This window comes from Flavobacterium pallidum (assembly GCF_003097535.1).
In the GTDB taxonomy this organism is placed as follows: Bacteria; Bacteroidota; Bacteroidia; order Flavobacteriales; family Flavobacteriaceae; genus Flavobacterium; species Flavobacterium pallidum.
The window spans coordinates 2191515-2422200 of sequence record NZ_CP029187.1; the positions used below are offsets into that span (position 1 = coordinate 2191515).

The 230686-nt window shown below is 44.0% G+C and carries 211 protein-coding genes and 1 riboswitch (2 of these 212 only partly in view); of the genes, 81 read left to right on the forward strand and 130 right to left on the reverse strand.

Going from position 1 to position 230686, the window contains the following annotated elements:
• The 4 genes in view from HYN49_RS08895 to HYN49_RS08910 are tightly spaced (at most 30 nt apart) and all read right to left on the reverse strand, a layout consistent with a single transcriptional unit that may run on beyond the window.
• On the reverse strand, positions 1–1453 hold the 5' portion of the coding sequence (locus HYN49_RS08895; RefSeq protein ID WP_108903784.1) for a RagB/SusD family nutrient uptake outer membrane protein. 56 nt of this gene lie to the left of the window's left edge; the window shows 1453 of its 1509 coding nt (coding positions 1–1453); it begins with the start codon at positions 1451–1453; its stop codon lies beyond the left edge, outside the window.
• Between the two features lie 15 nt (positions 1454–1468).
• Entirely contained in the window at positions 1469–4396 is a 2928-nt protein-coding gene (locus HYN49_RS08900) for a SusC/RagA family TonB-linked outer membrane protein (RefSeq protein WP_108903785.1), read from the reverse strand.
• Positions 4397–4426: 30 nt separating this feature from the next.
• Positions 4427–5503: a hypothetical protein gene (locus HYN49_RS08905; protein ID WP_108903786.1), complete on the reverse strand. Its 1077-nt coding sequence runs from the start codon at positions 5501–5503 to the stop codon at positions 4427–4429.
• A gap of 2 nt (positions 5504–5505) precedes the next feature.
• Positions 5506–6021 (reverse strand): DUF5004 domain-containing protein, encoded by a 516-nt coding sequence (locus HYN49_RS08910; RefSeq protein ID WP_108903787.1) that lies wholly within the window; start codon positions 6019–6021, stop codon positions 5506–5508.
• 379 nt (positions 6022–6400) lie between these two features.
• On the opposite strand from HYN49_RS08910, the gene HYN49_RS08915 reads away from it, so the two are divergent.
• Together HYN49_RS08915 and trxB are read left to right on the forward strand one after the other, a co-directional pair.
• Complete coding sequence (locus tag HYN49_RS08915) at positions 6401–7987, forward strand: DUF6377 domain-containing protein (RefSeq protein WP_245892152.1); 1587 nt, start codon at positions 6401–6403, stop codon at positions 7985–7987.
• A 107-nt stretch (positions 7988–8094) separates the two neighbouring features.
• A complete protein-coding gene (trxB, locus tag HYN49_RS08920) occupies positions 8095–9042 on the forward strand; it encodes a thioredoxin-disulfide reductase (RefSeq protein WP_108903789.1) in 948 nt (315 codons plus the stop codon).
• 126 nt (positions 9043–9168) lie between these two features.
• On the opposite strand, the gene HYN49_RS08925 is transcribed toward trxB, so the two are convergent.
• From HYN49_RS08925 to HYN49_RS08955, 7 genes are all read right to left on the reverse strand, one after another.
• Positions 9169–10005, reverse strand: coding sequence for a GIN domain-containing protein (locus tag HYN49_RS08925; RefSeq protein WP_108903790.1), 837 nt, complete (start codon positions 10003–10005; stop codon positions 9169–9171).
• 149 nt (positions 10006–10154) lie between these two features.
• A complete protein-coding gene (locus tag HYN49_RS08930) occupies positions 10155–10529 on the reverse strand; it encodes a nuclear transport factor 2 family protein (RefSeq protein WP_108903791.1) in 375 nt (124 codons plus the stop codon).
• 223 nt (positions 10530–10752) lie between these two features.
• The gene (locus HYN49_RS08935) at positions 10753–11493 is read right to left on the reverse strand and encodes a head GIN domain-containing protein (RefSeq protein ID WP_108903792.1); all 741 of its coding nucleotides are present in this window, start codon (positions 11491–11493) and stop codon (positions 10753–10755) included.
• Positions 11494–11497: 4 nt separating this feature from the next.
• Positions 11498–13291 carry a PspC domain-containing protein gene (locus HYN49_RS08940; RefSeq protein ID WP_108903793.1) on the reverse strand — a complete coding sequence of 598 codons (1794 nt, stop codon included), beginning with the start codon at positions 13289–13291 and terminating at the stop codon, positions 11498–11500.
• Between the two features lie 2 nt (positions 13292–13293).
• On the reverse strand, positions 13294–13629 hold the full coding sequence (locus HYN49_RS08945; RefSeq protein ID WP_108370697.1) for a PadR family transcriptional regulator: 336 nt from the start codon (positions 13627–13629) through the stop codon (positions 13294–13296).
• A 40-nt stretch (positions 13630–13669) separates the two neighbouring features.
• On the reverse strand, positions 13670–14431 hold the full coding sequence (locus HYN49_RS08950) for a GIN domain-containing protein (RefSeq protein ID WP_108903794.1): 762 nt from the start codon (positions 14429–14431) through the stop codon (positions 13670–13672).
• Positions 14432–14504: 73 nt separating this feature from the next.
• Positions 14505–14960: a DUF4870 domain-containing protein gene (locus HYN49_RS08955; protein ID WP_108903795.1), complete on the reverse strand. Its 456-nt coding sequence runs from the start codon at positions 14958–14960 to the stop codon at positions 14505–14507.
• A 198-nt stretch (positions 14961–15158) separates the two neighbouring features.
• On the opposite strand from HYN49_RS08955, the gene HYN49_RS08960 reads away from it, so the two are divergent.
• The 9 genes from HYN49_RS08960 (at position 15159) to HYN49_RS09000 (ending at position 22198) form a co-directional block, all read left to right on the forward strand.
• Positions 15159–15614 (forward strand): DUF4442 domain-containing protein, encoded by a 456-nt coding sequence (locus HYN49_RS08960; protein WP_108903796.1) that lies wholly within the window; start codon positions 15159–15161, stop codon positions 15612–15614.
• Positions 15615–15687: 73 nt separating this feature from the next.
• A complete protein-coding gene (locus HYN49_RS08965; RefSeq protein ID WP_108905010.1) occupies positions 15688–16599 on the forward strand; it encodes a TIGR01777 family oxidoreductase in 912 nt (303 codons plus the stop codon).
• Between the two features lie 174 nt (positions 16600–16773).
• The gene (locus HYN49_RS08970; protein ID WP_108905011.1) at positions 16774–17316 is read left to right on the forward strand and encodes a nucleotide exchange factor GrpE; all 543 of its coding nucleotides are present in this window, start codon (positions 16774–16776) and stop codon (positions 17314–17316) included.
• 24 nt (positions 17317–17340) lie between these two features.
• Positions 17341–18453, forward strand: coding sequence for a molecular chaperone DnaJ (dnaJ, locus tag HYN49_RS08975; RefSeq protein WP_108903797.1), 1113 nt, complete (start codon positions 17341–17343; stop codon positions 18451–18453).
• A 159-nt stretch (positions 18454–18612) separates the two neighbouring features.
• Complete coding sequence (locus tag HYN49_RS08980) at positions 18613–19536, forward strand: ABC transporter ATP-binding protein (protein WP_108903798.1); 924 nt, start codon at positions 18613–18615, stop codon at positions 19534–19536.
• A gap of 7 nt (positions 19537–19543) precedes the next feature.
• Complete coding sequence (locus HYN49_RS08985) at positions 19544–20824, forward strand: ABC transporter permease (RefSeq protein WP_108903799.1); 1281 nt, start codon at positions 19544–19546, stop codon at positions 20822–20824.
• Complete coding sequence (locus tag HYN49_RS08990) at positions 20824–21444, forward strand: DEAD/DEAH box helicase (protein ID WP_108903800.1); 621 nt, start codon at positions 20824–20826, stop codon at positions 21442–21444. Before HYN49_RS08985 ends, HYN49_RS08990 begins: the two co-directional genes overlap by 1 nt.
• Entirely contained in the window at positions 21444–21668 is a 225-nt protein-coding gene (locus tag HYN49_RS08995; protein ID WP_108903801.1) for a putative signal transducing protein, read from the forward strand. Before HYN49_RS08990 ends, HYN49_RS08995 begins: the two co-directional genes overlap by 1 nt.
• Positions 21665–22198, forward strand: a complete 534-nt coding sequence (locus HYN49_RS09000; RefSeq protein WP_108903802.1) for a GNAT family N-acetyltransferase — start codon at positions 21665–21667, stop codon at positions 22196–22198. Before HYN49_RS08995 ends, HYN49_RS09000 begins: the two co-directional genes overlap by 4 nt.
• A gap of 3 nt (positions 22199–22201) precedes the next feature.
• Here HYN49_RS09000 and HYN49_RS09005 read toward each other — a convergent pair whose 3' ends face one another.
• From HYN49_RS09005 to HYN49_RS09040, 8 genes are all read right to left on the reverse strand, one after another.
• A complete protein-coding gene (locus tag HYN49_RS09005; protein ID WP_219928743.1) occupies positions 22202–22579 on the reverse strand; it encodes an iron chaperone in 378 nt (125 codons plus the stop codon).
• Positions 22579–23031: a GNAT family N-acetyltransferase gene (locus HYN49_RS09010; RefSeq protein ID WP_108903803.1), complete on the reverse strand. Its 453-nt coding sequence runs from the start codon at positions 23029–23031 to the stop codon at positions 22579–22581. Before HYN49_RS09010 ends, HYN49_RS09005 begins: the two co-directional genes overlap by 1 nt.
• 100 nt (positions 23032–23131) lie before the next feature.
• Complete coding sequence (locus HYN49_RS09015) at positions 23132–23710, reverse strand: HNH endonuclease (protein WP_108903804.1); 579 nt, start codon at positions 23708–23710, stop codon at positions 23132–23134.
• 91 nt (positions 23711–23801) lie between these two features.
• Positions 23802–24269: a GNAT family N-acetyltransferase gene (locus HYN49_RS09020; RefSeq protein WP_245892153.1), complete on the reverse strand. Its 468-nt coding sequence runs from the start codon at positions 24267–24269 to the stop codon at positions 23802–23804.
• Positions 24270–24292: 23 nt separating this feature from the next.
• The gene (locus HYN49_RS09025; RefSeq protein WP_108903805.1) at positions 24293–26260 is read right to left on the reverse strand and encodes a DUF3857 domain-containing protein; all 1968 of its coding nucleotides are present in this window, start codon (positions 26258–26260) and stop codon (positions 24293–24295) included.
• Positions 26261–26262: 2 nt separating this feature from the next.
• On the reverse strand, positions 26263–28200 hold the full coding sequence (locus HYN49_RS09030; protein ID WP_181368936.1) for a DUF3857 domain-containing protein: 1938 nt from the start codon (positions 28198–28200) through the stop codon (positions 26263–26265).
• Complete coding sequence (locus tag HYN49_RS09035) at positions 28166–31417, reverse strand: toxin-antitoxin system YwqK family antitoxin (RefSeq protein ID WP_108903807.1); 3252 nt, start codon at positions 31415–31417, stop codon at positions 28166–28168. Before HYN49_RS09035 ends, HYN49_RS09030 begins: the two co-directional genes overlap by 35 nt.
• 66 nt (positions 31418–31483) lie before the next feature.
• Positions 31484–31927 carry a DUF4268 domain-containing protein gene (locus HYN49_RS09040; RefSeq protein WP_108903808.1) on the reverse strand — a complete coding sequence of 148 codons (444 nt, stop codon included), beginning with the start codon at positions 31925–31927 and terminating at the stop codon, positions 31484–31486.
• 59 nt (positions 31928–31986) lie between these two features.
• Here HYN49_RS09040 and HYN49_RS09045 point away from each other — a divergent pair, with 59 nt between their 5' ends.
• Together HYN49_RS09045 and HYN49_RS09050 are read left to right on the forward strand one after the other, a co-directional pair.
• Positions 31987–32631, forward strand: coding sequence for an NUDIX hydrolase (locus tag HYN49_RS09045; protein ID WP_108905014.1), 645 nt, complete (start codon positions 31987–31989; stop codon positions 32629–32631).
• Between the two features lie 39 nt (positions 32632–32670).
• Positions 32671–33468: a lysophospholipid acyltransferase family protein gene (locus tag HYN49_RS09050; protein ID WP_108903809.1), complete on the forward strand. Its 798-nt coding sequence runs from the start codon at positions 32671–32673 to the stop codon at positions 33466–33468.
• Between the two features lie 146 nt (positions 33469–33614).
• On the opposite strand, the gene HYN49_RS09055 is transcribed toward HYN49_RS09050, so the two are convergent.
• The 6 genes from HYN49_RS09055 to HYN49_RS09080 form a co-directional block, all read right to left on the reverse strand.
• Positions 33615–34472, reverse strand: coding sequence for a TraB/GumN family protein (locus tag HYN49_RS09055; RefSeq protein ID WP_108903810.1), 858 nt, complete (start codon positions 34470–34472; stop codon positions 33615–33617).
• Positions 34469–35104, reverse strand: coding sequence for a hypothetical protein (locus HYN49_RS09060; protein WP_108903811.1), 636 nt, complete (start codon positions 35102–35104; stop codon positions 34469–34471). Before HYN49_RS09060 ends, HYN49_RS09055 begins: the two co-directional genes overlap by 4 nt.
• Positions 35105–35113: 9 nt before the next feature.
• A complete protein-coding gene (locus HYN49_RS09065; RefSeq protein ID WP_108370717.1) occupies positions 35114–35608 on the reverse strand; it encodes an RNA polymerase sigma factor in 495 nt (164 codons plus the stop codon).
• 88 nt (positions 35609–35696) lie between these two features.
• Positions 35697–36758 (reverse strand): DUF3810 domain-containing protein, encoded by a 1062-nt coding sequence (locus HYN49_RS09070; protein ID WP_108903812.1) that lies wholly within the window; start codon positions 36756–36758, stop codon positions 35697–35699.
• A gap of 32 nt (positions 36759–36790) precedes the next feature.
• Positions 36791–37150, reverse strand: a complete 360-nt coding sequence (locus HYN49_RS09075; RefSeq protein ID WP_108903813.1) for a DUF2200 domain-containing protein — start codon at positions 37148–37150, stop codon at positions 36791–36793.
• Positions 37137–37595: a DUF5004 domain-containing protein gene (locus HYN49_RS09080; RefSeq protein WP_181368937.1), complete on the reverse strand. Its 459-nt coding sequence runs from the start codon at positions 37593–37595 to the stop codon at positions 37137–37139. The genes HYN49_RS09075 and HYN49_RS09080 overlap by 14 nt, the downstream gene beginning before the upstream one ends.
• A 156-nt stretch (positions 37596–37751) precedes the next feature.
• Between HYN49_RS09080 and HYN49_RS09085 the strand changes: the two genes are divergently transcribed.
• Positions 37752–39215, forward strand: a complete 1464-nt coding sequence (locus HYN49_RS09085; RefSeq protein ID WP_108903815.1) for an aminoacyl-histidine dipeptidase — start codon at positions 37752–37754, stop codon at positions 39213–39215.
• 162 nt (positions 39216–39377) lie between these two features.
• On the opposite strand, the gene HYN49_RS09090 is transcribed toward HYN49_RS09085, so the two are convergent.
• From HYN49_RS09090 to HYN49_RS09110, 5 genes are all read right to left on the reverse strand, one after another.
• Positions 39378–39851 carry a DUF6265 family protein gene (locus HYN49_RS09090; RefSeq protein ID WP_146185076.1) on the reverse strand — a complete coding sequence of 158 codons (474 nt, stop codon included), beginning with the start codon at positions 39849–39851 and terminating at the stop codon, positions 39378–39380.
• 31 nt (positions 39852–39882) lie between these two features.
• Positions 39883–41136: a chloride channel protein gene (locus tag HYN49_RS09095; protein WP_108903817.1), complete on the reverse strand. Its 1254-nt coding sequence runs from the start codon at positions 41134–41136 to the stop codon at positions 39883–39885.
• A gap of 367 nt (positions 41137–41503) precedes the next feature.
• The gene (locus HYN49_RS09100; protein WP_146185077.1) at positions 41504–41962 is read right to left on the reverse strand and encodes a guided entry of tail-anchored proteins factor 1; all 459 of its coding nucleotides are present in this window, start codon (positions 41960–41962) and stop codon (positions 41504–41506) included.
• Positions 41963–42054: 92 nt separating this feature from the next.
• Positions 42055–42444, reverse strand: coding sequence for an SMU1112c/YaeR family gloxylase I-like metalloprotein (gloA2, locus tag HYN49_RS09105; RefSeq protein WP_108903819.1), 390 nt, complete (start codon positions 42442–42444; stop codon positions 42055–42057).
• A gap of 49 nt (positions 42445–42493) precedes the next feature.
• On the reverse strand, positions 42494–42877 hold the full coding sequence (locus tag HYN49_RS09110; RefSeq protein WP_146185078.1) for a hypothetical protein: 384 nt from the start codon (positions 42875–42877) through the stop codon (positions 42494–42496).
• A 355-nt stretch (positions 42878–43232) separates the two neighbouring features.
• On the opposite strand from HYN49_RS09110, the gene HYN49_RS09115 reads away from it, so the two are divergent.
• Positions 43233–51455, forward strand: a complete 8223-nt coding sequence (locus tag HYN49_RS09115; protein ID WP_181368938.1) for an RCC1 domain-containing protein — start codon at positions 43233–43235, stop codon at positions 51453–51455.
• 232 nt (positions 51456–51687) lie between these two features.
• Here the strand turns inward: HYN49_RS09115 and HYN49_RS09120 are convergent, their stop codons facing one another.
• The 3 genes from HYN49_RS09120 to HYN49_RS09130 are packed head-to-tail and all read right to left on the reverse strand — an operon-like array spanning position 51688 to position 53817.
• A complete protein-coding gene (locus tag HYN49_RS09120; protein ID WP_108903822.1) occupies positions 51688–52194 on the reverse strand; it encodes a hypothetical protein in 507 nt (168 codons plus the stop codon).
• A gap of 2 nt (positions 52195–52196) precedes the next feature.
• Complete coding sequence (locus tag HYN49_RS09125; protein WP_108903823.1) at positions 52197–52652, reverse strand: YciI family protein; 456 nt, start codon at positions 52650–52652, stop codon at positions 52197–52199.
• A gap of 4 nt (positions 52653–52656) precedes the next feature.
• Complete coding sequence (locus tag HYN49_RS09130; RefSeq protein ID WP_108903824.1) at positions 52657–53817, reverse strand: outer membrane beta-barrel protein; 1161 nt, start codon at positions 53815–53817, stop codon at positions 52657–52659.
• 138 nt (positions 53818–53955) lie between these two features.
• On the opposite strand from HYN49_RS09130, the gene HYN49_RS09135 reads away from it, so the two are divergent.
• The 6 genes from HYN49_RS09135 to HYN49_RS09160 all read left to right on the forward strand — a co-directional run bounded on the left by HYN49_RS09135 (position 53956) and on the right by HYN49_RS09160 (position 59612).
• Entirely contained in the window at positions 53956–56094 is a 2139-nt protein-coding gene (locus HYN49_RS09135) for a TonB-dependent receptor (protein WP_108903825.1), read from the forward strand.
• A 123-nt stretch (positions 56095–56217) separates the two neighbouring features.
• Positions 56218–56841 carry a tetratricopeptide repeat protein gene (locus HYN49_RS09140; protein WP_108903826.1) on the forward strand — a complete coding sequence of 208 codons (624 nt, stop codon included), beginning with the start codon at positions 56218–56220 and terminating at the stop codon, positions 56839–56841.
• 20 nt (positions 56842–56861) lie between these two features.
• A complete protein-coding gene (locus HYN49_RS09145) occupies positions 56862–58202 on the forward strand; it encodes a histidine kinase (protein ID WP_108903827.1) in 1341 nt (446 codons plus the stop codon).
• Positions 58203–58213: 11 nt separating this feature from the next.
• The gene (locus HYN49_RS09150) at positions 58214–58525 is read left to right on the forward strand and encodes a 2TM domain-containing protein (protein WP_108905015.1); all 312 of its coding nucleotides are present in this window, start codon (positions 58214–58216) and stop codon (positions 58523–58525) included.
• A gap of 1 nt (position 58526) precedes the next feature.
• Complete coding sequence (locus HYN49_RS09155) at positions 58527–58865, forward strand: 2TM domain-containing protein (protein ID WP_108903828.1); 339 nt, start codon at positions 58527–58529, stop codon at positions 58863–58865.
• Positions 58866–59612, forward strand: coding sequence for a LytR/AlgR family response regulator transcription factor (locus HYN49_RS09160; RefSeq protein WP_108903829.1), 747 nt, complete (start codon positions 58866–58868; stop codon positions 59610–59612).
• A 281-nt stretch (positions 59613–59893) separates the two neighbouring features.
• Here HYN49_RS09160 and HYN49_RS09165 read toward each other — a convergent pair whose 3' ends face one another.
• From HYN49_RS09165 to HYN49_RS09200, 8 genes are all read right to left on the reverse strand, one after another.
• On the reverse strand, positions 59894–60076 hold the full coding sequence (locus HYN49_RS09165) for a CsbD family protein (RefSeq protein WP_108370737.1): 183 nt from the start codon (positions 60074–60076) through the stop codon (positions 59894–59896).
• Between the two features lie 92 nt (positions 60077–60168).
• A complete protein-coding gene (locus HYN49_RS09170) occupies positions 60169–61203 on the reverse strand; it encodes a COX15/CtaA family protein (protein ID WP_108903830.1) in 1035 nt (344 codons plus the stop codon).
• Between the two features lie 21 nt (positions 61204–61224).
• On the reverse strand, positions 61225–61584 hold the full coding sequence (locus HYN49_RS09175; RefSeq protein ID WP_108903831.1) for a four helix bundle protein: 360 nt from the start codon (positions 61582–61584) through the stop codon (positions 61225–61227).
• A gap of 35 nt (positions 61585–61619) precedes the next feature.
• On the reverse strand, positions 61620–63047 hold the full coding sequence (locus tag HYN49_RS09180) for a CCA tRNA nucleotidyltransferase (RefSeq protein ID WP_108903832.1): 1428 nt from the start codon (positions 63045–63047) through the stop codon (positions 61620–61622).
• A gap of 15 nt (positions 63048–63062) precedes the next feature.
• Entirely contained in the window at positions 63063–63632 is a 570-nt protein-coding gene (locus HYN49_RS09185) for an L-threonylcarbamoyladenylate synthase (protein ID WP_108903833.1), read from the reverse strand.
• 2 nt (positions 63633–63634) lie between these two features.
• A complete protein-coding gene (locus tag HYN49_RS09190) occupies positions 63635–65620 on the reverse strand; it encodes an LTA synthase family protein (RefSeq protein WP_108903834.1) in 1986 nt (661 codons plus the stop codon).
• Between the two features lie 74 nt (positions 65621–65694).
• Positions 65695–66615, reverse strand: a complete 921-nt coding sequence (locus tag HYN49_RS09195) for a glycosyltransferase family 2 protein (protein ID WP_108903835.1) — start codon at positions 66613–66615, stop codon at positions 65695–65697.
• A 5-nt stretch (positions 66616–66620) separates the two neighbouring features.
• Positions 66621–67400, reverse strand: a complete 780-nt coding sequence (locus HYN49_RS09200) for a glycosyltransferase family 2 protein (RefSeq protein WP_108903836.1) — start codon at positions 67398–67400, stop codon at positions 66621–66623.
• Positions 67401–67548: 148 nt separating this feature from the next.
• Between HYN49_RS09200 and HYN49_RS09205 the strand changes: the two genes are divergently transcribed.
• Positions 67549–68373, forward strand: coding sequence for a glycosyltransferase family 2 protein (locus HYN49_RS09205; protein ID WP_108903837.1), 825 nt, complete (start codon positions 67549–67551; stop codon positions 68371–68373).
• Here HYN49_RS09205 and HYN49_RS09210 read toward each other — a convergent pair.
• Together HYN49_RS09210 and HYN49_RS09220 are read right to left on the reverse strand one after the other, a co-directional pair.
• The gene (locus HYN49_RS09210; protein ID WP_108903838.1) at positions 68370–69473 is read right to left on the reverse strand and encodes a glycosyltransferase family 9 protein; all 1104 of its coding nucleotides are present in this window, start codon (positions 69471–69473) and stop codon (positions 68370–68372) included. The two genes, HYN49_RS09205 and HYN49_RS09210, sit on opposite strands and share 4 nt — an antisense overlap.
• Positions 69474–69611: 138 nt before the next feature.
• Positions 69612–70427, reverse strand: a complete 816-nt coding sequence (locus tag HYN49_RS09220) for a 2,3,4,5-tetrahydropyridine-2,6-dicarboxylate N-succinyltransferase (protein ID WP_108905016.1) — start codon at positions 70425–70427, stop codon at positions 69612–69614.
• A 162-nt stretch (positions 70428–70589) separates the two neighbouring features.
• On the opposite strand from HYN49_RS09220, the gene HYN49_RS09225 reads away from it, so the two are divergent.
• On the forward strand, positions 70590–71117 hold the full coding sequence (locus HYN49_RS09225; protein ID WP_108903840.1) for an SRPBCC family protein: 528 nt from the start codon (positions 70590–70592) through the stop codon (positions 71115–71117).
• Between the two features lie 143 nt (positions 71118–71260).
• Positions 71261–72361, forward strand: a complete 1101-nt coding sequence (locus HYN49_RS09230) for an acyltransferase family protein (protein ID WP_108903841.1) — start codon at positions 71261–71263, stop codon at positions 72359–72361.
• 6 nt (positions 72362–72367) lie between these two features.
• Here the strand turns inward: HYN49_RS09230 and HYN49_RS09235 are convergent, their stop codons facing one another.
• The 7 genes from HYN49_RS09235 to HYN49_RS09265 all read right to left on the reverse strand — a co-directional run bounded on the left by HYN49_RS09235 (position 72368) and on the right by HYN49_RS09265 (position 86259).
• Positions 72368–74821, reverse strand: coding sequence for a T9SS type B sorting domain-containing protein (locus HYN49_RS09235; RefSeq protein ID WP_108903842.1), 2454 nt, complete (start codon positions 74819–74821; stop codon positions 72368–72370).
• Positions 74822–74829: 8 nt separating this feature from the next.
• Complete coding sequence (locus HYN49_RS09240; RefSeq protein ID WP_108903843.1) at positions 74830–79908, reverse strand: T9SS type B sorting domain-containing protein; 5079 nt, start codon at positions 79906–79908, stop codon at positions 74830–74832.
• Between the two features lie 30 nt (positions 79909–79938).
• Positions 79939–82239, reverse strand: a complete 2301-nt coding sequence (locus HYN49_RS09245; protein ID WP_108903844.1) for a T9SS type B sorting domain-containing protein — start codon at positions 82237–82239, stop codon at positions 79939–79941.
• Between the two features lie 16 nt (positions 82240–82255).
• Positions 82256–83068, reverse strand: coding sequence for an ABC transporter permease (locus HYN49_RS09250; protein WP_108903845.1), 813 nt, complete (start codon positions 83066–83068; stop codon positions 82256–82258).
• Position 83069: 1 nt separating this feature from the next.
• A complete protein-coding gene (locus tag HYN49_RS09255; RefSeq protein ID WP_108903846.1) occupies positions 83070–83969 on the reverse strand; it encodes an ABC transporter ATP-binding protein in 900 nt (299 codons plus the stop codon).
• A gap of 501 nt (positions 83970–84470) precedes the next feature.
• Positions 84471–85529 carry a nucleoid-associated protein gene (locus tag HYN49_RS09260; protein ID WP_108903847.1) on the reverse strand — a complete coding sequence of 353 codons (1059 nt, stop codon included), beginning with the start codon at positions 85527–85529 and terminating at the stop codon, positions 84471–84473.
• 196 nt (positions 85530–85725) lie between these two features.
• Complete coding sequence (locus HYN49_RS09265; protein ID WP_108903848.1) at positions 85726–86259, reverse strand: IS1096 element passenger TnpR family protein; 534 nt, start codon at positions 86257–86259, stop codon at positions 85726–85728.
• A gap of 418 nt (positions 86260–86677) precedes the next feature.
• Here HYN49_RS09265 and prfA point away from each other — a divergent pair, with 418 nt between their 5' ends.
• The gene (prfA, locus tag HYN49_RS09270; RefSeq protein WP_108903849.1) at positions 86678–87754 is read left to right on the forward strand and encodes a peptide chain release factor 1; all 1077 of its coding nucleotides are present in this window, start codon (positions 86678–86680) and stop codon (positions 87752–87754) included.
• A gap of 63 nt (positions 87755–87817) precedes the next feature.
• Positions 87818–88636 (forward strand): orotidine-5'-phosphate decarboxylase, encoded by an 819-nt coding sequence (gene pyrF / locus HYN49_RS09275; RefSeq protein WP_108903850.1) that lies wholly within the window; start codon positions 87818–87820, stop codon positions 88634–88636.
• Here the strand turns inward: pyrF and thrC are convergent.
• The 3 genes from thrC to thrA form a co-directional block, all read right to left on the reverse strand.
• A complete protein-coding gene (gene thrC, locus HYN49_RS09280; RefSeq protein WP_108903851.1) occupies positions 88622–89917 on the reverse strand; it encodes a threonine synthase in 1296 nt (431 codons plus the stop codon). The genes pyrF and thrC overlap by 15 nt on opposite strands.
• A gap of 47 nt (positions 89918–89964) precedes the next feature.
• A complete protein-coding gene (locus tag HYN49_RS09285; RefSeq protein WP_108903852.1) occupies positions 89965–90894 on the reverse strand; it encodes a homoserine kinase in 930 nt (309 codons plus the stop codon).
• A 92-nt stretch (positions 90895–90986) separates the two neighbouring features.
• Positions 90987–93443: a bifunctional aspartate kinase/homoserine dehydrogenase I gene (gene thrA, locus HYN49_RS09290; RefSeq protein ID WP_108903853.1), complete on the reverse strand. Its 2457-nt coding sequence runs from the start codon at positions 93441–93443 to the stop codon at positions 90987–90989.
• Positions 93444–93846: 403 nt separating this feature from the next.
• Between thrA and hutH the strand changes: the two genes are divergently transcribed.
• From hutH to yaaA, 3 genes are read left to right on the forward strand one after another with little or no spacing between them, the layout of a single operon-like run.
• Positions 93847–95355, forward strand: coding sequence for a histidine ammonia-lyase (hutH, locus tag HYN49_RS09295; RefSeq protein WP_108903854.1), 1509 nt, complete (start codon positions 93847–93849; stop codon positions 95353–95355).
• Between the two features lie 59 nt (positions 95356–95414).
• Complete coding sequence (locus tag HYN49_RS09300) at positions 95415–95966, forward strand: zinc ribbon domain-containing protein (RefSeq protein ID WP_108903855.1); 552 nt, start codon at positions 95415–95417, stop codon at positions 95964–95966.
• Positions 95967–95998: 32 nt separating this feature from the next.
• On the forward strand, positions 95999–96757 hold the full coding sequence (gene yaaA, locus HYN49_RS09305; RefSeq protein WP_108903856.1) for a peroxide stress protein YaaA: 759 nt from the start codon (positions 95999–96001) through the stop codon (positions 96755–96757).
• A gap of 2 nt (positions 96758–96759) precedes the next feature.
• Here the strand turns inward: yaaA and HYN49_RS09310 are convergent, their stop codons facing one another.
• From HYN49_RS09310 to HYN49_RS09335, 6 genes are all read right to left on the reverse strand, one after another.
• Positions 96760–97557 (reverse strand): polysaccharide deacetylase family protein, encoded by a 798-nt coding sequence (locus tag HYN49_RS09310; protein ID WP_108903857.1) that lies wholly within the window; start codon positions 97555–97557, stop codon positions 96760–96762.
• A 60-nt stretch (positions 97558–97617) separates the two neighbouring features.
• Positions 97618–98433, reverse strand: a complete 816-nt coding sequence (locus tag HYN49_RS09315) for an HvfC/BufC N-terminal domain-containing protein (protein ID WP_108903858.1) — start codon at positions 98431–98433, stop codon at positions 97618–97620.
• Position 98434: 1 nt separating this feature from the next.
• Positions 98435–99385, reverse strand: coding sequence for an MNIO family bufferin maturase (bufB, locus tag HYN49_RS09320; RefSeq protein ID WP_245892154.1), 951 nt, complete (start codon positions 99383–99385; stop codon positions 98435–98437).
• Positions 99386–99657: 272 nt separating this feature from the next.
• Positions 99658–100245 (reverse strand): hypothetical protein, encoded by a 588-nt coding sequence (locus HYN49_RS09325; RefSeq protein WP_108903859.1) that lies wholly within the window; start codon positions 100243–100245, stop codon positions 99658–99660.
• A 35-nt stretch (positions 100246–100280) separates the two neighbouring features.
• Positions 100281–101678: a ferritin-like domain-containing protein gene (locus HYN49_RS09330; protein WP_108903860.1), complete on the reverse strand. Its 1398-nt coding sequence runs from the start codon at positions 101676–101678 to the stop codon at positions 100281–100283.
• 183 nt (positions 101679–101861) lie between these two features.
• Complete coding sequence (locus HYN49_RS09335; protein ID WP_108903861.1) at positions 101862–102242, reverse strand: DUF983 domain-containing protein; 381 nt, start codon at positions 102240–102242, stop codon at positions 101862–101864.
• 111 nt (positions 102243–102353) lie between these two features.
• On the opposite strand from HYN49_RS09335, the gene HYN49_RS09340 reads away from it, so the two are divergent.
• Positions 102354–103244 (forward strand): helix-turn-helix domain-containing protein, encoded by an 891-nt coding sequence (locus HYN49_RS09340; RefSeq protein ID WP_108903862.1) that lies wholly within the window; start codon positions 102354–102356, stop codon positions 103242–103244.
• Here HYN49_RS09340 and HYN49_RS09345 read toward each other — a convergent pair.
• The gene (locus tag HYN49_RS09345; RefSeq protein WP_146185080.1) at positions 103211–103660 is read right to left on the reverse strand and encodes a hypothetical protein; all 450 of its coding nucleotides are present in this window, start codon (positions 103658–103660) and stop codon (positions 103211–103213) included. The genes HYN49_RS09340 and HYN49_RS09345 overlap by 34 nt on opposite strands.
• Positions 103661–103673: 13 nt before the next feature.
• Here HYN49_RS09345 and HYN49_RS09350 point away from each other — a divergent pair, with 13 nt between their 5' ends.
• The 5 genes from HYN49_RS09350 to HYN49_RS09370 all read left to right on the forward strand — a co-directional run bounded on the left by HYN49_RS09350 (position 103674) and on the right by HYN49_RS09370 (position 107273).
• Positions 103674–104120, forward strand: coding sequence for a response regulator (locus HYN49_RS09350; RefSeq protein WP_245892155.1), 447 nt, complete (start codon positions 103674–103676; stop codon positions 104118–104120).
• Positions 104121–104264: 144 nt separating this feature from the next.
• On the forward strand, positions 104265–104516 hold the full coding sequence (locus HYN49_RS09355) for a hypothetical protein (protein WP_108903864.1): 252 nt from the start codon (positions 104265–104267) through the stop codon (positions 104514–104516).
• Between the two features lie 173 nt (positions 104517–104689).
• Complete coding sequence (locus tag HYN49_RS09360) at positions 104690–105109, forward strand: hypothetical protein (protein WP_108903865.1); 420 nt, start codon at positions 104690–104692, stop codon at positions 105107–105109.
• 220 nt (positions 105110–105329) lie between these two features.
• A complete protein-coding gene (locus tag HYN49_RS09365; protein WP_108903866.1) occupies positions 105330–106136 on the forward strand; it encodes a DUF3667 domain-containing protein in 807 nt (268 codons plus the stop codon).
• A 15-nt stretch (positions 106137–106151) separates the two neighbouring features.
• On the forward strand, positions 106152–107273 hold the full coding sequence (locus HYN49_RS09370; RefSeq protein WP_108903867.1) for a serine hydrolase domain-containing protein: 1122 nt from the start codon (positions 106152–106154) through the stop codon (positions 107271–107273).
• 89 nt (positions 107274–107362) lie between these two features.
• Here HYN49_RS09370 and HYN49_RS09375 read toward each other — a convergent pair whose 3' ends face one another.
• From HYN49_RS09375 to HYN49_RS09405, 7 genes are all read right to left on the reverse strand, one after another.
• Complete coding sequence (locus HYN49_RS09375) at positions 107363–108943, reverse strand: MDR family MFS transporter (RefSeq protein ID WP_108903868.1); 1581 nt, start codon at positions 108941–108943, stop codon at positions 107363–107365.
• A gap of 84 nt (positions 108944–109027) precedes the next feature.
• Entirely contained in the window at positions 109028–110107 is a 1080-nt protein-coding gene (locus HYN49_RS09380) for an HlyD family secretion protein (RefSeq protein ID WP_108903869.1), read from the reverse strand.
• A gap of 7 nt (positions 110108–110114) precedes the next feature.
• Positions 110115–111452, reverse strand: coding sequence for a TolC family protein (locus tag HYN49_RS09385; protein ID WP_108903870.1), 1338 nt, complete (start codon positions 111450–111452; stop codon positions 110115–110117).
• Positions 111439–112041 (reverse strand): TetR/AcrR family transcriptional regulator, encoded by a 603-nt coding sequence (locus HYN49_RS09390; RefSeq protein ID WP_245892156.1) that lies wholly within the window; start codon positions 112039–112041, stop codon positions 111439–111441. The genes HYN49_RS09385 and HYN49_RS09390 overlap by 14 nt, the downstream gene beginning before the upstream one ends.
• 264 nt (positions 112042–112305) lie before the next feature.
• Positions 112306–112872 (reverse strand): anthranilate synthase component II, encoded by a 567-nt coding sequence (locus HYN49_RS09395; protein ID WP_108903872.1) that lies wholly within the window; start codon positions 112870–112872, stop codon positions 112306–112308.
• 267 nt (positions 112873–113139) lie between these two features.
• Entirely contained in the window at positions 113140–113709 is a 570-nt protein-coding gene (locus HYN49_RS09400; RefSeq protein ID WP_108903873.1) for a YceI family protein, read from the reverse strand.
• Between the two features lie 45 nt (positions 113710–113754).
• The gene (locus HYN49_RS09405; RefSeq protein ID WP_108903874.1) at positions 113755–114222 is read right to left on the reverse strand and encodes a MarR family winged helix-turn-helix transcriptional regulator; all 468 of its coding nucleotides are present in this window, start codon (positions 114220–114222) and stop codon (positions 113755–113757) included.
• 84 nt (positions 114223–114306) lie between these two features.
• Between HYN49_RS09405 and HYN49_RS09410 the strand changes: the two genes are divergently transcribed.
• The 12 genes from HYN49_RS09410 (at position 114307) to HYN49_RS09465 (ending at position 126001) form a co-directional block, all read left to right on the forward strand.
• Positions 114307–114891, forward strand: a complete 585-nt coding sequence (locus HYN49_RS09410) for a TlpA disulfide reductase family protein (RefSeq protein ID WP_245892157.1) — start codon at positions 114307–114309, stop codon at positions 114889–114891.
• 5 nt (positions 114892–114896) lie between these two features.
• Complete coding sequence (locus tag HYN49_RS09415; RefSeq protein WP_108905020.1) at positions 114897–115511, forward strand: thioredoxin family protein; 615 nt, start codon at positions 114897–114899, stop codon at positions 115509–115511.
• Between the two features lie 17 nt (positions 115512–115528).
• Entirely contained in the window at positions 115529–115840 is a 312-nt protein-coding gene (locus tag HYN49_RS09420) for a rhodanese-like domain-containing protein (protein WP_108903875.1), read from the forward strand.
• 105 nt (positions 115841–115945) lie between these two features.
• A complete protein-coding gene (locus tag HYN49_RS09425; protein WP_108903876.1) occupies positions 115946–116167 on the forward strand; it encodes a YgaP family membrane protein in 222 nt (73 codons plus the stop codon).
• A 121-nt stretch (positions 116168–116288) separates the two neighbouring features.
• Positions 116289–117545 carry a putative DNA modification/repair radical SAM protein gene (locus HYN49_RS09430; RefSeq protein ID WP_108903877.1) on the forward strand — a complete coding sequence of 419 codons (1257 nt, stop codon included), beginning with the start codon at positions 116289–116291 and terminating at the stop codon, positions 117543–117545.
• Positions 117545–118303, forward strand: a complete 759-nt coding sequence (locus HYN49_RS09435) for a TIGR03915 family putative DNA repair protein (RefSeq protein WP_108903878.1) — start codon at positions 117545–117547, stop codon at positions 118301–118303. The genes HYN49_RS09430 and HYN49_RS09435 overlap by 1 nt, the downstream gene beginning before the upstream one ends.
• Before the next feature lie 273 nt (positions 118304–118576).
• Positions 118577–119785 carry a hybrid sensor histidine kinase/response regulator gene (locus HYN49_RS09440; protein ID WP_108903879.1) on the forward strand — a complete coding sequence of 403 codons (1209 nt, stop codon included), beginning with the start codon at positions 118577–118579 and terminating at the stop codon, positions 119783–119785.
• Between the two features lie 6 nt (positions 119786–119791).
• Positions 119792–123352, forward strand: coding sequence for a response regulator (locus tag HYN49_RS09445; RefSeq protein WP_108903880.1), 3561 nt, complete (start codon positions 119792–119794; stop codon positions 123350–123352).
• Positions 123353–123363: 11 nt separating this feature from the next.
• Complete coding sequence (locus tag HYN49_RS09450; protein WP_108903881.1) at positions 123364–123729, forward strand: response regulator; 366 nt, start codon at positions 123364–123366, stop codon at positions 123727–123729.
• A 10-nt stretch (positions 123730–123739) separates the two neighbouring features.
• The gene (locus HYN49_RS09455) at positions 123740–124549 is read left to right on the forward strand and encodes a CheR family methyltransferase (RefSeq protein ID WP_108903882.1); all 810 of its coding nucleotides are present in this window, start codon (positions 123740–123742) and stop codon (positions 124547–124549) included.
• Positions 124531–125106, forward strand: a complete 576-nt coding sequence (locus HYN49_RS09460; RefSeq protein WP_108903883.1) for a chemotaxis protein CheB — start codon at positions 124531–124533, stop codon at positions 125104–125106. Before HYN49_RS09455 ends, HYN49_RS09460 begins: the two co-directional genes overlap by 19 nt.
• A 34-nt stretch (positions 125107–125140) precedes the next feature.
• Positions 125141–126001, forward strand: coding sequence for a T9SS C-terminal target domain-containing protein (locus tag HYN49_RS09465; RefSeq protein WP_146185081.1), 861 nt, complete (start codon positions 125141–125143; stop codon positions 125999–126001).
• Between the two features lie 44 nt (positions 126002–126045).
• Here the strand turns inward: HYN49_RS09465 and HYN49_RS09470 are convergent, their stop codons facing one another.
• On the reverse strand, positions 126046–127233 hold the full coding sequence (locus HYN49_RS09470; RefSeq protein WP_108903885.1) for a cytochrome-c peroxidase: 1188 nt from the start codon (positions 127231–127233) through the stop codon (positions 126046–126048).
• Positions 127234–127396: 163 nt separating this feature from the next.
• A complete protein-coding gene (locus HYN49_RS09475; protein ID WP_394336393.1) occupies positions 127397–127957 on the reverse strand; it encodes an HPP family protein in 561 nt (186 codons plus the stop codon).
• 241 nt (positions 127958–128198) lie between these two features.
• Between HYN49_RS09475 and HYN49_RS09480 the strand changes: the two genes are divergently transcribed.
• Positions 128199–129752 (forward strand): sensor histidine kinase, encoded by a 1554-nt coding sequence (locus HYN49_RS09480; RefSeq protein WP_108903887.1) that lies wholly within the window; start codon positions 128199–128201, stop codon positions 129750–129752.
• Here HYN49_RS09480 and HYN49_RS09485 read toward each other — a convergent pair.
• Positions 129730–130284, reverse strand: coding sequence for a DUF4256 domain-containing protein (locus HYN49_RS09485; RefSeq protein WP_108903888.1), 555 nt, complete (start codon positions 130282–130284; stop codon positions 129730–129732). The two genes, HYN49_RS09480 and HYN49_RS09485, sit on opposite strands and share 23 nt — an antisense overlap.
• A gap of 1 nt (position 130285) precedes the next feature.
• Entirely contained in the window at positions 130286–130723 is a 438-nt protein-coding gene (locus tag HYN49_RS09490; protein ID WP_108903889.1) for an SRPBCC family protein, read from the reverse strand.
• A gap of 174 nt (positions 130724–130897) precedes the next feature.
• Between HYN49_RS09490 and HYN49_RS09495 the strand changes: the two genes are divergently transcribed.
• Entirely contained in the window at positions 130898–132646 is a 1749-nt protein-coding gene (locus HYN49_RS09495; protein WP_108903890.1) for an ABC transporter ATP-binding protein, read from the forward strand.
• Between the two features lie 23 nt (positions 132647–132669).
• On the opposite strand, the gene HYN49_RS15260 is transcribed toward HYN49_RS09495, so the two are convergent.
• From HYN49_RS15260 to HYN49_RS09505, 3 genes are read right to left on the reverse strand one after another with little or no spacing between them, the layout of a single operon-like run.
• Positions 132670–132798, reverse strand: a complete 129-nt coding sequence (locus tag HYN49_RS15260; RefSeq protein ID WP_262497617.1) for a hypothetical protein — start codon at positions 132796–132798, stop codon at positions 132670–132672.
• A 53-nt stretch (positions 132799–132851) separates the two neighbouring features.
• On the reverse strand, positions 132852–133040 hold the full coding sequence (locus HYN49_RS15245) for a hypothetical protein (protein ID WP_245892158.1): 189 nt from the start codon (positions 133038–133040) through the stop codon (positions 132852–132854).
• 25 nt (positions 133041–133065) lie between these two features.
• Positions 133066–133488, reverse strand: coding sequence for a DUF1801 domain-containing protein (locus HYN49_RS09505; RefSeq protein WP_108903891.1), 423 nt, complete (start codon positions 133486–133488; stop codon positions 133066–133068).
• A gap of 238 nt (positions 133489–133726) precedes the next feature.
• On the opposite strand from HYN49_RS09505, the gene HYN49_RS09510 reads away from it, so the two are divergent.
• From HYN49_RS09510 to mnmA, 5 genes are all read left to right on the forward strand, one after another.
• Positions 133727–135340, forward strand: a complete 1614-nt coding sequence (locus HYN49_RS09510; RefSeq protein WP_108903892.1) for a CTP synthase — start codon at positions 133727–133729, stop codon at positions 135338–135340.
• Positions 135341–135376: 36 nt separating this feature from the next.
• Positions 135377–137275: a membrane protein insertase YidC gene (gene yidC, locus HYN49_RS09515; RefSeq protein WP_108903893.1), complete on the forward strand. Its 1899-nt coding sequence runs from the start codon at positions 135377–135379 to the stop codon at positions 137273–137275.
• Positions 137276–137402: 127 nt separating this feature from the next.
• On the forward strand, positions 137403–138113 hold the full coding sequence (locus HYN49_RS09520) for a toxin-antitoxin system YwqK family antitoxin (protein WP_245892159.1): 711 nt from the start codon (positions 137403–137405) through the stop codon (positions 138111–138113).
• A gap of 56 nt (positions 138114–138169) precedes the next feature.
• Positions 138170–138727, forward strand: a complete 558-nt coding sequence (locus HYN49_RS09525; protein WP_108903894.1) for a DUF4956 domain-containing protein — start codon at positions 138170–138172, stop codon at positions 138725–138727.
• A gap of 229 nt (positions 138728–138956) precedes the next feature.
• A complete protein-coding gene (gene mnmA, locus HYN49_RS09530) occupies positions 138957–140144 on the forward strand; it encodes a tRNA 2-thiouridine(34) synthase MnmA (RefSeq protein ID WP_108903895.1) in 1188 nt (395 codons plus the stop codon).
• Between the two features lie 126 nt (positions 140145–140270).
• Here the strand turns inward: mnmA and HYN49_RS09535 are convergent, their stop codons facing one another.
• From HYN49_RS09535 to HYN49_RS09575, 9 genes are all read right to left on the reverse strand, one after another.
• On the reverse strand, positions 140271–141452 hold the full coding sequence (locus HYN49_RS09535) for a homoserine dehydrogenase (RefSeq protein WP_108903896.1): 1182 nt from the start codon (positions 141450–141452) through the stop codon (positions 140271–140273).
• Between the two features lie 130 nt (positions 141453–141582).
• Positions 141583–142758, reverse strand: coding sequence for a trans-sulfuration enzyme family protein (locus HYN49_RS09540; RefSeq protein WP_108903897.1), 1176 nt, complete (start codon positions 142756–142758; stop codon positions 141583–141585).
• 148 nt (positions 142759–142906) lie between these two features.
• A riboswitch (SAM riboswitch) is annotated at positions 142907–143006 on the reverse strand.
• A gap of 293 nt (positions 143007–143299) precedes the next feature.
• A complete protein-coding gene (locus HYN49_RS09545; RefSeq protein WP_181368939.1) occupies positions 143300–145762 on the reverse strand; it encodes a T9SS type A sorting domain-containing protein in 2463 nt (820 codons plus the stop codon).
• Between the two features lie 84 nt (positions 145763–145846).
• Positions 145847–146659 carry a T9SS type A sorting domain-containing protein gene (locus HYN49_RS09550; RefSeq protein ID WP_108903899.1) on the reverse strand — a complete coding sequence of 271 codons (813 nt, stop codon included), beginning with the start codon at positions 146657–146659 and terminating at the stop codon, positions 145847–145849.
• 206 nt (positions 146660–146865) lie between these two features.
• The gene (locus HYN49_RS09555) at positions 146866–147264 is read right to left on the reverse strand and encodes a nuclear transport factor 2 family protein (RefSeq protein ID WP_108903900.1); all 399 of its coding nucleotides are present in this window, start codon (positions 147262–147264) and stop codon (positions 146866–146868) included.
• A gap of 251 nt (positions 147265–147515) precedes the next feature.
• On the reverse strand, positions 147516–147749 hold the full coding sequence (locus tag HYN49_RS09560) for a hypothetical protein (protein ID WP_108903901.1): 234 nt from the start codon (positions 147747–147749) through the stop codon (positions 147516–147518).
• A gap of 195 nt (positions 147750–147944) precedes the next feature.
• The gene (locus HYN49_RS09565) at positions 147945–149216 is read right to left on the reverse strand and encodes a nucleotide-binding domain-containing protein (RefSeq protein WP_108903902.1); all 1272 of its coding nucleotides are present in this window, start codon (positions 149214–149216) and stop codon (positions 147945–147947) included.
• 1 nt (position 149217) lies between these two features.
• Complete coding sequence (locus HYN49_RS09570; protein WP_108903903.1) at positions 149218–149721, reverse strand: Pycsar system effector family protein; 504 nt, start codon at positions 149719–149721, stop codon at positions 149218–149220.
• A gap of 188 nt (positions 149722–149909) precedes the next feature.
• On the reverse strand, positions 149910–150143 hold the full coding sequence (locus HYN49_RS09575; RefSeq protein ID WP_146185082.1) for a hypothetical protein: 234 nt from the start codon (positions 150141–150143) through the stop codon (positions 149910–149912).
• Between the two features lie 227 nt (positions 150144–150370).
• Here HYN49_RS09575 and HYN49_RS09580 point away from each other — a divergent pair, with 227 nt between their 5' ends.
• The 5 genes from HYN49_RS09580 (at position 150371) to HYN49_RS09600 (ending at position 156306) form a co-directional block, all read left to right on the forward strand.
• A complete protein-coding gene (locus tag HYN49_RS09580; protein ID WP_108903905.1) occupies positions 150371–151267 on the forward strand; it encodes a carboxypeptidase regulatory-like domain-containing protein in 897 nt (298 codons plus the stop codon).
• 496 nt (positions 151268–151763) lie between these two features.
• A complete protein-coding gene (locus HYN49_RS09585) occupies positions 151764–153380 on the forward strand; it encodes a S8 family serine peptidase (RefSeq protein WP_108903906.1) in 1617 nt (538 codons plus the stop codon).
• A 12-nt stretch (positions 153381–153392) separates the two neighbouring features.
• Complete coding sequence (locus HYN49_RS09590) at positions 153393–154331, forward strand: NAD(P)H-dependent flavin oxidoreductase (protein ID WP_108903907.1); 939 nt, start codon at positions 153393–153395, stop codon at positions 154329–154331.
• Positions 154332–154336: 5 nt separating this feature from the next.
• Positions 154337–155947 (forward strand): alkaline phosphatase PafA, encoded by a 1611-nt coding sequence (pafA, locus tag HYN49_RS09595; RefSeq protein WP_108903908.1) that lies wholly within the window; start codon positions 154337–154339, stop codon positions 155945–155947.
• Entirely contained in the window at positions 155947–156306 is a 360-nt protein-coding gene (locus tag HYN49_RS09600; protein WP_108903909.1) for a nuclear transport factor 2 family protein, read from the forward strand. The genes pafA and HYN49_RS09600 overlap by 1 nt, the downstream gene beginning before the upstream one ends.
• Positions 156307–156441: 135 nt before the next feature.
• Here HYN49_RS09600 and lysA read toward each other — a convergent pair whose 3' ends face one another.
• From lysA to HYN49_RS09615, 3 genes are all read right to left on the reverse strand, one after another.
• Positions 156442–157650: a diaminopimelate decarboxylase gene (gene lysA, locus HYN49_RS09605; RefSeq protein ID WP_108903910.1), complete on the reverse strand. Its 1209-nt coding sequence runs from the start codon at positions 157648–157650 to the stop codon at positions 156442–156444.
• Positions 157651–157768: 118 nt separating this feature from the next.
• The gene (locus HYN49_RS09610) at positions 157769–158191 is read right to left on the reverse strand and encodes a hypothetical protein (RefSeq protein WP_108903911.1); all 423 of its coding nucleotides are present in this window, start codon (positions 158189–158191) and stop codon (positions 157769–157771) included.
• Positions 158192–158281: 90 nt separating this feature from the next.
• The gene (locus tag HYN49_RS09615; protein ID WP_108903912.1) at positions 158282–158707 is read right to left on the reverse strand and encodes a hypothetical protein; all 426 of its coding nucleotides are present in this window, start codon (positions 158705–158707) and stop codon (positions 158282–158284) included.
• A 245-nt stretch (positions 158708–158952) separates the two neighbouring features.
• Here HYN49_RS09615 and sucC point away from each other — a divergent pair, with 245 nt between their 5' ends.
• On the forward strand, positions 158953–160146 hold the full coding sequence (gene sucC / locus HYN49_RS09620) for an ADP-forming succinate--CoA ligase subunit beta (protein WP_108905022.1): 1194 nt from the start codon (positions 158953–158955) through the stop codon (positions 160144–160146).
• 79 nt (positions 160147–160225) lie between these two features.
• On the opposite strand, the gene HYN49_RS09625 is transcribed toward sucC, so the two are convergent.
• The 6 genes from HYN49_RS09625 to HYN49_RS09650 form a co-directional block, all read right to left on the reverse strand.
• Positions 160226–160663 carry a VOC family protein gene (locus tag HYN49_RS09625; protein ID WP_108903913.1) on the reverse strand — a complete coding sequence of 146 codons (438 nt, stop codon included), beginning with the start codon at positions 160661–160663 and terminating at the stop codon, positions 160226–160228.
• 184 nt (positions 160664–160847) lie between these two features.
• Positions 160848–162254 (reverse strand): POT-type proton-dependent oligopeptide transporter, encoded by a 1407-nt coding sequence (locus HYN49_RS09630; protein ID WP_181368940.1) that lies wholly within the window; start codon positions 162252–162254, stop codon positions 160848–160850.
• Positions 162255–162443: 189 nt separating this feature from the next.
• On the reverse strand, positions 162444–163208 hold the full coding sequence (locus tag HYN49_RS09635; protein ID WP_108903915.1) for a LytR/AlgR family response regulator transcription factor: 765 nt from the start codon (positions 163206–163208) through the stop codon (positions 162444–162446).
• Positions 163198–164298: a sensor histidine kinase gene (locus HYN49_RS09640; protein ID WP_108903916.1), complete on the reverse strand. Its 1101-nt coding sequence runs from the start codon at positions 164296–164298 to the stop codon at positions 163198–163200. The genes HYN49_RS09635 and HYN49_RS09640 overlap by 11 nt, the downstream gene beginning before the upstream one ends.
• Before the next feature lie 7 nt (positions 164299–164305).
• The gene (locus HYN49_RS09645; protein ID WP_108903917.1) at positions 164306–164728 is read right to left on the reverse strand and encodes a DUF1456 family protein; all 423 of its coding nucleotides are present in this window, start codon (positions 164726–164728) and stop codon (positions 164306–164308) included.
• Between the two features lie 69 nt (positions 164729–164797).
• Entirely contained in the window at positions 164798–165607 is an 810-nt protein-coding gene (locus HYN49_RS09650) for an alpha/beta hydrolase (protein WP_108903918.1), read from the reverse strand.
• A gap of 52 nt (positions 165608–165659) precedes the next feature.
• On the opposite strand from HYN49_RS09650, the gene HYN49_RS09655 reads away from it, so the two are divergent.
• Positions 165660–166061, forward strand: a complete 402-nt coding sequence (locus HYN49_RS09655; RefSeq protein ID WP_108903919.1) for an excinuclease ABC subunit B — start codon at positions 165660–165662, stop codon at positions 166059–166061.
• Here HYN49_RS09655 and uvrB read toward each other — a convergent pair.
• Together uvrB and nudK are read right to left on the reverse strand one after the other, a co-directional pair.
• A complete protein-coding gene (uvrB, locus tag HYN49_RS09660; protein ID WP_108903920.1) occupies positions 166058–168052 on the reverse strand; it encodes an excinuclease ABC subunit UvrB in 1995 nt (664 codons plus the stop codon). The genes HYN49_RS09655 and uvrB overlap by 4 nt on opposite strands.
• A gap of 118 nt (positions 168053–168170) precedes the next feature.
• Positions 168171–168755 carry a GDP-mannose pyrophosphatase NudK gene (nudK, locus tag HYN49_RS09665; protein WP_108903921.1) on the reverse strand — a complete coding sequence of 195 codons (585 nt, stop codon included), beginning with the start codon at positions 168753–168755 and terminating at the stop codon, positions 168171–168173.
• Between the two features lie 62 nt (positions 168756–168817).
• Here nudK and HYN49_RS09670 point away from each other — a divergent pair, with 62 nt between their 5' ends.
• Positions 168818–169696 carry an alpha/beta fold hydrolase gene (locus tag HYN49_RS09670; protein ID WP_108903922.1) on the forward strand — a complete coding sequence of 293 codons (879 nt, stop codon included), beginning with the start codon at positions 168818–168820 and terminating at the stop codon, positions 169694–169696.
• A 25-nt stretch (positions 169697–169721) separates the two neighbouring features.
• On the opposite strand, the gene HYN49_RS09675 is transcribed toward HYN49_RS09670, so the two are convergent.
• From HYN49_RS09675 to trmD, 4 genes are all read right to left on the reverse strand, one after another.
• Entirely contained in the window at positions 169722–170384 is a 663-nt protein-coding gene (locus HYN49_RS09675; protein WP_108903923.1) for a thiamine diphosphokinase, read from the reverse strand.
• 240 nt (positions 170385–170624) lie between these two features.
• Positions 170625–172847: an NADP-dependent isocitrate dehydrogenase gene (locus HYN49_RS09680; protein ID WP_108903924.1), complete on the reverse strand. Its 2223-nt coding sequence runs from the start codon at positions 172845–172847 to the stop codon at positions 170625–170627.
• A gap of 209 nt (positions 172848–173056) precedes the next feature.
• Positions 173057–173407: a 50S ribosomal protein L19 gene (gene rplS, locus HYN49_RS09685; RefSeq protein ID WP_108903925.1), complete on the reverse strand. Its 351-nt coding sequence runs from the start codon at positions 173405–173407 to the stop codon at positions 173057–173059.
• A gap of 161 nt (positions 173408–173568) precedes the next feature.
• On the reverse strand, positions 173569–174246 hold the full coding sequence (gene trmD / locus HYN49_RS09690; RefSeq protein ID WP_108903926.1) for a tRNA (guanosine(37)-N1)-methyltransferase TrmD: 678 nt from the start codon (positions 174244–174246) through the stop codon (positions 173569–173571).
• 232 nt (positions 174247–174478) lie between these two features.
• On the opposite strand from trmD, the gene HYN49_RS09695 reads away from it, so the two are divergent.
• Both HYN49_RS09695 and HYN49_RS09700 read left to right on the forward strand, forming a co-directional pair.
• Complete coding sequence (locus tag HYN49_RS09695; RefSeq protein ID WP_108903927.1) at positions 174479–175411, forward strand: peptidylprolyl isomerase; 933 nt, start codon at positions 174479–174481, stop codon at positions 175409–175411.
• 71 nt (positions 175412–175482) lie between these two features.
• Positions 175483–175806 (forward strand): c-type cytochrome, encoded by a 324-nt coding sequence (locus HYN49_RS09700; protein WP_108903928.1) that lies wholly within the window; start codon positions 175483–175485, stop codon positions 175804–175806.
• Positions 175807–175843: 37 nt separating this feature from the next.
• Here the strand turns inward: HYN49_RS09700 and HYN49_RS09705 are convergent, their stop codons facing one another.
• Both HYN49_RS09705 and HYN49_RS09710 read right to left on the reverse strand, forming a co-directional pair.
• Positions 175844–177115: a glucose-1-phosphate adenylyltransferase gene (locus tag HYN49_RS09705; RefSeq protein WP_108903929.1), complete on the reverse strand. Its 1272-nt coding sequence runs from the start codon at positions 177113–177115 to the stop codon at positions 175844–175846.
• Positions 177116–178534, reverse strand: a complete 1419-nt coding sequence (locus HYN49_RS09710) for a glycogen synthase (RefSeq protein WP_108905023.1) — start codon at positions 178532–178534, stop codon at positions 177116–177118. It lies immediately after the preceding gene.
• A 131-nt stretch (positions 178535–178665) separates the two neighbouring features.
• Between HYN49_RS09710 and HYN49_RS09715 the strand changes: the two genes are divergently transcribed.
• Positions 178666–179001, forward strand: coding sequence for a tRNA-binding protein (locus tag HYN49_RS09715; RefSeq protein ID WP_108905024.1), 336 nt, complete (start codon positions 178666–178668; stop codon positions 178999–179001).
• A 57-nt stretch (positions 179002–179058) separates the two neighbouring features.
• Here the strand turns inward: HYN49_RS09715 and HYN49_RS09720 are convergent, their stop codons facing one another.
• Complete coding sequence (locus tag HYN49_RS09720) at positions 179059–179430, reverse strand: PUR family DNA/RNA-binding protein (RefSeq protein WP_108903930.1); 372 nt, start codon at positions 179428–179430, stop codon at positions 179059–179061.
• 75 nt (positions 179431–179505) lie between these two features.
• Complete coding sequence (locus HYN49_RS09725) at positions 179506–181269, reverse strand: ABC transporter ATP-binding protein (protein ID WP_108903931.1); 1764 nt, start codon at positions 181267–181269, stop codon at positions 179506–179508.
• A gap of 202 nt (positions 181270–181471) precedes the next feature.
• Here HYN49_RS09725 and HYN49_RS09730 point away from each other — a divergent pair, with 202 nt between their 5' ends.
• The 4 genes from HYN49_RS09730 to yajC all read left to right on the forward strand — a co-directional run bounded on the left by HYN49_RS09730 (position 181472) and on the right by yajC (position 184366).
• Positions 181472–182578 carry a Glu/Leu/Phe/Val family dehydrogenase gene (locus HYN49_RS09730; RefSeq protein WP_108903932.1) on the forward strand — a complete coding sequence of 369 codons (1107 nt, stop codon included), beginning with the start codon at positions 181472–181474 and terminating at the stop codon, positions 182576–182578.
• A 118-nt stretch (positions 182579–182696) separates the two neighbouring features.
• Positions 182697–183608 (forward strand): transcription antitermination factor NusB, encoded by a 912-nt coding sequence (nusB, locus tag HYN49_RS09735; RefSeq protein ID WP_108903933.1) that lies wholly within the window; start codon positions 182697–182699, stop codon positions 183606–183608.
• A 20-nt stretch (positions 183609–183628) separates the two neighbouring features.
• Positions 183629–184087 carry a DUF1573 domain-containing protein gene (locus HYN49_RS09740; RefSeq protein ID WP_108903934.1) on the forward strand — a complete coding sequence of 153 codons (459 nt, stop codon included), beginning with the start codon at positions 183629–183631 and terminating at the stop codon, positions 184085–184087.
• A gap of 3 nt (positions 184088–184090) precedes the next feature.
• A complete protein-coding gene (gene yajC / locus HYN49_RS09745; RefSeq protein ID WP_108903935.1) occupies positions 184091–184366 on the forward strand; it encodes a preprotein translocase subunit YajC in 276 nt (91 codons plus the stop codon).
• A 59-nt stretch (positions 184367–184425) separates the two neighbouring features.
• On the opposite strand, the gene pepT is transcribed toward yajC, so the two are convergent.
• Positions 184426–185709 (reverse strand): peptidase T, encoded by a 1284-nt coding sequence (gene pepT, locus HYN49_RS09750; protein ID WP_108903936.1) that lies wholly within the window; start codon positions 185707–185709, stop codon positions 184426–184428.
• 258 nt (positions 185710–185967) lie between these two features.
• Here pepT and HYN49_RS09755 point away from each other — a divergent pair, with 258 nt between their 5' ends.
• On the forward strand, positions 185968–186987 hold the full coding sequence (locus HYN49_RS09755; protein ID WP_108903937.1) for a quinone-dependent dihydroorotate dehydrogenase: 1020 nt from the start codon (positions 185968–185970) through the stop codon (positions 186985–186987).
• On the opposite strand, the gene HYN49_RS09760 is transcribed toward HYN49_RS09755, so the two are convergent.
• Together HYN49_RS09760 and HYN49_RS09765 are read right to left on the reverse strand one after the other, a co-directional pair.
• Positions 186973–187683 carry a DUF3307 domain-containing protein gene (locus HYN49_RS09760; RefSeq protein ID WP_108903938.1) on the reverse strand — a complete coding sequence of 237 codons (711 nt, stop codon included), beginning with the start codon at positions 187681–187683 and terminating at the stop codon, positions 186973–186975. The genes HYN49_RS09755 and HYN49_RS09760 overlap by 15 nt on opposite strands.
• Positions 187680–188291 carry a hypothetical protein gene (locus HYN49_RS09765; protein ID WP_108903939.1) on the reverse strand — a complete coding sequence of 204 codons (612 nt, stop codon included), beginning with the start codon at positions 188289–188291 and terminating at the stop codon, positions 187680–187682. Before HYN49_RS09765 ends, HYN49_RS09760 begins: the two co-directional genes overlap by 4 nt.
• 202 nt (positions 188292–188493) lie before the next feature.
• Between HYN49_RS09765 and HYN49_RS09770 the strand changes: the two genes are divergently transcribed.
• A complete protein-coding gene (locus tag HYN49_RS09770; protein WP_108903940.1) occupies positions 188494–189357 on the forward strand; it encodes a hydroxymethylglutaryl-CoA lyase in 864 nt (287 codons plus the stop codon).
• On the opposite strand, the gene HYN49_RS09775 is transcribed toward HYN49_RS09770, so the two are convergent.
• Positions 189354–190448 (reverse strand): MBL fold metallo-hydrolase, encoded by a 1095-nt coding sequence (locus HYN49_RS09775; protein WP_108903941.1) that lies wholly within the window; start codon positions 190446–190448, stop codon positions 189354–189356. The genes HYN49_RS09770 and HYN49_RS09775 overlap by 4 nt on opposite strands.
• A 154-nt stretch (positions 190449–190602) precedes the next feature.
• On the opposite strand from HYN49_RS09775, the gene guaB reads away from it, so the two are divergent.
• Positions 190603–192075, forward strand: coding sequence for an IMP dehydrogenase (guaB, locus tag HYN49_RS09780; protein ID WP_108903942.1), 1473 nt, complete (start codon positions 190603–190605; stop codon positions 192073–192075).
• 96 nt (positions 192076–192171) lie between these two features.
• Here guaB and HYN49_RS09785 read toward each other — a convergent pair whose 3' ends face one another.
• From HYN49_RS09785 to HYN49_RS09795, 3 genes are all read right to left on the reverse strand, one after another.
• The gene (locus tag HYN49_RS09785) at positions 192172–194394 is read right to left on the reverse strand and encodes a cation:proton antiporter domain-containing protein (protein WP_181368941.1); all 2223 of its coding nucleotides are present in this window, start codon (positions 194392–194394) and stop codon (positions 192172–192174) included.
• A 25-nt stretch (positions 194395–194419) separates the two neighbouring features.
• Positions 194420–195766 (reverse strand): adenylosuccinate lyase, encoded by a 1347-nt coding sequence (gene purB, locus HYN49_RS09790; protein ID WP_108903944.1) that lies wholly within the window; start codon positions 195764–195766, stop codon positions 194420–194422.
• Positions 195767–195958: 192 nt separating this feature from the next.
• Positions 195959–196648 carry an SIR2 family NAD-dependent protein deacylase gene (locus tag HYN49_RS09795; RefSeq protein ID WP_108903945.1) on the reverse strand — a complete coding sequence of 230 codons (690 nt, stop codon included), beginning with the start codon at positions 196646–196648 and terminating at the stop codon, positions 195959–195961.
• A gap of 65 nt (positions 196649–196713) precedes the next feature.
• Here HYN49_RS09795 and HYN49_RS09800 point away from each other — a divergent pair, with 65 nt between their 5' ends.
• Positions 196714–197379 carry a TrmH family RNA methyltransferase gene (locus tag HYN49_RS09800; RefSeq protein ID WP_108903946.1) on the forward strand — a complete coding sequence of 222 codons (666 nt, stop codon included), beginning with the start codon at positions 196714–196716 and terminating at the stop codon, positions 197377–197379.
• A gap of 25 nt (positions 197380–197404) precedes the next feature.
• On the opposite strand, the gene HYN49_RS09805 is transcribed toward HYN49_RS09800, so the two are convergent.
• The 4 genes from HYN49_RS09805 to HYN49_RS09820 form a co-directional block, all read right to left on the reverse strand.
• A complete protein-coding gene (locus HYN49_RS09805) occupies positions 197405–198175 on the reverse strand; it encodes a carboxypeptidase-like regulatory domain-containing protein (protein ID WP_108905025.1) in 771 nt (256 codons plus the stop codon).
• An 86-nt stretch (positions 198176–198261) separates the two neighbouring features.
• Positions 198262–200172 carry a DEAD/DEAH box helicase gene (locus HYN49_RS09810; protein ID WP_108903947.1) on the reverse strand — a complete coding sequence of 637 codons (1911 nt, stop codon included), beginning with the start codon at positions 200170–200172 and terminating at the stop codon, positions 198262–198264.
• A 214-nt stretch (positions 200173–200386) separates the two neighbouring features.
• On the reverse strand, positions 200387–201625 hold the full coding sequence (locus HYN49_RS09815; protein WP_108903948.1) for a YCF48-related protein: 1239 nt from the start codon (positions 201623–201625) through the stop codon (positions 200387–200389).
• Positions 201626–201633: 8 nt separating this feature from the next.
• A complete protein-coding gene (locus HYN49_RS09820) occupies positions 201634–202209 on the reverse strand; it encodes a non-canonical purine NTP diphosphatase (protein ID WP_108903949.1) in 576 nt (191 codons plus the stop codon).
• A 245-nt stretch (positions 202210–202454) separates the two neighbouring features.
• Between HYN49_RS09820 and HYN49_RS09830 the strand changes: the two genes are divergently transcribed.
• Complete coding sequence (locus HYN49_RS09830) at positions 202455–203612, forward strand: DUF4861 family protein (protein ID WP_181368942.1); 1158 nt, start codon at positions 202455–202457, stop codon at positions 203610–203612.
• 18 nt (positions 203613–203630) lie between these two features.
• Positions 203631–204185 (forward strand): GNAT family N-acetyltransferase, encoded by a 555-nt coding sequence (locus HYN49_RS09835; RefSeq protein WP_108903952.1) that lies wholly within the window; start codon positions 203631–203633, stop codon positions 204183–204185.
• Here the strand turns inward: HYN49_RS09835 and HYN49_RS09840 are convergent.
• The 6 genes from HYN49_RS09840 to HYN49_RS09865 all read right to left on the reverse strand — a co-directional run bounded on the left by HYN49_RS09840 (position 204177) and on the right by HYN49_RS09865 (position 213358).
• Positions 204177–205037, reverse strand: coding sequence for a bestrophin family protein (locus tag HYN49_RS09840; protein WP_108903953.1), 861 nt, complete (start codon positions 205035–205037; stop codon positions 204177–204179). The genes HYN49_RS09835 and HYN49_RS09840 overlap by 9 nt on opposite strands.
• A 23-nt stretch (positions 205038–205060) precedes the next feature.
• Positions 205061–206392 (reverse strand): TolC family protein, encoded by a 1332-nt coding sequence (locus HYN49_RS09845; RefSeq protein ID WP_108903954.1) that lies wholly within the window; start codon positions 206390–206392, stop codon positions 205061–205063.
• Complete coding sequence (locus HYN49_RS09850; protein WP_108903955.1) at positions 206355–209462, reverse strand: efflux RND transporter permease subunit; 3108 nt, start codon at positions 209460–209462, stop codon at positions 206355–206357. Before HYN49_RS09850 ends, HYN49_RS09845 begins: the two co-directional genes overlap by 38 nt.
• A gap of 2 nt (positions 209463–209464) precedes the next feature.
• Complete coding sequence (locus HYN49_RS09855; RefSeq protein WP_108903956.1) at positions 209465–210529, reverse strand: efflux RND transporter periplasmic adaptor subunit; 1065 nt, start codon at positions 210527–210529, stop codon at positions 209465–209467.
• A gap of 175 nt (positions 210530–210704) precedes the next feature.
• Positions 210705–212810 carry an ATP-dependent DNA helicase RecG gene (gene recG / locus HYN49_RS09860; RefSeq protein ID WP_108903957.1) on the reverse strand — a complete coding sequence of 702 codons (2106 nt, stop codon included), beginning with the start codon at positions 212808–212810 and terminating at the stop codon, positions 210705–210707.
• A gap of 38 nt (positions 212811–212848) precedes the next feature.
• Positions 212849–213358 (reverse strand): hypothetical protein, encoded by a 510-nt coding sequence (locus HYN49_RS09865; RefSeq protein WP_108905026.1) that lies wholly within the window; start codon positions 213356–213358, stop codon positions 212849–212851.
• Positions 213359–213474: 116 nt separating this feature from the next.
• On the opposite strand from HYN49_RS09865, the gene HYN49_RS09870 reads away from it, so the two are divergent.
• Both HYN49_RS09870 and HYN49_RS09875 read left to right on the forward strand, forming a co-directional pair.
• A complete protein-coding gene (locus HYN49_RS09870) occupies positions 213475–215574 on the forward strand; it encodes a M1 family metallopeptidase (protein ID WP_108903958.1) in 2100 nt (699 codons plus the stop codon).
• A complete protein-coding gene (locus HYN49_RS09875; RefSeq protein WP_108903959.1) occupies positions 215571–216473 on the forward strand; it encodes a patatin-like phospholipase family protein in 903 nt (300 codons plus the stop codon). The genes HYN49_RS09870 and HYN49_RS09875 overlap by 4 nt, the downstream gene beginning before the upstream one ends.
• A gap of 251 nt (positions 216474–216724) precedes the next feature.
• Here the strand turns inward: HYN49_RS09875 and HYN49_RS09880 are convergent, their stop codons facing one another.
• Positions 216725–217246, reverse strand: a complete 522-nt coding sequence (locus HYN49_RS09880; RefSeq protein ID WP_108903960.1) for a DUF7935 family protein — start codon at positions 217244–217246, stop codon at positions 216725–216727.
• An 82-nt stretch (positions 217247–217328) separates the two neighbouring features.
• Between HYN49_RS09880 and HYN49_RS09885 the strand changes: the two genes are divergently transcribed.
• The gene (locus HYN49_RS09885; protein WP_108903961.1) at positions 217329–218099 is read left to right on the forward strand and encodes a sulfite exporter TauE/SafE family protein; all 771 of its coding nucleotides are present in this window, start codon (positions 217329–217331) and stop codon (positions 218097–218099) included.
• 137 nt (positions 218100–218236) lie between these two features.
• On the opposite strand, the gene HYN49_RS09890 is transcribed toward HYN49_RS09885, so the two are convergent.
• From HYN49_RS09890 to HYN49_RS09905, 4 genes are all read right to left on the reverse strand, one after another.
• On the reverse strand, positions 218237–218749 hold the full coding sequence (locus HYN49_RS09890) for a GNAT family N-acetyltransferase (protein WP_108903962.1): 513 nt from the start codon (positions 218747–218749) through the stop codon (positions 218237–218239).
• Positions 218750–218829: 80 nt separating this feature from the next.
• Positions 218830–219321, reverse strand: coding sequence for an SRPBCC family protein (locus HYN49_RS09895; RefSeq protein WP_108903963.1), 492 nt, complete (start codon positions 219319–219321; stop codon positions 218830–218832).
• Position 219322: 1 nt separating this feature from the next.
• Positions 219323–219643, reverse strand: a complete 321-nt coding sequence (locus HYN49_RS09900) for an ArsR/SmtB family transcription factor (RefSeq protein WP_108903964.1) — start codon at positions 219641–219643, stop codon at positions 219323–219325.
• Positions 219644–219734: 91 nt separating this feature from the next.
• Positions 219735–220079, reverse strand: coding sequence for a DHCW motif cupin fold protein (locus tag HYN49_RS09905; protein WP_108903965.1), 345 nt, complete (start codon positions 220077–220079; stop codon positions 219735–219737).
• Positions 220080–220164: 85 nt separating this feature from the next.
• Here HYN49_RS09905 and HYN49_RS09910 point away from each other — a divergent pair, with 85 nt between their 5' ends.
• Positions 220165–221970, forward strand: a complete 1806-nt coding sequence (locus HYN49_RS09910; RefSeq protein ID WP_108903966.1) for a M2 family metallopeptidase — start codon at positions 220165–220167, stop codon at positions 221968–221970.
• Positions 221971–222020: 50 nt separating this feature from the next.
• Here HYN49_RS09910 and HYN49_RS09915 read toward each other — a convergent pair whose 3' ends face one another.
• Together HYN49_RS09915 and HYN49_RS09920 are read right to left on the reverse strand one after the other, a co-directional pair.
• Positions 222021–223430, reverse strand: a complete 1410-nt coding sequence (locus HYN49_RS09915) for a T9SS type A sorting domain-containing protein (protein WP_108903967.1) — start codon at positions 223428–223430, stop codon at positions 222021–222023.
• Positions 223431–223603: 173 nt separating this feature from the next.
• Entirely contained in the window at positions 223604–224041 is a 438-nt protein-coding gene (locus HYN49_RS09920; protein WP_108903968.1) for a VOC family protein, read from the reverse strand.
• Positions 224042–224282: 241 nt separating this feature from the next.
• On the opposite strand from HYN49_RS09920, the gene HYN49_RS09925 reads away from it, so the two are divergent.
• Together HYN49_RS09925 and HYN49_RS09930 are read left to right on the forward strand one after the other, a co-directional pair.
• Positions 224283–226607: an ATP-dependent helicase gene (locus HYN49_RS09925; RefSeq protein ID WP_108903969.1), complete on the forward strand. Its 2325-nt coding sequence runs from the start codon at positions 224283–224285 to the stop codon at positions 226605–226607.
• Between the two features lie 107 nt (positions 226608–226714).
• Positions 226715–227335, forward strand: a complete 621-nt coding sequence (locus tag HYN49_RS09930; RefSeq protein ID WP_108903970.1) for an L-threonylcarbamoyladenylate synthase — start codon at positions 226715–226717, stop codon at positions 227333–227335.
• Positions 227336–227405: 70 nt separating this feature from the next.
• Here the strand turns inward: HYN49_RS09930 and HYN49_RS09935 are convergent, their stop codons facing one another.
• The 4 genes from HYN49_RS09935 to HYN49_RS09950 all read right to left on the reverse strand — a co-directional run.
• Positions 227406–228377: a serine hydrolase gene (locus tag HYN49_RS09935; protein WP_181368943.1), complete on the reverse strand. Its 972-nt coding sequence runs from the start codon at positions 228375–228377 to the stop codon at positions 227406–227408.
• A 269-nt stretch (positions 228378–228646) separates the two neighbouring features.
• On the reverse strand, positions 228647–229483 hold the full coding sequence (locus HYN49_RS09940) for an OmpA/MotB family protein (protein ID WP_108903972.1): 837 nt from the start codon (positions 229481–229483) through the stop codon (positions 228647–228649).
• Positions 229484–229563: 80 nt separating this feature from the next.
• Positions 229564–230556 (reverse strand): glycosyltransferase family 2 protein, encoded by a 993-nt coding sequence (locus HYN49_RS09945; protein ID WP_108903973.1) that lies wholly within the window; start codon positions 230554–230556, stop codon positions 229564–229566.
• Positions 230553–230686 carry the 3' end of a type I restriction enzyme HsdR N-terminal domain-containing protein gene (locus tag HYN49_RS09950; RefSeq protein WP_108903974.1) on the reverse strand. Its footprint extends 328 nt past the window's final position, so only the last 134 of its 462 coding nucleotides appear in the window; its start codon lies off the right edge, out of view — the gene reads right to left on this strand; the stop codon is at positions 230553–230555. The genes HYN49_RS09945 and HYN49_RS09950 overlap by 4 nt, the downstream gene beginning before the upstream one ends.

The following is a 230686-nucleotide window of genomic DNA, read 5'->3' on the forward strand; positions in this document are numbered from 1 at the left end:
CAGGAATCGGGAAGATGGCTTTGTAAGGTTCGGTAGTGCCTTTTTCCCACCATGGTTGGAAGAATGTCCCGAAACGGATGTTGTCCGTACGCCTCCTGCCTTCAAAAGCAAATTCACGAAGCAATTCCTTGTTGATGAAATCGAGGTCAATTACCGCAGGCATTTCAGTGCCTGCACGCGAAGTGATCTGCTGGATGAATGGCGCTGCCAGATCGGGTGAACCCAAACGGACATAGCATTCTGCCTGCATCATCAGGATTTCAGAATAGCGGATTAATACCCAGTCATTGTCGCGTTCCCATTTATCACCGGCACGCATTTCATATTTTCCGATACGCACGCCTTCATTTTCTTTTGCGTCTGCAACACTTGTAATTTCTTCGGTGTATGTGAGTGGTTCTCCGTTGTCCATCATAATGACCGAACCGGTTGCCAGGCTGATCTGGTCACCTGAAATCATCATTTTTTTGCGTTTATCGGCATCGTCAAACGAAGAGAATACGCCAGGCTGTGCACTGATTCCGTTGCCGCTCCAAGGGTAATCGCCGGTTGGCGAAATCGTGAAGCGATGCAGGTAATGGCAACTCATCGAAGATAGGTAATTGCCTAAAGTACCCGCATTTCCATCATAAGGAATCGAGAAAATAATTTCAGGTGAAGTCTGGTTGTTCGTTGCGAAATTGGCAAAATAATCAGAAGCCAAAGTGTACCCCGTCACATTCTGGCACATGTTGATGCAATCCTGCCAACGCGGTGTGCCTACGAAAGCCTCGGAATTCAGGTATAATCTGGCGAGTATGGAATAGGCAACATTTTTCGTAAACTTAGAATATACAACATTAGCAGGCAGATACGGAATGGCAGCAAGCAGTTCAGATTCCACAAAATCATACACCTGCTGGCGGGTTGAATTGGCTGGAAGACCTGTATCCTCAAAGTTGGTTACGATCGGCACATTCCCGAACATGTCCAGTAAATTGTAATAATAATAAGCCCGGATCGCTTTCAACTCGGCATAAATCGGTGCTTTCTCATCAGCAGTCAACCCGGATTTGTCGATTTGGTAAATAATGGAATTGACTTTGGCTATCCCGGAATAACAATAACGCCATGCTGACAGCATCAGGCCGTTGTTCGCAGTCCAGGTATGCCTTTGTGCCTCCTGATATTGTCCGCCGTCGTACCAGTTGGTGCCGCGGGTTGGGATTGTAGCCTCATCTGAGGCCACTTCATTCAGGAAAAATACATATTCGCAGGTAGGATAGGAGTGGGAAATGTTATCGCTGAACCCCCTCAGTGAGGAATACGCGCCACCTACAAGTGCCTGGATTTCTTTTGGAGTGGTACCAAAATCGTCGTCCTGCACCCTGTCGTACAAATCTTCATCGAGATTGGTACAAGAAACGGCAAAACAGGCGCTTAATACAAACGGAACTATCTTATTTATTTTCATGAGCTAAATTTTATGTTAATGATTAAGCGAAATATTGAGTCCGACGGAAATGGTTGTCGGCCTTGGGTAGTTGTTGAAACGATCGATTCCGGGAGTGGAAAGGCCTGTAAGGTCCACCTCAGGGTCGGTGCCTTTGTATTTTGTCAGGACAAAAAGGTTCTCGCCAAGTACATAAATCCTGAATTTCGGCAGGTTTCCTTTCAGTGGGACGGTGTAGCCTAAGGTCAGTGTCTGTAACCTGAAGAACGATGCATCTTCTATCCAATAGCTTGAAAACGTTGGCGCAGAAGTGATTGCACTGCCTATGAAATCATCAGGGATATTGTAGGCTGGCATCCTGTTTGGATCGTAAAGCATCATATTGGTGGCGTTCAATACCTTTTGGCCGAAACTACCGTAGCCTGTAAATCCTAAATCGAAATCCTTGTAAGTGAAATTCATCCCGATTCCCATGGTAAGATCAGGTTGTACATTGCCGATAGCCTGTTTTTCTGTGCTTAAGATAAACTCCCCATTTTCATCCAGTCCCTGGTATTGATATCCCCAGAAAGTCCCGACCGGATAGCCCTCCGCGATAATCTGTGAATATTGGTTTGACATGCCTGAAAGCCCGTGTAGTGAGCCGCTGTAAATCACATCGGTCTCATAAGTATCGTTTGAAAGCTTTTCGATTTTTTGCTTATTGTGCGCTAAAGTCAGGTTTGCATCCCAGCTGAAATCGTTGTGTTTCATCACGTTTGCGTTCAGCGTGAGTTCGATTCCCTTGTTTGACAATTCGCCAACGTTGGCCAGCATCGTCCCGACTAAGTACGGCGGCTGCGGCACTTCATAGGTATATAATAAATCCTTGGTTGTTTTGGAATACCATTCAAACGTTCCGTTGATGCGGTTGAAAAGGCTGAAATCAATCCCAACGTTGAATTGTGCAGTCGATTCCCATTTCAAATCCGGATTCGGATTCTGTGTCGGTGAATAAGCCAGACTCCAGTTTCCTGTTGCCGGATCATAATAGCTGTCCTGGCCTACGCCTAAAATAGAAAGCGATTTGTATTCACCGATGCCATCCTGGTTTCCGGTAACACCATAACCTGCACGGATTTTCAGGTTTGTCAGCCAGTTTTCAGTCGGTTTCATGAAATCTTCACCGGCAATACGCCATGCCGCCGAAACCGATGGGAAAACGCCCCATTTATTATTCGCCCCGAAACGGCTGGAGCCATCACGACGGATTGTTCCCGTAAACATATACTTTCCGTCATAAGAATAATTCGCACGCCCGAAAAACGAAACCAATCTTGATTTTCCTTTATAAGAATACACATCACCCAAACGGTAATCCTGTCCGGCACCCAGATTATTGTAATCAAATAAATCGGTGGTGAATCCGCTGCGTTGCGCGCCAAATCCTTCATAAATGTTTTCAAGGAAGGAATATCCTGCCATGGCATTAATGCTGTGTTTGCCTGAAATTTTATTGTAATTCAGGTACGTTTCGAGTTGTGCATTGGTGTAATCGCCGTAGATACGTTGTCCGTAACCGTCTTCAGTCTGGCCTTCAAGCACGGCATAAGTCGGTTTGTAAATGCCGCCTTTCATAGCGTTGTGTTCCATCGAAAGATTGGCGACAGCCTGAAAATTGTTGAATATCTTCGCTTCCGTTTTAAAATAACCTAAAACCCTGTGGCGTTCGCTGTCAGAAGTCCTGTTGGTCAGGATTTCCACCGGATTTTCATAAAGTGTCCCGCCTACAGATGAAAATTCCCCAGTTGCGGTTCGCACCGGAATCGTAGGATTCAGGTTAAAGGCGCGCTCGAAGATGCGGTAATCCAACGGATGCCATTTGTCAATGTTAGCATACACACCGACGTCAAATTTTAAAGCCTTATCCCAGGCATATTGATAAGTACTGGCATTAACGGCAAGACGGTTCAGGTTGGTTGTTTTTACGATTCCTTCGCTGTCAAGATAGGAAACCGAAGCACGTAATCCGCTTTCTTCTTTTCCCGAAGTGATGTTTAACGTATGTGATTGCGTTACGGCCGTCTGTTCGAGTTCATCCTGCCAATCTGTGTTTCCGCCATAATCAACGGCATCGGTCAGTGCATTGTCGCGTACGTAATTGCGCCATTGGTTAGCAGAAAGCATGTCGATATGGTTTGAAGCGTGGCTCACACCTGTAAAACCATTATAAACTACTGAAAGCCCTTTGGAGCCGCCTTTGGTGGTGATGATGATGACGCCATTGGCACCTCTTGACCCGTAAATTGCAGTAGCCGAAGCATCTTTCAATACATCAACAGATTTAATATCCGAAGCCTGTACTGAATTGATATCGACACCCGGAATTCCATCTACTACAATCAGCGGATTATTGCTGGCAGTCAGTGAAGTTCCGCCACGAAGTCTTAATGAAGAACCGCTGCTTGGGTCACCGGTGCCGCGCATGACGACCAACCCGGCTACTTTTCCCTGGAGGATCTGTTCTGTGGAGACGATGGTCCCTTTCACAAGATCTTTTGCCGAAAGGCTGGTGATAGCACCTGTCAGGTCAGATTTCCGCATAGTACCATACCCGACTGAGACCACTTCCACGGTTTCCAGCGTCGTTTGGTCTTCCTTAAGGTCGAAACGCAGTCCGCTGCCGGTTGAAGCATCGATTGTCAGTGTTTGGGTTACAAATCCGACAGACGATACTTTTATAGTATTTCCTGCGGTCACCTGTAGCGAAAATTTTCCATCGGCATCAGTCATCGTACCATTTGTAGAGCCATTTTCGGTAATTGACGCGCCTGGTAAAGAGATTCCGTTGCTGTCATAAACCGTACCGGAGATGAGTTTCTTTTCCTGTGCATAAATGGATGCTGAAAAGAGGAGCCCCATCAACACCATCACAAGATTGGCCCATACCTGAGACGGGCGTGTTTTTATATGTTTATTGTTCATCAGTTTTTTGTTTTAATTGGTCTTGAAACGCTAGTCCAGGGTTTTCAATGGAATGTCCGTATCTGAAATCGTGTGGTTCTGGTTGTCTTTTACCAAAACATGGATGGTATTGACATCGACATTTTGCAATGCTGTAGGGAGGTTTATAAAGCCTTTGATTTCATTGACTCCACCCATGAATTCACCATTTATTGTCGTACTTCCGGCAGTGATGGTGTAAATAAGCTTATTGATTCCGGGTTCGTTGTTTTTCCTGATGATGCCCAGGAAATCCTTCTTGCTGATTTGCAGCGGAAAATACCTGAATTCCGGTGGCGGTGGCGCAACATATTCGGCAGCATAAATAATCTGGTCCGGAATGGTACCGGCCCAACTGTCTTTGACCATCAGGAAAACAATATTTTCCATGATAAATCCGTCCGGCGCATTGTAATAGGTTTTCGGAACCAGATCCATTCGATAGAAACCGCCGCCCAAATCCTTAAGCTTGGTTTTTTCCACAATTTCAGGAAGCCACGCCTGGTATTCCTGAAGAATAGCCCAATTGTTCAGGCCGCTGTGCATATGAACGCTGGTAGCACCCTCAAATCCCGGAGCCATATTCGCATTAAAGAGGATGCTTAAACCACCTTCCAGTGTAGGATGCAGGGGATACGGACGAATCAATTCGTTGGCAGTGTAAAACGATGAAAAATCGGTGTAAGCGATATTGGCAACATCTGACTGCTTGCTTCCGGTTTTGTCTTTCAAGCGAAGCCAGAATCCTGCACTGCCTGCAATGGCTTCGGGAGTCATCGAAAAATAATCCGTTGGGGTGAGGGTCTTGCTCCAGACCATGTTGCCTTCATAATGGAGTTTGGCAAATTCCGAGGAGTTTCCCCAATTTCCCGCATCAGGTTCAGATGGGGACCAGATCCAAAGGTAAACGTCTTCATTTTCGGCAAATGTAGTCGTAGAAAGGTCAAAATACCATGTTACTTCCTCGTTGTATTTATAAACCACAGGATAGGAAGAAATCTTGTTGATCGGGCCGGCAGCATCCTGGGCATTCATGGAACCCGGTAACAAAGCGACGGCCAGTAAAAGGATGTGTATCATTTTTTTCATAATCAAAGCGCATTTAGTTTAAACTGATAGGAAATGAAGGGCGTTCCGCCTGATTTGCGGATAAGCTGTATTTCCATTTCGTCATTGCTTCCCGGTACTGATGTCAGCTTCAATTCATCGGTAAGCTGCGTTTTTGCCGCGTCACTGTAGAGATAGATCATAATACTGCCGGAATTCGTAGGCTGGAAGTCGGTACTCAGGTTCCAATATCCCGAAAGTGCAAACAATGCGGGAACATCGCCGGCTACTTCATAAGTAGTGGGTCTCATTTTGTCGTCAACATTCAGGTGCAACTGAAAATTTTCATAATTGAACAGCGTGCTGATATTCTGTTCATTAGGCTCAATGGCATTTGCCTTTGCAAATTCATCGACCATTTTAAGGCTCATGAGCCCCCAGTCACCACTTACTTTCTCATATAGCGTAATGGGGTCAACGTGGCTGCCGTCATCATCCTGTGTACAGCCAATGCACAGCAGAAAAATAGCGAGCAATCCATAGATACTTTTCATCCTCATAATTTGGTTTTTTAGTGATTATTGATTCGTTAAAAATTAGTTAAACGAAACTAAATCTTCTATAAATCAAAATAAAAAGGTGTGCTTAAAATCAAGATGATTTTTCTATTATTTGAAATATAAATACTTGAATAACAGTGACTTAATTTGATTATAAATATTTAAAAATCAAGGCCTTGTTTAGATGAATAACATCTTGATTTTTGAATATATGAATGTGAAAATCAAAATTATATGTATCTTTTTTTTTGAAATGGATATTTTTTGCCAAGCTTTTTTATTGAAAATAAAATTATATCTTATATTTAAGCAATAATTGCAATTTGGTTAACAAACAAGTTGAAACGCTCTGATGCAACTCAAAAATCCACGATTACACTTGCCTGTATTTTTCCTGTTTTTTACAATTTCGGTTTCGGCATCCGGAATAGATTCGATTATGCAGCAACTCGATAAAACCCTTTTGAAAAAAGAATACTACATGAAGAAGAAGTATTCAAAAATAAGGGAGCTGAAAAGAAATGTGGGCAAGTACACCTTAAGCCAGGACAATACAAGCCTTTATCATTGTTACATGGCTTTACTGGAAGAATACAAATCCTTCAAATACGATTCTGCCTATTACTATCTGGAACAGGCAAAGTCGCGTGCATTTATCCTGAAAAACCCTGATTTTATTGCAAGAACCAGAATTAAGGAAGGTTTTGTGCTTTTATCTTCCGGGCTATTTAAAGAAGCTATCGATACTTTAAACAGTGTTGATGTGAATCGCCTGAAACAGGATGGAAAATTTGACCTTTATTCTATCAAAGCCCGTGCTTATTACGATTTGGCAGATTATAACAAAGACCAGCGTTACAACATCCATTACGTGCAGTTAGGCAACCAGAACCTTCAGGAAGCATTGGCTTTGGTTAAGCCGAATACCAATAAATACTGGGCAACTGAAAGCTTAAAACGCATGAAGCAGCAGGATTGGAAGGGCGCCGAGTTTGCTTTTAGCTACTGGATCAATAATTTCGATTTGCCTGCCGGGTATTATGGTATTGCAACTTCCAGCCTCGGCTATATTTATTCTGAACGGGGATTTACCGAAAAAGCCATTGAATACCTCGCCCTTGCAGCCATTGCCGATATCAAAAATGCCACTAAGGAAACCGTTGCGCTGCGCAATGTGGCCAATGAATTATTCAAACTGGGCTATCTCGAAAAAGCCAACCGATACATCAACCTTGCTATGGACGATGCTACGTTTTATGATGCGCGCCACCGCAAAATTGAAATTTCGACCATCCTTCCGATTATTGAAAAAGCACAGCTTAACAAAGTAAAGGATCAGAATGACCGCCTTGAGAAAATCGTAATACTGCTCACGCTTCTCGCAATCATCATCATCGTATTCCTTGTAATCATATTCAAGCAGCTTAAGGAAAAAAATGCGGCCCGGAAAGCTATGGCAGCTTCTTACACACAATTGCAGGATATGAACAAAAATCTTGGTGAAGCCAATATCATCAAGCAGGAATATATTGCCTATTTTATTAAGGCGACTTCCGATTTCATTAATAAGATTGACCATATCCAGAAAAGTACCATCCACAATATCATTGCCAAGAAAACCACCGAAGTCATCGCGGCCCTCAAACGCTATAATGTAAAAGAAGAACGCGAAAACCTGTTCCGGCAGTTCGATGAGGTCTTTCTGAAGCTGTTTCCGACCTACGTAAACGATTTCAACGAATTATTCCCACCCGAAAGCCGGACCCAGATCAAAAAAGGGGAATTACTCAATACCGAAATGAGGATATTTGCACTCTTCCGGCTCGGAATCCAGGATGGCAACCAGATTGCCGATTTCATGGAACTCTCCGTATCGACCATTTATACATACAAGACGCGCATCAAAAGCAAATCCAGCTTCAGGGACAGTTTTGAGCAAAAGATTATGGACATTAAAACGATATGATCCAGTACCGAAACTCTTTATAACTTCATAACAATTCTTGATAACTCGTTTGGAGTAAATCGACAATTTAGCCTTAATTTTGCCATGCTAAAAAACAAGCTAATACCATGTCTGATACTATCGAAAGAATAAAATGCCTGATTATTGGCTCCGGCCCTGCAGGTTATACCGCTGCGATTTATGCAGCAAGAGCGAATATGTTTCCTGTGTTATACCAGGGGATGCAGCCGGGCGGCCAGTTGACAACAACTAATGAAGTGGAGAATTTTCCGGGTTATCCGAAAGGTATCACCGGACCTGAAATGATGGTCGAGTTGCAGGAGCAGGCGAAACGTTTTGGATCCGATATCCGTGATGGCTGGGTAACTAAAGTGGATTTCTCAGGGCCTGTACACAAGGTTTGGGTCAATGATGTCATCGAACTTCACGCTGATACCGTCATCATTTCAACCGGCGCTTCCGCGAAATACCTCGGGTTACCGTCTGAGCAGCATTACCTCAATACAGGTGGTGGAGTTTCAGCCTGTGCCGTTTGCGACGGATTCTTCTACCGCAATCAGGAAGTGGTCATCGTTGGAGCAGGGGATTCTGCCTGTGAAGAAGCGCATTACCTTTCCAAACTATGTAAAAAAGTGACTATGCTCGTCAGAAGTGAAAATTTCCGTGCGTCAAAGATTATGGCAGAACGTGTCATGAAAACCGAAAATATCGAAATCATGTTCAACACCGAAACCCTGGAAGTTTGCGGCGACGGACAAGTGGTGAACCAGGTAAAAGTGATTGATAAAAATGCTAAAGAAGAAAAAATTATCCCTGCCACAGGGTTTTTTGTAGCCATTGGCCATAAACCGAACACCGACATTTTCAAAGACTACATTACACTCGACGAAACCGGTTACATCATCAACAATCCAGGAACTTCAAAAACAAATGTTGAAGGTGTATTCGTAGCGGGCGATGCGGCTGACCATGTTTATCGCCAGGCCATCACCGCTGCAGGAACGGGCTGTATGGCAGCTCTCGATGCTGAGCGTTACCTGGCATCTAAGGAGTAGTTTTCAGTCGCAGTCTCAGTAGGCAGTAATGCGAAAGAGCGCAGACAAAGCACCATAAAATAATAAATCCCGCAGAAGCGGGATTTTTTATTAAGAAGCTATTGGCACTGTGACTGTGACTGAAAACTATTTCAAAGCCTTCTTCATCAATTTCGCGTTGTCTGCAAATTTCTTCAAATCAATTTTCGGTTCTCCGTAAATCGTGACTTCTGAGCTGCCGGATGCTTCAAGGATTAAGCTCGTTTCAGCATTCACGCTGCAGTTCACATAACCTTCAGTTGTTAGGGACATATTCTTTACAGTCATGCTTTTGCCGGTATACGCAGCATTGTTGTCCATCCGTAATATCATGTCGATCACATCGCCTTCGATTTTGGCCGATGCTTTTTGGTACAAATCACATTTTAGTGCAGTAGCAGAAATCAACGCTTTTATTTCGGCATTTTTACTTAACACGAGATTCCCGCTTTCCGCTTTGGCATTCAACTCCACTTTCGATTTGTCATCTGCCGTAATCGAAAAGGATTTGCAACCTAAATTCAGGTACAGTTTGGAATTGTCAAAACACTGGAACGCTATGTCATCAAGTTTCACTTCCTCCAGCGCATTGGCTTTAGCGTCATTTCGGGTAATGATGGTTTTAAAGCTGTCGGTGTAAGTTACCCGGACGCTGAATTTCTTTTCGCCCGTAATGTCTTTCGCCATCGACAGTATGATCATGCTTCCGTTCATGCTGATGCCCAAAGCCGATTGCAGGTTGTCGTCGGCCTCGAGTTCTACGCCGGCTTTATCTCCTTTAATGAGCGACACTTCGAGGTTGTCACGCACTTCAAGTCCGTCAAAAGTGTCCACCTGCTTTTGTTCAATAACAACGATTTTCGAACCTTTGACCTTTTCTTTTCCTTGTGCCAAAGCCATTCCGCTGACCAAAAGCAGCACCAGGGCAAATGTAATTTTTTTCATTTTTGTATGATTGGGTTTGCCAAATATATGAAAAGTTGGCAATGTTTAGGAACGGATGATTATTGCACCTCATAAAAAATCTGCGCTCCTGATGTAGTAATAATTTTACTACATCAGAAGCGCAGAGTATATAGCAGGGAATAGGATAATTACTGCTGTGCCAGGTCTGATTCCGTATGCATCGCACAAATCCAGTTACCGTTTTCATTTATCCATGTAGAAGTACAGGCGCATTTCATAGGCGGTTTTTGGTCATCGCCTGTTATGGTTAGAGTGATGAGGTAAGCAATAATGGCTGTGTCGCCAATAAGCTGCGTTTCGGCACCGGAAATTTCCATGACCTTTATTTTGGCACCCGCACCGGAGTCGAACATTTTCTTAAAGGAGGCTTCATCCACACTTTGTACCCCATTTTTTCCAGCCACGATGCAGGGGAACCGCGTCAGGTTCTTTACCGTTTCGTAATCATGGCGTTCCATACCCTGCCAATATTTTTTTTCCAACTCAATAATTTGCGTTTCCATGGTCGATTTTTTTTATTGGATTAAACGTTTTGTTACATAAAGTTCAAAATAATAATCGGTTAGAGGGAATGGTTTAACATAGATTTAATGGTGTATACCTTTAATTCCCGAACCACCGAATCAGAATCCGAAGTTCAATATTCCCGCATTTCAAACCAATTACGAGGCATAAAAAAACATCCGCCCAAAAAGGAACGGATGCTCTCACTAACTTTAAAAAAGATTATTGTTCAGAAACCCAGCCTCCGCCGGACTCCGACTTGTTCAGCTGCTTTGGGATTTTGTGGTAACTGATCCCGCCTCCGCCACTTGCATCTGCAGTAAGGCTCAATATCGGATACACGGAGATGCTGCCCCCGCCACTTGCATCGGCCTTTACATTATTCGCCTGCAGCTGCTCTGCATCTATCGGACTGCCTCCGGAAGCATTCGCCTCGACGTCCAATGCCTTGCCACGCGCATGGATGTTGCCTCCGCCACTGGCATCCATGACAAGCTTATCGGCTTCTGCGTTAACGTCCATACTCGCACCACCTTCTGAAGTCAGGACCAGCCTGTCACTGATAAGTGTGCCGTTGCTGTGCAAGTTTCCGCCACCGTCAACGCTGAGTTCCTTGATGTTGGGCATGGTTACCGTTATAACCGGGCCGTTTTGGGAGGAAAAACTGCCCTCTGTTTCGATAACCAGCACGCCGTCGCGGACTTCAGTTTTGACCAGTGGCATGATGTTGTCATCGGCTTCTACTTTCACCTGCACTGCGTTGCCCTGTTCGACAACCACTTCAAGTCCGCCACCAGTACGGATCCCCGAAAAGTTTTCGGTAACGTTGCGGGTTTGGATAATTACGTTTCCGCTGCCTTCCACGCCGTCATTTAAGTTAATGTTGTACCTGCAGGAAACAAACAGCAGGCTTAAGGCGGCTATCAGGATGATTTTAGTCAAAAGGATGATTGCTTTGGTCATGGTTTTATTTTTTAATGATGGTTCCGTTTTTATCGGTGGTCAGGCCTTTGCCGCCTGTTCCCGGTGCTGCTGGCGCCGGAGGTGGGGCAGGGGTCTTGGTTTCTATAATCACTTTACCGTTTTCATCACGGATAGTCGTCGTCGTTGTTGCAGTTGTGATCGTATCGCTGTTGCTGCTTACCTGCACTGCGCCTGCAACGTCGCCAAATTCATTTTCATTTTCCGGGCAGTTCAGGCATTTCACCTGTTCGTGCTCCACTTTGTAAATATATTCGTCCGAGCTGAAATGCAGGTTGAAAAATTCATCATACGAATTGTCATAGTCCCTGACGCTTTCATCAGCCTTGAACTTTGTCCCTTCCGGAAGGTAAAGGTGCACTTCTACATCCTGGTCACGGAACTTATTGGAAGTATCTGTCAGCCAATAATTATCCAAAATTAATTTATTTCCGCTGATTTTGTAACTGTAACGTATTTTTTCCGCTACTTTTCTCGCATTGGAAACCGAGTTGCCGCGTGCCTGTTTTTCAATCGAGATGTATGGGGAAGCTTCGCTCGTTTTTTCAATATACAAGCGTACATTATTGGAATACATCACTGGCGCATCGGTAGAATCCTGCGTGATTTTGATTCCGTCACGGTCGTGTACGTTGCGTGCATAGAAATCATTATGTTTAAAGGAAATCTGTAAAGTGTCCTGCGGGTTCAGCGTAAAACTTTGCTTTTGTGTTGCCCTGCCTTCTTCAGATCTTTCGACAGCTTCATTGATTCCCATGGCAATCAGCAATCCGATTGATACCAGCCATAATCCCAGCAGCGTATATTTGGCAGCACTTCCGATAGATCTCATATTGGTGATCAGTAATTTAAATCCAAGCAGCGCCAGGAAGAAAAACGGGATCCCGATCGAGAAGAACATAAGCAATCCAAAGACCCAGATCGGGTATTCTGAAAAGTTCCCCGCTTCAATATAATCCGACCACGGATAACGCATAAAGTGTATCGAGCCGAGTGTAAAGACACCAATCAACAGTGATATCACCACAGGAATGGAGCAGATGATCAGAATCACCCCGAATACTTTTGCAAATACCTTGAAGATGTTTACGATCACATCACCGATTGACGTACTGAACTGGCCTGCGGTATGTTTAGCCTGCTTGCCCATCTTGTCATAATCGGCATTCTTGATGCGTTCCGCTACATTGTCAAATTCTTCGCGCACTTTCTTTTCTATATTCGATATCGTGATCGGCTCTCCGTGCATTTCGAGTTTTTCAGAGGTAGTTACCGCTTCCGGCATTACGATCCAAAGGATGATGTAGGCCAGGATGCCAGTGCCATAGAAAAATACGAGCAGCAATAAAGCAATACGCAACCAAACTTTATCCACCCCGAAATAATGGCCTAATCCTGCCAGTACACCGCCAACCATTCCGTGTTCACGGTCGCGGTAGAGTTTCTTTTTTACCGGTCCGTTCGGGTTGCTGTCAAATGTATTGCTGTTTTTTGCAGTTCCGTCATTGTCTTCATTATCGAGACGGTAATCTTCCGGTTGTCCCATGATCTGGATGACTTCGTCGAGTTCCTTCAGACTGATCACCTGTTTAGGGTTCGTATGCTTTTCGGAAATCAGCTCTGCAATACGCATTTCAATATCGCGGATGATCTCGTCCTGTCCGTTCGAGTTCGACAAGGAACGTTTTATGGCGTCAAAATAGCGGGACAGCTTTTGGTAGGCATCTTCATCGATGTAGAAGAACATCCCTCCTAAATTTATATTTACCGTTTTGTTCATGACTATTTATTATTTTGGTTAGTGATTATAGACACCGCATCGGATAATTCGGTCCAGGTGCCGTTAAGTTCTTTCAAAAATGTTTGTCCTAATTCGGTCAGGCCATAATATTTCCGTGGCGGCCCCGAAGTTGATTCTTCCCAACGATAGTTGAGCAGTCCGTCGTTTTTAAGCCTGGTCAGCAGCGGATAAACCGTGCCCTCAACCACCAGCAGTTTTGCGTTTTTCAAGGTATCCAGGATTTCCGAAGTATAGGCATCTTTTTCCCTCAGGACCGATAGGATGCAGAACTCAAGAACACCTTTACGCATTTGGGCTTTCGTGTTTTCAATATTCATAGTTTCTTTGCTGTTTTTTAATTCATTTCAGGTTCGTGCATTAATTTGCTGATAACCCGTCTTTGCTTTTGTCTTTTATCGTTGCCAAAGCGCCTTCGCTGTATTTCACGCTTTTCGGTGTGCCGGAATAAGTCACTTTTGCGGTGTCCGATATATTCAGCGACATATTTGACCCCGCGTGTATGTTTAGTGCGGCTGCCTCTGAAGCGAAGATTGCCGTATTTTCGGTATCGAGGTTGCGGGCCGATATGATGGCGTTGTTGTTGGCATAAAGAAAGGCTTCATACACTTTTCCGGCAAGCACCACACTGGCATTTCCGGTGAAATTCCCTGAAAGCCTGCCGGTTTCGATGAGTCCGTTGAAGACCGCATCATCAGATACATTGACCGTCGTGGTTGCCGAGGCTTTCACGATTCCGGTAAATTTCGCACCGGTGGCAAGCCTGATGTCCATCGAACGTGTTTCCACGATCTGCGGAAGCGTAATGGTCGCCTTTGATGACGCTGAAAAGGCATTGATGCCATGGTTGTGGACGTAGACCGTTACATCATTTACAGGATTCTGGTCGGCGGTGTAAATTTTTAAAGTGCCGTTTTTTACTTCCATGACGATGTTGCTAAGGTTTTCGTTGCTGCCGCTTTCCACTTTCGCGGAAGGGATTGGGTCGTTGGAATAACTGAGTGCGATTCCGTTTTTTACTTCGATTTTAGAAAAGTCGGTGATAGTCCTGTTTTCTGAAACCTGTGCCTGTGTTAACATTCCGATTAAGAATAAAACGATTGTTGTTGTGATTTTTAACATGATGATTGATTTTGAATTGATGATTAAATTGATTGATTGATTGATTTTAATTTGATGATTGAAACTTCGACGATTATTTTAAAAATTTGATTGATAAAGGATATTTGAAATCCAGCCCGTTTGATGTCTTTACAGCGGCCAGAATGGTCATAAAAAACTCAAACAACTGAAGCAAACCAGCCAACACTACGGCTACAATGGCGAAAATTACAATTCCTGAAATATCAGACCCCTTGATGCTGTGGATGAAAACCTCATTGTCATGAAAGACGGAATTAAATTCAACATGTTGCAGTACGGTGCATAAAAAAATCGGGATGGCGGTTAAAACCAACACGACCTGATAGATGAAAACACTGAGTTGAAAGTTGATCACTTCTTTCCCCTGCTGGTCTACATACTCCGATTTTTCTTTCATAGAGCTCCAGATGATTACCGGGAAAATAAAATTCCCGAATGGAAACAAATATTGTGAAAACGTGCTCATGTGCATGATGCTGGCTGTCGAGTTGTAATTTGTTGTTTGCATGATTTTTTTGATTAATCTGGTTTTGATGATGATTGAAACTCTGATTCCTTACATTACTATTGATAAGCTATTAATTTCTTATACAAAGATAAGGTTAAAGAATGGTATTATGCAATACAAAGTAGTTTATATTAACAAAATATTAACATTTATAACATATTGTATTTATGCTTATATTTACAGAAATACCAATGATATATGGACTTTACGCCGTTTAAAATTAATTTGTTCGTATTCGCGAAATTGCCTTCAGCTTATCTTTGCGGGGTGCGTGCGAAGGAAATTACGCCCGATTTTTGCAAAGTGTCCGTCCGTTACCGGTGGATAAACCAGAATCCATTTCGTTCCATGTACTTCGCAGTGCAGGCCATGGCAGCCGAATTGTCCACTGGTTCGCTGGTGATGATGTATATTAAAACCTCACAAAGAAATGTTTCCATGCTGGTCGCTTCGTCAAAGAGCAGTTTCTCTAAAAAAGCCACCGGAACCATTACCTTTATATGTAGTGATGGTCAAATGGTCAGTGAAACCATCCAAAAAGCCATCGTTACAGGAGAACCGCAAACCATGTGGCTTAAATCCATCGGTACGAATGAAGATGACATAATTGTTTCTGAAATGGAATTCGAATGGACAGTCAAAGCAAAGCCGTAAGCCAACGTTAAAGCCACGCCAATTAACTTTCGTTTTCAAGATTACAAATGTAAATTTGGGAAAACCTTACGACATGAAGATCCTTATTACCGGAGCGACAGGCCTGATCGGGAGCGAACTTGTCTCGACGCTTTTAAAACATGGGCATCATATACATTACCTCAGTACTTCAAATGAAAAGCTGGCCTCGGAACCCCACTACAGAGGATTTTACTGGAATCCTGAAAAAGGTAAAATAGATGATCGTGCAATCGAAGGCATAGAAACAATTATCCACCTGGCAGGCGCCAGCATCAGTAAACGATGGACAAAAAAGTACAAACAGGAAATCATCGAAAGCCGCGTCTTATCGGCAAACCTATTGTTCAGTACGCTGAAAAACCACCCCCATCAGGTAAAACACCTCATTTCAGCATCTGCTATCGGCATTTATCCTGACCGTCTTAAGAATATTTATACAGAAGAAACGAAAGAAGTCGATGAAGGATTTCTGGGTTATGTGGTTGAAAAATGGGAACAGGTCGCCGATAAATTCAGGCTCCTTAATATAAAGGTGGCCAAAATCCGCACAGGAATCGTATTATCAGACAAAGGCGGCGCGCTGATGGAAATGGTAAAGCCGGTGAAATTCGGGCTTGGTTCTCCTTTCGGAAGCGGCAAACAATACCAGTCCTGGATTCATATCAGTGATCTGGTTGGGATTTACCGTATGGCAGCCGAACAAGAGTGGACCGGCGCTTTCAATGCCGTAGCACCGCATGCCGTAACAAATAAAGAACTGATGAGAACAATAGCCGATACACTCCATAAGCCGTTCTTTATGCCCAATATCCCGGAATTCCTGATGCAATTGGTTTTGGGGGAAATGCATACGATTTTATTTTCGAGCCAGAATGTGAGTTCCACAAAGGTCCGTGATAATGGCTATCAGTTTCAATACGATTACCTGGAAAAAGCTTTGCATGCCTTGCTTGTTCATGCCTGATCCGCTTTAAGCGGATTTTTTTATGCCCGTTGGTTTGCTTTACTTACTTTTGCGGAAATTTACAATGTCCGGTTTGGTGACAATTTGACATTTTTAACAGCTTTGGCAATACTTTTGCTGACAGCCTCACCGATGAAAAAGACATTCAGGGATATTTTTAAAAATAAAGCAAAAATGAACACCGAAATCAACGAAAACGAGCAGGAGTTGGATGAAACTACAATTGAAAACAATGCTAACGGCGAACAACTCATTATTGAGGAACTGACACCTGAAGAGCAGATGGCAAAAGATCTTGCCAACGAAAAAGATAAGTTCCTGCGCCTTTTTGCCGAATTTGAAAACTACAAAAAAAGAACTGCCAAAGAGCGTATCGAGCTGTATAAAACGGCCAATCAGGACGTATTGCAGTCGATGCTGCCGGTTTTGGATGATTTTGACCGTGCCATGGCAGAAATTAAAAAGTCGGAAGACGATGTTTTACTGCGTGGTGTTGAACTAATCCACGAAAAACTTAAAAACACTTTGGTTTCAAAAGGTCTGGAAGAAGTGTCGATTAAAGCGGGAGATATTTTCGATGCGGATATAGCGGAAGCCATCACACAGATTCCTTCGCCTTCCCCTAATTTAAAAGGCAAGATTGTAGATGTGATAGAGAAAGGATACAAACTCGGAGACCGTATCATCCGTTTCCCGAAAGTCGTAACCGGCCAATAATATTCCCGTTAATACAAGACAAAGATGAAGAAAGATTATTACGAAATATTAGGCATTTCAAAAGGGGCCGATGCTGCTGAAATCAAGAAAGCATATCGCAAGAAAGCCATTGAATACCATCCCGATAAGAATCCCGGCGACAAGCAGGCTGAAGAAAACTTCAAGGCTGCAGCCGAAGCTTATGAAATATTAAGCGATCCGCAGAAAAAAGCAAAGTACGATCAATTTGGCCATCAGGCTTTTGACGGCGGTGGCGGTTTCAGCGGCGGCGGAATGAACATGGATGATATTTTCAGCCAGTTTGGTGATATTTTTGGCGGATTTGGCGGCGGTTTCGGCGGATTTGGTGGCGGAGGCGGAGGCCAACGCAGGGTTAAGGGAAGCAATCTTCGCATTAAAGTGAAACTCACGCTCGAAGAAGTGGCGAACGGTGTCGAAAAGAAGATAAAGGTAAAGCGTAATGTACAGGCGCCAGGGGTCAAATATAAAACCTGCCCAACCTGTAACGGTACGGGCCAGGTGATGCGTGTAACCAATACGATACTGGGAAGGATGCAATCCGCATCAACCTGTAATGCCTGTGGCGGTGCCGGGCAGATTATAGAAAGCAAACCAAACAATGCCGATGCGCATGGGATGATCTCCCAGGAGGAAACCGTATCCATTAAGATTCCGGCAGGGGTAACCGACGGCATGCAGTTGAAAGTGGCGAACAAAGGTAACGATGCGCCCGGCAATGGTATTCCGGGTGATTTGATTGTTGCGATTGAAGAACTTGAACACGAAACTTTGAAAAGGGAAGGGGAGAACCTGCACCTTGATTTATACATCAGCATCGCAGAAGCGGCTTTAGGGATTTCGAAGGATATCGAGGCTGTAAATGGCAAAGTCAGGATCAAACTCGAAGAAGGAATCCAATCCGGGAAAATCCTGAGGCTTAAAAATAAAGGCATCCCAAGTATCAATGGTTATGGTACAGGAGACCTTTTGGTGCATATCAATGTATGGACGCCAAAGAACCTTACAAAGGAACAAAAGCAGTTTTTTGAGAAATCACTTACAGATCCAAACTTCATTCCGAGCCCGGAAAAATCAGAAAAATCTTTTTTTGAAAAAGTTAAGGATATGTTTTCATGATATTTAAAAAAATATTATATTTGGACTTTACTAGGTAACTAGTAATTTCTTTTTCATAGCAATTTTTCCCATCCTTGTGCAAATAAGGGTGGGTTTTTTTTTGATGCCCGATTCCCTTTTCGCTTTGAATTCCCTACTTTTACACAAATCAATTTCTGCATGAGCAATATACTCGAAGTGAATAAAGTCGTAAAGCAATACGGCAATTACACTGCTTTAAACGAAGTTTCCATTTCCGTCCCGAAAGGCAGTATTTACGGGCTCCTAGGGCCGAACGGTGCCGGAAAGACTTCCCTGATCCGGATCATCAACCAAATCACCATGCCGGACAGTGGCACCGTTTTACTCGACGGAGAACCGCTGAATCCAAAGCATGTGCAGCATATCGGTTACCTTCCGGAAGAACGAGGTTTGTATAAAACGATGAAAGTCGGTGAGCAATGCCTGTACCTGGCCCAAATGAAGGGCCTTTCAAAAGCCGAAGCGAAAGCCCAGCTCGAATACTGGTTCGACCGCCTGGAAATCCGTGGCTGGTGGGACAAGAAAATCCAGGAACTTTCCAAAGGGATGGCACAGAAAATCCAGTTTGTCGTCTGTGTATTGCACAAACCCAAATTGCTGATTTTCGATGAGCCGTTTTCAGGCTTCGATCCAGTAAACGCGAACCTGATTAAAGACGAAATCCTCGAACTCCAAAAGCAGGGCTCGACCATCATATTTTCTACACACCGTATGGAAAGCGTGGAGGAACTTTGCGACCACATCGCATTGATCCATGAATCCAATAAACTGATCGAGGGGAAGCTCAGCGATGTCAAGAAACAACACCGCACCAACAGTTTCGAAGTGGGGATCATGACTTCGAATGTAGAAGGACTCATGTATGACCTGACGCAGAAATTCACTGTAGGCCAGGCCGATTTCAAATCGTTGAATGACGACCTGAAACTCGAAATCCAGATTGGCAGCTCGCCTTCAAACGAATTGCTGCAAATCCTGATGCAACGCGGACAGGTAACCCATTTCATGGAAAAAATCCCAAGTGTAAACGACATTTTCATCCAAACCGTCAGCCGTAAATAACCAAAACATGAGTACCTTATCTTTAATTATAAAAAGGGAGTTTATCGCCAAAGTACGCAACAAATCCTTTATCGTCATGACTTTCTTAAGTCCGTTGCTCGTTGTAGGCCTGATATCGTTCGTAGCATTTTTAGCTACGATGAAGTCGGATGCAAAAACCGTCGCCGTACACGATGAGACCGGTTTGTTCGTGAAGGATTTCAAGAATTCCGACGAATATAAATTTGCCGATTTTTCATCTGTCGATATGAAAATCCTCAAAGACAGCCTGATTGCCGAAAGTTACGAAGGCATTATTTTCATTCCGAAGGTAACAGATAACGCAGCACTGCAAAGTAAAATCCAATACATTTCGAACGACAGCCCGAGCATGGGTTTCATTGCTGATATACAGGACATCATCGGAGCAGGCCTCACCAAATCGAACTATGAACAAATGGGGCTTGATATTGCAAAAATCAAAAATGCAGAGGCCAAAGTCAATATCAATTTGGTAAAATCTTCAGGAGAAGCTACTATCAAAGGCTTGAATGAACTTAAAATCGGCGTTGGTGCCGCATTCGGTTACCTGATCATGATGTTCATCATCATTTATGGGAACATGGTCATGCGCAGCGTGATTGAGGAAAAGACGAACCGCATCATTGAAATCATCATTTCTTCTGTAAAACCATTTACGCTGATGATGGGCAAAATCATCGGGACTTCGCTGGCCGGAGTGTTGCAATTCCTGATTTGGGCGGTGATTGGAGGGACATTGATCTTTACGGTTTCCAATGTTTTTGGCATCGATACCGGTGCAATGAGCGTAACACAACCGGGATTCATCAGCGGGATTTTCTCCTACCTTGATGTTGTTTTGGATTTGCCTTTGATGTCATTGGTGGTTTTCTTCCTGCTGTATTTCATTGGCGGGTATTTCCTTTACAGCTCGATTTATGCCTCCATCGGTGCGGCAGTCGATAGCGAAACTGATTCGCAGCAATTCCTTTTACCGATTATTTTACCGCTGATGCTGGGCGTATACGTTGGATTTTTCAGCGTATTGAATGACCCGCATGGGACAGTGGCAGTGGTGTTCTCCATGATTCCATTGACCTCACCGATTGTGATGCTGATGCGTATTCCATTCGGCGTGCCATGGTGGGAACTGGCTATTTCATTGACGTTATTATTCGCAACATTCTTGTTTGTTGTTTGGTTTGCTGCCAAAATCTACCGCGTCGGCATTTTAATGTATGGCAAGAAGCCAACTTATAAGGAATTATTCAAATGGCTTAAATATTAATGGAACTCAAGAAAATAAACCCAAACCTCAAACAGGCGTTGATTGAAAACGGCCTTACGGAAGCCAACGAATTGCAGGCGGAAACTTTTTCAACGATCAAGAGTGGCGCAGATGCGGTCATACAATCTGCGGAAGCGTCAGGAAAAACAACCACAATAGTCCTCAATATTATCCAAAAACTGGAGAAAGCAGCCGACGAAAGTACGCGCGCGTTAATTTTGGTCCAGGACAAAGATAAGGTTATCGAAATGGCAACACTGTTCCGGAAACTCGGGAATTATACGGATTTAAGGGTTTTCGGCGTGCATGAAAAAGGCGATACCGATTTTGATAAAAACCATATTTCACTTGGGCTGGACATCCTTATCGGAACACCGGAGAAGATCAACATGCTTTTTTCAACCGCTGGTTTCAACCTTAATACCATTAAGATCTTTGTGGTTGATGATGCCGATAAATTGTTCAAAAGCAGGATGGATGCCGTTGTGCAACGCCTTTCTATGAGTATTGAAAAGACACAGCGGTTATTTTTTACTTCTGATATTACTGAAAAGGTGGAAATCCTGGCCGAGAAGATCATGATTGAACCATTTTGGTTTGAAATGGACGACGAAGAATAATGGCGCTGCTGAGGGTTTTTGAAGGCGGCGCAATCCTGGCACTACGGCTTAAGGAAATGATAGAGTCTGAAGGGGTTAGTGTCATTGTAAAAGACGACATACAATCGGCGATCTGGGGAGGTTATGGCACGTCAGACCTTGCCGTCGAATTGTACATCCATGAAGATGATTATGGATTTGTGGCAGATACCATTGACGAATTTAACAACAGCCTTGACACATGATGAAGTTTATTGAAACACCAAGGCTTTTCATGCGTGAAATTGTTGTTGCAGATGCGCCGGCAATGTTCGAACTCGATTCTGATCCGGAAGTAAACCGTTATCTTGGGAATCGGCCGGTAACGTCATTAGAGCAGGTCTATGGGATTATTGATTTCATAAGGGCGCAATATGCAGAAAACGGCATCGGGCGTTGGGCAGTTATCTTAAAGGAAACCAATGAATTTATCGGCTGGTCAGGACTGAAACTCGATAAGGATAAAAACGGCTACGGTCAGTTCTATGATTTAGGCTACCGTTTCATCCCGAAATTCTGGGGCAAAGGTTTTGCTACGGAAAGTGCCAAAGCCTTCGTCGCATATGGTTTTAATGAAATGAATATCGATAAGATCTGTGGGCATACCATGATTGGAAATGTCAATTCGGGTAAAGTATTGCAGAAAGCCGGGCTGCGTTTCACAAACACTTTTGAAGAAGATGGTGAAACCTGCAATTGGTATGAAATGGACAGAAAGACTGGGGCGAAAACGTAAAAACTATTTTGTCTTTTTCGATTTGGCCGCTGCCTTTTCCAGATTTTCCCTGACGCGGAAAGCGACAATACGCCCGATTAAATCTACCGGTACAGGTTCATCAAGCGGAAATTGGATGGAGCCTTTCGCCGTCTTATATTTGGCGATCTCATCCTTGAAATACGCCACGCCTGCGGCACCGGGATAAAATCCAATGTGATTCTTATAGCCTGAAAAATACACCAAAGCGCCATGAAATTTATATGCGGGCATCATATAACCGATATATTCTTCCGCATCGGGAGCTGCATTATGGATAGCTTTACGGACATTTTGAAGCATTTCGCGTGTGTGTTCCGGGAATGCTTCAATAAATGCGTCGACTTCAGGTTTCGCCATCATCAGGATAGGTTCTTTTCAAAGCATACACTGTTCTCAATACCGGCATATTGTCCAAAATTCGGAATGATTTTATAACCGTTTTTATGATATAGCGCAATCGCTTCAGGTTGTTTAATGCCCGTTTCGAGGATGCAACCTTTATAGCCCAATTCCTTAACCCATTCCTCAAGCTCAGAAAGCAGTCCTGACGCAATGCCTTTCCCGCGTAGCTTCTCAGGAACGAACATCCGTTTCACTTCTACTATATCGGGCGTATATCCCTTAAAAGCGCCACATCCTACCGCTACATGATTTTCATAAGCGACTATAACATTTTTCAGCGTGGCAATCTTATTGAACTGGGCGTAAAATGCATGGTCTTCTCCGTCGCGTATGGCGAGGTCGGCATCAAGAAGGCACACCAGGTCGATGAAATCCGGGTTTTCGGAATCCGTTCTTATATATTTAATCATAGCAGTGATTTTTTTTACGAATATAACAAATGCTGCGAGTAACCCAAAACAAAAACAGCGCGGTAAATCCAGCGCTGTTTAATTGTTTAAATGATTTGGTTTAGATCTTAACGGAGCTCCAGTTTTCGCCGCTTTGTATCCTGCGAATCTGCATTTCGCTGACACCGAATTGTTTGGCAATCATTTTCAGCCTCGTTTTCCTGTTAGGGTCCTGCAGGAGTTTCTTGATGTGGATTACTTTGGTAACACTGAGTTTCCTGCCATCAGATTTGATGTTGTATTCAATCAGTTTCTCCTTGGCCTTAATCACATGTGGGCTGGCCCTATGGTGCGCTAGCTTTTCTTCATATGTGGCCCAAATCAGGTTTTTTGCATGATCATTTGCACGATCGTGGTCCTTGTGCAGGATGTGTTTGTGCTCGGGTGATGGAGGCGGAATAAATAATTCGGCAACCAACCGGTAAAGCAATATATTCTTATTTACGAGCCGGCCGTCGATACGCACTTTGCAATGCAGTGTCCTGTAGCCATCTGAGAGTCCGCCTTTAAGCAATTTTCCTTGTTTTGGATCGTCTGTAAAACTTACGAGGCGTCCGTGGTTGGAAACTGCATAACGGAGTTTCAGATCAAAGGGAACCGTGACTTCCCTGAATTCTTCATCCGGAAATAATCTGAACATTTTTTAGGGGGATTTGTTAGTGTCGTAAATTTAGCCAAAAACTCATTATTTCTACAATAAGCATTCGGGATATTAACAAATCTTTGGGAAATCAAACGTTTTCAGCCTTTAAACGCATCCACGTATCAAAATCCATCTCAAATTTGATTTCACCCTTTCCATGTGTACCGACTTCTTTCCAGCCGGACATGCGGTAAAAAGTTTCCGCGCGTGTGCCCGGAGCAGTTCCCAGCCATACATTTTCCCTGGTTTGTGAAAAATACCAATCCATCATCACATCGTGTAGCCGCCGCCCGATGCCGCGCTTTTCAAAATCGGGATGCAGGAACAAAGCCCAGATGTTTTTGTCTTTCATATCGACGATGGAAAATCCAGTAATGGTTCCGTCAATTTCACAAACCCAGCCTTTTCCGCGCACATTGATGAATTCTTCACAATCCGCATCGCTTACCAATGCCGGATTAGATAATGTATTCTCTTTTACTGCGTTTCGGACAACCTGAATTTGCTTAATATCCTGGGTTAGGGCTTCGCGTATGATTATATTTTTATATTCCATGGTTGTTACTTGTGTGTTTACAGCTATTTACTCAATACGATCACGACTTTGTTGAAATCGGCTGCAGCATTGATTACGGCGCGATATTCCTCGAATTTATCGAGCGGATAATTGATGATGTTGTAATATTCCGTGTTTTCGATCAGGATTTCATCACCTTTCTGAGTGTATTTGCTCGTGAAGGCCGCTTCTGTCTTTCCATTGATCACGGTCTTGTAATCCATGTTGAATTTTTCAAGATTCTGCACTGTGGCTCCTTTCGGCAAGAGAAGGTGGATTTTTCGGGTATACGAATGCGGATAATCAATCTCTACCGGAAGTGTGCGCTTGTCTTCCTGATACAATTCCATCTGCCTGCCGATGACGAGCCCGGCCGAGAACAGGTAATTAGGCCCGGCTTTCTGGATGAGGTCCTTACCATCAAATGAAACCAGCAGCGTAAACGGCTTTTTCCCGATAAATTCCGTACCGTCATTTTCAGATTTCAGCGTTTTGTATTCTGCATCGACGGTATAGTTTTCGGCGACGCTTTTCAGGATGGACTGATACTGTTCTGCGGAAGCGAAATCCTTGATAGGCTGGAAATTATGCGCGGCATATCCCCCGAAATCAATGCGATCCGAAATCACCGGGCTGTCCATATCGGCGGTGAAATCCACGGTGATGTCCATCACATCATGGGTAACGTCGGCACCGGGAAGCTCGATAAATCCGACCTCGCCGATACCCATCGAGACGCCGCCAAACGTCTTTGATTTGATGAACAAGCCATTGTTATTGCCTAAAGACGGCGGGAACAGTGGCATGCGGAATTCGATTTCTGTTGGCGTGATGTATTTTTTGATAGCCGGGAAATAGAACAGCATGTCGTTCAGGTTCTCATAACTTTCAAAATCCGGGTCGAACGGCAGTTTGTAGCGGCTGAGCGTGAAAACCATATTGTTTTCAATACCGAATTTCCTGAATACATTCAGGTACAGTTTCAGGATGTCGGTTTGGTTGGCTTGTTTGGAAGCGATGATTTCGCTGATGGTTTCCTTGGTTTCAATAAAACGGTTGTAGGTGATGGTTTTCTTGATTTTGTTTTCGATGTTCCAGACCTGCTCCTGCGGATCATCGGATTTCGGGATCGACTTGCAGAAATCGTCGATGGATTTTTGCTCTTTCTTCGTAAGCTCCGCATTAAAGCGTTCGTAGATATTTGTGGCGAATTCTTTGTAATTGTAAAGATTCCTTGAATTGTTGTACAGGTTTTCGTCGAGTTTGTAACGCAGCATTTTGAGCATCACTTCACGATTCGAATATTTTTCTTCATCATTCAGCGCGGCAATGTCTTTTACCTTCACCGATAACGAGATTTTGCCCTTGTATTTTGCCTCATCCTTCACCGGTTCCGGAAGGCCATTGTAAGATTTCGTCTTAAAACCAAGATGTTCAGGATAAATCAACTCAAAATCCAGGTCTGCTATCGGGTATTCATCCTGCATCTTAATGGTTTCGCCATCGAGTTCGGGCATTTCCCTAAGCACATACATCACTTCAATGACGGCACCCTTTTCAAGTCCGTTGACGGCAAAATAATTGTATTTTACGCCACGCTCCTCATCAGTTTCCTCCTTAATGTCCTTTTTATCGAGGTGGATGATCTTGCCGTTCTGGAGGATTACGCGCGCTTTGGTGGTGATGACGCTTTCTTTTTGGCTGAAAGGGATGTAAATCCTGTTGTTGCGCTCGATGGCATCATCAGAATTGATGTACGTCTGGTCGTGGATCAGGTGGAACTGCATCGCTTTATTGTCAATAACAGACAATTCGGTCTTGATGACGCGTTTGAGGATGACCTCATTTTCGTTTTTATATCGTTCGGGGATTTCGATTTTTTTGGCTTTTTCATCCCATTCGTAGTCCTTGAAGGCATAATCCTGCGCGAAGAACATGGTGCTGCTCATCAAAGCGATAAAAAGATAAAGTGTTTTTGGGAATGTTTTCATGTTTATTTTTCCTGTAAGATGATGGTTTCGTTGTAGGCACTTTTTAGTTTACGGATGCTCTCGTTCCATTTTTCGAAATCGGTGTTGTCGAGCAATATTTTTTTCTGTTTCAATTTTATGGTTAAAGCGACATTGTTATCGCGGACTTCATGCGAAAAGTCGGCTTTGAAATAGTCGTTGTCCATGCTGAACGCCGGCGGAAGTGATTTTACGGAATAATTCGCAGGGATTTCCAGTTTATAAGCACTGTTGGTGTACATCAGGAAATCAAACTCATATTTTGCAATGCGGTCCTTTTCGATGGTCAGTTTTTCAAAAGCTTTATCAAGGTACATATTCACATACATTTCCCTGCCCATCTTAATGATGTAATTGTCCAGGTTAAAATTGAAGTCAATGCGGTATGGCTGGTCGCGGTCTTTCACATTATTTTCCTTGTAATCGATGAGGCTGAATTTATTATTGCCTTTCAGCACCAGGCTTTTCACCATGTCAAAACGGGTCTTATTTACGGCATCTCCCATTTGCGACAATACGCTGCTGCGGCTGAAACCCTGGTATTCTACCTTTCCGGTTCCGGTGAGTTTGTTGTTGTCGATTTTGAGTGCCAGTTCTTCATGAATTTCATTCATTTCGGCGGGAACCACCGGAACGGGAATGATTTTGTAGGTTTCGCCATCATTGTACAGCGCTTCTTTTCCTTGTATGAAAGCAGTTGGGATGCCATAACGCGTTTCCTTATCTGTGCCATCCAGGAAAACATATTCGCCGCCATCCTTAAAAACGGCAATCATATGGTTGTCGACAGCCGGCGTGGAAAGCTCTTCATACGAATACGGAATGCTGCGTGTGCCGATCCAGGATACCGAAACATCATTGACACCGGCATAATGGGCCATGGCTGTGATAATACTGGCCATATCTTTACAGTCACCGAATTTCCGCTCGCAAACCAGTCCCGCTTCTCTTGGGATAAAGCCTTCATAACCGTTCTCAAAAGCGATGTATTTGATGTTGTCCTTTACCCAATAAAAGATGGCTTTCATTTTATCCTTATTTGAAGCCATTCCGAAAGTCAAGTTCGTCGTGATGGCCTTGAGTTCGCTGTTTTCGGTCTTGTTCAGGTTTTTTACGAAACCTTTATAATAATTGAAAAGCTTTGGGATGTCATCGAGCACGGGAATGCTGGTTTTGTCGACTGTATAATCCTTAATATACACATCGATATGCGGCACGACGTACAGGTAACCGGGCGAATTCGATTCGAATTTGAGTGGCTTTATATCCGTCAATGTCCATTTATAGACCCATTTCCCTTTCTTTTCTGATTTGGTGAAAGCAATGGAATTGTTTGGGTCGTTAAAGATTTTGTAACCGATATTGATGTCTTTTTCGGTATGGATTTCCAGCGTCGAATTCTTAATAGGCAGGCTGTTGCCAAAGATGAACTTCTGCAGCAGAAACGGATCCAGGAATTCGGTTTGGTAATCGTAAACTTTTCTGGCACCTGTTTCCAGGTTTGGGAAAATCAACTGACGCTCTTTCACATCATTGTAAAAAACGGAATTGTCACGCGCCAGTTTTTCATTGGACTGCGTTACCTTGATTTTCTTTTCCTTTCCGTTGTTGCTTACAACGGAATACGCATCGTAACTTTTCAGTTTCACCAATTCCGAATACGTAAAGCTTTCCTCGTTGTTAAGGATGCCGTTTTCGGACAAAATCATCGATTCATAATGATTATCCTGTATCACTTTCAGTTTTTTATCCTTGATGGAGAAATCGTACACCAGGCTTTCCTCAAGGATGATTTCGTTGAAGTCGGGCCAGGCTTTTTTATATTCTGCGAGCGAGAGCTGCGCATGCGAAACTACGGAGGCTATAAGGAAAGCGAATGTGAAATATTTATTTGATGATGTCAATGAGTTCGTCCGAGTCATATTTTTTTGTAACCGATAATTTGCCATTTTCATAAATCTCTGTATTGCCGTGTAATTCATCGTTTTGATATGCGGCCTTCAGGCGAAGTTTTCCGTCCTCAGTGTAATATTCCTGAATGCCTTCGTAATCATTGTTTTTGAAACTTTCCTTTTTATAAACGTTTCCGTTGCTGAAATATTCTGTGCGGCTTCCCTGAAGAAGTCCTTTATCATACATCGCTTCAATCTGCAGCTTTCCATCCTCGCCAAAAATCTGGTATTTGTTGTTTAAGGCGCCTTTTTCAAAACCCAGCCTAGCAGCGGTTTTTCCGTTTGCATAATTGGAAACGATATCTGCGGTGCCATTTTCAATCACCACCTTTTCATCGAGCTGGCCGGTTTTACCACGTCGGATGTAGTATTCAAGTTCGTCGTTTACATAACCGAGGATCAGCAGCGGTTCGCCCTTTTGGTTGAAATAAGTAAGCGGTCCATCCTTAACCCCGTTCAGGGACTGGTGCTCGTACTGTTTTTGCTTATTGTGGTAGTAACGCGTAATGGTACCGTTGTCTTCTCCAAACGCATAATCGTTGGCAAGCCGCAGGTTCCCCGCCAGGTCGTAATATCTGGCCATGCCATTTTCCTTGCCGCAGTAAAATGTAATTTCATACAACGGGAGGTTTAGCGGCCCATACATTATGGCTTTTTTATGCCTTACATTATTGATGTACTCGCTTTCATAAGTCGTTTTTCCGGACTTGTCTTTGGTAATGTTCAATCCGTTTAAAGCGCCATTGATCAGGGTGGTGCTCACATCCAGATTGTCAGACCGCCTGTAGTGGATTGTTCCCGTAGCGTTTTTATAATCCAGTGTATATTGTCTGGTGCCGGAAGGATCGAAGAAATCGATGGACATCGCTTCTCCGTTGTGGTATTTTATTTTGGTGGAGAATTTGCCGCTTTGCCAGTAGTCATAGCCTTCATCATTCAGCTCATCATTTTCATAAAAACGTGTTGTAGCCATTTTACCGTCATTGTAAAACCCGAGTTGCGGACCGGTAGCTTTTCCGTTTTTATAGGTCAGCGTCCTTTTCAGTATACCGTCTTTATAAACTTCGTAAAGTCCGTTGATGGTATCGTTCACATAATTCACAACCGAAGTTTTGTTGCCGTTCTCATCATAATTGTAAACAAGCCCCTGTACCAATCCGTTTTTGAAATTTTCAATGCATTTGATGTTGCCATTGTTGTAATTATAGCGCCATTCGTTTTGCTTCATATTTTTTTCATAGCCGCCGCTGCTTCGGATATTGCCATTGAAATTTTTGATCGTGAAGGTTTTCTTATCAGAATTGATTTCAACAGGTTTCGGGTTTGCTTTGGTGAATTGCAGGCTGCTTTTAAAATTATCCGATTTGAATTTGTCCTGTAAATATAAATTTCCGTCCACATCAAAGTAATCAATGGTTTCGAGATCCCCTTTGCTATTGTAATGATTCACAGATTGCCTATTGCCATTTTGATAATAATCAGTGACCAATTTCAATTTTACGCCGTCATACTCCACGACCCTTTTCGGGGATTTGTTTTCATAGTAGGATTTGTAGGTGCCCTGGGCTTTACCGTTAATGTACGCCGTTTCGGCCTTAATGATCCGGCCGTCATAGTATTCGGCGTACTGCCCGTCGAGTTCGCCATTTTTGTAGTTTCCGGTTTCAGTGAGGTCGCCCGCTTCGTTGTAATAAGCGTAGACGCCATTGAGCTGGCCGTTGCTGTAATTGGCTGTCGACTTCTTTGTCCCGTTAGGATAATAGCACGTAGTGGTACCGTCAATATCGCCGTTTTTGTAGCTGACCTCGCATTGCTTTCCGCCGTTAAGGTGATACGTAGTGGCAAGGCCGTCATATTGATCGTCCTTATAATTAGCGACTACGCTAAGGTTCCCGTTCGGGTAGTATTCTTTTTCGATGCCGTTGCGCCTGCCCTGGATTTGGGTTGTTTCTTTGGTGAGTTTTCCTTTGGAATAATATTTCTGGATGCCGTCAAGTTCGCCGTTTTTAAGGTTCAGTTCCCCAATGACGATTCCTTCATGATTGACCATCTTGTACGGCCCTTCGTTTTTGCCGTCGATAAATGCCCCTATTGTAAAAGGGAAACGGTCCTTGTACGCAATATTTACGGTTTGCATTTTACCGAAATGCTCCATTTTTCTTTTTGAAAAAACTGCCCAGAAATCGTTGCCGATATAATTCCTGCTGAAGTCCTCTATCATCTTCTTCTTCGAAGTGATTTTTTTACCCAGATTGTCTTTCTTGCTTTGAAGCATGTAGTATGTATAAGCTTCGAACTGTTTTTTTGCCACCATATCCTTAATCCACGGGATGTAGGTGTTTTCAAAAAAACCGTCGCCCATCTTGTGATCCTGGCTAACATATTCGGCTATGGCCTGTACCTGCCTGGTCAATACATCATCAATATCCGACTGGATTTTATAGGCTTTGTTAAGTGGTAGTTGGTTGCGGAGGATGGTTTCGAGTTCTTCAAAATGATCACCCGATTTAGAGAAAGTGACGCGTGGTTTTTCAAGGAAATTCTGCCCGTATTTCTGGTTCAGCTTCAAAACAGCATCACCGGCATGGATGCCTCCAGGATCAAGAATAAGATAGGTTATCATGGCCAGTGAACCTTCGACAATTTTTCCGTTTTCATAAGCCAGCAGGCCCAGGATGTAATGTGAATTGCTGTGATATGGTGAAATGTTGATGGTTTTCTCTAAATATTCTACGGCTTGCTGCTGCTTTTCCCAACGAATGTACATCACGGCAAAATTATACAGCAGGCTTGGGGAATCCGGGATTGTCTTTTCAGCCTCGATGTAGATTTTTTCAGATTCTTCGAATTTTTTCTGTTCGCTTAACAGATTTCCATAAGCGATATAAAGCATAGGCATGTCAGGAAAACTGCCTTTTTGGTAAAGGCCTGATAATAATGCGGCTTCCTCGACATATTTTTTCATCGCCGAAAGCGTCAGTGCTTTTTCATACTGTGCTTTCAGGAAGAGCGGGTCATAGCTGACGATACGGTCGTATTCTGCTATGGCGGCCTCATATTTCTGATCGTCATGCAGTACATTTCCTTTTTCTATAATTGCCTCATTGTCGTAGATGAAAGTGTAGTCGGTCTGACAGTAAGCCGGGGAAATCAAGCTTACAGCCAGCAGCAATAGCCAGTGTTTCATTGTTTTGGGTTTTGCCTCAAATATATATTTTTTCGGATTTGATTTTGAGACTTTGGAAAATATTTTTCATCCTTCAGGCTCAATATCACGGATATAATCCGAGTATTCATGGAAAAAGCGCTCGAAAGCATCCATATAAGTGTAAAAAAAGTCAAAAATACCTTCCCAATGGTTGCGGTTGCTCATGCTGAGCCCGGTTTTTTCTATCCAGGCACGGCTTACGGTTTTGCCGGTTTCCAATACAAAATTCTTTTCGTAAACCAGGTCCTGTATAAATTCCTCTTCCAGGATATTTTTCAGCGATTCGAGTTTTTCAAAATACTGGATGCGCTTGTCGTCGTTGCGCGGCTCGATTTCTAGAAGCACCTGTGCTTTCTTGTTGTCGGCATAAAACTTGAAAGACAAATCCTTGATTTTTGTGTCATAAAGCATCCATTTGCGCGGATATTTATCTGCAAATTCAATCCAGAATTCGCGTTTGAGCCGTTGTGTTTCTTCTTTGCTGTACATGGTTTTTGGTGATGAGGAAATTCTGCCCTACATTTATCAGAGCAAAAATAACGCATTTCATGTACTTTGACGATTTTCTTTCCCTGCTTCCGAAAATAAAGAAACAATCGCTTCCGGGAGAATCCGCACATTCGAAAATGTCGCCACCCGAGCGCAGGGCTGCGATGCAGAAACTGGACTGGGAGACCATTAATCCAAGAAAGGCGGCCGTGCTGGTTTTGTTTTACCCGAAAGATTTAAAAACCCATTTGGTGCTGATAATCCGGAATTCGTATGAAGGCGTGCATTCCGCGCAAATTGCGTTTCCTGGCGGCAAAGTCGAATCTTATGACACTTCGAAACAAGCTACGGCCTTACGTGAAACCGATGAAGAAATCGGAGTGCCACTGGAATGCATTGAAGTCGTGATGCCGATGTCCGAAGTGTATATTCCGCCAAGCAATTTCCTGGTGGCTCCGTTTCTGGCCATCAGCAGGAGTGGGCTGACATTTTTACCTGATCCGCGCGAAGTGGCCGGAATCATCGAATTGCCGCTCGAATCGCTTTTGGATGAGGCGAATGTGATGATAAAATCAATTGCCACTTCTTATGCGAACAATGTGCATGTACCAGTTTTTGATTTTGGAGGGAAAATCGTCTGGGGTGCCACCGCGATGATGCTCGGGGAACTTAAAGAAGTAATGAATAGCGCGCTCGAAGGTTAAGTTTTCGTATGTTTGCAGTTCATTTTTTTAAAGCTTACTATGGGATTGTTTAAAAGAAATCCTTTCGGACATATTCTATTCCTGAAAAAATGGCTCATCCGCATTCTCGGAGCCATGACCCACCGGCGTTACCGGGGTTTTAATGAACTTCAGATCGACGGTTCAGAAATCCTGAAGACCTTACCCGATACGAATGTCCTTTTCATTTCCAACCACCAGACTTATTTCGCCGATGTTGTGGCGATGTTCCATGTATTCAACGCCAGCCTGAGCGGAAGGGAGGACAATATAAAAAATATTGGATACCTCTGGAATCCAAAACTAAACCTATATTATGTTGCCGCGAAAGAAACGATGACTTCCGGGATATTACCGAAAATCCTTGCTTATGCCGGCGCCATTACCGTAGAGCGGACCTGGCGTGCCGAAGGAAAGGATGTGCAGCGCGAGGTAAACCCGAATGACACTGAAAACATCCGGATTGCTTTGGCAGACGGTTGGGTGATTACGTTTCCGCAGGGTACGACCAAATCGTTTAAACCCGTCAGGAAAGGGACGGCACACATTATCCGGGATTATAAACCTGTTGTGGTCCCGATTGTGATTGATGGCTTCAGGCGTTCTTTTGATAAAAAGGGCTTGCGGATGAAAAAGAAAGGCATCCTGCAGACTTTCCAGATCAAGGAACCGCTTCAGATCGATTATGAAAACGACACGATTGAGCAGATTGTTGAAAAAGTGGAATATGCCATCGAGCAGCATGCGTCGTTCCTGAAAGTGATTCCGCAGGAGGAATTGGAATTACAGGAAGAATTGAATAAGCAGCGGGGATGGTGATATCTTTGGATTTTAAGATCTTAAGACTGTAAGATTTTGAGATTGTAGGATTAAGACTCGAAAATGCTTTCAGAAGGAAACCTTGTAATTTGTATTGACTGATTTCTTAAAATCCTAAAGCGAAACTTTCTTACAATCCTTTCTTCCTAATTGACCGCTTTCACAGTATACCCTTTCTTACGCAACAGCGCAATCACACCCTTTTCACCGCCAAGATGCGCGGCACCTACACCAAAAAATGTCGGTTTTTCAGTAGCGATCTTAATGATGCGCGGAATCCAGTTGGCGTTGCGGTTTGTGAGCAGTTCGGCATCGAATTTTGAGGTCATTTCATTTTTGGATTCCTTCGACATTTCGAGCATGCCGTTCAGGTCCTGTTTTTGGTATAAGGCATACAATTCCTGGAATTCCTTTTTATCATTGGCCATATCATCTTTGGCAGTCTTTACCAATTCTTTCATTTGCTCCTCATAAGGAATCGCATCAAAAACCGACATCTGCTCGTCAACGGTTTCCAGTCCTAAAACTTCTTTATTGCTTTCAGTAGCTTTTTTCATCAATTCCTGTTCGATAGACAGCATCGGGCAATCGAGCAATTTGGTAATCATCAATGAACTGACAAAAAAAGGCTTGAGTGTATTCATGGTTTTAAGTGAAATACCCATATTTTTCTTAAGGAAGGCATCGACGGTCGCATAATCCTCAGGCGTGGCAAGGTCGGACATTTTTTTTCCGCCTGCCATATTGAGGCCTTTCATCATTTGCAGTTGCAGCGAAGTGTCGTCCATATCGAGCTCGAGGTACAATTGCTGGGTATTGTCCAGGCCTTCGGTTACTTTCGGGCTTAAAGTAGCATCGCAGGTGGCATGCATCGTGCCGAACAGATACGATGTTTTCAGTCCGTTGCCGCTGATTTCCCATAGCAGCGATTTTTCAGTCGGGGCCTGCGCCTTGGAAGGTACAAAAGCAAGCAGGCAAAGCAGTTTGAGGAAATGGCGTATCATTGTTCGGTTTTCTTTAATTCGTTGTAATTGTTGTACAGTTTTTTGAGCAGTATGCCGTAAAGCAGGCGGTAAAATAACCATACGGCAACTATCCCGATGGCAAGGATCACAATCCCGAGCCCTACCAAAAGCAGTGCAGCCGACATGCCGCTGTTTTCTGTGTTTTGGCGCAATGTGAGCAGTTTTTCATCGTGGTAATATTCCATAATCAAGGTCATCACGATGTCGAGTGCCACAATCCCGAGGTTGTACCAGATGTAATATTTGACGGTTTTCCTTGTCGCCAGGATGTTTTTCATCAGTTGGCGTGTGGAATCGGTGGTGGAAATGGTTTTGTAATTTTTGTAGAAAAAATAAATGAAGAACAGCAACACGCCATAGTTGACGATGTTCGAAATGAACATAAAATCTTCCAGGCCATAGCGTGCTACTTTGGCGTTGTATTTGTCATCGGTAAGCAATACCGAAATGGCAATCCAAAACAGGAATTCGACTACGCTGATGATGAGAATCCGCTTCACGATCGAAGACGATTTCTTGTGGATCATGGTATTGATCTGCTCTTCCGAAACCTGCTTAAACGGCTGGCCTTCCTTTTGCCAGTCTTTCTTTAATAAATCCAACTCTTTCATATAATTACCTTACGGATTTAATATTTTTTTCAGTTTTCCCTTAATCCTATTCATTTTAACCCTTGCGTTTACTTCGCTGATACCCAGTGTTTCCGATATTTCCTGGTAATCCTTATCTTCAAGGTACATGAAAATCAGTGCCTTTTCAATATCGTTGAGCTGGTAAACCGCCTGGTACAATAATTTAAGCTGTTCTTCCTCTTCATAATTGTACTCTTCCTGCTTGATAAAATGTTTGGTATTATCATATTCAACCGTCGATAACGAGCGCGTGCTTTTGCGGTATAGCGTAATGGCGGTGTTTAATGCCACGCGGTATGCCCAGGTTGAAAATTTACTTTCGCCGCGAAATTTCGGGTAGGCCTTCCATAACTGAATCGTGATTTCCTGGAATAAATCCTTATGCGCATCCTCACCCGAAGTATACAGCCTACAAATCTTGTGGATGATATTCTGGTTGGTCTGCAGTTGCTGCACAAAAGATTTCTCTAAACTTTCAGTCATATTGGGCGTTAGTAGTTTAATCGCGGTTTTGTTACACATAGCAAACCGGATTAGCGTAAAAATACAAATGTGTTTCGGTTTTATGAACTTAAAGCGGCTTGTTTTTGTAATAATTCACCATCAGTTCTACAAAACGGCTGTAGCCTTCCATGCCGTCTTTCTGCTGGTTCATTTTCAGGAACCGGTCATAGAATATTTTGAAACCAGATTCGATGAATGTTTCATATTGCTGCCAGAATTCCCTGCTCTCGCGGTAATTTTCGAGGATTCCTTTATTGATCAGCGGAAGGAATTCCTTGCTGCTGCCTTCTTTTTTCCGTTCAAAAGTATTCAGGCAATAACGAAGCGCAAACGAATACGCAGCATATTGGAAATACGGATCGTCATTGCTTTTTGCCGATAAGAATCCGATGAAATTCGCCTCACTTTCCGAAGCATAACCCAGCTGGTGCGCCATTTCGTGGCAAACCGTGACCGGAAATGAATACAATGGCATCTTGTCATTGACCTGGGCTTCGCCCGTAAACGGATTTAAATACCCTGAAAAGCCCATATACGTAAGCGGCAGGCTGTAAATTGACCCTTTGATACTGGAATGTATATAATCGAATTGCGGATATTGTTTCGAAAGGTGGCTGTATCCATTCAAAACCTTACCGTAAATGGTTTCGCGCGACTGCGGGAAAACGACTTTTGCATTTTGGTCTTTGGTGATTTTAAACTGGATGGCATTGGTCTTTTCAATAAGTTTCAGTGTAAATTCGCGCAGTTCGGTTTGCGTATAATCTTTGCGGATGCCTAAAGTTTCGTTTAGTGGGATCCTGTAATAATTGAATGCCCAGAGCAAATGGAATACGAAATATAAGACAGAAATGAAGCCTGTGATATGAAGTACATTCGCTTTCCAGTGTATTTTCCAGGTTTTCCTTTTCAGAAAAATCCACCGGAATATGAAAAAGAATACCACCGAATACAAAATGTCACCGATGGAAAACGGGATCCATCCGAATAAAACCCGCATGGCTTTCGAAATGGGTTGGTACAAACCGTTGCTGTAAAGGTATTCCACAGTGTCAGGAAAATACCCTAAAATTTTTATGATAAGTATTTGTACGAACAGTAGGGCAGGGAGGAGGTGTTTTTTTTTCAAAATCGGTTTGTAGATTTTTCAGTTCATAGAAGTTAGCTCCGCAAAATCTTCTCCATTGCCTTTCCTTTGGCCAACTCATCGATCAATTTATCCATATAACGGATTTTCTTCATCAGCGGATCTTCAATCTCTTCAATGCGGTAGCCACAAATAACACCTGTGATTTTTGGCGCATTCGGATGCAGTTGCGGTGCCTGCTTGAAAAAATCTTCAAAATTGGTCTTATCATCAATCTGCTGTTGCAACGCCTCCGGGCTGTAGCCAGTCAGCCAGCAGATGACAGTGTCGACTTCTTCTTTCGTGCGTCCTTTTTTTTCAGCCTTATTGATATAGTGAGGATAAACGCCGGCGAACGACATTTTGTATACTCTTTGGTTGTCAGTGTTTTTCATTTGTCGGTTTTACATTTAAAAGCCCGGGTATTTTATTTTCCCTGACCATCAGGAGGTTGACCTGCGGAGCGATCTCGAGTACCAGCGAATCATTTGCAAATTTCACGATTTTAGCCGCCCGCCAGTCGCCTTTTTCCTTCATGCTCAGTGTGGCTTCGTTTTCCACTTTCCATGTACCTTCAAGGGTAGTGAATTCGGTACTTCCTTTTTTTAATTTGCTTTCAGTATAAGTATTGTCGCTCCTGAATTCGGTCTTCATTTCTTTTACCGCCATCTGGCTGAATACCTCAATCGACAATGTTTGCCCAATTTTGGTGTTGATAAAAGCGTTCCATTTCCAGGTTCCGATGAGTTGCTGTGATATGCCTTGCTGCGGCGGTATCATTTTCGAGCTGCTCAATACGGCGAGGGTGACAATCGAAAATGCGATAATTTTAATTTTCATAAGAAAAGAATTAGTGACTTTCCAAATATAAGGAATTTGGCGTTTGATGGAAAGCATATGCATTTCTGGCGTAAATTATTTCCCTGTAGTTTGCCATCAGCACAAAACCCATTAACTTTGGCAAAACTTACTGTAAACTAACTTTTACCGCAAACTATGAGCAACGAAATACGCAACCTCGACCCTAAGCCACTTTGGAATAAATTCGCCGACCTGAATGCTGTGCCGCGACCTTCTAAAAAAGAAGACCGTGTCATTGAATTCATGAAGGATTTTGGCAACAGCCTCGGGCTCGAGACTTTTGAAGATGACATCCGCAATGTCATCATCCGCAAACCAGCGACCAAAGGCATGGAAAACCGGAAAGCAATTGTCATGCAGGGACACCTGGATATGGTGCATCAAAAAAATAATGATACGGTTTTCGATTTCGATACGCAGGGTATCGATATGTATGTAGACGGCGACTGGGTCCGTGCGAAAGGGACGACACTTGGCGCAGACAACGGCCTCGGCGTGGCGACCATTATGGCGATCCTTGAAAGCACCGACATCGCGCATCCTGCTATCGAAGCCTTGTTTACGATAGATGAGGAAACCGGAATGACAGGTGCTTTAAACCTTAAAGGTGGCATCCTGACCGGCGATATTCTGCTTAATCTGGATACCGAAGAAGATGACGAGATCGATATCGGTTGTGCCGGAGGTGTTGATGTCACTGCTTCTGCAGTTTATGATGAAGAAGATACGCCTGAGGGTTCCGTAGGCTACACGATTACTGTGAAAGGGCTTAACGGTGGACACTCCGGAATGGATATCCATAAAGGTTTGGGCAATGCCAATAAAATTATGAACCGGTTGTTGTTTGGCGGTTTTGAGAACTTCGGGTTGCAGATTGTTGAGATCAACGGCGGAAGTCTGCGCAATGCCATTCCTCGTGAAAGTGTTGCCAAAGTGATTATCGCAGGCATGTATGACGAAGCTTTTGTATTCGACATGCAGGAAGTGATAGGTGATATTAAAAAAGAGTTCAGTACTACCGAGCCAAAGTTGGAAATCCTGATTGAAAAAGCCGATTTGCCATCTAAAGTGATGCAGGTACCTGCACAGGAAGGTTTCCTGCGTGCCGTATATGCAGCGCATAACGGTGTGTATCGCATGAGCGCCGATATGGAGGATTTGGTGGAAACTTCAAATAATGTGGCAAAGATTACAGTGAAGAATGGCGAACTGGTGGTACAATGTCTGACCCGTTCTTCAGTGGAAAGTTCAAAATTCGATCTGGCGAATGCACTACGCTCTGCGTTTGAATTGTGTGGGTGCGAAGTCACATTCGGCGGTTCCTATCCGGGATGGACACCAAATGTAAATTCGGAAATCCTGGAGGTTTTGGTAAATATTTACGAAAAGCAAAACGGTGAAAAACCTAAAGTCGTTGCCTGCCATGCCGGACTGGAATGTGGTATATTAGGCACAAATTATCCGGATATGGATATGATTTCCTTCGGGCCTACGATTCACGGAGCACATTCCCCTGATGAAAGGGCAAGCATTAAATCGGCACAGAAATACTGGAAGTTTGTTTTGGAAATATTGGAGAATATTCCGGTAAGGAATTAAAGTATCAGCGAATGCTTTAATTAGCGGATCAGAAAATGAGATAATTAGAAAATGAATGGAATCCCTGCTTTTTTTGGCGGGGATTTTTATTCCGCATGTTTCATAATTGTTACAGTGTCAAATCCACTCGCTAATTACCACACTATCTCATTTCCCAATTTTCTAATTCTTCCGTTTCATACTGAAAATTTCCGTCTTTGGCTGTCCTTTTTCAACTCCTGAGATTTCGGCGATAAGGCTGTCTGCTTTGTGTGAGTAGACAATCTTTTGCGGGAAATCGTGCTGCGGATTCTCAAAAACCATCTGGTTTGCCCTGAACGAAGTCATCCTGAATGCTACTATTTTATTATTATTCTGCCCATTAACTTTGGCAAGATAGGAAAGCGAATCCTCGTGTTGCTTTAGCTGTAGGTCCTCAGAGAAAACCGTGTCCTGACCGATAATAAAATAAGCATGCCCGATCAGCATACTGTCGTTAAATGCCATCCATTCTTCAACAAGTTTGCCTGCCCTGGAGTCGTTTTCCCAACGTCCGATGAGCCATCTGGTATTTTCAATTTTCTCATAATGGCGGTCTTTCTTACAAGAAGACATAAAGGCACATAAGGCCAATACGGGGAGGACTTTGCGTAGCATACATTATTGTTTAGGTCAGCAAGATAACAAATTATGCTTTCTGGTACGTGTAAACCGTAAAGGGATAGAGTGATTTTGCCGTAAATTTTGCCACAAAACAAATCAGCAGTGCCGGAACGAGCAATGTATAATCGCCAATCAGCCCGCAGGTAAGGAATACCGCGGTTAAAGGCGCATGGATGCTTGCGCTGAGCATCGCACCCATGCCAAGAATCATGAAATTCAGCGGGATGACCTGTGCGCTGAAAAACGTATTGTGCAGCAATGCTATCAAAAGCCCGAGGAACGCGCCCATGAAAAGGCTTGGTGCAAACACGCCCCCATCGCCACCGGAGGCAAGGGTTGCAGATGTCGCAATGGGTTTCAACAGCACAATCGCCGCGAAAAGCATAAACAATCCGGGTGTCAATACCAGTGTTTGCGCGTGCTTCATATTTTCGGTAATGGCGTGGTAACCTTCACCATACAATTGTGGGAGCACAAACAGCAGAGATCCTAATATCACCGAGCTAATGACGATTTTCGAATAATAGGAATTCAATCGGGAATAGGTGGCTTTGAAAAACAATACGCAGCGCGTAAGATATACTGAAAGGCAGGCTGCGATTACGCCCAATAACAGGAACCAGGGCAACGCATGCAAATGCCAGCCAGTCAGATGAATGTTAAAAAGCGGTCCGTCATGGACCAGGTTGATCAGTAAAGTGGCGACTGTCAGGGCGACCAAAACCGCGGAAAGTTTCAACAGGTTCCATTTTTTGGAAATGATTTCATAACAGAAAAAGAAACCTGCGAGCGGGTTTCCGAATAAGGCAGTAATCCCGGCAGCAATTCCGCAGTTAATTAAGGTGGTTTTGTATTTGCGGAAACGGCTTTCTTTTTTCCGTGCCATCGAGCCGACAGTGGCTGTAGCAACCACCGTAGATACTTCAATTCCGGTTGATCCGCCGAAAATCACAGTAAGGAACCCGTTGATGAAATGCGAAGGGATCTTATAGGCTGGAAGACTGTTGCGTTTGTTGCTGACCGTTTCAAATATTTCGGTAATGCCCTTGTTTTCCTTTTTCATAAAGACCTTTTCACGCAGCCAGTGAATGACTGAAAGTGCCACAAACGGAAACAGGAAAAATAATATTGGGTATTCCTTCGCTTTCAGGAAAAAAGAAACCTCGTAAACAAAGGTTATGTTCTTAAGCACCAATGCCAGCAATGTGGAAAGCAGCCCGATTATTGCCGCTGCAGTAAGTAACAGTATTGTGAAATGTAATTTAGAAGTATGCTTCATTGTGAATCGCGGAATGAGTTGCAAAAATAACCATTGCCATAGCGAATGCCTATTTTTTTGGCAGTACTTTAACCTGTTAACAGTCATCAATGAAATGAAATGGCTAATGAATGTTTAATATTTGCTGCGCGTTTTACGTAAGCTCATGTTTCGGGAAAATTGTATTTTACCTTCAGGGAAGGGGATGGTGTTTTCCCTAAGAAATATAAATGATTATTTATTACGGAAAATCCACAGCAGTTGTTAAAGTTTTTAAATCTGTCTCAACTGTATCAATACATTAATCCGCGAATGCTGAATAAAAAAAGGCATCCGTGAGGACGCCCTTTGATAGAATCAATGATTCAGGTGATATTAAAGTGCTAATTTAATAATTGTGTTCTTTTTTGTAATCGTCAATGTCTTTATTGACGTCATCGACACTTTTTTGGACGCGTTCCTTGAAGGCATCCCAGCGCTCTTTTCCTTTGTTCGCCCAGTTATCGAGGTCTTTCTGCAATTCCTCGTTTTTGGCTTCGAGCTTGTCAATCTGCTTCTCGAATTTAGCCTGGTTTGCGGCTGATTCGGTTTTCAGTTTTACTTTAAACTCTGCAATGCGCGTTTTATTGTCGGCAATTAACTTGTTGGTTTCTGCTTTGAGTCTGGCATAATCAGAAACAGAATCGGTTTGTGCTGCATCAGCCTGTTCTTTTGCAATCTGCTCATCCTGCCTTGCCTCGATGACATCATCTTTGGCATCTTCAATGTCTTTTGACTCATTTTTACAGGAACCCAATAGCATGAGTGAAAAGATGGATGCAGCTGCAATCGTAATATGCTTTTTCATTTTTAATGGATTTTGAATTGTCATCCAAAGTTGTCAAAAGTACAATAAAAATCGTTTATGTGAATTTTTTATAATGTTGTAAAATTTCTTTTTTACTTCTCATAAAATTCGATCGGTAATTTGTCCGGATCTGCAATAAAGGTGAATTTTTTTCCTGTAAGTTCATCAGTGCGTAAGGGTTCTGACGCAACATTAAGGGATGAAAAATATTTTACAGCATCGAGTACATTGTCAACTTCAAATGCGAGGTGGCGCAGTCCCGTGGCTTCGGGCCTCGTAATCCTTACGGGCGGCGACGGGAATGAAAACAGTTCGATGCAATAATCGCCGTTCATGCATAAATCGAGTTTATGCGAATCGCGTTCGGCACGATAAGTTTCCCTGATGATCTCCAGTCCGAGTACTTTCGTATAAAAATATTTCGACACTTCATAGTCTGAACAGAGAATGGCAATGTGGTGGATGCGGTTGATCTTAAGCATATTTTTTTGGATTAGGCATAAAAAAAGCCTGACAGGCAGGCTTATGTAATTATTTTTCGTTGGCGCAAAGTCCTGCGATTTCATGGAATATATCATGGATTTCGCTGAGCAGGATAGTGATTTCTTTGTCGCTGCTGCCAATCTTGATTTTTTTGTGCAACGCCCAGCTTTTGATCTGCAGTTTTTCAGTTGCTACGAGGATTTCTTTTGTGCTGAATTCCTTAGGTTTTTCGCCCATGTTAAGCCTTTCTGCTTTTTGTGCCAGTTCCAGTGAGCGTGATTTTATCGGTTCAAGATTGCCTTCTTCGGAAGGGTGGAAGGTTTGTGAAATGATTTCGTGGAATTCCTTCATGGCCGGCCATTTATCAAAAGTGGATTGTGCAAATCCGGCGGGGGACACTATTATGACTAACAATAAGAATAACTTTTTCATAAGCTGTAAATTATACTGTACCAAAGATACGAAATCAGGTTGATTAAGCAATTATCCAGTGAACAGTAAATTTGCTGGGTCACTTACAGGCTTTTTGACTGCATTTGATAAATAATTATACGCACTTATCATTTTTAAGAATAGTGGCCAGACTTAAATAATAAATTTGGAAGCTGTTAAGACCACATTGGGGGAGCTATTCCGATGAAATGCTAAAAATTACGCTCAACGGTTGTCATACAATAGCTGTTAATAGTTTCTTAAAGCTATACAGTTGATTATTAAAAAATAAAACTATTTTTGGAAGCTTTCTTATGACTAAAAAAGCCAAAAACTAGACTATAAATTCATGTTTATGAGGACAAAAATTACTTCATTTTTATTATTTACATTACTTTTTATTTCCACATCGTACAGCCAATGCTGGCAAAGCGTTACTGCAGGATATGAAAGCAGCGCAGCTATAAAACCGGATGGAACACTCTGGACCTGGGGGTGGAATGGCTTCGGGCAACTGGGCTTAGGGAACACAACCAATGTGACGACACCTGTAAAAGTAGGGTCTGCCACCTGGAAAATGGTCAGCATGGGTACTGAAAGTACCTCTTCAGCCTACGCGATGGCAATCCAGACCAATGGCACCTTATGGGCCTGGGGTGGAAACGGCCAGGGGGAGTTGGGGATTGGAAACACGGTGCAGCAAAACAGCCCGGTACAGGTGGGCACTGCCACAAACTGGAAATACGTATATGCCGGCCTCAACCACACTGTAGCTATCAAGACAGACGGCACTATGTGGGCTTGGGGAAGGAATATTTACGGCCAGCTGGGTGACGGTACCAATACAAACCGTCTGAGCCCCGTCCAGGTGGGAACGGCCACAAACTGGAAGATGGCCGCTTTGGGAGGAAGCAATACGTTTGCATTGAAGACCGACGGTACGATTTGGGCATGTGGCGACAATGCAGGCTATTATGGAAATGGCACCACTACAAATTCCAATATTCCTGTACAGATCGGCACCGCAACAGACTGGCAAAGCATTTCACGTACCATGGGAACCATACTTGCCATCAAAACAGATGGTACGTTATGGGGATGGGGCGATAATAATTACGGCGAACTAGGTATCGGCAGCACTGCAACGGTAAGTTACACCCCTGTACAGGTCGGCACTGCCACATGGACATCGGTTTATGCCGCATGGGGTTCTAGTTTTGGGATAAAGACAGATGGCACGCTCTGGGCATGGGGCGATAATACCAAAGGACAGCTTGGTGATAATACGACTGTAAATAAACTGTCTCCGGTACAGGTAGGCACCACCAATAACTGGGCATCCATGGGGACCGGACTTACTTATACATTTGGGATCAAAACTGACGGCTCCATGTTTGCATGGGGTGCAAACCAAATGTCACAGCTTGGACTGGGCAACACCACGGAATACCATGTGCCGACAACAATAAATTGTACAGGCTGTGCAACAGCTGCAGAAGGGTTGTATCCTACAGCCACATTTACTCCGGCATGTACGGGAAGCCAGGAAACAATCACTGCAGATGCCTGGGCAGGAGAATACAGCAATGTGAATGTAGTAGCCAACAGGTCTTACACTTTCAATAGTTCCGTAACGACTGATTATGTTACCATCACCAATGCTGCCGGCTCAACCATTTATATCAGTGGGTCAGTACCGCTAACCTGGTTTTGTGCAACATCGGGAACCATCCGTTATGTATTGAATACGAACGCATCTTGTGGAACACAACAGACAAGCAGGACGAGGTATATTACCTGTAATGACGTATCCTGTACCACGCCTGTTACAGCATTAACGGCAAATAATATCGCATCAAATTCGGCCACCATTTCATGGACGGCTCCTTCGCCTGCGCCACCGTTGGGATACGAATATTTTTATTCAGATGTGAATGCAACTCCGGGTGCCAATCCATCCGGTCTTGGAGGAGTGGGGGCAGGGGTGTTAACCAAAACCCTAACCGGATTAACGACTGGCGTACGTTATTATTACTGGGTACGTACCAAATGTACGTCAACAATAAAAGGAAGCTGGGTTTCCGGTGGCAGTTTTGTGCCGACAGAAAACCCACCTTGCCTGAACGGAACCCAGTATCCATCAACGAATTATACGCCGACCTGCAGCGGTAGCCAGGAAACGATTGTCACCAACGCATGGGCTGGAGAATATACGCTGGTAAACGTGCTGGCCAATAAAGTCTATACTTTTAAAAGCTCTGTCGCGACTGATTATATTACCATCGCGAGTACAGACGGGTTGACGATTTACGCTACAGGAGTTTCACCGGTAGTCTGGACTTCGAATGCAGTAGCGGGAACGATAAAATATTTTTTCCATACCGGATCGGGTTGCGGGACATTGCAGACGAGCAGAATCAAGTACATTACCTGCGCCGATCCCTGCAACAATGATCCTTCAAACCTGGCGGCAGGAAATGTATATGCTACAAGCGCAACCCTATCGTGGACGGCTCCGGTTGTCGCTCCGGGACTCGATTATCAATATTATGTAAGCACGTCGACAACCGCGCCAACTGCAAATACATCACCCACGGGATCTGTAAATGCAACACTTACATCAGTAGCATTAAATAACCTTTCCGTTACGACGACATATAATTATTGGGTACGTTCCAGATGTTCAGCCACTTCAGTCGGCAACTGGATTCCAGGAACAGCATTTACGACTACAGGTTGTAACGCACCTGCAAATATTAATGTCAGTAATATAACGGCTGGCAGTGCTACACTATCATGGACGGCGCCTGCTTCATTGCCGGAATTTGGATATGAGTATTACTACAGTACTACTAATGTGGCTCCAGTAGCGGGAACATCACCATCTGGCAGCATCAGTTCGGGTGGTACTATTGCAGCTTTGGACCTGCTTCCGGACAGTACTTATTATGTATGGATGCGCTCAAGATGTGGTGGATCGGTATATGGCAGTTGGGTATCGGCAGGAAGTTTTACGTCTTTAAGCTGTAACCCACCGACGGATGTTTCTATCCGGTCCGTTTATGAAGGATTTCTTGTAGTGCAATTCGTAAGGCCGGCCGTTGTTCCTGAAGGATATGATTATTATGTCAGCACTGCAGCTACAGAACCCACTGCATCAACGCCGAAATCGGGCATTTTTTACATGAGTTCAGTCGATGAGGGTTATATATTCGACCTGCTGCCTGACACGACGTATTATGTGTGGATGCGTTCGAACTGCGGAAACGTTTCAAAAGGCGCGTGGATTTCTGCTGGATCGGCTACAACGCTGAGCTGTATGCCACCGACTGGCGTGAGTGTGGCCAATGTATTTTCAAGCACCGCGGAACTTTCTTTTCAAGGTCCGAGTATCGCACAGTATTATTACAATACTACTGGCGTTGCGCCTGATACATCAACCCAATATTCAGGTTTGGCTTTCCAAAATCCATACACAATAACGGGGCTAACACCTTCAACTACATATTATCTCTGGGTACGTACTTATTGCGATACTTATGCTTACAGTGATTGGATTGCCGTCGCTCCGTTTACGACTGAAGAAGGCAGGGAAGTTATGGGCACCTTTGTGAATAATACGACAGGAAGTACGACTTCATTTAATCAATCCGATTCGGTAACCTTTACATTCGGCCTGGCGACACCTGCTTATTGGGCAGGGTCCGGAAACTTATATGTATGGGCTTATTCTTCAGATATGGCTCAGGGCAACTTCCAGCCTTCGCCAAATAACGGCGCATTCGATGCCCCGCTGCCGGCGAGTACTTTGACCCTTAATCCAAATGGGACATATTCGATTACATTAAACCCTGTAAGCAGCTATTTTTCGAATCAGCCTTATATCGGGCGACTGGATTTTATCGTAAAGAATGCCAGCGGCAGCAAATTCAGTGCGCCAAACTATGCAGTGTTGGTTAATCCTGTACCAGCACCAACGGCCTTGAATCAATTATTCTGTTCACACGCAACAGTAGCCGATCTTGTGGCAACCGGCCAGAACATAAAGTGGTTTACAAGCGGCGCAGGTGGAACGTCGTTGGCGCTATCTACCCCATTAACAACAGGTGCTTATTATGCTTCACAAACGATAAACGGTAATGAAAGTCTGGGACGTGCCATGATTACCGTTACGGTTAATGAAGTATCGCTTTCGCCTGATTCGGCTACCCTTTGCGGCGATATGATCCAGCCGCTCACGGTAACCGCTGCCAACACGACAATCGTACTTAAAATAGGCACAGAAACACAAAGTAACGTCAATTATACACCTTACCAGGGTTATTGGGGAGGCGCAAGGTCGCAGGCAATTTATACCGCGGCTGAACTTGGTGCTATCGGATTGCAGGCAGGAAGTCCGATCAATTCCATAGGATATAAACTACAAAGCGGAACACCTATCCAGCTTAGTAATTTTACGGTTAAGGCAGGATTTACAACCGCATCGCTATTGCCAGGTTATATCGAAAGCCCTGCTTATACCGTCTTTACCGATGCCACATATGTACCAGCCACAGCAGTTGGTAATGTCGATTATATCTTATCCACACCTCTCATATGGGACGGTACCTCAAATTTACTGGTTGAAACCTGTTATAACAACAATAATAACGGGGGGACTGCTGCAAATAATTTAAGTGTCGAGTCTTCGTCAATTTCCACACAGCTTTATAAGCACAGGAAAATCGATAATGAGCCGAGTATCTGCACCATCACATCAACTGCAGAGATGACGCTAAGGCCAAACCTTCGATTAGGTACGACCTTTACCCCGATAATCAGCTGGTCACCTGCTAATGGATTGTATTCTGATGCATCTGCAACCATACCTTACACCGGAGAAAGCCTGAAAGTTGTTTATGTGAAAACAACTACGCCTTCCAGTTATAATGTGAATGTAACCACGGCGGGTTGTACGGCAACCTTCACGGCGACGATTGATGCTCATTTTACACCTGCTCCTGAGTCCGGCAAGCAATATTTCTGTTCAGGTGCGACTGTAGCCAATCTCGTTGCTACGGGAAGCAATATCAAATGGTATGACGCTGAGAATAACGTACTGAATTCAAGCGCATTATTGCATACAAGCGTATATTATGTTACACAAACTGCACACGGATGCGAAAGCACAAAAGCTGCGGTATCGGTTATTATCAACGATACCCCCGCGCCAGAAGTTGCCGCGCAGTCATTCTGTTCTGAAGCAACTGTGGCAGATTTGGTTGCCACAGGAACCGGGCTTCAATGGTTTGACAATGCCAATCATGTTCTGGCGTTGACTGAGATTATTCATACCGGGATTTATTATGTATCACAAACAGGCCATGGCTGTGAAAGCCCGAAAGCTGCATTTGCTGTAACGGTTAATGTTACCGCTGCTCCTGTTGCTGAAAATCAGGTTTTTTGTAATGCTGCGATTGTAGCAGATCTTGCAGCAGCAGGTGATAATATCAAATGGTATGATGCGTCAAATCATATTTTGAATGCTTCCGATGCATTGCAAAGTGGTATTTATTTTGCCACACAAACCCAAAATAACTGCGAAAGCGACCGAACCATGATCACCGTTACGGTAAACACTACGCCTGCGCCGGTGGTTGAAAACCAAACCTTCTGCGGTGCGGCATTGGTTTCAGATTTAATAGCTTCGGGTTCTGATTTAAGATGGTATGATGCTGAAAATAACGTTTTGGCAGCGAATCATAATCTCTCAACCGGAACGTATTATGTTTCCCAGACAGCACATGATTGTGAAAGTGAAAAAACGGAAGTGACCGTGACCGTCAATATTACAGTCGCACCTGTAACGTCAGCTCAGACTTTCTGCTCAGGGGCAACCGTTGCCGACTTAATAGCCACAGGAAATGACATAAAATGGTATGACAATAACCATATGCTTTTATCTGGAAATACTTTGCTCGTGACCGGTACTTATTATGTTTCTCAAACAGCCCACGCTTGTGAAAGTGAAATGACTGCTGCAGTGATTATGGTAAACCCAAACACTACCACCTCTGAAATGGTCACTGCCTGCGATTCCTACACCTGGAACGGGCAGTCCTACACTCAAAGCGGTGACTATACCCATACCAGCACCAATGCTTCAGGCTGTACACATATTGCAAATCTCCACCTGACGATCAACCACAGTACAACGATTTCCGAAACGGTAACAGCCTGCGGATCATATGCATGGTATGGGACTACTTATACTGCCAGCGGCGATTATACCCATACGGGTACCAACAGCTCAGGCTGCACTGAAACCGCCACGCTGCACCTTACGGTAAACCATACGCCTGCCCCGACGGCAAGCTCACAGTCGTTCTGCAGCGGCAGCATCGCAAACCTGACGGCTGCAGGTACCAACATCAAATGGTACGGCACCGCTTCGGGCGGCACGGCCCTGAGCACCGATACGGCCCTTGAACAGGGTACCTATTATGCCACACAAACCATCAACGGCTGCGAAAGCCCAAGGACTTCGGTAAGCGTTACGATCCAGGTAGCCATGCCATCGGCGCCGTCACCGCAAACGTTCCTTTGCGGTGCGAGAAGGACCAACCTTTCGGCTACAGGCACTACACTGAGATGGTATACCACCGCCACGGGCGGCACGGCCATGGCCTCGGCAGACCTGCTTGCCACGGGCACCTATTATGTTACCCAGACCATCGACGGCTGCCAAAGCTCGAGAAGGGCAGTGGAAGTGATCATCAACACGATCGCCCCACCGACGGCAAACGACCAGACCTATTGCTATAATGGCACCGTAGCGAACCTTATGGCCACCGGCACCGATATCAGGTGGTATGCCACGGCTACGGGCGGTACGGCATTGGCCACCACCACGACGCTAACCGCAGGCACCTATTACGCATCCCAGAAGACAGGCACTTGCGAGAGCCCAAGGACACCAATCAATGTGACGCTTTCCGGACCTGCACTCCCTGATGCGGCCTCACCACAGACCTACAACTGCGGTGCAAGGAGGACGAGCCTTACCGCTACGGGTACCGGACTCAAATGGTACACGACCGCCACGGGCGGCACGGCCATGCTGTCCTCAACACAGCTTGTTGCCGGATCGTATTATGTAAGCCAGACGATTGACGGCTGCGAGGGTGCGAGACGGGAAGTACAGGTAACGATCACATACCCGACCCCACCTACGGCATCCACACAGGTGTTCTGTACGGCGGCCACGGTGGCGAACCTTTACGCCACGGGCACAGGCGTCAAATGGTATGCGACAGATACGGATACCACACCTTTGGCATCATCCACACCGCTTTCCAGCGGGACCTATTACGCTTCACAGACCAACTCGATGGTGTGCGAGAGCACACGCACGGCGGTACAGGTGATCACGGGCGGCGCCCCTATGCCTGATGCCCCATCACCACAATCGTTCGTCTGCGGAACGAAGAGGCCGGCCCTTACGGCAACGGGCAGTTCATTGCTTTGGTACACCGTACCGACTGCAGGCACGGCACTGTCCTCAACAGCAGTGCTTGTCACGGGGACTTACTATGTGAGCCAGACCCTCAACGGCTGCGAGAGCACCAGAAGGTCGGTATCGGTAACGATCACGAACCCTGCGGCACCATCGGCATCGGCACAGACCTTATGCTCTGGATCCACAGTGGCTAACCTTACGGCAAACGGCACCGGCCTTAAATGGTACAGCACCCCGACAGGCGGCACGGCGTTGGCTTCTACGGCTCAGGTTACCGCCGGGACTTATTATGTATCACAAGGTTCGGGCAGCTGCGAGAGCGAGCGTACTGCGGTAAGCGTGGCAATCAATACCATCGCCATGCCTGATGCGCCATCACCACAGGTATTCAGCTGTAACGTGAAGAGGCCTGCCCTTACCGCTATGGGAACAAGCCTGTTGTGGTATACGGTGGCAACGGGCGGCACGGCATTGTCCTCGACGGCGCAGCTTGCTACGGGAACGTATTATGTGAGCCAGACCGTTGACGGCTGTACCAGCGCCAGGCGTGCGGTATCGGTGACGGTGAACGCTACGGCGCCACCGGCGGTATCGGACCAATCGCTTTGCCAGGGCAAACTGGTAAGCGACCTTACGGCTACGGGTACAGCACTGAGGTGGTATGCTGCGTCGAGCGGCGGGACACCGTTGGCACCGTCGGTGCAGCTTACGGCAGCAACGTATTATGTGACCCAGACGATCAATGGCTGCGAGAGCCTCAGGGCTGCATCGAACGTGACACTGATGCCTTGTGCGGTGAGGATGCCTGAGACGGCTAAGGATGATACCACATCGAATGAGGATATCGCTTCAGCGTACCACATCAGGATATTCCCTAACCCGACGGCTTCGGTGATCAACATCAAATCGGATGGTGATTTCAAAGTAGAGCGGGTGGTCATCCTGGATTCAGCGGGAAGGGTAGTGCTGGAGCAATCCGGAGCAGACCAGGTGGATGTATCACGATTCGCAAGAGGGGTGTATATCCTCCAGGCATTCTCAGGAGAGCAGCGCTACCAGGCGAAGTTCATTAAGGAATAAGCTTAAGCTAAAAATAAATAAAAAAAAGCCGGACCCAATGTCCGGCTTTTTTATGGTGCTACTGTTACCTGATGTAGAGGTGATGCTTCATTTTTACGGGGGACTGCAACAGGGATAGCAGCGGCATCCTTTTATGGCGCAGCGCAGCGGAGCCATAAAAGATAGAGCGGATAGCCCGGCCCGCAGGGGTTGCCATAAAAAAAGCCGGACAATCAATTGACTGCCCGGCTTTTTATTCTTTCCTTAAATACCAATTTCCTTTGTACTTTTTAAAATCCTTCAAGTCTTTTGGCGTTGTTCCGGGAACGATCCTTAAAAGATTGGGAAGATCTTGTTCGGTCGGATTGATGTAAACGTTGCCTGCCGCGTCTACCCCGATGACCTTCAAATCATATTTCAGGAATGCTTTCGTATAATCAGCGATTTGCTCTTTCTTAAAATAGGAAGCGCAGTTTTTATCGGATTCTTTGATGAGGTGGTCATCAGTCTTAACCAGTTCCTTGGTTTTAGGATAAATGGTTGCAATGTATGCGGGACAATTCAGGTCGAATTCGGCCACCATCAGCATGACATTGGCAGTTTCATCCTTTCCGCGATAGCCTACATAGGAATTCTTTAAGGCGGAAAAATCCTCAGTGTCATATTTTTTGATCACAGCATCAATTTGTGCCGTACTTAATTCTTTGTGGCAGGAACATAGGGCCAGCGCTGTTGTTGCCAGGACGATTTTTTTTAACATTGTTAGTATTTTTCTTTTGCGATTTTTTCGTGTAACTCCGGAATTTCCTGTAATGCGGCAGTGCAATACAGCAGCGTAAATTCGGCTTCCAGGATGTTGGCTTTTATGGCCGGATCATTTTCTGTCAAGGCCTTTGCTTCCTCAACCGAATTGACATTAAAAATATAAATGCCGCGGTAATTGCGGTCGTTTTTACCGAAAGGCCCTGCCACGGAAAGTTTGCCATCAGCAGCCATTTTATTAATATTGGTCATATGGCCCTCGAAAAGGACTTTAAGCTCTTCCTGCGTTGCGGTAGTATTGGTTCCTGATTTCAGCAGGCAGAACACATATTTCCGCATGCCGTGCGAATCGGCGTTAAGTTTTTTGGCCAGCACTTCATCATAAACCGGTTTGGTTTCCTGGCAAAAAACCGGCAATGCAATGAGTGCCAACAATAGTAAATACAGGTTTTTCATAAATTTAAAATATTTGATAGGAAAGCATGAGCTGTATCGATCCATAACCAATTGACCAGGTATGAGAGCTGATCAGGCCCTGCACAAAGTTGTATCGCGATTTTATGCTGTATTTCTTATAATTGTATCCAAAACCAAGAAACATATTGGAACCTTTTTCCAGCTTGAATTCCGTTCCGCCATACTTCAAAGTAGATGACAATGTAACCCCGATGTTATAACCACCGTCAATGAAAAGTCGTGATTGTTTTTGTAAAAACATATAATGCCTGAAGCCCAGCGGGATATTCACGGCTTTATAATCCACTTCAAGTTTCACATTTGATACCGACCCATCATATTCGAACCGGTGAAAATTCGGGTTTACAAATAATGACCATTTATTATGGTTGAAAGGCAGCACCGACTCCAATTCAACCCCAATGCCGGGCGTAGCATGGACACCGGTATTGGCATCAACAGTAGGGCTTTCGAACGAAACTCCGGAGAAATTTATGCCGCCGCTAACTGAAAAGTGTAGTGAACCCTTTGAAATCTGTTTTTCTTTACTGGTGAAGGTTTGTCCGCTGCCCGCATAATATTTTTCGAAGATGGGAATAAGGGAAGACTGACGGTATTCCAAATTTTGAAAATCTTTTTGAGTAAGCTGTTCCGATTTCAGGGCGTTGAACAATTGTTGCCTGAAATAATTGTTTTCAGCGATCGTTGTCGCGTCTACAAGATAATTTTTGCAGATAAGCTGTTCGACTGTGTCCGTTTCTTTTTTATATATGAAATACCGTCGTTGATTGCCTTGATCATAAGACAGCAAACTGATGTCACCTTCAACAAGGTATTTCAGGAACAGCGTCTGTTCACTGAATTCCGGTTGCTTAGAAGCACTTAAAGCATTAATTTCATTGGACGATTGGTCTACATCGACTTTAAACCGCCTGAATTGCGTACCGTCATCAACCCCAAATGCGGAAACTTCTGAAATATGTCCAATCTTTGCTTCAGATGCTGCCGACATTTTATATTGAAATGTTACCGGATTGTCTTTCCATCCTTCGTCACGCACCAGACACGTGGTCGTCTTGTTGTTATTATCAATAAAATATCCGGGGACAAATTCAATTTGTGCTATAGCGGGAAAGCATATAAGCAATAGAAGGTATTTTTTCATGTGTTGTTTTTGGAAGCATCAAAATAAAACTATTTTTTATTATTCCTTACAATTCATCATCAAAATTCCACATTTCAGTCAGTAATAGTTTTATTGCAAAGGATAAGATTGCACATTTGCGGTACCAAAAAACATCTTATGAAATCAATCCTTACTTTTTTTATGTTGCTGCTTGTCAGTGCGGGGTTTGCCCAAACGAAAATTTCAGGCAAAGTCACCGATCCGAAAGGAAATCCGTTAAACGGTGCCAACGTTTTCCTTGACGGCACTTACGACGGTGCCACAACCGATACAGAAGGGAATTTTTCATTCACGACTACCGAGACGGGAACCGCAACGCTGAAGATTACCTACCTCGCTTTCATGGCCGTTTCCGAAACTTTTGAAGTAAATGCTTATGTCCCTAAAACATTTTCGCTTAAGGAAAGCCTGAATTCGCTTGATACCGTAGTCATCAACGCGGGTACTTTTGAAGCTGGCGATAAAGCACGCGTTTCAGTACTCAAGCCACTGGATATTGTCACTACGGCGGGTTCTGCAGGGGATATTGTGGCGGCATTACAGACTTTGCCAGGCACACAGACCGTGGGCGAAAGCGGCCGCCTTTTCGTTCGTGGCGGCGAATCCGATGAAACACAGACTTTTGTTGACGGGCTCAGGGTACCGCAGCCTTATGGCGCTTCCGCAAATAATATTCCGACACGCGGGCGGTTTTCGCCATTCCTTTTCAGTGGGATTTCCTTTTCAACCGGGGGTTATTCAGCGGAATACGGTGAAGCTTTGTCGAGCGTTTTGCTTCTCAATACCACTGACGACCCCGAACAGGAAAAGACAGATGTTTCCCTTATGACAGTTGGCCTCGGCGTGGGCAACACGCAGATGTGGAAGAAAAGTTCGCTGAGCGTAAACGTGGCTTTTATTGACCTCACCGCATACCAGGCTGCCGTTCCGCAGGCGGTGGACTGGAACAAGCCTTACCAGTCGCTTTCCGGTGAAGCCGTCTATCGCTATCATTTTGAAAATAATGGATTGCTGAAAGTGTACGGCGCTTTTGATGCTTCAAATTTCAGCCTGAACCAGGTCGATATCAACCAGCCTGAAAAGGTGCGTTTCAACCTTCAGAACAATAATTTTTATTTCAATACCATGTATAAAGGTTATTTTGGTGACAATTGGCAGCTCGTGGCCGGACTGAGCCACGGTTTGGGCAAAAATGACATCGGGATTGATGAAGACGATGTAGACAATACCGAAAATGCGACGCATATGAAACTGAAACTCAAAAAAAGCTTTTCTGATAACGTGAAGCTGAATTTCGGTGCGGATTATTTCATCACCACTTTTGATGAGCATTTCCAGCAATTCGGCGGCGCGCGGTACACTTCAGGTTATGATGCCAATATCGCGGCAGGTTATGTTGAAGCCGATGTATTCTTTTCCAAAAAACTGGCGGGAAAATTCGGCTTCCGCGCTTCAGATAACAATTATTTAGACCAGTCGGCCTTTATGCCAAGGGCTTCGCTGGCATATAAAGTGAGTAAATTCGGGACGGTATCTTTTGCTTATGGCGATTTCGTACAGGCTCCAAAGCAGGATTATATTAAATATTCAAACCAATTTCAAAATGAAAAAACACAGCATTATATCCTGAATTACCAATATGCGAGGAACGGGCAGACTTTCCGCGCCGAAGGATATTACAAAAAGTATGATGATCTGGTAAAATTTACACCGACAACATATAGCAATGACGGTTTCGGGTATGCCAAAGGAATCGATCTCTTCTGGCGTGATAACAAAAACATCAAAAACCTCGAATATTGGTTTTCCTATTCTTACATCGATACGCAACGCGATTACAGGGATTTTGCTTATGAGGTAACGCCGAGGTTTGTGTCAAAACATACCGCATCATTGGTTACCAAATACTGGATACAAAGCCTGAAATCGCAGGTAGGGTTTACGAATAGCTTTAATTCCGGAAGGCCATACAACAACCCGAACGAAACGGGATTCATGCAAGGCAGGACGAAATCTTACAACAACCTGAGCCTGAGCTGGGCGTATTTACTGAGCCAGCAAAAGATTTTGTATTTTTCAATTTCGAATGTACTCGGGACGAATAATGTGTTTGGGTATGAATATGCCAATGCTCCTGATGCGAACGGTGTTTATCAAAGCCGAGCGGTTACGCCAACGGCCGACAGGTTCTTTTTCGTGGGCTTTTTCTGGACCATCAGTAAGGATAAGAAAAGCAACCAGTTGGATAATCTATAGCTTTCAGCTGAAAGCTAGCAATTCATCATCAAAAAACGACAGTTCAGTCAGCATTAATTTTAAATCGATAATCACAGGATTACATTTGTACAACAAAATAATAATCATTTAAAAATCAACATCATGACAAAATTTTTTACCATCATTACGCTATTCGTTACCAGCCTTTTCTTTGGCCAGGGAAAATATGAGGAAGGCATGGGCAAGGCTTTCCAACTGTGGGGAGAAGGCAAAAACACCGAGGCTTCGGCTATGTTTGAAAGGATTGCTTCCGCAGAAAAAGACAATTGGCTTCCAAATTATTACGTAGCCTTGGTGAATGTGACCGCAGCTTTCACGACCCAGGACAAAGAAAAATTAAGCGCACTGCTTGATAAAGCCCAGGATGCCATCGATGCAGAACTGGCAAAAGCACCTGAAAATCCTGAATTATTAGTAGTACAGGCCATGATTTACACTGCCTGGATAGTGTATGACCCGATGACCAACGGACAGAAATATGGCGCTAAAGCGATGCAGGTTTACGAGCAGGCCATCAAGATTGCTCCTGAAAATCCAAGGGTAGTTTTCTGTAAAGCCGAATTTGAGATCGGAGGCGCGAAATTCTGGGGTACCGATACCAAGCCTATGTGTGCTGAAGTGGACCGCGCGATCGGACTTTTCGCAACCTTCAAACCGGAGAATAAATTCTCGCCAAGCTGGGGACTTGACAGGGCTTTGCAGACACAGGAAGCTTGTAAAAAATAATCTCGAAAAGATACTTTGCCATGTTAATACAGAAAATTTTCCAGGTTGTCATAAGAGGCTTTATTATAAGCATCGTCATTTTCTTTGCACTCAAAGGAATAGAAATGGCGTTTGGCAAACAATTGGTTTTTGATAGTGCACTGGCAAGGGAAATCGGATATTATTGTATTTACGGAGTTAGTCTTACAATAATCAATTCGCTGTATTTCAAATACCTGAACAATGAGGTTGTATGGGTTAAATATGGCAAATATCGGATACTTATTGGAGCAGCAGGAAGCATTTTACTGTCGTTGATAGGTATATTCTTCGTCCGTTTCTTTATCAATGTAACGCTGGAAGGGCAGGATGCACATGATTTCATGCAGAAAGAACAATTGAAATTTTACATCGTTCCGCTGATTGTCACCATTATCATTACACTGGTTTTCCATCTCATATATTTTTACAAGGCGCTAAATGAGAAAAAGATTGTGCAGCAAAAGATCATCGCCGGTACCGCATCGGCGCAATTCGAAAGCCTGAAAAACCAGATTGATCCGCATTTCCTGTTCAACAGCCTGAATGTCTTAAGTTCCCTGATCGAGGAAAATCCCGAGAACGCACAGAAATTCACCACGTCGCTTTCCAAGATTTACCGTTATGTTCTGGAGCAAAAAGATAAGGAACTGGTGAGCCTTGAAGAGGAACTGGCTTTTGCAAAAACCTATATGAATTTGCTAAAGATGCGTTTTGAAAACAGCCTTTTTTACGAATTGCCCCAAAACGATTGCAATCCTGAAGCGAAGGTCGTACCGCTTTCCTTGCAATTGCTGCTCGAAAATACGGTAAAGCACAATGTGGTCAGTGAAACAAGGCCATTGCACATCAGGATTTTCATTAAAGATGATTATCTGTATATCCAAAATAACCTTCAGAAAAAAGAAGTGCTGCAGGACAGGCGTGGCGTAGGTTTGCAGAACATCGTCAGCCGATATGCGATTATCACCAAAAAAGCAGTGTATGTAGAACAAGGTGAACATTCATTTACAGTAAAAATTCCAATTCTTACAAAACTACTCACCATGGATAGTACTCCAGAATATAATGAGAATAACGCCTATTACCGCGCAAAGAACAGGGTAGAGGAACTTAAAGGATTTTATGGCAACCTGCTTTCGTATTGCATCATTATCCCGATGCTGATATTCGTAAACCTGAATTATTCGCCGGAATTCCACTGGTTTTGGTTCTCCGTTGCCGGCTGGGGTTTTGGGCTGACAATGCATGCGTTCAAAGTATTCGGATACAGTTCAAAATGGGAAGACAGGAAAATACGCCAGATCATGAACAAACGGGAAAACAACCATACGTGGAATTAAAAAATAACATCATGCAAACACATTACGAACAGGAAGAACGCTTCCGCCTTGCAAAGAAAAGAGTTGATGAACTCAAAGGTTTTTATGGAAACTTAGTTTCCTATATTGTAGTGAATCTTGGGTTGATGATCCTGAACCTGATGACATCACCGGAGCATTTGTGGTTTTTCTGGCCGATGTTCGGCTGGGGAGTCGGGGTGCTGTTCCATGCAATGAAAGTATATGGTTTCACGCCTTTCTTCGGAAAAGACTGGGAGGAGCGCAAAATACGACAGTTCATGGAAGAAGAGAAAAAACGCAACGAATCATTCAAAGGAGAATAATATGAAACTTTATAAATCCAGCCGATATAGCGATTCCCTTGTAGACGAGAATTACGCTTATGCCGAAAAGAAAGTGAAACGGATCAAAGGTTTTTATGTGCATTTTTTTGTATATATCGTAATCAACCTGGCGGCATTGGCAGCGGTTTATTATGAGGTAAAGACCAGTGCCGATTTCTGGAAGCTGAAAAATTTCTGGATGGCATTGTCGTGGGGAATTGGGCTTGCAGCACACGCCCTTTCCGTATTCGGGCCACATTTGCTGTTCGGGCCGAAATGGGAAGAAAACAAAATCCGCCAGATTATTGACAAGGAACGAAAATCACAAAACTGGGAATAAATGCAACTGATCATCATCGAAGACGAAAAACCCGCCGCAAGGCTGTTGCAGCGCAAATTGGAAAAAATGGGATTACAGTCTGCAACCATGCTGCATTCGGTAGAAGAAGCTGTTTTCTGGTTCCGGAACAATCCGCATCCGGATTTGATTTTCCTGGACATCCAGCTTTCTGATGGGCTTTCTTTTGAAATTTTTGAAAAAGTAGACATCAAAAGCGCGGTGATTTTTACCACGGCTTATGACGAATATGCCTTGCGTGCGTTCAAACTCAACAGCATCGATTACCTGCTCAAACCGATTGACGAAGACGATCTGGAAGCGGCATTGCATAAATTCCGCGCCATAAAACAACAAAATCCATTCGACTTCGAAGCCATCCGGAAAATGTTCTCAAACCCTACTGAAAAGACTTATAAAAACAGGTTTACGGTGAAAATCGGCCAGCATATGAAAGTCATTGCAATTGATGAAATCGAATGTTTTTACAGCGAAAATAAAGGCACTTACATCCATACGACTGACAACCGTGATTATTTGATTGAAAGTACTTTGGAAAGTTTAGAGCAGGAATTGGATCCTTCGAAATGCTATCGCATCAGCCGTAAATTCATCGTGCCGTTGCAATGCATCCGTGAAATCGTAGTGTACAGCAATTCGAGGTTGCGCTTGATTTTGCCCACCTACAAAGCAGATGAAGTTGTCGTAAGCCGTGAGAAAGTTTCGGATTTTAAAACGTGGATTAGTTAACCTGTAATGTAAAATTTCAGGATTAGTTTTAACATTAAGTACGTCTTTTACGCAATGCCATGTCGCGGAAAAATTGTATTTTACCTTCAGGGAAGGGGTGGTTGCGGTCCCTAAGAAATTCCAGCTGATTTCCATTACGCAAAATCCACACCATTTGTTAAAGTTTCTTATTTTCTTGAGATTTCCCATCTGACCACTTAAAAAAAAGCTGTTTCGCTTTAAACTAGCGCGTTTAGAACGGCGGTTTAAAACGAAACAGCAATGGTTGTGTTGTGTGCGGTTTAGTCGAACAAGGATTTTATCTCTTTCTCGGTTTTTCCTAATTTCTGTTGCAATTTTCCCCACATTTCCTGCTCTTTACCTTCCTCATACAACAAATCGTCGTCGGTCAGGTCGGCAAATTTCTGTTTGAGTTTTCCTTTAAACTCTTCCCAGTTTCCTTTAATTTCTGTCGAATTTGGCATAGCTTTTGTTTTTTGTAACTAAATAATTTCTTTTTCAGTTACAAAAATGGGTTTAAAAGCCCTGAATCCTGTTACGGAATTTTTTGCGATTGTTACAATATATTTTTTGAGTGTTTCGCTTCCGCAGATTCCATGCAGAGGTAAAATTGCAATCCGAACAATAATGATGCTATGACCAGGTGAACCGTTTGCGATCCAAAAGGAAAATCCAGGTAATATATAGCGATTCCCGAAAGGATTTCAAAAATAATCATTCCCATGACGGCATTCATTTTGCCAAAGCCCAGTTTTTTATTTCGATTGAGCATGAACAACCAAACTGTCAGCACAAAAACCAAAATCGAAAAGGAGCGGTGGATGTAAAAGATTATCGGGGGATTAATTAATGAATCGTCAATATTGTGATGCCCGAGCTCACCGACTTGTTCGTCTACAAATTGGCGCACCTGCGTTCCCAACGCAATTTGTGTCAATGTCAGGAACAACGCAAAAACCATCAGCCTGCTGAATTGGGGATCGTAAATCATATGGGCACGGTTTCCTTTTACTTTCCGGATAATGTACAGCAGCACGGCAACAATGAGCAGTGCGACGACCATATGCAGTGTAATTTTTACCGGATTTAACACCGAATACACCACTCTGGCACCCAGCCATCCCTGTATCCCCATCATGATGACCGTCAGCCACGAAAGAAGTGTTATTTTTTTATTTCCTTTCCAAAATGCAAATGAAAATACTGCCATCAGGAACACCGCGAATCCTGCCAGAGCCCCAGCGAGCCTGTTCAGGTATTCAATCCAGGTGTGTGTAGGGTTAAAATCGGCGTAATCGTGTTTTGTATACGGCCGCCAGTGCGAAGCATCGTAAGTTTGCCCGGTTGTGAAATCGTCTTTGGCTACCCATAATTTTTCGTCTTTGATGATGACCTGCCCTTCTTCGAATCCACGGTTTGGAGCCCAGGTGAGTTCCTTGATGTCTGTAGGCGGGATGTAATATCCGAAACATTTCGGCCAGTCCGGGCAACCCATTCCGGAGCCGGTCATGCGGACAAGCGCTCCGGCGATGATGACGAGATAAACGAGGATCAGTGAAGTTTTAGCGAAAATTAAGAAGTTTTTTTTCATAAGAGTTGCAAAGTAGCAGAGTTACAAAGTTTTCCTGACTTTGTCTATAAATGAACTTAACATACGTTCAATTTCCCGGCTTTTTTCATATATATTATTAAATTCTGTTTCTGAATAATATTTTAAGTTGTAAGCTATCTCAATTTGGGTTTGAAATTCAAATAAAGAGCCTAAAGAGATTTTTAAAAAGCGATGGTAATCTCTGTTTGTATTTCTTCCAAAACCTTCCGCAATGTTACTCGGAATGGAAACAGCACACCTTCTTAACTGTGAAGTCAGGCCAAACTGCTCATTTTTTGGAAAGGCATTGGTTATGGTATAAGAATCGGTTACTAAGTTCATGGCTTTTTGCCATATTAATAAATCTCTGAATGTTTTCATCTGTCTGGCGTATATAATTTAACTTTGCTACTTTGCTACTTTGCTACTTTGAGCCCCATTTTCCCAGCCTTTTCCATCATAAACCGATACGCGGCATCATATTCATTCGGAATATCGCCCTCAAGGATTGCTTCCTTAATAGCTTCTTTCAGTACCCCGATTTCGCGTGACGGTTTCAGGTTAAAAATCTCCATAATTTCTTCGCCTGTAATCGGTGGTTGGAAATTGCGTACGTGGTCGCGTTCTTCCACCTCAACAATTTTTTTGCGTACCAAATCAAAATTCTGGTGGTACCGCTTGAACTTCACCGGATTTTTCGTCGTAATATCAGCTTCACAAAGGATCATCAGGCTTTCGACATCTTCACCCGCATCGAAAACCAGTCTCCTCACAGCCGAATCAGTCACGATTTCCTGTGACAAAACAATCGGGCGCGAACTCATCATCACCATTTTCTGCACGAATTTCAATTTTTGGTTCAAAGGCATATGCAACCGCTCGAAGATCTTTTTAGTCATTTTCCCGCCAACGAATTCGTGCCCGTGGAATGTCCAGCCCTGCTTTTTGAAAAAGCGTTTCGTCGGCGCTTTTCCGATGTCATGCAGCAGCGCAGCCCAGCGTAGCCATACATCTTCAGTATTTTTACTGATGTTGTCGACGACTTCAAGTGTATGGTAAAAATTGTTTTTATGGGTATGGCCTTCAATTTCCTCTACCTGGTTCAACGCAGTGAGCTCCGGTAAAATAATATCTAATAATCCGGTTTTGTAAAGTAATATGAATCCTTCTGAAGGTTTTTCGGCGGCAAGTATTTTATTGAGTTCCTCCACAATCCTTTCGCCGGAAATAATCCTGATCCGTTCTTTGTTTTTTGAAATGGAATCTAAGGAGTTTTTTTCAATCCGGAAGCCCAATTGCGTCGCAAACCTTATTGCACGCAGCATCCGCAACGGATCGTCAGAATAGGTGATATCAGGATCCAATGGCGTACGGATGATTTTTTGGTCAAGATCTTCCAATCCGTTGAAAGGGTCAAGAAGTGCACCGAAATTATTTTTGTTCAGCGAAAGTGCCAACGCATTGATTGTAAAATCGCGACGGTTCTGGTCGTCTTCAAGCGTACCGTCTTCTACTAACGGATTGCGGCTGTCGGATTGGTAAGATTCTTTCCGCGCACCGACAAACTCGATATCGGTATCTTCGAAACGCAGCATGGCCGTGCCGTAATTCTTGAAAACCTGGACTTTCGTTTTTTTTGGCAACATCGAGGAAACTTGCTGTGCCAATGCTATTCCGCTGCCCACCGCGACGATATCAATATCTTTTTTGGTGCCCCTGTCCAGGATCAGATCCCTTACAAATCCACCGATGACATAGCTGTCAACGCCCAATGCTGCAGCAGCATTACTGATAATCTCAAAAACCTTATTGTGAAGCGCTTCCTTATAATGTGTCTTAACCAAAACGTAAATTGTCAATTATTTCCTGATAATCTTAACCTGCATGTCATTCGTCAGTTTGATAATAGCTGACGGATTCCCACCGATCTTATCACGGTGCAAATTTACAACATAGTCCACGCCATTGATGATTTCCGGACTGATTTCTTTGAAACTTTTCGGTGTCGGCTGGCCTGAAATATTCGCCGATGTCGATACAAGCGGTTTTTTCATCCGTTCCATCAGTTTGAAGCAAAATGGCTCTTTTACAATACGCACGCCTAAAGAATTGTCCGGGCTGATGACATTCTTCGCGACATTCCGCGGATTGTCAAGGATCAAAGTCGTCGGTTTTTCACTCAGGTCGATAATCTGCCAGGCGGTTTCGGGTATTTCCTTAAACACATTATACATCATTTTTTCGCCGTTCATCAGTACAATCATGCTTTGGGTTTCCGCCCTTTTCTTAAGCGCGAATATTTTGGCAACTGCCTCTTCATTTGTAGCATCACAGCCAATTCCCCAAACGGTATCAGTAGGGTAGAGGATGATGCCGCCGTTCTGGATCACTTCAAAAGCCTGGTGCACTTCCTGGTTGATATCGCCCATAATCAATTCGTTTTGATGTTTTTTTTCTTTGTTGCCTTCAGGTTATTTCCCTTCATCGTATAATGCCAGGTCAATGCCATATAGCGGTTGTAATCATCGGTCAGCGGACTGTTGTCCATCCGGCTTTCGCCAAAAGTACGCAGGTTGATTTTCTCGATCTTGGCTTCTTTCGGGAAATAATACATTTCATCCGGCACCACCATTTTGTCCAGCCCAAATGCTTTATTTTTCGCCTTATCAAATAAAGAAGACCCGAAACTATAGTATTTGAAGCCTTTCGGCGCAATCATTTCAATTAATGTAGGCATAATGTCGACATGGCTTCCAGGCGTTCGGTTGATTGATTTTGGGATTGATTTCCCGTACATGATAAACGACACCGACGACTTTTCATAAAGGTTCGGGTTGTGGTTGATAAAACGCCTGCCATAATGGTCGCCCGTAAAGCAGAACAGCCCGTCGCCGTATTTTTTTGCAGCCGTGTCCATAAATCCCCCAATCGCTTTGTCACCATACCACAAATGCCCCATTTCCTTCATCGTCATGCCACCATCATAGTATTTGCGGACGCTTGACGGAAAATCATTTTCAGTATGGTATGAGAATCCTTTGGCGTAAATATCGATTGCATAAGGAGGATGATAGCTCGAAGTCAGGATAATGTTCAGCGAGTTTTTCGTCGGATCCGTATTTTTCAATACGAGGTTAAAAAGCTTCTCATCCTCAATTCCCCAATCGCCCGAATCGGATTTTCCTCCGGCATCAACACCCGAAAAAATGCGGTCCACGCCCTGGTACCTGCAGAAATCACCGATATTTTCCCAGGATAAGAATCCGCCGTAGAACAAATTGGTTTCATAACCTAATTTTTTAAACTGCTTAAAAATCGAAGTTTCAAAAGGCTCGTTTACCGTCCCAAGCTGGCTGATGTTTACCCCACAGTGCGGCACATCGGTCACAATAGCGCCAAACGAATCAAATGTGGCATTGGCGGCAGGAAGGAAATCGGTGAACTGCGTCCCGTTTGCAGCAATGCGGCTCAGGTTTTCCGAAAATTTAAAAGGTTTATACTTGTCCATTAATGGCCATGAATCGTAGCTTTCCATGACCACAAGGAAAATCTGCTTCGGCTTTTCGATTGTGGCACCCTGTGCGGTTTTTTCAAGCAGATCGGTGATTTTGGCCTGTGGAAAATCGGCATTGAACTGTTTTTCGCTTAAGAAAGGATTTTTCCCCTCGAGCAGGTTCAGTTCATCGAAATCCTCCAAAGCATATTTAAGCGACCGGAACGGGTTGACAATCGTTTTATTCAGGAAGGCATCTTTGGAAACACCGGCCCATTTCCGAATCGCGGGAACTGAGGAAAACGATCCGCGCAAACTGCACACAAACAGCGCTATGACAAGGATGACCAAAATCGGCCTGCTGTACCTGAAACTGAATTTCTGCAAGATGCGGTATAATACGTCGCGTCGTTCGGAATAAACCAATATCAGGATTCCGGTGATGAGGACAATCACAAAAGTCATCATATTGAGTACCGGATGGTACTCATCGGCCATCAGCGTTTTGGCAACGGCTTTCTGATCGTCATACAATGCCAGGAACAGGAAGTTGTTGAACTGGTCGTGGTATTCCTGGAAATAGCCAATAGTGATGATGCAGATAATCGTCGAAAGGATTACAAAAAGCACCTGTACTATTTTCCGGCTGATGATCGCCGGCCTGAATTTATCAAATGGTGAAAAAATCAGCAGCAGCAGGAAAGGCAGGATCAGGAAGTAGCCCATCACAGTACAATCGAAGCTGAAGCCGGAAGACAATGCCTTGAATATTTCGCCACCATCTGCGGAAGCGCCCAGCTGTTTCCTGAAAATATAAATGAAAGTAATCCTGAAAAGCGTGAAGAAAACAATTCCGAAAAACCAAAAGAAAATCTGGTTGCCCAGTTCTTTAATGAAATTTTGCCACTTCTGGGTTTTGTCCATAAGAAAATGCATTTGTAAGACTGCGAATTTACGATAAAAATTCCTTTAAGAAATTGTAAACCACTGCAGTTTTTTTATGGCTGGATCTTCTGCTGGTGCCTGATGGAGGAGGCCATAGGCGGACCGAGCGCAATCAATTTGAACAGCAGCCTGAAGTGCTTTGGATTGAAAATGGATTTGAACAGAAAGATTAAAATGAAAAAAGCCTTTAGCAGCGCATAACTGAAGAAGCCATGGTTTTTGCGGACGATATAAAGATGTGAAATCTTAAGCTCGATCTTTTTTGTATACCCTAAATTGGTGCTTGCACCGTTAATGTGCACATAATCGATGGAAGGGAAGAAAATTGTCTTAAGGTTGTGGTTGAGCAGCCTTTTGCAGATGTCCATTTCTTCAAAATACAGGAAAATATTGGTATCGAATCCGCCGATAGCGTTGAAATGCGCGGCTTTAAAAAGCATGAAACTGCCTACGACATAATCGGTCTGGACGGGTTCCGTATACACTTTATGGCGTTTTGCTTTGGTAGGATTGAGTTTTTCATAAAGCCAATACCCGAAAAACCTGTTGCTGAACGTATCGAAATGCCCGAAAGCCACCTGTGTCCGTTTATCAGCAAAAACAGGCTGTATGCCCATAACGCCGGTATCAGGATGCGCATCGAAATATTGGAAAAGCGGGGTGAAAGAATCGGCGGTCAGCTCGACATCATTGTTGATGAAGGCAAGGTAATTTCCGGATGCAAACTGTACCCCGAACATATTCCCCGAAGCAAAACCGGTATTGATCCTGCTGCGGATCAGTCGGATTTTGTCATTGTGGAGCGCATCCAGTTTCTGCTGCAGATCGAGGAAATCCTCTTTTTTAGAGGCATTGTCAACCACAATGATTTCGTAGCTGATTTCCATTGGCGTAGTCTCCATAATCGAAACGACGCAATTGTAAGTCAAAAGCGACGTGTTGTAATTGATTATGACTATGGAAACATCGATCATGTTTTTTATTTTGGAGCGCTTTGGTACAGCCGCCTTAATTCCTTGTAGCGATGGGACACGCTGAGTGCGTTCAGGTAGCAGATGATAATCCCCTTCTTGCCGTCAAGTATGCCAAGCCTTACCAGATACTGGTACAGGAAGTTGTAAGCGGAATGCCCGAAATAATGAAAAATGGTCGGCTTGAATCCTGAACGGAATTTCTCCATGGCTTTCAGTTTTCCGTAGGCGATCATCTTCGTTTTATAAGATTCATAATCCGCATAAGAATAATGGATCAGCTTATTTTTGAACACGGCAATGCGTCCGTTGACATCCAGTTTTTCATGTACGAGCCTCTTGGCCGTGTAACGAGCCTTGTCTTTCCGGAAGAGCCTGAAAATCCGGTCAGTCTGCCATCCGCTGAAATGCAGTTGTTGCTGTTTGAAAAAGAATTTGCGGTAAAACAGGTAGGCGCTGATGTCGCTGTCATTGCGTTTTACGGTATCGATGATTTCCTGTTTGAGTTCTGGCGTGAGCCGCTCATCGGCATCGATAAAAAGGATCCAGTCATTTTTTGCCTGGCTGATGGCAAAATTGCGCTGGCTCGTAAAATTCTCAAATTTATTTTCAATAAACCGAACGTTCGGGAAAGATTCCGAAATGGCTTTTGTCTTGTCTGTACTATAGGAATCCACTACGATTACTTCTTCTGCGAAGTCGAGGTCACTTAACAATTCCTTCATGTGTACCTCTTCATTTAACGTGATGATAAGAACCGATATGTTGGCTTGCGGCTTAAATTCCATTCAATATTAAATATTCAACAAATATAATTTATTTACTATTTTTGCAAAGGTTTAATTCAAAAAAAACTCAAATTTACCGGATTTTGAGTCTTAAACGGAATTTGTGTATATTCGTTTCCGAAAAATCAAAAGCCAACTACGCCAGCCCATGAAGATAACCGTTGTCATAAGTACTTACAATGCAGAGAAATGGCTTGAAAAAGTCCTGATAGGCTACAGCAACCAGTCTTACCGTGATTTTGAAGTGATTGTGGCAGATGACGGTTCAAGGGAATCTACTAAAAACCTGATTGAGGGTTATGCACAGACTTACCCCGTCCCGCTCAGGCACCTCTGGCATGAGGATAAAGGCTACCGCAGGCAGGAAATCCTCAATATTGCGATTATGCAGGCGGCAAATGAATACATTATTATGACCGATGGCGATTGTATTCCGCGCAAGGATTTTGTCGCCGTACATGCAGCATATGCTGAAAAAGGGCGTTTCCTTTCCGGCGGTTACTGCAAGTTAAATATGCAGGTGAGCGAAGAAATCACCGGGGACGATATTCTTTCAGGGCGTTGTTTTAATGTAAAATGGCTTAAGACGAAAGGCAAGCTGGGCTTTTCGCAAACGCTGAAATTGTCTTCCAACGGTCTTCTGGGCAACATCCTCGATACCGTTACGCCAACAAATCCTTCGTTCAATAATTGCAATTCTTCAGGTTTTCGTGAGGACATGATTGCGATTAACGGTTATGACGAGCGTATGAAATATGGCGGCCCCGATCGTGAATTCGGGGAAAGGCTTGAAAATTTCGGTGTAAAGGGATTGCAGATCCGCCACAAAGCCGTGTGCCTGCACCTCGACCATGCGCGAAGTTATAAAACGCCGGAATCTTTGGCGGCAAACTTAGCCATCCGTAAAGAAGTGAAGGAGAAAAAACTTTCCTGGTCTCCTTTCGGCATCATCAAAGGCGAAAAAACCGCTTAAAAACCAGACAGGTATTTATCTAATACAGGTATAATCAACTCAGGGGAATATTCCTGGTACAATTCCATGGCCTGCTTTTTCATGTCCTTGGGAGATTTTTCGCCGTACAATTCAGGCTTAAAATCTTTAAGATGTACTGAAACATTGATTTTTCCATCTTCAAACGAGCTCCACGCTTCCTTTTTGATCCAGGTGGAAAAAATGGTAAACGTAGGGATATTGATGGCCTTCGCCATGTTTACCGCACCGCCTTCGTTGCCAATCAAAGCTTTGCAATGATAAGTGATGGAAAGAAATTCGCGGATGCTTCCGGGAACCACATCCAGCCGTATTTTTTGCTGTGTTTCCGGCAGGCACAAGCCGTAGATGGTTTTCGCCTGCTGGGTTTGTGACGGCATGTAATTGAACAATAAAGTGGCACCGGTTTTTTTAACCATGTAATCCAGCAATTTCGCCATGAATGGGAAAGGGTAGGTTTTGTTATTGCCGCTTCCGAGTGCTCCAATCATGATGATATTGTCTGCCATGTTGATGTGGTGCCGTTTCAATATCGCTTTGCCATTTTCAATTTCAGCATCGGTAAGCCAGATTTTTGGTTTAATGTCTGCTGCTGCAGTCGAAGGTTTCAGGAGATTGAGCAGGTTGATGCGGTTTTCCAAAGCCGTGCCTGCGTTGGTAAGTGGTGCTGGGATTTCCTTAACTGTATCGGTATAAAGGAAACGCGTATATTTTTTGTAAAAGCCTAATTTCACTTTCGCACCGGAAAATAAAACGATGAGGTTGCTTTCCGTTTTTCCGTAAGCATCAATCACCACATCATATTTTTGTTTACGCAGGTGCATCGCAAAACGGAACAATGCCATTTTGCTTTTCCGGTATTTATCATCAAACAGGATTACATTGTCGATGTTCGGATTATTAAGGATTACCGCCTGTGTAAACGGATAAACAAGATAATCCACCTGGGCTTCAGGATAGCGTTGCCTCAGGTTATTGCAGATGATACTCGTAGCGAGTACATCGCCAATCATTTTCTGCTGGATGACGAGGAATTTTTTTTGAAGTTGCTGAGTTGCTGAGTTGCTGAGTTGCTGAGCCATCTGTATCTTAATAAAGGTTTAAAAAGTATTTTGAATTGTTTAGAAAGTTAATTTTGCACTCAGCCACTCAGCCACTCAGCCACTCAGCCACTCAGCCACTCAGCCACTCAGCCACTCAGCCACTCAGCCACTCAGCCACTAAACCGCCACATCATACTCCCGAAGCGCGTCGTTCAAACTCGTTTTCAAATCGGTTGAGGGTTTTCTTTTCCCAATGATCAGGGCGCACGGCACCTGGTATTCGCCTGCTGCAAATTTCTTCGTATAACTGCCCGGGATCACTACGGATTTGGCAGGGACCACGCCTTTCATCTCAACGGGTGACACCCCGGTTACATCGATGATTTTGGTGGAAGCTGTAAGACATACATTGGCACCTAAAACCGCTTCCGTTTCTACACGGACACCTTCTACGACAATGCAACGCGACCCGATAAAAGCACCGTCTTCGATGATTACGGGAGCAGCTTGTAAAGGTTCCAATACCCCTCCGATACCGACGCCTCCACTCAAATGTACGTTTTTCCCTATCTGTGCACAGCTTCCCACTGTGGCCCAGGTATCGACCATCGTGCCTTCATCAACATAAGCACCGATGTTTACATAACTTGGCATCAGGATAACGCCTTTGGAAATATAAGCACCGTGCCTTGCTACCGCATTAGGGACTACACGGATGCCTTTTTCCGCATAATTCCGCTTCAACGGGATTTTATCATGATATTCGAAAATCCCGGCTTCGAGCGTTTCCATTTTCTGGATTGGGAAATACATGACGACCGCCTTTTTAACCCATTCATTTACCTGCCAGCCATGGGCAACAGGCTCGGCAACGCGTAATTTTCCGGTGTCAAGCAATTCAATCACTTCGCGGATGGCGGCAGTGGTTTCGGTATTCTGTAATAAGGAGCGGTCATTCCAGGCAGTTTCGATAATGGTTTGGAGGGAGATCATTTTTTTGTTGGTTAAAAGTTTCACGTACAAGGTACCGGATAAGGGCCCAAAGTTAAATAAAAATGGCGCTAATTGATATTCCAGAGCTGCAAATTGAACCCTGTAACTTGTACCCTGCACCTTTTTTACTATTTTAGTATCATTAACCAACAACAAATCATTATGAAAATACTGAAGAAAATTTTAATTGCAATCGTGGCCCTTATTGTGTTGCTGCTGATCGTGGCCCTCTTTCTTCCGGAAGAATATACGGTAAGCCGCTCTGCTGAAATCAACCGCCCGAAACAGGAAGTGTTCGATTATGTAAAATCACTGAAAAACCAGGAACAATACAGTGTTTGGGTAATGGAAGACCCGAAAATCCAGATGACTTATACAGGAGTTGATGGTACTGTGGGCGCATCATCTGCATGGAAAAGCGAGAAAATGGGCGAAGGCAGCCAGACCATTGCAGCCATCAGCGACAACAGGATTGATGTCGACCTGAATTTCATCAAGCCCATGACCGACCAGGCCAAAGCGTCGATGGTTGTGGAGGGAGCAGGAGGTGAAAAATCCAAGGTTACCTGTACGTTTTATGGGAAGGCGGCTTACCCGATGGGAAGGCTTTCCTCTATTATAGGAAGATATTTCGTAGGTGATGCGTATGAAAAGAACCTAGCAAACGTTAAAAAGAATCTTGAGAAATAATACCAAAGGCAGGCCATAAACCTGCCTTTTTCTATAGCATGAATGGCTTACTTTAGTACCCTGAAGTGAATTTATTGGATAAAATAAACCTGACTGGGAGTGAAATATCCTAATTTTAAATAACAAGCAAACAATACCTGAAATTGCCGGATCCTACAGAAAATAATACAGCAAGACATAAAATATTAAGCCTGGACGCAATGCGGGGTGCCCTCGCGCTGATGGTGCTCATCAGTCATGTCAATCTGATCCGGTTGTATTTCCGCGGAAACCAGGTATACAATAATCCTGCGGTATATCACTTGGGGCGTGTGGCGCTGGTCGGATTTTTCGTGCTCAGTGGCTACCTGATCACCTTTACGATTTTAAGGCGGATGGAAAGTGGGCAATGGCATTTGCGTGGGTTTTACAGGGCAAGGATTTTCCGCATCTGGCCGTTGTATTATACGGTTATATTACTTGCCATATTCGTATTGCCACACATCGATGCACTGCATTTTACGATGCCGCCTTCAGTTATAAATGCGCATGATGCGCCTGAATATTATGCGTATTATTTCTTCTTCCTGCCGCAGATACCATCGTTCCAAAGGGTAATATTGCCTTTTGCAGAGCCTACGTGGTCCATCGGCGTAGAGGAAATATTTTATTTGGTGATACCCTTGGCTGTACTTTTGGCAAAAAGAAAACTGACACTCCTGCTGTATGTCTTCATTATTTTATTCGTAGCCATAAAATACGCTTGCGTATTATTCCCGGGTTTTTCAGGAAAATTTCTTTACAAGCTGATGCATTTTTACCGTTATGACTGCATTGCTTTGGGATGCCTTGCCGGTGTAATGCATTTTAACAACAGCAAATGGTTTACAAGGATTGGCGCAAAGCATTTGCTCATGGCCGGAATTCCGATATTACTTTATTTTTTCCGGATGGAGCGCAAAAGTCTGGAATATTTCCCTTTTGCCATTTACTTTGTGATGATCATCGCTTTTTTGGTCAATAAAAACCATGTAATTAAAAGTCCGAAATGGCTCGTTTATTTAGGAACGGTTTCCTACAGTTTTTACCTTACCCATGAGATAGCGATTGTTTTCCTTGTCAATAAAGGGGTTGATGACATTTCGATGCCACTCATGTATGTACTTTCGTTGATGAGTACCCTGGGCCTTGCCTCGGTTTTTTATTTTGCGGTGGAAAAGCCTTTTATGAAATGGCGTGAAAAACTGGAAGCAAAACCTGTGTAATATTCTTTATCTTTTTAAGGCAAAATGGCCTTTGATAATGCGTCCGTCTTCCAGGTTCAGGACATACCAGTAATCGTCTGAAGGTAAGGGCTGGCCAAGGAAAGTTCCATCCCATCCGCCTGTGTCATGCCTTGCAATTTCCTTGATGAATTTACCGAAACGGTCGAATATCAACACATTGGTTTCTTTATTGAAAACCACATCTACGCCATCAATACGCCAGAAATCATGAATTCCATCGCCATTCGGGGTAAAGTACTGCGGAATCCCGAGTACGGCAATCAGCCTTGAAACGGTGCCACAGCCGTTTTCGTCTTTTACATATACCGTATGGATTCCCGGAGCGACGTTATCAAAGAAATTTGACTCCTGGAACGATCCGAATTCGTCGTCCATGCTGTATGCATAATTCCCGATGCTGCCAGGAGTCAGGTTTACGGTAACAGTATTGGTTTCGAAAGTGATATCCTGTATGTCAATTGATTCAATTGTCGCATCCACCGAGGGAAAAACCTCTACGGTACGCACCTTCCGGCATCCGGTGGGCTTGATTACAGTCACTTTGTAAGTCCCTGGATGATTGACCTGTACGGAATACGTATTCATATGAAACGGAATCCCATTATATTCCCAGAGATATTCATAATCGCCAAAAAACGGGTCCAGTACCGCGGCATCAATCGTGATGAATTCATCAGGTTTATTGGAACACACAAAGTCATTGCCGTCGCTTTGTACCACAATATTGGGCAGTGTATTGACAACCAGGCGAATGCGTCTGATGATATTGCAATCCAGGTCACCGTCATTGATCCTGGCGTACACGAAGGACAGGTAAGCTTCCGGATTGGGAAAAGCGCTGGTGTTGCTGATCGGGTTTTCCTGCAGCAGCGCTTCATCCGAAGTATTGTAATAAGCGAGTGTCTGCCCGTTCACCGGGGCAATATTACTGTCGTTTAGGTCGAATGTCGTAAAGCCGTTTTCCTGCCCCTGAATGTCGCAGGCGTTTAATATGATGTCTGGCTGGATCTCATCAGTATTGCCATGGAGTACCAATGTGGAATAGGATATACAGCCCGTTTGCGGATTGGTTTGCATGACGACAACAGGCTGGGGATTGGTAGTATTTGTATAAAAAGCGGGCAAAGGATCATTATTTTGCACGTCAGTCATACTGGCAAAATACTGCACAGTAATGCCGGGATTCGGAGTGGTGAACAAACCATCGGCCCTTTGCAATTCGAAAACGGTGATGCCGTCAGGATGATCTTCAAAATCACATTGAAAAAAGTGCCCGGTGATTTTCTGCGGCAGCGGATTTACGATAAGTTGTATTTCAGCAGTGCTGGTGCAGGGTCCTTTTATCGCTTTGATGATGACTGTCTGCATGTTGGGCACCGTGTTATAAAAAGATTGCGGCAACGGATTTTGGTTGTTGTCGGCGTCAGTCTGGTTTCGGTAATATTTGATATCATAGCCGTTGAGGTCATTTCCTGCGAAAACGTCCTGCGTTACCTGATCAAGATTAAAAAATGCCTGACCGTTGCCATCATCATTATCCCCGTTTGTATTATCGCAGATGGCAGATTCGGTTACCGGAAATTCAATATTATTTACTGAAATGATAAACTCAGAATTGTTGAAACAGTGCGTGGTATTGTTTTCAATACGTGCGTAGATGGTTTGCGGGTTTTGTGTATTTATGAAATTACCTGTATTGGCAATGGCATTGGAGCCTACCAAAGCATCGTTTTGCGTGATATGGTAAGTGACAGCGACGTTCGACTGATTTCCTGTAATTAATGGCGTGTTCGCGGACAGGTTAAATGGCGTGGAATCATCATTTGTGCCATCGACATCACATTTTTTGATATCCAATGAAGTAACGCCCGTGGGCAGATCAAAAGTAGGCGGGTCGAAAAAACCAGCCGTTCCCGTCCATTCAATTGAAAAATTACTGATACCTACAGGCCTGTCCACAATAAGGTAATATGTGTCGCCTGCGGTCACGTCGAGCATGCTTAAAAAACTGTTCCCATCTTCTCCGGGGCCTTCGGACACGTCAGTTTCGGTGCTGTTAAGTCCGGTATGGTTGTTTGCCTGCTGCGTTGCCAGGGGATTGGTAGTGGAGCATCTTTGGATGGTCCCCAGGTTATTGCAGGTCGCATTTGGCCCGAACATAAAAAAATCAAAATCCTCAGTAATGTCATCGCTTTCCGGAATCAATGTAAAGCCAAGTGTTCCGGTGGTAGCGATATCGAGCCTGAGCCAGATAGTGTTGTTTTCGCTGCTGCCGCAGGTAATGCCGTTATTGAGCTCCTGTACGCCAATACCCGTCACCGTTAATCCGCTGAAACCGGAATTTCCACATACTACTATGGCTTCCACGCAATCGCTTTGTGAAAAAGAAAGCTGGTAAAAGAATAATAAAACGATCAGCTGTAAGTAATGATGTTTCATAAGCGCGATTATCGTTTGAGTGCAAAATGGCCTCTTGCCGTGCGGCCGTCATCGAGTTTCAGCAGGAACCAATAATCATCGGCGGGCAGCGGGTTTCCATTGTATATACCGTCCCAGCCCATATCAGCACCCGAGGGGATTTCCGTGAGTAATTTACCATAACGGTCAAAAATATAAACGATGGAATTTTTATGGTAAAGCGCATTCATTCCCTTTATTTTCCAGTAATCATTATAACCGTCGCCGTTCGGCGTGAAGAAAGCTGGTGCACCTACTACGGCTACGGTTTTAGTTGCCATTCCGCAACCATTTTTATCATTGACAAAAACCTCATGTAATCCCGGTGTCACATTGTCAAAATAAGCGCTGTCCTGGAACGGCCCTACAGGATTGTCAAGGCTGTATTGATAATTTCCAACCCCCGTGACATTAATGCTTATTGAATTCACATCGGAAAGGTCATCAATATCCACCGTAGTGATGGTTGCTGTTTGAGAATATTCGACCGTATTGGTCCTCGTCCTGGAACAGCCTGTAATTTTATTGATAATTTTGGTGGTGTATACGCCATCCTCGTCAACAGTAAGAAAGTCGATAATGGCATTTGGGATAAGGATGCCATTTCTTGCCCATTCATAGGCGTAACTGCCCGGATTGCCGTTTGCAAGCCCGGCGTACAGTGTGACGCTTTCATTGACAATGCCTGAGCAAATAATTTCCTCATTATCGTCAAGTATTTCAGGCAGTGGATTTACAGTGAAGGCAATCATGGTAGCATCTGCACAATCAGGATTCAACGGATTTTCCACTACAGCTCTCACGTTTTGTGTGCGGCTTTGGAAAGTAGGCGGCAACGGACTTGAAAGCGGCGTGCCATCTTCATCAAAATATTTTATGATGAATCCTGTCTGTCCCTGCAATAAATCCGATTCGATGGTGGTGGTATCAAACGCGACAATCCCATCGCTGTCGTCCGGGAGGTCATCACATTGCGCAGGAACAGTCACGGCATGTGCTACCGGCCTTGCATAGACTATAAAAGAAATGGTGCCTTCTTCAGTACAATGCCTGCCATTATCATTAGTGAGCACCACCCTGATGTTTTGGGTTGCTGTCCTGAAAGGATTCGGTAATGGACTCGGTAACGGATTGTTGTCCTGGTCAAAATAGGCCACACTTACATCTGCCTGTCCGTTCAATATCGCATCCTGCAGTCCTGCCGTCTGGAAATCGTGATCAATAATAGCATCCGACACATCACGGTCACATTCTTTTTGTAACGGCACCGCATGAAACAGTGGTAGTGCCTCAACAGTCAGTGTGATATAGGGACCAAGCCCGAAACAGGCGTTGTCGGCATTACTGTCGATACGCACCCAGATGAACTGCTGGTTTGGATAGCCAGTATTACGGTAATTGGAAACATCATTGATGGCCAATGCATTTCCTGCAGCATCGTTTTCCTGCAAGGCATCAGCCTCGTTTTTGTAATATTTGATGGTATAATTGCTGCCGTTGCCTAAAATAGCATTGATATCAGCCGTAACTGAACTGAAGTTAAATCCTGTAATGCCATCGTGGTCATCATTTAACACATCTAAAAAATCGTCACATTCTGAAAACGACCTGGAAAAACCGGCAGGTATTTGTGTGGCTGATACGATAAGGTCAATGCGTGTCACATTATAACAGCCATCATTGTTTGTAATGCGCACCCAAACCGTATTGCCGTTACTATTATTATAAACGGTCTCGTTGGTGATCTGTTCGCTGACATCATTGGTCTCTGCACCATTTTGGGTGGTGAAATAAGCAAAAGTTTCATTTGCCGCATTGGCAGAAATCTGGCTTTCCTTTTGCCTGAGATTGAAATCCGAAAGATTGTCCAGGTCATCATCACATTGGACTAAAGTTATTGAAGCTGCTACGACGGGCCTCGCCAATACCGTAAGTGTAGCCAATGCAGAAACCAGGCCGCAACTGTTGCCGTCCTTTTGGAGCAGCACGCGATAATGGTTGCCTGACATGGATGGCGTGAGCATGGAAACCGTCAGCGAAGCGGTGTCAACGCCGGAATATTGGGTATTGTTTACAAGATCCGTAAAACCTGCTTCATTTGAGCCGACCTGCCATTTATAGCCGTTGACCGTATTGGTGTCAATCGTAAAAGTAACCTGTTGGGCTTCACAACCAGTCTGGTTTATAGGTTGGGTGTTAATAATGATTGGCGCAGCGATAATGTAATTGTTGTTAGGCAACGCCGAATAGCCCGTTGCCGAAGTGACTTTGCCATTGGCCGGATTCACGGTAACCGGCGCAACTCCTAATCTTCCGTCGCCATCGCCATCGTTAAGCCCTGCTTCAATGACATCATTACAGCCATCCCCATCACTGTCTGCTGATAAAGAATCCGGGATATTGTCAATGCTGTCCGTATTGGCAATATTGAAATTCAGTATGCCACTGTCAGGCGCAGTTTCCAAAGCATCCAATAAGCCATTTATCCCGAATGCATTGCCGTCAATAACGCCGTCACGATTGGCATCGGTAGCATTTGAACCAGATTCCGTGACATCATAAATTCCGTCATTATCACTGTCGAGATCGTAAAAATCGGGTACATTGTCACCGTCGGTATCGAGTTGGCCAAGCCCGGGCTCGATAGTGTCGTTCATTCCATTATGGTTTTCATCGGTAATAATAGCGTTAATCGTAAGATTGCCCACAGCTTCAATGCTGTCCGGGATACCGTCATTGTCTGAATCGGAATCACTCCTATCTGCAATGCCATCGCCATCAGTGTCTTTTGGAAGGCATGGCAGGGATAAGCCGAATGTAGCTTTGGTATTTCCGGAATCGATGAGGTTCTTTTGGGTAAAAATCAATGACGTTACATCTTTTGCCCTGAATGAAAAAGTACCACTTCCTGCGGTGAGTGGCAAACTGCCATTAAGCCTGAAACGTACTTCAAATGATGAAAATTGTGTGATGCCACTTTCAAAAATCCCGTCATAATTCGTATCAACCAGCAATTGGTCATCAGGATTTAACAGCGTGATGGTCTTATCGGTTGATACCTGGAGTTTATATTCCCCATCCGGAGTAAGGAAGTCGTTAACATCTGCCGTGGCCGGATAGTCAAGTACTATGCTGGCCGGATTCGTAAAATTGAACTGTTCCGATGTGGTGTTTCCAATCCCGGCAACGGTTTCCATGATAAAACTTCCTGTGGCACTTCCGTTAAAAGGTGTTGGTACCTGGGGACCGGTAGCTGGGCCTGCGGAAAAGGAATATTGATTCATATAAGTCCCGACCTGTATTTGCCCTGTACTGGCAGGCGATAAATCCAGTGAGGCATTTCCGTCAGATTCGACACAATTGGAAATTCCGTCATTATCCAGGTCTACGTCGGCATTGTCATTGATGCCGTCGTTATCGCTGTCCGGTGCGCAGGAACTTACGGGGATTTTGTCCGAAATCAGTTCCGTATTACAAGCTGAAATCCCGGCTTTTACGTAATAAAATCCCGGAGCATCCGGAATATAAGTCCTGCCCGTAGCGCCATTAATGGCAACATCGTTAAAATACCATTGAAATTCGTCGAATGCAGTGAGGACATTGACAGACAGTTCGATATTCGGGATGCAGTTTGATGCCATGCTGGTATCCAGGTTCTTGAAAGCCACTTCGGGCTTGAACGTGAACCCTGAATAAAATCCACCGTAAGTTGCGGCACCGCTTGACCCGAAATAGGAAAGATATACCTGTTTCGTAGAATAGACCGAGATGTTACCCTGAAGTCCCTGGAAAGTATACGTCTCATAAGCTGTATTCCCAGGAACACTAAAAGGCCCGTTTGCAGTAATCCCCGGCGGCAAATCTGCGAATGAATATGTTTCGCCATTGATGATGAAACTCAGCGTGGCGCCAATTTCCGTCACAATATTCACCGTACCTATAAAGTCATTGAGGCTGCCGATCTGATTGATTAACGGGATATTATCAATCACCCTTGGGGTTTCACAACTCAGTGGCGGCAGGAAACACATATTCTGGTTGGCCTGGCTGATCTGGCCTCCCATTCCCTGATAAGCAAAAACGTTGTGTGATGTGCGTATATATAAATTGCCGTTAGGGCCATAATTAGCACCGTTTAATGAGAGATATTGTCCGGCATCGAGGGTAGCAGTTGGCGTTGGATCACCATTGAGGAACACCTCAGTATTGGGTTCGTTTGCAACGACAAGCGGCCGTTCCACAACATCTAGGCCATTTCCTTTGATGAAGATGTATTCGCTTCCGGTGCGTTCTGCCGAAACGATCTGGTCAAACCCGAGGTCAAGGTTCGAAGCATCTCCATCAGTACCGGCAATAGAACCGCAGTTTACGGCGATGGGTTTATTGGAACTGATCAATGTTCCGATCAAACCGTCGTCGTTGGCATTGTTCGGGCCCTGCACTGCGATGGTAAAACTTTCACCGCGGTTTAAAGTTACCGTTTGCGGGGTATTATTGAAGGTTTCATGGTTGATTAAGGTAATTCCGGTATTTGCGGGAGGAGGAGTGAAAGTGACTTCCGTGTTATTGTCTGTCGCCAATACGGAAGCAAAAGTGTAATGATTTTCATTGGTTGAAGGGATCAGGGTATTGATGAAAGCTCCTACCCGAAACTGCGTGCCGAGCGCCGCCAGTCCTTTTGAAACCAATCCGCCACCCTGAAAATTCATTGGTGTTGTGGTCATCCTGACCGTGACATAGACCTGGTCCTCGGCCTCGACGATATACCCTTTGTTCTGCATCACCGAATTTACGCTGAACGAACTCACCAAAAGTTGCGTATCGAATCCGGCACCGATATTGAATACGTAAGGATTGTCACGGGTTACGGTGCCATTGACCACTTCACCACCCAAAGCGATGATCCGGAAATTTACCGGTGTAAGGCTGGGGCAGGAAATATACATGAACTGCCCCTGGGGTTCCTGTGCATCAGAATTTGAAAGTGGTGGTATGTAATGTGTCTTACTGAATTGTGAAAAACAGTTTGCAGCCAGCAGCAGACACAAGAAAAACAACACTTTTTTCATAAGGATGCAAAGTTCAAATGTATGAAGTTTTTATCTTTTAAGGGCGAAATGCCCCCTGATAATACGATTTGTAATCGAAATTGAAAACCAGTAATCTGTTGAAGGCAAGGGTTTTGAGTTGAGCGTGCCGTCCCAACCGCTGCCATTGCCACTGAAGCCATAAACGACTTTGCCATAACGGTCGAAAATGATGACTTCCGATGACGGGTAAAGCCTCAGGAAAGGAATTTGCCAGTAATCATTCACGCCGTCGTTATTTGGCGTGAAGAATTTCGGATAATCCATTACGAAAATGGATTTTGTAGTGATTCCGCATTCATGCTTATCGTTAACATAAACCGTATATTCGCCAGATACTACATTGGTAAACATCGGATTATCAAAATAATGTTGTCCATCGAGTGAGTATTCATAATCGCCGGATCCACTCGCATTGATAAAGACGGTATTCTCATCGCCCCTGAAATCCTGAATGTCAACTGAATCAATAGTTGCTTTTTCTGAACCTGTTACAACAAATGTTTTTGTTGCTGTACAACCATTCGTATCGGTAACGGTTACGATGTAAGTGCCGGGCTGGTCTACATTGATTTTCCTTGTAGTGGAATTCGCCGTATCGTTCCAAGAATAAGAAGGAAATCCTGCCGGAGCTTCGAGCGGTATAGCGACTCCGTTGCACATAAAATCCACCATATCTTCCATTCCTGCTGTGGGGAAAATATTCACGGTGAGGTTTACAGGGATCAGCCCATAACAGTCGGGACCATTCGTGATGGCTGCCCAAATCTGTTGCTGGAATGCCTCGGTATTGTAATAATCATTGGAAAGTTCGTTCTGGCCCATAGCAGCATCCTGCGGATTCAGGTAATAGTTTACATCGAGGCCAGCAGGAAGCCCTGTTGTGATCCGTGGTGTCACTTCTGCTGGAAGGTTAAAGTGGTATAAACCGTCAGTGTCGTCATCACAGGTTTTAAACGGTGGCGGTACAGGCACAGTATTGTTCGCAATCTGAAGGTCGATTGGAACGGTTCCCGGACAGCCATATTGGTTTGCTATTTTGATATATACCGTTTTAGGCCCTGAAGTATAACTTTGCGGCGTCGTTATAAGATTCGTACCCGATGCATCTTCATAATAATTTATGAAACTGACATTCGGATTGTTATCCAAAATACGGTCGCTTGCCTTGTTCAGGTTAAAAATAGCCATACCATCATTGTTTTCGTCACATTGGAAAATACCGACCGTACTTTCGTCAAGCGGTGCGGCAAATTCAATTTTTATTTCTCCTGTAGATTTACAGGCGGTGGCATTCAGCGTAATCTCTACACTGTAGTCTCCATCCTGAAGAGGCTGAAATTGCGGATTGGTTGCTCCGGCAATGGCAATATTATTACGAAACCACTGATATGTGTTGTTTCCAGGCTCGGTAGCATCCAGGATTGCCGTGTTGCTTCCATCTGCACAAAGCGGATTCCCGTTTGCCATAGTGCGGTCTTCGCCAAGGTCTTTTTGCACCCTGAAGCTACCGCCACCCAAAAAAATAGCCGAATCATAACGGATGTTTTTAAAATCGGCGATAACCAGCTTGATATGGTATTTCACGTTCGGTGTCACAGCAGACTCTGCAGTCATTACCGCTGTCTGTCCATTGAAGTTGATAGGCGCATCCGGACCGTTGAATCCTCCAAAATAGCTTTCATTCATTGCAGGGCAACCCGGTGATGTGCCGTTCCCGACCTGTGGATGTATGTTTGTGACCAATACTGGTGTGTTCGTATTGGGAATCACAGCCAGATTCGTATAAGGCTCACTTAAATCCGCCGGCCTCAGAAGAAATGCAAATCCATCAGAGTATTGACAGGTGGCTGTGCCATGGTACTCTTCAGACGCAAAGATGTAATCAAAACTGATGTGGTTGCTTAACGGGGTAAAGTCGAATTCAAGTACGGTAGCGTTTTTCGTAGGTGTGGTCAGATTCAAAGCCTGTTCGAGATCTGTATCTCCAGCCCAGTCCGGAGAACCTTCATCAATAAGGTTGTTGTTGGGACCGGGGCTTCTGTTAGCCCTCGCGGTGCTCAATACGATTCCGTTTGCAAAAGGGAAACTGCTGCCGTTTCCGTTGAAAAAGGCATAACTGGTCTCTCCCGGATTAAATGTATCGCCGTTAACGGTAAAATTTTCAACATTGGCACAGGGACTATTGACCAGTACATCTTCTACAAGCTGCTGTGCAGTATAATGGTCATCAGTAGTAATATATTGTGCATCCGCAGTAGTTGCGAAGCCAATTAAGAGCCCGAGGGAAAGCGCTTTTCGTATATCATTCATAGCACCGGCAAAGATACTATAAATCTCTTTTTTGTAGTAATTTATATGATAATAATACAAAGATCACAATCCACGCAATGGCAATGAGCATGGTGCTTAAGTGGACGCCGTAATCACGCACGATGGCTGTGCCGTTGAGTTTCTCCAATTGCTGGTAAGCTTCGAGCCTGGTAAACGGTTGCCTGATAAGATTCGACATGGATTCCAGCGGTAAAAACAATGTCACGCTTTTAGGGATTGAAAAGGCATTGATGATAATCTGTTCAGCAATGGCCCAAACCACAAAAAATCCGATGGCAAAAGCAGAGCGCTTGATGAGCACGCCCAGGAATAAACAGAATGAAAAGAAAGCTGTGAGTTTGATAAGGTAAGCCGCGAGGTAATCCATTTCCGAAAATACGATTGATGGCTCATCATAAGAAGAGTAGGAATAGCCGAGCAGCAGCGTCACTATAAATATATATATCGTCGAAATCACTGCAAATAAAAGTACTGTCAGGAATTTTGATATGATGAATTCCTTTTTGGTCATCCCGTCAATCAGGTTTTGTTTCAGGGTTCCGTAGCTGTATTCATTGGAAATCATTGATACGATCACAATCGCCAGGAATATCTTTAAAACGGCTGCAACGTAAGTGTTGAAATGCCAGATATACGGGAAATTAAAAATCCCGATTTCGGCCGGGCGGATATCAATCCCGATAAAATTGAAATTGATTGTCGTAATCAACGCCAATGAGGTCAGCAGCACGAAGTAGGTAATGGTCAATATACGGCTGGAGCGGCTTTTCCAGATTTTCTGGAGCTCTATAGAAAGTAGTCTTTTCATGTTATTGTTTTTCGGCGGTTAATTCCAGGAATTGTTCTTCAAGGCTGTTTTTGCGCTTGTTCAGGTGGGTCAGCACAACGTTTTTCTGGAAAAGATAGCGGTTCAGGTCGTCGGCTTTCAAATCTTCTTTGAGATACACGATGACTTTTGATTCTTCCACAGCCGTTTTTGCTACGGATGGATGCTCAGAAAGCGCTTCGGTAAGCAACGATGTGTTTTCTGCCTGGAGCTCAAAAAAGCTTTCCTTTGAAGTCATGCCATCAACAGTGCCGGAATACAGGATTTCGCCTTTGCGCAACACCAGAACATGGGAACAGACTTTTTCGACTTCATCCAAAAGATGCGATGCCAGAAGGATTGTCGTTCCCGTTGCGGCAATCACACGGATGATTTCGCGGATTTGGTGGATGCCCTGCGGGTCGAGCCCGTTTGTGGGTTCATCAAGGATCAGGATTTCCGGATCGTTGAGCAGCGCCGAAGCGATGGCCAAACGCTGTTTCATACCGAGTGAAAAAGTGCTGAATTTACTGTCTTTTCGTTCCAGAAGCCCAACGAGTTCTAGTTTTTTATGGATGTTGTCGTACTTGACGCCCTTGATTTTGCAGACAAGCTTCAGGTTCTGTTCCGCAGTCATGTATGGATAGAAATTGGGGCGTTCGATGATCGCACCCACATGTTTGAGTGCTTCACTGTCTTTTAGCTTTCCGCCGAACCATTCGTAGTCACCGGAAGTTTTATTGACGACATTCAGCACAATGCCCAAAGTAGTCGACTTTCCGCTGCCATTGGGGCCGAGGATGCCATAGACATTGCCTTTTTGTATTTCGAGGGAGACATTTTTTACGGCTTTGACCTTGCCGTAATTTTTGTACAGGTTTTTAATGGATAGGATGGTTTCCAAATTGTTTCGGTTTTGTTAGGCGTAAGACGAAAGGTGGCGCGGTTTGTTACCGCGTTGTGAAAATTTTCTTAAATGTAGGGAAAATTTTGATTTGGACGAGTGCCCGCGCCAGGGATGGAAGCGGCAGCCCGGAGCCCGCAGGGCGAGGACTACAGCGGACAGCCCGGTCCCGTTGATGCGACGCAGGAAGCAACAACGGGAGGCGCCATGAAAAGTTTGCAGTAGGCACTTGCAGCAGGAGTTAGAACTCAGGCACGAGGTACTCCTGTACGAAAATAGAAAATGCGCTTCGTGTGGGGCGAAACGCATTTCCATTTAAAACAAAACAATTATGGACTAACCTAAAAAACCCATTTATATGGTAATAGACGCAGGAAAAATGTAAAGGTTGCTTCTTTAATTAATAATTAACAGTTGTGAATTATGAATTACACCTTGCAAATAAAAAAGCCGGACAGCAATGTCCGGCTCATATCGTAATTCATAATTTGCAATTTGCAATTAACTTTTCTGTTCCTTATTAAAATACACCAGGTAATAATACATCTGCTTTTCTTCATCCCAGCCTTTTTCGACGAATTTCTCTGCACTTTCCGGATTGATGAAATCGAGCTTGATCTGGATGTTGGTATCGAGGTTGATCACATTCTTCATTTTGCGGCGCGCATCTGAGACGGCGGCATTCGCGATGGGGAACTCAGTCACGTCCTCGATGCTGTATTTCTCGCCTTTATCCACTTTGTAGCTTTTGAATTCCGGAATCAGGTCCGGATTGTCCAGCACTTCATTCAGGAAATTGGTTTCCTCAAACTGGTCATTTTTCGCAAAATAATTCACGGAACGGTTCATGAACATCACTTCTTCCTTCTTGTCCTCAGCCGGAAGCACAACGTCTTTGGCAAAATCCTGGCAGAATTTCAGGTACTTTTTCGTGATGAAATTCTCGTCCTGGAATGCGTCCACGGAAAGGAAATATTCGAGCCAGTAACGCGCATCATAACGATTGCTGTCTACCGTCAGGATTTTGTAACCTTCTTCTTTTTTATAATTGAAGATCAGACAGCCTTTGTCCAGTTTATTCAGGTTGATGCCCTGCTGGAGGATCATTTCAAGGTCGGTTCCTTTCTCCTGGAACTGTAAAAAATCGGTCTGCAATTCACTTTTGAAAATCCCGATGGCGTCCACCGGATTGTTATCAATCGTTAAATTGTTCAGGTACGTTACATACACTTCACCGTTCTTAATATGCGGGTGGTTTGACTGCTCATACAAATGATTTGTAATTTTTTTCGAAACCTCGTGCACATTCAAAGGATTCTCGAAAATCTCGGCAGCATATTTGAACATGTCGTTGTAATCCAGGTCCACTTCATGCGCAAACTGGAAGTAATTTTCCTCCTTGTCACGGAAAGGCTTAAAGAAATATTCCTTAATCAACGGCACGATTTCATCCTTGAGCATAAACGGTGCATCGGACAGGAAAATGGCTTCATTTCTGGATTTGTTCCCAACGCGGTGGATGGAAAGCGACTCGATGTGGGTATTGTATAGGTTTATCATTTTTGGAGTGGCAAAGCAGCAGAGTAACAAAGTTACAAAGTTTCATTGCGTTCGTTTTCTTTAGTTACAAAGTGCCAAAGCAACAAAGTTGCATGGCTTGCTTTGCGAGATATTAATATTTATTTTCTTAAATTGATTTTGGATATGGATTTTGATTTTCTGATAGTCAAACTTTGCTACTTTGCTACTTTGCAACTCAATTCCAATTCTCCTCAAATCCATAATCCTCAAAATTCTCCCCGCTGTCGAATTCGTCCAAATCGTCCTCGTCATACCCGTCTTCATCATATCCGAACTCATTTTCATCGGCTTCAAACTGTTTTTCACCGGCATCGGCAGGCATTTCACCATGCGCAAATAACATGGCAGGATAACTTTCCCCTAAAACAGGTTCCTCAATTGCAGCCAGTTCCACCAGGAAGGTCCACATGTTCAGGAAATCGTATACGTAAATGATTTTCGTACTGTCCTCATCCACAATCTGCGAAAGCAAATAATCAGACATCGTCATCTGCTCGCCGGGAACATCGCCGCCATCAAAAAGCGGAATTTCCTCATCCTGGTTCCACTGGTCATCACAGGTATAGAACGATGCCATTTCCAAACCATCAAACCCGAAAGCATTCACGATCGCATTGTGCAGATCCTCCAGCGTATCATTATCCATAATGGCAATATCACGGAAAACATCTTCCTCTGCATCGAGTATCGCCCTGAATTTATAAACCATAATCTTTGATTTTTATTGAAGGGCAAAGGTAAAATTTAATTCTGTTTTCAAATCAAAAAGTAATCAACAATCATGAAAATTATTTGGGCGTTCCCGCCTGCATTGCATAAGTTTTTTCATAGTCAATCACAGTGGCAGGCGGTCGGGCTTTCCGTTGCACCCGGGGCCAAAGGCCTAACTGACCGAAGGTAATCTTTTTAGATTTCCTTCTAGCCTCCGAAAATCTAAAAAGGATTTCCACTACACACGAGCGAAGCGACTGCCGAAGGAATCCCTAACGCGGGATTCCGAAAGTCAGCAAAGTCCGAATGTCCGTAAGACATCAATCGTTAAATAAGGCACAAATAATCTTTCGGACTTTCCCAACTTTCGGACTTTCCAACTTTTTCCGTAACTTTGCACTCCAAAAAGTAAAAAAATGCTAGACAGGCTCCAATACGTAAAACAGCGTTTCGACGAAATCTCCGACCTGATCATCCAGCCGGATGTCATCGCTGACCAGAAACGCTATGTCGCGTTAAATAAAGAATATAAGGAAGTTAAGGCACTCAACGAGAAGCGTGAGGAATACATGAATGTGCTTGGCAACATTGACGAGGCAAACGAGATCATTGCTGACGGCAGTGACCCTGAAATGTCTGAGATGGCACAGCTCCAGCTCGACGAAGCCAAACAAAGATTGCCTGAACTTGAAGAAGAAATCAAGTTCATGCTCATCCCTAAAGATGCCGAAGATGCAAAAAATGTAATGGTCGAAATACGCGCCGGAACAGGTGGGGACGAAGCCAGTATTTTTGCAGGCGATTTATTTCGCATGTATACCAAATACTGCGAAGGCCGCGGCTGGAGAACATCCGTAGTAGATATGAATGAGGGCACTTCAGGCGGTTTTAAAGAAATAATTTTTGAGGTTACCGGCGAAGATGTTTACGGCACTTTGAAATTTGAAGCCGGCGTACACCGCGTGCAACGTGTTCCGCAAACAGAAACCCAGGGCCGCGTACACACTTCCGCAGCCACTGTTATGGTGCTTCCTGAAGCTGAAGAATTCGACATACAGATAGATATGAACGATGTGCGTGTGGACTTTTTCTGTTCTTCAGGACCTGGAGGACAGTCGGTAAATACGACAAAATCGGCAGTGCGCTTAACACACATCCCAACCGGATTGGTGGCACAATGCCAGGACCAGAAATCGCAGCATAAAAATAAGGATAAGGCTTTAGGCGTTTTACGTTCGCGTTTGTACGAACAGGAATTGGCCAAAAAGCAGGAAGAAGATGCTAAAAAACGTACTTCTCAGGTAAGTTCAGGAGATCGTTCCGCAAAAATCCGTACCTATAATTATGCGCAGGGCCGCGTTACGGACCACAGGATTGGTATGGACGTATTTGATATGGACGGTGTCATGAACGGCAAAATCCAGAAACTGGTCGATGAGCTACAGTTGGTCAACAACATGGAAAAGCTGAAGGAAGCCAGTGAGATTTACTAAGAATATATGAATGCCTGCCTCCAAGCGGGCATTTTTTTTAACTTTGATTTACAATAACTACTAATGACAACATCGCAACTCACCCAACAAATACGTCAAAAAAAATCCTTCCTCTGCATCGGCCTTGATGTCGATTTAAATAAGATTCCAAAACACCTTCTTGAAACTGAAGACCCGATTTTCGAATTCAATAAAGCCATCATCGACGCGACCCATGATTTGGCGGTTTGCTATAAGCCAAATACTGCTTTTTACGAAGCTTATGGTTTGAAAGGCTGGCAATCTTTAGAAAAAACCATCCATTATTTAAACGAAAACCATCCCGAAATCTTCACCATCGCAGATGCGAAGCGCGGCGATATCGGAAATACGTCAACGATGTATGCAAAGGCTTTCCTCGAAGACCTTAATTTTGATTCGGTGACGGTGGCACCCTATATGGGAAAGGACTCCGTTGAGCCTTTTTTACAATTTGAAAACAAGCATGCGATCATGCTGGCCCTGACTTCAAATGAAGGCGCTTTTGATTTTCAGACTTTGGAAGCCCATGGTAAAGAACTTTACAAACAAGTCCTTGAAATTTCCAAAACCTGGAAAAATTCTGAAAGGCTCATGTATGTAGTCGGTGCCACGAAAGCGGAATATTTTACGGAAATCCGTAAAATCGTACCGGACAGTTTTTTGCTCGTTCCAGGCGTGGGTGCTCAGGGTGGCAGTTTATCTGAAGTCTGCAAATACGGAATGAACGACCATGTCGGTTTGCTGATCAATTCTTCGCGCGGGATTATTTACGCTTCCGCAGAAAATGATTTTGCAGAAAAGGCAAGGGAAGAAGCGATGAGAATTCAGGAAGAAATGAGCGCAATTTTATTGAACCATTAGAAAATCTTTAAGCGCGCTGTAAGAAGTGATTTTCACACTTTTTTTCTCTTTTCCCAAAACGCTCTGAATCTGCTCCGGGATATCAAGCGTAATGCCTAAAAGCGGTTCCACGTTTTCAGGAAACTTTATCGGATGTGCAGTTTCTAAAAATACACCGATGCTTCCCGGACGCTTTTCCATTTCCTTTTTCAATCCAAGATATCCGACGGCCCCATGCGGTTCAGCAATATAACCGGTTTTTCCGTAGATTGATGTCATGGCTGATTTTGTGTCCTCATCTGTAAAGGAGTACGAGGAAAAATCCTTTTCAAATTCCGCCAAATCATGATGATACAATTCCTGGATCCGTATGAAATTACTCGGATTCCCGACATCCATCGCGTTTGAGATGGTCGCTTTGGATGGTTTCGGCTCATACTTGCCATTTTCAAGAAACCTTGGTACCGTATCATTTGCATTTGTTGAAGCTACAAAACGGGCTATCGGTAAACCCAATCTTTTCGCCATAATACCTGCACAAATATTCCCGAAATTCCCGCTTGGGCACGAAAGGATAATCGGCTTGTTTTGTTTTTTCAATTGCTTGTAAGCGAAGAAAATATAAAACATCTGCGGCAGCCAGCGTGCAATATTAATAGAATTTGCCGAAGTCAGGTTTCGGGATTTAAGATCGTCATCCAAAAATGCCTGCTTCACCATATCCTGGCAATCATCAAAAACGCCGTCGACCTCCAAAGCGGTAATATTCTGCCCTAACGTCGTCAGTTGTCGTTCCTGCACATCGCTCACTTTTCCGGATGGATATAAAATCACCACATCAACACCTTTTACGCCCAGGAAGCCACTCGCTACTGCACCACCCGTATCGCCCGAAGTGGCGACTAAAACCGTATTGTGCAAATCAGGATTATTGCGGTTGAAATAGGCCAGGCAGCGTGCCATAAAACGTGCGCCCACATCCTTGAACGCCATTGTCGGGCCGTGGTATAACTCAAGCGAAAAGACGTTATCATCCACTTTTACAGTGGGAAAATCAAAGCATAAGGTTTCGGAAATGATTTTTTTCAGTTCGCTTTCAGGAATCTCATTGCCTACAAATTGCCTGATCGTCTCGAAAGCAATTTCCTCGTTTGACAAACTTTCAATATTATCGAAGAAGTTTTGCGTTAAAGAGGTGATTTTTTCCGGGAAATACAATCCTTTATCCGGTGCAAGTCCCTGAATCACTGCTTGCTGAAAAGAAACGTTCGGCGCATTGCGGTTTAAGCTGTAATATTTCATTTTTTTGTCAAAAAGTTAAGAGTCGAAAGGCGAAAGTCTCTGTAAAGTTATTTTAGGGCCAACACTTTTATCCCATTATCATTTATTTTTGATACATGGATTTCATAAGGCAATTTCATTTCATCATATATTTTGCACATGGCTCCAGCCACTTTTTCTGCCGTTTCCTTTCCTTTGCTTAAAGCAAAAATCGATGGGCCGGAGCCGGAAATCCCGCTTCCCAACGCACCATTTTCTTTTGCGGTTTTTTTAATCCGATCAAAACCTGGAATTAACACACTGCGGATGGGTTCGACAATTTCGTCATGCAGCGAACGACCTATCAGATCATAATCTTTGGTGTATAAACCGGCTACGAGTCCGCCGACATTTCCCCATTGCGCAATCGCGCTTTTCAGTGAAATATTCTGTTTGAGGACCGACCTGGCGTCCGACGTTTTGAGTTCAATCTGCGGATGGATTACCGTGGCATACAATTCCGGCGGACTCTCAATTCTGATGATGTCTAAAGGATCATAGCTCCGGACTAACGTAAATCCTCCCAAAAGCGCAGGCGCGACGTTATCGGCATGTGCGCTCCCGCTCGCGAGCTTTTCACCCTGCATCGCAAATTTTACCAGCGCTGCCGCAGAAAATGGATTTCCCAAAAGCGCATTGATCCCGAAAACCGCCCCGGCTGAACTGGCCGCCGAGCTTCCGATACCGCTTCCGGCCTTAATCTTTTTGTAGATTTCGATTTCAAATCCGCAATCGGCTTCCATTTCATCCAGCAATGCCAAAGCCGCCACACCGGAAACATTTTTTTCGGTTTCCAAAGGCAGATCGGCACCGACTATCTTGGTAATACGTACTCCTTTTACATCAGATTTCCTTACAATCATCTCATCACCGACATTGTCAAGGCAAACGCCGAGTACGTCGAATCCGCACGAAAGGTTCGCGATGGTGGCGGGGGAAAATAGTTTGATTTCATTCATAGTAGCAAAGTTACATAGTAAAAAAGTAGCAAAGTTTCCAATTGTGGTCAAAAAAACTTTGCCACTTTGTAACTGAGCTACTTTGGTACTTTTTATACATTCCCCACCCGGATCACATCGGCAAAAATTCCAGAAGCCGTTACCGCAGCACCTGCTCCGGCCCCTTTAATAATCAACGGTTGGTCGACATAGCGGTCGGTGTAAAACAATACGATATTGTCTTTCCCTTCCAGATTGTAAAAATCGTGGCCTTTCGGGATCAGCTGTAAACCTACGGATGCTTTTCCATTTTCAAACTGCGCGACATATTTCAGGCGGCAATCCTTGTCTGATGCTTCCTTATAAAGTGTGTCAAAATGGGATGCATTTGCTGTAAGCGAACTGAAGAAATCAGGCACATTATCAGTATCCAAAGATGCCTGGGGCAAAAAGGATTTGTTTTCGATGTCATTGATTTCCATTTCATAACCGCTTTCGCGAATGAGAATCAGGATTTTACGTGCGACATCGACACCGGAAAGGTCGATTTTCGGATCTGGTTCGGTGAAACCCTGCACGCCGGCTTCTTTGACTACATCATGGAACGAGGCATTTTCGTTGAAATTATTAAAGATGAAATTCAGACTTCCAGACAAAACAGCTTGTATTTTATTGACCTTATCGCCGGATGCAATCATTCGCTTCAAAGTGTCTATGATTGGCAATCCCGCGCCAACGTTGGTTTCGAATAAAAAAGGGGCGTTGTATTTTCGGGATAAATTTTTAAGATTCCGGTAATTGTGAAATTCCGATGCGCAGGCGATTTTGTTACAGGTAACTACTGCGATATTCTTTTCGAGATATTGTGCATAGGTTTTTGAAATTTCGGCATTGGCAGTAATATCAACGAAAACGCTATTGCGTAGATTGAGCGCTTTGACGCGTTCAATGAAACGTTCCTTATCGGCTTTTTCACCGTCTTCAAGCATGTTTTTCCAATCTTTCAGCGGAATCCCGTCTTCATCGAAAAGCATTTTACGTGAATTCGAAACCCCGATCAGGCGCACATTGAGTTTCATGTTTTCCTTCAGGTAGCGTTTCTGGCTGCTGATCTGCTCCATGAATTTTTCGCCGACGTTACCGACACCCATGACAAAAAGGTTCAGTTGCTTAATGTTGTCCTCAAAGAAACGTTCGTGTAGGGTATTCAACGCTTTCTGTACATCTTTCTCATTGATCACCACCGAAATATTCCTTTCCGAAGCGCCTTGTGCAATCGCCCGGATATTGACGTTGTTTTTTCCAAGCGTACTGAACATTTTTCCGCTCAATCCCTGATGGTTCCTCATATTTTCGCCTACCAGCGCAACAATGCAAAGGTTTTTTTCAACGATGCAGGGATCGATCCTGTGTTGTGCGATTTCGATTTCAAAAGCCAGGTCGATCGCTGTTTTGGCCATATCAGCATCCGAATTCTGAACACCGATACAGATGGAATGCTCAGATGATGCCTGCGTAATAAAAACCACATTGATGCCATGATTCGACAAAGCCTCGAAAAGCCTTTTCGAAAAACCCGAAACGCCAATAATCCCCGAGCCTTCAAGCGTCAGTAACGCCATCTTATCCATATGGCTGATGCCTTTAATCGGATTCGATTGCAGGTTGTTTTCGTTTGAAATATAGGTTCCGAATGCTTCCGGTTCGAAAGTATTCTTGATCAATATCGGAATATTGAGGTTCAAAACCGGCTGGATTGTGGGAGGATAAAGCACTTTGGCACCAAAATGCGAAAGCTCCATCGCTTCCTGATAGGAGATTTTCTCAATCGGTTGCGCCTGTTTGACCAATTTCGGGTTTGCGGTAAACATCCCATTTACATCAGTCCAGATTTCGAGTTCGGTGGCGTTTAAGGCTGCTGCTATGATTGCGGCGGTATAATCAGAACCGCCGCGGCCTAAAGTGGTATTGTTGCCATCAGTTGATGAGGCCACAAAACCCGGCATGACGGTAACGCGTTGCTGGTTTTCGCTGAAATAATCTGAAATCATTTTGTTTGTGAGCTCGAAATTCACTGCCGCCTTTCCGAAACTGCTGTTGGTTTTAATCAGTTCCCGGCTGTCTTTAAATCCTGTTTCCAAACCGAAATCAATATCGTGTTTCATCGCTTCCGAGATGATGCAAGATGACAGGATTTCGCCAAAACCGACAATCGTGTCCGAAGTTCTTGCAGACAATTCGCCCAGTAAAAAACATCCGTCAAGCAAGGTGTCAAGATGGTTGATGACGCGTTTCACGTGGCTTAACAGCGCACTTTGATGGTTTACGGGAATCAATTCCTTAATGGCTTCAAGATGTTTTTGCTCGATCAGGCGCGAGATTTCCTTGTAGTTTTCATCTTTCGCGGAAGCTTCACCGGAAGCCTTCAGCAGCAGATCGGTAACGCCGCTGAGCGCAGAAACGACGACAACAAGGCGACTTTCTTTAGATTTATTTTTTACGATATCGAGTACGCGGCCGATATTTGCGGCATCAGCAACCGAAGTGCCGCCAAATTTTAAAATTTTCATGATCGGGTAATTTTGTAGAGATGTAATAGCGTTTTATTTTCTTTCGAAAAAACAGGAATAGGATGATATGTGACAAATTTACCCCAAAGGGGTTGTAGTAGTGCCAATCGTTGAGCCTGTGGCTAACGCTGCTGGAAGAAGTGTCAATATGTAAACAGGATTTGTCATAAGCGTTTTGCCAAAAATACATTTTTTTAAATATAATGATGCCTTCTGTGAAATTTTTACGGATATCTTATAAAATGTGTGATGTGTAACTTGTTAAGAGTTGATTTTTTATTTAATTATTGCAAAAAATACTTATTCTGAAATTTGAGCGGTAGTGTAACTTATAATTATTATCAACAAACTTTGGATTTTAACCGCCGATTGCGGAATTTTGGGCTTTCAATCAAACCACATAATGGACAATACCCACTATATCAGTTCGGATATACTGACCTTCGAACAAATCAACGACATTATCATACAGCATAAAACGGTAGCACTTTCAGAAGAAGCGAAAGTGAATATCCAGAAATGCCGGGATTACCTCGACAACAAAATGCAAATGCATGACGACCCGATTTACGGCATCAACACCGGTTTCGGGTCGCTTTATAATATTAAGATATCAAAGGAAAACCTTTCCAAACTTCAGGAAAACCTGGTCAAGTCGCATGCGTGCGGCATCGGTGATGAAGTGCCGCAGCCCATCGTAAAACTGATGTTGTTGCTGAAAATCCAATCGTTAAGCTACGGAAATTCAGGCGTGCAGCTGATTACGGTCGAAAGGCTGGTTGATTTCTATAATAATGATATCCTTCCTGTAATCTATACACAAGGTTCGCTTGGCGCTTCTGGCGATCTGGCACCTTTGGCCCATTTATCGTTGCCATTGCTGGGATTGGGAGAAGTTTGTTTCGGGCATAAGAAATTACCGGCGATGGATGTATTGACCCATTTTGGCTGGAAACCGATCGAGTTGCAGTCGAAAGAAGGCCTGGCCTTGCTGAACGGAACACAGTTTATGAGCGCTTATGGCGTGTATGTATTGCTGAAAGCCTGTAAATACTCATACCTGGCAGATTTGATAGGGTCGGTTTCGTTAGAAGGATTTGACGGCAGGATCGAGCCTTTCAACGAATTGATCCATTACATCAGGCCACATAAAGGACAGGTTGTAACGGCGCGCCGCGTGACCGAATTCCTTGAAGGAAGCCAGATTATTTCCCAACATAAGCAGCATGTACAGGATCCGTATTCCTTCCGTTGCATGCCGCAGGTGCATGGCGCTTCAAAGGATGCCATCGATTATGTGAAGAAAGTTTTCAAGACCGAAGTGAATTCTGTAACCGATAACCCGAATATTTTCTGGGAAAGAGATACCATCATTTCCGGCGGGAATTTCCACGGGCAGCCATTGGCGCTGGCCTTGGATTTTATCGCCATCGCGCTGTCAGAACTGGGCAGTATTTCCGAAAGGCGTACTTACCAATTGATTTCCGGATTGCGTATGCTTCCGGCATTTTTGGTTGAAAATCCGGGGCTGAATTCCGGTTTCATGATTCCGCAGTATACTGCAGCAAGCATCGCCAGCCAGAACAAACAACTTTCTACCCCGGCAAGCGTCGACAGTATTGTTTCCTCGAACGGGCAGGAAGACCACGTGAGTATGGGCGCGAATGCTGCGGTTAAAGCACTCAAAGTGATGGAAAACCTCGAAAGGATTCTGGCGATAGAATTGATGAATGCATCCCAGGCGATACATTTCCGCGAACCATTGAAATCAAGTACTTTTATTGAAAGCTTCCTGAAATCTTACAGGGAAGACGTGCCGTTGGTAGGCGAGGACCGCATTTTACATTATGATATTGCTAAAACGGTGGAGTTTTTGAATAGTTTCCAGATTGAGGAAGATCTGTTTAATTAAATCAAGCTTAAGACAGCCAAGGCATAAAAGAGATTTTTATGCTAACTTAAAATTGCATTATGAAAATTACCTGTTCCCATTGCCATGCTGAAAACGATGCCGGATTGAAGTATTGTGTTACTTGTGGGTACGCTTTGCCTGTGCCGGAAATTCAGCAGCAACCCATCACAACTAAAAGTGAAGGCAAACCAAAAAGGACCTCAAAAATAAATATGAAGACCATTATAGGAATTGTGATTGGCACCGTATTCGGTACTTTCATATCCCAATATATTTTCTTTCCATCGGTAGAGCGGCAATTGTCGAAAGCGGCCGAAGAAGTGAACCAGAGGGCACCCGTCGTTATCGACCAGGACCTCAGGTTGAAAAGCGCCGAGGCGTTGCCAAACCGGACTTTTCAATACAATTACAACCTCATAAACTTAACGCGTGCGGAAGTAAAGACCGACACGGTTAAAAAATACCTGTTCCCGTCCGTGTTGCAGGCGGTAAAGACAAAACCGGAGCTTAAGGCGTTCCGCGACAACGACGTGACACTGATCTACAATTATATGGATAAGGATGACGAGTTTGTCATTAAGTACGTCATTACCCCGGATATGTATAAATAAACCTGCACGGCAATCGTTTTGAAAAAAATAGTATGAAAATCGTTATTTCCCCAGCAAAATCACTCGACTTCGAATCGCCGTTGCCCACCGAAAGGCATACGAAACACGCTTTTATGAAACAAAGCCGCATCGTGCAATCGGTGGTGAAAAAGAAAAAACCTGCGGAATTGATGGAATTGATGGACATTTCAGACAATCTTGCGCAACTCAACTGGCAGCGCAATAAAAAATGGAAAACGCCGTTCACGCCTGAAAATGCGCGCCCTGCGATGTATGCTTTTAATGGCGATGTGTACCAGGGATTGGATGCCTACACGATCCCGTTGGAAAAACTGGATAATTTGCAAAGCAGCCTACGCATCCTTTCAGGCTTGTATGGATTGCTGAAGCCTTTGGATTTAATCCAGCCTTACCGTTTGGAAATGGGCACGCAATTGCCCGTTGGTGATAACAAAAACCTGTATGAATTCTGGAAAGCCGATCTTACCAAAGCACTGAATAAGGAATTGAAAAAAAATGAATTGTTCATCAACCTCGCCAGCCAGGAATACTTTGGGGCGATTGATGCGAAAGCTTTGAAGGTTCCCGTAATTACGCCCGAGTTTATGGATTTTAAGGATGGTAAACTCAAGATGATCAGTTTTTTTGCAAAGAAAGCGCGCGGGATGATGGTGCGTTATATTTTGGATACGGATGCAAAGACCGTAGATGATTTGAAAGGCTTCAACTACGAAGGATATCAATTTGATGCGAATTTATCGAAGGGGAATAAGTTGGTTTTTACAAGGTAAACTCATTGCTGGCTTTGCCTGATATACTTCGCCACCTCCACCATCGTGGTTACCCAGATATCTTTCTCCCGCTTCTTTAAGTATTCCAGTAATTTCTGGTGCTCTTCTAAACTGATGTTCATCGGATGCTCGCCACCCACGCCGTGAAACAGGAACACTATGAATGAGTTTGCTTTTTCAGCTTCTTCCACCTGTGCAATCATTTGTGCGGCCGTGGTACCGTCTTCAATAAACGCACTGATGTTGGTCAAATCCACATTTTTCGCAGGAAGAAATCCTGATGCCACGCCTCTTGCGCCCACGAAATCATTTTTCAGCTGATTATAATATAACGTATCATGAATGGTGAAATCACCGCAGGGGTAGGCAAATGTCCTTTCGTTTTTCCCGTCAATGGCTTTCAGGAAAGCGTTGTTGATTCGGATTTCATTTACGGCACGCGCGACGGTATATCGTGTTAAATCATTTTCATTTCCAACCCAATCCCGTCCGGGTAAGGTTCCATCACAGGGATGGTTTAAAGTATGGTTGCCCAATTCGTGGCCTTGCGCGGCAGCTTTACGCCATTCGGGAATCCGGTTCGTCACTGCGGGGGATGACCCGATGAGGTAAAAAGTGCCTTTAAAATTGAATGCGTTCAATGCGGGAATCACTTTGTCGAGATGGATGTTTAGCGCATCATCATACGTCAGGACGACCGCACATTTCTTTCCGTTCCAAAGCTTTGTATGGGGTTGGGAATAGCTGAGAAAATGAAATAATGATAGTAAAATAACAATAGGAAATTGTTTCAATCTCATGATGGAAAGGTTTGATTTCCAAAGGTAATAAATTTCCGAAGTGTTCCCGAAAGGTTTACATCAGTGCTGATTGATTGCGATAAATCCGGAAGCGATAAAATTTTTCCGCCAGATGGGCCATACATTTTCGAGTTTTTCATTTTCGATGTTGAATTCGGCAAGCAGTTTTTGTTTCGCTTCAGAAATGGACAAGCCGGATTTTATACTGCTTAAAAAGGAATATTGGTCAAAGCCGATATTGAATAATCCAAGCCGGTAATTTTGCCGGGACACCGCACAAAAAGTGTTCTGTGGAAAAGGCAGATCCGGGGACCTGTCCGCATTGAAATCAAGGTAGAAACTGCAAATAGGGAACTGGTGTTCAAAAAGGTACAGGGTTGGTGATGCGGATAGCCATTCATCGGGCGTATTTTCATTTGCTGTGTTTTCATCGGCGTTATTCTTCATGTCAAAAATTACTGATAAGGCAAATTCAAATGCGGCAAGTTCAATCATGAAATCCGGCCATGATTCCTGTTCGCCTTCCGTGTCGGGCCTTGTTCTGGAAAGAAATTCAGAAAATTTTTCACCTAAATTGTTCAAGGTATAACTGTGCGACGGATTGCTGTCGAGGTATTCATCGGCGAAAGCCTGAAACAATTCTTCGCCAAGTGCAAACGACAGAGCCTTGAACTGGCTTTGCATACACGAGCGCAACCTCGCAATATAACTGTGCCTGTAGATACTTAAATGCTGTGAAGCGCTGAGTCTTTCAGAATCGCAAACCACATCTTCGGCAGTCATTCCTAATGTACTGACCGGAACCGAATTGACCAACATCGATTGCATCCAATGCTGGATTTCCTTGATTGGCAAATCGTTTTTTTCTTTTGGCATTTTAAAATTTCATTTCGCTGACGAGGAAATCTACGGGATTTGAGATCACCGAATCGGCAGGATTGTGATTTGGAACCGCGTTGAACTGCGTGCTGAATCCATTCATGAATTGTTTCGACTTCATCAACTCCTTGTGACAGGTTTCGAAGTCAGGAATATTGCCATCCCATTCCAGTAATGTTGCGGTGCCGCCTGTGAGCTGCCATGCGAGCGAAAACAATTCCCAAACCGTATCGGTGACCTTCCTGTCGTGGGTATCAATAATGTAATCGCCGCAATGCTGGTGCCCGGCAATATGCATCTGGACAATGCGGTCGTGGGGCAATTGCTTAATGTAATGCATCGGATCAAAATCGTTGTTGAATGAGGACACATATACATTATTCACGTCAAGCAGCAAGCCACAGCCGGTTTCTTCCGTCATGTAGCGCAGGAAGTCGTATTCGGCAATGGTGGATTGCTTAAAAGTGAGGTATGTGCTGGGGTTTTCAAGGATTAAAGGCCTTTCCAGGAAATCCTGTACCTGATTGATCCGGCTGATGATGTGTTTCAGCGACGCTTCATTTAAAACTACCGGGAGTAAATCGTGGGTATTGAGCATGTTGATTCCCGTCCAGCAAAGATGGTCGCTGATCCATAACGGATTGATTTCTGCGGCAAGCGACTTGAGTTTTGAAAGGTATTCGAAGTTCAGATCATCGGTGCTGCCAATAGAAAGCGACACCCCGTGCATTACTACAGGATATCGCTCAACCAACTGTCTTAAGATATGGCGCGGCCGCCCGCCTGAATCCATAAAATTCTCTGAAATGATTTCAAACCAATCGACTTCAGGGCGATGCTCAAGTATGTAATCGAAATGGGTGCTGCGTAAGCCCAAGCCTAAACCGGGATTTGGCAAGGTTTTGACCATATCGCTGTATGCTGCTGCTGATTTTATGTTGTCTTTCATATAAATTTCATTTCTTTTATTCTTCTTTACTTTTTGTCTTGAAACAAAAAGTAACAAAAAATTCAAGCCAGCCTCTTCTGGCTCCGCCCAGTTCGGCCGCTGACCTCGGGTCGGCGACCTGCTATCCCTTGATTCCTAAAATCAAAAAACTCGCTGCGCTCAAACAGTTTTGATTTTTACGGAATCTTCGGAATGCAGGTGCCCGCCTGCGAAGCGGAAGGCGGAGTGACTTACTGAAGTATACGATGAATAAAGTATTGGGAAATAATTATCTATTCCTTCTTCCCTTCGCAAAGCCTTTTGGCATTGTCCGCAGGATTATTAAACCCAAAGGAACACGTCTTGTCGCCACTGTTTCCGCAGGAATCATAAGACCCTAATACCGAAACGAGCCAGGCCTGTGGCGGACCGCATTCAAACGGAGCAGGCCCGAAATTCCGGTTGGAATCCGTCATCCTTTTTTCAAAAATCACGCGGGCACGTTTCCAGGTGCTTAATCCCTGGTTGTCGCCGAGCGTACTGAAACGTTCGGCCTGGATGGGTACGGCACAGCTTCCCTGCCATGCACAATTGTTGTTTCCGGGATTCATTTGTTGCTCGGCATCGCCGTATAAACCACACCCGCCCTGGTTGCGGCAGTTGTTCAGGGTTTGGCAGTTGTGTTGTTCTGCGGTAGCGCAAAAACCTGTGCCGGCACAATTGTTTGCGCCCGTACGGTCATGCCCTTTGCAGGCATTGAGCCCCATGCAGACGTGAAGCTCTACAGGAACCTTAACGCTTTTCGGCGCGGAAGGTGCTGCAGGATCTGGTGCTTTGCCGCCGCACATTGATAATTCTGAGTTATATTTTGTTGTAGCCATAGTCTTTAGATAAATATTTACGAAATGAAAATTGGTTATTTTAAGTCCACGTCCGGGAGGTCATTGATCCTGACTCCGAGGTAGGAAATGGCCGGATATACCGCTACAGCCGCTGTGTACAATGCCTGTAATTGCGCTTTTGGCCTGGCAACGGGACTGAAATTGTAGTTTTCAAAAGTAGCAGAAGCATAATACTCGTTACCATCGTGCTTGTATTTCAGTTTCATGATGTCACCGCAAAGCGAATTCAGGATAAAGATCATGGACTTGTGGATGCCGAACATGAAGGTTTCATATTGGGTGCTGCCAGACTTGCGGTAACATTCTTCGATCATTACGAAGATATAGGTGTACACGCCATTGATCAGATCGGACACCGGAGCGATATGCGCAGGATAATCCGTGGTGGCAGGATTGCTGCGGATGTTCATGACAAACAGGTCACTGAAGTGGATGTCGGTAATGCCGAGTGCGTCATATTGTTTTTCCATCGCATAATACGACTGGTAGATTTCAGCGAATTTTTCAAAATGGGAGACTTCTTTGCCTGGTTGCGGCTTGAATTTGTATTTCAGCAAGGCCAGAAAGTCGAGGTTGTTGTCTTTGTCTAAATACGGCGCATCAGGAATGATCTGCCCTTCGCCCTGTTCGACAATCAGGTTGATGGCTGCGACTGCCGAATCCCTGTCTTTGACGCAAATCAGGTCGCCGCCTTCATTTTCATTAGTGAATACCGGCTTATGGTTCCTGTCATAGTATATGGTGTCGATATTGTTCTGGGCGTAAAATCCTTTTTCAGGGACCAGCTGCGGTGCGCGGGTGTTGTAGCGAAGCCCAGGATTCTTGTCGAGGCAGTCGATTACCATGTCGTAAAATTCCCCGATGGTCGGATACGGGATGAAATTGCGCGCTGCCTTTAAGGCTTTCTGCTTCGGTTTCATCGGTTTTTCGATATTCAGGAAGGTTTCAAGCTGAGCCATCGTAAGTTTGGAAGCATTGATCTTCAAAGCCGGTTTGTGTCCGGGAAGGTCGCAAGGCCAGGTTGCGGGTGAGCGTCCGTAAAGGATGGGCTGTCCGGCGAGCGCCTGCTTGATGTTCGAGGAAAGCGCCATGTGCAGCATTTCCTCAATGGCAACGCTCATGATGATCGCCCCGGCCTTGTTGGCAAACACCATAATATCTGCCGAAAGGTTTAAAGCGATTTCGCCTGCTTCTTCAAAAGTGTAGCGGGGTTCCTTGTCGATCTTAAGCAGCGCATTGGTCAGTGAATTGATCATCGCCTGCTGGTTGGGTGCCCTGTTGATGGAGTAGTAGGTGAAAAGGTAGGTCGGGATGGTCGAGATCTCAATCTCGATGGCTTGCTGTACCGCTTCGCCGAGATTCTCCGGAGTTACCTTTTCCGCCTTCTCGCCGAAAAATTGTTGGTGTATCATCTTAAGTTTTGGTTTTTGATTGTTTGTTTAAAATTGTCAGTAACCAAACTTAGGAAATAGGGTTGGGGTGTTTACGCGTATTTATACGTGATTTTTTTTGATTAGTTGTAGTGAAACCACCCCGGCCTTCGGCCATCCCTCCGGGGGAGGGGATTGCACGTGAAAACTGAAACAATGGCTTCCTTAGGCGCTGAGTGCCTTTTCATAGTTTACAAAGATGTTGATGTAGATGCTCCGGGAAAGGCGTGTGATCAGGGGTAAGAGTACTAACAAGGCGGTGAGTATGGAGATAAAAGACACGTCAACTCCTGCGTGGAAGCCGTAATGCGTGATTAAAAAGGTGAAAAGCCCCGCCATGACTGCAAGTCCGTAGCTGACGTACATCGCGCCGAAGAAAAAATTCGGTTCAATCATGAACTGGAAACCGCAGTGGCTGCAATGCTCGTGCATGGTGAGCATTTTGGTGAGATTATACGGGTTTTTATGGGTGTACATTTTGCCGGCCTGGCATTTTGGGCAGGTTCCGGTGGCGATGCTGTATAGTTTTGTTCCTTTGGTACACATGATGGATAAGAATTATGAATTATGAATTACGAATTATGAGTAACAAAGGTCCGGATATTTTGAATTGAATCGTTGGTGCATATTGCGTGGAAAGTTGTACTTTTAGGACATATGAATGAAATCGCGGTACTCAACATCAATCAGTTCCGGAAGGCGGATACTGAGGAACATTTTTACGCCAATACGCTGGCAAACCATCTGGTGACAAGCCATAAGCATATTGAGAAGCCTCATAAGCATGATTTCTATGCGGTGATATTGTTTACCAAAGGCACGGGGCAGCATCATATCGATTTCAGGACATTTGAAGTGCATGCGGGTAGTCTTTTCCTGATGGCACCGGGGCAGACCCACAGCTGGTCCCTTTCTGCGGAAGCGGATGGATTCATATTTTTCCATACCAAGGCATTTTATGATTTGCATTTCACGAAAGGCATGGATGGTTTTACGTTCTTCTCGCCGTTGCGGAACCGGTGTGAGTTGGTGTTGGAAGGAGCGGCATTTGACGAGGCCAAGCACAGGTTTGCCAGAATTTTAGCGGAATTTTGCGGCAATGCGTTCAAGCGCGATGCGTTTATGCTCAGTATCGTGAGCCAGATTTATATTGATTTTGAGCGCGCTGCCGCAGATGATATGCAGCCGGACGTGGGGCAGCATGTATATTACGGTAAGTTTCACGACTTTGAAAAACTCGTGGAGCGGCACTTCCTTACCGAGAAATCGGCGGAAGGCTATGCAAGGATGATGCATATGACGGCGAAACACCTGAACCGCATCAACAAAGCGGTGGTGGGGAAGACGACCACCGACATTATTGCCGACCGTGTAATGCTGGAAGCGAAACGGATGCTGATGTATTCCCGGAAAAACCTCAGTGAGATTGCGTATGACCTGGGATTTGAGGATTATGGGTATTTTTCGAAGGTGTTTAAACGAAGGGTTGGTGTTGGGGTGAGGGAGTTTCAGTCTCAGTCGCAGTCACAGTCGCAGTCACAGTCATAGTAGGCAGTACGGTTGACGGTCACAGTGGGAACATCGATGGTGAGGACGCGAACATCGATGGTGAGGACGCGAACGTTGATGGCGAGGGCGCGAACGTCGATGACAAAGACGCAAACGTCGATGGCGAGGACGCGAACATCGATGGCGAGGACGCGAACGTCGATGGTAAGAGCGCGAACGTCGATGTCGAGGACGCGAACGTCGATGGCGAGGACGCGAACATCGATGGCAAAGGCGCGAACGTCGATGTCGATGACGCGAACGTCAATGGCAAGGGTGCAAATGTCGATGGCGATGGCGCGAATGTCAATGGCATGCATGCGAACGTCGATAGCTAGGGTGCGAAGGTCAATGGCTAAGGCGCGAAGATGTATGACGAGGTTGTGGAGTGTGGCATCCACGAGGCGTGAATCCAACTTCATATATATTATGTACATTTACAAAAAAAAGATGAATAAGGGTGGACCCATAATTATCATTGAAGATGATATTGACGATCAGGAAATGTTAAGCGAAGTATTTTCTGATTTAAGCTTCAAGAATGAAATCATTTTTTTTGCTGACGGTGAAAAGGCGCTGGAGTATTTGACAGATACCTCTATTGAGCCATTTATAATTTTTTCAGATATTAACATGCCAAAACTGAATGGGATGGAATTGCGTGAAAAAATCCACCAAAATGAAGATTTAAGGATTAAATCCATTCCATATTTATTTTTCTCTACCAGTGCAGAGCAACAGAGCGTTGTAGACGCATATTCAAAATCAGTTCAGGGATTTTTTGTTAAACCGACAAACTATCAGGAAATAAAAGATACCATCAAAACAATAGTTGATTATTGGAACAAATGTGTTTCACCAAACTATGTTAAGTAATTGGAGATTGCAGATACAGTTATGGCGCTGATTGTAATTTTTTCCCACACATAAAAATATAAAGCAATATATTCGGGGATTTAAACCACCCCGGCCTGCGGCCACACCTCGGCGGAGGGGATGGAACCCGGTAGTCAATAATGTATGAATAAAAATACCAAAGTAAAACTGATATCGTTTTCAGGACGGCAAAGTGCGGAGCAGAAAATCCATGCTGAAAACGATTACTGGAAATTGATTGGCGAGATAGGCGTGGTGGTGGATGAAACCAGGAACAGTTATGGCAGGCTGCTGGTTTTGTTTGACAGTGACCTGGACGGCTTTGGCGTAGCGAACCACAACCCGGTGAAGCATTCGTTGTGGATTATGCCGGAGGATCTGGAAATTGTGCCATGATAATGCTTAAGGAATCTTTTGTACTTATTGCAGATTATTGGAAGAAAACTTCCGGTATAAAAATGGATCTGGATGTTTATATTTGTAATGACAACGCCGGCTGGCAGCGGAGGACCGGGTCGCAATATCCGCATGAATAAGGCGATTTCCCATAAATTAAGCCATAAAAAACGATGAAAAAATACTTAATAATGTTGTCTGCTTTTGCTTTTTTAGCGGTGGCTTCCTGCAGCAGCGATGATAAAGCCCCTGAAAACAAATCGAGACTGCTCACTTACAGGATAAGGACTTCAGAAAACATACAGCCCAATTATTTTGATTTAAGGGAGCAGAGCGGTTCGCTGTATCGATGGATTGTTTTTGAAGGATCGGAAAATCCGGAGGGCTGGCAGAAGCAGTTTTATGTAAACGCGCCTTTTGAGGCGTATATGAAAGTGGTCATTTCCAATTCGTGGATAGAGCAGGGCGTCGACTACACTTATGACATACTGCTGGACAATGAAGTCGTTGCGACCAAAAGCGGCAATACGGGATACCTGGTGCTTAGTAAAGACAGCATCAAATATACGGTACCGTCGCTTGCCCGGCGGTAAAGATTTTTATCACGGAATTGCAGGAGGTTTTTGGGTTGCCTGTAACAATATGATTTCAAACTGAGCGATAATGTCGGGGCAGGAAGACAATTTTGAAATCAATAAGGCTGCCAGAATTGCAATGCTGTTCTGGCTGGTGGAGATTGTCGCCACGACGGTTTATGAAATATATTGAAATTACTGTACTTTTCAATATCTTCGCCTTAAAGCAATGTAATGCATGACAAGTACAAACTGCCTCAACTGTGAAAAGGAATTAACAGATAAATTTTGTGCCGGCTGCGGGCAGAAAGCCGATACACACCGGATTTCTTTCCAGCATTTTATTTTCCATGACCTGCTTCACGGCACATTCCATATTGATAAAGGGATGCTGTTTACAGCCAGGCAGTCTTTGACGCGTCCGGGTAAGGCTGCGCTGGATTATATTTCCGGGAAGCGGATACGGTATTACAATGTATTTTACCTGGTGTTGATTACGCTGGGGCTTTTGCTGTTCGTACGACATTTTTATGATGAGCTTCTGATCAGCCAGATAGGGGAAGCTGCACCGGACCCTACTGACCAGACCGAAGCCAATAAGGCGCTGGACCAGATTTATACCCAAAGGAGTAAAATCCTGATCTTCCTTTTCGTGCCGTTGTCGGCATTGAATAGCTTTATATTGTTCCGAAGGAAAAGACTGAACCTGAGCGAGCACGCCATTATCGCAGGGATGGTGTTGTTAGGCATGCTGCTGATTTCGATGGCCGGGCATCTTATTTATTATATTAACCTCGTGATTCCTTTTAGCGGAGGCTTCGCTACGGTGATCGACATTTCAGTCGTGGTCCTTACGATGATTTATTTGGGGTATGCTTATATAAATGCTTTTCGCGCCGATTATTCCGGTTTCGCAATGGGTTGCAGGATTGCATTGATGTATCTGCTCATGTGCGTCGAGGTGGTGTTGCTTTTGGCATTCCTGATCGGATTGGTATCGCATTGGACCTATCAGGGTACGTTTAATTTAAATCCCATGGGTTAGTAAAAAAAAACGTTTATGAATTATACAAATTGGTACAGGATAAGCATGCTCTTTATCCTTGCGGTCGCATTGTCATCGTGTAAACTGGGTCGGTTTGTGGTTTACAATTTCGCTGATATCAAAGATTATAAGAAGTTCCCGTCGCGGGCTTTGGTGAGCCATGAGAATAAGTTCATGTTCGATTCGACTGCCCACGGAACCTATCCGAAGTCGATAAAAGTGAGTAATAAAAAAGACTCTGTTTCTTTAGACTGGCTTTTGGAACACCACAGCACGGTGGCATTTTTAATCATCAAAAACGACACGATACAATATGAGAAGTATTTTAAGGGATACAACAAGGAAAGCATCATTCCTTCATTTTCGATGGCCAAATCAGTGACATCGATCCTGATCGGCTGTGCGATTGATGACGGATTGATCAAGTCGGTTGATGAACCCGTGAAACATTACCTTCCGGAACTGGAGAAGAACGGTTTTGGGAAAGTGACTATTAAGCATTTGCTGCAAATGACTTCGGCATTGGATTTTAGTGAGAGTTATTTCAATCCATTCAGTGAAGCGGCCTCATTTTATTACGGCAGGAATTTAAAACGGGAGGTTTCGAAATTGAAACTGAAAGGCGAGCCGGGTCAAAAATTTGACTATGTGAGCGGCAATACGCAGCTTTTGGGAGCCGTTCTGGAAAGCGCGCTGAAGGGAAAAACCGTCACCCAATATTTCCAGGAAAAATTATGGACGCCGCTCGAAATGGAGTATGACGGGTCGTGGAGTATTGATAAAAAGAATCATGGCACGGAAAAGGCTTTTTGCTGTATCAATGCGCGGGCGCGGGATTTTGCTAAAATCGGGCGGCTCTACCTGAATAAAGGCAACTGGAACGGAAAGCAAATCGTGTCCCGGAAATGGGTAGAGGAATCGATAAAAGCAGATGCCACCGAAGGCGGTGCGGATTATTACAAATACCAATGGTGGCTTCCCTCTGCGAATGGGGATTTCATGGCTGAAGGGATCCTTGGGCAATACATTTATGTAAACCCGTCAAAGAAGATGATCATTGTGAGGATGGGTAAAGATGGCGGCGGGGTGAATTGGTCCGATTTCTTTATGGCGTTGGCGAATCGTTCGGATAAATAAAAAAGCCGGACTCACGCCCGGCGCCTTCACATTTCTATTCCATATATTTTGAAGTACGTTATTGCACCCTGTGCTCTGTACTTTGAACCTTAATGCATCGCCTCGGACATGTCCACTTTGTTCTTTCCTCTTTTCACAAACAGGATAATGGGTATACAGCACAGGAACAATATGCCCAGGTAAAGAAAAATATCCATGTATGACAGTACCGTAGCCTGTTTCATTACATTATAATCTAAAGCCTGGTGTGCTTTTGCAAGCGATTCACTGGCCGAAAATCCTTTCGACATGAAGGACTGTTGCATGCCATTGATGCGCTGCTGTACTTCGAGCCTGCTGCCGTCGAGGTGGGAAACCAGGTCGACGCGGTGCTTCTGCGTATAACGTGTGATGAAGGTTGTTATGATCGCAATCCCGAATGACCCGCCCAGTTGGCGCATCATCCCTGTAAAAGCCGCGCCTTCGCCGATACTTTTGCCTTTGAGCGTAGACAAAGCCATCGTGGTTATCGGTACAAACAACAGTCCCAATCCGATGCCACGCATGATCAATGGCCAGAATAAATGCTCCACTCCGGTGTCCGGTGTCATGGCATTGTGCATCCAGAATGTAAAGAAGAAGAAAATCAGGAAACCCACTGCGACAAGATAGGGTTGCGGTACGCCCTTCTGGATCAGGTTTCCGACAATCGGCATCATAAATGCGGTCGTGATTGAACCCGGTATCAGCAGCAGCCCGGCATCCGTTGCGGTCCATCCCAATATCTGCTGCGTGTAAATCGGAATGACCAGCGTCGATCCGTACAATCCGAAACCAAGGATAAAACACATGAATGTTCCCACCCTGAGATTTCCGTCCTTTAAAACGCTGAGGTTTACAATTGGATATTGATAAGTAAGCTGCCGCCAGATGAACAATATCAACCCGAATAAGGACAATACGCTCAATCCTGTGATCAAGGGATCGTCGAACCAGTCATCCTGCTGGCCGTGTTCCAACACGAACTGCAACGAGCCGATAAATGCCGCGAGTAGTATGATGCCGATCCAGTCGACCTGGTTGGCTTTGAGTTTTTCGCCGTATTTGGGGCTGCGAACAAAGCTCAGCGTCAGTATGACCGCAATGATCCCGATGGGGATGTTGATGTAAAAGATGTACGGCCATGAATAATTTTCTACGATATAACCTCCCAACGGCGGTCCAAGCGTAGGCCCGACGATGACGCCCATTCCGTAAATGGCCTGTGCCATACCGCGTTTTGCTGCCGGGTAACTTTCAGTAATAATGGTTTGTGCCGTTACGAGCAGTGCCCCGCCGCCAAGTCCCTGTATAAAACGGAAGATGACGAGTTCCCAAATGTTGCCCGCATTCCCGCAGAGGAAGGAGGATATTGTAAATATGACGATGGATACTGCAAAATAATTGCGCCGTCCGAATTGCTGCGAGAGCCAGCTCGTCATCGGGATTACGATGACGTTGGCGATGGCATAGGCCGTGATTACCCATGCGACATCGGTCAGTGTTGCCCCGAGGCTGCCGCGCATGTCTGTGAGCGCTACGTTTACGATCGTCGTATCCACAATTTCGAGCAGTGCGCACAACACGGCGGTAATCGTAATGATGACGCGCCTGAAGCCGTATTCTACTAAGTCATTTTCTTCCTGAACCATGAGTTTACAAATTAGATATCAGAATTGAGATATTAGAATTGATATTGTACCCGTTGATGTCTCAATTCTCACATCTTAATACTATTAATTCAAATGCACATCCACATCGACATTCATTCCCGGACGCAATAACTTGATCTTCTCTGTATCATTTCCTGCATCGAGGGTTATTTTTACAGGAAGCCTCTGGATTGTTTTTACAAAATTTCCGGTGGCATTGTCCGGAGGCAAAATGGAAAAACGTGCGCCGGTAGCAGGAGAGAACGAAGCTACGGTACCGTTAAATTCGGTATCAGGATAAGCATCAACCTTAATGGTGACTTTTTGTCCCGCAATCATTTTGTTCAATTGCGTTTCCTTAAAGTTGGCGATCACCCATGGGTTCTGGCTGCCAATAATGTAAAACAGTGATTGTCCTGGTTGGACAACCTGCCCCGGCTGGATGCCGATTTTTGAAATCTGCCCGTCGACAGAAGCGGTAACCACAGTGTAATCCACATTCAGTTTCGCGGCATCGACGGCAGCCTGGGCACGCTTGATGTTGGCGGCCGCTACGGAAGTCTGCTTGCTGGTCACGTTCGATTTTGCAATCGTAACCGATTTTTGGTAAGCGGTTGCCCGTTGCTGCTGCTGTAAGATCTTCAATTGGTTTTCGGCTTCAAGCTTGGCGGCTTCGGCCTGTTCGAATTGCTGCTTCGTAATCGAATGGTTTTTGTAAAGATTATTGTAACGCTCAAAGTCGTTCGTGGCACGTGTCAGGCGGATGCGCGCGGTTTCGATATTCCCGCCTGCTGAAAGTACGTTGGCTTCGGAAACGGAAATATTGGCTTCGGCGCTGCCCACATCGGCTTTGGAAACATCATAATTTCCTTCGGCTGCTGCCAGTGCCGCTTTGGCATCTTCTAGTTTTACGATATAATCGCTGTTGTCGATCGTGAAAAGCGTGTCGCCCTTCTTTACGAAATCATTGTCTTTTACATATACTTTGGTGACATAACCGGTAACACGCGGAATGATCGGATTCATGTTTTTCTCGATCTGCGCATCGTCGGTTTCTTCATGTTTCAGCGAATGTACGTATTTGAAAACACCATAGGTAACCCCAAGGATCACTAGTGCGCTGAGGATGAATATGAATTTTTTGTTTGTCTTTTTCTTTTCCATGATATTGTTAGTTTAGGTTCAGGGATTGTGTTAATTGGCCGGTTGCGTCAAGCAATTCGTAATATTTTAAAACCATATTCGCTTTCGCATAAGCCTGGTTTATTTTTGCGGTAAGGTCTTCGACATCAGCTTCGAGCAGGTCGTTCGTGTCTGAAAGCCCGTTGTCGTATTTGTCTTTGACAATGCGGAAATTCTCCCCGGCCTGATCCACCGCTTCCGAATACACTTTGTTTTGCTTTACGGAAAGGTCGTAGTCTTCCTGCGCTTCAACGATCTGTGATTTGATGCGGTCGGTAAGGATGGTTTGCTGGAGTTTCACTTCTTCAGAGCGACTGCGGGCGGCTTTGACGTCTTTACTGTTCTTGAATAGCGAACTCAGGTTGTATGACAATCCGACACCGATGTTCATCGCATTTTCAACACGGACTACATTTTGAAGGTCGATAAATGCATAACCGCCAACCAGCGACAAGGAAGGATAATAATTGCTTTTCGCAACTTTGATATTCGCTTCGGTAGCTTTTTGTTCAAAATCCAAAGCTTCCAGGTCCTTTCTGTTGCTTAATGCTTCAGCTTCGGATTTAATGGTTTTGGAGAAAAGATCCGGATCAAGATTGTCCGGGGATACTTCAATCATCGTTTCAGGTGACAGCTTTAACAGGGTGATCAGGTTGTAGTTAATAATCCTGACGTTTTTTTCGGCATCATCAAGTGAAAGCTGTATCCTTGATTCCTGGAGTTGCGATTTCAGAAGGTCATTGCGCGCGATAATCCCGTTTTTTTCCATTGCGGTAAAATCGGTAACACGTTGCTGGCTGCTTTTGAGGCTTTCTTTTAACAATTCGACAGACTTCTGTGCCTTATACAACTCAGCATAATACTGCACGACGCGCATTGCGGTTTCTTCCTTCGTATATTGCGCATTCGCTTTTTCGGCTTTATAAAAATTTTCTGAAGCGGTGATGCTGTGCTTCAGTTTGAATCCAGAAAATATAGGCATATTGGCATTGGCCTGTGCGAGGATCAATTGGTTTACCTTGGGGGAGGAAGCGGGTTCCTCGTTCGGGTCTGTGGATGCTTCGTTGCTCGATTTCAGCTTTACGTCGGCGTTGGTCAGCCTTAAATATTGCCCCGACAGCTTAAAATCGGGGTAGCGGTTGTTCTTTACCACTCCAAGGTCATACTCTTTCGTTTGGGCTTTGGCATCGGCTAAAAGCACTTCCTCATTTTTAGTGATCGCCATTTGTACGGCATCGTGCAGCGACAGGCTGGTTTTTTGTTGCGCATTCGCGGATACAATTCCAAAGAATAGCGGTACGGCAAGTATTAAATTACTGATTTTCATGGGTCAATAATGCTTTTATGGTTTGTTTGATGTGTGCGCTAAGGTCATTTTTGATGTAATCTTCAAAAGCTTCATCGGTGTCCAGGCCGAGCAATTCTTCATACAGCGGACGGTTCATCCGGAAATGGAAATAAGTCCCGAGGATGGTAGGAGGGATCAGGTAGATATTGACATCGTTACGGAATACGCCTTTTTCCTGCCCGTCGTTGATGATTTCCCTCAGGAATTCGAAATTCTTTTTCTTGACTTCGGTAAATGATTTCAGGTTTACTTCACGCTTTTTATTGGACAACTCAAAGTGGACAATCTGGTAAATGCAGCGGTTTTTCTGCATACGTGCGATGTAAAGGTCGATGAGCTTGTCCAGTTTCTGCATCGGGTTGATGGGCTCTTTTGTCAGGTTTTCCAACTGGATCTTAAGATCCGAAATCCGGGAAATGATCAGCGCTTCGAGCATTTTTTCCTTCGAACCGAAATAATACGAAACCATCGCGATGTTGATTTTTGCCACTTTCACTATATCCCTTACCGAAGTGCCGTCAAAACCTTTTTCTGCAAAAAGCTGTTCAGCGACTTGGAGGATATGCATTTGTTTATCATTGAAATCTGTCGTCATTTTCTCTTGCTAAAAATTCGGTTACAAAATTAAACAATTGTTTAATTTAAACGTTTGTTTGAAAATTTATTAACGATTTTTTAACAAATATTACATGTGCGGGTTGAAGTGTTACAGCAGTGAATTCGGCCGTTTTGAATGCGATAGAATAAATCTATATTCATAAATTAAGTAATTAATATTCAATAATTTAGATTTATTTATATAAACTAAAATATTGAATTTGATTAAATGGTATTATGATTTTAGCCAGTTTTTCAAAAGAAATTTTCCATCAGGAGTGAGGATACTTTCGGGATGGAACTGTACGCCTTTCAAATCGAAAATGCGATGCCTGAGGGACATGATTTCTCCATTTTCATCGACGGAAGTGGCTTCAAGTATTTCGGGCAAATCCTTATTTACGGTCCAGGAATGATATCGTCCCACTTCCATTTTGCTGCCGATATTCTGGAATAAAGATTCATCCTGAGCAATAATGTTGATTGTTGTGGAAACACCGTGGTACACTTTTTCAAGATTGATAAGGCTGCCGCCAAAAACTTCGGCGATGGCCTGCTGGCCCAGACAGATGCCAAGGATGCTTTTCGTTGCCGCATACGTGCGGATGACCTCCAGGAGCAAGCCCGATTCAGATGGAAGTCCGGGGCCGGGCGACAATACGATTTTATTGAAAGCGGCGACTTCCTCCAGCTCAAACTCATCATTTCGCCATACAGTGACTTCAGCGCCAAGATCTTCAAGGTAATGGCTCAGGTTGAAGGTAAAGCTGTCGTAATTGTCGATGAGGAGGACTTTTTTCATAGTGTACAGTCGCAGTGTTCAGTTGTTGCGCAAAATTACTGTTTAATGCAGGAAATACGAAATTTATATCCGATGCGCGATTGCGTGAGGGATCGAAGCGGAAATCCTTTTTTCCTGAAGCGCAGCGAAAGTAAAAAGATTGAAGCGCAGCGCCCGACGGCGGTTGCTGCTAAACGTGACTGCGACTGTAGACGTTCCAGCCGCCGGCACGCCCAAAAAAAAGCCCCGACGAAAACGCCGGGGCTTTATATTGCAATTTTTCCCTTATTAGAAGTTGAGTGCTACGCTCAATTCGAATTCATCGTTGATTACAGCGTCACCCAAACCTGAGAAAATACTTCCTGATTTGTATTCGATGCCATATTTAGTGCGGTCCACTTTGAATTCAGTGCTTGCTTTTTTGCCCATTACCACGATGTCAAAAGTTACCGGCTTGGTGATGCCTTTGATGGTAAGATCGGCAGTTACGGCATAGCTATTGCCTTTTTTTGGAGTCACGGTCTTGAATTTCAGGGAAGCCGTCGGGAATTTAGCCGTTCCGAAGAAATCGTCAGCTTTAAGGTGTCCTTCCAGTTTCTCTTTTCCTTCACCCGCTTTAAGGTCGGTTACCGCGATGGAGTTCATGTCGACCGTAAAAGCACCACCTGTAAGTTTGCCACTTTTGAATTCCAAAGCACCATCCTTAAGGTTTACTGTACCTGAATGCTGTCCTGTTACTTTCTTACCAACCCATGAGATCTGGCTGGTTTTAGTGTCCACTTTTTTAGTCTGTGCGTTGACTGATGTTGCGCCTAAGGCAATCATGAATGCGATAGCAATTGTTTTGAAATTTTTCATTGTAATTAAATTAGTTATTGTTTAAAATTGATAAAAGATTTGTGTTTAAAAGGCCGGATCGGTATTGCGGAATTTTTCGAGAAGTAAATTCAGCTGTACCAATTCTTCCTGTGTCATATTGCTTGTAAAGTTTTTTTCGTGGTTTTCAATGCGTGGGTCCAGTTCTTCGAGGAGTGAAAGCCCTTTCTCTGTAATGGCCACTTCCATTTTACGGCGGTTATTCGGGCAGACTTCGCGTGTTACAAGGCCTTTGAGCAATAATTTGTCGACAAGCCTGGTGGTGTTGCTGGTTTTGGCAAGCATGCGCTCTTGTATCAGGAACATGTTTGCAGGGCATCCTTTCTGGCCGCGCAGGATTCGCAATACATTGAATTGCTCTACCGAAATTTCGAAAGGTTTTAATATTTCAGTAAACTTTTCGGAAACGACATTTTGAGTGTATAAAATATTCAAAACCACCTTTTTATGTAAAGGTAAGGCTGATTTTGATTTGATAACTTCTTCAATTGTCATAATTGTAGCAACAATATTTGTAGGTACAAATGTATGTTATTTTAATTCATTTGTATATACAACTGTGTATTAAATTTTTGTTAAATGAAATTTGCACCAATAAAGATTGGGTACTTTTATGTTCCTGAAAAAAAAAGGATGGCGAAAATCGTTTTATTTTGTCTGGTGTTGGTGCAGCTGGCGGTTGTTTCGGAACGGCAGCATACGGCTTTAGAACCCAAACCTTTGAAGATTTATGAAAAGGATGGGGTCAGGGTTCCCGCGTATGATTTTAAATCACTTGAGTATTTCCTGAATAAAAAGAACGATACTACTTATGTGGTGAATTTCTGGGCAACATGGTGTGCGCCCTGTGTGGCTGAATTACCTCATTTCGAAAAATTGAATGCGCTTTACAAGAACCGGAAAGTGAAAGTATTGCTCGTCAGCCTGGATATGCGGAAAAAAATTGAAAGCAACCTGATTCCGTTTATTAAAAGAAAAAACCTGAAATCGGACGTGATCTTTCTCGATGACCTGAATGCCAACGAGTGGATCGGCAAGGTAGATGCCGGTTGGTCCGGCGCGATTCCAGCCACTGTAATCTTTAACAAAACAGAAAGAAAATTTTACGAGCAAAGCTTTACATTTGACGCTTTGGAAAATGAATTGAAACAAATTATAAGATGATTATTATGAACAGATTGACAATGCTCGTGCTTGCTGTTATTGTAACTGCAGCCAGTGCTTTTACGGGAAAGAGAACAATTGGCGGCGGTTATAAGGTAGGTGATACTGCAGCTGATTTCAGCCTGAAGAATGTAGATGATAAAATGGTCTCTTTGAAGGATTTCAAATCTGCGAAAGGCTTTATAATTATTTTCACCTGCAACCATTGCCCATTTTCGCAGGCTTATGAAGACCGCATCATCGCTTTGGACAAAAAGTATAGTGGGAAAGGTTATCCGGTGATTGCCATCAACCCCAACAATCCGGCCAAACAAAAGGACGATAGTTTTGAGCTGATGAAAGTCAGGGCTGCAGAGAAAGGTTTTACATTCCCGTATTTATTTGATGAAGGGCAGAAAATCTACCCACAATATGGTGCCACAAAAACCCCGCATGTATATGTTTTGCAGAAAGAAGGCAAGGCTTGTGTAGTAAAGTACATGGGCGCGATCGATGATAATTATGAAGATGAATCGGCCGTAAAACAAAAGTATGTCGAAAACGCCGTCGATGCATTGCTCAGCAAAAAAGAGATTACTGTAAAGGAAACCAAAGCCATCGGTTGTTCCATCAAAGCATAAGCAATTAAAATATCCATATGAATTTATCACAACAGGAATGGGCTTCGCAACTTGAAGCCGATTCGAATGCCGTCATCCTCGACGTCAGGACCGAAGATGAATGTAATGAAGGCATTATCCCAAACGCCATCATGATCGACATTTATAAAGGACAGGGCTTCATCTATGAACTTGAAGCTTTGGACAAATCAAAAAATTATTATGTCTATTGCAAAGCCGGCGGAAGAAGTGGCCAGGCATGTGATATTATGGGCCAAATGGGCTTTCAGAACACCTATAATCTCGTTGGTGGATTTATGCAATGGCAGGGCGAAACGAAACTCCCTTAAGTTAACTTTCTGATAATAAATAAATTTTTTTGTTTGTACTAAAATTTTGTTAATTTAGCCTTTGTAGAGATAATTCTACAAAGCCATGTAATTAAACACACAAACATGAAAAAAAATGTCGGTAAATCTGACATGATTGTCAGGTTTATTTTGGGAGCAATCCTGCTCGTATTGTCTTTTACGGATATCAGTCCGGATGAATTATTGGATAACCTGCTTGTCGTGGCAGGAGTTTATTTGTTCTTGACCGGGTTGATAAGATATTGCCTTATCTACTTTTTCCTCGGCTTGAGCAGTTATTCGAAGGGAAAGACCAAAATGTATTAATACCGCTTCAGGGCGGTATTTTTTTTGAAAGATATTTAACGGTTGTTCACATGAAGAAGTGGTTTGCGATTTTTATTTTTATAGAATTGAATCCGATCCTCAAATTACTTATTCCATCCACATGTCTGAACGAATCCGTGAAAAACTGCAAATCCTGGCCGACGCCGCAAAATATGACGTATCGTGCTCTTCCAGCGGAAGCAATCGTAAAAACACAAACAAAGGTTTAGGCGATGCGAGCAGCTCAGGAATTTGCCATACATACACCGAAGACGGACGCTGTGTCTCCCTGCTTAAAATCCTGCTGACAAACCATTGTATTTTCGATTGTGCGTTTTGTGTTTCCAGAAAAAGCAACGATGTAAAACGCGCCGCTTTCACTGTGGATGAAGTTGTCGAACTGACTATGAGCTTTTACAGGCGCAATTACATAGAAGGTTTGTTCCTGAGTTCCGGAATTTTTAAAAATGCCGATTATACCATGGAACGTTTGGTGCGTATTGCCAAAAAGCTCCGGCTTGAAAACAATTTTAACGGCTACATTCACCTGAAAACCATTCCCGGCGCAAGTCAGGAATTGTTGACAGAAGCGGGCCTGTACGCCGATCGTATGAGCATAAACCTCGAAATGCCTACTGAATCCGGGCTCAAATTACTGGCACCCGATAAATCACATGACGATGTAAAGAAGCCATTGGGTTTTATCAAAGACAGCATCATAGCGCTGAAGGATGAAAAAAAACTGATCCGCAGCACACCAAAGTTTGTACCTGCCGGGCAAAGTACGCAAATGGTCATCGGCGCCACACCTGAAACCGACATGGAAATCATGTACAGCGCCAATGAGTATTATAAAAATTATGATCTAAAGCGCGTGTATTACTCGGGTTACATCCCGATTAGTTATGATACAAGGATGCCAGTGATCGGTAGCCAACCACCGCTTTTACGTGAAAACCGACTCTACCAGACGGATTGGCTGATGCGTTTTTATGGCTTTGACGTACAAGAAATCCTAAACGAGAAAAATCCGCATCTTGATGTGGATATCGACCCGAAATTAAGCTGGGCGTTGCGTAATATGGAATCTTTCCCCATCGACATCAACACAGCCGATTATCAAATGATTCTGCGTGTACCGGGAATTGGGGTGGGATCGGCAAAAAAAATCGTAATGGCGAGGAAATTCGGCAGATTGCGTTCCGATCAGCTCAGGCAAATGGGCATTGCATACAACCGTGCCCGGTATTTCATCCGTTGTGCAGACAGCATTTTTCAATTGAATGAACCCGATGGTTTTGTCGTAAAACAAAGAATCCTCGCGGAAAGCAACAGCAAATATTTAAAGATCCCTCAAAACCAACTTACGCTTTTCTAATGACGGTTTTTGTTTTTGATGGCAGCCTTGAAGGATTGCTAACGGGTGTTTTTGAATTTTATGAAACCAGGCCCGTTGCTGTCAGAGTCGTATCTGAATCCCATTACCAACCTGGCTTATTGGAAGAATATGTTGAAATCATCAGCAATGAAGAAAAAGCGAACAGGGTTTGGAATGGGCTGAAAAAGAAAATCAGCCCGGACTGGCAGCTCCGCTTTTACAAATCATACCTTTCTGAATCGCCTGAAATGGTGCAGCATTTGTTTGATTTCTGCAGATATATCTTTGACAACCCGAAAGGAGCTGAGCAAAATTATGGGCATCCTTCGGTGATGGCCATTTCAAAAATGGACCGCAGCGTGAACCGTGAAAAGCATCGCATGAAAGCTTTTATCCGCTTTCAGGAAACTACCGATGGGATATTTTACGCGCCAGTCGAGCCAGACTTCAATGTGTTGCCGCTGATCAGCAATTTCTTCAAAAACCGTTATGCAGACCAGCCCTGGATCATTTATGACCTCAGGCGGCATTATGGATTGTATTATGATCTGAATTCCGTTTCAGAAATCAGGATGGAATATGTTCCTGAAATCCGTAAAGCTTCAGAAAACGGGCTTTTGCATGATAAAGAAAACCTGTATTCCGTTTTATGGCAGGACTATTTTAAAAGCACAAACATTCCCGCGCGCAAAAATATGAAACTCCACCTGCAACACGTCCCAAAACGCTACTGGAAATACCTTACGGAGAAACAGTGATATTTTTGCATGGGCTTAAAGGCCGACTTTTAAATATTTATTTTTTCCGGGCACATATCAAAAAGAATAGTTTTTTTCATACATTTGGGTACCAATAACAATCTTTTCAAACGGAATAGATCTGAACACAGATCAGCTCTTTCCCAGGGGCCATTCCTGAAAGCTGCAATTCCATATGTATTACATTTTGGACTATCAGTAAATGCTGGTGTGTCATGTTGGGCATAACGAATTGTCCTGCGCTAAGAAAGGGCTTTTGTGCCCGACATATATATGATATTAATTGTAGACGATAAACGGGAAAATATTATCCCGCTCAAAAAAATCCTGGAACTGCACCAACTTGAATCTGACTCCGCCGATTCAGGTGAAGAAGCGTTAAAGAAGACTCTTAAAAAGGATTATTCGCTGATTATCCTCGATGTGCAGATGCCGGGAATGGATGGTTTCGAAGTAGCGGAAGCGCTTTCGGGCAGCAACCGTACAAAAGACATTCCAATTATTTTCCTTTCGGCCATCAATAAAGAGAAAAAATATATTTCCAAAGGCTACCACACCGGTGGTGTCGATTATGTCACAAAACCTGTCGATGCGGATTTGTTGATATTAAAGGTAAAGACATTCCTCAAATTATACCAGCAGCAGCAGGAACTTAAAGGACTGCACAACCTCTTATCCAAAGAAATTGAAATCCGGAAGGAAGCACAGGAAAACCTCGAAGAAAAAGTCCTGGAGCGCACCAGGGAACTGCAGGCGAAAAACGATGAGCTTGAATTCCGCAACCATGAATTACAGCAATTTGCCTGGGTAGTTTCGCACGATTTAAAGGAGCCCATCCGCAAAATTGAAATCTTCGTCAGGCTGATTAAGGACCGTTACCTTATCGATGAGGCCAAAGCGCATGAAACCATCGAGCGCGCACTGGCATCGTCGGCAAGGATGACCAAACTGATTGAAGATTTGCTTGATTATTCAAGGTTATCGTCATCTGCCGTTCCTGAGAAAACCGACCTGAATGAAGTGGTGGGCGAAGTCCTTTCCGACCTTGAATACCTTATTGAACAGAAAGGCGGTACGATAATTATTGAAAATACCTTACCAACGATCGATGCCATCCAAAGCCAACTAAGGCAGGTGATGCAAAACCTGATCGGGAATTCTCTTAAATTTTCAAAACCTGACGTCCCGCCTGTAATTACAATCACTTCGGAATGCGTAACCGAAAAAGAATGCACTTCCCGTATGAATGAAAATGGCAATTTCTACAGGATTTCAGTAAAGGATAATGGCATCGGTTTTGACGAAAATTATGTAGGCAAGATTTTTACCATCTTCCAAAGACTGCACCACCGCGATGCTTATGAAGGCACCGGCATCGGTTTGGCCATAGCCAAAAAAATCATCGAAAAACACAACGGCCTGATTACCGCCCGAAGCACAGAAGGCAGCGGAGCCGAATTCATTATTATTCTCCCAAAATAATAGCCTATGCAAAGCAATTTTAAAAGAAATTTAATTGTCAGTTCAGGGATTTCACTATTGATCCTTCTGATCAGTTCGACAGCCTCATTCCTAAGTATCAAGAAACTGCTCGACAGCAATGCGATGGTGAACCACACCAACGAAGTCATTTACAACATCAACCAGGGCCATAATATCACGATTGAAGCGCAAAACAGCGTCCGTGGTTTCCTGATTACCGGAAAGACCACCCTTTTGGAAGCTTACGAAGGTGCAGAGGGTCGCGCTCAAATTTGTTACAATACGTTGAGAAGGCTCACGTCGGATAACTTCGCACAGCAAAAGAACCTGGCTGAGCTTGAGTTTAAAAGCAAAATATTTTACGATTACCTCAAAGTGCGTGTCAAAGCAAAAGCTGCAGGCTACGTCGCCACGGAAGAAAACCTGACAAAAGGAAAAGCGTTGCTCGATGGACTTCGCGCCTCGCTTCGTGCGATGGAAACAGAAGAGCAGCGACTGTTGAAAATCAGGGTGGAGCAGTCTGCTAAGAACGGCAATTACAGCCTCGTTTTAATTGTATTGGCCGCTTTGACGGCTTTGATTATCACCATCGTCTTTTTCATGAGGATGCTGAAGGATTTCAGGCAAAGGCAAATGCTGCAGATGGAACTCCAAAGGAATGAAATTGAAACCGCAAACCGGATCCGTGTCATCAGCGGTATCGCCGAACAAATTTCAGACGGGAATTATGAAATCCGCGTCAACGATACAGAAAGCGATGCTTTGGGCAGCGTGGCCGGCTCGCTGAACAATATGGCGGTTTCGCTGAACAGGTCATTCAATCTGCTCACCGAAAAAGAGTGGCTGCAAACAGGCATGGCACAGCTTAGCAACGTCATGCTCGGCGAGAAGAGTATAGAGCAGCTGACCAAAGAAATTATTGAATTCATTGCAGCATATACCAAAAGCAATGCCGGTGTGATTTACCTGCTACAAGGGGAAGAATTGCAATTGGTATCAGGCTACAGCTACATTCCTTCCAGGGAACGTGAACGTATACAGCTTGGCGAATCCCTGATAGGGCAGGCTGCAAAGTCAAGGAAGATGCTCGAACTGAAGTTACCTGAAACGGAAGATATCAGCATTTCTTATGCTTTAGGCGAAATCAAACCGGCCCATATCGTTGCCATTCCATTAATCGAATCCAATACGGAAGGTGCCATGGAACTCGCTTCTGTAAGGGAATTTACTGCTTTGGAACTCAATTTCCTTACGGATGCTTCTTACTACATAGCCCTTGCCATCAAAGGGGCTTTGGGCCGAAAACGCGTGCAGGAACTGCTCGAGGAAACGCAGGCGCAAACCGAAGAACTGAGCGTGCAGCATGGTGAATTGGAAAGCATCAACGCCGAGTTGGAAACGCAGACTGAAAAATTACAGGCCTCAGAAGAAGAGCTGAAGGTACAACAGGAAGAGCTGCAGCAAACCAATGAAGAGCTTGCAGAAAGAAGTGTCTTACTGGAAGAGCAGAATACTGAAATCCAGAAGAAATCCGAGGCATTGGAGTTATCCACACGATACAAATCGGAGTTTTTAGCGAATATGTCGCACGAGTTACGGACACCGTTAAATTCCATTTTACTGCTGAGCCGATTGCTTTCCGAAAATAATGAACAGAACATGAGCGCTGAGCAGATCGAATTTGCGAAAGTGATTCAAAGTTCCGGAAACGGACTTTTAGGCTTGATTGATGAGATCCTTGACCTTTCGAAAATCGAAGCAGGAAAGATGGAACTCGAAATCCTAGACATTCCGGTCCAGGAAATTGCGGAAAGCCTTAAAAACCTGTTTTCGGTTATTGCTAAAGAAAAAGGAATCGAGTTCAAGATTGAAACCAGCAACGCGCCATTGGTCATCAAAACCGATAAGATGCGACTCGAGCAGATATTGAAAAACCTGATTTCAAATGGCATCAAGTTCACTTCGAAAGGTTCGGTGACACTAGACATACACAAAGACCCTAAAAATGATAAACGGGTATGTTTCCTGGTGAAGGATACCGGTATCGGAATTTCGCCAACCCAGCAACCGCTGGTATTTGAAGCCTTCCATCAAGCAGATGGTTCGACCAAACGCAAATACGGGGGGACTGGTTTAGGGCTTTCCATCAGCAGGGAACTGGCTAAATTATTGCGCGGTGAATTGTCCTTGAAAAGCGCTATGAGCGAAGGCAGCGAATTTACGCTCTGCATTCCCATTTCGATTTCAGCTCCCGGGCAACTGATTCAGGAGCCTGTTTCAGAACCTAAAAAAGAAATGGAAGCAAAGCAATCTCCGGAAACCATAGATCCTTATGTCGTGCCAGTAATCCCGGAAGATGTCCCTGACGACCGTGATGATATTTCCGCGAGTGATAAAACCATCCTGATCGTGGAAGATGATACCAATTTTGCCAAATCATTACTTGATTATACGAGGAAACGTGGTTATAAGGGCATTGTAAGCGTAAGAGGGGATTATGCATTAAACATGGCGCTAACCTACAATCCGGTGGGAATCCTACTCGACATCCAGCTGCCGATAAAGAGCGGCTGGGAAGTGATGGAAGAGCTGAAAAGCAATCCGCAGACGCGCCCGATTCCTGTGCACATCATGTCATCGCATAAATTACGCCAGGAAAGCTTGCTGAAAGGAGCCATCAATTTCCTGGATAAACCTGTTGCTTATGAGCAGATGCCGGAAATCTTTAAGAAAATTGAACAGATTGTAAACCGTGATGCACAAAAGGTGCTCATCATTGAAGACAATTCAAAACACGCCAAAGCGTTGGCTTTCTTTCTGGAAACCCATAACATCAGTTCTGAAATCAAAAGCGAAGTGTCCGAAGGCGTTGTCGCACTCAAAAAACCGGATGTAAATTGCGTAATCCTTGATATGGGGATCCCGGACCGCCAGGCTTATGATATCTTGGAAAAAGTCAAGGAAAATCCCGGACTGGAAAACCTTCCGATTATTGTATTTACAGGCAAAAGCCTTTCAATGCAGGAGGAACTCAAGATTAAGAAATATGCCGATTCCATTGTGGTGAAAACGGCCCATTCTTACCAAAGGATGATTGACGAAGTATCACTTTTCCTGCATCTGATGGAAGAGAAGAAAGCAGATAGTACCCACAAAAACAGGCAATTCCAGCTTCTGAATAATGTACTCAGCAATAAAACCGTGCTTGTCGTGGATGACGATGTACGCAATATCTATTCATTGACCAAAGCGCTTGAAATCCTGCAAATGAAAGTCGTAACGGCCATAGACGGTAAAGAAGCGCTGAAGATACTGGAGGAAAATCCAGCGGTCGATGTCGTGTTGCTTGACATGATGATGCCCAATATGGACGGCTATGAAACGGCGCAGCGCATACGTGAAAATAAAAGGTTCAAAAACCTCCCTGTGATCGCGGTAACTGCCAAAGCCATGATGGGCGACCGCGAAAAGTGCATCAATGCCGGTGCTTCCGATTATATCACAAAACCTGTCGATGTCGACCAGTTGCTTTCGTTACTTAGGGTCTGGCTTTACGATAAACAATAGAAAATAGCGCAATGGATAAAAAAAAGATTCTTATTGTTGATGATGATGCGCGCAATATTTTTGCATTGACCGCCGTGCTGAAGTCAAGGTCTTATGACTGTGTTTCGTGCCAAAGCGCCCTCGAAGCTTTGGAAATGCTGAAAACCGACGGGAAAATTGATTTCATTTTAATGGATATGATGATGCCTGAAATGGACGGTTATGAAGCCATTCCGCAAATCAGGAAAATCCCGTCACATGCCAAAACGCCGATTATCTCAGTGACGGCGCAGGCGATGCTTGGTGACAGGGAAAAAAGCCTGAATGCCGGTGCCGACGAGTACATTTCAAAGCCGGTAGACATAGACAAATTACTTCAGGTACTCGATAAATTATAAACAGCCGCCCATGTTAAGCGACAGCGAAATCGAAGTGCTGATCAATGATGCACATGAATATTACGGATTTGATTTCGGAGGATATTCGCGCGCATCATTCAAACGCCGTATTGAGCGCCTTGCGCAAATGGATGGTTTAACTGATTTCCACAAGTTGCTATCCAAAATGCGCACCGATCCTGAATTTTTCAAGCATATGGTCGAGGAAATTACCGTCAATGTCACCGAAATGTTCCGAGATCCACACGTTTATAAAATCCTTCGTGACGAAATCCTTCCGGTATTGGCAACAAAACCCTTCATCCGGATCTGGCATGCTGGCTGCTCTACAGGCGAAGAGGTGTTTTCCATGGCGATCTTGCTGAAAGAAGCGAACCTGCTTAAAAAGTCACTGCTTTATGCCACCGACCTGAATCCTTCGGCACTTTCGAATGCCAAAAAAGGCATTTTCCCGTTGCGTATGATGAAACAATATTCTGAAAATTACATCGCTTCCGGCGGTATCAAGGATTTTTCCGATTATTATATAGCGAATTATGATCGTGCGAAATTCAGCGAAGAATTTTCAGATAAGATGGTGTTTTCGCAGCACAATCTTGTTTCGGACAGTTCATTCAATGAGTTTGATATGATTTTATGCCGCAACGTCATGATTTACTTTGATAAAGAATTGCAGGACAGGGCGCTGCATCTTTTCGATGACAGCCTTGCGAAGTTGGGTTATCTTGTCTTAGGCACAAAAGAAACCATTAAGTATTCCAACGTACAACCGCTTTTTGAGCAATTGAGAAAGGAAAAAATATGGAAGAAACTCAAATAATCCGTACCAAAGTAGTCGTTATGGGCGGCTCGGCGGGCAGCCTTGAGGTGTTGCTGAAGATTTTGCCACGCATTGCCATTATCCCTGATTTTGCAATTGCGATTGTTTTGCACCGCAAAAACTCTGAAGACAATACGCTTGAAGAGCTCATTGCCCTGAAAACCATGATTCCAGTAGTGGAAATTGAAGATAAAACGCCTTTGCTTCCCGGCGCCATTTACATTTGCCCGTCCGATTACCATTTGCTTTTTGAAAAGAACGGCACGCTTTCGCTTGATATTTCTGAGAAAGTGAATTACAGCAGGCCAAGCATCGACCTCGCTTTTGAATCGGCAGCAGATGCTTACGGTGATGCACTTACCGGAATCCTGTTATCCGGTGCTAATGCGGACGGTACCGCCGGACTTAAAGCCATAAAGGAATTGGGCGGAACTACCATTGTTCAAAACCCGGAAACGGCCGATATGCCTTTTATGCCAAGGAATGCCTTACAATTCGCCGAACCTCATTTCAGCCTTGACGCCAATGAAATACTTGAATACATTAAAGGCGTTTGAAATGAGATTCCTTGTGTTGTTTTTTTTCGGGTGTATGGCATACGCACAACCGGCTGAGGTTCTTTGCAAGCCAAAACTGAAGCGTTCCTGTATAAAACCTTCAAAAGCGATTTTACTGCAAAATGAACTCAATGAAGGTTCAGGGCTTGTCGCCTGGGAGGGAAAATTCTGGGCACATAACGATAGTGGAAACGCACGGCTTTTTGCATTGGATACTGCCAGCGGAAATATTATTCAAACCTATGACCTGCCTTTGGAGAATCGGGATTGGGAAGATTTGGGCCAGGACAAGACTTATTTCTATCTGGGGAATTTTGGGAATAATGCGCACCGGGTCGACACACTCCAGATTTACCGCATCCGGAAGGAATCGCTGTTGCAAAAAATACCATCGATTGACACTATTTCCTTTGCCTGGCCGGAAACCATCACGGGTAATAAAAAGGATAAAATCAACTTCGATTGTGAGGCAATGGCCATAGTCGGTGACAGCATTTGCCTTTTTACCAAAGAATGGAAACGCGGCCATCGCACACGACTATTTACGCTTCCGAAAGTGCCAGGAAAATGGACTGCGAATTATCGTTATACACTTAAAACAAGGATTTTAGTTACGGGCGCTTCTTATGAAGAAAATACAAAACAGTTGGTATTGTCTGGTTACAACATGGTATTAAGACCTTTTTTATTGGTTTTTCCTGAAACAAACGGCACAGATTTCTTTTCAAAACCTGGCAGGAAAATAAAAATCAGAAGGCGTTTCCGGCAAATGGAAGGCGTTACGACTTTTGACGGTGTAAATTACTTCGTCATCAACGAAGGTTTCCAGCTTTTTTTTATACATACAAGCCCACGGATTTATAAAGTCTCAGTAGGCAATCGCAGTAAGCAGTAGATTAAGCATTAATGCCACTGCATACTGAGACTTAAAAACTGCTGCTAATTAAAAGGGTTCGACCACTTTGCGTTTGTATACACATCACTGCCAGTCAGTGTTTTCAGGAAGGAGATAAGCGCATCCTTTTCCTGTGCGGTAATGTTGAGGTTTTGCGCCATACCACCCGGGCGCAGTTTCGGATCAAGGTTCGTATTGGCGGGATTGAGTTCGATCAGGTTGTAATGTGCGATGACTTCTTCCAGTGTTGCAAACTCGCCTGTGTGCATGAACGGTCCATTTGCAGTGCCGTTCGGTTTCAGTAAATTGCGTAACGATGGCGCCCTGGTATTTGTAAGGTCCAACACCGAAGCATTGCCTAAAGTACCAATAATGCCATTATTTCCACTATTCGGTGCAATGTCAAACTCCGGCGCAGCATGACAACCTGCACATCCGAGTCCGCCGCCTGTCCTCACACCAACGGGATTGAATTGGGGTGGCGCGAGAAACAGGTTCTTGCCCTGGTTTTCCTGCATCGTGAAATTGGTAAATGGCTGTCCGTCATTTGCAGCAGTTGCCCTTCCTGCATCAAATTTGGAATCAAATGACTGTATGCTCCTTATAAATTGTGCCAGGGCATTCTGGATGCGCGCTTCAGTGATGGTTGCATCGCCATAAACAAACGTGAACAATTCCTGGTAATACCCAACCTGCTGTAGTTTTGACAGCAAGGCGTTCAAATTCTCATCCCCGGCAGTACCGCTGAATCCCATTTCAATATGGTTTTGTATCGGTTGTGTGGTCTGGAATTCCAAAGTAGCAGCCCTTTCATCCCAGAAAAATTTACGCTCCACGGAAAACCTAGAATTCACAAGGCGCATGGCGTGCCTGGTTGTACCACCGTTAATGCCGTTACTGGCCGTGTTCGAATCCCCGAAAGCATTTGCCTGTATATGGCAGCTGGCACAGGCAACCGTATTATTCGCCGAAAGCTTTTTGTCATAAAACAAGACACGCCCCAGCGTTGCCCCTTTATCGGTAATGGGATTTGCCTGAGTATTGTCCCTGGTAATATAGGCAGGAATAGTCTGGGCTGCATAGTTGCTGAGGTTGTCGGGGTCAATGTTGTTGCCGAAAGCGGCCGTAATACCGGCATAGGGATCGACGGGAACATATTCACTGTCTTCATCTTTACTGCATGAGCAAAGGCTTAATAAGATAAAAGCGGGGAGGAGGAGTCTGTAATGCATCTTTGTTGGTTTTGGTTTAATGCATTAGACGTGAAAAAAAATGTTATCCTTCGCGGATGGTGTCTTTTATTTATATGGTCAGTAAAAACCAGCGGAAAATTAGCGAGGTGGCCTAAAGCACCAGCGAGGAATACACTATTTAAAACAGACTGATCTGAACAGTTTAACCATCCGGTGAATCGTCGTTAAAAAATATCCTTCGGATATGCCTTGCAAATTTTTGATTTGCCGGATACCGGCGGTGTGCTGTGATGTTGTTGAAAAGCATGGCTACTGAAAACAAAATCAGGCAGCCCGTCAGTACAGGCGATAATACATAAATATAACCCAGCGCCTTGATTTTCTCCGAACCGATTACGGCTATCAGTGCCGTTGCCCCACCCGGCGGGTGCAGCGTTTTGGTGACCTGCATCCCAACGATGGAAAACGCCACGGCAAGCGGCGCATTCAACCAAATGATGTCAGGGACGAGCTTGTAGACGGTCACGCCAATAAGTGCAGAAATCACATGCCCGCCGATCAGATTCCGGGGTTGTGCGAGTGGACTCTGGATCGCACCATAAATCAATACGCCCGATGCCCCGAATGACCCGATTAGGAATACGTTTTCAGCTTTAGAAAGCATAAAACCTTGTAAAAAAGCAATGAGCCCTATACCAAAAAATGCACCAAGGAAGGACCAGAAATGCTCCCTGCCATCAACCAGCGTTTCTCTGTAAATCACGTATCTTGATATACGGAATCCGCGTTTTATCTTCTTCCTGACCACTTTGTGTTTTTTAACGAAAATACGATTTAATTGCAGATGCTGCGCTAAAGACAGGCGCTTTGGAATGTGTAAAAAGTCTAAAATTATATAAAATGACTGTGTGTAATTATAACATTTGGCTTAAAGTTGATATATATAGCTATTTTTAATCAGATCATTTCAATTAACTTTATCGCACTTTAAAATTTAAGTATTAATGCAAAATTCTGACAAAAACGAAAAGACTGATACTGTACTACAGGCAACAGAAGGTCTTTATCATAAGATGGTTTCTGAAGTTCAGGATTATGCCCTTTTGCTGCTGGACTGTGATGGGACTATACTGAACTGGAATCCAGGTGCGCAAAATATAAAAGGTTATGCACCGGAAGAAATCATTGGAAAGAATTTCCGCGTGTTTTATTCAGACGAAGACCGAAAGCGACAATTGCCGGAATCCTTATTACAGCAGGCTTTTGATAACGGACGGGCAGCGCATGAAGGCTTCCGGGTAAAAAAAGATGGGAGCACTTTTTGGGGATCGGTGGTCATTACAGCCCTGCATGATAGCGATAATAAGGTCATAGGTTATTCAAAAGTGACCCGGGATCTTACAGAACGAAAAAATGCGGAAGACAACCTTGAAAAGCATGCCATAGCCCTGCAGCATCATAACGAGATGCTCAGGCTCAGCGAAGAACGCTATCACAGGATGATTGCCGAAGTCGAGGATTATGCGATCATACTCCTGGACACCGATGGCAACATTATGAACTGGAATAAGGGCGCTGAAAATATTAAAGGATATACGGAAAGTGAGATTATCGGGAGGAACTTCAGGAGTTTCTACCGTCCTGAAGACAGGGAACGGCAATTGCCTGAACAGCTTTTGGCTGAGGCTGTGGCGAATAATAAGGCTACGCACGAAGGCTGGCGTCTGCGAAAAGACGGTACCCATTTCTGGGGGAGTATTGTCATTACCGCATTGCATGATGATGAAGGGAATATTACCGGTTTTTCGAAAGTTACACGCGACCTGACTTACAAAAAGCAGTCGGACGACCTGATCCTGATGCAAAACAAACAATTGGAAGAATATGCCTATGTCGCTTCGCATGACTTACAGGAGCCCCTTCGGAAAATCATGCTTTTTATCGATCTGCTTCACAGAAATATAGACAATAAGGAAACTGTTGCCGCATATATCTCTAAAATAAATTCGGCTACAGAACGCATGTCGAACCTGATTAAGGCAGTGCTGAACTATTCACAGGTAACTGATAGCATAGCATTGAAGGCTGAGGTCGACCTCAATGCAGTATTGGCAAATATTGAAACCGATTTTGAAATCATGCTGGCAGATAAGCAAGGAATTATCAATCGTGGCGCATTACCAATAATCAATGCTGTACCGATACAGATGCACCAGTTGTTTTCCAATCTCATCAACAACGGAATAAAATTTAATGATGACCATCCTGTAATTGATATCATATACCTAAATGCGGCCCATTCAGGAAAGCAGGGTTTTATGAAAATTACCGTAAAAGATAACGGACGCGGTTTTAATCCTGAGCACACTGACAAGATTTTCCGTATGTTCCACAGGCTGCATGATAAGACGCAGGGTACCGGAATCGGGTTGGCGCTTTGCAAACGCGTGGTCGAAAACCATGGCGGAACGATTACCGTTGCCAGCAATCCAGGCCAGGGAACTGCATTTGAAATTTGGCTGCCCGAAACATTGCTTACACCACTAATATCGCCCTGAATCCTCTGGCGGCATAATAAGAATCTGCGCCATTGTGGTATAAAAACACTGTGTCATAACGACGGTCACAAAACAATGCACCTCCCAGTTTCCTGACATTCTCAGGAGTCTTGACCCAGCTCGAAGTCTTTAAGTCGAAAGTTTCGTGTTGCTGCAATTCGCGGTATTGCGTTTCAGTCAAAATTTCGATCCCCATAGCGGCTGCCATATCCAATGCGCTGTCTCTGGGTTTGTTTTCTTTGCGGGCATCCAGCGCTTTACGGTCATAACAGACACTGCGGCGGCCTTTCGGGCTTTCCACGGCGCAATCGCAGAAAATATAAGCGCCGGTTTCATCCTGACCGATTACATCAGGTTCACCTCCGGTGTTTTCCATTTCACTGAGCGACCATAATTTGTTGGGATTGGCGTTAAGCCTGGCCTCGACATCATTCCAGTCAATATTTTTATGGCGGTTTGTATTTTTATCGAATCGTGCTTTCAGTATATCGATTAATGCGTTGCGGTCGTTTGCGGAAAGTTCTTTTTTCATGTTAGCTATGTTTTTCAACGTAATTTTTAAACGCAGTCATATATTTCATGGATTGTTTCTTAAACATCGGCGTAAATAAAAAAGCCATGATTTTCATCAATCCTTTAAACTGGAAATAACTGTTGCTGGTTTGTTTGACACTGTGGTCTGAAATTTTTTCGAAAACCATTTCAACTTCATTATAACCCATCGGGCTCCTGTAAGCGAACTTCATCTGGTGTGGCATGTTTTGTTCAAGGATCGTTTCTGAAATCTTCATTTCCTTATTCCTGTGTAAGAAATAAAAATCAGTTTTGGCACCAACTTCGCCAGGCGTGCCCGACTGGGGTTCGATTTTCTGCAAACCCTCCATCCAGTGTTTTACGCCTTCAGGATCCTGGAATCTTCTGACTACTTCTGCCAATGGCTTTTCAATGGTATTTGATAAGGTGTATCTCATAATCGTATTTGTACCTTGGAAATTTACGATTAAGTTTTAAATTTTCAGCTTCCGGTTTAAAGAATTACGGCATCCATTTGCTGAGAAAATATCTGCATAAATAAAAAGAATGTTAATACTTACAAAGCGGAGTTTATAACACTTAATTTTGCGCTCAAAATTTTACAAGCCATTATGAAAATACTTTTCTCTTATATCAAAACCCATAAATCCTTATTGTTCCTGGCGCTCTTCCTTGCCGCAATAAACCAGTGTTTCTCGCTATGCGACTCCATCATCATCGGTAAGCTGATGAACGAATGTGGCGTGGGCGTGGCCAATTTCAACCACAATATGAATTCTTTCATGAAAGTGGTTTTGGGCTGGCTAGCACTATCTGTCGGGGCCGCCATGATATCCAGGATTGCCAAAAATTTCCAGGATTATTTTACCAACATCATCATCCAGAGGACTGGTGCCCAGATGTATACTGACGGGATCCAGAAAGCCCTGCAGCTCCCGTTCCAGGATTTTGAAGACCAAAGAAGTGGCGAAACGCTGGGCAAACTGCAAAAAGTCCGCACGGACTGTGAGAAGTTCATCACACTATCCATCTCGTTGATTTTCCAGTCCGTCGTCGGGATTGTGTTTGTGGTTGTGTACGCGATCAGCATCCATTGGCTGCTCGGCCCATTATTCCTGGCTACCGTTCCCGTCATTGCTTTCATCAGTTCATTTTTAGGGAAGAAAATCAAGAAAGTCTCACGCGAAATTTTAGGCGAAACCACGGCTTTGGCAGGAGCCACTACGGAATCGCTGCGCAATATCGAACTTGTTAAAAGCCTTGGACTGACGCAGCAGGAAGTCAACCGGCTGAATTCTACCACCACGAAAATCCTCGGATTGGAATTGAAGAAAGTGCGCTACATCCGCTCGCTGAGCTTCTTCCAGGGGACAACGGTGCATTTCATGCGGACTTGCCTTGTTTTTGCACTGTATCTTTTCATCTTCAACGGGATTATTAAACCGGGCGACCTGATCACACTGATGTTCTTCTCCTTCTTTTTGTTCAATCCACTGCAGGAATTGGGCAATGTGATTGCAGTGTATAATGAGACGAATGCTTCTATGGAAAATTTCAACAAGCTGATGACTTCTGCGAGCGAGGCCACGCCGGCCCACCCGAAAACCATGGGATTGATCAGCCACCTGCGGTTTTCGGATATTTCATTTAAGCATTTAAGCGCGCAGACCCCTGCCGTAAAAAACATATCTTTTGAAGCCAAAGCCGGCGAAACGATCGCATTTGTAGGTCCCTCAGGAAGCGGGAAAACCACTTTGGTGAAATTGCTCGTGGGCTTGTACAAACCCAATGAAGGCGCTGTTTTTTACAATGAAAAAGATGCGAATGATATCGACCTGAACGAATTAAGGCAGCAACTGGGATTCGTAACGCAGGATGCACAGTTGTTTTCAGGCACAATCAAAGACAATTTATTGTTTGTAAAACCGGACGCTACCGATGAGGAATTGTACGACGTATTGCACAAATCCGCCTGCCATAATCTGTTGAAAAGGGCAGAGAAGGGGATTAACACCACCATCGGTGAAGGCGGTATTAAAGTTTCAGGTGGTGAAAAACAAAGGCTTTCGATTGCGCGTGCCTTACTGCGCCATCCGAGGTTATTGCTGTTTGACGAGGCCACATCGGCACTGGATTCGATCACCGAAGAGGAAATCACGCAGACGATCAGGGACATTTCTTCAAAACGCGACCAGATCACGGTATTGATTGCACACCGACTTTCAACAATCATGCACGCCGACAGGATTTATGTCCTCGAGCAGGGCAATATCATAGAGCAGGGAAGGCACCAGGACCTGCTGGATGAAAAAGGGCTTTATTATGCAATGTGGAGGCAGCAGATTGGGGAGCGGAAATAATCTAACTTTATTGAACCGGCTGATCAATTACCATCAGCCAGTTCAATATCCATAGTTTTTAAAAGTCCGTCCTCAAAGGTATAAATGTGTTTCACAACGCCATCGAACAACACGTTGCCCTGCAGGTCTTTTACGTTTTGATGTACTTTCACCTCAAGGCTTCCATTGTCTCTTTCGGTAAATCCGACGGGCGCTACGTTTGGATTTATTTCAGTCCATTGCCTTGTCCAGTAGTCTTTAATTTCCTCGTGCCCTGAAATATAACCGCCTCCCAGGCTTTAGACCATTGGATGTCCGGCTGCATGGTGGACAGCGCATTGTCGATATTCCTTTCATTAAACGCCTTGTATGCTTTTTGGATGGTGTCTGTAAATTGGTTAGTCGTTGTTTTCATTATTTTGTTGAAAATTAGCCTATATTTATGTTGCATTAAATCCAAATCGTATGGCTGTCTCAAGGATGTCAATATTGATGTCGGCGAGTTTTTTGAATTTGATGCAATAACCGGTCACGCTTGCTTTTCCCAGTGTTTGCCCAAAGTTTTCTGCTAAATACTTCTTATCATCAATGCCCATAATGTAAACGGAAATGCCTGTAGTGTTTGCGTTTAAACCAATCTGGTAAAATTCCCTGGACGTTCCATCGGCATATTGTATCGTGTAATGCCCATACCCGATATTTGGATTGGAAACAATTTTGCCCTCACTGTTCTTGCCATCAAGAAACCATAATTTGCATCCAAGCCTTATTTGCAGGATGAGGTGGTGCAATGCCTGCATGTCGCTGCGTTTTGCTTCGGGCTGGCTGTTGATGTACTCCTGGATTTGTTCTTTTGTATCCATATAAATTTATTGGCTTGATTTTTAATAACATGCCATCCGCCGGATAAAGTTATACAAAAACTGGTTTTATTGTATACGGGACAGGCAATTCATCTTGAGGATATCATTTCCGGATGGGCTGTTTTTTTCAATATTCCAACATAATTTTCTAACCGCCGATTTGCCAAATAGTCTAATTAATTCCCTACTTTTGCCACGTTTTTTAAACAGCAGCAACAACACAACAAACAACTACATAATGAATCAGGTAAAATATATTTTTGTTACTGGCGGCGTGACATCTTCTTTGGGAAAAGGGATTATCGCGGCTTCGTTGGCAAAACTATTGCAGGCAAGGGGTTACAGGACTACGATCCAGAAATTCGATCCATACATCAATGTCGATCCGGGAACGCTTAACCCTTATGAACACGGCGAATGTTTCGTCACCGATGACGGCGCTGAAACTGACCTTGACCTGGGCCATTATGAGCGTTTCCTGAATGTACCGACCTCACAGGCAAATAACGTCACGACCGGAAGGGTTTACCTTTCTGTTATCGAAAAAGAGAGAAGGGGTGAGTTCCTGGGTAAAACCGTACAGGTGGTGCCACACATCACTAACGAAATCAAGGAACGCATGCAATTGCTCGGGAATTCAGGCGATTTCGATATTGTCATCACTGAAATCGGCGGAACCGTCGGTGATATCGAGTCGTTGCCTTACATCGAATCCGTGCGCCAGCTTGTGTGGGAACTCGGCGAAGGCAACGGAATCGTAATCCACCTCACTTTAGTGCCATTCCTCGCCGCTGCGGGCGAATTGAAAACAAAACCGACCCAGCATTCCGTGAAGACCTTAATGGAAAGCGGGATCAAAGCCGACATCCTCGTTTGCCGTACAGAGCACGAACTTTCTGACGAACTGCGCCAAAAACTCGCGCTGTTCTGCAACGTCAAAAGAGAAGCGGTCATACAATCCATCGATGCCTCTACCATTTATGAAGTGCCAAACCTCATGCTCGAGGAAGGGCTGGATGTGGTCGCACTGAAAAAATTATCGCTTCCGCAGAAAAACACGCCGGACCTCAAAAACTGGACGGTTTTCCTTCAAAGGCTGAAAAACCCAAAGCATGTCGTCAACATCGGCCTGATCGGGAAATACGTAGAATTGCAGGATTCTTACAAATCGATCCTTGAAGCGTTCATTCACGCCGGCGCGGCAAATGAGACTAAAGTCAATGTTGTTTCAGTACACTCTGAATACATCGATGAGCATAATGTAGCCGAAAAATTCGAAGGCCTCGACGGTATCGTCGTAGCGCCAGGATTCGGTGAAAGAGGCATCGAAGGCAAGATTGAAGCCGTACGTTATGCCCGTGAAAATAACATCCCGTTTTTCGGTATCTGCCTTGGCATGCAGATGGCGGTTATCGAATATTCAAGGAATGTACTCGGGTTGAAGGATGCCAACTCTACTGAAATGAACGTAGGCACTGCCCATCCCGTAATCGACCTGATGGAAGAGCAGAAATCCATCACCGACAAAGGCGGCACGATGCGCCTCGGTGCCTGGAAATGTGATATCACCGATAACTCGCTGGCCAAAACCATTTATGGTCAAAGCAGCATTATGGAGCGCCACCGCCACCGGTATGAGTTCAATGGGGATTATCTCGAAAGATTAGCATCAGCCGGTTTGCAGCCTTCCGGAATCAATCCTGAAACAGGCCTTGTGGAGATCGTGGAAATTGCGAAACACCCGTTTTTCATCGGGGTGCAATACCATCCAGAATATAAAAGTACCGTTGCCAATCCGCACCCCCTATTTGTGCATTTTGTAGCAGCCACCGTAAAAGCAAAACAAAAGTAATTTATAAACACGCATAGCACAGGCTATAAAACAAAAATGGAAGAAAAGAAGTTAGACGTAAAATCGATATTGGGTTTCGTATTGATTTTTGCAGTATTCATGTGGATGATGATGCCTAAGCAACTCACCAAAGAGGAGCAGGCCGCAAAAGCAAAAAAGGAACAGGAAGCCAAAGCGGCTGAAACAGCAAAGAAAACCCCACCGACTAAAGTAATTGCAGCAATGCCTACGGATTCCACGGCAGGTGATTCTGCACAGCTCGCAAAACTCAGGGGTACATTAGGCGATTTTGCTTATTCTGCCACCTTGCCATCCGCTAAGGAAAACTTTACGACCATCGAGAACAAGCTCGTCAGCCTGACCATTGCCAATAAAGGTGGTTACATTGTGGATGCCAAGTTGAAAGGTTACGAAAAAATCAAAAAAGGTTCTGGTAACCTCGTGGAACTGATCAAGGATAACAATGCTGGCCTGAACATTAAAATGCAAACTCAGGACAACCGCGTTATAGATACTAAAAACATGTACTTCGAGCCAGTGGTTACGAAATCAGGCGAAAACCAAATCCTGACCATGCGACTGAAAGCCGGAGCCGATGCCTTCCTGGAATACCAGTATGTGTTGAAGCCAAATGATTATATGCTTGACTTCAGCGTGCGTTCACAAGGGCTGAATAAAGTGCTGAACACCACAAAGCCAGCCGATCTGGAATGGAGCCTGAAAAGCTACCGCAACGAAAAAAGCGCTACGTATGAGTCGCGTTACGCCGATTTAAGGTACGAATATGAAGGGGATAAAAACGATTACCTCGGTCAGGGGAAAGATAAAACCGAAACGGTCGAAAAAGTATCGTACATCGCTTTCAAGCAGCACTTCTTTACGTCGATATTATTGACAGACAAGCCTTTCGCTAAAGCAGAATTGTATTCAGATAATCTCGTACACGATGAAAAAGTGGACAGCGTTTTCACAAAGCAATTCCGTGCTACGGTGCCGCTGGCTTTCGAAAATGGGGAACTGAACCACAAAATGAACTGGTATTACGGCCCGACCGATTACAAAACCCTGAAGCATTACGACCGAAACATCGAAAAGATCGTTCCGCTGGGGTGGGGAATCTTCGGATGGATTAACCGCTACCTTTTTATCCCGGCGTATGATGTGCTGAGTCTGATCATGTCACAAGGGTTGGCCATCATCTTCTTTACGATCCTGATCAAACTGCTGATGTCGCCGGTAACCTACAAGTCGTTCCTGTCACAGGCGAAAATGAAAGTGCTGCGCCCGGAAATCGCCGAATTGAACGAGAAGTTCAAAAAAGACCCGATGAAAAAGCAACAGGAAACCATGAAGCTTTACAACAAGGCAGGCGTGAATCCTATGGCGGGCTGTATCCCTGCGCTGCTGCAGATGCCGGTATTCTACGCCTTATTCCAGTTCTTCCCATCGGCGCTGAGCTTAAGGCAGGAAGGATTTTTATGGGCCACGGATTTATCGTCATTCGACTCGGTATATAAATTGCCGTTCTTTATCCCATTGTACGGAAACCACATCAGCCTGTTCCCGATACTGGCTTCGATTGCCATTTTCTTCTATATGAAAATGACGACGGGAGACCAGCAGGCATCCGCACCGCAACAGGAAGGGATGCCGGATATGGGCAAGATCATGAAAGTGATGATTTACATCTCGCCATTGATGATGCTTATTTTTTTCAACAACTACGCATCAGGACTCAGTTTGTATTACTTTATCTCTAACCTGATTACGATCGGGATTATGCTTGTGATCAAGAATTATATTGTGGATAACGATAAAATACACGCACAGATTCAGCAAAACAAACTGAAAGAGCCAAAAAAACAAGGCGGTTTCCAACGCAAGCTCCAGGAAATGATGGAACAGGCAGAAGCAGAGAAAGCTAAAAAAAAATAGTTTTAAAGTCAGGAAGACCGAAAGTCCGAAAGTCCGTAAGTGATAACTGCTTTCGGACTTTCGGTCTTTTACTGACTTTTCCAACTTAAGATATACTAATTTTGCAAAAAATAAGTTTTACGCCTATATGAAATCACAAATGAAATATTTCTTCTTCCTGCTTATCGGCTGCTCTGCTTTGGCGCAGGCCGATATCAATAAAACAGATGCAAATGGCAAGAAACACGGACTTTGGAAAGGCATTTATGAAGAATCCAAGCGGCCGCGTTATGAAGGTACTTTTGAACACGGCGTTGAAACCGGGACGTTTAAATATTTTGATGACACCAAATCCGGAACCGTTATCGCAACACGTGTTTTCAGCGAAAACGGCAAAGTGGCCTATACCACGCTTTTAGACCGTAAAGGTTTCGTAGTGAGCGAAGGCAAAACCGTCAACAAGCTCAACGAAGGCGAATGGAAGTATTATCTCGAAGAATCCAAGGAGCTGATCACACAGGAGTTTTACACCAACGGCAAGCTGAATGGGGTCCGTAAAGTGTTTTTTCCGGGAGGAATCATTGCCGAAGAAACCACATACAAAGACGGCGTAAAGAATGGCAGCTATAAAAAATACACCGAAAAAGGAGCCGTACTCGAAGAATCGAATTTCAAAAACGGCAAATACGACGGAGTGGCCATTTTCCGCGACGGAGCCGGTGTCATCGTATCTAAAGGCCCCTTTGTGAAAGGCGAGAAAAAAGGCATGTGGGAGTTCTACAAAGACGGCAAGCTGAAGGAGAAGAAAAAATTCCCGGAAAGGGTGAAATTCGCTAAAACCGTAAAAAAGCAAGAATAAAGTATAACCAGGTATCTGCGGAATTTACATAGCTTTACGATTGTAATTTCCATACTATGAGCATACTCGAATTAGGCGGCCGGTTTACCTTATTGGTCGCTTCTGTATTGATACTGTATTTCTTTTCAAACAGGAACAAGGCCGAAACCATCCATCCGCTGTACATGATCGTAGGGCTTTGCACGTTCTCGCTCTGCTATCTTTTCACTAAAATAGATATCGGTGTCGGGATAGGGTTTGGCCTGTTTGCAATTTTTTCCGTACTGCGTTTCCGTGCGAAGGCGTTTACCATCAATGGCATCATCTTTCTTTTCACGTCCCTGACGCTCTCGATCCTCGATGTGATGTATCCGGTCGAAAAATATGAGATATTGATTTTATTCCAATCGGCCATCCTTCTGTTTTATATCGCGGCATCGCTGATCGTTTTCGATAAGATATCGAAGTTCAGCAACAATTGCGAATTGATTGTGCCGTATGAAAAAGGCTTCAGTCCGGAGGACAAACATGTCCGTAAGACCATCAGGGAAAAAATGGACATTGAGGAGTTCCATTACGAAGTAGTGTCAGTGAATACCGTCGCTAGTGAGGTGATGATTAAGGTGTATTATTAAAATATTGCATCACATCCATAAATTTAAAATTATTGATGGCGTGCCCCTGCGGGTCGGGCTATCCACTTGTATCTTTTTCTAACCTTGCAGGATTGGAAAAAGGATACCGTTTCTATCCCTCACGCGGTGGGAAGCATCAGTTTGATTTACGGCATTATAATTTTAAGCAATAGTGGCAAATGTCATTCCCGCAGAATAATTCCTTAAATTTGCACCACAATTTATGGTTATGAAAAGAGTAGTCGTCGGTCTTTCAGGAGGTGTGGATTCCAGTGTTGCAGCTTATTTGCTGCAGCAGCAGGGTTATGAAGTGATTGGCTTGTTTATGAAAAACTGGCATGATGATTCGGTAACGATCTCAAACGAATGCCCGTGGCTCGAAGATAGCAACGACGCGCTACTGGTCGCCGAAAAACTCGGAATCCCGTTCCAGACGGTTGATCTCAGCGAACAATACAAGGAAAAGATCGTCGATTACATGTTCTCCGAATATGAAAAAGGGCGCACACCAAATCCTGACGTGCTCTGCAACCGCGAAATCAAGTTCGATGTCTTCATGAAAATTGCCCTGAGCCTCGGTGCCGATTATGTCGCAACAGGTCATTACTGCCGAAAAGGCGAAACCGAAGTCGGTGGCAAAACCGTATACCAACTCCTTTCCGGAGTCGATAACAATAAGGACCAATCGTATTTCTTATGCCAGCTTTCACAGGAGCAACTGGCAAAGGCCTTATTCCCGATTGGGGAACTCACGAAACCCGAAGTGCGTAAAATAGCTGCAGAAATGGACCTTGTCACTGCTGAAAAAAGAGATTCGCAAGGGCTTTGTTTCATTGGGAAAGTACGTTTACCCGAATTTTTGCAGCAGAAACTCCAGCCCAAGGAAGGACTGATCATCCAGGTTGATAAAAACGATCCCATCTTTTCCATCCCGAAACCTGACACCAGTTCCGAATCGGAATTACTTGCGTTTGAAGCCGCTTCATTGCCATTTGCAGACGCAACAGGAAAAGTCGTCGGCAAGCACCAGGGTGCCCATTATTTTACAAACGGCCAGCGCAAGGGACTTGGCGTAGGAGGGACCACCGAACCCTTGTTCATCATCGCTACTGATGTCGAACGCAACATTGTCTACACCGGACTCGGGAGCGAACATCCCGGCTTGTTCAAAAAAGCACTCTTCGTAAACCAGCCTGAAGTGCATTGGATCCGCGAAGACCTCACTTTAAAACCAGGCGAGACACTGCAGACCATGGCACGTATCCGTTACCGCCAGCCATTGCAGAAAGCGACTTTGCACCAGTTCGAACACGGGATGTACGTGTCGTTTGAAGAGCCCCAATCCGCTATAACCGAAGGGCAGTTTGTGGCCTGGTATGACGGCGAGGAACTGCTTGGCTCGGGAGTGATTTCTTGAATGGATTATAAGACAATAAGATTATAAGACAATAAGATTGTAAGAGATCAAGACGAACGTTGATTATCTATTGATTAATGCAACTTATCTTAAAGTCTTACAGTCTTAAAAGTCTTAAAGTCATTCCTAAATCAACACAAACGACCTTTCTTCATTTTCGTTATGAAGCGCTTTGAGTTTCCCAAACGAGATTTTCCCGGTAATATACCCGCTTTCACCATTTAAATAAGACTCATTTACGCTTGTGAATTCCTGCCGCAATGCTTCCGCAGCGGGTTTTTCATGCCTCAGCAGCACATCGAGTTCGATATTGTCAGTAAGTGTCAAACCCTGCTGCTGGCCTATTTTTTTATACTCATATTTGTAGTCATAACCCAAAGCGGAAATGTCAGACAATACCGCAGAAGCCGTCGGATGGGCACCCGCGCCTTTGCCTACGAAAAACTGCTCGTCAGCAAAACTCGTTTTCGTCACCACGCCATTAAATACATCGTCTACGCTGAAAAGCCTGTTTTCGGGATGCACAAATTTTGGCAGCACAAACGCTGAAACAGTACCATCAGTGTTTTTGAAAGCTTTGGCAATGAGTTTGATTTTCAATCCTTTTTCCTTAGCATATTTCAGCTCCAGTTTACCGATCCTGTCAATCCCGATGTTGAACAGCGCTTCGGGTTTGGCAATGAATCCAAAAGCATGCGCCAGTAAAATCTGCAATTTGTATTTCGCATCAAATCCGCCGGTGTCAAGGATGGGGTTGCTCTCTGCGAAACCTTTTTGCTGCGCCTCGAGCAAAGCGGCTTCATAGCTCAGGTTTTCTGCAAAAGTCTTTGTCAGGATGTAATTCGTAGAGCCGTTCACAATCCCTTCAATCGATTCAAGCAAATCATTGTCGTAATATTCCTCAAGGTTGCGGATTATGGGCAAACTCGCACAACACGCAGCTTCGTACAACAAGGGCACACCATATTCACGCTGCAGTTCCAGCAATTCGGTAAAGTGTTCCGCAATCATTTTCTTATTGGCCGACACCACCGCCTTGCCTTTCTTCAAGGCGGAGGAAACGATTTCAAAAGCCGCATCCGCATCGTCGATCAACTCCACAATCACATTGATTTCGTCATCGTTTAAGAGGTCATTTTTATCAAACGTAAAATTCGAGGGATCGATTTCGCGTTCTTTATCAGTGTTCTTCACACATATTTTCCGGATATCCGCTTTCAATCCCGGCGTTTTCTGCAATACTTCATATAGTCCGAATCCGACGCAGCCAAATCCGAATAATCCTATTTTTAATTTCTTTTGTGACATTTTTTTTATTTTTTTGGCAGACATTTCCCGTTATCGCCGCTATCTTTTTGCCTATCGCGTTTGTAAATTGGCATGAAATCTCCACGAAGGCAAAAAGGATATTGGCTCTACCGGGGCTGCGGTTTAGAGATTAAATTGAGTCTGTGGCAATCAGGACGTTTTCTTTCGCGACTATTAACGCCTGACGTAAATCGTCAATCAAATCCTCCGCATCTTCCAACCCGACCGACAATCTAATCAAACTATCCACCACCCCCGATGCATAACGCTTTTCCCTCGGGATCGATTTATGCGTCATCTCGCAGGGCAGGCAACACAGGCTTTTCACACCGCCCAGGCTTTCCGCCAATTTGAATAATTTCGTATTCGAAACAATGGCTGAAGCCAGTTCCTTATCATCGGTTTTCAGGTCGAAGGCAATCACGCCGCCGAAATATTTCTGCTGGCTTTTAGCAATCCCATGGTTATGGTGCGTTGGCAGGCCGGGATAATACACGTTGGCAATAAGGTCTTCGCTTTGCAGGTATTCCGCAATTTTCTGTGCATTTTCAGCATGTTGTTTGATACGCAATGACAGCGTTTCAATCCCACGGATCACCAGCCAGCTGTCAAAGGGGCCGAGTATTGCACCCGATGCATTCTGGATGAATTTGATTTTAGCACCGAGGTCGTCGTTCGCGGTAATCACCAATCCGGCAATCAGGTCGCTGTGTCCGGAAATGTATTTCGTAGCGCTGTGTACGACAATATCAGCCCCGAAATCAATCGGTTTCTGGGCAATCGGTGACGCAAAAGTATTGTCGACGCAAAATAAAATTTCATTGGCTTTGGCTATTGTCCCAATCGCCCTCAAATCTGAAATCTTCAATGTAGGATTCGTCGGCGATTCAATCCAGATGAGTTTTGTTTTTGCGGAAATGGCATCGGCTACATTTTGTGAATCCGTAGCGTCAACATATGTCACGCTGATCCCGAATTTCTCATAAACCTGCGTAAACAAACGGAACGCACCGCCATAAATATCATCGACAGCGATAATTTCGTCGCCGGCAGACAGTAACTTCACGACAGCATCAATCGCTGCGAGGCCGCTGGAGAATGCAAAGCCGTTCTTGCCGTTTTCAAGTTTTGCGGCAAGATCCTCAAGGACCTTCCTTGTCGGGTTGTTGCTCCGGGCATAATCGAAGCCCTTGTGTACGCCGGGCGCTTCCTGTACAAATGTTGAAGTCTGGTAAATCGGGACGGCAATCGATCCGGTGAGTTCATCTACAGGGATGTAGTTCAAAAGTTGGGTTTGCTCTTTCATCTTTCTGATGGTTTTAAAGATTGTTGTAAATATTTTTGTTGTTAAAAAATATTCCCAACCAGATATCGAAAACGCATAAAATAAAAAATGCGCTCCCGACAAGTCAGAAGCGCACATATATATTTCGAACTATAACGTACAGTTTGCTGGCTTATCTATCCCTTTTCAGGGTTGAATGTGGCACCTTATCTTTCGACAGGTTGCCAAGACGTCATAGGGTCAATTCCCTCGGTCTTTCTGGATAAGAATAATCTTTTAAAGAACTTGCCGCAAAGTTAGCGGATAAGTTTTGGAATATGCAAATTTATTTTTGGATTTTTTTAAAACTAATGTTTTTTCGTTTGATTTACTGCACGTTAGCAATTGGGATTCCTTCAGAATATAGTGCGGGTGACTGAAAAGCATTTTCCGCCATACAATTAAAAAGACAATATGCCTCGGGAATTATTTATTCAAACCTTGACTGCATATCACGGTTTCCCTACTTGATTTTGAATGCGTTTTTGCTAAATTATTTAATCGGAAATCGGTAAAATCCATATCATTTCTTTATGATCTTGCAGGTGTTTTTAGAATGTGAATTCAGGTTTTCGATAACCAATATGTACATTCCGCTTTCCAAAAACGAAAAATCCATTTTATTATCCGGGGTTTTCCTTTCATGAATCAATTTACCGTCTAAGGTAAATAATTGCAGTTGGTAATCCATATTATTTTCGCCATCCCAATGGATAGCATTCGTAAAAGGATTAGGGAAAATTTTTAAATGGTTACTATCGGCAGTTTCTGCTACTGAAAGCGTATTTGAGGAATTGATGTAAACCGATACCAGACCACTGACAAAATTTGGTTTACTGACAAATAAGTCTTTTTTCTTGTCCCCGTTGTAATCGAATAATAATAAATCTGCCCTGTCTTGAAAATAGGTATCGAACGAGTCTATTCCAAATTTTGTAAAATTTGTAAAATCTGTAGTTCTGTAATAAAAAATATCACTTGAGTAGGAATTTGGGTTATAATTCGTTGCATAGATTTCATATTTTCCATCTCCATCATTATCGTCGAACGCTATGTCATGGATATTGATGTTTTCGATAACAATTTTGTGAAAATTATTTTGGCCATCATTTCTATAAAATAAAAAAGGCCTTGTACTTTTATCATATATAAAAAAATCCAAATCGCCATCCTGATCGAAGTCCTTTATTTTAACCACTCCATCGCCATAATTGCCTGTCAGGCTTGCGATGTTTATGGCAGAGAAAACACCGTTCTGATTTTCAATTAAAATGACTTCATAATGGTATGCATTATTAGAATAATAATCACTTAGCATCAGGATATCACTGGTACCGTTATTATTTACATCACCAAAATCCAATGAGACCGTATCAACATCATGGGGATAATTAAAAGATATGGGTTGGATACTACCAAAGTCAATACCATTATTTTTTGCCCACATGAGTTCGTCGCCGGCGATATAAGGGTTTTTTTGAAAAAGCAAATCCCTGAACCCGTCGTTGTCAATATCTGCAAAATGCATTTTTGCCGTTAAGACAGGGATAGCAACATTTTGCACATATACAAAATGATCGTCTCCTAAATTTCTAAAAACTTTTGCGTACATGTCTGAAGAACTGTAATCAATAACATCGCCCACGCCGTCATTGTCAAAATCCATAATGTAATTCAAAGTATACATTGAGGCATTCGGGTTCACCATTACGCCTATTAAATTTTTTATGGCACCATATTCATTATTAACCATCGTTTTGAAATAACCCAATCCGTTCTGCTGCCCTATACAAACATCTTCCGCGCCATCACCATCCATATCAACTACCGTAAATCCATCTGTATTGATGGTTTGTTGTATACACTGGGTCTGGTCCGACAAATTATCGATGTCATAATTCACAAGGATCATGTTTTGTGAGTTGGAACTGGAGGAAAACACAAAATCAATAGCGCCATTATCATTAAGGTTGAGAAATTTATAATTGCCCAGCGTGAATACATTAATATCGAAGTCCGGCAATACCGCCTGAGGAGCGCTGAAAACCCCATTGCTGATATTGAATTTGTAGACGTCTGAATGATGCAATTGGGATTCTAAGGCAATGTAAACATCATAAACCCCGGCCGCTGTATTTTTGATAAATATGGCGCTGCCATTATTGGAAAATGTATAATATGAAATCCCTGGCGCAACAACCGAATCATTGATGACAATAACCTGATGTGTAGTGGGATCAAATCCGAAATATCTAGCCCTGATGGCGTCATTTTCCCAATATAAGACATCGTTATATCCATTTCCGTCGATGTCCAGTATTCCGTAATCTTCGAAGCTTGAAGTTATCTGAAGGGAGTCGGATACAACGAAGGTGCCATTGTTATTGATGTAAATTTTCAAACTATAGAAGTCGCGCACATATAAATCATAGTCACCGTCATTATCAATGTCATCGATTTTGTATATGTTCGTAGAGCCAAATCCCACTTCCATTAAATATTGTGCGGGTAAAAAACCACCATTCTGGTTGTTTAGCAGCACATAAGCGTCACCGTCATTATTTTTTACGATCAAATCAATAAAACCGTCGTTATTGTAGTCGAACTTAATCGGGGATATAGAATAGGAACCGGCAAAGCTCAGCAATGTTTGTTCCTCACTAAAGGTGTCATTGTGCAGATTATATAAAACTCCAATGGTGTCAAATGTATGATACGTAATCAGGTCGGGATAACCGTCGTTATTCATATCCAAAGACACAATAGGACTTACACCACTGGCTACAAGTGTTGGCAATTTTAAATTTAAATCCCCATTTTCATTTTTTTGCAGCAATACATTTCTTTCATTAAAGGTCCTGTATTTTATCAGGTCGATATCATTGTCGTTGTCAAAATCATCATAAATAATATCAACGCTTAATGAATCAACGTCATAAATGTTGACCCTTTCATCAAAATGTACCTGTCCGTAAATGGGACACATCACAAGCCATATAACAACTAAAAATATTTTTCTTTTCATAATAAGGATACTTAATAAACTATATTCCGCTGATCGATTTTGCTCTTAATTTTGTACGATAAACTGACTCGTTGAAATCCTCCCGGAATTGCCGGACACTTCGCATACGTAAGTCCCCGCCGATAAACTCCCGGTATCTAATTCTATCGTATTAAAGTGATTGTCCACCTCAAAAGTCTTTACAGGTTGTCCGGACATATTGTAAATGGTGACCTTGCCAATTTTCACATTTCCGGGCAACGTGTACGCAATGCTGATCTTATTGTTTTTCGTCGGATTTGGAAACAATCTGATATCAGGATGAATGATTTGAGAATCCGGCTCATGCAACGCCAGCGGAAGCGAACCCGGCAGGCTGTACACTTTTGCCGCATGGTCGGCTGAGGAATTCAGGATCATTTTCGTGCCGCCTGGTGCCGTGAAAATAGCATTGATCGCGTCTGAAGGTTCGTTTTCAGCCAGCCAGGCAGGAACTTCCCCAATCCTTTCAAATAAAATGGTCCCATCTTCATTATAGATTCTTGTAAGGTGTGTCGTGTCATCGAGGTTTCCGTAACTCACCATAAACTCCACTCCGTTGTCCAGGTCAAAGGTTTTTTCAGAGATATACCAGACAGTGACCCTCCCGGCATCAGGGTAAGGATCAAACGCCATGCTCTTAAAAATAGAATGGTCAGGATTGTACAATACCACCTGATTGGCATCTGGATCCACCATGCGGTACTTAAATCCGGAATCACTGAGATTGATTCCGGCCATTGCAGCCATAGAATTCGGATAAGTATGTTCCAGTGATATCTGTGAAACACCAGATTGGAACAATGCCATCGTAAATAAAAGCGTAAAGATTTTTTTCATTTTGGTTTAGGATTTTGGAATTGGTTAAAGGTTATCGCTTTCTCCGTATCGCACAATATCGGCAAATCTTTCGGGGCTTATGCGAAGTTAACGATTTTTGGACGCTCCCGCAGCGGATGCCATGCAAACCGAAGTTATACAAAAACATCCTCATTTTACAAACACCAACCACATCCGGAACCCAAACCGCCCCCCGCAGCCTTATTCTACTCCAAAGGCTCAAAGCAATCATAATTCCTCTGCCGGAATATCTTACCCTCCTTAAATTCAAAAAACTGTGCAAAATAAGCCGTCATCTGGTCCCCGGGGCCGAGCTTTCCCAGCGCAATGGACAGCGTGCCTTTCCATACCGCTTCCAGGATGACGGTATCGTCAAAGCTGTAAAGCTTCTTGATTTCATAATCTTCCTTAGACATGATTTTGCGGCCCCGTTCAGAGCCGGCTTTCAAATCCCCAAGAGTCCTTATGGCCACATTTTTCGTAACCAGGTTGGGATATTCGACCTGTTCCGCATCGCGGTGGTAAAAGGTCTCAAATGCGTCTTCACTGCGCCGCTCCGACATCATCCTGAGAAACGCAACTACCGTTTTTTCATTTTCGTTCATGGGTGGATTTGAAATTAGGCTTAGTATTTTATGTCTTTAGGCCCATATCGGCATTGAAAACAGTCCAAAAGCTTAGTTATTCGGATTTGTAAAAAGGAGTTATGGGATAAGTTGGTTCCTTTTACAGGGTTAGGAATAAGGAAATAAATTCACACCGTAGATTTAATTTTTTATTACCATTAATTAATAATAAATGTTTAAAAATTCAGATAAGATAATTTTTATTACCGCCTGCTTTTTCTAATTTTAAATCAACCATTATACTCTCTTTTTGCATTGTTTAATATGTCAGCAGTCGAAGGTTGCGGTGGATTAACAATTTGTTTAATTTCATCGACTTTTAAACTTGTAGTCAAAAATGTTTCTTTACATCCTCCTTTAAAAAATATAGTTCTAAATTCTATATGATCAACTATCCCCGCAATTTCTTTGGGATCAATGTGCCAATCTGCTCCAGTAGTTGATTCAATTTTAATTAATTTCATTTTACTTACTTTAAAGTTTTTTCAAATCTACTACTTTTTGGCGTTCGTTTTTAGGGAAAAGAGTTAACGTTCCTATCAACAAATCAGTTGCTATTTTTGAAGACATGCATCTCGGCTGGACAAAATGAAATTATGGAAAAAGACCTTTCATTTTACAAAAGAGGAGAAGCTACATCAACAGCTGTTTGTAGAGTCTTAATACACTATTACAGGAAATTCAATATTTTGATTTTCTGAATGAGGTCGGCAAATTTTACATTGAATTTTATGTAATCCAAGATACTTAGCATCAACAGAACAATGTGTTAAGTTTTTTGATTCTTTATCAATTTCTTGTGTTACATTTTTGTCTAATGCTGCTTCTGAACCGGTATTAAAGATTGTCCATTTTAGTTCCTCAAAATTTTTACGTGTGTATGCATGTCCTGTTTCAAATAGCTTGAATACAATTTTAGAGCCTTTAGGAATACCATTTGCATTTGGAAAATATTTAAATGTGGTATTTTCGAAGGTGTATTCACATTCAAGATAAATATGTTTTTTTTCATGTTTAAGATTCCCATTCGTCAATTTTTTGAAGTTTGGATGAATACTCAGGTAGTTCTTCCATTCAAAAACGTAAAATTTGTACGTTAGGGTTGAAGTCACATAATAAACTTCCTCTCGGGTATTTTTATCATTGTAATAATTGCTAATTTCGTTCCTTGTCAAATCTAAAGCTTGAACAATATTATTTCCAATAATTATGGAATTGTCAAAAGCTTTTGCTTGCAACTTTGCAGCCATATCTGTATGAAGACTTGTGGTTGTAAGCTCATCGCAGCCATACAATCCATAGTAAGACCAAAGAACATTTTTATCGTCACCGTAATCGATACCAATTCTAACTCTTAAAGGTTTGATTTCATTTTTTTTAAATATATCAGCTAAATCTGTAGAGACGAAATGTGCTAATATCGATGAAGCATTTAAAGCATTCACAATCGAATTCACGGGCTGTCGATTTCTTCTCACAAACGATATAAAGACTCCATCACCCTGAAGGCGTTGAATATGTCCGCCAAATTGGTTTGCGACCAAAACTACTAGTGAAATTAATGTGTCTTTAATGAGTCTTATTTCTGGCAAAGTATAGTTGTCGACTAATTTGGTTGAACCTTTGATGTCAACAAACATCGAAACACAATGGTGCATTAAGTAGTTAGTGTGATCTAGATCGTGAAAGTCAGGATGACTGCCAATCGTAACTTTTTCGAATGCATAATCATTTGATCCAAAATTTTCTAGTATAAAGTTTCGGTCATATTCGATGAGAGTTTTGTTCGTTTCATATTTAACCGGAATAGTCAAATTTTCAGAATTTTCGTTAGCCTTACTAAAAGTATGTAATTCTCTTGTCGAGAAATTGCGATTTTTTGATAAAATTGTATCAATTGTTGAAAGCGAATTTGTAAATGTTGGGCTCATATTAGACTAAGATCAAGATAAATATTGCGAGGAATATTACAAGTTCAAGATAAATTATATGCATTGATATATCTAACATTTTATATTTTCGCGTTACGCCTTTAGCAAGCACGAATGCTTGTGTTGCTAGATCTTCTGCAAATTTATTGTCGTCGAGTTTAGATAATGAAGATATATATTCTTTTGCGTTTTCAAATTTGCTAACTGATCCGAAATATATATGTGAATGATATTCATCTTTAGAAGAATTGCCAGAAAGGGTATATGGGAATAAAGCTCGGATTGTAAAAAATAATATAACGAGTGCTGCAAAACATAGGGTTAACAAAAGAATTTCGAAAAAGGGGTGATAATCAAGGTTTATTTTTTCTGAAATAAATGTTCTGTTAACTAGAACCGCTCCGACAATGAATGTATTCAATGTGACAATAAATGAACCTTTTACATTTGAAAAGTTAATATAATTGTCGTAACGAGTAATAATGTATTTAAGTTTTTCTTCCATATTATTCATTATGATAAATTAAAAATTTTCTACTAACCCTCAAATATACCCAAACTTTTCCTACACAATCCCAAATCCCCAAAATAAACGACAACAAACATCTATCAACGACCATCTACAACTACAACCCACAAAAACGTCCCAAACCCACCACATACTTTTGTAACCCCGCCATCAACCTTCGCGCCTCAACCATCAACCTTCGCGTTCCAACCATCAACCTTCGCGCCCTCGCCATGGACGTTCGCGTCCTTGCCACCGACGTTCGCGTGCCCGCCACCGACGTTCGCGCCCACGCCATCGACGTTCGCGCCCCTGCCATCGACCTTCACGTCCCCGCCATCGACGTTCGCGTGCTCGCCACTGACGTTCGCGCCCGCTCCATCAATCTTCGCGTTCCTTCCATCGACGTTCGCGCCCATGCCATCGACGTTCGCGCGCCGGCCATACGGTGTGCTGTCGCTGCCGGGAAACACATCATGCCCGAATTGACATTTAATCACAAAAAATCACATATTTTAAAACATAATACTGTTAAAGTTGTTATAAAGGTAAATTAGTAACAAAATATTAAGAAATAAACTGCTTATTTCGTCGCATGGTTCGCCAGAAGCGAGCCAATATTCCTAACCCATAACACTTTATAAAGATGAATGGAAAGCAAAAAAACAAGCTCGCGTCATACATCGTGACCGCAGCCATCGAAACCGAAGCCGATCCGGCAATCCTCGCCCAAATGCCCGATGCCCTGCTGCATCTCGCGGCCCTCAGGGCCGCCATTGCAAAGATCGAGCAGGCATCCGCAGCACAGCTGCACTACGCCCAGCGTGCCACCGGCAACAAGAAGGAGGCGCGCCTCGCGCTCGAAGAGGCCGTGTTCAACAGTGCCGCAGCGCTCTGTGCCCTGAGCACCAGGCTGAAGGATGTGACCCTCGCAGAGGAATGGAACCTGAGTGTCAACACGCTCCAAAAGATGAGGGACCACAACCTGTTCGCCACCGCCACCAACCTCGTCACGGCAATGCAGCCCTACGCCACCCAGCTCGAGGCCTACGGCATCCCAAAAAGCGGCAACACCGTCCTCACCGACACCATCGCGCTTTTCGGCGCGCTGATGCCAAAGCCACGCGAGAACCAGCTCAGCGAAAAGGAAGCCTCGCTACAGCTCCTCGAAGGCTTCAACGACGCACAGGCCGCCGCGACCGCGCTCGATACGCTCGCCAACATGCTGCGCAAGCGCGAACCGGCCTTCTATGCCGACTACCGCAACCGCCGCACCGCAATCAAAACCGCCGCACGCCCTTATGCCGCCACGGGCAGCGTGACAGACAACACCGGCAACCCGCTGCGATACGTCAGCGTCGCCATCGATGGCCTTCCGGACACGGTCAGGACCACCGATAAAGGCAACTTCCGCTTTCAGACCCTTCCGGACGGCGTCCACATCCTGCACTTCCGCCTTCACGGCTACCAGGACCAGTCCCACGCCATTTCCGTGAACCAGCACCGCAGCGACCGCATGGCCATCGAGCTCAGGGAGTCATAATTGGCGGTACCCTCAAGTCCCCCCAATGCGCCGACCCCTACGGCGCTTTTTTTATGCCAGTCTCCCAACCCTGCATTCAAACTTCCACCCGTAATATGGATCAGGTACTCAACCCCAAACTGTCACCGTGACTGAAGCTGCGACTGCAACTGGAGCATGTCACTCCGCGCTTCCGCTTCGAAGCGGGCACCTGCATTCCGAAGATTCCGTTAAAAAATCAAAACTGTCTGAGCGCAGCGAGTTTTTTGATTTGCTTCGCCTGTTCGCGCTAATGCGCTCGGGTTAGGAATCAAGGAATAGCAGCTCGCTGACCCGAGGCCAGCGGCCGAACTGGGCGTAGCCAGAAGGGGGTGAGGCTTGAATTTTTGCTTCTTTTGTTTAGCTCCGCTCAGTCGGCTGCGCCTATGGTCAAGACAAAAGAAGAAATAAGACCATACTTCCAAACTCACCGACATCCAAACTTTTTCCCTAAATTTGAACTATCTTTTCAAATGCTATGAAAAAAGTTATCCTCATACTATTCCTAACCCTCTCCACGGCACTGTCAGCACAACAGGATGCCTGGATATACTTCACCGACAAGCCCAACGCCGCCACCTACCTCGCCAATCCCCTGACCATGCTCACGCAAAGGTCCCTCGACCGCCGCGCCGCACAAAATATCGCACTGGACCTCAAGGATGTTCCCATCAGCCAGGATTACATCAATACGCTATCGTCGACACCCGGCGTGACCGTGTACGCCAAATCGAAATGGCTGAACGCCGTACACGTTCGCGGTACCGTCGCCGACATACAGTCATTGCTGGATTACACCTTCGTAAGTGCCATAGATTTCGCCGATGATGCGCTTGACACCAACGGCAACAGGCCCGCCATGTCCCACCGCCCCGCATCGTTCCTCAAGGCGCAGGAAATCATGGTCAACCTGCCCTACGGCAATTCGCAGAACCAGGTAGCCATGCTCCACGGCAACCAGCTCCATATCGATGATTACACGGGTGCCGGAAAGGTCATTGCCGTACTCGATGCAGGCTTTCCCGGCGTAGATGTGCTCGATGCCTTTTCGCGGCTGCGCAACAACAACCACATCCTCGGCGGCTATGATTTTGTAAACAGGGCGCCAAACTTCTATACGTCAAACAACCACGGCACGGCAGTACTCTCCACCATGGGCGCGTACGTGGAGAACCAGATGGTCGGCTCCGCCCCCGATGCCGATTATTACCTCTTTATCACCGAAAGCAATCTTGACGAAAACCCCTTAGAGGAATCACTTTGGGTCGAAGCCGCGGAAGAAGCCGATCGTTTGGGTGTAGACATCATCACGACATCATTAGGGTATTTTCACTTCGTAAACGCTGCATACAACTATGATTACAACGATATGAATGGTACCAAGGCGTTTATTTCACGCGGTGCCGACATCGCTTTTACCCGCGGCATTGTCGTAGTGGCTTCGGCCGGGAATTCCGGTGCCAGCGCTACCGACCCGCATATCGGTGTCCCCGCCGATGCCCTGAACGTACTGGCGGTAGGCGCGGTAGATGCCAATGAGCAACATGCTGTCTTCAGTTCCATCGGTCCAAGTGCCGACGGACGTGTAAAACCGGACATCACCGCCCAGGGCGAACAGGCCATCGTAGTAAACAGTTCCGGCGAGATACAGGCGGCCAACGGGACGTCGTTTTCAGCACCCATTATCGCGGGGCTCACAGCCTGTCTCTGGCAGGCATTACCCGATAAGTCCAATGCAGAGATCGTCAGCCTGATCCGGCAATCCGCAGACCATTACACCAACCCCGATGCACTCTACGGTTATGGTATTCCCGATTTTGCCGCTGCTGTCATTGCCGCCGGTATCGATGATAATGTACTGCCTTCGTATGCCGTTTATCCCAACCCGGTAAAAGAAACGCTTTCCATTAAAACCGCTGATTTTGCTGCCAATGCCGAAATCTATCTTTACAACACCACCGGGCAACTGGTTTTGCAACAGCAGATTACCACAGCGCTTTCGCAGATAAACCTGCAACGACTCGCACAGGGCATATACCTTTACAGAATTTCTGCCGATAACATCCACGCAACCGGCAGGATCATAAAACAATAACCGTTTCTTTCCATGAACAAAATTACAAGCCTTTTTAAAATCCAATACCCCATAATACAAGGTGGCATGATTTGGAACAGCGGCTACAAGCTCGCCAGTGCCGTCAGCAATGCCGGAGGTTTGGGACTGATAGGTGCCGGATCGATGTATCCCGATGTATTGCGCACCCACATCCGGAAGTGTAAAGCCGCAACGGATAAGCCCTTCGGCGTAAACGTCCCGATGCTATACCCGAACATCGAAGAAATCATGAATATCCTTGTTGAGGAAGCGGTAAAGATTGTCTTTACTTCTGCAGGAAATCCTAAAACGTGGACCGCTTTACTGAAAGAAAAAGGCATCACCGTCGTGCATGTCGTCAGCAGTTCCAAATTCGCATTGAAAGCCCAGGAAGCCGGAGTCGATGCTGTCGTAGCGGAAGGTTTTGAAGCCGGCGGGCATAACGGGCGCGAGGAAACGACAACGTTCACCCTGATCCCTATGGTGAAGGAAAAGATCAGCATCCCGTTAATAGCGGCAGGCGGAATCGCCACCGGTAAGGGCATGCTTGCCGCCATGGTACTCGGTGCCGACGGCGTACAGATGGGAAGCCGTTTTGCCGCCTCTATCGAAAGCTCCTCGCATGAGGCATTCAAGCAAATGATCATCGGGCTCGAGGAAGGGGAGACGCATGTTACCTTAAAGGAACTGGCTCCCGTACGATTGATCAAGAACAAATTCTACCAGGATATCCAGGATTTATACACCAAAGCGCCCACCAAAGAAGCGTTGAACGAACTCCTCGGGCGCGCCCGTGCCAAACGCGGCATGTTCGAAGGCGATCTCATCGAAGGCGAACTCGAAATAGGGCAGGTGTCCGGATTGATTCACGACATCAGGCCGGTAAAGGAAATCATCGAAGAAGTCATCACCGACTTTGAAGCGGCCAAAAAACAGCTGCACAACTTTTAAATCATATGAAAAAGAAATTGCTTTTATTACTGCTGATATCGTTAGGCCTCTCAGCACAGCAACGTCCAAAACTGGTGGTCGGGATCGTCGTCGACCAGATGAAGATGGACTACCTGTACCGTTTCTCGAATGACTTCACCGCAAACGGTTTCAAAAAACTCATGAGTGAAGGTTTTGTATTTGAAAACATGCATTACAATTACATGCCCACCTACACCGCTCCCGGGCATGCTTCGATCTACACCGGCACAACGCCTTCGGTACACGGCATCGTCAGCAACGAATGGTATTCTGCCAGTACCGGAAAGGAACGTTACTGCACCGATGATGAAACGGTAACAACCATTGGCGGAGGCACCCGACAGGAAGGTGCCATGTCTCCGAAAAACCTGCTTGCCACCACCATCACTGACGAATTGCGTTTGTCAACAAACTTCAAAGGAAAAGTCATAGGGATGAGCTTAAAGGACCGAGGCGCAATTTTGCCTGCCGGGCATTTTGCCAATTGGGCGTTCTGGTACAGCAAAACAGGCGAATTCATCTCCAGTACTTTTTACGGAACGCAATTGCCGGATTGGGCAACCAATTTTAATGCACAAAAGAGATTCATGCCCTACATCGATAAAGGCTGGGATCTGCTTATGCCAAAAGAAACCTATAATGAAAGCCTCGCCGACGACAATAAATATGAAGGGAAGCTGTATGGCAAATCGCCCGTTTTCCCTTATAATTTAAAGGAAATGTATGCGAATAATGATGCCGGGATTTTACGTGCCACGCCTTTCGGGAATGATTTGTTGCTGGATTTTGCGAAGGAAGCCATCGATAAAGAAGGTTTAGGCTCTGATAATGATACTGATTTCCTGACCGTAAGTTTTTCATCAACAGATTATGTCGGGCACATCATCGGGCCGCGCTCTGTAGAACTTCAGGACACCTACCTTAGGCTGGACCGTAACATTGCCGACCTGATTGCTTATCTCGATAAGAAAGTGGGTAAAGGAAATTACCTGATGTTCCTCACCGCAGACCATGCCGGTGCTGAGAACGTGACCTTCCTGAAAGACAATAAATACAATGTGGCCAACATCCCTTTCGGGGAAATGTCTAAAAACCTGAAGCGGTTTTCGACCGATACTTTCGGCACTGATGTCATTGCCGATTTTTCAAACAACAATGTTTTTCTGAACAGGCAGGCTTTAAAAGACAAATCGCTTGATATGGAAAAAGTAAAAACGTCCCTTTCGGATTACCTGATGACGCTTCCGCAGACAAAGCGCGTCTATTCAAAAGAAGAAATACTGCACGCCACAGGCAATGATTTTTACCTGAATTTTATTGCCAAAGGGTATGATCCACGCGAAAACGGCGACCTTGTCGTCCTATTCCGTCCCGGTTATATTGAATACGGCGCGACGGGGACCTCGCACGGAACTCCATACAGCTATGATACGCATGTTCCGGCGATATTTTACGGCTGGCATATCCATAAAGGCATCTCGCATGATAAGAAAGCGATTACGCAAATCGCCCCGACATTGGCACAAAAACTCAGCATCACTTTCCCAAACGGATCCGAATGCCAGGTATTACCCGAAATTTTAAACCAGCAATAATGATTACAGAAGACTTAGCAAGATCATTTGCCGCAAATTGGGCTGCCGCTTGGAATTCCCACAACCTCGACACCATCCTGTCGCATTATTCGGATGATTTTATTATAGAAACCCCCATGGCTGCCAAACTTTTACCCGATAATGATGGCATCGTTGAAGGCAGGGACAATGTCCGCGCTTATTGGCAAATCGGGCTCGAAAGGATTCCAAACCTGCATTTTGAAATCATTGATGTTTTAACAGGCATCAACAGCCTGACGATTTATTATATCAATACAGCAACGGGCCGTAAATCGGCAGAAAATCTTTTCTTTAATGAAGCAGGCAAAGTACATCGCGCTTTTGTGATGTATTCTTAAGTGAAGTAAACCGTAAAGTGCGCAAAGATTTCGCAAAGTTTTCAAAACATAGCGTCACTTCCGCCACTCCTTTGTGACTTTGCGGTTAAAAAGCAATTCACCGCAAGTACGCAAAGATTTCGCAAGGTTAAAAAATTACTCAATATCAATCGCAACCTGATTTTTCAGCAAATCTTCAAGAGTCTCCCTTTCCCTGATTAAAATCCCTTTCCCTTTATACCAAAGCACTTCTGCGGGTTTAAACCTCGAATTGTAATTTGACGACATCGAAAAGCAATACGCACCAGCATTGTGGAAACACAAAATATCCCCTTCATTGATTTCGTGGATGCGGCGGTTGTTGGCAAACGTATCGGTTTCGCAGATGTACCCTACGACGGTATAAAAACGCTCTTTGCCCTTCAGGTTGGAAATGTTTTCGATGTGGTGCTGCGATCCGTACAGCATCGGGCGTATCAAATGGTTGAAACCGCTGTCGATGCCTGCAAATACAGTTGATGTGGTTTGTTTGACTACATTTACTTTGGCCAGAAAGAATCCCGCTTCACTGACAAGGAATTTTCCCGGTTCAAATGCCAATGTCAATGCGCGGCCATATTCTTTTTCAAAAGCATTGAACCTTTTCGACAATTTTTTACCTAATTCCTCAATATCGGTCTGGATATCGCCTTTTTTATAAGGTACCTTGAATCCGCTTCCGAAATCGAGAAAATCCAATTCCCTGAAATTTTTAGCAGCATCAAAAAGGATTTCTGCGGCATATAAAAATACTTCGATATCCAGGATATCGGAACCCGTATGCATATGGATGCCGTTAATATGCATGCCGGTATTTTCAACAATCCTTAAGATATGCGGCATCTGGTGGATCGAAATCCCAAACTTGCTGTCGATATGCCCCACAGAAATGTTGCTGTTCCCACCAGCCATCACATGGGGATTAATGCGGATGCAAACGGGAACTTTCGGATGCTTGGTGCCGAAATGCTCTAATACCGAAAGATTGTCGATGTTGATCTGTACGCCCAATTGCGCGGCTTCCTCGATTTCTTCAAACGATACGCCATTCGGGGTGTAGATGATTTTCTCAGCTTCAAAACCGGCATGCAACCCCAGTTGCACTTCCTGGATTGAAACGGTATCCAGTCCAGCACCGATGTTCTTAAACAGCCTTAAAATTGAAATGTTGGATAAAGCCTTAACTGCATAATTAATCCTTAGGCTATTGACTTTCGAAAATGCTGAAGTAAGTCGTGTATATTGCGATTCGATCTTTTGGGCGTCATATACGTAAAGCGGACTCCCGAATTGCTCCGATAACGATAATAAGTCTTTTGGCTGCATACTGTAAAGTTTTTTACAAAACTATAGCAATCGTTCATTGCAGCCAAAAGACTTATCAGGAAATAACAAAATGTAACAAATAGTTTTATTTGTAACCGTAGCAATCGAATTTACATGTTTATTCAACAAAATCCAGCATCAGCCCGTCAGTATGAACCTGGCTGATGGTCAGGCCGGTGTCTGTCCTTGAAAAACAGCCAAAGTCACTACCATCAATGACCAGTGTTTTACGGCACGGTGATTCGCCTACAGCATCAACAATCTGGTAAGTGTATGTTCCGCTGGCTAGGCTGCCATCAAACCCGTCCGGGTTATGGTTGTTCACTACAGTAAGGGTATTAGCCTGGATATTGAAAGTCCAGACAATTTCACCTTGCGGGATATTGTAAACAGTTCCGGAAATGCCTCCATAGGCTTTAGTCATTTTCCAGGTGCCCAGCAGTACTTCTTCTGAGCCATCGCTTGGCGCTCCTTCGGTATCATTACAACTCCATAAAGAGACTGCGATAAATAAAAGGGTAATAAATTTAAGGGTTTTCATAATTTACGTGTTTGGATTCAGACGTAAAATTATGAAAACCCTTACAACAGGCTTTAGCTTTAAACCAGACTTTATTGCAACATTTACGGTTTAAAAAAGTATAACCTCGGGCATGGGCACCAATTGATATCCGACACCATCTGCAAATCCATCACTGATTTGTATCTCCTGTGGAGAAACTGAAGCGCATCCAAACACTGCCGTCCCTATAGTAATTTTCTTAGGGCAGCCTTCCACCTCATTGCTATTCTGTACGGTGTAATTGTACTTCCCGCTGGGCAGCCCTGAAAGCTTATCGGTATCGGTGACGGTATTCACAATGTCCACGGTATGGTTTTTGTGAAACGTCCAGGTGATTTCGCCAAAAGCAAATGTATCGGTGCGCCCACTGATGGTGCCGTTTCCGGATGTGAGTGCCCATTCGCCGGAGAGGGTCTGGGTATTGATGTCGTCATCATTGCAGGATGCAAAACACATGGCAATTAATAAAATCGGTAGCAGTAAGATCTTTTTCATAACAATTGTATTAGGTGGTTTCGTATGAGATTTCGAAATCCGGAAAAGGTTGCCTGATATGCCGCGGATTTTTAGCCCTGATCGCAGGTGGTATCCTTTTTCCTGCTCTTTTAGCAGGGAAAAGATAAAGCCGCAGAGCAGGATAGAGCTCCTGATAAAAACGAAAATTTCTTTCCTTAATCAGTATAATTTATTTATTTTTGTGCCACCTGAAACAACAGGCCAAAACAGTCAAAAACTTCATTATGGACATACACGAATACCAGGGAAAAGAAATATTAGCCAGCTATGGCGTAAAAGTACAACGCGGCTATGTGGCCAATAATCCTCAGGAAGCGGTAGCGATGGCGAAACAACTGACGGCAGAAACCGGAACAGGATGGCATGTGATTAAAGCACAGGTCCATGCCGGAGGACGCGGTAAAGGCGGCGGCGTGAAATTGGCTAAAAACCTGCAACAGGTCGAAGAACTGGCTGAGCAAATCATCGGAATGCAATTGATTACCCCACAAACATCCGCTGAAGGTAAGAAAGTACACAAAGTTTTGATTGCTGAGGATGTGTATTATCCTGGTGAAAGCGAAACCTCTGAGTTTTATATGTCAGTCTTGCTGAACAGGGCTAAAGGACGTAACATGATCATGTACTCCACTGAAGGCGGAATGGATATTGAAGAAGTGGCTGAACATACGCCACATTTGATTTTTACTGAAGAAATCGATCCATCTGTAGGATTGCAGGCTTTCCAGGCAAGGAGGATTGCGTTCAACCTGGGACTTTCAGGAAATGCATTTAAGGAAATGGTATCTTTCGTAGGATCTTTATATAGTGCTTATATCGGTTCTGATGCATCAATGTTCGAGATCAACCCGGTGTTGAAAACTTCGGATAATAAGATTATTGCAGTTGATGCGAAGGTAAACCTTGATGACAATGCATTATACAGACACCCGAAATTGGCTGAAATGCGTGATGTACGCGAGGAAAACCCAATCGAAGTGGAAGCAAAAGCTGCCGGATTGAACTATGTTGACCTTGACGGAACCGTAGGCTGTATGGTAAATGGAGCCGGACTGGCGATGGCGACTATGGATTTGATTAAGTATGCCGGTTTTGAGCCTGCGAACTTCCTTGACGTTGGAGGAACAGCAGATGCGAAACGTGTAGAGCTTGCTTTCCGTATCATCCTGAAAGACCCGAATGTAAAAGCTATCCTGATTAATATTTTTGGAGGAATCGTACGTTGTGACCGTGTGGCGCAGGGTGTTATCGATGCATACAAGAATATGGGTGATAGCATTAAAGTGCCGATTATTGTACGTTTACAGGGGACAAATGCTGAGCTTGCCAAAGAAATGATTGACAACTCCGGAATGCCGATTTTATCTGCAGTACAATTCCAGGAAGCGGCTGATCAGGTGAAGGCAGCTTTGGCTTAAGATAATTGACAATTAATAATTGATAATGAAAATCCCGGCTTTGATGGCCGGGATTTTTTATTTAGTTCTTTTAACGTGATTATTTCGCAGGATTTTCATCAAAATTTACCATCCAGTGAATGCCAAACTTATCTGTAAACATCCCGAAATAAGCACCCCAGAATGTATTTTCCATCGGCATCGTTACAGTTCCTCCTGCGGAAAGCCCGTTGAATATGCGGTCCGCTTCTTCACGGCTATCCGTATTGATTGAAACCGAAAAATTATTCCCTACAATGAGTTGATCACCATAATCTCCAGGCGCATCTGAACCCATCAGCACCGTGTCTCCAATCATCAGAGAAACGTGCATAATCAGTTCGCCTTGTTCAGGGCCGCAATTTTTACCATCTTCGGATGGTGGCATGTCCTTGAATTTTCCAATATATGGAAATTCTCCGCCGAATACTGATTTGTAAAAATTAAACGCCGCCTCACAAGTGCCGTTGAACGTTAAATAAGGATTAATTGCTGCCATAGTTTTTAGTTTTAAAATTGGTTGTCAAATGTAAGAAGAATTACGAATTGTAAATTACGAATTATGAATTAGAAATTAAGAATGCTTTATGCCGTAATTCATAATTTAAAAAACAGCCCGGCCATGAATTTACTAAATCATTTGCGCCTGAAACGGGGCGCAGGACTTCACAACCGGGCATCACTCATCTGGTTTGGAGATGATTTTCAGGGATGATATTTTTGTGGTATACGATAACAAAAGCAATCGTTACAACAGACATCAATGCAATGAAGAAACCATAATACGATGCACCTGACAGGTTCCGCAGGAAGCCATCATCTGCAATATTGCGGTTAATCAGCGATACGAAATAATTTCCTAATGAAATCGTCAGCAGCCAAAACGACATCATCGTGCTTTTCATCGAAGCCGGGGCCTGGGCATAAGCATATTCCAATCCCGTGAGGTATACCAGTATTTCCGCGACGGTAAGCAGGAAGTAAGACAGCAATTGCCATCCTACCGACGGTGCCCGATGCTGGTCGATTTCGGATTGCAGGTAATAAATGATGACAAAAGACAATATCAGCAATAGAAATCCGGTGATGATTTTGCGGTGTACTGAAAAATCAAACCCTATACGCTGCAAAAAAGGATACAGTACACTACTGAACAATGGTGTCAGGATCAATATGAAAACCGGATTAGCGGCCTGTACCTGTTGTGGCAGTAAGGTGATGCCGAGAAAATGCAGGTCGAGTTTCGTAGCCTGCAATACCCATTCTGAAGTGCTTTGGTCGCTCAGCATCCAATACACCGGGACGAAGGAAAACAGCAACAACACCTTCCATACCGAAACAATGGCATTTACGGCCTGTTCGGAGTATTTGTCGCGCGCAATGTCGATGGCTTTTTTACCTCTACGGATTTGCCCGATGCGCCTCAGGACATACCAGTTGATGCTGATAAAATTATCTTTCGGGAAACCGGCCGGAGGAACGCGGATGTATTTTTTCCTTCCCATAATAAAAATCAAAGTTGCCAAAAGCATCAGTATTCCCGGAATGCCGAAAGCGACTTTAGGGCCATATGCCGTTAGTAGGTACGGGATTAATAAGGTGGAAAAGAAGGAACCAAAATTTATGCTCAGGTAAAACCAGCTGAATGCCTTCCCCATGAGGTGTTTGTTAGATGCTGTAAACTGGTCGCCGACGTTGGCTGACACACACGGCTTGATTCCGCCGGAACCGATGGCGATCAATACGAGTCCGCTCATGAACAGGCTGTAATTGTCGGTAAACATCGCCATCATAAAATTCCCGATGCAATACATAAACGAAAGCCATTTGATAATCCGGTATTTCCCGAAAAACCAATCGGCTGCAAGTGCCCCGAGAATCGGCATGAGGTAGTTGAGCATGATAAATAGATGCGTCGCTTCATTCGCCCGGGCTTCCGCAGCCTGTTGCAGCAGCGGGTCATTCGTTGGGTTGAAGAAATGCGTCGCGAGGTATACCGTCAGTATGGCGCGCAGGCCGTAGTAACTGAAACGCTCAGCGGCCTCATTGCCGATGATGTAATGGATTGACTTCGGGATTTTTGATGACATGATGATTGAAACTTTCCGTAAATTTTTGGAAAAGAATCCTAGGTTGCCATTGCAAATCTTTGAGCGGTAGGAATTTAGGGTTGAGGAGAATGATTTTGGCGGCAGGCGGGCATGACCCGCCCGTACTAGCGGTAACATGAAAATATTTGTTGGAAGCCCAATATCGATCGGTGTAAATATGCCCAGCCCCTACAATCCAGGAAAATATGCCTTAAGATTGTCCTTATAATTGCGGCTCATTTTCAACTGGTCGCCGTTTTGCATGACCACCTGGTATTCGCCGTTAAAATAAGGAATGAACTCTTTTATGCAATCCCTGTTCACCAGGTGAGACCGGTGGATGCGTATGAAATCGGAAGCAAACTTATTTTCAAGGTGGCTCAGGCTGTCATTGATAAGGTGCGAATTCCTGTCGCAGACGACTTTTACATAATCTCCGGCAGCTTCGAAATAGCTGATTTCAGTAATTGGCAGGAAAAAAACACGTTTTGCATCCTTAATCATAATATGATCCGGCCGGCTTTCCTTTTGCTTTGCTTCGAGGATCCGAAGAATACGGTTATAGGTGTCATCAACCGCATTTGAAGCATAGCCTGATTCAAACCGCGCCATCGCTTTTGCAAATTTTTCCCTGTCGAAGGGTTTCAGCAAATATCCAATGGCATTGACTTCAAATGCTTTTATTGCATATTGGTCATAAGCCGTCGTGAAGATAATGTAAGGATTGTGGGTGCCGATGATATTTTCGATGATGTCAAATCCATTCAGGACGGGCATTTGTATGTCGAGGAATAGTAACGTAGGCTTAAGCGCAATGATTTTCCCCACGGCTTCCGAGCTTTTCCTGAAACTGCCAATCACGTTTACCTGCGGAAAATCCTTCAGGAATTCGAGTATGATGTCAATGGAAAGTTGTTCGTCATCAACAATAATGGCGGTGATCTCAGCTTTCATGGCATGGGATTTTTATGGTTGCGATGGTCGTATGGGCATCATTTTGCCTCAACTCAAATGCAGATTGATTTCCATAATACTGCTGCAAACGGCTTTTGATATTGGCAATTCCTATACCGAAACCTTTATGTTCATGCCCGAGCAGTCCGGTATTGATGACTTCAATTACCAGACGGCTGCTTTCAACATCACTGTTGATAGTGATGAACGCATCATTTTCTGTTTTTTCAATCCCGTAAATAACCGCATTTTCAATAATCGGCTGCAAAATGAAATAGGGGATAAGGCATTTTTCGGTTTCAGGAGCGATGTTTTTATGATAGGTAAACCTTTCATTAAAACGGATCAGTTGTATGCCAAGATACAGTTCGGCCGTGTTTATTTCTTCGGCCAACGGTACGAATTCTGCTTCTTGTTTTTCAATCGTCGTGCGCAATAAATCGCTCAGTTTTGACAACATCTTTGCGGCTTTGTCATTTTCTTTTTTCGTAATCAGCGCAATAATAGAATGGTGCGTATTGAAAAGGAAATGCGGATGGATCTGCATCCTTAAGGTTTGCAGTTGTGACAGCGCCAATTGGAATTCGAGTTCTTTTTTCTGCAATTCGGCAGCCTGAAGCGATTCCATATATACATAGATATTGACGATACCGATAATCAGGAAATAGGTGATAATGTAAGCGAAATATTTAAAAAGGAACGGCAGGATGATTTCACCGACATCGACATGCCGTAGGTAAAAATTTTCTGCAAATGGCTTGATGACGGCGACTTCAATCAGGAATTCCCCAGTGAGCAATGAGGTCCCCAGCCCGATGTGTATCAGCACAAACCAAAACAAACGGGAGTTCCGGATGTTGATTTTCAATCCTAAGGCGATAATGATTGGTGTAAGGAAAAGCCAAAGAAACCAACGCAGCAAATATTGTTTTTGTTCTACTACATCAAGTGCCGGGGACTTAAAATAATTCCTTGCAATCGTTTCAGTAGTGAATACGAAAAGCCCGATGAGCAACCAAAAAATCAAGGCACCGATGATGATCTTAAACCGGTGCCTTTTGAAAAGATGGATATGCGGAACGGCACTCATCGCCAATTCAGGATTTTTTATTCTTGCCGTTTTTATACTGGACTTTTTCTACAATCTCGGGTTTTTTAGGAGTCTGTTTTTTTTGGACGAATTTCTTTGCCGGTTTTTTGGCTGCGGGTTTGTGTGCCTCCGGTTTCGGCGTGATATCTTTGGCAGGGGATTTCGAGGCCGCTCTGTTAGCAGCAAGCACATCGTTCGGATTTTTAGGATTGTCTTTTGTGCCACGCAAATGGATTACCAATCCATTGAGGAAATTGCGCAGGACCTGATCGCCGCATTCCATAAAGTTCGGATGGTCTGCATTTCGGAAAAAAGCACTCAGTTCTGCTTTCGAAATCCGGAAATCCACCAATTGCAAAATGTCTACAATCTGGTCATCACGCAGCATTAATGCCACGCGGAGTTTTTTGAATATGTCGTTGTTATTCATGGGTTCAGGGTTCAGGGTTCAGGGTTCAGGGAAAGGGTCTTTCGAAACCTGTATCCTGTGCCCTGCGCCTCATTTCAGCCAAAGATACGCTTTTTCAAAATTTTCCCTCCACAATTTTTCATTGTGCTCACCGCCTTTGACAATCACCTTTTTGGAAAGATGCAGGCAATAACAGCGGTTTTCGTCAAGGAGTCTGTACATTTTTTCCATATCCCCAACAACATCATCATCTTTACTTTCGCTGTCTCCACAGAGGAAATAGATTTTAGCTTTTGTTTTGGGAGCTTTCTCCATCATCTCATAAATATCTTTGGTAAACCAGAAAGAAGGGGAGAAGACACCTGCTTTCCCAAACACTTCAGGATATTTCAATACGGCATAAAACGATACGAGCCCGCCAAGAGAGCTACCGAAAATAGTCGTGTTTTTCGCTTTGGTTTTGGTCCGGTAATTTTTGTCGACGTAAGGCTTTAAGGTGTTTATGATAAAATCAAGGTAAGCATCTGCATGACCACCGCCATATTTTTCATTTTTAAAAGGGGTGAGCTCATCGATGCGTTTGTCATTTCCATGTTCAATCCCGATCACGATGACATCCGCATTGAGCCTGTCCAGCGTTTCATCGACTTCCCATTCGCCGGCAAATGATGTTTTTTTATCGAATAGGTTTTGCGCGTCGTGCATGTACATGACCTGGTATCTTTTTTCGGGATTTGCTGCATAAGATTTCGGAAGGTACACCCATATTTTTTTGGTCGTTTTCAATTGTGGCGCTTCAATCGTAAAAGAAGAAACCTGCTTTGAGGCGGTACTTTCCTGCGCGGTGAGTTTGTATGCGGCCAGGAAGAGTAATACTGATATCAGGGTAATTTTGAGCATCGGGGTTGGAGTTAACGATAAAAATAATAATTTAGCTAAAATTAGTCATTTGATGAATACTTACGAGCAAAAAATCAGTTTATTGACCGATATGATTGCGTTTTCCATAGTGGATGGAAAATTGCACCAACGCGAATATGATTTCCTTTTCATTATAGCGCAGGAACTGAAAATCGACAAGGCGGTTTTTGACGACTTGTTCCACCAGGAATTGCCGGTAATGAGCATCAAGATGGAAATCCACCGCATCCACCAGTTTTACAGGCTTGCCCTGTTGATGCATGTGGACGGGATTTTGCACGAAAAGGAAGAAATTGCCATCAAGCAAATGGCCATCAATATGGGACTGAATCCTGCTGCAACTAAAAAAGTACTGTTGCTGATCAAGGAATCGCCGACGCGGGTAATTGACCCAAGACAGTTAATGAGTGCTTTTAAGGAGCAGTACAATTAAGCAAGGTTTTCCTGTAACTTCTTAATTTCATCCCGGAGTTTTGCCGCCTGCATGAAATCCAGATCTTTTGCGGCTTTTTCCATCGATTTTCGCTTGTCGCGTATGAGTTTCTCGATGTCTGATTTCTGCATGTAAGTGGTATCAGGTTCGGCAGCAGCTTTCATATTGACACCCAGTTCATAATCCACCAACGGATTTTTCGTACTGAAAACATTCCCGATTTTTTTGTTCAGTGCCTGTGGCGTAAAGTTATTTTCAGTGTTGAAATTGATTTGCTTCGTACGGCGGTAGTTCGTCTCATCAATGGTTTTCTGCATGCTGTCCGTAATCTTGTCGGCATACATGATGGCTTTTCCATTCAAATTTCTTGCCGCACGCCCAATGGTTTGCGTCAGCGATCGGTTGTTTCTTAAAAAACCTTCCTTATCAGCATCTAAAATCGCTACCAACGACACTTCCGGCAAATCCAATCCTTCACGAAGGAGATTCACCCCGATCAGCACATCGAAAATGCCTTTTCGCAAATCCTGCATGATTTCAATACGCTCTAAAGTATCTACTTCAGAATGGATGTAACGGCAACGAATGCCTACTTTTGCAAGGTATTTTGCCAATTCTTCCGCCATCCTTTTGGTCAGTGTCGTCACCAAAACCCGTTCGTCAATTTCGGCGCGTTCCTGGATTTCATCTATCAGGTCATCGATCTGGTTCAGGCTTGGGCGCACTTCGATAATCGGATCCAAGAGTCCCGTCGGGCGTATAATCTGTTCTACATATACGCCCTGGCTTTTTTCCAACTCATAATCGGCTGGGGTGGCTGAAACGTAAATCACCTGGTTCTGCATGTACTCCCATTCCTCGAATTTCAACGGCCGGTTGTCCATCGCCGCAGGCAAACGGAAACCATATTCGACAAGGTTTTCCTTTCGGCTGCGGTCACCTCCATACATCGCATGGACCTGGGAAACGGTGACATGGCTTTCATCGACCACCATCAAATAATCCTTCGGGAAATAATCAAGCAGGCAAAACGGACGGGTTCCGGGCAATCTTCCGTCGAGATAACGCGAATAATTTTCAATTCCGGAGCAATAGCCCAGTTCGCGGATCATCTCAAGATCGAAATTTGTACGCTCTTCCAAACGTTTGGCTTCCAGGTTTTTCCCGATTTCATTAAAATACGTGACTTGTTTTACCAAATCCTGCTGGATTTCCCAAATGGCATTTTGCAGCACATCGGGCGAGGTCACGAACATATTCGCCGGATAGATATTCAGTTTTTCATACTTTTCATACACTTGCGAATTCTTCGGGTCGAAGCTTTCGATCTCTTCGATTTCATCGCCAAAGAAATGCATCCTGTAGGCATCATCCGCATAACTTGGATAGACTTCAACGGTATCGCCCTTAATGCGGAAACTGCCCGGCTTGAAATCTGCCTCAGTGCGAGAATACAGGCTTTGTACAAGGTTGTGAAGCAGTTTGGTCCGGGAAATCACCTGGTTTTTGGCAATCGCAATGATATTCTTATGGAATTCAGTCGGGTTCCCGATACCATAAAGGCATGAAACCGAAGCGACAACCAATATATCGCGACGGCCGGAAAGCAGCGCTGCCGTCGTGCTCATCCTCATTTTTTCCAGTTCATCGTTAATGGAAAGGTCCTTTTCGATGAAAACGCCGGTAACCGGCATAAAAGCTTCAGGCTGGTAGTAGTCGTAATATGACACGAAATATTCTACGGCGTTGTTTGGGAAAAACTGCTTGAATTCAGAGTACAATTGTGCCGCAAGCGTTTTATTGTGCGCTAAAACCAATGTAGGGCGCTGGATTTCCTGAATGACATTGGCCACGGTAAACGTCTTTCCCGAACCCGTTACACCCAGTAAAGTCTGGAATTTTTCACCGTCTTTTACACCCTGCGCCAGTTTTTTTATCGCCTGCGGCTGATCGCCTTTGGGCTGGTAATCTGATACAACCTCGAATTTCATAGCTTTTTAAGTTGGATGGCTAATTTACGAAGAATGTTTTAGTTTTCAGTCCCAGTCGCAGTCTCAGTCACAGAAAACCGGCATTCGTTTAGCTGGGACTGCGACTGCGACTGTAAACTTATTCAAGCAACCTATTGATCTGTGCGTATTGCAGCAGCATAATCGTCTTGGCATCCCTGATTTCACCGGTCTCTATCATTTGCAGCGCTTTCGCAAAAGGGATTTCAAGGACCTCAATGTTTTCGTGTTCTGAGGCGAGTCCGCCGCCCTCGTTGACTTTCATCTCCTTTGAATATTCGGCAACGAAAAAATGTATGATTTCCGTTACTGATCCGGGAGACATATATGCCTCGAATATTTTCCGTACTTCGTTGACCTTATAACCGGTTTCCTCTTCACTTTCACGGCGGATACATTCTTCTGCGTTTTCTTTTTCGAGCAATCCGGCGCAGGCCTCAATGACCATTCCCGTTTCGTTTCCGTTGAGGTACGTCGGCATACGGAATTGCCTGATCAGGATGACATTTTTTTCCTTTTTATCGTATAAAAGGATTGTAGCACCATTGCCGCGGTCATATACTTCACGATGCTGGATTTCGGTTTTGCCGTCATTTTTCAGGTATTCGTAAACATATTTTTTCAGGATATACCAATTGTTGGAAAGCAGTTCGTCGCTTATGATCCTGATTTTCGGATTTGTCATAAAGATGGTTTGGTTTATTAAGTTCTGGTTTTGGAAAAAATAGCTACATTTAAATAAAAATTATGGCAGCCTCCTATCCGAAATCCACGAAAAGGAAACGCTTTAAGAAGCGGTATATTGTTTATGCACTATTTCTTTCTTATGTGGTGCTTTGCCAGGCCTGCATGACGATGCGTTTTACGAAAAAGGAGGCGAAATATTTCTTTGACAGCGCCAAAATTAATTATACCGATACGGTTTTTACGACGGGCGGACGCGACATCCATTATATCGTTACCGGTAAAAACGATCTTCCTACGGTGTTTTTTATCCACGGATCGCCCGGTAGCTGGAACGCTTTTAAGGATTATATGAAGGATTCGTTGCTGCTGCAGAAGTACCGCCTCGTAGCGATTGACAGGCCGGGTTTCGGGTACAGCGATTTTGGCAGCGCGGAAGGTTTGCTGCCGCAATGCACGCAGATTTCGTCATTAATTAAATTCCTTGACAACAAAAAACCGATGACATTGGTAGGACATTCCCTTGGCGGACCTGTTGTCGTAAAGCTTGCTGCGATGCATCCGGAGTGGTATAAAAACCTTGTGGTGCTTTCAGGATCGGTTGATCCCAAGGCCGAAACTCCTGAGAAATGGCGCGCTGTGATAAAGACGGTTCCTTTGCGGTTCCTGATTCCGGGTGCTTTACGAACATCAAACGATGAACTGTGGGTTTTGAAAAAGGATTTATATGACCTGCAGCCGACGCTTAAAAATATTACTACCGACGTGCTCATTATCCACGGGACTAAGGACCCGCTGGTACCTTACAGCAATGTTGGCTTTATGAAGCTGGAATTCGTCAATGCGCGCTCGATGAAAGTGATTTCGATAGAAGGTGCGAATCATTTTATTCCATGGGAACATTATGTGGAAATACGCGATGCACTTTTGAAATTGAAATAAGTCGAAAGTCGTCGAAGGTTCCCCGTTAATCACTGCATTCCATCAGCAGCAAATCGCCGTTCTCATGGGTGATGGAGACGATGCCGTCCTGCTTTACGCTGTTGCTGCTTCCGGTTCGGAATCCCATAATTAAAGTGTCGTTTTGCAATTCGTATAAAAGATTCGCGGAAGAAATTCCGGTTACGGTTCCTACTGGAATCAGGGAAATGATGCTTTTCGCAGGATACCATTTCCTGAAACTGCGGGGCAGCAAAAATACTTTGGAATAATCGTCCAGGATTACAATTTTAATCAATTCACGGTAGCGCGCAATATTGGTAAGATTTGTAATCGTATGGTCGGCGCGGCGGCCGGTGGCCCAAATAACATTCGCAGACGGGATTTTTCGTTCCACCAGGTAATCCAATGCCTTTTCCAAATCGGTTTTTTCCTGATCCGGGGTGTAGACGATTTCAATTGGATGCTGTGATTTTATAAATTCCTGTGGATTGAAATCGCGGTCGAAATCGCCGAGCAATACATCTACTTTTATTCCCAATTCTACTACACGTTCCATGGCCGAATCGAGTACGATCACCAAAGGCGACCATTCGAGCAGCTGCCCGAGCAGTTCCGTGCTGCAGGCTTCGCCATTGGCGATGATGAGTGCGGGTTCCTGGTCGTCACGGACGATGTGGTGGGAAGACATTTGGAATTATAAATTTTGAATGATGAATTATGAATGACGAAGATACGAACTTTTGTGTCGGATGCCCTAGCCCGGATGGGAGCGGCATCCTTTTTCTGCCTTCTTTAGGCAGGAAAAGATACAGCGGACAGCCGGATCAGCTCCTTAAAATCAGTAGGAGCAGCGGGCAGTATGCCGACGTCTGTAGAAAATGAAACCAATTGCGATTAAAAAAAAAGCGACCCGAAAGCCGCCTTATATTTAATTCAACTTAGAAAGGATTGAATTCAGTGTTTCGCTTGGCCTCATGGCCGAATCCGTTTTGGCGTTATCCGGTTTGTAATAGCCGCCGATGTCCTGTTTTTTGCCTTGTGCGCCGATAAGCTCGGCGTTTATTTTGGCCTCGTTTTCAGTCAATGCTTTTGCGATTGGTTCGAAAACTGCTTTCAGTTCTGCATCTTTATTTTGTGCCGCCAACGCCTGTGCCCAGTATAACGCAATATAGAAATGGGAACCGCGGTTGTCCAGTTCGCCCACTTTACGCGCAGGCGATTTGTCGTTTTCAAGGAATTTCTCGTTGGCATTGTCTAAAGTTTCAGATAAAACCAAAGCTTTGCTGTTGTTCAGCGTTTGCCCCAAATGTTCCAAAGAAACGCCCAATGCCAGGAATTCGCCCAAAGAATCCCAACGCAAATACCCTTCTTGCAGGAACTGCTCTACGTGCTTTGGTGCAGAACCACCGGCACCGGTTTCAAACAATCCGCCGCCATTCATCAATGGCACGATCGAAAGCATTTTAGCGGAAGTTCCTAATTCAAGAATAGGGAAGAGGTCGGTTAAATAATCACGCAATACATTTCCGGTTACTGAAATCGTGTCCTTGCCGTCTTTAATCCTTTCCAACGAGAAATTGGTCGCAGCGATGGGATTTAAGATGCGGATATCGAGTCCGTTTGTATCGTGGTCTTTTAAATATAAATTGACTTTTTCAATGAGTTGCCTGTCGTGCGCGCGGTTCTCATCAAGCCAGAAAACGGCTGGCGTATCTGATAATCTCGCACGGTTTACGGCCAGTTTTACCCAGTCGCGGATGGGCGCATCCTTTACCTGGCACATACGGAAGATATCGTCTTTCTGTACTTTTTGTTCGAAAAATACTTCATCATTATTCCCGATGACCTTAACGATACCATCGGCAGTCATCTGGAACGTTTTATTGTGTGAGCCGTATTCTTCGGCGGCTTGCGCCATCAAACCAACGTTTGGTACGCTTCCCATGGTTTTCGGGTCGAAAGCACCATGTTTTTTGCAGAAATCGATGGTGGCTACGTACACTCCGGCGTAACATCGGTCCGGAATAATGGCCTTGGTGTCCTGTCCTTTACCTTCGGCATTATACATTTGTCCTGATGTACGGATCATCGCCGGCATCGAAGCATCGACAATCACATCTGAAGGCACGTGAAGGTTCGTGATTCCTTTATCTGAATTGACCATGGCCAAAGCAGGTGCGTTTTGATAAACTTCATTAATGGCGGCTTCGACTTCAGCCTGCTGCGGATGTCCCGCGATTTTTGCGTACACATCGCCCAGACCATTTTTAGTGTCAATTTTTAATTCTGAAAAAAGTGTGGCGAATTTTTCAAAGACCGGGGCAAAAAATACATCAACTACCGCTCCGAAAATAATCGGGTCCGAAACTTTCATCATCGTCGCTTTCAGGTGTACTGAAAACAAAACGTTTTTGGCTTTCGCGTCCTCAAATTCCTTTGCGATGAATTTCTTAAGCGATGAAATACTCAATACCGCGCTGTCAATCACTTCACCTGCCAATAGTGGCGCGCTGTCTTTTAAAACCTTCGTATTTCCATGGTTATCGGTAAATTCAATCCTGAAGGTGTTGGCTTCTTTTACGGTCATCGATTTTTCACTTCCGTAGAAATCACCGCCATCCATACTAGCCACGTGCGTTTTTGAATCGGCACTCCAGGCACCCATGCTGTGCGGGTGTTTTCTGGCATAATTCTTCACGGCTTTCGGCGCACGGCGGTCCGAATTTCCTTCGCGCAGCACCGGATTTACCGCAGAACCCAATACTTTCGAATATCTTGCTTTGGCATCTTTTTCCTGGTCGTTCGCGGGATTTTCCGGATAATCAGGAATGCTGTAACCTTTGGCCTGTAATTCCTTAATCGCTTCTTTCAATTGCGGTACCGAAGCGGAAATATTAGGCAATTTGATGATATTGGCTTCCGGCGTTGTGGCGAGTTTTCCCAATTCAGACAGATCGTCATTGATCCTTTGGTTTTCAGGGAGCAAATCGGCAAAATTCGAAATGATCCTTCCGGCTAATGATATATCGCGTGTTTCCACGTTGATGCCGACTGGCGCTGTGAATGCTTTTACAATCGGTAAAAAGGAATGTGTCGCCAGCATTGGTGCCTCATCGGTAATCGTATAAAAAATGGTAGTTTTATCAGACATTGGTAAAAATTTAGTTTGTTTCAAGGATTGCAAAGATAAGGAATCGGGTGGTATTCATTCCAGATTTACCTTCCGAAAACGTTATAATTGCAGATTTGGCAATTGTAGGAATAGAAAATACGTAATTCGTAAAATACGCTTCGTAATTTAATTTCAATGCAAAAAAAATCCCGTTCGATGTGAACGGGATTATATAAAGTGGTAAGTGATTACCTTCTTTTGTCTCTGATTTTCGCTTTTTTACCTGTAAGTTCCCTGAAGTAGAAAATACGGGCCCTGCGAACGTGGCCTTTCTTGTTGATTTCAATTTTTTGCAAAGCCGGAAGGTTTACCGGGAAGATACGTTCAACACCCACTGCACCTGACATTTTACGGATGGTAAAAGTCTCAGTAGTTCCTGTACCTCTTCTTTGGATGACAACACCTTTGAAAAACTGTGTCCTTGTTTTTTCACCCTCTTTAATTTCATAGTACACTGTGATGGTATCACCTGCACCGAAAACCGGGAAATCTTTTTTTGTAGTCAATTCGTCCTGAACGAATTTCATTAAATCTGCCATGATATTGTTAAATTATGGTTTAAAATCAGAGCAACATTCGCGGTTCTCGCCAGAGGTTGGTCCAATGTGGGCGCAAAGATAAAAATTAATTGATAATGAACAATTAATAGTTAATATTTTTTTTAAGATGTAACTGCCTCATTATTAACTGCTTCGAGTAATTATTCATTAAGTAAGTCCGGCCGCCTGTTTTTAGTATGCACATAAGCCATATCCTCACGCCATTTTTCAATTTTTGCAAAGTGGCCGCTGGTCAAAACTTCAGGGACTTTCCATCCTTTATAATCTGCGGGCCTGGTATATATGGGACCCGATAAAAGATTATCCTGGAAACTGTCCGTCAAAGCTGATGTTTCATCACTTAAAACCCCCGGTATCAACCGAATCAATGCATCGGAAAGTACCAAAGCACCCAGTTCGCCGCCACTCAACACATAATCCCCGATCGAGATTTCCTTGGTAATAAAGTGGTCGCGCACCCTTTGGTCTACGCCTTTATAATGTCCGCAAAGGATGATGATATTTTCGAGCATTGACATCTTATTGGCCATGCCCTGGTTCAGCGTTTCACCATCCGGAGTCATGTAAATGACTTCGTCATAGTGGCGTTCGCTCTTCAGTTTCGCAATGCAATCATCAATCGGCTGCACCATCATCACCATGCCTGCGCCGCCGCCAAACTGGTAATCGTCCACGCTTTTCTGCCTGTTCGTCGTATAATCGCGCAGGTTGTGGAAGTGTACTTGGACCAATCCTTTATCAATGGCACGCTTCATGATGGAAGCTTCAAAAGGGCTGCGGAGCAGTTCAGGTAAAACGGTGATGATGTCTATTCTCATGGTTTTGTTTCAAAGTGGCAAAGGTACAAAGTTTAAGGTTTTCAGGAGCCAATCCGGCTGTCCGCTGTATCTTTTATTTTTTTAAAGGAAAAAAATAAAAGGATGCCGCTTCCTATCCGGGCTAGGGCTGCAAGGTTCAATTTACGTTCCTGCATAAAATTCGCTAATCCGCTAATTGTCACATTTGCTAATTATTTTTGTAATTTTGCCATTCATTTAAAAAAAACAAACAATGGAAAACGGTATATACGCTAAATTCAACACCTCAAAAGGAGCGATTTTAGTAAAACTCACTCACGATTTAACTCCGGGAACGGTTGGTAATTTCGTCGCATTGGCTGAAGGAAATCTCGAAAATTCGGCTAAGCCGCAAGGGCAGCCTTTTTACAACGGATTGAAATTCCACCGTGTCATCCCTGATTTTATGATCCAGGGCGGTTGCCCGCAGGGCACAGGAACGGGTGGCCCGGGTTACAAATTCGATGATGAATTCCACATGGATCTGCGTCATGATAAGCCAGGCGTTTTGTCTATGGCCAATTCAGGGCCTGGGAGTAACGGTTCGCAATTCTTCATTACGCACGTAGCTACGCCATGGTTAGATCAAAAGCATACTGTTTTCGGTAATGTTGTCGAAGGACAGGATGTGGTTGATGCTGTGGCACAAGGTGATTCCATTGATAGCATCGAAATCGTTAGGGTAGGCGACGAAGCCCAAAAATGGAATGCGGTAGAAGCCTTCCGTGTGTTCGAAGGGTCACGCGCGAAACGTGAAGCAGCCGAACGCGAAGCTTCCGAAAAGAAAATGGAAGCACTGGCTGCCGGTTTTGATAAGACTGAAAGTGGCTTACGTTATAAGATCATCAACAAAGGTTCTGGTAAAAAAGCGGAAAACGGCCGCACCGTTTCTGTTCATTATACGGGCCAATTGGAAAACGGGAAGACTTTCGACAGCTCTTACCCAAGAAAAAAACCAATCGAGTTCCCTTTAGGGAAAGGCCACGTTATCGAGGGATGGGATGAAGGCATCGCTTTATTGCAGGTGGGAGACAAGGCACGTTTTGTGATCCCGTCACATCTAGGATATGGAGCTTCAGGTGCAGGCGGCGTGATTCCGCCGGATGCCACGCTGATTTTCGATGTGGAATTGATGGACGTGAAATAATCTCATAAAATTTCAAACACAAAGCACTCGTTATGGGTGCTTTTTTTATATTTACAATTTAAACCAAGACTATGAAAACAAAAGTGATCTTATTGTCATTCGCGGCCACACTGATATTAGCCTGTAATGCCACAAAACCGGCTGTTGCCGAAAAACCTACTCCGCCATCACCGCCAACGGTTGAAGTGGCTGGTGTACCGGCAACGGAAGCCCATGCGAAAGGACAGTCCTTATATGAAAATAATTGTGCCAAATGCCACAAGCTTTTCGCAGCCACCGATTTTTCACAGGCTGACTGGAAACCAATCCTGGCAAGGATGCAAAAGAAAGCAAGGCTCGATGATGCAGATATGGGCCTGATTACCAATTATCTTTTCGACCTTCAAAAGAATTAATAAAAAAAGCATCCGTGAAAGGATGCTTTTTTTATGCTTACACGGCAAAACCGTCTGGGAGCGTCGCGCCTTTCTTTACGACAATGATACCATCCTTAACTGTATAAAGTGGCGTGTTCGTGTCTTGTAAATGTGTTCCGCCAATCAAATGCACATCATTTCCGATGCGGCAGTTTTTATCCACGATCGTGTTATTGATGTGGCACCGTTCTCCAATACCGATGTTTATGATGTCGTTACCAATATTATTACTGATTTCGTCAAGGTTTTGATAGAAATCATTACCCATCAGATACGAATTAGAAATCACGCAATCCTTCCCGATACGGCTCCTGATCCCGATTACGGAATGTTCCACTTTTGAGGAATTGATGATACAGCCTTCGGCGACCACAGATTTGTCAAAAGAGGAAGCGCCGGTGATTTTAGAGGGCGGCAAAACCCTCGCACGCGTGTAAATCTTACTCGAATTATCGAACAGGTTGAATTTCGGGATGTCATCCGTAAGGCCTAAATTGGCCTCAAAAAAAGAATCAATATTCCCGATATCTGTCCAGTAGCCTTCATATTGATAACTTAAGATCTTTTGCTTTCCGATCGATTGCGGAATGATTTCTTTTCCGAAATCCTTGGTTTCCTTATTCGACATCAGCTCAACCAGCAAATCGCGGTTGAAAATATATATACCCATCGAGGCCAGGTAGTGCCTGCCTTCGGAATTCATTTCGTCACTGACTTCAGAGGTCCATTGCGGCAACAGGTCCTTAGCCGGTTTTTCGATAAAAGAGGTAATGAAATTCTCGTCATTCGTTTTTAAAATCCCGAATTCAGGCGCTTCTTTTGCAGTCACCGGCAATGTCGCTATCGAAATCGTCGCACCGCTTTTCATGTGCTCCTGAATCATATGGTTGAAATCCATCTGGTACAATTGATCACCTGAAAGGATCAGCGCATACTCGAAATCGTGGTTCATAAAATGCTGCATGCACTGGCGTACGGCATCGGCTGTTCCCTGGAACCAGGTCGGATTTTCAGGGGTTTGCTCCGCTGCCAGGATGTCTACAAAAGCCGTACTGAAGGTACTGAAATGATACGTATTCTTGATGTGCTGGTTTAATGACGCCGAGTTAAACTGCGTCAGTACGAACATCCGCTGTATGCCCGAGTTGATGCAATTCGAGATCGGGATGTCCACCAAACGGTATTTCCCCGCAATCGGTACCGCTGGCTTTGAACGGCTTTCTGTTAGTGGTGCCAACCTTGAACCTTGTCCGCCACCCAGAATAATGGCTAAAGTATTGTTGTTCATCTATAATGGTTTTAAAGAGTTGTAAATGTCAATGTATTGTCCGGCTGCTTTTTCCCAGGAATGGTCAATTTGCAGGATGTAATTTAAAATCTGTTTCATTTTCTTTTCATCATGATACAAACCGACGGCCCTTGAAATGGAATAATTCACATCGAAAACACTGGCCTGGTCGTGGCAAATCCCGAAACCATTATCCCCGAAATCATGTACAGTGTCTTTCAATCCGCCTGTTCTCCTTACGATAGGAATGGTGCCATACCGTAAGGCATACATCTGGTTCAGCCCGCAAGGCTCGACACGCGACGGCATCAGCAGGAAATCGGCGCCGGCATAAATGATGTGTGACAGCTTTTCGTTGTAACCGATATAGGCATTGTAATTGCCTTCAAAATAGGGTTTGAGGCTGTTCAGTTGGTTTTCAACGAATGTATCTCCAGAGCCCAGCACCAGAATATTGATTTCCTCATAATGTTCCCGTAGCGAATTGTGGAAAATCTCCGGAAGCAAATCGGCACCTTTTTCACCCACCAGCCTGCCGATAAATGCGAACAGTGGTTTTGACGGATCGAGGCCGAATTGCTCGCATAAAAATGCCTTGTTTTTTTCTTTTCCTTTTTTGGCAGTTTTCAGGGTATAGTTGCCGATAATCATCGGGTCTGTTTTCGGATTCCAGACTTCATTGTCGATGCCGTTGAGGATGCCGACGCTTTTATGCCTTTCAAAACGCAGCAGGTTTTCCAGGCCATTGGCTGAATGTGAAATCTCCTCAAGATAGCTTGGCGAAACCGTCGTCACCTTCCACGCCGATTTAATGCCGGCCGCCAATGGATTGATCAGTCCGCCCCATTCAATGAAGCCAGTTCTTGATAAATCAAAATTCGGGATATAATGCATCTTATCAAACCCAAACCAGCCCTGGTATTGCCCGTTATGGATTGTTATAATGGTAGGCGTATGCGCCAATCGCTTGTAATTATAGCATTGCTGTACCATAAAAGGAATAAGCCCGGTGTGATGGTCATGGCAATGAATGATGTCAGGATATTGATCGGATTCCACAAGCCAGTTCAAAAAAGCAATCTGGAATGCGGTAAAACGCTCGGTATCGTCTTCATAGGAATAAACATTCGGGCGGTCAAACAATTCCGGAATCGCAATCAGGTATAACGGAAAACCCAGTTTCCCGGTGCGTTCCTGCAATACGGTATAGTTAAAATAAAACCAGCCAAGTTTAAGCTTGCCGTTGTGAACGATATCAAATTCATTTTCATTCGTCCATTTATTATCATAACCCGGAACGACCACTTTGGCATGGTGCCCGGCTTTATTCAGGTATTTTGGCAAAGCACCCACTACATCGGCAAGGCCGCCCACTTTTGCTACAGGATAGCATTCGGCGCTGATGTGAAATATTTCCATATTGTTGTTTATTGGCTCATTGATTTCTTTCCCAATGTACAACAAAAAATTTGTAAAAAAAATGCCTTTTCCGATTTGGGACTGCCCCTGTTTATTGGCTGTAAATTTTATCTTTGGCTGAAAATAATAAGATGGAATTAAGCTGGGAAGATTTTGAGAAAACCGAAATGCGCGTAGGGACTATTATTCAGGCGGAAGATTTTCCCGAAGCGCGGAAACCCGCGTATCAGCTGACGATTGATTTCGGTCCGGAAATCGGAATCAGGAAGTCATCAGCACAGATTACCAAACGATATCGTAAAGAAGATTTAATAAACCGGCAGATTGTTGCGGTCGTCAATTTTCCTAAAAAGCAAATCGGGAAATTCATGAGCGAATGCCTCGTGCTTGGTGCGGTTGGAGCGGAAGGTGATGTGATTTTGCTCTCGCCGGATTTTAAGATTGAAAACGGACTTCGTATAGCATAAAAAAAAGCCCGGAAACTTCCGGACTTTCTAACTTTTGACTTTCGCCTTTTTGCCCGATTAAATATCATCAAAATCTACATCAGTATAGTTTTTTTCTGCAGATTCCTCCACGCCTTCATTTACATATTCGCGTTTGTAATCTTTCTGGTGCCTTTCTGAAATCACTTCCTCGCCCTTGTGGTTCAAAACATATGAAGTCATGTCTTCAAGGATTTCTGCGAAAGCGGCAAAATCTTCCTTATAAAGGTAAATTTTGTGTTTCTTGAAATGGAAAGACCCGTCTTCCTCGGTAAATTTTTTGCTTTCAGTAATGGTAATGTAGTAATCGTCGGCTTTGGTTGCCCTCACATCGAAAAAGTAAGTCCTTCTTCCGGCCCTCAAAACTTTAGAAAAAATCTCTTCTTTTTCTAACATGTCATTGTCTCTCATAATCCTTCTTGCAGTTTTTAGTTTGGTGTTAAGTAGTATCCAAATGTGAGAAAAAAAACTTAAACGCCAAACATTTTATGTCATTTCTTTTTCCGAAAGCTGTTTGAAATGAAGCTCCTTATAATAGCCTTCCTGATTTATGAGTTGATTATGAGATCCTTGCTGTATGATTTTTCCATCTTCTAGGATAATGATCTTATCGGCATTTTTTGCCGACGAAACACGATGGCTTACGATGATCGTGGTTTTGTCTTTGCTGAAATCCAGCAGGTTGTTCAGGATCGTTTCTTCGGTCTCGGTATCCACCGCCGAAAGACAGTCATCGAGCAGCAGGATTTCCGGGTCTTTGATAATAGCGCGCGCAATGGAAACGCGCTGCTTTTGTCCGCCGGAAAGCGTAATGCCGCGCTCGCCGAGCATGGTTTCATATTGCAGCTTGAAGTTGATGATATTGTCATGCACAGCGGCTTTCCTGGCAGCATCGATTACTTCTTCTTCAGTAGCATTTTCCTTCCCGAAACGGATGTTGTTCTTAATCGTATCCGAAAACAAAAACGCATCCTGCGGTACCGTCCCGATGCTGTTCCTCAAATCGTACAAATTAAGCGAGCTGATTTCCTTTCCGTCGATTTTTACATTGCCGGAAGTCGTGTCATACAATCGCCCGATCAATTGTAAAACGGTTGATTTTCCTGAACCGGTCTTGCCTAAAATGGCCAGCGTTTCTCCTTTTTTTATAGTGAAACTGACATTTTCCAGGGCTTTGATGTTTGTGTCTCCGTATACAAATGATACATTCTCAAAAACTATATCGCCTTTGATTTCCGAATGCTCTTCGGTGTTGTTCTTAATTTCAGGCCTGATTTTCAGGAACTCGTTGATGCGCTTCTGAGATGCTGCCGCTTCCTGCACCATCGACGAAACCCAGCCGAGTGATGCCACAGGAAAAGTAAGCATATTCAGGAACAAAATAAACGCCGCAATGGTCCCGATATCTGTTACACCATCGGTTCCCTCGATGTACATCATTCCGCCGAAATAAATCACGACCAGGTTGCTCACGCCAATCAATGCGAGCATAAACGGCCCGAAAAGCGAGTTGAGCCAGGCGAGGTCCATTGCCTTTTTTTTGCTTTCTTCGGATAGCGCTTCCACTTTTTCATTGTATTGTTTTTCGAGTGAATACGCTTTGATGACGCGAATCCCCGAAAATATTTCCTGTGAAAAACTGGAAATCGTAGATAGGTTTTGCTGGAATAAGGTGCTCTTTTTATTGATTTGCGTGCTTAATTTAAAAATGGCATAAGACAACACCGGCAGCGGAAGGATAGTGTATAATGTCAGCTTTGGCGAAGCATGGTACATAAAAATGACTACGACGATAAAGCGGATCAGGGTCATGATCGTGTACATCACCGCAGGCCCGACATACATCCTTACCTTACTCACATCCTCGCTGATGCGGTTCATCAGATCGCCGGTGCGGTTTTGCTTGTAAAAGTGCTGCGTCAGGTTTTCATATTGTCGGAACACCTCGTTTTTAAGGTCAAATTCAATATGGCGCGACATTACAATGAGCCATTGCCTGGTCCAGAAAGTCAGGAAGGCATTCAGCAAAGTGGTTCCGATGATCAGCAGGATGAAATGGAATAATTTTTCTTTTATCAGGTGCTTATCGGCATCCGGAGAAAAATTACTGACAATAGTATTTATCGTGCTGCTGATAAGATTGGGAAGGAAAGATGCGAAGATTTGGGCAGCGATCGTTGTCAGTATTCCGAAACAAAACAAGTATTTGTATTTGATGAAATATTTATTCAAATATTGTAATTCCTTCATATAATTCTTAAAAATGGTATTTTAAAAAAGATGTTTTCGTTAAAAGCGTATGAAAATGTATTTTTTTGAATTTATAAAAATGAAAGCCTGATTGTTGAAATATCCTTAAAAAAAATTAAATTCATTGTTATGTTTTGATTTAAAACGTAATTTTGCGGCGTCTTATTGACAAAGTCGTAATTCAATTTAAAAATTATTTACCATGGTAACAGAAGTTGTAAACGGAAATGAGCTTCAGAAAATCGACCCGGTTTTTGGTCAGGTATCGTTTGACAATCACGAACAAATCGTTTTTTGCAATGACAAAGATACTGGTTTAAAAGCAATAATCGGTATACATAATACCGTTTTAGGACCGGCTTTGGGCGGGACAAGAATGTGGAAATATGCCAATGAATGGGAAGCGCTCAATGACGTTTTAAGGCTTTCACGAGGAATGTCATACAAATCTGCCATCACAGGTTTGAACCTTGGCGGTGGAAAGGCCGTTATTATCGGCGATGCCAAAACCGAGAAAACTCCTGAGATGATCCTTAAATTCGGTGAATATGTAAATTCCCTGAGCGGAAAATACATCACTGCCGAAGATGTAGGAACAACGACCCAGGATATGGATATGATCCGCGACGTAACGCCTTTCGTTACCGGTGTTTCTGTTGAAAAAGGCGGTTCCGGAAATCCTTCTCCTGTTACTGCTTACGGTGTTTATATGGGAATGAAAGCCGCTGCGAAATACCAGTTCGGAAGTGATGACCTTAACGGCAAGAGAGTTTTGGTACAGGGCATCGGGCACGTTGGCGAGACTTTGGTCGAATACCTTGCCAAAGAAGGTGCTGATGTGCAGATTATAGACATCAACCAAGGCAGGTTGGAGGAAGTGTCATCTAAATATGGCGTGAAGATTTTCACCGGTGCCGATCTGTACGCTGCTGATGTGGATATTTATTCACCTTGTGCACTTGGCGCTACAATCAATGATGACACCATCAATAAGATTAAAGCAAAAGTGATTGCCGGAGCAGCGAACAACCAGTTGGCAAACGAAACCGTACACGGGCAGATTTTGAAAGACCGTGGCATTCTTTACGCACCGGATTTCCTTATCAATGCTGGTGGAATCATCAACGTATATGCTGAAATTGTGGGTTATGACAGCGCTGAAGCCATGAGAAGGACTGAAAATATTTACAACACCACGTTGGAAATCCTTAGTTTTTCAGAGCAAAACGGTATTACAACACAGGCTGCGGCCATGTCGATTGCTCAAAAAAGAATCGACGACAGGAAAAAAGAAAACGCAGCCAAATAAGGCGGCTTACAATATTATTATTATTTTTGCGGAGCGAAAAAGTCAAATTTTTCGCTCCGCTAATTTTTTATAAAAGTTCTTACAGGTGCTAAACAGAAGACATATACGTGTTAAGGTGATGCAATCCATTTATGCGATGCATCAAAACGGATCAGATAACCTAGAAGGCCAGGAAAGATTCCTGCTACACAGCATCGACAACATTCAGGAACTTTACCTGATCATGCTTTCGTCACTGGTGGAAATCCAAAAGGCAGAACAGCTTTTCCTTGACATTTCAAGCAAAAAGCATTTGGCTACTGCCATTGAAAGAAACCCTGACAAAAAGTTCGTCAACAATCGTGTATTGCAGCTCCTTTCTGAAAATCATTCGTTAAACACCGCATTGGAAGACCGCAAAATCAACAATTGGTACCTGAACGAAGATTATATCCGCATCCTTTTATCAGCCATAAAGGACAGCACCCAATACGAACAATATATGGGTAGTGGTAAGGATTCGTTTGAAGAGGACAGGGATTTTATCCTGAATATTTTCATGGACATTATCGTTCCGAATGAAAAATTGTATGAATACCTCGAAGACAACAAACTCACGTGGGTTGATGATATTCCGGTTGTCAATACGCAAATTATCAAGGAGTTAAAAGGAATGAAGCCCGAAGACAAGGAAGTTTTCAGGATTTCAAAACTGTATAAGGACACTGAAGACAAGGAATTCGTAAGCCTGTTGTTCCGCAAGACACTTTTAAATGAAACGGAGCTGGCGAAGGAATACATCGATAAGACTCCAAATTGGGATACCGAAAGGATTGCAGAAGTCGATACCATCATCCTTAAAATGGCCATTTGTGAATTCCTGAAATTCCCATCGATTCCTGTAAAAGTGACCATTAACGAGTACCTGGAAATAGCCAAGGAATATTCCACCCCGAAAAGCAGTATTTTCATCAATGGAATTCTTGACAACCTTGTAAAGGAATTCCAGTCAAACAATAAACTTAAAAAAACCGGCAGAGGTTTAATGTAAAATCAAAACCAATAATTATTATGAAAAAAGTGTTATGCCTGGCTGCGATGGCAGCTTTTATACTGACGACTTCCTGTAAAAAGGAAAATAAAGACCCAAATTCCGAAGGAAAGGCAATTATGGAATTCAAGGAAAAGGAGTTCGATTTTGGCGACATCAATGAAGGTGATAAGGTGGAGCATGTCTTTTCTTTCAAGAACACGGGTGAAGTTGATTTAAAGATTGTAAGTGCACGCGGATCGTGTGGTTGTACGGTCCCGGATTATCCTAAAGAGCCTGTAAAACCAGGTGAGGAAAGTCAGATTAAGGTGTCTTTCAATTCTGCGAGAAAACACGGTGAGCAACATAAAACGGTAACAATCAACGCAAACACGGCTACTGGAACTGAAGTCCTTAAAATCAAAGGCAACGTCATTGCTAAAGATACCTCAGGAATCAGTGCCGGAAACAATAAACATGAAACTTTAAAAACGAACTAGGATATGGATAATATGTTTGTAATACAGCTGGTCTTAATGGGAGTAATCATTTATTTCTTTATGATCCGCCCATCGCAGAAAAGAGCAAAATCTGAACGTGAATTTGAAAGCGGCTTAAAAGTGGGCGACAGGATTGTCACTAAAAGCGGTATCCACGGCAAGGTTTCTGAATTGTCTGATACAACGATGGTGATGGAAACCATGTCCGGAAAACTGAAAATGGAGCGCTCCGCAATTTCTATTGAAATGACCGCAAAGCTGAACGCAGCTGCCAAATAAGCATAAGGAATTAAAATAAAAACGCCGGCTCATCACCGGCGTTTTTTTATGCAAATCATTTATTTTTTCTTCTTTTTGGAATGTGTTTTTTCCTTGACTGAAAAATCCGTTGTTGCCGTCAATTCAGCAATGCGTACAATCACATCCACCGCTTTTTGCATGCTTTCTACCGGGACATATTCATATTTCCCGTGGAAATTATGACCACCCGCAAAAATATTCGGGCAAGGCAGCCCCATATACGACAGCCTGCAGCCATCGGTTCCGCCGCGAATCGGTTTGATAATCGGTTTGATGTTGAGGTCTTTCATCGCTTTTTCAGCCAAATCAACAATAAACATCACCGGTTTTACTTTCTCCTTCATATTGTAATACTGATCCCTGATTTCAGTAACTACAATATCTTCGCCAAATTGCTTCGCGAATTTCTTATTGAATTTCTTCGTAATCTCATGAATGAGTTCTTTCCTTTTCTTGAATTTCTTGGCATCATGATCTCGGACAATCAGTTCCAAAACAGTTTCCTCAATGCTTCCCGTTAAATGGTGCACATGGAAAAAACCTTCATAACCTTTCGTTTCCTGAGGTGTTTCTCCTTTTGGCAATTCATTGATAAAATGATTTGCAATCAACATCGAGTTGATCATTTTCCCTTTGGCATACCCCGGATGCACGCTTTTGCCTTTAAAAGTGATCTTCGCTCCGGCGGCATTGAAATTCTCATATTCCAATTCACCGATCTGGCTTCCATCCATCGTGTACGCCCATTGCGCGCCAAATTTCTCCACATCAAATAAATCCGCACCGCGCCCGATTTCCTCATCCGGCGTAAAGCCCACACGGATTTTCCCGTGCTTAATCCCCGGATTCTGTACCAAAAATTCCATCGCCGACACGATTTCCGTCAATCCGGCCTTATCATCAGCGCCAAGCAAAGTCGTTCCATCAGTCGTGATCAGCGTCTGGCCTTTATATTGCAGTAGATCCTTGAAATAATTGGGCGACAGTACGATATTCTGCTCCGCATTCAGCACAATGTCCTTTCCGTCATAATTCGGCACAATTTGTGGCTTCACGTTTGCTCCAGTGAAATCAGGTGTCGTGTCGTAATGCGATACAAACCCAATCACAGGCACTTCATGTTCCACATTCGACGGCAGCGTACCCATTACATAACCGTTTTTATCGATTGTCACTTCGGTCAGGCCGATGTCTTTGAGTTCCTTCGCCAGCATTTTGGCCAAAACAAGTTGCTTTTTGGTACTTGGCGTGGTTTTGGAATTCGGATCTGATTCCGTGTCGATGGTCACATAGCTTATAAAGCGGTCAATGAGGTGTTGCATAATTTGGTTAAATTTCGTGCAAAGATACGAATATAGGAAGTTGGTCAATGTTAAGTTTTTTGATGAGCTAATCCTGCTCTCCGGCTTTATCTTTTCCGGCTGGCAGCAGCCGGAAAAAGGATGCCGCTTCCATCGGGGTAGGGTCAGAAAAGTCCGAATGTCCGTAAGTCCGAAAGACAATCGGCCAAACTTTCGGTCTTCCGGACTTTTCTGTCTTTCCCAACTTTTCCCTACTTTTGCGGCAACAACAACACAACCATGTACAAACTCCTCATCCGCCCGATACTTTTTTGGTTTGATCCAGAAAAAGTGCATTATTTCACGTTTTCATTAATCCGCTTTTTGTGTAAGATTCCTGGATTTCCTTCGCTTTTTAAATCGATGTATGAAGTGAAGGATCCACGTCTTGAACGGGAAGTTTTCGGTTTAAAATTCAAAAATCCCGTTGGATTGGCTGCCGGTTTCGACAAGGATGCGAAATTGTATAATGAATTGTCAGATTTCGGTTTCGGGTTTATCGAAATCGGCACGCTCACGCCAAAACCACAGGACGGCAACCCGAAAAAGCGTTTGTTCCGCCTTCGCGAAGATTCGGCCATCATCAACAGGATGGGATTCAATAACGGAGGCGTATCTGCGGCAGCGGAAAGATTATGCAAAAACAAAGGCGTATTGATCGGCGGTAACATCGGCAAAAACAAAAACACGCCAAACGATGAAGCGGTTTCGGATTATGAAACCTGTTTTGAAGCGCTGTACGATCACGTCGATTATTTTGTGGTCAATGTGAGTTCGCCAAACACACCGAATTTACGCGCATTGCAGGATAAGGAACCTTTGACGGCACTTTTAAATACGCTGCAGCAAAAGAATTTAAAAACGACAAAACCCAAACCCATCCTGCTCAAAATCGCCCCGGATCTGACGGACGAACAGCTTCTGGACATTATCGATATTATAAACGAAACCAAAATTGCGGGTGTCATCGCTACGAATACGACCATTTCAAGGGAAGGCCTGCAATCTGGAAATCAATCGGAAACCGGTGGATTGTCGGGAAAACCACTGACGAAAAGAGCGACGGAAGTCATTCGTTTCCTATCTGAGAAAAGCAATAAGTCCTTTCCTATTATTGGGGTCGGCGGTATCCATTCTGCAGAAGATGCTTTGGAAAAAATCGAGGCAGGAGCCAGCCTGGTGCAGCTTTACACCGGATTTATCTATGAAGGCCCTGCTTTGGTAAAATCCATCAATAAGGCGATTTTACGCCATAAGTAACAGGCAGTAATTGACGAGGAATCCTGTGAGCATCGCCAGCCCGAAACTCAGTAAAGTACCGATAAGGACGTATTCGGTGAGTTTTCGTTCCTTTGCCTGCATTAAATCCCCGAACCTGAAAATCGATTTGGCACCGAGTAAAAACCCGACCGCATCGAAATGCCCGGTGATTATGAAACAGAATACGAAAAGCCTTTCCAGTATCCCAATATAGTTCCCGGCGTTTATTAACGAATCAGTATTGTTGCTGCTTTCCGGAGTCCAGATTGAAATGATATTCTTGATGATGATCGATGCAGGTTTCGTCAGTAAAATGACTCCGGTAAAAACCATCCAGAAACGGTCATTGAAAATTGACGGGTCAATCGGATTTCCGGTGTAAATGATTGTAATGACCATTAATGTAGCCACATGCATCAATTGGTCGGCAATGAACCAGCTTCGCTTTGTTTTCGGTTTTTGGAAATGCAGCTTCAGCACGTCGATCAGTCCGTGGCTTGCCGCAAGCATCAGTGCAAACCAGATAAATCGTATTTCGCGGATCATCAGCCAGGCCAGGATTCCGTGCAATAAAATGTGGATCCACAGGTAAATGCTTTTGTGTTTTTTCTGCTCTTTTTCGACCACCCAGGAAGTCGGCTGCAATATAAAATCCCCGATTAAATGCGCCAATAGTAGCTTTACGAATAAAATCATAGTATTGCCTTTTTGAGTTTTTGCCTGTAAAACTGATCAATATCCATAACCAGGTCGAATTGCGAACGGGTTTGTCTCCGGCTCACAGCTGCCTGTTTGATGCCCAATTGCAATCCCAGTTCTTCTTGTGAATATCCGGGATTTTTCATGGCGGTAAGTGCGAACTCCGCCGATTGTGGCAACCAGTTTTGCATTAAGGAGGTTCCAAGCCTCAGCATTAAATTCATTTCTGTATCAAAACCGGTATCGCCTGTGTTAATGGCCAAGGTCAGTTTTTGCTTTTTCAGCATTTCAAAAAGTTCCCCTGAACGTATAAAAGCAGAACCGTTGCTTTCGGATATTTTTTTTCCGCTGAATGTCTTTTCCCCGATTCCGATACTGATGCGTGCATCAAGCCTGATGGTTTTGAGCCAGGTCTTTATTTCCAACGCAACGAATAGCGCCTCCTCAGGATTTTGAACCTCAAGCTGGAATTCATCGCCGCGGAAAATTTCCCAATCCGTTGGCGTTTTGCCTTTTGAAAGCAGCAATTCCTTAAGGCCTTCAACCCATGAATTGGAGTCGGAGTTCCGGGAATTGATGATGTCACCTGTGATGATTGCGGTCATAATTTCAAATGTAAAGTTTGAGATTTATAAATTATAACCAAATTACGTAATATTTTTAGTTATAACCGAATTTAATCATATTTTTAAATATGACTTAATTACGTAATAATTTTTATTATTACCGAATATAATCATATTCTGTATTTTTATTTTAAGGAAAACGATTTCGTACAATCCAATACTTTCTTATATTTGGCTTCCAATGGAGCCAATAAAAATTATAGAATGTCCACGCGATGCCATGCAGGGAATCAAGCCGTTTATCCCGACGGAGCGTAAGGCGTTTTACATACAGTCTTTATTGCGCGTTGGTTTCGATACGATAGATTTTGGCAGTTTCGTATCCCCGAAAGCGATCCCGCAGATGCAGGACACCGCTGAATTGCTTGGAAGGCTGGATTTATCCCAGACTAAAAGCAAACTGCTGGCCATTATTGCCAATACGCAGGGTGCCATCACCGCTTCGGGGTTTAAGGAAATACAATACCTCGGTTTCCCATTTTCGATTTCTGAAAATTTCCAGATGCGAAATACCCACAAAACCATAGCCGAATCGCTGGTTACATTGCAGGAAATACTTGATATCGCCAATAAGACCGATAAAGAAGTCGTGGCATATTTGTCAATGGGTTTCGGGAATCCATACGGAGATCCATGGAATGTGGAAATCGTTGGGGAGTGGACGGAAAAACTTGCCGGAATGGGGGTAAAGATCCTATCGCTTTCAGATACCATCGGAAGTTCGACACCCGAAATCATCGATTACCTGTTTTCAAATTTAATACCGACATACCCGAAAGTGGAATTCGGTGCCCATTTACACACCACACCTGATAAGTGGTTTGAAAAAACGGATGCCGCATACAAAGCCGGCTGCCGCAGGTTTGACGGGGCCATACAGGGATTTGGCGGGTGCCCGATGGCAAAAGACGACCTAACAGGCAACATGCCGACAGAAAAACTGCTTTCTTATTTCACTACGCAAAAGGAAAACACCGGCACAAGCCCGATGAGTTTTGAAAGCGCTTATAATGAAGCGACTAAATTATTCGGGGAATTTCATTAATTCACTTTTTTCCACCATTCCTGGGATGTTTTTGGAGCATCCAAATCCATTTTCTCACCAATCATGGGTGTCAGCAAGGGAAGGTTTGCGGCTTTGGCATCAGCAACGGCAAGCGTGATGGGTTCATCCCAGGCGTGCAATGCGAGTGCAAATTTGGCCCAATGTACCGGAAGAAGTGCTTTTGCCTTCAGGAATTGCGCTGCAGGAACAATTTCACCGGGCATCAGGTGGATGTTTTTCCAGCTTTTATTGTATTGGCCACATTCTAAAATAGCCAGGTCAAAGGGCCCGAAATCTTCACCGATTTTTGAAAAATGCGTGTCATAGCCGCTATCGCCACCAATAAATATTTTGCGCTTCGGTGTTTGCAGCACAAAGGAAGTCCACAATGCCTGGTTCCTTTTAAAAAGCCTCCCTGCAAAATGCCTGCCAGGAACGGTATGTACTGTAAAATCATCCGGTAACACAATCGTTTCGTTCCAGTCCTTTTCTATAATAATTTTCGGGTTGTAGCCCCAATGTTCCAGATGTGCGCCGGTGCCAAGCCCGGTAATGATTGTTTTTATTTTCGGCTTCAGTTTTACCACGGTTTCATGATCAAGATGGTCCCAATGGTCGTGGCTGATGAAAAGGTAATCAATTTCAGGGATGTCTTCAGTATCATATACATCGGCTCCTTTAAAACTGCGTGTCGTGGCCGGAATTGGGGAAGCCGCACCACTAAAAACAGGGTCTACAAGGATTTTCCTGCCTTCAAGCTGCATAAAATAGGAAGAATGCCCGAACCAGATCAAAACGTTTTCATCTGCAGCAAGCGCATGTAAATCGGTCTTTATGGAAGGCAAAATAGTGGTGGGCTTGTTCCTTTTGTCCTTTTCAAAAAGTACTTTTTTGAGTACCTTGAAAAAGGTTTCTCCTTCAGCCAAATCCGGTGTAAAACTTAAATTCTGGAACTTCCCATCGCGATAATTCGGAGATTTTTTGATTTGCCCAAGCCTTTCGCCGGAGGGTAATTTTCCGAATTTCGGATGTTGCAGGAAAAGGTATGCAGCGATAATTACAATGATCAAGAGGGAACCGGAAACCAGCATAAAATTGTTTTTTCAGCAAAATTACGCAAAGAAGAAGCCGCTGTATTTTTTTAACTTAACTTTCTGATATGGGCTCAAATCTTTCAATCTTTAAATTTTTTAATCATTCAATGATTCACTATATTTGCACGCAATTTAACTACAACAAATTGCAATGATCGCACACAACTCCAAGATCATCGGCGAAGGCCTCACTTACGATGATGTCCTGCTGGTCCCGAATTATTCCAACGTACTTCCTCGTGAAGTCAGCATCCAGTCAAAATTTTCAAGGAATATTACACTGAATGTCCCGATCGTTTCCGCAGCAATGGATACGGTTACCGAAAGTGCGATGGCGATTGCTATGGCGCAGGAAGGTGGTATTGGTGTTTTGCATAAAAACATGACCATCGAGCAACAGGCTGCCAAAGTGCGTAAAGTAAAGCGCGCCGAATCCGGAATGATTATCGATCCTGTTACATTGCCGCTTACGTCGAAAGTTTCCGATGCAAAAAATGTCATGAAGGAATTCGGTATCGGCGGTATCCCGATCGTTGATGAACATAAAATCCTGAAAGGGATCGTTACCAACCGCGACCTTCGTTTCGAGAAAAACAATGCGCGCCCGATCGTTGAAGTCATGACCAGCGAAAACCTTGTTACGGTTGCTGAAGGCACTTCATTGCAAGAGGCAGAAGTCATTCTGCAAGGCCATAAAATCGAAAAACTTCCTGTAATCAATGACCAAAACCAATTGGTAGGCCTGATTACGTTTCGTGATATTACAAAACTGACACAAAAACCAATCGCCAATAAGGATGTATACGGTAGGCTTCGCGTAGCTGCGGCAATCGGAGTGACACCAGATGCGGTCAACAGGGCAGAAGCTTTAGTGAATGCCGGTGTCGACGCCATCATCATCGATACCGCGCACGGTCATACCGAAGGTGTAGTCAATGTACTGAAAGAAGTAAAATCAAAGTTCCCGAATATCGATGTCATCGTCGGAAATATTGCCACGCCCGAAGCCGCAAAATATCTGGTAGAAAATGGCGCTGATGGCGTAAAAGTCGGTATCGGACCTGGCTCGATCTGCACCACACGTGTTGTAGCCGGAGTGGGATTCCCGCAGTTTTCAGCTGTCCTAGAGGTCGCCGCTGCAATAAAAGGCACCGGAGTTCCTGTAATTGCCGATGGCGGCATCCGCTATACAGGCGATATTCCCAAAGCCATTGCTGCGGGTGCTGATTCAGTAATGATGGGTTCCTTGCTGGCCGGAACAAAAGAGTCTCCCGGGGAAACCATCATTTTTGAAGGCCGTAAATTCAAATCTTATCGCGGTATGGGCTCCGTCGAAGCCATGCAGGAAGGCTCGAAAGACCGTTATTTTCAGGATGTAGAAGATGATATCAAGAAACTCGTCCCGGAAGGAATTGTAGGCCGCGTGCCGTATAAAGGAGAGCTGAATGAAAGCATGCAGCAATTCATCGGCGGACTCCGCGCAGGGATGGGTTATTGCGGGGCCAAGGACATTCCGACTTTGCAGGAAACCGGCCGTTTTATCCGCATCACATCGAGCGGAATTACAGAAAGCCATCCGCACAATGTGACTATTACCAAGGAAGCACCGAATTATTCGAGATAATTTTTTTCAGGAGCCAATCCCGCTCTCTGCTATATCTTTTTCCTGCTAAAGGCGCAGGAAAAAGGATGCCGCGACGATCGGGGCTAAGGCATTTCGCTAAAGTTTGGCAATCCGCTTCCGGTCACCCACAATCCAAAGGATGTCGTCTTTCTGGAGCACCAATTGCGATTCCGGATTAAAGGTACGTTTGCCTTTTCGCTCAAACCCGACGATAAGTCCGTTTGTCTTTTCACGCAATTGCGATTCGCGGATACTTTTTCCGATGAATTCCTCATGATGGACTTCAATCTGGCGCAATACAATATCAGGTTCTACCGTTTTTTCCGGGGGTGCCACTTCATTTTCGGCCAGATATTTCCTGAAATGCTGCACCTGCTGGTCGGTCCCGATAATACAGATTTCATCAGCGGGGAAGAGCCTTTCTGCCCGCCCCGGAATATTGATCGTAATGTCACCCCGCTTTATAAATGCAATATTGATCCCGATTTCCTCTCGTAGCTGTAACTCTTCCAAAGTTTTCCCAACGATGTTTGATTCTTTTGCAATCTCAAAAATGGCCATATGCCCTTCCCACGGCGTTAAATCACTGCGCGTAAACTTTGCTTTGATGATTTCGCGCGCATTCAGGTTTTTCATGAAATGATTCTCAATGCGGTGGTATTGTGCATTGAGTCTCTTTGGGAAAATAATATATAATGCGACAGCCGATACGAAAGCAATCAGCGCCACTTCAGGCGAGAAGAAATTATTAAGCATAAAACCAATGTAAACCATTGTCAATACAAAGCGCAATAAAATCATCATAATGATCGGGCCACGGTATTTGCGTTCCTGCATCAGTATCAACACCTCGTTGACTTTCACGCGGCGCAATGCCAAAGCCCATAAAAACGGAGCCAATACTATAAGGGTACCCAAAGCCACCAGCGCATGCCCCAATTGGGAATCTTTGGCAAGCGGCAGCACGAACCTGGCAGAAAGTAGGATCCCGGCTACAATGATTACGGAATGTATGATTACCTGCACCATATACGCCCGCAACACAACCTGCCAGTTGCTGACCGATCTTATGGATTGTGCACTGGCACTGTAACGCTCGATTTTCTTAGTCCATTTCCTCGGTAATTTTTTTGAAAGCAATTCTGCAAATGCAGGTGCAGCCCTTACCATAAAAGGTGTTGTAAATGTCGTTACCGCCGAAACGGCAACAACTATCGGGTAAAGAAAATCACTGGTGACATTCAGTGTCATCCCTAAAGTGGCGATGATGAACGAGAATTCCCCGATTTGTGACAAACTCATACCCGTCTGCACCGACTGCTTTAAAGGCTGTCCGGAAAGCAGTGAACCGGCGGTAGAACTTAAGGATTGCCCGATGATCGTTACCAATGTCAGGATCATCACCGGCCCTGCATATTGCATCAGCGTATCGGGATTGATCAACATGCCGACCGATACAAAAAATACGGCACCGAAAAGGTCTTTTACAGGCTTTACCAAATGCTCGATATGTTCAGCCTGAGTAGTTTCTGCAATAACAGAACCCATGATAAAAGCGCCTAAAGCCGGTGAAAATCCAACACCATCGGCCAGAATGACCATCATTAAGCACAAAGCAATCGAAACAATCAGCAGCATTTCATCGCTGAGCAGGCTTTTGGCTTTCTTTAATAATGTAGGAATGAAAAAGATGCCTGATACAAACCAGATGGTTAGGAAGAACAATAGTTTGGCTACTGATTTGACCAGTTCCGTTCCCGAAAACTGCTGACTTACCGCAATTGTCGACAGCAAAACCATCATCAGGATGGCAATAATATCCTGCACGATTAATGCGCCAACGACGTTTCCGGCGAATTTTTGTGCCTTGACCCCCAATTCATCAAAGGTTTTCAGGATAATGGTTGTCGATGAAATGGACAGGATGACGCCCAGGAAAATGCAATCCATCGTTTCCCAGCCCAGGAATTTCCCTGCGCCGTAACCCATGAAAAGCATCGAAACGATTTGTACCGTTGCTGTAACCGATGCTGTTCCGCCGACTTTCATCAACTTTTTAAAGCTGAATTCCAGACCGAGGCTGAACAACAGGAAAATCACGCCAATCTGTGCCCAGACTTCAACGCTTTTAAGGTCTTTAACAGATGGAAAGAAATCAAAATGGTTCCCTGCCAAAAATCCCGCAATCAGGTAACCCAAAACCAGCGGTTGCTTGATTTTCTTAAACAGTATTACCGCAACGCCTGCAGTCATCAATATCAAACCCAGATCGCTGATAAGCGGGTAGAGATGGTTTGAGGTTTCTGCGGTGGCACTCATAAAGGTAATTTTTTAAATCCCCGGGTCAGATGCCGAGGTAGTTTGAAGGACTGATATTCAGCAATTCCTGCTTAATGGCATCACTGACATCCAGGGTTGCGATAAAGTCGTGGATCGCTTTTTTATCGATGGTAGTATTGGTGCGTGTTAGCCCTTTCAAGGCTTCATATGGATTCGGGTACCCTTCACGACGTAAGATCGTCTGGATCGCTTCAGCAACGACTGCCCAGTTTTTTTCGAGGTCTTCTGCGAATTTATCAGCATTCAGCAATAATTTATTCAGGCCTTTCAGCGTCGCTTCAAATCCGATCAATGTATGCCCCATCGGTACGCCTATGTTTCGCAACACCGTACTGTCGGTCAAATCGCGCTGCAATCTTGAAATCGGTAATTTCGCCGATAAATGCTCGAAAATAGCATTGGCAATGCCTAAATTCCCTTCTGAATTTTCAAAATCAATCGGGTTCACTTTATGTGGCATCGCTGACGAACCGATTTCCCCGGCCTTGATTTTCTGCTTAAAATAATCTATTGAAACATAGGTCCATACATCACGGTCCAGGTCAATCAAAATCGTATTGATCCTTTTCAAAGCATCAAAAAATGCGGCAAAATGATCGTAATGCTCAATCTGCGTCGTCGGGAACGAATGCTGTAAACCCAGCGCACCTTCGACAAAATGATTCCCGAAATGCTTCCAGTCAATTTCCGGATAAGCCACGTGATGCGCGTTGAAGTTTCCTGTTGCACCGCCAAATTTCGCCGCAAACGGAATATTGAACAACAAGCGCAACTGCTCCTCAAGCCTTTCTACAAAAACCCCGATTTCCTTTCCGAGTCGGGTAGGGGAAGCCGGCTGCCCGTGCGTGCGTGCCAGCATTGCAATGTCTTTCCATTCAATGCTTAATTCCTTTAATTTATTGATGAGTTCAATCAACAGCTTTAAATACACATCCTGAAAAGCTTCTTTTGTAGAAAGCGGAATTGCGGTATTATTAATGTCCTGCGATGTCAGCCCGAAATGAATAAATTCCTTGTATTTCGCCAGGCCCAATCCGTCAAATTTTTCCTTGATGAAATATTCCACGGCTTTCACGTCGTGATTTGTCGTCTTTTCAGTCTCCTTGATCCAAAGCGCATCTGCGGTGGAAAAATCCTTGTAAATAAGCCTGAGTTTTTCAGCCAGGTTCTGGTCAATGCCGCTCAGTTGCGGCAACGGAATCTCGCAAAGGGCAATAAAATATTCGATTTCTACCAATACGCGGTAACGGATCAAAGCCTCTTCCGAGAAATATTTTGACAGTGAAATGGTCTTGCTGCGGTATCTTCCATCAATCGGTGAAATGGCGTTCAGCGCGGTCAGGTCTTGCATTTTTTGTGTTGTTTTTGCGTTAAAAGCAAATATAACCCTTACGTTTTAAACGCGAAAGGAATCGAAATCAATAAATGTTATTTTTTTGGTAATTTTCAGGAGCTATATCCCGCTCTCCGCTATATCTTTTTCTTTTTTAAGGAAAAAGAAAAAGGATGCCGCTGCGATCGGGGCTAGGGGCACGTACGAAAATTAACGGATCATCTTCGATTTAAAAACCGCCATCCCTTCTGAACCTCCAAGCGCAATAATTTCCAAAGGATTTCTCAGATTCGGAATGTGCGCCGGATTCGGGTCGATATAATATAGCGGAACATGTTGCTGCGTAAAATCGATCAGGCCCGCCGCAGGATATACCTGCAATGAGGTTCCGATAACGATAAAAATATCCGCTTCCATAGCAATCTGCGCGGCTTCTTCCAACGCAGGAACTGCTTCGCCGAACCAGACGATATGTGGGCGCAGCTGGTGTCCGGTACCATCCAGGTCGCCTAAAACCAAATCGTGTTCCCAGTGTAAAATATGATTTTGGTTTCTGGTACTACGCACTTTAAACAATTCGCCATGCAAATGCAATATCTTTGAACTTCCGGCACGTTCATGCAAATTATCGACATTTTGCGTGATGATGTGTACGTCAAAATGATTTTCGAGTTCCGCTAAAATGACATGGCCGTTATTGGGTTCGACTTCATGCAATTGCCGCCTGCGCTGGTTGTAAAAATCAAGTACCAGCTCCGGGTTATTCCTGAAACCTTCGGGCGTGGCAACTTCCATGACATCATGGCCTTCCCACAATCCATTGCTGTCGCGGAATGTTTTGATCCCGCTTTCGGCACTGATTCCGGCACCGCTCAGTACAACAAGTTTTTTCTTTTGCATATCAAATCTAAAGTATGAAATCCTTATAAAACTACGGTTTTTATTATTTTTGGCAAAAAACATTTATGGCCGACATCGATTACCTGAATTACCTCGAAGGTTTCCTGACCGACAACCGCAAGGAAAAATTCCTCAAAGTGCTGGCAAACCGTACCAATCATTTTACGATTGCCATTGAGGATGTTTTCCAGTTGCACAATACCAGCGCTGTCATGCGAAGCTGCGAAGTTTTCGGGATCCAGAATTTGCATGTGATCGAAGAACGATATGGCAAACAGGTTGACAAACAGATTGCGATGGGTGCTCAAAAGTGGGTTGATATCAGCCGTTATGAAAGTATGTCGGAATGTATTGCCAGGATAAAATCGCAGGGTTATAAAATCATTGCCACTACGCCGCATGAAGAGGATTGCCTGATGGATGATTTTGATATCACACCCAAAAGCGCGCTTTTTTTTGGTACGGAAATCAACGGTTTGTCTGAAGAAGTATTAAGCCAGGCAGACGGGTTCCTGAAAATCCCGATGGTAGGCTTTACGGAAAGCCTGAATATTTCTGTTTCGGCAGCAATTATCATTCAGAATATCACGGAAAGGCTCCGGAAATCGGATGTCAACTGGCAGCTTTCGGAAGAAGAATTATTGGAAAAAAGAATTGATTGGTCGCGGAATTCCATAAAGGACATTAAACGGATTGAAGCACGGTATTTTGAAGAGAGATTTGAGAGTTGAGGATTGAGACGGAGAATTATCAATACTATTTTTTCTTCAAGATCTTATACTCCTCGTAACACGCACTGATCGCATCCATGATCTGCAAGTCGTTGGCGGTCTTGATGAATTGCTCTGAGTAATTGCAGCGTGCCATGATTTCCCCGATTTCTTCTTTGCTGACACCAAGCAATACGGCAATCATCTCCCGGTCGAATCGTTCTTCCAAGGCGTTGCGTACGGCATCATCTTTCTTCATTTCCTTTAACCTGCGGAGTTCCGTAGGTTTTTTTCCAAAGAAATTATAAAGCATGTCAGCAGGGTTGAAAATCGATCCAAGCACACGCCCGAAAGCATTCGGGGAATACGCATCGCCAGCTTCATAACCCGCCGGAAGCCCGGAAATACTGTAGCGGTAATTTTCTTTTATAGGAATGAGTTTTGCGTCGATTTCAAGGTAACCCGTAAGATTGTAAGGGCGAACGACGACTTCTTCTAAAGCATATGCTTTCTCAGTCAGATGAATGGTGGTGGTTTTGTTCTTGATCCAGTCGTTGGTTACACGGACTTTAATCGACTTGAATCCGAGAAAGGAGATATGGATCGTATCATTGGCCGTGACGGTAATCTTAAAATTCCCTTTGTCATCTGAAATCGTGCCTTTTACCTTATTGATATTGATGATATTCACATTCGGCATCGGGACCAGTGTATTGTCATTCAGGATGGTACCACTGACAAGCTGTTCCTCCTGTTTTTCCTGTGCGGAAATGACAGTGGAGAAAAGTATAAAAAAGAAAACTGCAAAATATCTCATACCCGTTTTAAGCGGTTTAAAAGTAATAAAACTCTTAAGATATTTTGCAGTCAACATATAAATTATGGCAAAATTAACAAAATGCCTTAGTCCTTGCGCGGACGCTTCGGCCTTGACTGGTCGCTGAAGCTTTCTGAACGCCTTGGTGCCCTTTCCGAAGTGAATTTTCCTTCACGTCTCGGGGTTTCAGAACGGCTGAATTTACTTTCATTGCTTCCGCCTTTGTCAGATGAAAACCTGGAAGGCTTGTCGCTTTTAAATCCGCCACCGAAGCTTTTTCCGCTACGGTCGCCACCGAAACTTCTGCCACCACGGTCTCCGCCAAAGCTCCTTCCGCCGCGGTCTCCGCCGAATCCACCACTTCTTCCGTTGTGGTCCCTGCGTCCGCCGCCGTCGTTTTTAGAAATTTCCACATTGATGCGTCGCCCGCCAAGGGTAACATTGTTCAGGATTTCCATCACTTTGTCGGTATGTTCAGGATCGGTGTTGAAGAAGGAGAATCCTTCTTTTACATCTACCTTGTATACATCGTCGCGTCCAAGATCAAGGGTTTCTTTAAGGAAATCCTTCAATTGCATCCAGTCGAAATCATCCCTTGAACCGATGTTTACGAAATAACGGACCGCGCCGCCATTGCTTTCACGTGGCTCACGCTCTTCGCGTTTCCCTGCAGATTGTGCTGAAAGGTCGCGTGTCTTTTTATAATAATTGATGAATCGGTTGAATTCTACCGACACCATTTTCTTGATCAGCTCTTCTTTGGTAAGCCCTTCCAATACATTATTAATGGCCGGAAGATAATTGTCGATTTCGTGATCAACTTCAGTATCCTTTATTTTATTGGCAAGGTGTAAAAGCTGGATTTCGCAGATTTCAATTCCGGAAGGTATTGTCTTTTCTTCAAATTTCTGCTTGATGATTTTTTCGATGGTAGAAATCTTGCGCAATTCACTTTTGGTAACAATCACAATAGAAGTCCCCAGTTTACCGGCACGCCCAGTCCTTCCCGAACGGTGGTTGTAGGTTTCAATTTCGTCCGGAAGCTGGTAGTTTACCACGTGGGTTACATTATCAACGTCGATTCCTCGTGCTGCAACATCTGTAGCTACAAGCATCTGGATTTGCCTTCCCCGGAATGATTTCATTACAGAATCACGCTGTGCCTGTGACAAATCGCCGTGCAAAGCCGCAGCGTTGTAACCATCTTCAATCAGTTTTTCGGCAACCTGCTGCGTGTCCCTTTTCGTACGGCAGAATACCACTGAAAAGATGTCCGGGTTCGCATCGGCAAGGCGTTTTAAAGCTTCATAACGGTCACGTGCATTTACAAGGTAAAATTCATGCGAAACTGTTGCAGAACCAGAGTTCTTCGTTCCCACAGTGATTTCAATTGGATTCTCCATGAATTTCTTTGCGATGCGCGCCACTTCGGCAGGCATGGTCGCAGAGAAAAGCCAGGTGCTTTTTTCCTCAGGAGTGTCGGATAAGATGGAAACGATGTCTTCATAAAAGCCCATGTTCAGCATCTCATCTGCCTCATCGAGCACGCAATAGTCAATTTGTGTGATATTGACCAACCCGCGGTTGATCATGTCCTGCATCCTTCCCGGAGTCGCCACGATAATCTGCGCGCCGCGCTTGATTTCGCGTGCCTGTTCGGTAATACTTGCACCGCCGTAGATGGCCACGACATTGATTCCTTTTTCGTACTTCGAGTAATTCTTGATCTCGTTTGTGATCTGCAAACAAAGTTCGCGGGTAGGTGATAAGATTAACGCCTGTGTATTTCTGTTGTCAGCGTCGATCTTATGGATCAGCGGAAAGCCAAAAGCTGCGGTTTTCCCTGTCCCTGTCTGGGCTAACGCAACTAAATCGGTGTCTTGTTCCAATAGCATTGGAATCGCTTTTTCCTGCACTTCGGTCGGATTCTCAAATCCCAGATCGATAATCGCACGGTTCAGCGACTCTTTCAATCCTAATTGTTCAAATTTATTCATAAGGTATTTTAAAATATTTTGCAAAAGTAGTGCTAATATTCCGCAATAACTAATGGTCGGTAGTTTATTGTTGATTTATTAATTATTGAAAATCAGCGAGATATATTGTTTTATTGAAGTGAATGTAAAAATTGATTTTTTTAATTGACTGAAAATCGTCTTTGCTAAAGGACTTTCAATTCAAAAGCTTATGGTTAAGAACGTAAATTGTAAATTATTGCACAATGAGTTTTGCTGTTGAGATTCTTTTTTCATTGATAACTTCAACTATATAAAATCCTTGGTTGAGTAACTGTAAATCAAGTGTCAAAGTGTCGTTGCTCCAACTTTTCCCTACAGGAATTTCTCTCCCCATGGCATCAAAAACCCTTACTGTAGCCTGCTCCGGGTTTTCCGATTTAAGTGATACATAGTCGTGGGCGGGATTAGGGAACAATGATATTTGATGGTTTTGGAAAGTATCAACAGCAAGTCCGTCAATAGCAGTATTCAGGATTGTTCCATCATCTCCTACGGCATAACCATGAGTATCAGTAAAAAACAGTCCATACAGTTGTGGTGAAAAGTTCGTGGTTGTCCATGTGAGTCCACCATCAGTAGTTTCCATAATTTTCCCATCATATTCGCCAAAAGTTTCACTTCCTGCGGCATAGCCATTCAATGCATCGGTAAAAAAAATGGATTTCAGATAACCCGGGATACGTGGCAATTGAAACCAGGAAACACCGCCATCAGTGGTCTTTATCAGGTTAATATCATTAATACCCCATGACCTTCCCACTGCATAACCTGTATTAGCATCGGGAAAGCTCATCGAGTTGAAACTGTCAACATAACTATTGTTAAGGTAACTTATTGTCCAGTTAAGACCTCCGTCTGTGGTCATGAGGATAATCTTTTTACCCGCTTCAGCAGGATCTGATGCGCCAGCGATAAATCCGGTATTGGCATCTTTGAAATATATATCATGGCAAACAGTAAAAAGTACAGGCAAGGGAAACTTTGGGAGCAGGTTCCAGTTTTGTCCACCATCTGTGGTTTTGTATAATTTTCCATATGATCCGCCAGCATATCCTGTGTTGGTATCTGTGAAAAATAATGACAAAATATTCGTGCCTAAAGTTGCCCCGAATGTAAAAGTGGTCCATGTATTACCACCATCTGTTGTTTTTAATATAAAGCCGTTACTTCCAATATATCCCGTATCTCCATCAATAAAAAAAACTGTATTGAGAGTTTGCGTTGTGCCGCTTTGTAAAACGATCCAGCTGCTTCCCGCATTAGTGGTTTTGATGATGGTGCCGTTATCGCCCACACAATAACCTGTCATGGCATCGCTGAAAAAGACATCCCTGAGTCTGCTGTCCTGTGGCAGAGGATCTTGTAGTGCCCATTGAGAAAAAGACAATACAGGGCAGAGTAAAAAAATAATCAAGTATGCGTTTATCTTCATGATATTCTTTATTGAGGATTTAAAAAATTAATAAGTTGTTTTACCGCAATACCCCGATGGCTTATAGCTGCTTTTTCCTCCATTGAAAATTCCGCAAGGTTGCGGTCATATCCTTCCGGCTGGAAGACAGGATCATAACCGAAGCCGTTATCACCGCGCATCCCATCGGTAATCTTGCCATTCAGGATGCCTGTAAACAAGTGTTTTTCACCGTTTAAATTCAGCGCGAGTACGGTTTTGAAATGGGCATTGCGGTCTTCTTCCTCCGACAAAGCTTCAAGTAATTTGTGCATATTGTCGACAGCATTTTTTTGTTCGCCGGCATACCGCGCGGAATATACACCCGGAGCGCCATGAAGGGCATCGACTTCCAACCCCGAATCGTCGGCGAAGCAATCGTAGCCGTATTTTCCGGTAATATAATCGGCTTTGAGGATCGCATTGCCTTCAATGGTATCAGCCGTTTCCGGGATTTCTTCAAAACAACCGATGTCTTCAAGACCTAATAATATAATGCTTTTAGGAAGCATGTTGCGGATTTCAGCGATTTTATTTTTATTTGCGGACGCGAAGACAATTTGCATGATGTTTTTATTTCAAAGGTAACGAAAATCATGATTTGGAAGGGATGCTGCGCCAGCGATCGCAGCGGCAGCCCGGAGTCTCGTTTTTTCAACGAGACGAGGACTACAGCGGAGCGCGCGGTCCCATTATTGCAACGCAGGAAGCAATAACGGGAGGCGCCATAAAAATGTTGGCATTTGGCAGTAACAGTGAACAGTTTTACCGAGGATTTCATAGCTTTGCCTAAACAGATGTTATTGAATCCGTGCCAAAATACTTACTCCTTCTTATTTTATTGGGATTTAAAATCCATGCGCAACCGCTGAAAGTCGTCGTCAAAAATCCACTTGGCTTTGACCGGAACGATGTTACGGCCATCTCTCGCGAGCAATTGGAATTTTGGTTAAAAGCCCACGATAAGCGGAATTTCCGCATCAAGATGGAAGGCACTGAGGCATATCTTCCGGTGCAATGGACTGATTATGACCAGGACGGAAAATATGACGCGGTATTGTTCCAGGCGAATGTTCCCGCGAATGCCACAGTGAATTACTATATCGTTCCCGACAGCCTGAAAAGGAAATCCCAGTCGCAACGCGCGGCTTATGCGCAATTTTCTCCCGAACGCGGTGAAGGCCTGGCCTGGGAAAATGACAAAGTGGCGTTTTGCATTTATGGAAAAAGCGGAAAAAAAAGCTCCAATGCGGCAGCTTTTTCAAGTGGTGTGGATCTCTGGTTAAAAAAGGTAGAATATTCGATTATTGAGAATTGGTATGCGAAAAGTAAAAAGCAGCCGGGATATTACCACGAGGACCATGGTGAAGGTTATGATGGTTACGACCTGGGCGACGGGCGTGGTGTGGGGGGAAGCGGACTTTTTGTAAAAGACAGCCTTCATATTCCGGACGGTTTCAGCAGTTATAAGATATGGGAAAACGGGCCATTGCGTGTCACATTCGAAGTGAAATATAAGAGATGGAGCCGGTTTTGGGTGGAAGAAACCAAAATCATTTCGCTCGATATGGGTTCGAATTTTTCAAAATTTGAAGTTTATTTTACGGCCAATACCAAAGCTCCGGATTATTCCGTCGGCATCAGCCTGCATGACAATAAAGGCAAAGCAAGGCTTGAAAAGGAAGTGGGCTGGGCACGATATTGGGAACCTATCGATGATTCTTATCTGGGCGAGGCGATTATCATGGAACCCAAAATCATCGCCGATATGGTGACATACACTGATGCCGAACACGATAGAAATCATTTGTTTGTAGTAACCAAACCACGCGATCAACTCACCTATTATACAGGCTTTTCATGGCTCAAAAGCGGCCAGGTCAAAAATGTCGAAGGCTGGGATATCCTGGTGCAGCAGCAAATACTGAAATTGAATAATCCTCTGGAAGTAAGCGTCCTGGGAAATTAACCTGAAATTTAATTAAGAATGACATTTGATACCATCGATACGCCAAGACTGCAATTGCGGTTGCTGACCCCGGAAGTGTTCCAATATATTTACCAGCATTTCACTGATCCCGAATTGATGGTGTTCCTGGGATTGGATTCCGAAGAAAAACTGGCAGTCGAAAAAGAAAAATTCAGCAAGGGTTTATCGACACACAACAAATCTTTCCGCTACTTTAATATCCTGGAGAAAAACGAAGGCAAAATCATCGGTTGGTGCGGTTTTCATACCTGGTATATGGACCATGCGCGTGCTGAAGTGGGTTACGGACTTTACGATGATGCTTATAAAAAGCAAGGCATAATGACCGAAGCGCTCAATTATGTCATTCAATATGGTTTCGATGAAATGCAATTGCACCGGATCGAGGCACTCACTGCAACTTATAATATCGCTTCTATAAAACTGCTTGAGAATTCAGGCTTTACAACAGAAGGCGTATTGCGCGAACATTACCTTATTGATGGCAAATGGGAAGATTCGGTGGTGTTTTCGCTGTTGAAAAATGAGATTAAAGGATATGAATTAAAGTAGCTCCTCTACGTGTTTTTTAATGTTTTCTGAAATTTTCTTCATCGGCAGGTCATTTTCATCGGTTCCGAATGGATCTTCGATTTCTTCCGCGATCAATTCGAGGCTTGCCAATACATAAAATATGAAAACCACGACCGGAGCAACATAAAACCCGAGATCGAATGAATAGCCGAAAGGCAGCGACATCACATAAAAGAAAATAAATTTTTTGATGAAAGCGCTGTAAGAGTAGGGGATGGGCGTGTTTTTAATCCTTTCGCAGGCACCGCATATATCTGTGAATGACTGCAACTCCGCGTTGATGATGATGAGTTGTTCACCCGATATTTTCCTCTCAGCATACATTTCGTTCGCTTTTCTGAAAAGCAAAGAAGCGACCTGGTTTGGTTTGTGTTTATGGTGCTCCATTTCCGGGATATTGTCAAACAATTCCTGACTGATTTCTTCGTTCGTGAGGTGTTTCTGCAACACCGCGGCATACGTCGGAATCATTTTCCTGAAATAACTTTTATCATGTTCATCGTTGGATATGGCTGCAACCTTAAGCGCAAGGTTCCTGCTGTTGTTTACCAAAGCACCCCACATCTTACGGCCTTCCCACCAGCGGTCATAAGCGGTATTGGTGCGGAATACCAGTAAAAGCGAAATTACGAACCCCAGCATACCATGCATAATGGTGATTTTGCGGATGTAATTTTTTTCGGAAAGATGGAAATATTCGACCTCAAGATAGCCCAGCAATGCAGCATATGCCCCAATCGCAAGCATAATGGGTAGTAATTTCCGGAAAGTATCGGCTTTATGAAAACGGAAGATAAAGGTGAACCATTCTTTGGTATTGTAAGAAATCATGTCGGTTTTTCAGTAAATTTAAACTAAAATTTGAGATTTCCGGCAAGTTCCTTCAGCGCAACTTCTGATAACTTGGCCTGGAACCGGGCATCGCTGCTGCGTGTTTGTGCCGTCACGTAATTAAGCTGCGCGGTACGAAATTCAATAGTAGGGATGGTTCCGATCCTGAACTTTTCCATCGTAATGTCGAGATTTTGCTTTGCGATTTCTTCATTTTTTTGTTCCAGTTCTGCCAATTGCATATTGGTAAGATACGTCTGAAATGCGGAAGCCAATTGTGTTTTGAGGTTTTCCGTCTGTTGCTCGATTAGGATCTGTGAATTTTCGATCTGTAATTTTGCCACTTTCTCATTTCGGTGCTGGTTGAACCCATCGAAAAGATTCATCGTGGCCGTAAAACCATAGGTAAGTCCGCGAGACTGGGTTTGTATGGTAAATCCAAGGCTGGATTCGGTACGCGCAAAATTGTATCCTGTATTAATGCCGATGATGGGATATCGTCCGGCTTTGACCTGCTTCAATTGCAATTCTGCAACGCGCTTATTGATGATTTGCGTTTCGAGCTGCGGATTCTGTTTCTGAGCCAGGTTAATCAGTTCGTCGAGTTGTAAAGTTTTATCAATTTGTATGTCATCTATTACGAAAAAATCGATTTGCGGGTCGCGCGCCATGAGCTGGTTCAGGGCGATTTTGGTATTGGCATACAATTCCTTCTGGCGAAGCAGATTGGTCGTATCGGTATTTAAATCGACCTGCGCATTCAATACCTCCAATTTGGATGCTTTCCCAATAGTGTAACGGTTGTTGGCCAATTCCAATCGCTGCTTCGAAATGACAATAGTCGTGTCCAGTGCGGCTAATTGCTGTTGTTGCTGCGCGATAATATAATACGTAGAAATCACGTCACTGATGCGTGTAAGGATCGCCAGCCTTAATTCGGCTTCCCCGAGTTTCTGCAGTTCCTTCAATTGGTCGTAACGGGCAAACATCCGAAGTCCGTCAAATACGGTCCAGTTTAGCCCGACACCATAATTCAGGCTGTTGTTTTTGGCATTATCCAATTCATTTACCGTACCGTCAGAGCGGGTTTGTTTACTATTCTGGATGCCGTTGTTGTCGACGACATTCGCGGTGACCGTCGGCAACGCACCTGCATTCCCCAATGTGACATTGGTTTTATCTATGCTTAGTTCGTTTGATGCGATGCGGATGTCGTAATTGTTTTCCAATGCCGTTTTCACTGCTTCTTCAACCGTCAAAACTGTTTGTGCTTCAGTTTTTATCCATCCGAAACAGAACAATAGTGCGATCAATAGCTTACTGTTTTTCATGCCTGATTTCTTTTTCATATTCATCAATATGGTCAAATTCCGGATGGTGTTTTTTGGCGCGTGACCACATCAGGTACATCGCCGGGATCACAAATAACGTCAAAACCAATGAAAATATCGTCCCGCCTACGATCACGACACCCATCCCGATGCGGCTTGTCGCTGCAGCACCGAGAGACAAGGCAATCGGTAAGGCACCCAAGGAAATCGCGAGGCTCGTCATCAATATCGGTCGTAACCTGGCTTCGGAAGCTTCCATGATCGCTTCGAGTTTTGGTTTTCCCTGTTCCCGCAATTGGTTTGCGAATTCAACAATCAAAATCCCGTTCTTGGTGACCAATCCGATCAGCATCACTGTTCCGATCTGGCTGAAGATATTCCACGTCTGCCCGAAAAGCCATAATGAAAATAAAGCGCCTGCGACCGCCATCGGTACGGTAAGGATGATAATCAATGGATCGATAAAACTCTCAAATTGTGCCGCAAGTATCAGGAAAATAAGCAATACCGCCAATCCGAATGCTTTGGAGGTATTGGAACTGCTTTCTACGAAATCGCGCGATTCGCCGCCCAAGTCGGTAGTGAAAGTGTCGTCTAAAACTTTAGCCTTAATTTCATCCATCGCTTCAATGCCATCGCTGATGCTTTTGCCCGGGGACAAACCAGCGGAAATGGTAGCAGACAGGTAACGGTTATTATGGTACAACTGCGGCGGGCTGCTTTTTTCTTCCGTTTTTACCACATTGTCCAATTGTATCAGTTGCCCCTTGTTATTTTTGACGGACATGGAAGTCAGGTCTAAAGGCGAGTCCCGGTCCTTTTCATCAAATTGCCCAATCACCTGGTACTGCTTTCCGTTACGCATGAAATAGCCGAAACGTTGACCGCTTAAGGATAATTGCAAGGTTTGCGCGACATCTAAAACTGAAATACCCAAACTTTCCGCTTTTTCACGGTCGATGGTCACATTGATTTCTGGTTTATTGAATTTCAGGTTGACATCAACATTGGAGAAAGTGTCGTTTTGGTTTGCCAGATCCATGAACTGCGGAATTTTTTCACGCAGTTTTTCAAAATTCGGTGCCTGGATGATATATTGTATCGGCATACCACCACGACGGTTTACGGCAATGGTCGGTTGTTCGGAAACGTTGGTTTTGGCCTCGGAATATTTCTTGGTCCATTTCGTAAGATCATCGGCGATTTCCTTCTGGCTGCGTTCCCTTTCGCCAGGTTCCTTCAAGGCGATGCGGATCCTTCCGCTGTTTACCGACGACGAACCGAAACCAGGCGAGGTGATGACGAGGCTGACTTTCTTCTCCGGAATAGAATCGTTGATCAGCTGTGTCAGTTCCTGCATGAAACGGTCGGTGTAATCATAAGTCGCGCCTTCGGGAGCGGTGACATTGACGCCTACGAAACTCCGGTCGTCATAAGGCGCTGTTTCTTTTGGCAATATTTTAAAGAACAGGACGATGATTCCGACGCAGATGATAATGATCGGGAAACTGAGCCATTTCCGTTTCATGAATTTCGAAAGCGATCCGGCGTAACCCTGGTTTAATTTCACAAAATACGGCTCGGTGAGGTTGTAGAATTTCGACTTTTTCTGTTCGCCGCCTTTCATCAGGTAGGCATTCAGCATTGGCGTAAGCGTAAGCGAAACAAATGCGGAAATCAGCACCGCGGCGCCAATCACTACGCCAAATTCACGGAACAACCTTCCCACAAATCCTTCCAGGAAAATGATCGGAAGGAACACTGCTGCCAGCGTGATGGAAATGGAAATGACCGCAAAAAAGATCTCATTTGAGCCCTTAATTGCAGCCTCAATCGGAGACATGCCTTCCTCGACCTTCTTGAAGATATTTTCGGTTACCACGATACCGTCATCCACAACCAATCCTGTGGCCAGTACAATCGCCAGCAATGACAGTACATTTACCGAAAAGCCACACAAATACATAATGAAAAAAGTAGCGATCAGCGACACGGGAATATCGATCAGCGGCCTGAATGCAATCGCCCAATCCCTGAAAAACAAGTAAATGATCAGGATTACTAAAATTAATGCTATGCCCAGGGTCTCCGCTACTTCAACCACCGATTTTTTGATAAAGACGCTGTTGTCGATAGCCACATTGAGTTTCATGTCGCCAGGCAATGTTTTTTTAAGGTTGTCGTATTGCTCGTAAAAGGCGTTGGCAATGTCGATATAATTGGTTCCAGGCTGCGGAATAATCGCAAGTCCGACCATCGGCAGGCCAGATTCCGACATTTTGGTTTCAAGGTTTTCAGGACCTAATTCTGCACGGCCGATATCGCTGAATTTTACGGTCTTTTCGCCTTCCGCTAAAATGACGATGTTATTGAATTGCGCTGCTTCGGATAAATTCCCCATCGTTTTCACCGTGAGTTCAGTATTTGCTCCTGTGAGTTTCCCGGATGGCAGTTCGACATTCTGTTTTTCCAATGCGGTTCGTACATCAGCAACGGTTACACCATAGGAAGTGAGTTTTACAGGATCAACCCAAAGGCGCATCGCGTATTTCTTTTGTCCCCAGATCTGCACGCTGCTCACGCCGGGAATCGTCTGCAATCTCTCAGCAATTACATTTTCGGCATAATCGCTGAGTTCCAGAGCGTCTTTCGTATCGCTTTGAACGGTCATGGTGATGATAGGCTCGGAATCGGCATCGGCTTTGGATACTACCGGAGGAGCATCAATATCCTGCGGAAGGCTACGGACGGCTTGTGACACTTTATCGCGTACATCATTTGCAGCTTCTTCGAGGCTTTTCTCAAGCTTGAATTCTATCGTAATATTGCTGGACCCCTGATTGCTGGAAGAAGTGATATTCCGGATTCCATCGATGGAATTGATGGCTTTTTCGAGCGGTTCGGTAATCTGGGATTCTATAATATCGGCGTTGGCACCGGTGTAATTCGTCCGGACGGAAATCTGTGCCGGATCAATCGACGGGAACTCCCTTACGCCAAGATAGGTGTAACCGATAATTCCAAAAAGCACGATCACGAGATTGATGACAATCGTAAAAACCGGCCTTCGGATGCTTAAGGTAGATAAACTCATGGCTATTGTTTTTTGAGCATTACCTTCACCGGTGCGTCATCTTTTAGCGACATGACTCCGGAAGTAAGGACGGTATCTCCCGCCTTAAGCCCGGAAAGTATGAGTACGTCTTTATCGGTGCGGGTTTCAGTTTCAACCTTGTTTTCTTTGGCTTTGCCGTTCTGGACCGTAAATACTTTTTTGCCATCCTGTACCGGCACGATCGCTTCGGACGGGATTACAATCGCATCGTTGATTTTTTGTAAAGGCAATTCGATATCAGCGAAAGTGCCGGGAAGTAGTTTCCCGTCTTTATTGTCAGCCACAGCGCGGATTTGCAGGGTTCTCGTCGTTACTGAAATCTCAGGTTCGATGGCATAAATTTTTGCAGTATAAGAAGAAGTGGAACCGGCAACCGTAAATGACAATGGAGTGTTCAGCTTCATTTGTCCGGCGTATTTTTCAGGGATGCTGAACGTGATTTTCAATTGGGAAACATTGACAAGTTTTGCCACCAGTACGTCAGGGGTAATGTAGGTGCCGGGCGAAATCGAACGCAATCCTATTTTGCCGGAAAACGGTGCCCTGACCGAAGTTTTCCCAATCTGGGCCCGGATCAATTGCGTTTGTGCCTGGGCTGATTTGAAGTCGGCGCGCGCAATATCATATTCTTCCTGGCTGATGGCTTCCTTTTTTAAAAGCAATCCGGCCCTTCGTTCGTTTTCTGAAGCGAGATTTTCTTTGGTTTCCTGTTGGCGGAGTTGCGCGCGCAGCTCGACATCGTTGACTTTAAAAAGCACCTGTCCTTTGGAAACATTCACCCCTTCCTTAAAATAAATCCCTTCAACAATCCCGGAAACCTCGCTGCGGATTTCAACCTGTTCATCGGCTTCTATCGAGCCGGAAAGTGAAAGATTGTTTTCGAATGTTTGGGGAACGATGACAATACCGCTGACTTTGGCTGTCTTATTTTTTGATTTTGGGTCTTTGGATTTGTCGTTTTCGGATTTATTTTCTTTAATTCTGTAAAAAATCAATGCGCCAAGTCCAACAACGATAAGGGTGTAGACAATGTATTTTATTTTCATGGGTAGCAGTTATGAAACAAATTTAAGCGTTACAATCCTGAATGGGGGAAGCGTTAGATTTTATTTAACAACTGTCAGGTAAGAGTCCGAAAGTCCGGAAGTCAGCAAAGTCCGGAAGAATTGCCATAGGTTACCTAAAACTTTCGGACTTTGCTGACTTTTCGGTCTTTACTGACTAACTAATGTAATTCCAGATCTCCTGCTTTTTTGACATTTCCATAAATACAACCCGCAACACCTGATGCTCAGGCTTGCTCAGTGATGCATCGCCTTTGAGGATTTTTATTGCATAATGCCTGGCTAGTTGAAGGATTTCGCGGTCCCTGACGATATCGGCTATTTGTAAATTCAGCACACCACTTTGCTGCTTGCCCATCAGGTCACCGGGACCTCGTAGCTTCAGGTCGACTTCAGCGATTTCAAAGCCGTCGTTTGTACTGACCATAGTTTCCATACGGGTTTTACTATCGTTACTGAGTTTATGTCCGGTCATCAGTATACAATAGCTTTGTTCCGCACCACGTCCCACACGACCCCGGAGCTGGTGGAGTTGTGACAGCCCGAAACGTTCGGCACTTTCAATGATCATCACGCTGGCGTTTGGGATATTCACGCCCACTTCAATGACCGTTGTTGCTACCATAATGTTGGTTTTGCCTTTGGAAAAACGTTCCATTTCCGAGTCTTTATCGGCGGGTTTCATCTTTCCGTGTACGATGGAAACGGCATATTGCGGCAGCGGAAAATCACGGGAAATGCTTTCGTAACCATCCATCAGGTCCTTGAAATCCATTTTTTCAGATTCCTGGATTAACGGATACACGATGTAAATCTGCCGGCCCTTTGCAATCTCGTCACGGATGAATTTCCAGACTTTCAGACGGTTCGTATCATAACGATGTACGGTTTGTATGGGTTTCCTACCAGGCGGGAGCTCATCGATTACTGAAATATCAAGGTCGCCATATAAACTCATCGCCAGGGTGCGTGGGATCGGCGTGGCGGTCATCACAAGAACGTGAGGCGGGATGTCATTTTTCTTCCACAATTTTGACCGTTGCTCTACGCCGAAACGGTGCTGTTCGTCAATGACTGCGAGGCCTAAATTTTGAAATTTCACCTTGTCTTCCAGCAAGGCATGCGTCCCGATGAGGATGTGCAAGGAACCGTTTTCCAATTCCTCATGGATGATTTTCCGATCTGCAGTTTTGGTTGATCCTGTAAGTATTTTTATATTGATATTTAAATCCTTAGCCAATTCGGTTAAACCCAGGTAATGCTGGTTTGCGAGTATTTCTGTCGGCGCCATCAAACACGCCTGGAAACCGTTGTCCAAAGCCAGAAGCATCGTCATCAATGCTACAATCGTCTTCCCCGAACCCACGTCACCCTGCAGCAAACGGTTCATTTGCGCACTGCCGCCCATGTCGTTTCGGATTTCCTTCAAAACGCGTTTCTGCGCATTGGTCAGGTCAAAAGGCAGGTGCCTGTTGAAGAATTCATTGAAATAAGGACCCACTTTTGTAAAAGGATGTCCTTTGATACGTTGCTTCCGTACGATATTTTTAGTGATAAGCTGCAATTGGATGAAAAAAAGCTCTTCGAATTTTAATCTGAATTCGGCTTTCGCCAAAGCATTGGCGCTTTTGGGGAAATGGATATTGAACAACGCCGAATTTTTCGAGACCAGTTTCAATTCCTCCAAAAGCCAGGCCGGAAGCGTTTCCGTAAAAGTATTGCCCGTTTCCAGGAACAATTGCTGCATCATCTTATTGACCACGCGGTTTGAAATCCCGCGGTTCGCCAGCGTTTCGGTTGACGGGTACACGGGTTGCATCGCAGAGCGTAGATGCTGCTCATGGTCCTTAAGCAATTCCATCTCTGGATGTGGCATGCTGTACAAACCATTGAAAACATTGCATTTGCCGAAAATTACAATCGGGGCATTCAGTTGCAGGCTTTCACGGACCCATTTGATGCCCTGAAACCAGATAAGTTCCATTTCGCCGGTACCATCGGTAAAAGTGGCGACAAGCCTTTGCCCTTTTTTCTGCTCTACTGTTTTAATGTGAACAATCTTCCCGACAATCTGTACTTCCGCAGGATTGTTCCGTAATTCATTTATTTTGTAATAACGCGTCCGGTCGATGTAACGGTTTGGGTAAAAGTTAACCAGATCTGCATATGTATGGATGCCCAATTCCTTTCGCAGCAGATTACCACGTTGCGGCCCCACGCCTTTAAGGTATTCAATCGGGGTTTGTAATAAGTTGCCTGACATGGAACGAAGATACTTTTTAATTGGGAATCACAAAACGATTATTCCCTCATCCAGCTTTGCATAAAAGGAAAGGGTTGTTTGTTTGCGGCTGCCGCTTTTTGCTCGGATAATGCCATTCCGTACCATTCGAGCAGCGGTAAGCCGATGTAGGCTTTATTTCGGAAATTGTCAATCAGCCATGCTGAATTGCCTTTATAACCATTCGGATGAAAAACAAATTCAAGTGGTAAATCAAGGTGTTTAGCTGCTGCAAAAGACCATAACATGGCCGCGATTTCATCACCCTGGGTAGGCCAGCCTTCCGGCATTGCAATGCTTCCGATCAATTTTCTGTCCGACGGCATCGTCACGGCAATATGCCCGGCTTCATGCAATATATCGCCGGGATACTTCATTTTTTCAAAATCAACATAAACAATATCCGGGCCGAGATCCAGTCCCCGCAGAAATGTTGAATCCGGTAGTGTTTTCGGGATCAGTTTAATTCCGATAGCTTCAAGAAAAACCTTGATTTTGATGATTTCAGCGGTGTCTTGTACAGATGTCATGGCATTGTTATGGGTTATAAATATAGCAAACAGCACCTTTTCTGCCAAATATATTAACGCTTTGCCTTGGCGAAAAGTCATCAGACTTTGTAACTTTGGGATTCTATACCTTTAAAATGAAACAACTTTTTGTATTCCTGCTGCTTTCGGCCACCTGCTTTTCACAGCAAACCCGCTTTGTGGATTTTATTTCGGTCGACGGCAGCGTTACACCAGATGCGGATAGTAAAACCGTTTCCGGCGCAGCCATTTATAACTTCATTGTAATGAAGCGCATCGATACGATAAAGATTGATGCAGTCGACATGACTTTCAGCGATGTGATGATTAACGGAAAAAGAGTGAAATCCTTCAATTCCGGAAAACAGCTTCAATTGTTTGAAGGGTTTAAGAAAGGGAAAAATATAGTGTCCTTTTCATATAAAGCCAGCCCGAAACAGACGATTTATTTTGTTGGAAATGGTGAAAATTCCCAGATTTGGACGCAGGGCCAGGGTAAATATACCAGCTATTGGTTCCCCAGTTTTGACGATGTGAATGAAAAAGTGATTTTCAGGATGCGTATCATCACGGATAAAAAATGGGACGTCATTTCAAATGGCACCTTTAGTTATTCTGATCCTGTGAAAGGCAATCACTCCACATTCAACGGCAATGGAACTGATAAGATTTCTTATTTCACAATGGAGAAGCCCATGAGTTCCTATCTTTTAATGCTTGCCATTGGGAAATTCGGACATCAGGAAGAAAAATCCTCCAGCGGCATTCCGCTTCAGTATTATTATGCACCGGAAGATTCCGCAAAATATGAAAGCACTTATCGCTATTCCAAAAGGATTTTCGATTTTATGGAAAAGGAAATTGGCGTACCCTATCCGTGGAAAATTTACCGCCAGATCCCGGTGCATGATTTCATTTACGGTGGCATGGAAAATACAACCTCTACATTGTTCAACGAGGTTTATGTCGTAGATGAGATTGGTTTTAACGATAACAATTACATCAATGTCAACGGCCATGAACTCGCTCACCAGTGGTTCGGGGATATGGTGACCGCAAAATCTTCAAAGCACCATTGGCTGCAGGAGGGCTTTGCTACTTATTATGCGCTTTTGGCTGAAAAGGAAGTTTTCGGGGAAGACCATTTTAATTTCCAGTTGTATGACATCGCGGAGCAATTGCAGCAGGCTTCGAAAACCGATACGATCCCTATTTTAAATGAAAAAGCCAGTTCGCTGAGTTTTTACCAGAAAGGGGCATGGGCGCTGCATGTGCTCCGGGAAAATGTAGGGGCGGAAAAGTTTAGGAAAGCCGTAAAGAATTATCTTGAAAAATACCAGTTCAAAAATGTCGATACAGGGGAGTTTCTGGCAGAAATCAATAAGGTCTCAGATTATGATACTAACGATTTCAGGAAAAGATGGCTCGAAAGCAGTGTTTTCCCGATTCAGGAAGCATTGGCTATTTTAAAGAAAAGTAATTTTATCAGGGAATATTTCCGGGTGGCTGAAATGAAAGACATTCCCTTGGCACAAAAACAAACCGGATTCGAAAATTTACTGGCTTCAAATGCCTTTTACCCCATAAAACAGGAAATTGTTAACCAGTTACAGGAATTATCTTTTGAAGAAAAAAAGGACATGTTGCATAAAGCGATGCAAACCAATGACGTGTTTGTAAGGCAGGCTGTGGCAGGAAATTTTGACAAAGTTCCCGAAGGTTTCAAAACGGAATATGAGACTTTGCTCGATGATAAATCTTACTTTACACGCGAAATTGCCCTGAACAGGTTGTGGTCGCAATTTCCCGAAGACCGCAACAGGCTGTTGGATAAATCGGCAGACTGGGTGGGACTGATCGACAAAAATCTCAGGATTATGTGGCTTTCGATGGCATTGAAGACCAAAGATTATCGTCAGGATAAAAAACCGGCTTATTATGATGAATTGCTGCAATATGCTTCGCCGGATTTCCGCGTCAATACCAGGATCAATGCTTTGGACAAATTGATTTTCCTTGATAAAAGCGATAAGAACTATCTGCCATTCCTGGTCAACGGGCTGGTGAGCCATATCGCGCGCTTTTCTAAATTTTCCCGTGACAAAATCCGCACGCAGCTTAAAAACCAAAGCCACCGGGAGTATTACGAATCTTTGCTGGAATCTTTATCCGAAAAGGAAAAAATCCAGCTTGACAAACTTTTGAAAGAGAAATGAGAGCGCTTGTAATTTCAGGCGGCGGGAGCAAAGGTGCTTTTGCAGGCGGTGTGGCACAGTACCTTTTGGAGCAGGGGCACAAATATGATCTGCTGTTGGGCACTTCCACCGGAAGTTTGCTGATTCCGCACCTGGCATTGGGCGATGTGAAGAAGATCCATAGCATTTACACGAATGTGAATATGAAGAAGATCTTCAACATCAATCCTTTTGTAGTCAAAAAAAGGAAAGGCATTGAGATCGTAACCATCAACCATTTCAATGTTTTGCTGCAATTCCTGAGAAAGAAGCGCACTTTTGGCGAAAGCCAGAAACTACGGAAACAGATTCGTAAGAATTTCACGCTGAGCGAGTTTAACCAATTGAAGGCTTCCCATTGCAATATCGTCGTGACGGTGACCAACCTGACGAAGAATGATGTCGAATACAAAGCCATCAGGGATTTTGATTATGAGGATTTCTGTGACTGGATTTGGATTTCGTGCAATTATATCCCGTTTATGAGTATCGCCAGTAAAGGTGATTGCGAATATGGCGACGGCGGATTTTCAAGTCTGGTGCCCATCCGCGAGGCAATCAATCGCGGTGCTACGGTGGTTGATGTGGTGATTTTAGAAACCGAAACACAACTGACCCCACGTGTTATCGGAAAAAATCCCTTTTCGCTGATGGTCGACCTTTTCGCGACGCTCCTTGACCAGGTTGAAAAGCACGACATTACCATTGGCAAGCTTTCAGCAAACCACCATGATGTGAAATTAAATTTATTTTACACTCCGACGCAACTTACCGACAATGCACTCATCTTTAACAAACAAAAGATGAAACAGTGGTGGCAGGAAGGCTACGAGTATGCCAAGAATAAAAGCGCACTCATGAGCGACAACAAACTTCCTTAAAAAGAATCCTATTGTAAGTAGGGTTTTTGAGCCTTCAACTGTTATATCAGTTCCCAGCATAAACCATGGGAAAAATTGCTATAAAAAAGAGCCTCCGTTTTGCGGGGGCTTTTTGATTATTGAACTTTCAGATTTTTAGATTTTTAGACCCACTTCGCTTTAGACTGCTTAAACTTTCGTACGGCTTAGGTGCAAATATTTGTATGTTCAAAGTCTAAGATGTCTAACAGTCTAAGAAGCCTAAGTTGTCATTATATCATAGAAGAAACTTCATCTTTAATGTAAGCAAGCGCTGCGTTTCCAGGTGTCTGTTTTTCAAGCAGGTCGTTCAGGATGAATTGGCGCAGGCTGTCCGCATCAGTCACTTCAGTCGAAATAGCGGCTTTACGGATCATTTGCATCGTTGAATTTTTAGCTGTTATGATCAGCGCCCAGCATTGGTCTGTCATATAGATCTGCTGCGTAAGGTTATGCTCGAATTCCTGGTCGATGTGAGCGATGAGCAGATTGGCATAATCATTTTTGTCGCTCGAAATCGGTGAAATCCTGATTAATATTTTTGTAAGGTTGATGCGTTCCAAAAATAAAGCCATCCGTTCATAAGCTTGTAACTTCAGCGGTAACGATTGTTTCTGATTGCTTCTCCTGAGCAGGAATTGTCTTTTTTTCTCCTCATTGTCAGTATATTTCTGGAAAAAAGAATACGCTACAGCGCCTGTGATCAATGCCGGAAGTGTGTAAAATAAAAGTTCGAGAATCTTATCTGTATCCATTTTTAGTGCATTTTTTTAGCCAAAGCAAATAAACGAATAAACATATAAAACCAATACATTAGATTTGATAAAATTTTCAGCAATGGATACCTGGATTCTTGTCTTGCTTTGCATCGCCGCTTTCGGAGCGGGATTTGTCGATGCCGTGGTGGGTGGCGGCGGATTGATCCAGACCCCGGCAGCGCTTGTGCTTTTACCGGGTTTGCCCATAGCGACAATTATGGGATCGTTAAAAATCCCATCATTCAGCGGGACATTATTTGCGGCGGCGCAATACCTCAGGCAGGTCAAGATGAACTGGAAACTGCTGGTGATCATGATGGTGCTCGCAGTGCCGTCCGCGTTTGCGGGCTCTATGCTGCTCACGGTAGTCCATAATGACTTCATGAAGCCGCTTTTGCTCGTAGTACTTTCAATAATGGTGGTGTATACTTATGCCAAAAAGAATTTCGGTCTGCACAGAGATAAATCGCATTCGGATGCGCAACAGATTATTTATGCTGTGCTTATTAGTGTCACGATTGGCTTTTACGACGGATTCATTGGCCCGGGAACGGGAAGCTTTTTTGTGCTGGCATTTATAGCACTGCTGGGTTTCGATTTCCTGCATGCTTCCGCGAATGCGAAGATGGTGAACCTGGCTACGAATTTCGGCTCGATCTGCCTGTTCATTTCTAAAGGAAAAGTCATCTGGGCGATTGCCATCCCGATGGCAATATGTAACGCTGCCGGCGGATTCATAGGCGCGAAAATGGCCATTGCGAAAGGAAACAAATTTATCAGGATTTTTTTCCTGATGGTCATCATTGGCACTTTGGCGCGGTTCGCTTATGACGTGATTACGGAAAGGTGACGGGTGCCGCGCCAGGGATCGCAGCAAGGTGCCTTGCACCGCGGAGAGCCCGGTCCCGTTATGGCGACGCAGGAAGCCATAACGGGAGGCGCCCTGAAAAAGTTTACAGTTGGCAGTGAGTGGGTAGTAGGCTGCGACTAAAATTCCTTCAGCATCACCTTATTTTCATACCGGTTCGTTTCCATCTGGAATGATGCTTCCCCGATTTTTTTGTAGCCGTGCTTTTCATAAAAGCGTATGGCACGCGCGTTGGATTCGAGTACCCAAAGCCACATGCTGCCTGCCCCTTTTTGTTTTGCGGTATTTTCAGCGAGTTCCAGCAGTTTTTCGCCTATGCCTTTTGCACAGAACCGCTCGAGGATGTACAATTTGTTGAGTTCGGGGCCGGTGAGATCCTGCCCATGGCATTTTTTGTCAAATTCGATTTCGACCACACCGACAAGGTTACCTTTATAAACGGCGACAAATAAACTGTCCGGATGTGCTGCGATGAGCTGCCCGAGCCGTTCTGGTGCAAATTGCTTTGAAATGAAATTGGCAAATTCATCTGAAACGCCCTCAATGCCATATGTGGCGATATACACCTGCTTGAAAAGGATTGATAGTTTGAGCACATCTTCAGGCTGTGCTTTCCGGTAAGTAAATTCCACTGATTATGATGATTGATTCGGTTTAAAAGTAAAAAATGCCGGACATTATCCCGGCATTTTTTTGTCAATTTATATTGTTTTCACTGCTCAAGCAATTCGTCGAGGTTGCCCAATGCCATAGTGAAGCCTTCCTGCATGCCCATTTTCAGGATCATTTCTAGATCTTCGAGCTTGTCATATGACAGCGTTACATCCACAAAAGTGTGTCCGTCAGCCTCGGTGAACGCAACATCCCAGAGCGTCCTCGGGAAATCGGTATTCGTATTCCAGTCCTCATCACAGAAGGCATCAAGTCCCGTGAATGATTTTTCGGTGTCGATGGCTTTATAATCGGCACGGCAGCGGTGTTCCTCGCCTTCAGGGCCGAGCATGGAATAAAACCAGGTACCTCCTTCGATAAAATCCATGCTTTTGGTCCTCGCCTTATAAGGTTTCGGTGCCCACCACTGGTCCAGGATTTCGCTGACGGTCCAAGCGGTCCAAACCTTACTGACCGGTGCGGCAAATTCCCTTTTCACATTGATTTTTTTGTTTTCCCTGTCGACGTTAAAGTCCATTTGCAAATTTTTCATGTTATTTAGATTTCATTGTTAATAATATTTTATCGAGTTCATTGAAGCGTTCGTCCCAAAGTTCGCGGAACTTCTGGAGCCATTCGTCTATTTCTTTCATTTTTAACGGATTGAGCTGGTAGTAAATTTCCCTGCCGGATTGTTGCTGAAGCAGTAATTCACATTCCGAGAGGATTTTGATGTGTTTCGAAACCGCCTGCCTGCTGCTGTTGAAATGCGCTGCAATGGCATTGGGCGTCATGGCCTGTGAAGCGATTAGGAGCAGAATGGCTCTTCTGGTCGGATCGGCGATGGCCTGGAATATGTCTCTTCGGGTGTCCATAAAATTATTACATGCAACTATTTGATTGCAAATATAAATGCAATTATTTGGTTGCACAAATTATTTTTAAAAAATTTAACTTTTATTCAAGTTATGAAGATTTCAGGAAATCGCCATCGATAATCAGCAGTTTAACGCCGTTTTCTGACATGGAGCGGTGCGAGCTCAAATCATCGGAAACGATATAGGACATGCCTTTTGCCAGCGTGAATTTTTCGCCATTTTTCAATTCGCTGATGAAACTGCCTTCGAGGCAATGTACGATATGGCCTTTTTGGCACCAATGATCGGCGAGGTAATTCGCGGAATATTCGACCATGCGCATCCGTATTTTGTCGAATTGCAAAGTTTGCCAGTAAGCGATTCCAGTAATGCCTTTGTGTTCCGTTTTTTCAACTGAAGGCCAGTCGATACTGTTGAAAAAGATATTATTCATGGAGAATGTACTTTATGATGTGACAATATGAAAAGCAAACGGGATTGCTAATTTCGCTATATTTACCATTATAAACCATTTCAAAATGAAAAAAAACATACTCATTTTAGCGGCCATCGCGCTTTTTTCCTGTAAAAATGACAAAGCCGACAACGCCATGCAAAGCGAAGTACAAACGTATCTCGACAGCTATAACAAGGAATACAAACGGCTGAATGTCCTGGTGAATGAAACTTCGTGGCAAATGCAGATCCATATTGTTGAAGGCGATTCGACCAATGCCATAGCGAACAACAAAGCACAGGAAGAATACGCGAAATTCACCGGAAGCACAGCCAACATCAACATGGCTAAAAAATTCCTGGAGCATCCTGACGGGCTTACCGAATTACAGCTGAAGCAACTCAAAAGCATCCTCTACAAAGCGGCAAACAACCCGGAAACGCTTAAGGATGTCGTTACCGCGCGCATCAAGGCCGAAACAAAGCAAACGGAAAACCTTTTCGGCTTCGATTTCAAGATTGACGGTAAATCGGTTTCCGCAAATGATATCGATGCGGCACTTTCTGATGAAACCAATCTGGCCAAACGCAGGAAAGCCTGGGAATCCAGCAAGGAAGTGGGGAAGGGGCTTAAAACTGGTTTGGCCAAACTCCGTGACCTGCGCAACAAAACCGTGCAGGGTCTTGGCTACAAGGATTTCTTTGATTACCAGGTTTCCGATTATGGGATGACTACCGAAGAAATGCTGGCGATGCTGAAGCAATTCAACAAAGATTTGTATCCGTTGTTCCGCGAACTGCATACCTATGCGCGTTATGAATATGCAAAAAAATATGGTGTAAAAGAAGTGCCGGACATGCTTCCTGCCGATTGGCTTCCAAACCGCTGGGGGCAGGATTGGAGCAGCCTGGTCGATGTGGAGGGTGTCAACCTGGATGCGGCTGTAAAACCCAAAGGTGCCGAATGGATTGTAAAGCAGGGCGAGCGTTTCTATGTGAGCATCGGCTTTCCGGAATTGCCGAAGACGTTTTGGGAAAAATCTGATCTGTATCCTGCGCCTGCCGGAGCGAATTATAAGAAGAACAACCACGCTTCTGCCTGGCACATGGATTTGGATAAAGATGTGCGTTCACTGATGAGCGTGGAACCGAACAGCGAATGGTATGAAACCTCACACCATGAATTAGGTCACATCTACTATTATATTTCTTACAGCACACCGGAAGTTCCATACTTATTACGCGAAGGTGCCAACCGGGCATACCATGAAGCGCTGGGAAGTTTAATGGGTATGGCAGCAATGCAGAAGCCGTTTATGGAAAACCTCGGCCTGATCCCTAAAGGAACGAAATCTGACGAAATGCAGACGTTATTAAAAGAAGCGTTGAATTATGTTGTGTTCATTCCATTTAGCACCGGTACGATGAGCATGTTCGAGCATGATCTGTATGCGAATAACCTGCCAGTAGACCAATTCAACAAACGCTGGTGGGAACTCGCTGCACAATACCAGGGCATCGTCCCGCCGACGGTACGCGGGGAAGAATTTTGCGATGCAGCAACCAAAACGCATATTAATGATGATGCGGCGCAGTATTATGATTATGCGCTCTCCTACATTTTGCTGTTCCAGATCCACGACCATATATCCAGGAACATTTTGCACCAGGATCCCCATGCGACAAATTATTACGGCAATAAGGAAGTGGGGAAGTTTATACAAGGTATCATGAAATCAGGTGCGACCGGAGACTGGCGTAAATTACTCCGTGAGAAAACCGGCAGCGACCTCAGTGCCAAAGCGATGCTGGAGTATTTCAACCCGCTGATGGATTATCTGAAAGAACAGAATAAAGGCAGGAAATATACGATGCCGGCGTTGAAATAATCAATGGTATTAAATCAAAAAGCTTCCCGTCAAAGGAAGCTTTTTTTGTTTTACACCTTTATCAGCCTTTGAACGGCATGGTGTGTCCCGTTTTCAATCTTCATTAGATACGTGCCGCCGGAAAGCCCTGAAACGTCAATGAATGCCCCAATGGTCAGATTTTCATATGTTTTGACAATCATTCCTGTTACAGTGTAAATTTTCAGTTTCAACGGGCCGGAAATATTTTTTCCCTGAACCTGTATGATATCAGAAGCCGGATTTGGAGCCAGTATAAATTTTTCTATAGTATTTTCCGCAATTCCCATTTGTATCCCGACATCGCAATTGTCACCCGTATGCACGGCAACATTTCCGAATGCGTTGTAAAAATTACCTGGAATTATCGCTTCCTGCTCCCCATTATCGACACAAATATTTTGCAATGAAGGAAGATTTCCGAAAATGAGGCTGTAGAATAGCAGGTCCGCATCGTTATAAGAATAAATGCCATTATTGATATTAATCGATGCCAGGTTAGGGCTGTCCTTACAACTCAATTGCGATATAGCTGTCTGGCTGCAATCGATACTAGTTACTAAGGTGTTGTTCATCAGCAGTGATGACAGGTTATGCAAGGCGGATAAATCTATTGCAGTCAATGGATTGTCGCTCAATTCCATGTAAGTTATTTCAGTCGGAACAGATAAATCCAGATTGGAAATCATATTATGTGAAAGGAGCAGGTCGTCCAACTGTTCCACTCCATCGAGGTCAAGGCCTGTAAGTTGGTTATATCCGGCGGAAATAGCGGACAGGTTCCCCAGACCAGCGACATTTAATTGCGATATTTGATTGTTATCGGCCGATAAGGTTTGAAGTTCGCTGAGCATCGTAAGGTCCATTGTAACAAATTCATTACCTGAAAGCCACAAAGTGCGCACCGATGGTATCGAATCAAATGACAATGTGCTTAGGTGGTTATCCTGGGAATTCAATTCTTCCAGGCCCGTGAGGCCGTCTAAATTTAAAGCAGTCAGTTGGTTGCTGTTGCACCATATTTCCTTTAATTGTGATAAACCTGAGATGTTCAGGCTGGAAAGCTGGTTGTGTCCGCAATTGAGGTAAGTCAGAGACGGAATCATTGAAACATCCAGGGAAGTAAGGCTGTTACCGTCACAATGCAACCGCTTCAGGTTGGTAAAGTTAGCAATGCCTTCTAATGAAACAAGGTTGCCTGTGTCATCTATAAGCGACGTGCTTAATGCCAATCCGGTCACGGCGGCGGCTTCAGCCATTTGGATTTCGCCATCATCATTCGCATCCACATCAGTATTGTAATCATCTCCGTTGGCATTGGTTGCAGCCACAGCGTGTTGCACTAACCAGGCTTTAAAATCAGGATCCGGAATGTTGATGATTTGGGCAGTTCCCGTAAAATAAATGAACAGGAACAATAGATAAGTGTAGTGTTGCTTCATAAAATAGTGTTTATCGTATAAAGATATGAAAAGTCATGTTCAAACGAAAAACCAATTCAAATATTGGCTATTGAATTGAAATAGAATATGTTACCTGAATGGAAAACCGTATGGTACTTAAATCAAAAAGCTTCCGTTAAAGGAAGCTTTCTTTATTGTTTCAAACCGGATTATTATAACTGGCCTTTGTGCCTTTCATCATAATCCACCATCCATTCGATCCCGTATTTATCCCGGAACATCCCGAAGTATGAGCCCCATGGACTGTCCATGATCGGCATTTCCACTTCGCCGCCTTCAGAAAGGGCATGGAATAATTGGTCGGCTTCTTCTTTGCTTTCCGCACCGATGGAGATTTTGCTGCGGTTTTCCCTCTCGTTTGTTTTGCCCATAAACGACGGGACATCATTTCCCATCAGCACATTATTTCCGATTTGTAAAGCGATATGCATGATTTTATTTTCTTCGGTGGCAGGTATTGGAAAATCAGGATTCGGGAAATCCTTGAAGCGTACGACATTTGCAAATTCACCGCCAAAAGCGGCTTTGTAAAAAGTAAATGCTTCTTCTGCATTCCCGTTAAAGTTGATGTGTGGATTGATAAGCGCCATAATTTGTTTAGTTTTTTGGGTTTTACCCTGTGGTTTATAATAAATTATCTGTTTTCCAAAAGTAGCAGTAAATGCAGAAACCCATAAGGTACAAAAACGTAAAAGAAAGGGGGATTTGCGACAGCCAACAGTTTCAGGGCTGCTGGGTCGGCGAATCGATGAGCAACCCAGTAACTCAGTGACGCAGCAGCTTACAACAACTAAAACTTTTCATTATCTTTGCCTTCTACACGAAAAGAACATGCAGCACCATATCAGCCAGTTAAACGAAGCCCAGCAACAACCTGTATTACATAAAGACGGCCCGATGATCATCATCGCAGGAGCCGGTTCTGGAAAAACCCGCGTACTTACTATACGGATTGCCTACCTGATGAGCCTGGGTGTCGATGCCTTCAACATCCTTGCACTCACCTTTACCAATAAGGCTGCGCGCGAAATGAAGAAAAGGATTTCCGATATCGTCGGTTCGACTGAAGCGAAAAACCTTTGGATGGGAACCTTTCACTCCGTTTTCGCAAGGATATTACGCGCCGAAGCTGACAAACTAGGCTATCCTTCGAACTTTACGATTTATGATACGCAGGATTCCGTAAGGTTGATTTCCGCAATCATTAAGGAAATGCAGTTGGACAAAGATATTTATAAGCCAAAGCAGGTTTTCGGCCGCATTTCATCTTACAAAAACAGCCTGATTACGGTAAAAGCCTATTTCAATGACCCCGAATTGCAGGAAGCCGACGCTATGTCTAAGAAGCCGCGCATCGGGGAAATTTACCAGAATTATGTAGACCGGTGTTTTAAAGCGGGCGCGATGGATTTTGACGATTTACTGCTCAAAACAAACGAACTCCTGAACCGTTTCCCGGATGTATTGCTGAAATACCAAAACCGTTTTAAATACATCCTGGTCGATGAGTACCAGGATACGAATCACTCGCAATACCTGATTGTACGGGCGTTGTCCGACCGTTTCCAGAATATTTGTGTCGTGGGCGACGACGCGCAGAGTATTTATGCGTTTCGTGGCGCGAACATCAATAACATCCTGAATTTCCAAAAGGATTATGAAGGCGTAAAAACATACCGACTCGAACAAAATTACCGTTCGTCAAAAAATATCGTTGAAGCGGCCAACTCGATTATCGATAAGAATAAGGTCAAACTTGACAAAATCGTATGGACCGCAAATGATGACGGTCCGCCGATAAAAGTACACCGCAGCATGACCGACGGCGAAGAAGGCCGTTTCGTGGCAAGCACCATCTTCGAAAACAAGATGCAGAAGCAATTGATGAACAACAGTTTTGCGATTCTTTACCGCACCAATGCCCAATCGCGTGCTATGGAAGATGCACTGCGCAAACGCGATATTCCTTACAGGATTTACGGTGGGTTATCGTTTTATCAACGAAAAGAGATTAAGGATGTCTTGTGCTACCTGCGTTTGGTATTGAATCCGAAAGACGAGGAAGCCCTGGTACGCGTGATCAATTATCCCGCGCGCGCCATCGGCAATACGACAATCGAAAAGCTGACCATCGCTGCCAACCATTACAAGCGGTCTATGTTTGAGGTGATGCAGAATATTGAGAAGATCGACCTGAAACTGAATGCCGGCACAAAAAACAAGATCACCGATTTCGTAACGATGATCCGGAGTTTTCAGGTTTTAAATGAAACGCATGATGCTTTTTTTATGGCCGATCACGTGACCAAGAAAACCGGCCTTGTGCAGGAACTGAAAAAGGATGCAACACCGGAAGGCATTGCGCGTATTGAAAACATCGAGGAATTGCTCAACGGTATGAAGGATTTCATCGAAGGGCAAAAGGAAATCGATGGCGCACGCGGTTCATTAGCCGAGTTTATGGAAGATGTCGCCCTGGCCACAGACCTCGACAACGATCCCGGTGATGACGACCGCGTAGCGCTGATGACCATTCACCTTGCGAAAGGCCTCGAATTTCCGTACGTGTTTATAGTCGGGATGGAAGAAGATTTATTCCCAAGCGCGATGAGCATGAGCACCCGCAGCGAACTTGAAGAGGAGCGCCGCCTGTTTTACGTAGCCTTAACCCGCGCTGAACATCAGGCTTATCTTACTTATGCGCAATCACGTTACCGCTGGGGTAAACTCAGCGACAGCGAACCATCGCGTTTTATCGACGAGATTGACGGCCAGTATCTCGAATACCTTACTCCCGAAGAAAGTAACTATCGCTACCGCCCGATGATTGACATTGATATTTTCGGCGATGTTGATAAATCAAAACTGAGGCAGGCCAAACCAATATCATCTGCACCGCCAAAATACATCACCGATAACCAACCTAAACCTGAAAGCCCGATACGCCGCCTCAAACCGCTCAGCAGCCCGAAATCTCCGAGCGCTGCTGAAATGGATTTGTCAGTAGGGAATATTGTGATGCACGAACGCTTCGGGAAAGGGGAGGTTGTAAGTCTTGAGGGTGCAGGCGCAGACAAAAAAGCGGAAATCCGTTTTGATGTAGGTGGGATCAAGAAACTGTTGCTGCGTTTTGCGAAATTGGACATCATAGGTTAAACGTTTAAGTTCGAATTGGATTTCAGCAGAAATATCCTTAAATTAACGTTTCAATTAATATAAGCAACAGGACTGCCAACTGCTACTGCCTACTGAAACACTGAATCATGAGCCAACTTATCAAAATTTACGAAGACAAACCCAACGAAGCGGCCATAGCCAAAGTCGTTAAAATACTGCAGGAAGGCGGCCTGGTCATTTATCCGACGGATACCGTTTATGGATTGGGTTGTGACATCACCAATTCCAAAGCCCTGGAACGTATAGCGAAAATTAAAGGTATTAAGCTCGATAAGGCAAATTTTTCTTTCGTTTGTTACGATCTAAGCAACCTGTCGGATTATGTGAAACAGATTGATACCGCTACGTTTAAATTGCTCAAACGCGCGTTGCCGGGGCCTTATACTTTTATTTTACCGGGAAATAATAACCTTCCTAAGGAATTCAAGAAAAAAACCACGGTAGGAATCCGTGTGCCCGACAATAATATCGCACGTTGCCTGGTCGAGAAATTAGGGAATCCGATTGTGTCTACTTCCATTCATGACGATGATGAAGTATTGGAATATTCGACCGATCCGGAACTGATTTACGAGAAATGGCAAAACCTTGTGGATGCTGTAATTGATGGAGGTTACGGAGACAATCTTGCCTCGACGATCATCGACCTCTCAGGATACGAACCCGTGGTGGTCCGTGAAGGAAAAGGAAGTCTTGAGATTCTGTAATTGTGATGAATCATCAGATTTTTAGAAAGTCAGGACAAATCTGAAGATCAGATAATCTGATAATCTTTCCTTACGCCCCTTTCCTGTCATTATAAACTTCCCTCGAAATTTCCCCAATCAATGATGAGAGTGCTTTGGTGTCGTTGCCTTTGGTCATTACCGTGAGCAGGTACGTTTTTCCATCGACGTATACAATTGCTGATTCGTGAAGCTGGATCTGATCGACATTTCCCGCCTCTCCGAATTTGTGAATCAGCCTGACACCTTCAGGAAGCCCCTGCGCAATGCCATCTTTGAATTCACATTCGCTGAGCAGTTCTGCCGCATACTCGGAATCCTTTGGTGAAAGATAATTCGCATTGTAAATCGACCTCATGAAAAGAGAATATTGCGATGCCTTAAAGTAATAATGCTGCGCGTACATGTTCGGGACTTCCAACCCGATATCAGCAAACATTTTCTGCAGGATTTCCGGTTTCATATACGTCTCCAAAAGCGCCGTGGCATTGTTATCCGAATAGCGGATCATATATTCCAGCAGTTCCTTGATCGTGTAGTTATGCCCAAGCTGAATGGATTTGGCCGAATACATCACATGCTTATTGATGTCAAATACTTTAGTGTACGCTACAAGCTTGTTCAGGAATCCGGGATTTTCCTCGGACATCTTCAGGATGGCCATCATCACAGGCACCTTGAATAGCGATCCGGGTTCGTAAGCTTCATTTTCGTTAATGTCAATCCATTCCCTGTTCGATCTTAGGTATACTGATGCGTTAATAACGCCGTTGTTCTTTTTATACTGCTCAATAATTCCGGTCAGCTTATTCTTTATCGGCTGCAGGCTTTCAGATTCACATTCCCCGTCTACGAACATAATGGGTTTGATGAATTTATACCCTTCAAGCCTTTTGATATTGTAATTGCAGGCATAAGCGGCCGGTTCAGCCTCCTTGATCTTATTGTTCTTACTGTCGATATAGCTGCTGACTAAAAAGGTCAGTCCGGCTACTATCACCGACATACCCAGTATGTGCCACACTGAATATTTTTTTGCGGAAGGATTTGTCATTTCGTAGTTTGTTCGTTTCTTGGTTGGCAAAAATAACCAACATTTGATACGGCCCCCGGATTAAAATGTGAAATAAAACTTACAGTTTTGTTAAATTTTTAACACGCCGCATGCTGGTTATAACTTTTCATAACAAATGAAAACTGAAATACCCTACCTTCAATTTTAAATATTTTCAAAAAAAAATCCCAACCATAGCGGTCAGGATTTTTAATTTTTTTATCTGGTTGAAAATCAGCCTATTTCTGTGCTTTCATTTCTTTTTCAATCATTTCATAAAACTGGTCGATTTTAGGAAGTACGATAATTCTGGTCCTCCTGTTGGTCGCGCGATTTTCAGCATTGCTGTTATCAACCAATGGAATGAACTCGCTTCTTCCGGCAGCAATCAATTGGGCAGGATTTACTTTAAGGTCTTTTGTCAACACCCTGACGATCGAAGTGGCACGTTTCACACTCAAATCCCAGTTGTCAAGTAAAGTACCATTGCTGATGAACGGCACATTATCTGTATGGCCTTCAACCATGCACTCGAAATCAGGTTTGCTGTTGATGACTTTAGCCACTTTTGCAAGGATTTCCTTTGCCCTGTCGCTAACAACATAACTTCCGCTCTTGAAGAGTAATTTGTCGGCAATTGAAATGAATACTACTCCTTTTTCGACGTTAACCTCGATATCCGGATCTGAAATCCCGACTTCCCTTTTCAGGCTCGTTACCAAGGCCAGTGTTACGCTGTCTTTTTTGGTAAGCGCATCCTGCATACGGGTAATCTTAAGATCTTTTTCTTTGATGGTTTCCAATGCTTTTTCGATATTCTGTGCTCCCTGGGTGGTCAATGTAGTCATATTGCCCATATTGCTGATCAGGTCGGAATTGTTCTTTTTCAGGAATTCCATCTGCTGTGCCAATGCTTCTTTCTCGGTAAGGCACAGGTTCAGCTTCACTGTAGTGGAATTCAATAAATCCTGGATCTCTTTGTTTTTGGCTTCCAAAGCCGCAATTTTCTTCTTCGTTCCGCATGATGTAACGGTAAGCATACCCATTACCGAAAGCGCTAAAATGATTTTCCTCATGATGGTGTGTTTTAGTTTTTCTGGATACAAAATTAAGTCTTTTATTACACAAATGTTAAAATCAGAAACCTAAACTATTGTTAAAACAAGTCATTATACGTTCTTTTTCCTTGTAAATAATAGGATTTTATGACACTTTCAATTTTGTAATAATCACCCGATTGAGATACATCACGCTTGCGTAAAGCCTCATTAAACCGTCCGTAAAAAGAGAAATGCGCTTTTAATATGGCAAAAAAATGACTGAATTTTCCTTTAGATAAAAACTGGATTCCTGCAAGCCCGTCGAGTATAAGCCTTAGGAAAAGAATGATATACAGTTTTTTTTTAGGTAGATTTTTGGTCAGCATCAATAAGGAATTCCGGAAATTAAGGAATGTTTTCCTTGGGCTGCCCTGTTGTAACGTTGCACCGCCAACGTGGAATACTGTAGATTTCGGAACATATTCAATGGCATATCCCTTATTGAAAATACGCCAGCACAAATCGATTTCTTCCTGGTGCGCAAAGAAAGTATCGTCAAAACCGCCTAAAGTCCTGTAAACATCTTTTCGTATAAAAAAACAGGCACCGGATGCCCAGAAAATTTTCATCGGATCATTGTATTGCCCTTCGTCTTTTTCCACCGTGTCGAAAACCCTTCCCCGGCAAAACGGATACCCATATTGATCAATAAATCCACCGGCGGCACCGGCATATTCAAAATAGGTTTTATTTTTATAATCCAGTATTTTAGGCTGGATTGCTGCGGTATTATTTTCCGTTTCAAAAGTTGCCATCACAGGCTGCAGCCAGTTTTCGGTCACTTCAATATCTGAATTCACCAAAGCATAAATGTCTTCTTCAACAAACTGCAAAGCGTCGTTATATCCTTTTGCAAAGCCGAAATTGCCCTTGTTTCGGATAATTTTTATGGAAGGATAAGCTGTTTTTACAAATTCCACTGAAGTATCTGCCGAAGCATTGTCGGCAACATAAATCACTGCTTCCGGAGAATATCTTACCACTGACGGCAGGAATTTTTCCAGCAATGATTTGCCATTCCAGTTTAATATGACGACGGCAATTTTCATATGATGTGGGTTTTTGCACCAAAATCCGGTAAATCCTTCAGGAATACGTAGCGTCCATTTTCAAAATCCATGCGGCAAAAATAATGATTATGTCCATTAGTCACCATCAGGTAATCTGCTTTCATGACCA

Coding starts and splice junctions, on each gene's coding strand:
- HYN49_RS09065 (WP_108370717.1), bottom strand. CDS start 35,608: ATGACTGAAAGTTTAGAGAAATCTTTTGTGCAGCAACTGCAGACCAAC.
- HYN49_RS09445 (WP_108903880.1), top strand. CDS start 119,792: ATGCAAAGCAATTTTAAAAGAAATTTAATTGTCAGTTCAGGGATTTCA.
- HYN49_RS09925 (WP_108903969.1), top strand. CDS start 224,283: ATGCAGCACCATATCAGCCAGTTAAACGAAGCCCAGCAACAACCTGTA.
- HYN49_RS08935 (WP_108903792.1), bottom strand. CDS start 11,493: ATGACCAAAGCAATCATCCTTTTGACTAAAATCATCCTGATAGCCGCC.
- HYN49_RS09575 (WP_146185082.1), bottom strand. CDS start 150,143: ATGGGCGCGAACGTCGATGGAAGGAACGCGAAGATTGATGGAGCGGGC.
- HYN49_RS09430 (WP_108903877.1), top strand. CDS start 116,289: ATGTCTGAACGAATCCGTGAAAAACTGCAAATCCTGGCCGACGCCGCA.
- mnmA (WP_108903895.1), top strand. CDS start 138,957: ATGAAAAGAGTAGTCGTCGGTCTTTCAGGAGGTGTGGATTCCAGTGTT.
- HYN49_RS09385 (WP_108903870.1), bottom strand. CDS start 111,452: ATGAAAATCAGTAATTTAATACTTGCCGTACCGCTATTCTTTGGAATT.
- HYN49_RS09675 (WP_108903923.1), bottom strand. CDS start 170,384: ATGTCTTCCCACCACATCGTCCGTGACGACCAGGAACCCGCACTCATC.
- HYN49_RS09525 (WP_108903894.1), top strand. CDS start 138,170: ATGAGCATACTCGAATTAGGCGGCCGGTTTACCTTATTGGTCGCTTCT.
- HYN49_RS09380 (WP_108903869.1), bottom strand. CDS start 110,107: ATGGAAAAGAAAAAGACAAACAAAAAATTCATATTCATCCTCAGCGCA.
- HYN49_RS09815 (WP_108903948.1), bottom strand. CDS start 201,625: ATGAAGATAAACGCATACTTGATTATTTTTTTACTCTGCCCTGTATTG.
- HYN49_RS09795 (WP_108903945.1), bottom strand. CDS start 196,648: ATGCAAAAGAAAAAACTTGTTGTACTGAGCGGTGCCGGAATCAGTGCC.
- HYN49_RS09140 (WP_108903826.1), top strand. CDS start 56,218: ATGACAAAATTTTTTACCATCATTACGCTATTCGTTACCAGCCTTTTC.
- HYN49_RS09120 (WP_108903822.1), bottom strand. CDS start 52,194: ATGTTAAAAAAAATCGTCCTGGCAACAACAGCGCTGGCCCTATGTTCC.
- HYN49_RS09395 (WP_108903872.1), bottom strand. CDS start 112,872: ATGAAAAAAGTCCTCCTCATCGACAATTACGACAGCTTTACCTTCAAC.
- HYN49_RS09565 (WP_108903902.1), bottom strand. CDS start 149,216: ATGAGCCCAACATTTACAAATTCGCTTTCAACAATTGATACAATTTTA.
- HYN49_RS08910 (WP_108903787.1), bottom strand. CDS start 6,021: ATGAGGATGAAAAGTATCTATGGATTGCTCGCTATTTTTCTGCTGTGC.
- HYN49_RS08940 (WP_108903793.1), bottom strand. CDS start 13,291: ATGAACAAAACGGTAAATATAAATTTAGGAGGGATGTTCTTCTACATC.
- purB (WP_108903944.1), bottom strand. CDS start 195,766: ATGCAAGACCTGACCGCGCTGAACGCCATTTCACCGATTGATGGAAGA.
- HYN49_RS09190 (WP_108903834.1), bottom strand. CDS start 65,620: ATGGACAAAACCCAGAAGTGGCAAAATTTCATTAAAGAACTGGGCAAC.
- HYN49_RS09710 (WP_108905023.1), bottom strand. CDS start 178,534: ATGGAAATATTTCACATCAGCGCCGAATGCTATCCTGTAGCAAAAGTG.
- HYN49_RS09485 (WP_108903888.1), bottom strand. CDS start 130,284: ATGAAAAAAGAACTTTCCGCAAACGACCGCAACGCATTAATCGATATA.
- HYN49_RS08980 (WP_108903798.1), top strand. CDS start 18,613: ATGAGCAATATACTCGAAGTGAATAAAGTCGTAAAGCAATACGGCAAT.
- HYN49_RS09705 (WP_108903929.1), bottom strand. CDS start 177,115: ATGAACAACAATACTTTAGCCATTATTCTGGGTGGCGGACAAGGTTCA.
- HYN49_RS09115 (WP_181368938.1), top strand. CDS start 43,233: ATGAGGACAAAAATTACTTCATTTTTATTATTTACATTACTTTTTATT.
- HYN49_RS09240 (WP_108903843.1), bottom strand. CDS start 79,908: ATGAAAAAAGTGTTGTTTTTCTTGTGTCTGCTGCTGGCTGCAAACTGT.
- HYN49_RS09600 (WP_108903909.1), top strand. CDS start 155,947: ATGATTACAGAAGACTTAGCAAGATCATTTGCCGCAAATTGGGCTGCC.
- HYN49_RS09160 (WP_108903829.1), top strand. CDS start 58,866: ATGCAACTGATCATCATCGAAGACGAAAAACCCGCCGCAAGGCTGTTG.
- pepT (WP_108903936.1), bottom strand. CDS start 185,709: ATGCAACACCTCATTGACCGCTTTATAAGCTATGTGACCATCGACACG.
- HYN49_RS09440 (WP_108903879.1), top strand. CDS start 118,577: ATGATATTAATTGTAGACGATAAACGGGAAAATATTATCCCGCTCAAA.
- HYN49_RS09335 (WP_108903861.1), bottom strand. CDS start 102,242: ATGTGTACCAAAGGAACAAAACTATACAGCATCGCCACCGGAACCTGC.
- recG (WP_108903957.1), bottom strand. CDS start 212,810: ATGTCAGGCAACTTATTACAAACCCCGATTGAATACCTTAAAGGCGTG.
- HYN49_RS09265 (WP_108903848.1), bottom strand. CDS start 86,259: ATGGTTTATAAATTCAGGGCGATACTCGATGCAGAGGAAGATGTTTTC.
- pyrF (WP_108903850.1), top strand. CDS start 87,818: ATGACAACATCGCAACTCACCCAACAAATACGTCAAAAAAAATCCTTC.
- HYN49_RS09315 (WP_108903858.1), bottom strand. CDS start 98,433: ATGCCAAAAGAAAAAAACGATTTGCCAATCAAGGAAATCCAGCATTGG.
- HYN49_RS09625 (WP_108903913.1), bottom strand. CDS start 160,663: ATGGCAGCAATTAATCCTTATTTAACGTTCAACGGCACTTGTGAGGCG.
- HYN49_RS09285 (WP_108903852.1), bottom strand. CDS start 90,894: ATGAATGAAATCAAACTATTTTCCCCCGCCACCATCGCGAACCTTTCG.
- HYN49_RS08970 (WP_108905011.1), top strand. CDS start 16,774: ATGAACACCGAAATCAACGAAAACGAGCAGGAGTTGGATGAAACTACA.
- HYN49_RS08990 (WP_108903800.1), top strand. CDS start 20,824: ATGGAACTCAAGAAAATAAACCCAAACCTCAAACAGGCGTTGATTGAA.
- HYN49_RS09400 (WP_108903873.1), bottom strand. CDS start 113,709: ATGAAAAATTTCAAAACAATTGCTATCGCATTCATGATTGCCTTAGGC.
- HYN49_RS09760 (WP_108903938.1), bottom strand. CDS start 187,683: ATGATTTTATTCGTAAAGCTACTATTGGCGCATTTAATCGGGGATTTT.
- HYN49_RS09480 (WP_108903887.1), top strand. CDS start 128,199: ATGCAAAATTCTGACAAAAACGAAAAGACTGATACTGTACTACAGGCA.
- pafA (WP_108903908.1), top strand. CDS start 154,337: ATGAAAAAGAAATTGCTTTTATTACTGCTGATATCGTTAGGCCTCTCA.
- HYN49_RS09505 (WP_108903891.1), bottom strand. CDS start 133,488: ATGGATACAAAAGAACAAATCCAGGAGTACATCAACAGCCAGCCCGAA.
- thrC (WP_108903851.1), bottom strand. CDS start 89,917: ATGAAATATTACAGCTTAAACCGCAATGCGCCGAACGTTTCTTTTCAG.
- HYN49_RS09055 (WP_108903810.1), bottom strand. CDS start 34,472: ATGATACGCCATTTCCTCAAACTGCTTTGCCTGCTTGCTTTTGTACCT.
- HYN49_RS09930 (WP_108903970.1), top strand. CDS start 226,715: ATGAGCCAACTTATCAAAATTTACGAAGACAAACCCAACGAAGCGGCC.
- HYN49_RS09920 (WP_108903968.1), bottom strand. CDS start 224,041: ATGGCGCTTATCAATCCACACATCAACTTTAACGGGAATGCAGAAGAA.
- thrA (WP_108903853.1), bottom strand. CDS start 93,443: ATGAAAATTTTAAAATTTGGCGGCACTTCGGTTGCTGATGCCGCAAAT.
- HYN49_RS08985 (WP_108903799.1), top strand. CDS start 19,544: ATGAGTACCTTATCTTTAATTATAAAAAGGGAGTTTATCGCCAAAGTA.
- prfA (WP_108903849.1), top strand. CDS start 86,678: ATGCTAGACAGGCTCCAATACGTAAAACAGCGTTTCGACGAAATCTCC.
- HYN49_RS09010 (WP_108903803.1), bottom strand. CDS start 23,031: ATGATTAAATATATAAGAACGGATTCCGAAAACCCGGATTTCATCGAC.
- HYN49_RS09185 (WP_108903833.1), bottom strand. CDS start 63,632: ATGGGCGATATCAACCAGGAAGTGCACCAGGCTTTTGAAGTGATCCAG.
- HYN49_RS09355 (WP_108903864.1), top strand. CDS start 104,265: ATGAATAAAAATACCAAAGTAAAACTGATATCGTTTTCAGGACGGCAA.
- HYN49_RS09310 (WP_108903857.1), bottom strand. CDS start 97,557: ATGAGATTGAAACAATTTCCTATTGTTATTTTACTATCATTATTTCAT.
- HYN49_RS09670 (WP_108903922.1), top strand. CDS start 168,818: ATGGCAGCCTCCTATCCGAAATCCACGAAAAGGAAACGCTTTAAGAAG.
- HYN49_RS09060 (WP_108903811.1), bottom strand. CDS start 35,104: ATGAAAGAGTTGGATTTATTAAAGAAAGACTGGCAAAAGGAAGGCCAG.
- HYN49_RS08925 (WP_108903790.1), bottom strand. CDS start 10,005: ATGAAAAAAATTACATTTGCCCTGGTGCTGCTTTTGGTCAGCGGAATG.
- bufB (WP_245892154.1), bottom strand. CDS start 99,385: ATGAAAGACAACATAAAATCAGCAGCAGCATACAGCGATATGGTCAAA.
- HYN49_RS09560 (WP_108903901.1), bottom strand. CDS start 147,749: ATGAAATTAATTAAAATTGAATCAACTACTGGAGCAGATTGGCACATT.
- gloA2 (WP_108903819.1), bottom strand. CDS start 42,444: ATGCTTAAGATCAACCGCATCCACCACATTGCCATTCTCTGTTCAGAC.
- HYN49_RS08950 (WP_108903794.1), bottom strand. CDS start 14,431: ATGTTAAAAATCACAACAACAATCGTTTTATTCTTAATCGGAATGTTA.
- HYN49_RS09845 (WP_108903954.1), bottom strand. CDS start 206,392: ATGAATATGAAAAAGAAATCAGGCATGAAAAACAGTAAGCTATTGATC.
- HYN49_RS09910 (WP_108903966.1), top strand. CDS start 220,165: ATGAAAAAAAACATACTCATTTTAGCGGCCATCGCGCTTTTTTCCTGT.
- HYN49_RS09550 (WP_108903899.1), bottom strand. CDS start 146,659: ATGAAAAAAATCTTTACGCTTTTATTTACGATGGCATTGTTCCAATCT.
- HYN49_RS09885 (WP_108903961.1), top strand. CDS start 217,329: ATGGATACCTGGATTCTTGTCTTGCTTTGCATCGCCGCTTTCGGAGCG.
- HYN49_RS09080 (WP_181368937.1), bottom strand. CDS start 37,595: ATGAAAATTAAAATTATCGCATTTTCGATTGTCACCCTCGCCGTATTG.
- yidC (WP_108903893.1), top strand. CDS start 135,377: ATGGAAGAAAAGAAGTTAGACGTAAAATCGATATTGGGTTTCGTATTG.
- HYN49_RS09900 (WP_108903964.1), bottom strand. CDS start 219,643: ATGGACACCCGAAGAGACATATTCCAGGCCATCGCCGATCCGACCAGA.
- HYN49_RS09250 (WP_108903845.1), bottom strand. CDS start 83,068: ATGAAAAGACTACTTTCTATAGAGCTCCAGAAAATCTGGAAAAGCCGC.
- HYN49_RS09415 (WP_108905020.1), top strand. CDS start 114,897: ATGAACAGATTGACAATGCTCGTGCTTGCTGTTATTGTAACTGCAGCC.
- HYN49_RS09805 (WP_108905025.1), bottom strand. CDS start 198,175: ATGAGATATTTTGCAGTTTTCTTTTTTATACTTTTCTCCACTGTCATT.
- hutH (WP_108903854.1), top strand. CDS start 93,847: ATGGACAATACCCACTATATCAGTTCGGATATACTGACCTTCGAACAA.
- lysA (WP_108903910.1), bottom strand. CDS start 157,650: ATGCAGCCAAAAGACTTATTATCGTTATCGGAGCAATTCGGGAGTCCG.
- nusB (WP_108903933.1), top strand. CDS start 182,697: ATGCAATCCATTTATGCGATGCATCAAAACGGATCAGATAACCTAGAA.
- HYN49_RS09740 (WP_108903934.1), top strand. CDS start 183,629: ATGAAAAAAGTGTTATGCCTGGCTGCGATGGCAGCTTTTATACTGACG.
- HYN49_RS09580 (WP_108903905.1), top strand. CDS start 150,371: ATGAATGGAAAGCAAAAAAACAAGCTCGCGTCATACATCGTGACCGCA.
- HYN49_RS09435 (WP_108903878.1), top strand. CDS start 117,545: ATGACGGTTTTTGTTTTTGATGGCAGCCTTGAAGGATTGCTAACGGGT.
- HYN49_RS09170 (WP_108903830.1), bottom strand. CDS start 61,203: ATGAAAAAAAACTTCTTAATTTTCGCTAAAACTTCACTGATCCTCGTT.
- HYN49_RS09100 (WP_146185077.1), bottom strand. CDS start 41,962: ATGAAAAAGCATATTACGATTGCAGCTGCATCCATCTTTTCACTCATG.
- HYN49_RS09220 (WP_108905016.1), bottom strand. CDS start 70,427: ATGATCTCCCTCCAAACCATTATCGAAACTGCCTGGAATGACCGCTCC.
- HYN49_RS09470 (WP_108903885.1), bottom strand. CDS start 127,233: ATGCATTACAGACTCCTCCTCCCCGCTTTTATCTTATTAAGCCTTTGC.
- HYN49_RS09585 (WP_108903906.1), top strand. CDS start 151,764: ATGAAAAAAGTTATCCTCATACTATTCCTAACCCTCTCCACGGCACTG.
- HYN49_RS09875 (WP_108903959.1), top strand. CDS start 215,571: ATGAGAGCGCTTGTAATTTCAGGCGGCGGGAGCAAAGGTGCTTTTGCA.
- HYN49_RS09810 (WP_108903947.1), bottom strand. CDS start 200,172: ATGAATAAATTTGAACAATTAGGATTGAAAGAGTCGCTGAACCGTGCG.
- HYN49_RS09865 (WP_108905026.1), bottom strand. CDS start 213,358: ATGACATCTGTACAAGACACCGCTGAAATCATCAAAATCAAGGTTTTT.
- HYN49_RS09645 (WP_108903917.1), bottom strand. CDS start 164,728: ATGAATAACAACGACATATTCAAAAAACTCCGCGTGGCATTAATGCTG.
- HYN49_RS09700 (WP_108903928.1), top strand. CDS start 175,483: ATGAAAACAAAAGTGATCTTATTGTCATTCGCGGCCACACTGATATTA.
- HYN49_RS09390 (WP_245892156.1), bottom strand. CDS start 112,041: ATGCATATCCTCCAAGTCGCTGAACAGCTTTTTGCAGAAAAAGGTTTT.
- HYN49_RS09425 (WP_108903876.1), top strand. CDS start 115,946: ATGAAAAAAAATGTCGGTAAATCTGACATGATTGTCAGGTTTATTTTG.
- HYN49_RS09040 (WP_108903808.1), bottom strand. CDS start 31,927: ATGTACAGCAAAGAAGAAACACAACGGCTCAAACGCGAATTCTGGATT.
- HYN49_RS09695 (WP_108903927.1), top strand. CDS start 174,479: ATGGAAAACGGTATATACGCTAAATTCAACACCTCAAAAGGAGCGATT.
- HYN49_RS09555 (WP_108903900.1), bottom strand. CDS start 147,264: ATGAACGAAAATGAAAAAACGGTAGTTGCGTTTCTCAGGATGATGTCG.
- HYN49_RS09775 (WP_108903941.1), bottom strand. CDS start 190,448: ATGCTGGTTTCCGGTTCCCTCTTGATCATTGTAATTATCGCTGCATAC.
- HYN49_RS08955 (WP_108903795.1), bottom strand. CDS start 14,960: ATGCAAACAACAAATTACAACTCGACAGCCAGCATCATGCACATGAGC.
- HYN49_RS09785 (WP_181368941.1), bottom strand. CDS start 194,394: ATGAGTGCCACCGCAGAAACCTCAAACCATCTCTACCCGCTTATCAGC.
- HYN49_RS09200 (WP_108903836.1), bottom strand. CDS start 67,400: ATGGAATTTAAGCCGCAAGCCAACATATCGGTTCTTATCATCACGTTA.
- HYN49_RS09210 (WP_108903838.1), bottom strand. CDS start 69,473: ATGGCTCAGCAACTCAGCAACTCAGCAACTCAGCAACTTCAAAAAAAA.
- HYN49_RS09640 (WP_108903916.1), bottom strand. CDS start 164,298: ATGAGTGCCGTTCCGCATATCCATCTTTTCAAAAGGCACCGGTTTAAG.
- HYN49_RS09205 (WP_108903837.1), top strand. CDS start 67,549: ATGAAGATAACCGTTGTCATAAGTACTTACAATGCAGAGAAATGGCTT.
- HYN49_RS09410 (WP_245892157.1), top strand. CDS start 114,307: ATGAAATTTGCACCAATAAAGATTGGGTACTTTTATGTTCCTGAAAAA.
- HYN49_RS09110 (WP_146185078.1), bottom strand. CDS start 42,877: ATGAAAAAGTTATTCTTATTGTTAGTCATAATAGTGTCCCCCGCCGGA.
- HYN49_RS09375 (WP_108903868.1), bottom strand. CDS start 108,943: ATGGTTCAGGAAGAAAATGACTTAGTAGAATACGGCTTCAGGCGCGTC.
- HYN49_RS09590 (WP_108903907.1), top strand. CDS start 153,393: ATGAACAAAATTACAAGCCTTTTTAAAATCCAATACCCCATAATACAA.
- HYN49_RS09300 (WP_108903855.1), top strand. CDS start 95,415: ATGAAAATTACCTGTTCCCATTGCCATGCTGAAAACGATGCCGGATTG.
- HYN49_RS09880 (WP_108903960.1), bottom strand. CDS start 217,246: ATGGATACAGATAAGATTCTCGAACTTTTATTTTACACACTTCCGGCA.
- HYN49_RS09895 (WP_108903963.1), bottom strand. CDS start 219,321: ATGAAAAATTTGCAAATGGACTTTAACGTCGACAGGGAAAACAAAAAA.
- HYN49_RS08960 (WP_108903796.1), top strand. CDS start 15,159: ATGGACTTTACGCCGTTTAAAATTAATTTGTTCGTATTCGCGAAATTG.
- HYN49_RS09650 (WP_108903918.1), bottom strand. CDS start 165,607: ATGCTCAAAATTACCCTGATATCAGTATTACTCTTCCTGGCCGCATAC.
- trxB (WP_108903789.1), top strand. CDS start 8,095: ATGTCTGATACTATCGAAAGAATAAAATGCCTGATTATTGGCTCCGGC.
- HYN49_RS09175 (WP_108903831.1), bottom strand. CDS start 61,584: ATGAAAACATTCAGAGATTTATTAATATGGCAAAAAGCCATGAACTTA.
- HYN49_RS09005 (WP_219928743.1), bottom strand. CDS start 22,579: ATGATGGCGAAACCTGAAGTCGACGCATTTATTGAAGCATTCCCGGAA.
- yajC (WP_108903935.1), top strand. CDS start 184,091: ATGGATAATATGTTTGTAATACAGCTGGTCTTAATGGGAGTAATCATT.
- HYN49_RS09015 (WP_108903804.1), bottom strand. CDS start 23,710: ATGTTCAGATTATTTCCGGATGAAGAATTCAGGGAAGTCACGGTTCCC.
- HYN49_RS09635 (WP_108903915.1), bottom strand. CDS start 163,208: ATGAAAGCTGAGATCACCGCCATTATTGTTGATGACGAACAACTTTCC.
- HYN49_RS09450 (WP_108903881.1), top strand. CDS start 123,364: ATGGATAAAAAAAAGATTCTTATTGTTGATGATGATGCGCGCAATATT.
- HYN49_RS09090 (WP_146185076.1), bottom strand. CDS start 39,851: ATGCTACGCAAAGTCCTCCCCGTATTGGCCTTATGTGCCTTTATGTCT.
- HYN49_RS09680 (WP_108903924.1), bottom strand. CDS start 172,847: ATGTCTGATAAAACTACCATTTTTTATACGATTACCGATGAGGCACCA.
- HYN49_RS09370 (WP_108903867.1), top strand. CDS start 106,152: ATGAATTATACAAATTGGTACAGGATAAGCATGCTCTTTATCCTTGCG.
- HYN49_RS09050 (WP_108903809.1), top strand. CDS start 32,671: ATGGGATTGTTTAAAAGAAATCCTTTCGGACATATTCTATTCCTGAAA.
- HYN49_RS09325 (WP_108903859.1), bottom strand. CDS start 100,245: ATGGCTACAACAAAATATAACTCAGAATTATCAATGTGCGGCGGCAAA.
- HYN49_RS09615 (WP_108903912.1), bottom strand. CDS start 158,707: ATGAAAAAGATCTTACTGCTACCGATTTTATTAATTGCCATGTGTTTT.
- HYN49_RS09130 (WP_108903824.1), bottom strand. CDS start 53,817: ATGAAAAAATACCTTCTATTGCTTATATGCTTTCCCGCTATAGCACAA.
- HYN49_RS09540 (WP_108903897.1), bottom strand. CDS start 142,758: ATGAAAGAGCAAACCCAACTTTTGAACTACATCCCTGTAGATGAACTC.
- HYN49_RS08900 (WP_108903785.1), bottom strand. CDS start 4,396: ATGAACAATAAACATATAAAAACACGCCCGTCTCAGGTATGGGCCAAT.
- HYN49_RS09545 (WP_181368939.1), bottom strand. CDS start 145,762: ATGTGTCCCATTTACGGACAGGTACATTTTGATGAAAGGGTCAACATT.
- HYN49_RS09330 (WP_108903860.1), bottom strand. CDS start 101,678: ATGATACACCAACAATTTTTCGGCGAGAAGGCGGAAAAGGTAACTCCG.
- HYN49_RS09855 (WP_108903956.1), bottom strand. CDS start 210,529: ATGAAAATAAAATACATTGTCTACACCCTTATCGTTGTTGGACTTGGC.
- HYN49_RS09150 (WP_108905015.1), top strand. CDS start 58,214: ATGCAAACACATTACGAACAGGAAGAACGCTTCCGCCTTGCAAAGAAA.
- HYN49_RS09495 (WP_108903890.1), top strand. CDS start 130,898: ATGAAAATACTTTTCTCTTATATCAAAACCCATAAATCCTTATTGTTC.
- HYN49_RS09835 (WP_108903952.1), top strand. CDS start 203,631: ATGACATTTGATACCATCGATACGCCAAGACTGCAATTGCGGTTGCTG.
- HYN49_RS09535 (WP_108903896.1), bottom strand. CDS start 141,452: ATGTCACAAAAGAAATTAAAAATAGGATTATTCGGATTTGGCTGCGTC.
- HYN49_RS09420 (WP_108903875.1), top strand. CDS start 115,529: ATGAATTTATCACAACAGGAATGGGCTTCGCAACTTGAAGCCGATTCG.
- HYN49_RS09155 (WP_108903828.1), top strand. CDS start 58,527: ATGAAACTTTATAAATCCAGCCGATATAGCGATTCCCTTGTAGACGAG.
- HYN49_RS09085 (WP_108903815.1), top strand. CDS start 37,752: ATGAGCAACGAAATACGCAACCTCGACCCTAAGCCACTTTGGAATAAA.
- HYN49_RS09905 (WP_108903965.1), bottom strand. CDS start 220,079: ATGAATAATATCTTTTTCAACAGTATCGACTGGCCTTCAGTTGAAAAA.
- HYN49_RS09075 (WP_108903813.1), bottom strand. CDS start 37,150: ATGAAAAACACTGACAACCAAAGAGTATACAAAATGTCGTTCGCCGGC.
- HYN49_RS09195 (WP_108903835.1), bottom strand. CDS start 66,615: ATGATCGATGTTTCCATAGTCATAATCAATTACAACACGTCGCTTTTG.
- HYN49_RS09520 (WP_245892159.1), top strand. CDS start 137,403: ATGAAATCACAAATGAAATATTTCTTCTTCCTGCTTATCGGCTGCTCT.
- HYN49_RS09025 (WP_108903805.1), bottom strand. CDS start 26,260: ATGAAAACATTCCCAAAAACACTTTATCTTTTTATCGCTTTGATGAGC.
- HYN49_RS08965 (WP_108905010.1), top strand. CDS start 15,688: ATGAAGATCCTTATTACCGGAGCGACAGGCCTGATCGGGAGCGAACTT.
- HYN49_RS09035 (WP_108903807.1), bottom strand. CDS start 31,417: ATGAAACACTGGCTATTGCTGCTGGCTGTAAGCTTGATTTCCCCGGCT.
- nudK (WP_108903921.1), bottom strand. CDS start 168,755: ATGACAAATCCGAAAATCAGGATCATAAGCGACGAACTGCTTTCCAAC.
- HYN49_RS09915 (WP_108903967.1), bottom strand. CDS start 223,430: ATGAAGCAACACTACACTTATCTATTGTTCCTGTTCATTTATTTTACG.
- HYN49_RS09095 (WP_108903817.1), bottom strand. CDS start 41,136: ATGAAGCATACTTCTAAATTACATTTCACAATACTGTTACTTACTGCA.
- HYN49_RS08905 (WP_108903786.1), bottom strand. CDS start 5,503: ATGAAAAAAATGATACACATCCTTTTACTGGCCGTCGCTTTGTTACCG.
- HYN49_RS09030 (WP_181368936.1), bottom strand. CDS start 28,200: ATGACTCGGACGAACTCATTGACATCATCAAATAAATATTTCACATTC.
- HYN49_RS09465 (WP_146185081.1), top strand. CDS start 125,141: ATGGCATACGCACAACCGGCTGAGGTTCTTTGCAAGCCAAAACTGAAG.
- HYN49_RS09490 (WP_108903889.1), bottom strand. CDS start 130,723: ATGAGATACACCTTATCAAATACCATTGAAAAGCCATTGGCAGAAGTA.
- yaaA (WP_108903856.1), top strand. CDS start 95,999: ATGAAAATCGTTATTTCCCCAGCAAAATCACTCGACTTCGAATCGCCG.
- HYN49_RS15245 (WP_245892158.1), bottom strand. CDS start 133,040: ATGAAAACAACGACTAACCAATTTACAGACACCATCCAAAAAGCATAC.
- HYN49_RS09000 (WP_108903802.1), top strand. CDS start 21,665: ATGATGAAGTTTATTGAAACACCAAGGCTTTTCATGCGTGAAATTGTT.
- HYN49_RS09260 (WP_108903847.1), bottom strand. CDS start 85,529: ATGATAAACCTATACAATACCCACATCGAGTCGCTTTCCATCCACCGC.
- HYN49_RS09020 (WP_245892153.1), bottom strand. CDS start 24,269: ATGGAATATAAAAATATAATCATACGCGAAGCCCTAACCCAGGATATT.
- rplS (WP_108903925.1), bottom strand. CDS start 173,407: ATGGCAGATTTAATGAAATTCGTTCAGGACGAATTGACTACAAAAAAA.
- guaB (WP_108903942.1), top strand. CDS start 190,603: ATGATCGCACACAACTCCAAGATCATCGGCGAAGGCCTCACTTACGAT.
- HYN49_RS09945 (WP_108903973.1), bottom strand. CDS start 230,556: ATGAAAATTGCCGTCGTCATATTAAACTGGAATGGCAAATCATTGCTG.
- HYN49_RS09165 (WP_108370737.1), bottom strand. CDS start 60,076: ATGCCAAATTCGACAGAAATTAAAGGAAACTGGGAAGAGTTTAAAGGA.
- HYN49_RS09630 (WP_181368940.1), bottom strand. CDS start 162,254: ATGTCATCAAAAATCCCGAAGTCAATCCATTACATCATCGGCAATGAG.
- HYN49_RS09840 (WP_108903953.1), bottom strand. CDS start 205,037: ATGATTTCTTACAATACCAAAGAATGGTTCACCTTTATCTTCCGTTTT.
- HYN49_RS09145 (WP_108903827.1), top strand. CDS start 56,862: ATGTTAATACAGAAAATTTTCCAGGTTGTCATAAGAGGCTTTATTATA.
- HYN49_RS09360 (WP_108903865.1), top strand. CDS start 104,690: ATGAAAAAATACTTAATAATGTTGTCTGCTTTTGCTTTTTTAGCGGTG.
- HYN49_RS09135 (WP_108903825.1), top strand. CDS start 53,956: ATGAAATCAATCCTTACTTTTTTTATGTTGCTGCTTGTCAGTGCGGGG.
- HYN49_RS09350 (WP_245892155.1), top strand. CDS start 103,674: ATGTACATTTACAAAAAAAAGATGAATAAGGGTGGACCCATAATTATC.
- HYN49_RS09245 (WP_108903844.1), bottom strand. CDS start 82,239: ATGAATGATATACGAAAAGCGCTTTCCCTCGGGCTCTTAATTGGCTTC.
- HYN49_RS09405 (WP_108903874.1), bottom strand. CDS start 114,222: ATGACAATTGAAGAAGTTATCAAATCAAAATCAGCCTTACCTTTACAT.
- HYN49_RS09720 (WP_108903930.1), bottom strand. CDS start 179,430: ATGAGAGACAATGACATGTTAGAAAAAGAAGAGATTTTTTCTAAAGTT.
- HYN49_RS09225 (WP_108903840.1), top strand. CDS start 70,590: ATGAAAATACTGAAGAAAATTTTAATTGCAATCGTGGCCCTTATTGTG.
- HYN49_RS09655 (WP_108903919.1), top strand. CDS start 165,660: ATGAATACTTACGAGCAAAAAATCAGTTTATTGACCGATATGATTGCG.
- HYN49_RS09800 (WP_108903946.1), top strand. CDS start 196,714: ATGGCCGACATCGATTACCTGAATTACCTCGAAGGTTTCCTGACCGAC.
- HYN49_RS09850 (WP_108903955.1), bottom strand. CDS start 209,462: ATGAGTTTATCTACCTTAAGCATCCGAAGGCCGGTTTTTACGATTGTC.
- HYN49_RS09715 (WP_108905024.1), top strand. CDS start 178,666: ATGGAATTAAGCTGGGAAGATTTTGAGAAAACCGAAATGCGCGTAGGG.
- trmD (WP_108903926.1), bottom strand. CDS start 174,246: ATGAGAATAGACATCATCACCGTTTTACCTGAACTGCTCCGCAGCCCT.
- HYN49_RS09755 (WP_108903937.1), top strand. CDS start 185,968: ATGTACAAACTCCTCATCCGCCCGATACTTTTTTGGTTTGATCCAGAA.
- HYN49_RS09125 (WP_108903823.1), bottom strand. CDS start 52,652: ATGAAAAACCTGTATTTACTATTGTTGGCACTCATTGCATTGCCGGTT.
- dnaJ (WP_108903797.1), top strand. CDS start 17,341: ATGAAGAAAGATTATTACGAAATATTAGGCATTTCAAAAGGGGCCGAT.
- HYN49_RS09610 (WP_108903911.1), bottom strand. CDS start 158,191: ATGAAAACCCTTAAATTTATTACCCTTTTATTTATCGCAGTCTCTTTA.
- HYN49_RS09725 (WP_108903931.1), bottom strand. CDS start 181,269: ATGAAGGAATTACAATATTTGAATAAATATTTCATCAAATACAAATAC.
- HYN49_RS09365 (WP_108903866.1), top strand. CDS start 105,330: ATGACAAGTACAAACTGCCTCAACTGTGAAAAGGAATTAACAGATAAA.
- HYN49_RS08945 (WP_108370697.1), bottom strand. CDS start 13,629: ATGAATATTGAAAACACGAAAGCCCAAATGCGTAAAGGTGTTCTTGAG.
- sucC (WP_108905022.1), top strand. CDS start 158,953: ATGGACATACACGAATACCAGGGAAAAGAAATATTAGCCAGCTATGGC.
- HYN49_RS09460 (WP_108903883.1), top strand. CDS start 124,531: ATGGAAGAAACTCAAATAATCCGTACCAAAGTAGTCGTTATGGGCGGC.
- HYN49_RS09570 (WP_108903903.1), bottom strand. CDS start 149,721: ATGGAAGAAAAACTTAAATACATTATTACTCGTTACGACAATTATATT.
- HYN49_RS09870 (WP_108903958.1), top strand. CDS start 213,475: ATGAAACAACTTTTTGTATTCCTGCTGCTTTCGGCCACCTGCTTTTCA.
- HYN49_RS09940 (WP_108903972.1), bottom strand. CDS start 229,483: ATGAGGAAAATCATTTTAGCGCTTTCGGTAATGGGTATGCTTACCGTT.
- HYN49_RS09730 (WP_108903932.1), top strand. CDS start 181,472: ATGGTAACAGAAGTTGTAAACGGAAATGAGCTTCAGAAAATCGACCCG.
- uvrB (WP_108903920.1), bottom strand. CDS start 168,052: ATGAAATTCGAGGTTGTATCAGATTACCAGCCCAAAGGCGATCAGCCG.
- HYN49_RS09510 (WP_108903892.1), top strand. CDS start 133,727: ATGAATCAGGTAAAATATATTTTTGTTACTGGCGGCGTGACATCTTCT.
- HYN49_RS09820 (WP_108903949.1), bottom strand. CDS start 202,209: ATGCAAATTGTCTTCGCGTCCGCAAATAAAAATAAAATCGCTGAAATC.
- HYN49_RS08995 (WP_108903801.1), top strand. CDS start 21,444: ATGGCGCTGCTGAGGGTTTTTGAAGGCGGCGCAATCCTGGCACTACGG.
- HYN49_RS09770 (WP_108903940.1), top strand. CDS start 188,494: ATGGAGCCAATAAAAATTATAGAATGTCCACGCGATGCCATGCAGGGA.
- HYN49_RS09235 (WP_108903842.1), bottom strand. CDS start 74,821: ATGAAACATCATTACTTACAGCTGATCGTTTTATTATTCTTTTACCAG.
- HYN49_RS09455 (WP_108903882.1), top strand. CDS start 123,740: ATGTTAAGCGACAGCGAAATCGAAGTGCTGATCAATGATGCACATGAA.
- HYN49_RS08930 (WP_108903791.1), bottom strand. CDS start 10,529: ATGGAAACGCAAATTATTGAGTTGGAAAAAAAATATTGGCAGGGTATG.
- HYN49_RS09765 (WP_108903939.1), bottom strand. CDS start 188,291: ATGACCGCAATCATCACAGGTGACATCATCAATTCCCGGAACTCCGAC.
- HYN49_RS09045 (WP_108905014.1), top strand. CDS start 31,987: ATGTACTTTGACGATTTTCTTTCCCTGCTTCCGAAAATAAAGAAACAA.
- HYN49_RS09340 (WP_108903862.1), top strand. CDS start 102,354: ATGAATGAAATCGCGGTACTCAACATCAATCAGTTCCGGAAGGCGGAT.